The 226,182-nt window shown below is 65.7% G+C and carries 202 protein-coding genes and 6 pseudogenes; 114 read left to right on the forward strand and 94 right to left on the reverse strand.

Annotation, left to right across the window (positions count from 1 at the left end; translation table 11 throughout):
• Positions 1–116: 116 nt before the first annotated feature.
• Entirely contained in the window at positions 117–1,268 is a 1,152-nt protein-coding gene (locus ACSQ3N_RS00790) for an ABC transporter substrate-binding protein (protein ID WP_056163387.1), read from the reverse strand.
• 396 nt (positions 1,269–1,664) lie between these two features.
• On the opposite strand from ACSQ3N_RS00790, the gene ACSQ3N_RS00795 reads away from it, so the two are divergent.
• The gene (locus tag ACSQ3N_RS00795; protein ID WP_235507247.1) at positions 1,665–2,483 is read left to right on the forward strand and encodes an alpha/beta fold hydrolase; all 819 of its coding nucleotides are present in this window, start codon (positions 1,665–1,667) and stop codon (positions 2,481–2,483) included.
• A 24-nt stretch (positions 2,484–2,507) separates the two neighbouring features.
• On the opposite strand, the gene ACSQ3N_RS00800 is transcribed toward ACSQ3N_RS00795, so the two are convergent.
• Positions 2,508–3,800 carry a solute carrier family 23 protein gene (locus ACSQ3N_RS00800; protein WP_056163040.1) on the reverse strand — a complete coding sequence of 431 codons (1,293 nt, stop codon included), beginning with the start codon at positions 3,798–3,800 and terminating at the stop codon, positions 2,508–2,510.
• A gap of 209 nt (positions 3,801–4,009) precedes the next feature.
• On the opposite strand from ACSQ3N_RS00800, the gene ACSQ3N_RS00805 reads away from it, so the two are divergent.
• Positions 4,010–4,771: a zf-TFIIB domain-containing protein gene (locus tag ACSQ3N_RS00805; RefSeq protein WP_056163394.1), complete on the forward strand. Its 762-nt coding sequence runs from the start codon at positions 4,010–4,012 to the stop codon at positions 4,769–4,771.
• A gap of 254 nt (positions 4,772–5,025) precedes the next feature.
• Entirely contained in the window at positions 5,026–5,991 is a 966-nt protein-coding gene (locus tag ACSQ3N_RS00810; RefSeq protein ID WP_235507248.1) for a class I SAM-dependent methyltransferase, read from the forward strand.
• Between the two features lie 192 nt (positions 5,992–6,183).
• Here the strand turns inward: ACSQ3N_RS00810 and ubiM are convergent, their stop codons facing one another.
• The 3 genes from ubiM to ACSQ3N_RS00825 all read right to left on the reverse strand — a co-directional run bounded on the left by ubiM (position 6,184) and on the right by ACSQ3N_RS00825 (position 9,214).
• On the reverse strand, positions 6,184–7,533 hold the full coding sequence (ubiM, locus tag ACSQ3N_RS00815) for a 5-demethoxyubiquinol-8 5-hydroxylase UbiM (protein ID WP_056163046.1): 1,350 nt from the start codon (positions 7,531–7,533) through the stop codon (positions 6,184–6,186).
• Between the two features lie 311 nt (positions 7,534–7,844).
• Positions 7,845–8,276, reverse strand: coding sequence for a hypothetical protein (locus ACSQ3N_RS00820; protein WP_056163049.1), 432 nt, complete (start codon positions 8,274–8,276; stop codon positions 7,845–7,847).
• 119 nt (positions 8,277–8,395) lie between these two features.
• Positions 8,396–9,214 carry an AraC family transcriptional regulator gene (locus ACSQ3N_RS00825; protein ID WP_056163052.1) on the reverse strand — a complete coding sequence of 273 codons (819 nt, stop codon included), beginning with the start codon at positions 9,212–9,214 and terminating at the stop codon, positions 8,396–8,398.
• A gap of 76 nt (positions 9,215–9,290) precedes the next feature.
• On the opposite strand from ACSQ3N_RS00825, the gene ACSQ3N_RS00830 reads away from it, so the two are divergent.
• The gene (locus ACSQ3N_RS00830; RefSeq protein ID WP_436145349.1) at positions 9,291–10,445 is read left to right on the forward strand and encodes a trans-sulfuration enzyme family protein; all 1,155 of its coding nucleotides are present in this window, start codon (positions 9,291–9,293) and stop codon (positions 10,443–10,445) included.
• Here the strand turns inward: ACSQ3N_RS00830 and ACSQ3N_RS00835 are convergent.
• From ACSQ3N_RS00835 to ACSQ3N_RS00845, 3 genes are all read right to left on the reverse strand, one after another.
• Positions 10,429–11,343: an alpha/beta fold hydrolase gene (locus ACSQ3N_RS00835; RefSeq protein WP_056163056.1), complete on the reverse strand. Its 915-nt coding sequence runs from the start codon at positions 11,341–11,343 to the stop codon at positions 10,429–10,431. The two genes, ACSQ3N_RS00830 and ACSQ3N_RS00835, sit on opposite strands and share 17 nt — an antisense overlap.
• 380 nt (positions 11,344–11,723) lie before the next feature.
• Positions 11,724–12,335 carry a TetR/AcrR family transcriptional regulator gene (locus ACSQ3N_RS00840; protein WP_056163059.1) on the reverse strand — a complete coding sequence of 204 codons (612 nt, stop codon included), beginning with the start codon at positions 12,333–12,335 and terminating at the stop codon, positions 11,724–11,726.
• A gap of 161 nt (positions 12,336–12,496) precedes the next feature.
• Positions 12,497–12,727, reverse strand: coding sequence for a hypothetical protein (locus ACSQ3N_RS00845; RefSeq protein WP_156371933.1), 231 nt, complete (start codon positions 12,725–12,727; stop codon positions 12,497–12,499).
• A 74-nt stretch (positions 12,728–12,801) separates the two neighbouring features.
• Between ACSQ3N_RS00845 and ACSQ3N_RS00850 the strand changes: the two genes are divergently transcribed.
• Positions 12,802–13,632 (forward strand): M48 family metallopeptidase, encoded by an 831-nt coding sequence (locus ACSQ3N_RS00850; protein ID WP_235507249.1) that lies wholly within the window; start codon positions 12,802–12,804, stop codon positions 13,630–13,632.
• Between the two features lie 192 nt (positions 13,633–13,824).
• Positions 13,825–16,017: an acetoacetate--CoA ligase gene (locus ACSQ3N_RS00855; protein WP_056163063.1), complete on the forward strand. Its 2,193-nt coding sequence runs from the start codon at positions 13,825–13,827 to the stop codon at positions 16,015–16,017.
• A 272-nt stretch (positions 16,018–16,289) separates the two neighbouring features.
• Here ACSQ3N_RS00855 and ACSQ3N_RS00860 read toward each other — a convergent pair whose 3' ends face one another.
• Both ACSQ3N_RS00860 and ACSQ3N_RS00865 read right to left on the reverse strand, forming a co-directional pair.
• The gene (locus tag ACSQ3N_RS00860) at positions 16,290–17,327 is read right to left on the reverse strand and encodes a Bug family tripartite tricarboxylate transporter substrate binding protein (RefSeq protein WP_235507250.1); all 1,038 of its coding nucleotides are present in this window, start codon (positions 17,325–17,327) and stop codon (positions 16,290–16,292) included.
• Positions 17,328–17,443: 116 nt separating this feature from the next.
• Positions 17,444–19,408, reverse strand: a complete 1,965-nt coding sequence (locus ACSQ3N_RS00865; protein WP_436145350.1) for an acyl-CoA synthetase — start codon at positions 19,406–19,408, stop codon at positions 17,444–17,446.
• Between the two features lie 228 nt (positions 19,409–19,636).
• On the opposite strand from ACSQ3N_RS00865, the gene pssA reads away from it, so the two are divergent.
• Positions 19,637–20,263, forward strand: coding sequence for a CDP-diacylglycerol--serine O-phosphatidyltransferase (gene pssA, locus ACSQ3N_RS00870; RefSeq protein ID WP_056163067.1), 627 nt, complete (start codon positions 19,637–19,639; stop codon positions 20,261–20,263).
• Positions 20,264–20,329: 66 nt separating this feature from the next.
• On the opposite strand, the gene ACSQ3N_RS00875 is transcribed toward pssA, so the two are convergent.
• Positions 20,330–21,259: a DMT family transporter gene (locus tag ACSQ3N_RS00875; RefSeq protein ID WP_056163070.1), complete on the reverse strand. Its 930-nt coding sequence runs from the start codon at positions 21,257–21,259 to the stop codon at positions 20,330–20,332.
• A 216-nt stretch (positions 21,260–21,475) separates the two neighbouring features.
• Between ACSQ3N_RS00875 and ACSQ3N_RS00880 the strand changes: the two genes are divergently transcribed.
• The 7 genes from ACSQ3N_RS00880 (at position 21,476) to yccS (ending at position 27,668) form a co-directional block, all read left to right on the forward strand.
• Positions 21,476–22,243, forward strand: coding sequence for a hypothetical protein (locus ACSQ3N_RS00880; RefSeq protein WP_436145351.1), 768 nt, complete (start codon positions 21,476–21,478; stop codon positions 22,241–22,243).
• 154 nt (positions 22,244–22,397) lie between these two features.
• Positions 22,398–22,724, forward strand: a complete 327-nt coding sequence (locus ACSQ3N_RS00885; protein ID WP_056163073.1) for a hypothetical protein — start codon at positions 22,398–22,400, stop codon at positions 22,722–22,724.
• 211 nt (positions 22,725–22,935) lie between these two features.
• Complete coding sequence (gene minC, locus ACSQ3N_RS00890) at positions 22,936–23,739, forward strand: septum site-determining protein MinC (RefSeq protein WP_056163076.1); 804 nt, start codon at positions 22,936–22,938, stop codon at positions 23,737–23,739.
• A 4-nt stretch (positions 23,740–23,743) separates the two neighbouring features.
• Positions 23,744–24,562, forward strand: coding sequence for a septum site-determining protein MinD (minD, locus tag ACSQ3N_RS00895; protein ID WP_056163081.1), 819 nt, complete (start codon positions 23,744–23,746; stop codon positions 24,560–24,562).
• A 3-nt stretch (positions 24,563–24,565) separates the two neighbouring features.
• The gene (gene minE, locus ACSQ3N_RS00900; RefSeq protein WP_056163087.1) at positions 24,566–24,832 is read left to right on the forward strand and encodes a cell division topological specificity factor MinE; all 267 of its coding nucleotides are present in this window, start codon (positions 24,566–24,568) and stop codon (positions 24,830–24,832) included.
• 74 nt (positions 24,833–24,906) lie between these two features.
• Positions 24,907–25,299: a VOC family protein gene (locus ACSQ3N_RS00905; protein WP_056163091.1), complete on the forward strand. Its 393-nt coding sequence runs from the start codon at positions 24,907–24,909 to the stop codon at positions 25,297–25,299.
• An 89-nt stretch (positions 25,300–25,388) separates the two neighbouring features.
• The gene (gene yccS / locus ACSQ3N_RS00910; protein WP_235507252.1) at positions 25,389–27,668 is read left to right on the forward strand and encodes a YccS family putative transporter; all 2,280 of its coding nucleotides are present in this window, start codon (positions 25,389–25,391) and stop codon (positions 27,666–27,668) included.
• 40 nt (positions 27,669–27,708) lie between these two features.
• On the opposite strand, the gene ACSQ3N_RS00915 is transcribed toward yccS, so the two are convergent.
• Both ACSQ3N_RS00915 and ACSQ3N_RS00920 read right to left on the reverse strand, forming a co-directional pair.
• Positions 27,709–28,284: an MOSC domain-containing protein gene (locus tag ACSQ3N_RS00915; protein WP_436145352.1), complete on the reverse strand. Its 576-nt coding sequence runs from the start codon at positions 28,282–28,284 to the stop codon at positions 27,709–27,711.
• 73 nt (positions 28,285–28,357) lie between these two features.
• Positions 28,358–28,879, reverse strand: coding sequence for a flavin reductase family protein (locus ACSQ3N_RS00920; RefSeq protein WP_436127454.1), 522 nt, complete (start codon positions 28,877–28,879; stop codon positions 28,358–28,360).
• Positions 28,880–29,132: 253 nt separating this feature from the next.
• Between ACSQ3N_RS00920 and ACSQ3N_RS00925 the strand changes: the two genes are divergently transcribed.
• Positions 29,133–29,921: an alpha/beta fold hydrolase gene (locus ACSQ3N_RS00925; RefSeq protein ID WP_056163105.1), complete on the forward strand. Its 789-nt coding sequence runs from the start codon at positions 29,133–29,135 to the stop codon at positions 29,919–29,921.
• A gap of 116 nt (positions 29,922–30,037) precedes the next feature.
• Entirely contained in the window at positions 30,038–30,811 is a 774-nt protein-coding gene (locus tag ACSQ3N_RS00930; RefSeq protein WP_436145353.1) for a YdcF family protein, read from the forward strand.
• Positions 30,812–30,820: 9 nt separating this feature from the next.
• Here the strand turns inward: ACSQ3N_RS00930 and ACSQ3N_RS00935 are convergent, their stop codons facing one another.
• Genes ACSQ3N_RS00935 through ACSQ3N_RS00945 form a run of 3 tightly spaced genes read right to left on the reverse strand, consistent with a single transcriptional unit; the run spans position 30,821 to position 33,147 of the window.
• A complete protein-coding gene (locus ACSQ3N_RS00935) occupies positions 30,821–31,162 on the reverse strand; it encodes a hypothetical protein (protein ID WP_436145354.1) in 342 nt (113 codons plus the stop codon).
• A 48-nt stretch (positions 31,163–31,210) separates the two neighbouring features.
• Positions 31,211–31,771 (reverse strand): NAD(P)H-dependent oxidoreductase, encoded by a 561-nt coding sequence (locus ACSQ3N_RS00940; RefSeq protein WP_056163407.1) that lies wholly within the window; start codon positions 31,769–31,771, stop codon positions 31,211–31,213.
• A gap of 38 nt (positions 31,772–31,809) precedes the next feature.
• Positions 31,810–33,147, reverse strand: coding sequence for a D-amino acid dehydrogenase (locus ACSQ3N_RS00945; protein ID WP_436145355.1), 1,338 nt, complete (start codon positions 33,145–33,147; stop codon positions 31,810–31,812).
• Between the two features lie 117 nt (positions 33,148–33,264).
• On the opposite strand from ACSQ3N_RS00945, the gene ACSQ3N_RS00950 reads away from it, so the two are divergent.
• Both ACSQ3N_RS00950 and ACSQ3N_RS00955 read left to right on the forward strand, forming a co-directional pair.
• Positions 33,265–34,176 (forward strand): LysR family transcriptional regulator ArgP, encoded by a 912-nt coding sequence (locus ACSQ3N_RS00950; protein ID WP_436145356.1) that lies wholly within the window; start codon positions 33,265–33,267, stop codon positions 34,174–34,176.
• Between the two features lie 129 nt (positions 34,177–34,305).
• A complete protein-coding gene (locus tag ACSQ3N_RS00955; protein ID WP_156371934.1) occupies positions 34,306–34,929 on the forward strand; it encodes a TetR/AcrR family transcriptional regulator in 624 nt (207 codons plus the stop codon).
• A gap of 89 nt (positions 34,930–35,018) precedes the next feature.
• Here the strand turns inward: ACSQ3N_RS00955 and ACSQ3N_RS00960 are convergent, their stop codons facing one another.
• From ACSQ3N_RS00960 to ACSQ3N_RS00970, 3 genes are all read right to left on the reverse strand, one after another.
• Positions 35,019–35,441, reverse strand: coding sequence for a universal stress protein (locus ACSQ3N_RS00960; protein WP_056163117.1), 423 nt, complete (start codon positions 35,439–35,441; stop codon positions 35,019–35,021).
• Positions 35,442–35,557: 116 nt separating this feature from the next.
• A complete protein-coding gene (locus tag ACSQ3N_RS00965) occupies positions 35,558–36,403 on the reverse strand; it encodes a metallophosphoesterase (RefSeq protein WP_436145357.1) in 846 nt (281 codons plus the stop codon).
• A 32-nt stretch (positions 36,404–36,435) separates the two neighbouring features.
• On the reverse strand, positions 36,436–37,395 hold the full coding sequence (locus tag ACSQ3N_RS00970; protein WP_436145358.1) for a LysR family transcriptional regulator: 960 nt from the start codon (positions 37,393–37,395) through the stop codon (positions 36,436–36,438).
• Positions 37,396–37,532: 137 nt separating this feature from the next.
• Between ACSQ3N_RS00970 and ACSQ3N_RS00975 the strand changes: the two genes are divergently transcribed.
• Positions 37,533–37,973 carry a hypothetical protein gene (locus ACSQ3N_RS00975; protein WP_436145359.1) on the forward strand — a complete coding sequence of 147 codons (441 nt, stop codon included), beginning with the start codon at positions 37,533–37,535 and terminating at the stop codon, positions 37,971–37,973.
• A 201-nt stretch (positions 37,974–38,174) separates the two neighbouring features.
• On the opposite strand, the gene ACSQ3N_RS00980 is transcribed toward ACSQ3N_RS00975, so the two are convergent.
• From ACSQ3N_RS00980 to ACSQ3N_RS01025, 10 genes are all read right to left on the reverse strand, one after another.
• Positions 38,175–40,046, reverse strand: coding sequence for a phosphoenolpyruvate carboxykinase (GTP) (locus ACSQ3N_RS00980; protein ID WP_056163124.1), 1,872 nt, complete (start codon positions 40,044–40,046; stop codon positions 38,175–38,177).
• A 489-nt stretch (positions 40,047–40,535) separates the two neighbouring features.
• Positions 40,536–41,243: a 7-cyano-7-deazaguanine synthase QueC gene (gene queC, locus ACSQ3N_RS00985; RefSeq protein ID WP_056163127.1), complete on the reverse strand. Its 708-nt coding sequence runs from the start codon at positions 41,241–41,243 to the stop codon at positions 40,536–40,538.
• A 104-nt stretch (positions 41,244–41,347) separates the two neighbouring features.
• Positions 41,348–41,497, reverse strand: coding sequence for a hypothetical protein (locus ACSQ3N_RS00990; protein WP_200912360.1), 150 nt, complete (start codon positions 41,495–41,497; stop codon positions 41,348–41,350).
• A 130-nt stretch (positions 41,498–41,627) separates the two neighbouring features.
• Positions 41,628–42,827 carry a threonine ammonia-lyase gene (locus ACSQ3N_RS00995; protein ID WP_436145360.1) on the reverse strand — a complete coding sequence of 400 codons (1,200 nt, stop codon included), beginning with the start codon at positions 42,825–42,827 and terminating at the stop codon, positions 41,628–41,630.
• Positions 42,828–42,879: 52 nt separating this feature from the next.
• Positions 42,880–44,103 carry a hypothetical protein gene (locus ACSQ3N_RS01000; RefSeq protein ID WP_056163133.1) on the reverse strand — a complete coding sequence of 408 codons (1,224 nt, stop codon included), beginning with the start codon at positions 44,101–44,103 and terminating at the stop codon, positions 42,880–42,882.
• Between the two features lie 81 nt (positions 44,104–44,184).
• Complete coding sequence (locus tag ACSQ3N_RS01005) at positions 44,185–44,460, reverse strand: H-NS histone family protein (RefSeq protein WP_056163136.1); 276 nt, start codon at positions 44,458–44,460, stop codon at positions 44,185–44,187.
• Positions 44,461–44,640: 180 nt separating this feature from the next.
• Positions 44,641–45,486: a hypothetical protein gene (locus tag ACSQ3N_RS01010; protein WP_056163139.1), complete on the reverse strand. Its 846-nt coding sequence runs from the start codon at positions 45,484–45,486 to the stop codon at positions 44,641–44,643.
• A 191-nt stretch (positions 45,487–45,677) separates the two neighbouring features.
• Complete coding sequence (gene recQ / locus ACSQ3N_RS01015) at positions 45,678–47,570, reverse strand: DNA helicase RecQ (RefSeq protein ID WP_235507253.1); 1,893 nt, start codon at positions 47,568–47,570, stop codon at positions 45,678–45,680.
• A gap of 267 nt (positions 47,571–47,837) precedes the next feature.
• Positions 47,838–48,188, reverse strand: a complete 351-nt coding sequence (locus ACSQ3N_RS01020) for an RNA recognition motif domain-containing protein (protein WP_056163143.1) — start codon at positions 48,186–48,188, stop codon at positions 47,838–47,840.
• 118 nt (positions 48,189–48,306) lie between these two features.
• Entirely contained in the window at positions 48,307–48,546 is a 240-nt protein-coding gene (locus tag ACSQ3N_RS01025; protein WP_200912359.1) for a hypothetical protein, read from the reverse strand.
• Between the two features lie 348 nt (positions 48,547–48,894).
• On the opposite strand from ACSQ3N_RS01025, the gene ACSQ3N_RS01030 reads away from it, so the two are divergent.
• The 5 genes from ACSQ3N_RS01030 to ACSQ3N_RS01050 all read left to right on the forward strand — a co-directional run bounded on the left by ACSQ3N_RS01030 (position 48,895) and on the right by ACSQ3N_RS01050 (position 54,657).
• Positions 48,895–49,959, forward strand: a complete 1,065-nt coding sequence (locus ACSQ3N_RS01030) for a homocysteine S-methyltransferase family protein (protein ID WP_436145361.1) — start codon at positions 48,895–48,897, stop codon at positions 49,957–49,959.
• A gap of 190 nt (positions 49,960–50,149) precedes the next feature.
• On the forward strand, positions 50,150–51,100 hold the full coding sequence (gene ttcA, locus ACSQ3N_RS01035) for a tRNA 2-thiocytidine(32) synthetase TtcA (RefSeq protein ID WP_436145362.1): 951 nt from the start codon (positions 50,150–50,152) through the stop codon (positions 51,098–51,100).
• Between the two features lie 189 nt (positions 51,101–51,289).
• A complete protein-coding gene (gene trhP, locus ACSQ3N_RS01040; protein WP_436145363.1) occupies positions 51,290–52,732 on the forward strand; it encodes a prephenate-dependent tRNA uridine(34) hydroxylase TrhP in 1,443 nt (480 codons plus the stop codon).
• Between the two features lie 193 nt (positions 52,733–52,925).
• Positions 52,926–54,296, forward strand: a complete 1,371-nt coding sequence (locus ACSQ3N_RS01045; RefSeq protein WP_436145364.1) for an SH3 domain-containing protein — start codon at positions 52,926–52,928, stop codon at positions 54,294–54,296.
• A gap of 52 nt (positions 54,297–54,348) precedes the next feature.
• A complete protein-coding gene (locus ACSQ3N_RS01050; protein WP_436145365.1) occupies positions 54,349–54,657 on the forward strand; it encodes a hypothetical protein in 309 nt (102 codons plus the stop codon).
• A gap of 52 nt (positions 54,658–54,709) precedes the next feature.
• Here ACSQ3N_RS01050 and ACSQ3N_RS01055 read toward each other — a convergent pair whose 3' ends face one another.
• Positions 54,710–55,345 (reverse strand): hypothetical protein, encoded by a 636-nt coding sequence (locus ACSQ3N_RS01055; RefSeq protein WP_436145366.1) that lies wholly within the window; start codon positions 55,343–55,345, stop codon positions 54,710–54,712.
• Positions 55,346–55,602: 257 nt separating this feature from the next.
• On the opposite strand from ACSQ3N_RS01055, the gene ACSQ3N_RS01060 reads away from it, so the two are divergent.
• On the forward strand, positions 55,603–56,712 hold the full coding sequence (locus ACSQ3N_RS01060) for a hypothetical protein (protein WP_056163165.1): 1,110 nt from the start codon (positions 55,603–55,605) through the stop codon (positions 56,710–56,712).
• 277 nt (positions 56,713–56,989) lie between these two features.
• Positions 56,990–57,817, forward strand: coding sequence for an EAL domain-containing protein (locus tag ACSQ3N_RS01065; protein WP_056163168.1), 828 nt, complete (start codon positions 56,990–56,992; stop codon positions 57,815–57,817).
• Positions 57,818–57,920: 103 nt separating this feature from the next.
• On the opposite strand, the gene ACSQ3N_RS01070 is transcribed toward ACSQ3N_RS01065, so the two are convergent.
• The 6 genes from ACSQ3N_RS01070 to ACSQ3N_RS01095 form a co-directional block, all read right to left on the reverse strand.
• Positions 57,921–59,318: an MFS transporter gene (locus ACSQ3N_RS01070; protein ID WP_436145367.1), complete on the reverse strand. Its 1,398-nt coding sequence runs from the start codon at positions 59,316–59,318 to the stop codon at positions 57,921–57,923.
• The gene (locus tag ACSQ3N_RS01075) at positions 59,318–60,976 is read right to left on the reverse strand and encodes a class I adenylate-forming enzyme family protein (protein WP_436145368.1); all 1,659 of its coding nucleotides are present in this window, start codon (positions 60,974–60,976) and stop codon (positions 59,318–59,320) included. The genes ACSQ3N_RS01070 and ACSQ3N_RS01075 overlap by 1 nt, the downstream gene beginning before the upstream one ends.
• A 579-nt stretch (positions 60,977–61,555) precedes the next feature.
• The gene (locus ACSQ3N_RS01080) at positions 61,556–62,878 is read right to left on the reverse strand and encodes a Glu/Leu/Phe/Val family dehydrogenase (protein ID WP_436145369.1); all 1,323 of its coding nucleotides are present in this window, start codon (positions 62,876–62,878) and stop codon (positions 61,556–61,558) included.
• Between the two features lie 164 nt (positions 62,879–63,042).
• On the reverse strand, positions 63,043–63,936 hold the full coding sequence (locus tag ACSQ3N_RS01085; protein WP_436145370.1) for a PPK2 family polyphosphate kinase: 894 nt from the start codon (positions 63,934–63,936) through the stop codon (positions 63,043–63,045).
• A gap of 66 nt (positions 63,937–64,002) precedes the next feature.
• Positions 64,003–64,404 carry a GFA family protein gene (locus ACSQ3N_RS01090; protein WP_436145371.1) on the reverse strand — a complete coding sequence of 134 codons (402 nt, stop codon included), beginning with the start codon at positions 64,402–64,404 and terminating at the stop codon, positions 64,003–64,005.
• An 81-nt stretch (positions 64,405–64,485) separates the two neighbouring features.
• Positions 64,486–65,502 (reverse strand): helix-turn-helix domain-containing protein, encoded by a 1,017-nt coding sequence (locus ACSQ3N_RS01095; protein WP_436145372.1) that lies wholly within the window; start codon positions 65,500–65,502, stop codon positions 64,486–64,488.
• A 131-nt stretch (positions 65,503–65,633) separates the two neighbouring features.
• Between ACSQ3N_RS01095 and ACSQ3N_RS01100 the strand changes: the two genes are divergently transcribed.
• Complete coding sequence (locus tag ACSQ3N_RS01100) at positions 65,634–66,446, forward strand: MBL fold metallo-hydrolase (protein WP_436145373.1); 813 nt, start codon at positions 65,634–65,636, stop codon at positions 66,444–66,446.
• Between the two features lie 49 nt (positions 66,447–66,495).
• Here the strand turns inward: ACSQ3N_RS01100 and ACSQ3N_RS01105 are convergent, their stop codons facing one another.
• Both ACSQ3N_RS01105 and ACSQ3N_RS01110 read right to left on the reverse strand, forming a co-directional pair.
• Entirely contained in the window at positions 66,496–68,664 is a 2,169-nt protein-coding gene (locus ACSQ3N_RS01105) for a TonB-dependent siderophore receptor (RefSeq protein WP_436145374.1), read from the reverse strand.
• 240 nt (positions 68,665–68,904) lie between these two features.
• On the reverse strand, positions 68,905–69,840 hold the full coding sequence (locus tag ACSQ3N_RS01110) for a LysR family transcriptional regulator (RefSeq protein WP_436145375.1): 936 nt from the start codon (positions 69,838–69,840) through the stop codon (positions 68,905–68,907).
• A 72-nt stretch (positions 69,841–69,912) separates the two neighbouring features.
• Here ACSQ3N_RS01110 and ACSQ3N_RS01115 point away from each other — a divergent pair, with 72 nt between their 5' ends.
• Complete coding sequence (locus ACSQ3N_RS01115; RefSeq protein WP_436145376.1) at positions 69,913–70,395, forward strand: PACE efflux transporter; 483 nt, start codon at positions 69,913–69,915, stop codon at positions 70,393–70,395.
• 54 nt (positions 70,396–70,449) lie between these two features.
• On the opposite strand, the gene ACSQ3N_RS01120 is transcribed toward ACSQ3N_RS01115, so the two are convergent.
• A complete protein-coding gene (locus tag ACSQ3N_RS01120; protein WP_436145377.1) occupies positions 70,450–70,836 on the reverse strand; it encodes a hypothetical protein in 387 nt (128 codons plus the stop codon).
• Positions 70,837–71,064: 228 nt separating this feature from the next.
• Between ACSQ3N_RS01120 and metH the strand changes: the two genes are divergently transcribed.
• Positions 71,065–73,803, forward strand: a complete 2,739-nt coding sequence (gene metH, locus ACSQ3N_RS01125) for a methionine synthase (RefSeq protein WP_436145378.1) — start codon at positions 71,065–71,067, stop codon at positions 73,801–73,803.
• Positions 73,804–73,813: 10 nt separating this feature from the next.
• Entirely contained in the window at positions 73,814–74,206 is a 393-nt protein-coding gene (locus ACSQ3N_RS01130) for a hypothetical protein (RefSeq protein ID WP_436145379.1), read from the forward strand.
• Positions 74,207–74,298: 92 nt separating this feature from the next.
• On the opposite strand, the gene ACSQ3N_RS01135 is transcribed toward ACSQ3N_RS01130, so the two are convergent.
• Positions 74,299–74,865: a shikimate kinase gene (locus ACSQ3N_RS01135; protein WP_436145380.1), complete on the reverse strand. Its 567-nt coding sequence runs from the start codon at positions 74,863–74,865 to the stop codon at positions 74,299–74,301.
• A gap of 91 nt (positions 74,866–74,956) precedes the next feature.
• Positions 74,957–76,102: a serine hydrolase domain-containing protein gene (locus ACSQ3N_RS01140; RefSeq protein ID WP_436145381.1), complete on the reverse strand. Its 1,146-nt coding sequence runs from the start codon at positions 76,100–76,102 to the stop codon at positions 74,957–74,959.
• Between the two features lie 182 nt (positions 76,103–76,284).
• On the opposite strand from ACSQ3N_RS01140, the gene ACSQ3N_RS01145 reads away from it, so the two are divergent.
• Both ACSQ3N_RS01145 and ACSQ3N_RS01150 read left to right on the forward strand, forming a co-directional pair.
• A complete protein-coding gene (locus ACSQ3N_RS01145) occupies positions 76,285–77,223 on the forward strand; it encodes a YihY/virulence factor BrkB family protein (protein ID WP_436145382.1) in 939 nt (312 codons plus the stop codon).
• Between the two features lie 166 nt (positions 77,224–77,389).
• Entirely contained in the window at positions 77,390–78,223 is an 834-nt protein-coding gene (locus ACSQ3N_RS01150) for a glycine zipper 2TM domain-containing protein (RefSeq protein ID WP_436145383.1), read from the forward strand.
• A gap of 76 nt (positions 78,224–78,299) precedes the next feature.
• Here the strand turns inward: ACSQ3N_RS01150 and ACSQ3N_RS01155 are convergent, their stop codons facing one another.
• From ACSQ3N_RS01155 to fdxA, 4 genes are all read right to left on the reverse strand, one after another.
• On the reverse strand, positions 78,300–79,487 hold the full coding sequence (locus ACSQ3N_RS01155) for an amidohydrolase family protein (RefSeq protein WP_436145384.1): 1,188 nt from the start codon (positions 79,485–79,487) through the stop codon (positions 78,300–78,302).
• Positions 79,488–79,591: 104 nt separating this feature from the next.
• Entirely contained in the window at positions 79,592–80,308 is a 717-nt protein-coding gene (locus ACSQ3N_RS01160) for a TetR/AcrR family transcriptional regulator (protein ID WP_436145385.1), read from the reverse strand.
• A 67-nt stretch (positions 80,309–80,375) separates the two neighbouring features.
• Positions 80,376–81,152, reverse strand: coding sequence for a ferredoxin--NADP reductase (locus tag ACSQ3N_RS01165; protein ID WP_436145386.1), 777 nt, complete (start codon positions 81,150–81,152; stop codon positions 80,376–80,378).
• Positions 81,153–81,228: 76 nt separating this feature from the next.
• On the reverse strand, positions 81,229–81,558 hold the full coding sequence (fdxA, locus tag ACSQ3N_RS01170) for a ferredoxin FdxA (protein WP_436145387.1): 330 nt from the start codon (positions 81,556–81,558) through the stop codon (positions 81,229–81,231).
• 174 nt (positions 81,559–81,732) lie between these two features.
• Here fdxA and ACSQ3N_RS01175 point away from each other — a divergent pair, with 174 nt between their 5' ends.
• The 13 genes from ACSQ3N_RS01175 to ACSQ3N_RS01235 all read left to right on the forward strand — a co-directional run bounded on the left by ACSQ3N_RS01175 (position 81,733) and on the right by ACSQ3N_RS01235 (position 98,293).
• Positions 81,733–83,379 carry a 6-hydroxynicotinate reductase gene (locus ACSQ3N_RS01175; RefSeq protein ID WP_436145388.1) on the forward strand — a complete coding sequence of 549 codons (1,647 nt, stop codon included), beginning with the start codon at positions 81,733–81,735 and terminating at the stop codon, positions 83,377–83,379.
• Positions 83,380–83,392: 13 nt separating this feature from the next.
• Entirely contained in the window at positions 83,393–84,334 is a 942-nt protein-coding gene (locus tag ACSQ3N_RS01180; protein ID WP_436145389.1) for a UPF0280 family protein, read from the forward strand.
• Between the two features lie 27 nt (positions 84,335–84,361).
• Entirely contained in the window at positions 84,362–85,003 is a 642-nt protein-coding gene (locus ACSQ3N_RS01185) for an amino acid synthesis family protein (RefSeq protein WP_436145390.1), read from the forward strand.
• A 53-nt stretch (positions 85,004–85,056) separates the two neighbouring features.
• Positions 85,057–85,641 carry an amino acid synthesis family protein gene (locus ACSQ3N_RS01190; protein WP_056163222.1) on the forward strand — a complete coding sequence of 195 codons (585 nt, stop codon included), beginning with the start codon at positions 85,057–85,059 and terminating at the stop codon, positions 85,639–85,641.
• 78 nt (positions 85,642–85,719) lie between these two features.
• Entirely contained in the window at positions 85,720–86,925 is a 1,206-nt protein-coding gene (locus ACSQ3N_RS01195) for an ABC transporter substrate-binding protein (protein ID WP_436145391.1), read from the forward strand.
• Between the two features lie 229 nt (positions 86,926–87,154).
• On the forward strand, positions 87,155–89,062 hold the full coding sequence (locus ACSQ3N_RS01200; protein ID WP_056163228.1) for an ABC transporter permease: 1,908 nt from the start codon (positions 87,155–87,157) through the stop codon (positions 89,060–89,062).
• Positions 89,059–89,859: an ABC transporter ATP-binding protein gene (locus ACSQ3N_RS01205; RefSeq protein WP_056410348.1), complete on the forward strand. Its 801-nt coding sequence runs from the start codon at positions 89,059–89,061 to the stop codon at positions 89,857–89,859. Before ACSQ3N_RS01200 ends, ACSQ3N_RS01205 begins: the two co-directional genes overlap by 4 nt.
• Positions 89,860–89,861: 2 nt before the next feature.
• Positions 89,862–90,605 carry an ABC transporter ATP-binding protein gene (locus ACSQ3N_RS01210; protein ID WP_396504320.1) on the forward strand — a complete coding sequence of 248 codons (744 nt, stop codon included), beginning with the start codon at positions 89,862–89,864 and terminating at the stop codon, positions 90,603–90,605.
• Positions 90,606–90,677: 72 nt separating this feature from the next.
• Complete coding sequence (pncA, locus tag ACSQ3N_RS01215; protein WP_056411548.1) at positions 90,678–91,403, forward strand: bifunctional nicotinamidase/pyrazinamidase; 726 nt, start codon at positions 90,678–90,680, stop codon at positions 91,401–91,403.
• 121 nt (positions 91,404–91,524) lie between these two features.
• Positions 91,525–92,697, forward strand: coding sequence for an ABC transporter substrate-binding protein (locus ACSQ3N_RS01220; RefSeq protein WP_436127364.1), 1,173 nt, complete (start codon positions 91,525–91,527; stop codon positions 92,695–92,697).
• Positions 92,698–92,892: 195 nt separating this feature from the next.
• Positions 92,893–93,384, forward strand: coding sequence for a (2Fe-2S)-binding protein (locus tag ACSQ3N_RS01225; RefSeq protein ID WP_056163234.1), 492 nt, complete (start codon positions 92,893–92,895; stop codon positions 93,382–93,384).
• Complete coding sequence (locus ACSQ3N_RS01230; RefSeq protein WP_436145392.1) at positions 93,381–97,208, forward strand: molybdopterin cofactor-binding domain-containing protein; 3,828 nt, start codon at positions 93,381–93,383, stop codon at positions 97,206–97,208. The genes ACSQ3N_RS01225 and ACSQ3N_RS01230 overlap by 4 nt, the downstream gene beginning before the upstream one ends.
• 128 nt (positions 97,209–97,336) lie before the next feature.
• Positions 97,337–98,293, forward strand: a complete 957-nt coding sequence (locus ACSQ3N_RS01235) for an SMI1/KNR4 family protein (RefSeq protein WP_436145393.1) — start codon at positions 97,337–97,339, stop codon at positions 98,291–98,293.
• A 60-nt stretch (positions 98,294–98,353) separates the two neighbouring features.
• On the opposite strand, the gene ACSQ3N_RS01240 is transcribed toward ACSQ3N_RS01235, so the two are convergent.
• On the reverse strand, positions 98,354–98,899 hold the full coding sequence (locus ACSQ3N_RS01240; RefSeq protein ID WP_082516739.1) for an EVE domain-containing protein: 546 nt from the start codon (positions 98,897–98,899) through the stop codon (positions 98,354–98,356).
• Between the two features lie 185 nt (positions 98,900–99,084).
• Positions 99,085–99,462, reverse strand: a complete 378-nt coding sequence (locus ACSQ3N_RS01245) for a VOC family protein (protein WP_056163242.1) — start codon at positions 99,460–99,462, stop codon at positions 99,085–99,087.
• Between the two features lie 156 nt (positions 99,463–99,618).
• On the opposite strand from ACSQ3N_RS01245, the gene ACSQ3N_RS01250 reads away from it, so the two are divergent.
• Complete coding sequence (locus ACSQ3N_RS01250; RefSeq protein WP_436145394.1) at positions 99,619–100,947, forward strand: flavin-dependent oxidoreductase; 1,329 nt, start codon at positions 99,619–99,621, stop codon at positions 100,945–100,947.
• Positions 100,948–101,007: 60 nt separating this feature from the next.
• Here the strand turns inward: ACSQ3N_RS01250 and ACSQ3N_RS01255 are convergent, their stop codons facing one another.
• The 8 genes from ACSQ3N_RS01255 to ACSQ3N_RS01290 form a co-directional block, all read right to left on the reverse strand.
• Positions 101,008–101,436, reverse strand: coding sequence for a VOC family protein (locus tag ACSQ3N_RS01255; protein WP_056163248.1), 429 nt, complete (start codon positions 101,434–101,436; stop codon positions 101,008–101,010).
• Positions 101,437–101,743: 307 nt separating this feature from the next.
• Positions 101,744–103,474 carry a tannase/feruloyl esterase family alpha/beta hydrolase gene (locus ACSQ3N_RS01260; RefSeq protein ID WP_436145395.1) on the reverse strand — a complete coding sequence of 577 codons (1,731 nt, stop codon included), beginning with the start codon at positions 103,472–103,474 and terminating at the stop codon, positions 101,744–101,746.
• Between the two features lie 138 nt (positions 103,475–103,612).
• Positions 103,613–105,322 carry a tannase/feruloyl esterase family alpha/beta hydrolase gene (locus ACSQ3N_RS01265; protein WP_436145396.1) on the reverse strand — a complete coding sequence of 570 codons (1,710 nt, stop codon included), beginning with the start codon at positions 105,320–105,322 and terminating at the stop codon, positions 103,613–103,615.
• Positions 105,323–105,453: 131 nt separating this feature from the next.
• Entirely contained in the window at positions 105,454–107,145 is a 1,692-nt protein-coding gene (locus tag ACSQ3N_RS01270; RefSeq protein WP_436145397.1) for an acyl-CoA dehydrogenase family protein, read from the reverse strand.
• 471 nt (positions 107,146–107,616) lie between these two features.
• Positions 107,617–108,606, reverse strand: coding sequence for a Bug family tripartite tricarboxylate transporter substrate binding protein (locus tag ACSQ3N_RS01275; protein WP_056163257.1), 990 nt, complete (start codon positions 108,604–108,606; stop codon positions 107,617–107,619).
• A 99-nt stretch (positions 108,607–108,705) separates the two neighbouring features.
• Entirely contained in the window at positions 108,706–109,470 is a 765-nt protein-coding gene (locus tag ACSQ3N_RS01280; protein WP_056163260.1) for an SDR family NAD(P)-dependent oxidoreductase, read from the reverse strand.
• Between the two features lie 42 nt (positions 109,471–109,512).
• Entirely contained in the window at positions 109,513–111,381 is a 1,869-nt protein-coding gene (locus tag ACSQ3N_RS01285) for a feruloyl-CoA synthase (protein WP_436145398.1), read from the reverse strand.
• A 53-nt stretch (positions 111,382–111,434) separates the two neighbouring features.
• Complete coding sequence (locus tag ACSQ3N_RS01290; protein WP_056163447.1) at positions 111,435–112,220, reverse strand: crotonase/enoyl-CoA hydratase family protein; 786 nt, start codon at positions 112,218–112,220, stop codon at positions 111,435–111,437.
• A gap of 156 nt (positions 112,221–112,376) precedes the next feature.
• On the opposite strand from ACSQ3N_RS01290, the gene ACSQ3N_RS01295 reads away from it, so the two are divergent.
• From ACSQ3N_RS01295 to ACSQ3N_RS01305, 3 genes are read left to right on the forward strand one after another with little or no spacing between them, the layout of a single operon-like run.
• Positions 112,377–113,591, forward strand: coding sequence for a thiolase family protein (locus ACSQ3N_RS01295; RefSeq protein WP_056163266.1), 1,215 nt, complete (start codon positions 112,377–112,379; stop codon positions 113,589–113,591).
• Positions 113,592–113,593: 2 nt separating this feature from the next.
• Positions 113,594–114,847: a thiolase family protein gene (locus ACSQ3N_RS01300; RefSeq protein ID WP_056163269.1), complete on the forward strand. Its 1,254-nt coding sequence runs from the start codon at positions 113,594–113,596 to the stop codon at positions 114,845–114,847.
• Between the two features lie 35 nt (positions 114,848–114,882).
• The gene (locus ACSQ3N_RS01305; protein WP_436145399.1) at positions 114,883–116,454 is read left to right on the forward strand and encodes an acyl CoA:acetate/3-ketoacid CoA transferase; all 1,572 of its coding nucleotides are present in this window, start codon (positions 114,883–114,885) and stop codon (positions 116,452–116,454) included.
• 183 nt (positions 116,455–116,637) lie between these two features.
• Here ACSQ3N_RS01305 and ACSQ3N_RS01310 read toward each other — a convergent pair whose 3' ends face one another.
• Together ACSQ3N_RS01310 and ACSQ3N_RS01315 are read right to left on the reverse strand one after the other, a co-directional pair.
• Complete coding sequence (locus ACSQ3N_RS01310) at positions 116,638–117,153, reverse strand: MarR family winged helix-turn-helix transcriptional regulator (protein ID WP_056163273.1); 516 nt, start codon at positions 117,151–117,153, stop codon at positions 116,638–116,640.
• 162 nt (positions 117,154–117,315) lie between these two features.
• The gene (locus ACSQ3N_RS01315) at positions 117,316–118,860 is read right to left on the reverse strand and encodes a YifB family Mg chelatase-like AAA ATPase (protein WP_056163276.1); all 1,545 of its coding nucleotides are present in this window, start codon (positions 118,858–118,860) and stop codon (positions 117,316–117,318) included.
• Positions 118,861–119,075: 215 nt separating this feature from the next.
• On the opposite strand from ACSQ3N_RS01315, the gene ACSQ3N_RS01320 reads away from it, so the two are divergent.
• The 11 genes and pseudogenes from ACSQ3N_RS01320 (at position 119,076) to ACSQ3N_RS01370 (ending at position 129,404) form a co-directional block, all read left to right on the forward strand.
• Positions 119,076–119,807: a TorF family putative porin gene (locus ACSQ3N_RS01320; RefSeq protein WP_436145400.1), complete on the forward strand. Its 732-nt coding sequence runs from the start codon at positions 119,076–119,078 to the stop codon at positions 119,805–119,807.
• 47 nt (positions 119,808–119,854) lie between these two features.
• Positions 119,855–120,193: a P-II family nitrogen regulator gene (gene glnK / locus ACSQ3N_RS01325; RefSeq protein WP_015012094.1), complete on the forward strand. Its 339-nt coding sequence runs from the start codon at positions 119,855–119,857 to the stop codon at positions 120,191–120,193.
• 33 nt (positions 120,194–120,226) lie between these two features.
• Positions 120,227–121,663, forward strand: coding sequence for an ammonium transporter (locus ACSQ3N_RS01330; RefSeq protein WP_056410313.1), 1,437 nt, complete (start codon positions 120,227–120,229; stop codon positions 121,661–121,663).
• A 333-nt stretch (positions 121,664–121,996) separates the two neighbouring features.
• Entirely contained in the window at positions 121,997–123,121 is a 1,125-nt protein-coding gene (gene glcE, locus ACSQ3N_RS01335; protein WP_436145401.1) for a glycolate oxidase subunit GlcE, read from the forward strand.
• A gap of 27 nt (positions 123,122–123,148) precedes the next feature.
• The gene (locus tag ACSQ3N_RS01340) at positions 123,149–123,937 is read left to right on the forward strand and encodes a YoaK family protein (RefSeq protein WP_436145402.1); all 789 of its coding nucleotides are present in this window, start codon (positions 123,149–123,151) and stop codon (positions 123,935–123,937) included.
• Between the two features lie 57 nt (positions 123,938–123,994).
• Entirely contained in the window at positions 123,995–125,245 is a 1,251-nt protein-coding gene (gene glcF, locus ACSQ3N_RS01345; protein ID WP_436145403.1) for a glycolate oxidase subunit GlcF, read from the forward strand.
• A gap of 90 nt (positions 125,246–125,335) precedes the next feature.
• Positions 125,336–126,250 (forward strand): annotated as a pseudogene (locus ACSQ3N_RS01350) (ProQ/FINO family protein); the annotation flags it as partial.
• A gap of 286 nt (positions 126,251–126,536) precedes the next feature.
• Positions 126,537–127,217, forward strand: coding sequence for an alpha/beta fold hydrolase (locus tag ACSQ3N_RS01355; protein WP_056163296.1), 681 nt, complete (start codon positions 126,537–126,539; stop codon positions 127,215–127,217).
• A gap of 156 nt (positions 127,218–127,373) precedes the next feature.
• Positions 127,374–127,745 (forward strand): DUF2798 domain-containing protein, encoded by a 372-nt coding sequence (locus tag ACSQ3N_RS01360; RefSeq protein WP_082516742.1) that lies wholly within the window; start codon positions 127,374–127,376, stop codon positions 127,743–127,745.
• Positions 127,746–127,950: 205 nt separating this feature from the next.
• Entirely contained in the window at positions 127,951–128,451 is a 501-nt protein-coding gene (locus ACSQ3N_RS01365) for a GyrI-like domain-containing protein (protein ID WP_436145404.1), read from the forward strand.
• Between the two features lie 218 nt (positions 128,452–128,669).
• On the forward strand, positions 128,670–129,404 hold the full coding sequence (locus ACSQ3N_RS01370; RefSeq protein ID WP_056163300.1) for a helix-turn-helix transcriptional regulator: 735 nt from the start codon (positions 128,670–128,672) through the stop codon (positions 129,402–129,404).
• Between the two features lie 19 nt (positions 129,405–129,423).
• On the opposite strand, the gene ACSQ3N_RS01375 is transcribed toward ACSQ3N_RS01370, so the two are convergent.
• Positions 129,424–130,410 (reverse strand): LytTR family DNA-binding domain-containing protein, encoded by a 987-nt coding sequence (locus ACSQ3N_RS01375; protein ID WP_436145405.1) that lies wholly within the window; start codon positions 130,408–130,410, stop codon positions 129,424–129,426.
• 170 nt (positions 130,411–130,580) lie between these two features.
• On the opposite strand from ACSQ3N_RS01375, the gene ACSQ3N_RS01380 reads away from it, so the two are divergent.
• From ACSQ3N_RS01380 to ACSQ3N_RS01475, 20 genes and pseudogenes are all read left to right on the forward strand, one after another.
• Entirely contained in the window at positions 130,581–131,831 is a 1,251-nt protein-coding gene (locus tag ACSQ3N_RS01380) for an acyltransferase family protein (RefSeq protein ID WP_436145406.1), read from the forward strand.
• Entirely contained in the window at positions 131,828–132,316 is a 489-nt protein-coding gene (locus ACSQ3N_RS01385; RefSeq protein WP_436145407.1) for an N-acetyltransferase family protein, read from the forward strand. The genes ACSQ3N_RS01380 and ACSQ3N_RS01385 overlap by 4 nt, the downstream gene beginning before the upstream one ends.
• Positions 132,317–132,513: 197 nt before the next feature.
• Positions 132,514–135,072: a type VI secretion system tip protein TssI/VgrG gene (gene tssI, locus ACSQ3N_RS01390; protein WP_436145408.1), complete on the forward strand. Its 2,559-nt coding sequence runs from the start codon at positions 132,514–132,516 to the stop codon at positions 135,070–135,072.
• 62 nt (positions 135,073–135,134) lie between these two features.
• Positions 135,135–135,563, forward strand: coding sequence for a DcrB-related protein (locus ACSQ3N_RS01395; protein WP_056163313.1), 429 nt, complete (start codon positions 135,135–135,137; stop codon positions 135,561–135,563).
• Between the two features lie 110 nt (positions 135,564–135,673).
• Positions 135,674–140,368, forward strand: a complete 4,695-nt coding sequence (locus ACSQ3N_RS01400) for an RHS repeat-associated core domain-containing protein (RefSeq protein WP_436145409.1) — start codon at positions 135,674–135,676, stop codon at positions 140,366–140,368.
• A gap of 12 nt (positions 140,369–140,380) precedes the next feature.
• Positions 140,381–140,692: a hypothetical protein gene (locus ACSQ3N_RS01405; RefSeq protein WP_436145410.1), complete on the forward strand. Its 312-nt coding sequence runs from the start codon at positions 140,381–140,383 to the stop codon at positions 140,690–140,692.
• Positions 140,693–140,986: 294 nt separating this feature from the next.
• The gene (locus tag ACSQ3N_RS01410; RefSeq protein ID WP_436145411.1) at positions 140,987–142,045 is read left to right on the forward strand and encodes an RHS repeat-associated core domain-containing protein; all 1,059 of its coding nucleotides are present in this window, start codon (positions 140,987–140,989) and stop codon (positions 142,043–142,045) included.
• Between the two features lie 29 nt (positions 142,046–142,074).
• Positions 142,075–142,182 carry a hypothetical protein gene (locus ACSQ3N_RS01415; RefSeq protein WP_436147902.1) on the forward strand — a complete coding sequence of 36 codons (108 nt, stop codon included), beginning with the start codon at positions 142,075–142,077 and terminating at the stop codon, positions 142,180–142,182.
• A 20-nt stretch (positions 142,183–142,202) separates the two neighbouring features.
• Positions 142,203–142,556, forward strand: coding sequence for a DUF7716 domain-containing protein (locus ACSQ3N_RS01420; protein WP_436145412.1), 354 nt, complete (start codon positions 142,203–142,205; stop codon positions 142,554–142,556).
• A gap of 434 nt (positions 142,557–142,990) precedes the next feature.
• Positions 142,991–143,359: pseudogene (locus ACSQ3N_RS01425) on the forward strand (RHS repeat-associated core domain-containing protein); the annotation flags it as partial.
• Positions 143,360–143,718: 359 nt separating this feature from the next.
• On the forward strand, positions 143,719–144,342 hold the full coding sequence (locus ACSQ3N_RS01430) for a hypothetical protein (RefSeq protein ID WP_436145413.1): 624 nt from the start codon (positions 143,719–143,721) through the stop codon (positions 144,340–144,342).
• Between the two features lie 346 nt (positions 144,343–144,688).
• Positions 144,689–145,705, forward strand: coding sequence for an RHS repeat-associated core domain-containing protein (locus ACSQ3N_RS01435; protein ID WP_436145414.1), 1,017 nt, complete (start codon positions 144,689–144,691; stop codon positions 145,703–145,705).
• Between the two features lie 7 nt (positions 145,706–145,712).
• On the forward strand, positions 145,713–146,135 hold the full coding sequence (locus tag ACSQ3N_RS01440; protein ID WP_436145415.1) for a hypothetical protein: 423 nt from the start codon (positions 145,713–145,715) through the stop codon (positions 146,133–146,135).
• 318 nt (positions 146,136–146,453) lie between these two features.
• A pseudogene (locus ACSQ3N_RS01445) lies at positions 146,454–146,816 on the forward strand (RHS repeat-associated core domain-containing protein); the annotation flags it as partial.
• Between the two features lie 366 nt (positions 146,817–147,182).
• Positions 147,183–147,509 (forward strand): hypothetical protein, encoded by a 327-nt coding sequence (locus ACSQ3N_RS01450; RefSeq protein ID WP_436145416.1) that lies wholly within the window; start codon positions 147,183–147,185, stop codon positions 147,507–147,509.
• Positions 147,510–147,660: 151 nt separating this feature from the next.
• The gene (locus ACSQ3N_RS01455) at positions 147,661–148,806 is read left to right on the forward strand and encodes an RHS repeat-associated core domain-containing protein (protein ID WP_436145417.1); all 1,146 of its coding nucleotides are present in this window, start codon (positions 147,661–147,663) and stop codon (positions 148,804–148,806) included.
• On the forward strand, positions 148,797–149,366 hold the full coding sequence (locus ACSQ3N_RS01460) for a hypothetical protein (protein WP_436145418.1): 570 nt from the start codon (positions 148,797–148,799) through the stop codon (positions 149,364–149,366). Before ACSQ3N_RS01455 ends, ACSQ3N_RS01460 begins: the two co-directional genes overlap by 10 nt.
• A 168-nt stretch (positions 149,367–149,534) precedes the next feature.
• Positions 149,535–150,692, forward strand: coding sequence for an RHS domain-containing protein (locus tag ACSQ3N_RS01465; protein WP_436145419.1), 1,158 nt, complete (start codon positions 149,535–149,537; stop codon positions 150,690–150,692).
• 296 nt (positions 150,693–150,988) lie between these two features.
• A complete protein-coding gene (locus ACSQ3N_RS01470; protein ID WP_156371936.1) occupies positions 150,989–152,002 on the forward strand; it encodes a hypothetical protein in 1,014 nt (337 codons plus the stop codon).
• Between the two features lie 212 nt (positions 152,003–152,214).
• Complete coding sequence (locus tag ACSQ3N_RS01475) at positions 152,215–152,763, forward strand: hypothetical protein (RefSeq protein ID WP_056163322.1); 549 nt, start codon at positions 152,215–152,217, stop codon at positions 152,761–152,763.
• A gap of 412 nt (positions 152,764–153,175) precedes the next feature.
• Here ACSQ3N_RS01475 and ACSQ3N_RS01480 read toward each other — a convergent pair whose 3' ends face one another.
• The 6 genes from ACSQ3N_RS01480 to lplT form a co-directional block, all read right to left on the reverse strand.
• Positions 153,176–153,646, reverse strand: a complete 471-nt coding sequence (locus tag ACSQ3N_RS01480) for an OmpA family protein (RefSeq protein ID WP_156371937.1) — start codon at positions 153,644–153,646, stop codon at positions 153,176–153,178.
• Between the two features lie 238 nt (positions 153,647–153,884).
• Positions 153,885–154,385, reverse strand: a complete 501-nt coding sequence (locus tag ACSQ3N_RS01485; protein WP_056163327.1) for a hypothetical protein — start codon at positions 154,383–154,385, stop codon at positions 153,885–153,887.
• Complete coding sequence (locus tag ACSQ3N_RS01490) at positions 154,367–154,921, reverse strand: hypothetical protein (protein ID WP_156371938.1); 555 nt, start codon at positions 154,919–154,921, stop codon at positions 154,367–154,369. The genes ACSQ3N_RS01485 and ACSQ3N_RS01490 overlap by 19 nt, the downstream gene beginning before the upstream one ends.
• A 246-nt stretch (positions 154,922–155,167) precedes the next feature.
• The gene (locus ACSQ3N_RS01495; RefSeq protein WP_436145420.1) at positions 155,168–155,656 is read right to left on the reverse strand and encodes a glutathione peroxidase; all 489 of its coding nucleotides are present in this window, start codon (positions 155,654–155,656) and stop codon (positions 155,168–155,170) included.
• Between the two features lie 47 nt (positions 155,657–155,703).
• Positions 155,704–156,600 carry a DMT family transporter gene (locus ACSQ3N_RS01500; RefSeq protein ID WP_056410280.1) on the reverse strand — a complete coding sequence of 299 codons (897 nt, stop codon included), beginning with the start codon at positions 156,598–156,600 and terminating at the stop codon, positions 155,704–155,706.
• Positions 156,601–156,783: 183 nt separating this feature from the next.
• The gene (gene lplT / locus ACSQ3N_RS01505; protein WP_056410278.1) at positions 156,784–158,088 is read right to left on the reverse strand and encodes a lysophospholipid transporter LplT; all 1,305 of its coding nucleotides are present in this window, start codon (positions 158,086–158,088) and stop codon (positions 156,784–156,786) included.
• A 156-nt stretch (positions 158,089–158,244) separates the two neighbouring features.
• Between lplT and alr the strand changes: the two genes are divergently transcribed.
• On the forward strand, positions 158,245–159,360 hold the full coding sequence (gene alr, locus ACSQ3N_RS01510) for an alanine racemase (protein WP_056410277.1): 1,116 nt from the start codon (positions 158,245–158,247) through the stop codon (positions 159,358–159,360).
• 260 nt (positions 159,361–159,620) lie between these two features.
• The gene (locus tag ACSQ3N_RS01515; RefSeq protein WP_436145421.1) at positions 159,621–160,502 is read left to right on the forward strand and encodes a hypothetical protein; all 882 of its coding nucleotides are present in this window, start codon (positions 159,621–159,623) and stop codon (positions 160,500–160,502) included.
• A gap of 123 nt (positions 160,503–160,625) precedes the next feature.
• On the opposite strand, the gene ACSQ3N_RS01520 is transcribed toward ACSQ3N_RS01515, so the two are convergent.
• Positions 160,626–161,117: a MarR family winged helix-turn-helix transcriptional regulator gene (locus ACSQ3N_RS01520; protein WP_436145422.1), complete on the reverse strand. Its 492-nt coding sequence runs from the start codon at positions 161,115–161,117 to the stop codon at positions 160,626–160,628.
• 69 nt (positions 161,118–161,186) lie between these two features.
• Between ACSQ3N_RS01520 and ACSQ3N_RS01525 the strand changes: the two genes are divergently transcribed.
• The gene (locus ACSQ3N_RS01525) at positions 161,187–161,990 is read left to right on the forward strand and encodes a siderophore-interacting protein (protein ID WP_436145423.1); all 804 of its coding nucleotides are present in this window, start codon (positions 161,187–161,189) and stop codon (positions 161,988–161,990) included.
• Positions 161,991–162,077: 87 nt separating this feature from the next.
• On the opposite strand, the gene ACSQ3N_RS01530 is transcribed toward ACSQ3N_RS01525, so the two are convergent.
• On the reverse strand, positions 162,078–162,971 hold the full coding sequence (locus tag ACSQ3N_RS01530; RefSeq protein WP_436145424.1) for a LysR family transcriptional regulator ArgP: 894 nt from the start codon (positions 162,969–162,971) through the stop codon (positions 162,078–162,080).
• A 91-nt stretch (positions 162,972–163,062) separates the two neighbouring features.
• Here ACSQ3N_RS01530 and ACSQ3N_RS01535 point away from each other — a divergent pair, with 91 nt between their 5' ends.
• Together ACSQ3N_RS01535 and ACSQ3N_RS01540 are read left to right on the forward strand one after the other, a co-directional pair.
• Entirely contained in the window at positions 163,063–163,671 is a 609-nt protein-coding gene (locus ACSQ3N_RS01535) for a LysE/ArgO family amino acid transporter (RefSeq protein WP_056163350.1), read from the forward strand.
• Between the two features lie 102 nt (positions 163,672–163,773).
• On the forward strand, positions 163,774–165,354 hold the full coding sequence (locus ACSQ3N_RS01540; RefSeq protein WP_056163353.1) for an ABC transporter substrate-binding protein: 1,581 nt from the start codon (positions 163,774–163,776) through the stop codon (positions 165,352–165,354).
• Positions 165,355–165,507: 153 nt separating this feature from the next.
• Here ACSQ3N_RS01540 and ACSQ3N_RS01545 read toward each other — a convergent pair whose 3' ends face one another.
• The 3 genes from ACSQ3N_RS01545 to ACSQ3N_RS01555 all read right to left on the reverse strand — a co-directional run bounded on the left by ACSQ3N_RS01545 (position 165,508) and on the right by ACSQ3N_RS01555 (position 168,032).
• Positions 165,508–166,122, reverse strand: a complete 615-nt coding sequence (locus tag ACSQ3N_RS01545) for a glutathione S-transferase family protein (protein WP_056163457.1) — start codon at positions 166,120–166,122, stop codon at positions 165,508–165,510.
• A 38-nt stretch (positions 166,123–166,160) separates the two neighbouring features.
• Positions 166,161–167,138: a 2-dehydropantoate 2-reductase gene (locus ACSQ3N_RS01550; RefSeq protein WP_056163356.1), complete on the reverse strand. Its 978-nt coding sequence runs from the start codon at positions 167,136–167,138 to the stop codon at positions 166,161–166,163.
• 66 nt (positions 167,139–167,204) lie between these two features.
• Positions 167,205–168,032, reverse strand: a complete 828-nt coding sequence (locus tag ACSQ3N_RS01555; RefSeq protein ID WP_436145425.1) for an aldolase/citrate lyase family protein — start codon at positions 168,030–168,032, stop codon at positions 167,205–167,207.
• Positions 168,033–168,149: 117 nt separating this feature from the next.
• Here ACSQ3N_RS01555 and radA point away from each other — a divergent pair, with 117 nt between their 5' ends.
• Positions 168,150–169,529, forward strand: coding sequence for a DNA repair protein RadA (radA, locus tag ACSQ3N_RS01560; protein ID WP_056163361.1), 1,380 nt, complete (start codon positions 168,150–168,152; stop codon positions 169,527–169,529).
• 18 nt (positions 169,530–169,547) lie between these two features.
• Here the strand turns inward: radA and ACSQ3N_RS01565 are convergent, their stop codons facing one another.
• Together ACSQ3N_RS01565 and ACSQ3N_RS01570 are read right to left on the reverse strand one after the other, a co-directional pair.
• The gene (locus ACSQ3N_RS01565) at positions 169,548–170,228 is read right to left on the reverse strand and encodes a DUF4124 domain-containing protein (RefSeq protein WP_436145426.1); all 681 of its coding nucleotides are present in this window, start codon (positions 170,226–170,228) and stop codon (positions 169,548–169,550) included.
• A 101-nt stretch (positions 170,229–170,329) separates the two neighbouring features.
• A complete protein-coding gene (locus ACSQ3N_RS01570) occupies positions 170,330–172,138 on the reverse strand; it encodes a methyl-accepting chemotaxis protein (RefSeq protein WP_436145427.1) in 1,809 nt (602 codons plus the stop codon).
• Positions 172,139–172,365: 227 nt separating this feature from the next.
• Between ACSQ3N_RS01570 and ACSQ3N_RS01575 the strand changes: the two genes are divergently transcribed.
• The 6 genes from ACSQ3N_RS01575 (at position 172,366) to ACSQ3N_RS01600 (ending at position 177,475) form a co-directional block, all read left to right on the forward strand.
• Positions 172,366–172,788, forward strand: coding sequence for a hypothetical protein (locus ACSQ3N_RS01575; RefSeq protein WP_056163371.1), 423 nt, complete (start codon positions 172,366–172,368; stop codon positions 172,786–172,788).
• A 158-nt stretch (positions 172,789–172,946) separates the two neighbouring features.
• Positions 172,947–173,897, forward strand: coding sequence for a branched-chain amino acid transaminase (locus ACSQ3N_RS01580; RefSeq protein ID WP_056163373.1), 951 nt, complete (start codon positions 172,947–172,949; stop codon positions 173,895–173,897).
• A gap of 137 nt (positions 173,898–174,034) precedes the next feature.
• On the forward strand, positions 174,035–174,241 hold the full coding sequence (locus ACSQ3N_RS01585; protein ID WP_056163376.1) for a zinc-finger domain-containing protein: 207 nt from the start codon (positions 174,035–174,037) through the stop codon (positions 174,239–174,241).
• Between the two features lie 3 nt (positions 174,242–174,244).
• Positions 174,245–175,060: a glycosyltransferase family 2 protein gene (locus tag ACSQ3N_RS01590; protein WP_056163460.1), complete on the forward strand. Its 816-nt coding sequence runs from the start codon at positions 174,245–174,247 to the stop codon at positions 175,058–175,060.
• Positions 175,060–176,313: an O-antigen ligase family protein gene (locus ACSQ3N_RS01595; protein ID WP_056163379.1), complete on the forward strand. Its 1,254-nt coding sequence runs from the start codon at positions 175,060–175,062 to the stop codon at positions 176,311–176,313. The genes ACSQ3N_RS01590 and ACSQ3N_RS01595 overlap by 1 nt, the downstream gene beginning before the upstream one ends.
• Before the next feature lie 187 nt (positions 176,314–176,500).
• A complete protein-coding gene (locus ACSQ3N_RS01600) occupies positions 176,501–177,475 on the forward strand; it encodes a glycosyltransferase (RefSeq protein ID WP_436145428.1) in 975 nt (324 codons plus the stop codon).
• A gap of 80 nt (positions 177,476–177,555) precedes the next feature.
• Here ACSQ3N_RS01600 and ACSQ3N_RS01605 read toward each other — a convergent pair whose 3' ends face one another.
• From ACSQ3N_RS01605 to ACSQ3N_RS01615, 3 genes are all read right to left on the reverse strand, one after another.
• Positions 177,556–178,521: an IS110 family transposase gene (locus tag ACSQ3N_RS01605; RefSeq protein ID WP_436145429.1), complete on the reverse strand. Its 966-nt coding sequence runs from the start codon at positions 178,519–178,521 to the stop codon at positions 177,556–177,558.
• A gap of 410 nt (positions 178,522–178,931) precedes the next feature.
• Positions 178,932–180,110, reverse strand: a complete 1,179-nt coding sequence (locus ACSQ3N_RS01610; RefSeq protein WP_436145430.1) for an NAD(P)H-dependent flavin oxidoreductase — start codon at positions 180,108–180,110, stop codon at positions 178,932–178,934.
• 70 nt (positions 180,111–180,180) lie between these two features.
• Complete coding sequence (locus ACSQ3N_RS01615) at positions 180,181–181,050, reverse strand: LysR family transcriptional regulator (protein WP_396506650.1); 870 nt, start codon at positions 181,048–181,050, stop codon at positions 180,181–180,183.
• 42 nt (positions 181,051–181,092) lie between these two features.
• Between ACSQ3N_RS01615 and ACSQ3N_RS01620 the strand changes: the two genes are divergently transcribed.
• Positions 181,093–182,403 carry a YbfB/YjiJ family MFS transporter gene (locus ACSQ3N_RS01620; protein ID WP_369817121.1) on the forward strand — a complete coding sequence of 437 codons (1,311 nt, stop codon included), beginning with the start codon at positions 181,093–181,095 and terminating at the stop codon, positions 182,401–182,403.
• 87 nt (positions 182,404–182,490) lie between these two features.
• Here ACSQ3N_RS01620 and ACSQ3N_RS01625 read toward each other — a convergent pair whose 3' ends face one another.
• The 3 genes from ACSQ3N_RS01625 to ACSQ3N_RS01635 all read right to left on the reverse strand — a co-directional run bounded on the left by ACSQ3N_RS01625 (position 182,491) and on the right by ACSQ3N_RS01635 (position 186,309).
• A complete protein-coding gene (locus ACSQ3N_RS01625; RefSeq protein ID WP_056164883.1) occupies positions 182,491–183,726 on the reverse strand; it encodes a HAMP domain-containing sensor histidine kinase in 1,236 nt (411 codons plus the stop codon).
• Between the two features lie 3 nt (positions 183,727–183,729).
• Positions 183,730–184,449 (reverse strand): response regulator, encoded by a 720-nt coding sequence (locus ACSQ3N_RS01630; RefSeq protein WP_056164882.1) that lies wholly within the window; start codon positions 184,447–184,449, stop codon positions 183,730–183,732.
• A gap of 204 nt (positions 184,450–184,653) precedes the next feature.
• The gene (locus ACSQ3N_RS01635; protein ID WP_056164880.1) at positions 184,654–186,309 is read right to left on the reverse strand and encodes a hypothetical protein; all 1,656 of its coding nucleotides are present in this window, start codon (positions 186,307–186,309) and stop codon (positions 184,654–184,656) included.
• Positions 186,310–186,480: 171 nt separating this feature from the next.
• Between ACSQ3N_RS01635 and ACSQ3N_RS01640 the strand changes: the two genes are divergently transcribed.
• The 3 genes and pseudogenes from ACSQ3N_RS01640 to ACSQ3N_RS01650 all read left to right on the forward strand — a co-directional run.
• Positions 186,481–188,643, forward strand: coding sequence for a hypothetical protein (locus tag ACSQ3N_RS01640; protein ID WP_436145431.1), 2,163 nt, complete (start codon positions 186,481–186,483; stop codon positions 188,641–188,643).
• A 141-nt stretch (positions 188,644–188,784) separates the two neighbouring features.
• Positions 188,785–189,462 (forward strand): response regulator, encoded by a 678-nt coding sequence (locus ACSQ3N_RS01645; RefSeq protein WP_436145432.1) that lies wholly within the window; start codon positions 188,785–188,787, stop codon positions 189,460–189,462.
• A gap of 1,624 nt (positions 189,463–191,086) precedes the next feature.
• A pseudogene (locus tag ACSQ3N_RS01650) lies at positions 191,087–191,314 on the forward strand (ATP-binding protein); the annotation flags it as partial.
• Positions 191,315–191,324: 10 nt separating this feature from the next.
• Here the strand turns inward: ACSQ3N_RS01650 and ACSQ3N_RS01655 are convergent.
• Positions 191,325–192,764 (reverse strand): AmpG family muropeptide MFS transporter, encoded by a 1,440-nt coding sequence (locus ACSQ3N_RS01655; RefSeq protein ID WP_436145433.1) that lies wholly within the window; start codon positions 192,762–192,764, stop codon positions 191,325–191,327.
• A gap of 166 nt (positions 192,765–192,930) precedes the next feature.
• Here ACSQ3N_RS01655 and ACSQ3N_RS01660 point away from each other — a divergent pair, with 166 nt between their 5' ends.
• Entirely contained in the window at positions 192,931–193,779 is an 849-nt protein-coding gene (locus ACSQ3N_RS01660; protein ID WP_436145434.1) for a M48 family metallopeptidase, read from the forward strand.
• Here the strand turns inward: ACSQ3N_RS01660 and ACSQ3N_RS01665 are convergent.
• On the reverse strand, positions 193,755–194,867 hold the full coding sequence (locus ACSQ3N_RS01665) for a GGDEF domain-containing protein (protein ID WP_436145435.1): 1,113 nt from the start codon (positions 194,865–194,867) through the stop codon (positions 193,755–193,757). The two genes, ACSQ3N_RS01660 and ACSQ3N_RS01665, sit on opposite strands and share 25 nt — an antisense overlap.
• Positions 194,868–195,150: 283 nt before the next feature.
• On the reverse strand, positions 195,151–195,789 hold the full coding sequence (locus ACSQ3N_RS01670; RefSeq protein WP_436145436.1) for an MBL fold metallo-hydrolase: 639 nt from the start codon (positions 195,787–195,789) through the stop codon (positions 195,151–195,153).
• A gap of 241 nt (positions 195,790–196,030) precedes the next feature.
• Between ACSQ3N_RS01670 and ACSQ3N_RS01675 the strand changes: the two genes are divergently transcribed.
• Both ACSQ3N_RS01675 and ACSQ3N_RS01680 read left to right on the forward strand, forming a co-directional pair.
• Positions 196,031–196,567, forward strand: coding sequence for a pyridoxamine 5'-phosphate oxidase family protein (locus ACSQ3N_RS01675; protein WP_436145437.1), 537 nt, complete (start codon positions 196,031–196,033; stop codon positions 196,565–196,567).
• Complete coding sequence (locus tag ACSQ3N_RS01680) at positions 196,564–197,475, forward strand: YihY/virulence factor BrkB family protein (protein WP_056164864.1); 912 nt, start codon at positions 196,564–196,566, stop codon at positions 197,473–197,475. The genes ACSQ3N_RS01675 and ACSQ3N_RS01680 overlap by 4 nt, the downstream gene beginning before the upstream one ends.
• Here ACSQ3N_RS01680 and ACSQ3N_RS01685 read toward each other — a convergent pair.
• The 3 genes and pseudogenes from ACSQ3N_RS01685 to ACSQ3N_RS01695 all read right to left on the reverse strand — a co-directional run.
• Positions 197,465–197,584 (reverse strand): annotated as a pseudogene (locus tag ACSQ3N_RS01685) (exodeoxyribonuclease III); the annotation flags it as partial. The gene ACSQ3N_RS01680 and the pseudogene ACSQ3N_RS01685 overlap by 11 nt on opposite strands.
• Positions 197,585–197,691: 107 nt before the next feature.
• Positions 197,692–200,502, reverse strand: a complete 2,811-nt coding sequence (locus ACSQ3N_RS01690) for an SIR2 family protein (RefSeq protein ID WP_056164863.1) — start codon at positions 200,500–200,502, stop codon at positions 197,692–197,694.
• Between the two features lie 89 nt (positions 200,503–200,591).
• Positions 200,592–200,705, reverse strand: a pseudogene (locus tag ACSQ3N_RS01695) (exodeoxyribonuclease III); the annotation flags it as partial.
• A gap of 33 nt (positions 200,706–200,738) precedes the next feature.
• Between ACSQ3N_RS01695 and ACSQ3N_RS01700 the strand changes: the two are divergent.
• Complete coding sequence (locus ACSQ3N_RS01700) at positions 200,739–202,310, forward strand: recombinase family protein (protein WP_436145438.1); 1,572 nt, start codon at positions 200,739–200,741, stop codon at positions 202,308–202,310.
• Positions 202,311–202,343: 33 nt separating this feature from the next.
• Here ACSQ3N_RS01700 and ACSQ3N_RS01705 read toward each other — a convergent pair whose 3' ends face one another.
• Positions 202,344–202,607: a helix-turn-helix domain-containing protein gene (locus tag ACSQ3N_RS01705; protein ID WP_436145439.1), complete on the reverse strand. Its 264-nt coding sequence runs from the start codon at positions 202,605–202,607 to the stop codon at positions 202,344–202,346.
• A gap of 250 nt (positions 202,608–202,857) precedes the next feature.
• Between ACSQ3N_RS01705 and ACSQ3N_RS01710 the strand changes: the two genes are divergently transcribed.
• Genes ACSQ3N_RS01710 through ACSQ3N_RS01720 form a run of 3 tightly spaced genes read left to right on the forward strand, consistent with a single transcriptional unit; the run spans position 202,858 to position 204,851 of the window.
• The gene (locus ACSQ3N_RS01710; RefSeq protein ID WP_436145440.1) at positions 202,858–203,409 is read left to right on the forward strand and encodes a hypothetical protein; all 552 of its coding nucleotides are present in this window, start codon (positions 202,858–202,860) and stop codon (positions 203,407–203,409) included.
• A 38-nt stretch (positions 203,410–203,447) separates the two neighbouring features.
• A complete protein-coding gene (locus tag ACSQ3N_RS01715) occupies positions 203,448–203,843 on the forward strand; it encodes a hypothetical protein (protein ID WP_436145441.1) in 396 nt (131 codons plus the stop codon).
• Between the two features lie 30 nt (positions 203,844–203,873).
• Positions 203,874–204,851, forward strand: a complete 978-nt coding sequence (locus ACSQ3N_RS01720) for a hypothetical protein (protein WP_436145442.1) — start codon at positions 203,874–203,876, stop codon at positions 204,849–204,851.
• A 238-nt stretch (positions 204,852–205,089) separates the two neighbouring features.
• Here the strand turns inward: ACSQ3N_RS01720 and ACSQ3N_RS01725 are convergent, their stop codons facing one another.
• From ACSQ3N_RS01725 to ACSQ3N_RS01735, 3 genes are read right to left on the reverse strand one after another with little or no spacing between them, the layout of a single operon-like run.
• Positions 205,090–207,657: a DEAD/DEAH box helicase family protein gene (locus ACSQ3N_RS01725; protein ID WP_436145443.1), complete on the reverse strand. Its 2,568-nt coding sequence runs from the start codon at positions 207,655–207,657 to the stop codon at positions 205,090–205,092.
• The gene (locus tag ACSQ3N_RS01730; protein ID WP_436145444.1) at positions 207,650–209,233 is read right to left on the reverse strand and encodes an Eco57I restriction-modification methylase domain-containing protein; all 1,584 of its coding nucleotides are present in this window, start codon (positions 209,231–209,233) and stop codon (positions 207,650–207,652) included. The genes ACSQ3N_RS01725 and ACSQ3N_RS01730 overlap by 8 nt, the downstream gene beginning before the upstream one ends.
• Positions 209,230–209,877, reverse strand: a complete 648-nt coding sequence (locus ACSQ3N_RS01735) for an SAM-dependent DNA methyltransferase (protein WP_436145445.1) — start codon at positions 209,875–209,877, stop codon at positions 209,230–209,232. The genes ACSQ3N_RS01730 and ACSQ3N_RS01735 overlap by 4 nt, the downstream gene beginning before the upstream one ends.
• Before the next feature lie 386 nt (positions 209,878–210,263).
• Between ACSQ3N_RS01735 and repC the strand changes: the two genes are divergently transcribed.
• The 4 genes from repC to ACSQ3N_RS01755 all read left to right on the forward strand — a co-directional run bounded on the left by repC (position 210,264) and on the right by ACSQ3N_RS01755 (position 214,791).
• Entirely contained in the window at positions 210,264–211,397 is a 1,134-nt protein-coding gene (gene repC, locus ACSQ3N_RS01740) for a replication protein C, IncQ-type (RefSeq protein ID WP_436145446.1), read from the forward strand.
• Between the two features lie 535 nt (positions 211,398–211,932).
• Positions 211,933–213,243, forward strand: a complete 1,311-nt coding sequence (locus ACSQ3N_RS01745) for a Spo0J and IME4 domain-containing protein (RefSeq protein ID WP_436145447.1) — start codon at positions 211,933–211,935, stop codon at positions 213,241–213,243.
• Positions 213,244–213,397: 154 nt separating this feature from the next.
• On the forward strand, positions 213,398–214,006 hold the full coding sequence (locus tag ACSQ3N_RS01750) for a hypothetical protein (RefSeq protein WP_436145448.1): 609 nt from the start codon (positions 213,398–213,400) through the stop codon (positions 214,004–214,006).
• Between the two features lie 71 nt (positions 214,007–214,077).
• A complete protein-coding gene (locus ACSQ3N_RS01755; protein WP_034692674.1) occupies positions 214,078–214,791 on the forward strand; it encodes a UPF0149 family protein in 714 nt (237 codons plus the stop codon).
• Between the two features lie 33 nt (positions 214,792–214,824).
• Here the strand turns inward: ACSQ3N_RS01755 and tnpC are convergent, their stop codons facing one another.
• From tnpC to ACSQ3N_RS01775, 4 genes are all read right to left on the reverse strand, one after another.
• A complete protein-coding gene (gene tnpC, locus ACSQ3N_RS01760) occupies positions 214,825–216,420 on the reverse strand; it encodes an IS66 family transposase (protein WP_082437602.1) in 1,596 nt (531 codons plus the stop codon).
• A 101-nt stretch (positions 216,421–216,521) separates the two neighbouring features.
• On the reverse strand, positions 216,522–216,872 hold the full coding sequence (gene tnpB / locus ACSQ3N_RS01765; RefSeq protein ID WP_008903079.1) for an IS66 family insertion sequence element accessory protein TnpB: 351 nt from the start codon (positions 216,870–216,872) through the stop codon (positions 216,522–216,524).
• Complete coding sequence (gene tnpA, locus ACSQ3N_RS01770) at positions 216,848–217,291, reverse strand: IS66-like element accessory protein TnpA (protein ID WP_008903080.1); 444 nt, start codon at positions 217,289–217,291, stop codon at positions 216,848–216,850. Before tnpA ends, tnpB begins: the two co-directional genes overlap by 25 nt.
• 132 nt (positions 217,292–217,423) lie before the next feature.
• Positions 217,424–217,906, reverse strand: a complete 483-nt coding sequence (locus ACSQ3N_RS01775; protein WP_436145449.1) for a conjugal transfer protein TraD — start codon at positions 217,904–217,906, stop codon at positions 217,424–217,426.
• Between the two features lie 238 nt (positions 217,907–218,144).
• Here ACSQ3N_RS01775 and mobQ point away from each other — a divergent pair, with 238 nt between their 5' ends.
• The 7 genes from mobQ (at position 218,145) to ACSQ3N_RS01810 (ending at position 223,109) form a co-directional block, all read left to right on the forward strand.
• Positions 218,145–219,179, forward strand: a complete 1,035-nt coding sequence (gene mobQ, locus ACSQ3N_RS01780; RefSeq protein WP_436147903.1) for a MobQ family relaxase — start codon at positions 218,145–218,147, stop codon at positions 219,177–219,179.
• The gene (locus ACSQ3N_RS01785) at positions 219,173–219,424 is read left to right on the forward strand and encodes a hypothetical protein (RefSeq protein ID WP_436145450.1); all 252 of its coding nucleotides are present in this window, start codon (positions 219,173–219,175) and stop codon (positions 219,422–219,424) included. Before mobQ ends, ACSQ3N_RS01785 begins: the two co-directional genes overlap by 7 nt.
• Complete coding sequence (locus ACSQ3N_RS01790) at positions 219,412–220,173, forward strand: hypothetical protein (RefSeq protein ID WP_436145451.1); 762 nt, start codon at positions 219,412–219,414, stop codon at positions 220,171–220,173. Before ACSQ3N_RS01785 ends, ACSQ3N_RS01790 begins: the two co-directional genes overlap by 13 nt.
• Positions 220,170–220,364, forward strand: coding sequence for a hypothetical protein (locus ACSQ3N_RS01795; RefSeq protein ID WP_436145452.1), 195 nt, complete (start codon positions 220,170–220,172; stop codon positions 220,362–220,364). The genes ACSQ3N_RS01790 and ACSQ3N_RS01795 overlap by 4 nt, the downstream gene beginning before the upstream one ends.
• Positions 220,357–221,493, forward strand: a complete 1,137-nt coding sequence (locus ACSQ3N_RS01800) for an ArdC family protein (RefSeq protein ID WP_436145453.1) — start codon at positions 220,357–220,359, stop codon at positions 221,491–221,493. The genes ACSQ3N_RS01795 and ACSQ3N_RS01800 overlap by 8 nt, the downstream gene beginning before the upstream one ends.
• A 96-nt stretch (positions 221,494–221,589) precedes the next feature.
• Positions 221,590–222,213: a hypothetical protein gene (locus tag ACSQ3N_RS01805; RefSeq protein ID WP_436145454.1), complete on the forward strand. Its 624-nt coding sequence runs from the start codon at positions 221,590–221,592 to the stop codon at positions 222,211–222,213.
• Positions 222,214–222,317: 104 nt separating this feature from the next.
• Positions 222,318–223,109 carry an exodeoxyribonuclease III gene (locus ACSQ3N_RS01810; RefSeq protein WP_436145455.1) on the forward strand — a complete coding sequence of 264 codons (792 nt, stop codon included), beginning with the start codon at positions 222,318–222,320 and terminating at the stop codon, positions 223,107–223,109.
• A gap of 49 nt (positions 223,110–223,158) precedes the next feature.
• Here the strand turns inward: ACSQ3N_RS01810 and ACSQ3N_RS01815 are convergent, their stop codons facing one another.
• The 3 genes from ACSQ3N_RS01815 to ACSQ3N_RS01825 form a co-directional block, all read right to left on the reverse strand.
• A complete protein-coding gene (locus ACSQ3N_RS01815; RefSeq protein WP_436145456.1) occupies positions 223,159–224,022 on the reverse strand; it encodes an RES family NAD+ phosphorylase in 864 nt (287 codons plus the stop codon).
• Between the two features lie 158 nt (positions 224,023–224,180).
• On the reverse strand, positions 224,181–225,116 hold the full coding sequence (locus ACSQ3N_RS01820) for a sce7725 family protein (RefSeq protein ID WP_436145457.1): 936 nt from the start codon (positions 225,114–225,116) through the stop codon (positions 224,181–224,183).
• On the reverse strand, positions 225,116–226,006 hold the full coding sequence (locus tag ACSQ3N_RS01825) for a sce7726 family protein (protein ID WP_436145458.1): 891 nt from the start codon (positions 226,004–226,006) through the stop codon (positions 225,116–225,118). Before ACSQ3N_RS01825 ends, ACSQ3N_RS01820 begins: the two co-directional genes overlap by 1 nt.
• Positions 226,007–226,182 lie beyond the last annotated feature (176 nt).

A 226,182-nucleotide genomic window follows, 5' to 3' on the forward strand; every position in this document is an offset into this window, starting at 1 on the left:
GCCTGCCAGCGCGGCCGGCGCATCCGGGCCAGCTCGGTCGCCCGCGAAGTCGGCGCTGACCGTGCAGGGGCGTGGCGCCTGCTGGTCTCGGCAAAGGCGAGCAGCGCCTCGGTGATTTATCCCACGAATTTCCCGTTGGCCCCCATCACGCCCAGCTCCAGAAAGCGCGAGCCCACATACGGCGCGCTGCCTGCGTAGTCGATCATCAGGCCACCCATGTCGTTGCTGCGGATGCCCGCCAGTGCGTTGCGCAGCTTGCCGCGGGTCAGCTCACGGCCGGTGCGCTCCAGGCCTTCGGTCAGCACGCGGGCGTTCACATAGCCTTCGAAGCTGCGGGCCGAAAATTCCTGAAAACCTGCGGCCTTCATGGCGCGCTGGTAGTCGCGCACCAGGGCCACGCTGGTGCGGCTCGCGTCGGGCAGCACCATCGACAGGGCCAGGCCGGAAGCCTTGCCGCCCAGCTGGCGCAGGTTGTCGCCCGACAGCGCCACGCTGGTCGCGGCCAGCGGGGTGCTGGGCGACACCTTCTTGAACTCGCTGATCAGCGATGCCGACACATCGCCCGCGGTGCCCAGCAGCACCGTGGTGGGCTTGGCGGCCACGGCCTGCTTGACCACGTCGGCCACCTGGGCGCCCTGTGCGTCGAGCTTGAAGGCCTTGGGTGCAGGCTGCTTGGCGGCCTTCATGGCGTTGTTCACGTCGGCCAGGAATTCGCGGCCGAACGCCGTGTCCTGGTACACGATGGCCAGGTCGGTGATGCCCATGGCCACCAGCTTTTGCGTCAGGCGCTGGGCCTCGTCGGAGTAGCTGGCACGCACGTGGAACACCGAGCGGTAGTCCGCCTTGCGCAGCGACGTCGCGCCGCTTTGCGGGGCCACGTAGGGGATCTGCGCTTCGTCCACCAGCGGCAGGATGCGCTGGTTGTTGGCCGTGCCCATGCACGACAGCAGCGCCACCACGCCGCCGTCGGCGATCAGCTTGCGCGCGTTGGCTTCGGAGCGCGCTGCGTCATAGCCGTCGTCCAAAACCACCAGCTTCAACTCGCGGCCGTGGATGCCGCGGGCGTTCGCCTGGGCGATGCCTGCGTCCAGCCCCTGCTTGAGCTCCTTGCCCAGGCTGGCCAGCGGGCCGGTGAGGCCGATGGAGCAGCCGATGGCCACGCTCTTGGCGTCCATCGGGTCCTGCACGCCCACGGCGCGCGAGGGGTTGGCAAACAGCAGGCCGGTGCTGGCGGCGACAAGGGATTGGGTGAACTGGCGACGTTGCATGGTGAAAAAGCTCGCAGACAAAAAAGAACCAGCCCCGGATGGGGGCTGGTGGGGGCAGACACGGGAGAGGTCCATGGACCTAGGGAAAACCCTTATTTTATCTAGCGATGCTGGCAATTGGCTGTCGAAGGTCCCTGCCGTGCACAGAGCATGCCCCTGATACGCCAACAGGGGCGATGCCGAGTCCTCGCGTTGTGCTGCCTGTGCCCGCGCGCCGGCCACATCGACAGGCCATGGCCAGGCAGACGATGGGAGGGTGATGACAAGGCCCCCCAATTTTTGACGCGGCGACGCTGGCCTGGTCTCGCGTTGGTTTCTGCCTAGAATTCGACGGCGAGCATCGCATAGGGCGCATACAGCGGCCTGCGGTGGTCATCCATCAAGGGGCATGAACACATGACCGGACAACCAGCGGCAGAATTTCGGCGACGTGCATGGCTGTGTATCGCCGCAGCGTCCGCCGCCTTGGCAGGGACCGCACAGCAAGCCCGTGCGCAGGACGTGGCATCCAAACCCTGCGCTGTGATCCTGATGCACGGCAAATGGGGCAGCCCGCAGTTCATCGGGCACTTCGGGCGCCGGTTGGAGCCCTACTGCGCCGTCAACGCCATCGAAATGCCGTGGTCCCAGCGACGCAACTACGACATCCCTTACCCCCAGGCGCTCAAGGAAGTCAGCGCACAGGTGCAGGCCTTGCGCGCCAAGGGCTACCAACGCGTGGTGGTCATGGGGCAAAGTTTTGGCGCCAATGCCGCCATGGCCTACATGGCGCAAGAGGGCGATGCCGATGCCGTGGTGGCGCTGGCGCCTGGGCATGTGCCTGCTTTCACGTATTCCAAAGGCATCGGCAAAGAAGCAGTGGACAAGGCGGGTGAACTGGTGAAGGGGGGCCAGGGCAGTGAAAAACTGGCGATGGAAGACTTCAACCAGGGCAAGCGCCAGAGCATTCGCATGCCGGCCGATGTGCTCTGGAGCTACTTCGATCCCGCAGGGTTGGGACACATGCCGCGCACGGCCGCGGCGTTCAAAAAGCCGGTGCCGTTTCTGTGGGTCATCGGCACCAACGACCCGCTGTATGCCGCCGGCGAAGACTTCGCTTACCGAAAGGCCCCTGAACATCCCGCCAGCAAGCACCTGGTGGTGACTGCGGGCCACATCGACACCCCGGATGTCGCTGCGGCCCAGGTGCTGGACTGGTTGAAAAGCCTGCCCTGAGGCAGGCCCTGCAACCGGCTGCCGTTAACGACTGCTGCCGCGATTGAGCAGCGCGTACAGCAGGATGGCGCCGAATGTGGCGGTACCGATGCCGCCCAGCGCGAACTGGCCGAACTTGAGCGTGAAGTCGCCCGTGCCCAGGATGAGGGTAATGGCCGCCACGATCAGGTTCTTGTTCTGCGAGAAGTCCACCTTGTTGTCCACCCAGATCTTGGCGCCGGCCACTGCGATCAGGCCGAACACCACGATGGAGACACCGCCCATCACCGGCAGCGGAATGGTCTGGATCAGCGCGCCGAACTTGGGGCTGAAACCCAGCACCAGCGCGAACACGCCCGCCAGCAGGAACACGGCGGTCGAGTAGATCTTGGTCGCGGCCATCACGCCGATGTTCTCGGCATAGGTCGTCACGCCCGTGCCGCCCACGCCGCCGCTGACCATGGTGGCCACGCCGTCGCCGATGAACGCGCGGCCCATGTAGCGGTCCAGGTCGCGCCCGGTCATGGCCGTGACGGCCTTGATGTGGCCCAGGTTCTCGGCCACCAGGATGATGGCCACCGGGGCGATCAGCAGCATCGCGTTGCCGTCGAACACGGGCGCGGCGAAGTTGGGCATGCCCACCCACGCCGCGTTCGCCAGGATGGACAGGTCGATGGGCTTGCCCAGGCCCAGGCCGTTGGTCAGCACCGCATAGATGATGCTCGCCACGATCAGCCCCACCAGGATCAGCAGGCGCTGCACCATGCCGCGCGTGAGCACCGCCACCAGGCCCACGCTCACGAAGGTCACCACCTGCATCCAGCTGTCGAAGTTGCTGGCCGCCATGTTCTTGATCGGGATGCCGGCCAGGTTCAGGCCGATCACCGCCACCACCGAGCCCGTGACCACCGGCGGCATGAAGCGCTCGATCCAGCCTGTGCCAATGGCCTGCACCAGCGCGCCGATCAGCGTGTAGAGCAGGCCGCAGGCGATGATGCCGCCCAGCGCCACGGCGATGTTGGCGTTGGGCCCCTTGCCCGCGTAGCCTGTGGCCGCGATCACCACGCCGATGAACGCGAAGCTCGAGCCCAGGTAGCTGGGCACCCGTCCGCCCGTCACGATAAAGAAGATCAGCGTGCCCACGCCGCTCATCAGGATGGCCACGTTGGGGTCAAATCCCATGAGGATGGGCGCCAGCACCGTCGCGCCGAACATGGCGATCACGTGCTGCAAACCCATCACCGCGGTCTGGGGCCAGGGCAGCCGCTCGTCGGGCGCTATCACCCCGCCTTGCTGCAGCACGGCAGCGCTTTTTTCTTGCCAGTTCATGAATCCCATGGATGTTCCTTGTACTTTGTAGTTCGAGGCGCGAATGCTAGTGGATGAATCCACCCGCGGTCCATGGAATGCAGGGAAGACCCGGGCCTGGGGCCGGGGGGCGACAGGGCGCACTGCGGGTGCAGCACAGCGGCACAGCGGCACAGCGTTAGGATGCGGCCATCGGCGGGCGAGGGGGCCCGCCGTCATCACCCACAACGACAACCATGATGCCATCCGCACCGTCCTGCCCATCATGCCGCCAGCCCATGCAGGCCCACCTGTTCACCAGCAACACCGGGCACGAACTGGAGCTGGATATCTGCTACGGCTGCCAGGGCATCTGGCTCGACCGGTACGAGAACCTCAAGCTATCGCCCCAGGCCGTGGTGGACCTGTTCCGGCTGCTGCACGAACACCGCACCGATGAACACCGCCCGCTGGAGTCGCGCATGTCCTGCCCCCGCTGCAGCTGCTCGCTGGACAAGGGCTTCGACGTGGTGCGCAGCGGCCGCTACATGACCTACCGCTGCGCGCGCCAGCACGGCAGGTTCAGCACGTTCTCGTCGTTCATGGTCGAGAAAGGCTTCGTGCGCCACCTGACGCGCCCCGAGATCGACGACCTGGCCAAGCGCGTAGGCGCCATCTACTGCACCAGCTGCGGCGCGCCGGTGGACATCCGCAAGGACCACGCGTGTCCTTACTGCCGCGCAGCGTTCTCGCTCATCGACCCTGATGCCGTGGTGCGGGCCATGGAAGGCTACGCCCGGGCCAGCGCCCGCCCGGCCCACGCCGCACCCGGCACGCACGCCGCCGCGGTGGACATCGGTGACGCCCTGGTGGCGCTGGAGCGCGACCGCAGCCGGGCCGAGCGGGAGCGGCAAAAAAGCGCGTTCAGCGGCAGGCGCGATAACGACGACGACTCCTTCACCGGTGACCTGCTGGCCGCGGGAATCTCGCTGGTGTGGGACGTCTTGATCAAAAGGGTGTGAACCAACGCGCGCTCTTTTCCAAGTTTTCTTATACCCCTGCGCTGCGGCTCGGAATGGCCGCGTGGCCCCGGGGTTGGCGCCACAATGGGCAAGGCACTGGCCCTTGCGCCCCGGCCGTCCAGGCGGCTCAGCGTCCGCGGTGGCCCGCCACAGCGCGCGGACCGCAGCCCGGGCCGTTGCGGGGCCCACCCGCTTGCTTTCGCCGATGCATCCCGCCCACCGTGGCGCCCCTGCGACCCCAGGAGGAGACGATCTTGCCGCTGCAGCCATCATCCCCCACCCGACGCCGTACCAAAGCATCCGCGCCCCGCACCGTGGCGCCCCGCCGCGCAGTGCCTGGCGCTGCTGCATCCCGCAGCGCGGCCGCCGCCGCCACACCGGGGCACGCAGCGCTGCCCGCCGTGCCCAGCACTTTGCTCATCCCGCTGGCGGCACGGGCGCGGGGCGACCATTATTTTCCGTGGCTGGCGTGCGGCGATGCGGTGGCTGCCGAGCTGCTGGAGCGCCTGGGCGCCGACGTGGAGGCCTACCTCAACGACCTGCCCACGGTGCTCAACGTGCTGTGGCGCACGCGGTTCATTCGCGACACGGCGCAGGGATTCTTCCTGATGCACCCCGGGGCCCAGGGCGTGAACCTGGGCTGCGGCTTGTCGCACCATTTTCAGTGGCTGGACACCGGTGCCAACCACTGGCTGGACGCCGACCTGCCCGAGGTGATGGCGCTGCGCCGCCCCTTGCTGCCTGCGCAGTGCCCGCGCGCCCGCCTGGCCGAGGTGGACATCACCGAGCCCGGCTGGTGGGGCCGCCTGGGCCTGCCGACGCGTGATGCCGCCGCCGGCGAGCCGCCGCCGCAGCCCGTGCTGGTGCTGTGCGAAGGCGTGCTGATGTACCTGGAGCCCGCGCAGGTCGAGGCCGTGCTGACCGAGTTCGCGCAGTGCGCGCCCGCGGGCTCGCGCCTGGTGCTGGATGTGCTGACCCACCGCGCAGTGGGCACGGCGGCCCGCCATGCGAGCGTGGGGCCCACCGGGGCCGAGTTCCGCTGGGGCGTGGCGCGCCTGTCCGACCTGGCCGCCGTGCACCCGCGCCTGGAGCTGCTGCACGAGCACAGCGTGGCGGAATGCTATGGCTGGGCGGGCCTGGCGCTGGAGACGCTGTGGTGGCCCTGGCTGGGCGCGCCGCTGTACGGCATGGTGACGCTGGGGGTGCACGACTCCCCCTGAGTCGCCTTCGGCGCCTTCTCCCGCAGGGGGACGCCACCCGTGGCCTGGCGGAGCCAGTTCCACGGTGGCACTGGCTTTGGGGTGCGCCAGTTGCAACGGCAGCGTGCTATTGAAAATATAGCTGGTGGCACTTGTCGGATTTGGGTTGCAGTGCAAATGCGGCTGCAGGCTAATCCAGGCGGGCGCTGGCGGCTATGTTTTTTGAAGTGGTGCAGGGTTGCGGCCCGCTGCCAGTGCCTGTATCCATCCGGGCGGCTTGCCGGTCAGCTGGCCCACGATGGCGGCTTGCAGGGGAGGCAGGCGGCGTGCGCCTTGCAGCACCAGTTGGCGCAGCAGGCGGGGCAGGGGGCGTGCGTCGGTGTACAGCCGCACGATGGCGTTGGTGCCTTCGTAGATCGGCCATGCATGGTGGTGGTGGGCGCGCGCGTAGGCGGCCAGCACGCGGCTGTCGCCGATGTCGCGGCCCCGGCGGCGCGCGGTCTGCAGGGCGGTGGTCAGGCGCTCCACGCCGGCCAGGCCCAGGTTGTAGCCGTGGGCCGTCACCGGGTGCATGCCCACGGCGGCGTCGCCCAGCAGGGCGCAGCGGTGGGCGGCAAAGCGGTCTGCGTACACGGCCACCAGCGGGTAGGCGTGGCGTTCGCCGTCGAGCTGCATGGGCCCCAGGCGGCCGCGGAACTGCGCCTGCACCTGGGCGGCAAATTCGCAGGCGGGCAAGGCCATCAGAGCGGCTGCATCTGCAGCGCCCGCGGTAACGACGACCGAGCAGAGATGTCGGCTGCCGGCGGAGTCGGTTGCATCCAACGTATCCACCGCATCCGGCAGAGGCAGTATGGCCAGCGTGCGCTCGTAGCCAAAACACTCGTGCGCCACGCCACCGTGGGGCAGGGCATGGTGCATGCGGCAGACGATGACGGTGCGGCCGAAGTCCGTCATGCGCGCGCCGATGCCCAGCTGTCGACGCGTGGCCGAGAAGCGGCTGTCGGCCGCCACCAGCAGCGGTGCCTGCAGCCGCTCGGTCGGCGGTGTCGCGCTGTAGATGCCGGGGCGCGCCGCGGGGTCGGACGGCAGGCGGTATTCCAGCTCGGCATGCGTGGCCAGGGTGGCGACGCGTGTCACCTGCGCGCCGGTCACGATGCGCACTCCAGGCGTTTGCGCAGCCACTGCATGGGCCGTGCGGCGCAGCGCGTGGTTGGGCACGATGAAGCCCAGGGCATCATGGCCCGCGCGCCGGGCATCGAGCTGCAGCGCGCTGTGTTGGCCGAGCGGCCCGTCGTGCACCTGCGCCGTGCGGATGGCACCGGTCTCGTGCGACGCGAGCAGCGCCCAGGTGCCCAGCCGCTGCAGCGTGGCGCGGCTGGGGTGGGTCAGCGCGATCTCGCGGCCGTCGGGCGCGGGGTCCGCCAACGCAGCTTGCGGTTGCTGCTCGACCACGGTGGCGGTGAACCCCGCCTGGGCGAGCGAGATGGCCAGCGACAGGCCCGCAGGCCCCGCGCCGACGATGAGGACGTCGCTGTGAGAAAGGGAGGTGGCGGTGGATGTCATGGCCGAGGAGCGGGTGCACCGCCCGGTACGCAAGCCCCTGCAATCGGAGGGGACCGCCTGCCATTGTGGATGCGCCCGTGGCGGCCGGGTTTGCCCTGCATCAAGCCTGACGAGGTGCTGGCGGCTGGCCGCACATTGGCAACGCACGGGCCATGCGGTGGCGATGGGGATCTGTGGAGGCTGTGGGCAGCATGACGAAGCCACCCAGATGGCCCGTCAAAGTAATTGCTATCAAATAAATAGCTGCTGACGCCCGCCCATCCAGCGGTAGGCCGTCAAAAAACTAAAAAAGTGCCTGATAGAAGCCGTGCTCAGGCGCGTGCCGACTTGCGGGCAGAGGCTTTGGCGGGCTTCTTCTTGCGGGCACCGCCTGCGGGCTTGCCGCGCAGGTGCAGCGCCCAGGTGACCAGCAGCCACAGGTACGCGGCCAGCACACTGTAGGCGGCCACGGCGGCCAGCGACAAGGGCTGCGCTGAGATGGAGCGTGGGTTGGCCATCGTCTCCAGCAACTGGCGGGTGCCCATGCCCAGCACGGCATCGCGGCTGCCCGAGCGGGCCATGCGCGCGGCCATGAAGATGAAGAACTCCATCAGCAATGCACCGATCAGGAAGCACGCCAGCAGCGCCATCAGGTGCGCCAACGCACGCCTGTCTCCCTTGGCCAGAAAGTAGATGGCAGACACCAGCACCAGCGCGGGCAGCAGGTAGGCCAGTGCAGGCCAGGCGGACGTGAGAAAGTGCATGGGAGAAGCGTGGCGGACGGCCGTGGGTTGTCGTGCAGCGCGCGGGGCTGCGGACCGTGAATCATAGAGGAGGGCCCGGCCGGGGCGGCACCGCACGGCAGAGCCCGCCCACGCCGTGGCTACGGCTGTGACGGGACCCCGAAAGCTTCGCCCTGCGGGAGCCCCCGGAAGGCGTTCGGCGTGCAGCCGAGCAGCGCGCGGAACGAAGCGATGTACGCGGCGGGGCTCTCGAACTGCATAGCGTGCGCGATGGCCTTGACCGGCCGGCCCGAGGCCAGCAGGTCCAGCGAGGCAATGATGCGTGCACGCTGGCGCCAGACGCGAAAGCTCACACCTGTCTCTGCCGTGAACCGCCGGGTGAACGTGCGGTCCGACACGGCAGCTTCGGCCGCGAGATCGTGCAGCGGAAGCTGCCACCGGTGGGACTGCAGCAACAGCGCAAGCGCGCGCCGCAGCCCTTCGCTGGCGGGCATCGGCAGGTGGGTGGGCAGGCAAGGGGTGTGCTGCAGCGTGTGCAGCAGCAAAGACACCATCAGCTGCCGCGTGGGGTGGTCGAAGCCGCTGTTGAAGAGCCCCAGCACCAGTTGCTGAATCAGCGGCGACGCGACCACCGCGTGCACCTCGTCCCGGCGCTCAAACGATGCGCACTGCGCCACCAGCGCTGGCTGGCAGTACACGGTGCGCAGGTCGGTGGCAGACAGGACTTCAATCGCATGGGCATGGTGCGCAGGCACCCACAGCGCCCGCTGCGGCGGCACGGTCCAGCGCGCCTGCGGGGTTTCCACCAGCATCACACCCCGCGTAGCAAACACCAGCTGGCCGCTGCGGTGCTGGTGCACGGGCAACCGGGTGCCCGCCGCATGCGTTTTGGCCAGCGTGGCCCACAGCCCGGCGTCTTGGCGTTCTGGCGATGTTTGTTGGCGTTCTGGTGCTGACATGCACTTCTATTATGAAACCGCCTTCTCGCAATACCTCCGTACCTCCGCGCACCTCGCCAACACACTCACGCAGCCTATGCACACCACCACCTTCCTTGTCCATGCAGGCCGCGAGACGGCCCGCGCCGCCCAAGCCATCAACCCGCCGCTGGTGCGGGCCTCGACCGTCGTGTTCGACACCCTGGCCGACTACAAACATGCGCACCACCAGACGGTGTTCGATTCGCCGCGCTACGGCCGCTCGGGCACCGCGACCACGTTCGAGCTGCAGCGCTGCATGGCCGCGTTGGCGGGTGCTGAAACCTGCCTGGCCACTGCCAGCGGGTTGGCGGCCATCGTGGCCGTGCTGAGCGCCCACGCCGGGCCGGGTCGCCACCTGCTGCTGAACCAGGGTGTGTACGGCCCCACGCGCATCTTCTGCGACCAGGAACTGGTGCCGCAGGGCACCGCGGTGGAGTACTTTCCGGAAGGGGCCGACATCACGCCCTACCTGCGGGACAACACGAGCCTGGTCTACATCGAGACCCCCGCGTCGCTGACCATGGAGATGCTGGACGCGCGTGCCGTGTGCGCAGCGGCGCGCCAGCGGCACATTCCGGTGGCGGTGGACGCCACCTGGGGCACGCCGGTTTTCCTGGATGCCCACGCCCTGGGCGTGCACATCGCCATCCATTCGGCCACCAAATACATCAACGGGCACTCCGACCTCATGCTGGGGCTCATCACGGGGTCGCACGCAGACCTGGCCAGCACGCGGCGCTTTTGCGATCGCAGCGGCGCGCATGCGGCGCCCGATGTGTGCTGGCTTGCGCTGCGCGGCCTGCGCACGCTGGCAGTGCGGCTCGAACGACACCAGCGGACCGCCCTGGCGATGTCCCAGTGGCTGCAACAGCAGCCGCAGGTGCGGCGCGTGCTGTTCCCCGCGCTCCCCTCCGACCCGGGCCACGCGCTCTGGCGCGCGCAGTTTTCAGGCGCTGCCGGGCCCTTCACCTTCGAGCTGGCGCCGTGCAGCGAGGTCGCATTCGGCGCGTTCATCGATGCGCTGGAACTCTTCAGCCTGGGCACGAGTTGGTGCGGTTACGAAAGCCTGGTGCTGCCCGCCGTGCCCTACCACCTGCGCACCCTCGCCACGCTGCCCGACGCGGGCCGCCTGGTGCGCCTGCATGTGGGGCTGGAAGACGCCGCGGATCTGCGCGCGGACCTCGCACAAGCGCTCAGCGTTCTGGGTTGACCGCAGCCGATGGGGCCACGAAGTCCACCACGGCCTGCAGCACCTCGGCGTGTTGCAGGATCTTGCGGTGCCCCAGCCCTTCGGTGGGCATCAGCGTGGCGCCCGCAATGCAGTCGCGGTAAGCCTCGCCGTCGGCAAAGCGGTTGATGCGGTCGCCCCGGTCGTGCACCACCAGCGTGGGCAGGGCGATGCGCGGGCCCACGGCGGGGGGCTCGAACTGGCCCATCAGAATGCCTTCGCGCGCCTCGATGCGCCGCTGCATCGCGGCGCGGGTGCGCTCCGACAGGCCGAACACCTGCGCGAACAGGCGCGTGTATTCATGCGGCGATGCGGGCGGCGCCAGCAGCACCAGCCGACCCGTGGCTAGGCCGCGGCTGGCCGCATGGGCGGCTGCGTTGGCCGCCAGCGAATGCGCCACCACCGCGGTGGGCGCCGAGTCCTGCGCGTGCAGGCGGGCCGTGGCGTATTCGATGGCCCGGGCGAACTGCGCCAGGTTGCTCACGCGGCCCCGGCTGCCGCCGTGCGCGGGCAAGTCCACCAGCACCGGGCGCAGGCCCCGCGCGGTCAGTGCGTCGGCCAGCGGCAGCATCTGGCGCGCATGGCCGCCCCAGCCGTGCAGCAGCAGCACAGCGGGGCCGTGGGGCTGCGCCTGGGGCGTGTAGAGCGTGATCTCGGCATCTTCAAACGGCCAGCGCTCGGTGCGCCACGCACCGGTGGGCAGGGCGTTGGTGCCGGGCCTGCGCAGGGGCAAGGGGGTTCCGAACAGGCGGTAGGCCGCGCGCACGGCCAGGGCGGGCCACAGGCGCTCGGCAGCGCCCAGGGCGGTGCGCAGCAGCCGCATGCCGGCATGTCCGCCGTAGAAGTGGGTGGTGGCCTGCAGGGCGTTGGAATGGCTCATGGCGGTGCTCCGGAAAATCAACAACACAGGGGGGATGAGGTGGTTGGCGCGGCGCGGCCTGGGGCCGGGCGCGGGCGTTGAGGGCGGGCCACACAACGGGGCAAAGCGGTTCTGGCCATGCGCTGCGTTGCAGGCAGTGGGGTGGTATGACCAGCGCGCGGCAACGGCGCCAGAAGCGTGTGGGAGCCGCGCTCAGTAAAAAATCCAGTCGCGGTTGCTGCGCGGCAGCCGGGCGAGTGTGTCGCGCAGCGCCTGCACGGCGCGCGCAGCGGCGATGGCAACCGCCAGTATCAGAAAGATCAACATGGCATTTCCTTTCTTCGCACGGTTGTGCGAAATTGGGGCAAAACAAAGCAAGAGATTCCATGGCGCAGCAGTTTTCAGGCAGCCGTCGGCTGGTAGCTCTTGAGGAGGCGCGCCCACGACGCCTCCACGCGTTGCACGGCCTGCGGATCACGCAGAAAGCGCACATCGTGCAAAAGACCCATGATCATCGAGTAGATCTCACCCACCAGCTGGTCCGCGGGCGTGTCGGCCGGCAGGTGTCCGGCCTCGATGGACTGCAGCACCGTGCGCCGCAGGGCAGCGCGCCAGCGCGTGATCTCGCCATGCAGCTGATCGCGCAGCTCGCCGTCGCAGTCGTCCAGCTCGAAGGCACCGGCGGTGTAGATGCAGCCGGTGAAGGCTTCGACATCGCGTGTGCGGGCGATCCAGCGGCGCACGATCTCGTTCAGGCGCGGCAGGCCCTTGGGGTGCTGCATGGACGGCACGAACACATCGGCCAGAAAGCGGCGGCCGAACTCTTCGATCACCGCCTTCTGCAAGGCCTCACGCGAGCCGGCGCGCGAGAACACGCCGCTCTTGGACAAGCCCACGCGGTCGGCCACGGCCTGCAGCGTGATCGATTCCAGCCCCTCGGCCGCAGCCAGATCCAGCGCAGCGCCGACGATGGCGGCACGGGTGAGCTCTGCTTTTTGGGTCTTGGCGTCCATGGATCAGAATTTAGCACACTTGTGCTAAAGATGGGATGACAGTCTGCGTGGCTGCAAAAGCCAGCCATTGCTCTCGCCAGTGCTTGCTGGGAGTCCTTGGAATTGTTAGTGCATGTAAGTCGTCTGCCAATGGCGGGCGGCTCTTGCAACCGAGCTCCAGATCACAGTCGCTGAACTGCCTCGGCGGTTGAAACGCGCCACATGATTGCTTTGCACAGGATCACCGTGATGTCGTTGGCGCTTTGGTCTGCCTCCTGGTGCAGGCCTCGATGCCCGCGGCGACGATACGAACGGTTGCAATCGCGGCCTTCAGCCAAAAAATCGCCGGTAGCTGCATGAAACAATCGCCCGCCATTTGAAACAAGCCGCTGCAGCGGTTGCAAATGCGTCACCAGGCCTGTGCGCCTGCGCCGCCAGAGCGGCGCGTTGCTCCATCGCAAATTCATCCAAAGAGGGAAACCATTCTGTGAAACGACTGACTTACATCGCCATGGCGTGCGCGCTGTGCCTGACCGGCTGTGCAACCACCGACGGTGGCTCCGCCAGCGGACTGTCGTCCGTTTCTTCGGCGCTGGGCTCGACCAATTCCGGCGGTTCCGGCGCCAGCAAGTCAGAGAACAAGGTAGGGGCTGTGCTGGACGTGTTCAAAGCCGCCACTGTGTCGGACGACGAACTCAAGTCCGTGGCGCTGCAATACCGCGCCTATGGCGACCGCACGGAAAAACTCGCACCCCCCGGCAACAAGCATGCAAAGCGCCTGGCCCGCCTGACAGCCAAGCATGTCAATGAAGACGGCATGAAGCTCAACTTCAAGGTGTACCTGAGCAACGAGGTGAACGCCAACGCCACGGCCGACGGCTCAATCCGGGTGTACGCGGGCCTGATGGACATGATGAACGACCAGGAGCTGCTGGGTGTCATCGGTCATGAGATCGGCCACGTCAAGCACGCGCACACCATGAGCGCCATGCGCACCGCCTACATGGCATCGGCCGGCCGCAAGGCCATGGCCGCTTCGGGCGGCGCAGGGGCCAAGCTGGCTGACTCGGACCTGGGCGAGCTGGGCGAGAAGATGCTCAACAGCCAGTTCTCGCAAAGCCAGGAAACCGAGTCGGACGACTACGGCCTGGCCTTCATGCAAAAGCACAAATACAACGTCAAGGCGATGGAAGGCGCTTTCCGCAAGATCGCTTCTTTGAGCGGCAAACAAGGCGGCATGGACCAGATGCTGTCGTCGCACCCCGACCCAGGCGCCCGCGCCGACCGCATGCGTGACAAGGCAGCCGGCAAGAAGTGATGCTATTGAAAGCATAGCTGCTGGCGCTCCGCAGACAAGCGGCAGGGCCAGAAATCATCAAAAAATGGGCGTCGCATTGCGAGGCCCATTTTTTTGATGGGCAGCGTTCTGGGAGCCCATGGCCGTGGTGGATGTCCAACAGGTGACTGTCCGCGGTGGCGCCTGCACGGATGCGCTGCTACCTTGCAGGCGATGGAGACAACAACACCCCCCGTCGGCCCAGGTACCTCGGCCGAGGGCGCACGACCGCCCTACATCCCCCAGATCCGCCTGTACCAGAACTGGCTGCGCGACGAGCGCGGCATCGCGTTCGACAGCTACGACGCGCTGTGGCGCTGGTCCACCACGGAGCTCGACGCCTTTTGGCAAAGCGTGTGGGACTACTTTGATCTGCAGTCGCCCACGCCGCACACCGCCGTGCTGGCACACAACACCATGCCGGGCGCGCAGTGGTTCCCGGGCGCGCAGGTCAACTACGCGCGGCAGGCGCTGCGGCATGTAGATGCCGCGCACGCTGCCGGACTGCCGGCCATCATCAGCCGCAACGAAAAAGGCCACCACCGCGAAATGAGCTGGCCCGAGCTGCGCCGCCAGGTCGCATCCCTGGCGCTGCATCTCAAGGCCCAGGGCATTGAACCCGGCGACCGCGTGGCCGCCTACCTGCCCAACGTGCCCGAGGCGATGGTCGCCTTTCTGGCCACGGTGAGCATCGGCGGCGTGTGGAGCATCTGCGCGCCCGACATGGGCACGCATGCGGTGCTCGACCGGTTCCGGCAGATCGAGCCCAAGGTGCTGATCGGCGTGGACGGCGTGAGCTACGGCGGCCGCGACCACGACCGCACGGCTGTGCTGGCAGAGCTGCGCGCCACGCTGCCCAGCGTGCAGCACGGCATCATGCTGGGCAACCTGGATACATCGGTGTCCATGGCTGGCTGGGAAAGCTGGACGAGCGCTACCGCCCGCAACGATGCTGACACCACTGCCTTCGAGCCCCTGTGGCTGCCCTTCGACCACCCGCTGTGGATCGTCTACTCCAGCGGCACCACCGGCCTGCCCAAACCCATCGTGCACGGCCACGGCGGCACGGTGCTGGTGGCGCTGCAACTCAAGGTGCTGCACAACGACATCGGCTGCAGCTACGAGCCCAACAGCTTCGGCGAGCGCTACCACTGGTACAGCTCCACCGGCTGGGTGATGTGGAATGCGCAGCTCTCGGGGCTGCTGTCGGGCACCACCTGCGTGATCTACGACGGCAACCCGGGCGGCAGCAAGGAGCACCCGGACTGGGGTGTGCTGTGGCGCTTTGCGGCCGATACCGGCGTGACCTTTTTCGGCGCGGGTGCCGCGTTCTTTGCCAATTGCATGAAGGCAGGCATCACGCTTGCGGACTATGGCGACCTGACCCGCATCCGCGCTTTGGGCACCACGGGCTCGCCGTTGTCGCCCGAGGTGCAGGAGTGGGGGACTGCGCAGTTCGAGGCGCTGGGCACATCCGGCATCTGGTGGAACAACATCTCTGGCGGTACCGATTTTTGCGGCGCCTTCATCGGCGGCCACCGCGAACTGCCCCAGGTGCCCGGCGAGATGCAGTGCCGCATGCTGGGCGCGGCGGTGGAGTCCTGGAACGCCGAGGGCCTGCCGGTCATGGACGAGGTGGGCGAGTTGGTGTGCGCGCAGCCGATCCCGTCGATGCCGCTGTACCTGTGGGGCGACGTGAGCACCGCCGGGCCGCCCCAAGGTACGAAGGCCCCCCTGGGGGGCAGCGACCCACACGCAGTGGGGAAGCGTGGGGGCGATCCGTTCGGGTCGAGGTATCTGTCGAGCTACTTCGACATGTACCCCGCAGGCCACGGCCGCAAGCCAGGTGGTGGCGACGGCCCCGCCAGCATGGGCGCGGTGTGGCGCCATGGCGACTGGCTCAAGATCGGCGCCCACGGCGGCTGCGTCATCTACGGCCGCAGCGACGCCACCATCAACCGCCACGGCCTGCGCATGGGCACGAGTGAGATCTACAGCGCAGTCGAGTCCTTGCCCGAGGTGCTCGACAGCCTGGTGGTGGACCTGGAGTACCTGGGCCGCGAGAGCTACATGCCGCTGTTCGTGGTGCTGCGCGCTGGCAGCGTGCTGGACGATGCCCTGCGCAGCCGCATCAACGGTGCGGTGCGCACGGCGCTATCTCCCCGTTTTGTGCCAGACGACATCTTTGTGGTGGCCGAGGTGCCGCGCACCCTGAGCGGCAAGAAGCAGGAGTTGCCGATCAAGAAGCTGCTGCTGGGGCAGCCGATAGAGAAGGTGGTCAACAAGGATGCGATGGCGAACCCGGGGTGTCTGGAATGGTATGTGGCGTTTGCGGCGGAGCGGGCTGCGAAGCTACAAAATGCATAGCTGCTAGGGCAGATGGAGTAAGCGGTAGCGGCCGTTTGGACTTGGTTTTACGCGAGTGCGCGAAGACCTTGTCGACCCCAGATCTACCAAGCATTAGCGGCGCCCGGTTTTAGCTCCCTCTCCCCTCGTGGGAGAGGGTTGGGGAGAGGGGGCTTGTGCGAGGCGCCGTGCCTTATCACCCCTCTCCCCCGCCCTCTCCCGCAAGGGGAGAGGGAGTTTCGGGGCGTTATCGGCGATGTGGTCAGGGCGACAGGCCCCCAGTCATCCACGCCTCAATCCAGCTTCGCCCCAGACGCCTTGATCAACCGCTCCCACACTGGCCGCTCCTTCGCAATCGCGGCGGAAAACAACGCGGGCGAGCTGCTCTGCACGTCGAACCCCATCGCCGCGATGCGCTGGGCCACATCGGGCAGCTGCGTGGCCTTGCGCACTTCGTCGGCGATCCGCTCCAGGATGGCCGGGGGCGTGCCTGCAGGGGCGCCAAAGGCCAGCCAGCCCGCCACGCGGTAGGCCTCGTCGTTCAGGCCCTGCTCGGCCAGCGTGGGCACGTTGGGCAGGGTGCCCATGCGGCGCTCGCCGCTCACGCCGATGGCCTTGAGCTTGCCGGCCTCCAGGTGGGGCTTGACCTGCAGCGCGCTGGCGAATGCGATCTGGATCTGCCCGCCCAGCAGGTCCTGCACCATGGGCGCCTCGCCGCGGTAGGCCACGTGGCTCATGTCGGCGTTCTGCGACTGGCTCATGTACGCGCCGGCCAGGTGCGGGTAGGCGCCCGTGCCGTACGAGCCGTAGGCGACCTTGCCCTTGTTCGCCACCACGTACTTGAGCAGCTCGGGGCCCGTGGCCACGGGCACGCTGGGGTGGGCCACCAGCACCAGCGGCGCGATCGCGATCTGGTAGATGGGCGCGATGTCCCGCTCGGGGCTGTAGGGGAGCTTGGTGTACAGGAACTGGTTGGTGAGCATCGAATTGCTCAGGCCCAGCAGCAGCGTGTAGCCGTCGGGCGGGGCCTTGGCCACCGCGTCGGTGCCGATGATGCCGGCCGCGCCGGGCTTGTTGTCGATGACCATGGGCTGGCCCAGGCCCACGGCCATCTTCTCGGCCAGCACGCGCGCCAGCACGTCGGTGGCGCCGCCTGCGGCGAAGGGTACGACCACCTTGATGGGCTTGCTAGGGTACGGCGCGGCCTGCGCGAACGCAGCCGTGCCGCTGCCGGCGGACAGCGCCAGCGCCGCGGCGCCGAGCCAGGCGCGGCGGTTCATCGCGTTGATGTTCTTCGTTGTCATCGTCGTCTTCGGGGCCGGTGTGGTCATGCGGTGTCTCCTGGAATGGTTATGGACGGAAAAGCAGCAAAGCAGAACGCAGCGAAAACAGCAAGATCAAAAAGGAAGCAACGGGTGGGCGCAACCCGGCTGGTCAGCCGGCCGGATCAGGCCTTGGCCTGCACCACCTGCACCGTGGTGCGCACCGGCAGCGGCGCCAGCATCGCGTCCAGGCGCGCCTGCAGGGCCTCGGCCGCGTCGGGCGTGCCGTCGGTGGCGATCACCACGCGCACGGCGTTGTCCCCGTCGGGCAGCACATCGCGCGCGCCGTCGGCACCCAGCTCCGCGCAGGCTGCATCCACCAGCGCGGCCACCGTGTGGCAGGCCGCTCGCAGGCGCAGCTCGGGCTTGAAGATCTTGCCCACATTGGTCACCGGCATGCTGCCCAGCACCTGCACCCAGCGCGGGCGGGCCACGGCTTCGTCCACGCGCCCGGCGGTGAAGGCGAGCAGCTCGGCCGCGGTGGCCTCGGCGCCCGGCACCAGCGTGGCGTAGACCACGGGCAGCTCGCCCGCATAGGCATCGGGCGCGCCCACGGCGGCGCACAGCTGCACGGCGGGGTGGGCGCCCAGCGCATCTTCGATCACCTTGGGGTCGATGTTGTGGCCGCTGCGGATGATGAGGTCCTTGGAGCGGCCGCTCAGGTGCAGCCGCCCCTCGCCATCCACAAAGCCCAGGTCGCCCGTGGCCAGCCAGCCGTCGTGCGTGAAGGCGCGGGCCGTGTCGGCCGCGTCCAGAAAGCCCGAGAACAGGTTGGGCGACTTGAAGAGCACCATGCCCGCCTCGCCGGGCGGCATGTCCTGGTCCGACGCATTGCCGTGCGCATCCAGCGCCACGATGCGCAGCTGCGTGTACGGCAGCCGCCAGCCCACGCAGCCTGCGGGGGCCTCTACGCCCGGCGGCGTGATGGTGGAGATGCCGGCCATCTCCGTCATGCCCAGGCTCTCGTGCACATGCAGGCCGAACAGCCGCTCGAAGCGCGCCGCCAGTTCGGGCGCCAGGATGGCCGCGCCGGTGCGGCAGTAGCGCAGCGAGCGGATGTCGGCGCCATCCAGCGGCACGTTGGCCAGCGCGGCCAGCACCGTGGGCACGGCCGAGAGGTAGGTGCAGCGGTAGCGCTCGGCCAGGCGCCAGTAGTTGGCGATGACCTCGCGGTTGCGGAACAGGCCGGTGGTGGGGATGATGGTCTCCACCCCCGCAGACAGCGCGGCCAGCGAGCCCGGCAGCACACCCGCCACGTGGAACAGCGGGTAGCCGTTGATGCCCACGTCGCCCGGCGTGATGCCCTGCATCTGCACGCTGCCCCAGGCGGTGAACACCTGCGCGCCGTGGCTGTGGCGCGCGAGCTTGGGCGCACCCGTGGTGCCGCCGGTGTGAAAGTACGCGGCGATGTCGGTGGCCGCGATGCGCCGGCGGCTCACCAGGTGGTCTGCGGGTTGCGCGGTGCGTGCCGCGAAGTCCATCACGCCATCGGGCAGCGCGGGAGTCGCGCCCTTTACGTCGCCCTGCGCCTCGTCATGCGGCGCCACGCGCAGCACGGTGGTCAGCGTCGGCACCTGGCCGCGCAGGCGCAAGGCCTTGGCCCACAGGCCTGCGTCGCCGTCGGTGCGCTCGTCGCCCCAGGCGATCAGTACCTTGGCGCGTGCCAGGGTCATCATGGCCGCGATCTTCTCGTCGGTGAGCATGGGGTTGAGCGGCTGCACGATGCCCGCCGCCTCGCCGCCCCACAGGGCCAGGTGGTATTCCAGGCAGCCGGGCAGCAGCACGGCCACAGCGTCCTCGGGACCCACACCCAGCGTGTGCAGCAGGTTGGCCGTCTGGTGGATGCCGGCCAGCAGCTGGTTGAACGACCAGCGCATCGGTGTGTCGTCCGGGTTGGCAGTGGGCAGGAAGGTCAGCGCGGTCTTGTCGCCGAACGCGTGGGCTGCGTTGCAGAAGATCTCGTAGGTGCTTTGCACCGGCAGCGCCTGGGCCAGGGGCCGGGCCTCCAGGCGCTCGACGTCGGCCAGGCTGCGGATGCTCGCCACCCGGGAGAAGGGCGGGTTCAGGGGCGGTGCGGAGGTGGTGGTCATGGGGTCGGCAGTGGACGGATCAGGCATTGTTGGGCCGGCGGGCCGTCCTGACAATCTCGGGGCGTCCCCAGGGGGACCCCCACCGCGCCATGCGCCCGCGGCGGGCGTCGCCGCTCTGCCGGGCGGGCGGTGTGCCTACAGAAAACGCCGCGCACAGCCGCTCATAATGCGGCGTCCTGAGAACGTAACCGCGTTCTTGCCCACCACGGCGTGAACGGAGCCCTCGACATGAACACACCTCAACATCCCAAGCGTTTCTCCATGATCCGCGAATTCCACCTGGCCGACTGGTTCACGCTGGGCAATGCCGTCTGTGGCGTGGGCGCGCTGTTCTCGTCCATGACCTACCTGGAAACCGGCGACGTGGTGCACGTGTACTTCGCCGCCGCCCTGGTGCTGGCCGCGCTGATCTTCGACGTGCTCGATGGCCGCATCGCCCGCTGGCGCCAAAAGAGCTCGGCCATGGGCCGCGAACTCGACTCGCTGGCCGACGTGATCTCGTTCGGCGTGGCGCCCGCCATCATTGCGTATGCCTGCGGCATGCAGGGGCTGTTCGACCGCATCGTGCTGGCGTACTTCGTGGCCTGCGGCGTGTCGCGCCTGGCGCGCTACAACGTCACGGCCGAGACGCTGTCCGAAGGCACGGGCAAGGTGAAGTACTTTGAAGGCACGCCGATCCCCACCTCCATCGTGCTGGTCGCCCTGATGGCCCTGGCCGCCTGGCTGGGCGCGGTGCGTGAGAACCTGTGGTTCGGCAAGATGCTGATTGGCGGCTTCACGCTGCACCCGCTGGTACTGATCTTCGCGGTGTCGGGCTCGCTGATGATCAGCCGCATCCGCATCCCCAAACTCTGATTGCTACTAAAAACATAGCTGCTAGCGCTTGCCAGGCAAGCGGTAGCAGCTTTTTTTATTCAAATCTCAGCGTGCCGCGGGCTTGCGGTTGACCAGCACGATGCCGGCGGCCACCAGCACCAGCGCGGTCACCAGCCCCGGCGTCACCGGCTCACCCAGCCACAGCGCGCCGAACAGCAGGGCGAACACCGGGGTCAGGAACACGAACACCGAGATCTTGGTCGCCGGGTAGTGCGCCAGCATCCACATCCAGGCCAGGTAGCTGGCAAACGCCCCCACCAGCGCCTGCGTCAACAGCGACCCCCAGGCAAAAGCGCTGAACTGCCAGACCCAGGGTTCGCCCAGCACCAGCGAGATCACCGGCAGCACCGCCGTGCTCACGCACACCTGGTAGAGCAGTTGTTTGGCAGGCGGCACGGCGGCAAGCGGCGTGGTGCGGATGACCACGGTGGTCAGGGCCCACATCAGGCCCGCGGCCAGCCCCAGCAGGTCGCCCAGCCAGGCGCGGGGCAGGGCCGCGTTGGCGGGGCCCATCAGCCCGTCGCCCAGTGCCAGCCCCACGCCGACGAACGCCGCCGCCAGGCCCAGCCATTGCCAGCCCTGCAGGCGCTCGCCGGGAATGAAGCGCGGCAGCAGCAGCGCCACCCAGAACGGCGATGCGTACAGGAACACCGTCAGCCGCGAGGCGCTGGTGTACTGCAGGCCCAGGTAGATGCACGCAAACTCCCCCGCGAACAGCGCGCCGGCCAGCAGCCCCCCGCGCGCCGCCCCGGCGGGCTCGGCCGCCGCGGACAGGCGCACGCCGCGCCACAGGCACCAGGCCACCACCGCCGCGGTGGCCAGCGCAAAGCGCACAAAGGCCTGGAACACCGGTGCTACCTCGGCCACGGTGGCTTTGACCAGCACCTGCTGGAAGCCCCAGAACATGCAGCAGGCCAGCAGGATGGCAATGGCCAGGGAGTCGATGTGTGTTTTGCGGGTGGAGGTAGACGGCATCGGGCGATTATGAAAGGGGCTGCGTGGGGGCGCTGACGCGTCTGTTGCACCGCAGATCGCCCTCGCGCCACCGGCATCCACGGTGCGCTGCAAGCGGTCACGGCAGCGCGCGTCCTACACGCGCTGCGGCATTGGCGCACGCCCTGTAACGGTGAGATGTGCGTATGGTGAAGAGCCATGGTGGTGCTCTGCCACCGCCGAACGCCCGCGTCGCCTATGCCACCCTTCCGTACCGTCCTTCGAACCCTGCAACAGAGCCTGCTGCTCGGCGGCGCCGTGCTGGTCTTGGCGGGTAGCCCCGCGCAAGGGCAGTCATCCGCCCCGCTGGCGCATTCGGGTCCCGCGTCGCGCCCACTGACGGGGCAGTCGTCGGTGCAGCCCTCGGCGCACGGGTCGCGCCTCGCGCAGTTCGGGAGCGAAAGCGCCTCGGACGACGCACGGCGCATTGCCCACTGGGCGTTTCACTCGGGCGACCATCGCCGTCACGCCGTGGTGGTGGTCGACAAGAAAGACGCGAAGGTCTATGTCTTCAGCCCCGATGGCAAGCTGCAGGGCGCCACGCCCGCGCTCATGGGGTCGGCCATCGGCGACCACACGGTGCCCGGCATCGGCGACAAGCCCATCGCCCAGGTGCTGCCGGCCGAGCGCACCACACCGGCAGGCCGCTTCGTGGCAGAGCCTGGAACCAACGCCAGCGGTGAAGACGTGGTGTGGGTGGACTACGACGCGGCGGTGTCCATGCACCGCGTGCGCGCCAACGTGAAGTCCGAGCGCCGGCTGGAGCGGCTGGCGTCCAGCACGCCCAAGGACAACCGCATTTCATACGGCTGCATCAACCTGCCGGTGGTCTTCTACGAGAAGGTGCTGAGCCCCGCGGTGCGCAGCACCGGCGCGGTGGTGTACGTGCTGCCCGAAACGCGCCCTGCCGCCAGCCTGTTTGGTACGTACGACGTGCCGGGCAATGCAGAGCCTGCGCGTCGCTGAGTGCTTGGGGTGGACAGGGGGGTGTGTGCAGGCCCCTGTCCGACACACGCTGCGGACCCGGGATGACGCTACGCGCACCAGGACCTTTTAATCTGAATGCAGCTGGCGACGGTGCTGGCAATTTCCATCATTCACAGATCCAAGGAGTCCCCTCATGTCCACATCCAAGAATTCGCTGAAGGCATTGCTCGCAGGTTTGGCCACCGTTGCCGTGGTGGGTACCGCCATCGCTCAAAGCAACCCGCCCGCTCCATCCAACCCTAACCCTGCCACGGGCGCTGGCCAGCAAAGCACCCAGAACACACCCATGGGCAGCACCGGCACCCAGGGCGCTACCGGTGGCACCGGCGCAACTGGCGCCACGGGCGCGGGCACCAGCGGTTCTTCGGGCGCGACGATGGGCTCCGGCAATGCTGCCAGTTCGTCGGGCTCCGGCATGGCCACGGCGCCTGCCCGTCCAGCACGCGCTGACCGCAACTGAGCACGCTCTTTCTGCCAATACAAAAAGCCGGGCTTGCCCGGCTTTTTGTCGTCTTGGTGGCGCAGGTGGCGGCTGCCAGTACCTGCACGATGCTGAACCAGACGGGGCCATGGCGTGCCGTCAAACCCGTCTGGCAGGGCTGGCGTGCCCCCACGGTACACTTTGCGCCTTCCTCAACAGGTTCCCGCGCCCCTTTCCACAACGTCCATTCATGGCCCTTACGACGGCGGCCCAGTCCCGCACCAGCTTTGATCTCAAAAGCGCCTCGCTGCCCGTGGTGGCCGTGGTGCTCAAGACCACCGACGCCGCGCAGTTCGCGGCCGACCTGGCCGACCGCGTGGCCGATGCACCGGGCTTCTTCGACTTCGACCCCGTGCTGATCGATCTGGCTGCCGTCAAGGATGCCGAGGACCCCATCGATTTCGCAGCCCTGGTGGCCACCTTGCGCAGCCACAGCACGCTGCCCGTGGCCGTGCGCGGCGGCAGCGCCGCCCAGATGGACGCCGCCCGCGCCGCCGGCCTGGCTGCCGCGCCCGATGCCGCCCCGCTGCGTGCTGAACCCGCTCCGGCGGCCGCGCCCGAAGTGCGCGAGGTGATCCGCGAGGTCGAAGTGGTGCGCGAGGTGCAGGTCGAAGTGCCTGTGGCGGGCCCCGGCACCGTGGTCATCGACAAGCCCCTGCGCTCGGGCCAGCAGGTGTATGCCCGCGGCGCCGACCTGGTGGTGATGGCCGTGGTGAGCTTTGGCGCCGAGGTCATTGCCGATGGCAACATCCACGTCTACGCACCGCTGCGTGGCCGGGCCATTGCCGGCGCGCGGGGCAACACCGAAGCCCGCATCTTTTCCACCTGCATGGAGCCGCAGCTGGTGTCCATCGCAGGCATCTACCGCACCACCGAGACCGCGCTGCCCGACGAAGTCGCCGGCCGGCCCGCCCAGGTGCGCCTGGAAGGCGAAAAGCTCCTCATCGAGCCGCTGCGAAATCCTGTACGTATCAACCCCAGAGAGACTCAATAAACCCATGGCCAAAATCGTCGTCGTGACTTCCGGCAAGGGTGGTGTGGGCAAGACCACCACCAGCGCCAGCTTCGCCACCGGCCTCGCCCTGCGCGGCCACAAGACCGCCGTGATCGACTTCGACGTCGGCCTGCGCAACCTGGACCTGATCATGGGCTGCGAGCGCCGCGTGGTGTACGACCTGATCAACGTGATCCAGGGCGAGGCCAACCTGAACCAGGCGCTCATCAAGGACAAGCAGTGCGACAACCTGTTCGTGCTGGCCGCCAGCCAGACGCGCGACAAGGATGCGCTCACGCAGGACGGCGTGGAGAAGGTGCTCAAGGACCTGGCCGCGATGGACTTCGAGTACATCGTTTGCGACTCCCCCGCCGGCATCGAAAGCGGCGCGCTCATGGCGATGCACTTCGCCGACGAGGCGCTGCTGGTGACCAATCCCGAGGTGTCGTCGGTGCGCGACTCCGACCGTATCCTGGGCATGCTGGGCAGCAAGACCCAACGCGCCATCGACGGCGGCGAGCCCATCAAGGAGCACCTGCTCATCACGCGCTACAACCCGAGCCGCGTCGAAGACGGCCAGATGCTGAGCCTGGAAGACATCCAGGACATCCTGCGCATCAAGCTGATCGGCGTGATTCCGGAGTCCGAAGTGGTGCTGCAGTCGTCCAACCAGGGCACGCCGGCCATCCACGCGCAGGGCACCGATGTGTCCGAGGCCTACAAGGACGTGATCGACCGCTTCCTGGGCGCCACCGACAAGCCGCTGCGCTTCATCGAGGCGGAAAAGCCCGGCTTCTTCAAACGCCTGTTCGGGAGCAAATAAGCCATGGCTTCTTTCCTGTCCTTTCTGCTCGGCGAAAAGAAGAAGACGGCCAGCGTCGCCAAGGAGCGCCTGCAGATCATCCTCGCGCACGAGCGCAACGGCCGCAACGCCTCCGAGCCCGACTACCTGCCTGCCCTGCAGCGCGAGCTGGTGGCCGTGATCTCCAAGTACGTGAAGATCAACCCCGAAGACCTCAAGGTGCACCTGGAGCGCCAGGACAACCTGGAAGTGCTGGAAGTCAAGATCGAGCTGCCGGACACAGTGCGCTGAGCGCTGCACGCCGGTGCGGCCGACGCGTCCCTGCCGGGGCCCGGGGCCGCGCCCCTGACGACAGGACCCCCAGCATGCTGTCCCATGTATTCATCGGCGTGAACGATTTCGAGCGCGCCATGGCGTTCTACCGCCCGGTGATGGAGCGCCTGGGCCTGGCGCTGCGGTTTGCAGAGCCTGAACGGCCATGGGCCGGCTGGCAGACGCCCGGCGTGGCGCGGCCGCTGTTCCTCATCGGCCGGCCTTTTGACGAGCAGGCCGCCCAGCCCGGCAACGGTGCCATGAACGCGCTGCTGGCTGCCGACCGGGCCACGGTGGACGCCGTCCACGCGCTGGCCCTGCGCCACGGCGGCAGCTGCGACGGGCCGCCGGGCCTGCGCCCGCACTACCACGCGAACTATTACGGTGCGTATTTCCGAGACCCGGACGGCAACAAGCTGTGCGTGTGCTGCCACGGGGCGGGCTGACCGCAGGATCTTCCGTCCGTACCGCCTGGGTTGAGGCTGGCAGGTCGCCGGCATGGCCGGCTTATTGCTTAACATCAGGGTAATCCCTAATGCGAGGCAGTCCTGTGGACGAATCCTGGAAACTCAGCTGGCAGCGCGCCCGCCACCACGAAGGCTTCACACGCGGCGCGCGGGCCTTTTTCGCCCTGGCGGCGGTGCTCGCCTGCGGTTGGTGGGCCGACTGGCAGGCCGAGCTCACGCCCGTGCTGCTGGGCGTGATCGCCAGCGCGCTCACCGAGACCGATGACAGCTGGCGGGGGCGCCTGCGGGCGCAGCTGCTGGCGCTGGGGTGCTTTGGCCTCATGGCGCTGGCGGTGTGGGCCACGGTGTCCTGGCCCTGGGCGCTGATGGGGGCCATGGTAATGTCGGCCTGGGCGCTCACCCTGCTGGGCGCGCTCAGCGAGCGCTACCGCGCCATCGCGTTCGGCTCGCTCATCCTGTTCATCTATGCGGCCCTGGCCGCCGACGCCAGCCGCGCCGCGGCCGAGCAGGCCACGCCGCTGATGCTGGCCGGGGCTGCCTGGTACGGCGTGGTCTCGGTGGTCTGGAGCCTGGCCATGCCCCGGGCCCCGGTGCGCTTTCGAATGGCCAGGCTGTATGCGGTGCTGGGCGAATACCTGCGGCTGAAGGCCCTGCTGCTCGAGCCCGTGCGCGACGTGGACCTGGAGCGCCGCCGCATGGCGCTGGCCCTGCACAACGGCCGCGTGGTGGATGCGCTCAATGCTGCCAAGGAAAGCCTCATGAGCCGCATGGGCCGCGGCGCGCCGCCGCCGTGGCTGCAGACGGCCATGCACCAGTACCTGGCCGCGCAGGATGTGCACGAGCGCGTGAGCTCGTCGCACGAGCACTACGACCTGCTGGCGCAGTCGTTCTTTCACAGCGACGTGCTGTACCGCTGCCAGCGCGTGCTCACGCTGCTGGGCGAGCAGGCGCTCAAGCTGTCGGTGGCGATGCAGGAGCAGTCGCGGCCGCAGCACTGGGGTGCCACGGCCCGCGCCATCGAGGACATGCAGGCGGCCATCGCCCACCAGGACGCGGCTGCGGCTGCGGCGCTCGATGGATCTGATGCCGCCAATGCCCCGCTGCCCGCCATGGCCCGCCCGCTGCGCTCGCTGCATGCGCTGGGCCACAACCTCACTGCCATGGCCGGCGTGTTTGCGGGCGCACTCGCGCTGCCGGCAGACCCGCAGGCCGACAGCGCGGTGGACCACACCCTGTTCGACCGCGAGCCCCGCAGCCTGCGCGATGCCGGGTCGCGCCTGCGAGCGCAGCTCAGCGCCCGCTCTGCCTGGCTGCGGCACAGCGTGCGCCTGAGCTTGTCGCTGGCCGTGGGTTTTGCCGTCATGCAGGCCACGGCCGACCCGCACGGCTACTGGATCCTGCTGACCATCGTGTTCGTGAGCCAGCCGCAGTACGCGGCCACCCAGACGCGGCTGCTGCAGCGCGCCAAGGGCACGGCCATGGGGCTGGCGCTGGGCTGGGCGGCGATCCAGCTCTTTCCGGGGGCGCTGGTGCAGGCGGCGTTGCTGGTGTTCGCCGGGGCGCTGTTCTTCGGCGCGCGGCACACGCGCTACACGCTGGCCACTGCGGCGGTCACCATGCTGCTGCTGCTGAGCTTTCAGCAGATGGGCACCTCGCAGGGCGTCATCGCGGCGCGCCTGCTCGACACCGCCGTGGGGTGCCTGATCGCGGCTGCGGCGTCGTGGCTGGTGTGGCCGCACTGGCAGTCGCGCCAGTGGCCGCAGCTGGCCGCCCAGGTGCTGCAGACGCAGGCGCTGTACCTGCGCGCAATCCTCGCGCAGTACCACAGCGGCAAGTGCGACCACCTCGAATACCGCCTGGCCCGGCGCAACGCCCACAACGCGGACGCAGCGCTGTCCAACTCGTACAGTGCCATGCTCAAGGAGCCGTTGCGCGTGCGCGGCAATGCCGCGGTGATGGCGAGCTTTCTGTGCCTGTCGCACACGCAGCTCAACTACCTGTCGGCCCTCGGTGCGCAGCGCGGCGCGCAAGGCACGCAGCCGGTGGACGACGCCACACAGGCGCTGGCGCGCACGCTGCTGGTGTCGCTGCAGCAACTGTCGCAGGAGCTCGAGCGGGCGCAGCAGCAGTCGGGCGTGCGCCGGCGCCATGCGGTGGCAGCCCCTGCCGTCGAGCAGGTGCTGCGCGAGTTCGGCACGCCGCCGCACGCCGCCATGCCGCAGCCCCCAGCGACCGCGCACAGCCTGATGGCGGCGCAGCTGCTGCTGGTGGGCAAGGTGTTTCCGCAGCTGCAGGCGCATGCGCGGCAGCTGGTCGAGCCGGACACCGGGGCTGCAGGGCGGGCCTGATCGGAACCAGGTGCAGGGGGCTGCGCGGCCTGGCGGCCGGTCAGCGGATGTGCTTGGCGAACTTGGCCGCAAAGGCCTGCGCAATGCTCAGGCCGCGCTGCCCGGGCACCAGTGTGGCCGTCTGGCCTGCGGCAAGCGTGCCCGGCTGGTCTACCGCCAGGTAGTAGCCGCAGCAGCCGGCCATCGCCATCGCGCGCCCGGCCTGTGCAAAGCCCATCACGGCGTTGAACTTGGAGCAGGGCTCGCGCGGCGCTGTCACGCGCAGCACGCAGTCCGGAAAGTGCAGCTCGTCGCCCACGAAGATCTCGTGCTCCAGCGGTCCGTCCACCGTGAGGTTCTCCCCCACGAACCCTGGCGGCAGCGCTTCGTCGAACAGGCTCACGCCGCGCTCCAGGCGCTGGGCCTGCCAGAACGCGTAGTGCACGGCCGGGTAGGCGTACACGGCCTTTTGCAGGCCGCCGTGGATGCTCAGCTCCACCTGCTCGTCGCCCTGCAGGCCCAGCGGGCCGGCAGGGACGGCACGCTGCACAGGCGACTTGCCGATGCCGGTGAGCAAAGAGCGCTCCCCCACGCGCAGGCGCCGGGCTGTGCCGATGTTGATGCTGCGGATGTGCATGAAAGAAAACGTACGGTAGCGGGTGGCGTGCCAGGGTGGCCGACGCGAAAGCGCCGCGCCCGGGGGCCGTGCGCTACAGCGGGTGCTCGGTGTAGAACCGACCGCCGTGGTACAGCAGCGGCGGCACGCCCGCGCGGTGGCTGCAGCGCTCCACCTCGCCCACGAAGATCACGTGGTCGCCTTCTTCATAGCGGCTGCGGTTGAAGCACTCGAAGGTGGCGGCAGCGCCTGCCAGCACCGGTGCGTTGCTGATCCCCGGGCTGTGGTCCACGCCTGTCCAGCGGTCCACCCCTTTGGAGGCGAAGCGCTCTGCCAGCGCCTTCTGGTCGGCCGCCAGCACGTTGATGGCGTAGTGCGAGCCGTTGGCAAAGGCCGGCATCGACGCTGCGGCTCGCGAGAGGCTCCAGAGCACCAGGGGCGGGTCCAGCGAGACGGAATTGAAGGAGCTCGCGGTGAGCCCTACCAGCGCACCGTCGTCGTTGCGCGCGGTGACGATGGTGACGCCGGTGGCGAACATGCCCAGCGCATCGCGGAATTCGCGGACGGAAAAGCTGGGAGGGCGGGCGAGGGCAGGGCGGGGCAAGGGCAGGTTCACAACAGCAGCGGCACGGCGAAGGCGCAAGGGCCAGAGCAGCCATTATGAAACGTGCCCTGTAACCGTGCCGTGCCGAGGGCTGCGCAGCCGCCGCTGCACCCGCCGCTGCAGCTGCCCACGCTGGCGGCTCGAAGGGCCTTGCACCGCGTATCGGGGCCCTGTCGGGCTGACTGCCGATAATCAGGGCATCCCCGCGGCGGTGCCCCTTTGGCTGCCCCGGGCGCCGTCCTCTTCTTTTCTGGATTCCGACCGCATGGCCCTTCTTCCCACCTTCACCACCCTGGGCTCCGGGCCCACCGTGCTGATGCTGCACGACGCCGACGGCGACCACGTCACCTTCGCCCCGCAGGTCGAGGCCCTCGCGACCGCCGGGTACCGCGCCGTGGCCTGGAACATGCCGGGCTACGGCCGCAGCGCGCCCATCGAGCCCTACAGCTTCAAGGGCCTGGCCGAGAGCTGCCTGTTGCTGATCGATGCCTTGAAGTGCAGCTCGGTGTCGTTGGTGGGCCATGGCATGGGCGCCATGGTGGCGCTGGAAGTGGCGGTGCGCAAACCGGCGGCAGTGCGGCGTCTGGTGCTGTGCGCCGGTGGCCCGGCCCTGGATGCGCAGGCCACGCAGGACTGGGTGGAGCCCCGGCTGGCGGCGCTGCAGGCGCTGGAGCAGGGCGGCAGCATGGAGCAGCTGGCGCACACGTTGGTGCCGCGGTTCATCGGTACCGGTGCGCTGCCCGAGGGCGCGCGGCTGGCCACCCATGCGCTGTCGCAGGTGTACCCCGGCGCCTACCGGCGCGCACTGCAGGCGCTGGGCACCTTCGACCGGGGCGCTGCGGCGCTCCAGTCGTTGAGCGTGCCGACCTTGCTGGTGGGGGGCGGCCAGGACCGGTGCACCCCGCCCGAGGCCTTGCAGGCGCTGGCCCAGGTGATGCCGGATGCCGAGCACCTGAACCTGCCGCACGTGGGCCACTGGCCGCAGCTGGAAGACCCGGAGAACTTTGACGGCGCGTTGCTGGAGTTTCTGGTGCGTCCGCGGGTGCTGCATTGACCTGAAGCCGGGTGACCGCCCGTCCGGGCTGCGTGGCCACGCTGGCGCCTGTGCGCCACCGTGCGGCGCGCGTCCGGGCACCGGGTGTGCACTGGCATGATGGCCGCCCTCTACCTATGTGGTTCCTGCTCAAGAAAATCCTGTCCGCGGTGCTGATGCCCCCGGTGCTCAGCATCCTGCTGGCCTTCGTGGGCCTGTGGATTGCGCGGCGCCACCGTCGCACGGGCCTGCTGATCGCGGTGCTGTCGCTGTTGTCCGTGCTGGCGCTGTCCTGGCCACCGGTGTCGGGCGCGCTGGTGCGCAGCTTGGAGCGGTATCCGCCCATCGTGCAGGCCGATTTGGCCCGTGCCCAGGCCATCGTGGTGCTGGGCGGCGGGCCCGACGCCACGGCGCCCGACAACGGCACCGATGTGCTCAGCCGCGGCGCACGTGAGCGGCTGCGCTACGCCGTGGCGCTGCAGCGCCAGACCGGGCTGCCCCTGCTGATCACGGGCGGCTCGTTCGGCGGCGCGCGGGCCGAGGCGCTGGTCATGAAGGACGTGGCCGAGCATGAGCTGCGCGGCCGCGTGCGCTGGACCGAAGTGCACTCGCTCGACACGCAGGGCAATGCGGCGAATTCCACGCCGGTGCTGAAGGCCGCGCGCATCGAGCGCATCGCACTGGTGACCCACGGCTGGCACATGGTGCGTGCGGCCGATCTGTTTCGGCGCCAGGGGCTGGACGTGATGCCCGCGCCCATGGGGTTCACCTACACATCGTCCCACCGTCTGCAGCGGCTGTTGCCGCGCGCATCGGCGCTGGCGGACAGCAGCCTGGCGCTGCACGAGTGGCTGGGCATTTTGGCCCAGCGCGGCGGCGCGTGGGTGCGCAGGGTGGCGGGTTCGGCCTGAACCTGCGGTCTAGGTGAGTGGCGTGGGGGGCAAGGTCCAGCCCCGGGCCAGAAGCTGCTGCTGCAAAACGGCCAGTGCGGCCGCTGCGCCGGCGTGGTCCTCCAGTTCGATGTGGATGCTGTTCTGCGGCTTCTCTGGCTCCCACAGATCGCCGCGCACGCGGCAGGCGGCCTGCCCCAGGGCCGCACCGCCATGCGCCTGCCAGTAGAAGTCGTAGCTCTGGTTGGCGCCATGGCGCTCGATGAAGCGCGGTGTGTGTGCTCCCAGCGTGTCGAACACCCGCTGCGCTGCCGGCTGCAGCGCCAGCCCGGGCGGTGGCGGCAACAACAGCAGCGTGAGGGTGGTCACCAAGTCACCATATCGTCATGGGGCAGGGGCTGTGCCCGCGTGGCCTGCGCTTCAGGCCGCGGCCAGGAACGTCGCCGCAGCGGCCACGGCCTGCGCATCTGCCTGCACCGCATTTGGCGGCCCGCCCTTGCCCCAGAGCGCGCCGCCCCAGGTCATCGATAGAAACTTGGCGCACAGCTCCACCGAGTCGATCATCGGCTGGGCCTTGGCCCGGTCGCCGCTGGTGGTGATGAGGGCCAGCGTCTTGGCGCCCATGGGCTCCTTGAACGCCAGGCCCGGCACGCGCATCCAGGCGCTCCAGTGGTCGAGGTAGGTCTTGAGCGGCGACGGGATGCTGTACCAGTACACCGGCGCCACGAAGACGATGTGCGTGGCCGCGAGCGTGGCGTCCAGCAGGGTCTTCATGTCGCCTTCGGGCGGCGCGTAGGTGCCCGAGGTGTGGCGCTGGTCCACAAAAGGCGGCAGGTCCATGCGCGCCAGGTGGTGCCAGGTCTGCGCGGTACCGGCGGGCAGCGCGGCGGCGGCCTGGCGGGCCAGCCACTCGGTATTGCCGGTGTGGCCCGGCTCGCGGGTGGAGGTGGTGAGAAAGAGGTAGTGCGGTGCTGAAGACATGGCGGGCATCGTAGCGAAACCCGCCTGTCTCTGCAGGCTCAGGCCGCAACCACGGCGCGGGGCGCGCGTGCTGCCTCGGCCCCCAGAAAGCCGAAGTTCATCGCGGGCCGTTCGCCGCAGATGAGTTCGGCCAGCGCCTTGCCGGAGCCTGCGCCGTGCGTCCAGCCCAGCGTGCCGTGGCCGGCATTGACCCAGAGCTTGCCCACGCGGGTCTGGCCGATGAAGGGGATGTTGGTGGGCGTGGCGGGGCGCAGGCCCGTCCAGTACTGCGGGTTGCCGCCTTCTTCGGGCGTGCGGGTGTCGCACACGCCGGGCAGGATGGTCTCGATGCGGCGCGACAGCATGTGGCAGCGGGCGCGTGCCAGGGTGCTGTCCAGCGACAGGTCGTAGCCGTTGAGCTCGATGGTGCCCGCCACGCGCAGGTGGTTGCCCAGCCGGCTCATGGCGATCTTCTTGCCGTCGTCGATGGTCGACACCATGGGCGCGCCCTCGGGCTTGAGCAGCGGGAAGGTGGCGCTGTAGCCCTTGCCGGGGTAGATGGGCAGGTCCACGCCCACGGTGCGCAGCAGCGGCGCGCTGTAGGAGCCGCAGGCCACCACCACGGCATCGCCCTTCAATATGAAGTCTTTTTTGCCACCACCGCTTGTCTGGCGTGCCATGACAGCTACTGAATCGATAGCATCGCCGATCTTGTTGAGGCGCAGCACGTCGTGGCCGTACAGGAACTGCGCGCCACGCTCCAAGCAGCGGCGGGCCAGCTCCTGCGTGAACACGCGGGCATCGCCGCTCTCGTCGGTGCTGGTGTAGGTGCCGCCGGTGATCTTGTCACCGTAGGCCTTGAAAGCGGGCTCGATCTGCAGCAGCTCGTCGCGGCTCACCAGCCGGCGCTGCACGCCGTGCTTGCGCATCAGTTCCACCGCGTGGCCTGCGGCGTCGAACGATTTCTGGTCGGTGTAGAAGTGGGCAATGCCGCGCTCCAGGCGGTTGTATTCGATGCCCGTGGTGCTGACCAGGTCCTTCAGGGCCGCGTGGCTGTACGCGCCCAGCGCCACGATCTGCTGCACATTACGCTCGAAAGCCGCGTCGTTGCACTGCGCCAGAAACTGCAGGCCCCACCGCCATTGGTGCCAGTCCAGATGTGGGCGAAACAGCAGCGGTGCTTCGTTGTCGAACATCCACTTGAGCGCCTTGAGCGGGGCATCGCGGTTGGCCCAGGGCTCGCAGTAGCTCACCGAGATCTGCGCCGCGTTGGCAAAACTGGTCTCCAGCGCCGCATCGGGCTGGCGGTCGACCACGACGACCTCGTGGCCCCGCTCGAGCAAATGCCAGGCCGTGCTGATGCCGATGATGCCGGCGCCCAGGATGATGGTTTTCATGGGGCGCAGTGTGATCCACATTGCGTTCCACTAAAAGCAAAATTAAACTTACTCCAAAAACATCAGCGGGCCTAATAAAGCGGGCAGCGCTTTCACCAGTTCACACGCCGCCAGATCATGAGCACCTACGACCCCGCCGCCCTGGAATGCCTTGCCGCCATCGTCGAAGAGGGCGGTTTCGAGCGCGCGGCGCAGCGCCTGAACGTGACCCAGTCCGCGGTCTCGCAGCGGCTGCGCGCGCTGGAGGCGCAGGTGGGCTCGGTGCTCATCGTGCGCAGCCGGCCGCTACGCCCTACGTCGGCAGGGCAGTTGCTGCTCAAGCACACCAAGCAACTGCGCCTGCTGCGCGCCGACCTGGAGCGCGACCTGCACGAGCTGGCACCCAGCGCGCCCGGAGGCACGCGCGAAGACGAGCGTATCGCCATCGCCATCAATGCCGACAGCATTGCCACCTGGGCCATGGGCGCGCTGCACGACCTGGTGTGCCAGCGCCTGCCATTGGAGATCATCGTGGACGACCAGGACTTCACGCAGGAGTGGCTGCGCTCGGGCCAGGTGCTGGGCTGTGTGACCACGCTCAAGCAGGCGTTGCGCGGCTGCAAGATGGTGCCGCTGGGCGCCATGCCCTACGTGGCGGTGGCGGCCACCCGCTATGCCGAGCAGCACCTGCCGCAGGGTCTCACGCCGCACAACTTCCGCGACGTGTCGTTCCTGGCCTTCAACCGCAAGGACGACATGGCTGCGGAATTCGTGGCCAGGGCCTTCGGCTTGAAGCGGGTGGCCTTGAACCACCTTTTCGTGCCGGGGTCGGAGGCACAGTTGCGTGCCGTGGCAGCAGGCTGGGCCGTGGGGGTGATCCCCGAGCTGCTCGCACGCCCCGCCATCGCGGACGGCAGCCTGGTGAACGTGGCGCCGGGGCGATCGTTGCCCATCCAGCTGTACTGGCACTGCTGGAACCTGGAATCGGAATTGCTTGACGCATTGACCGCCGCCTTGACAGGTGCTGCGGCGCATTCGCTGGTGTCCTGAAGGCAGGCGGTGCGCCGGTCAGCCTGTCCGGCACAACCCCGGCGACGAAATCTGCCATGCGGGTAAACACCGTGAACGATGTAGTTGCATTGCAACTGGGTCATTTATTTTTCTACCGCAATGTATAAAATGGACGCCATGCAAACGCAGCCCACCAAACCGTCCTTCAAGGAGCAGATGCACCAGGCCCGCGAGGAAGCCATCCTGCGCTCCACCTGCCAACTGCTCGGCGAAAAAGCCTTCGACGCCATGACCATGGACGACGTGGCCAACGCCGTGGGCATCGCCAAGGCCAGCCTGTACAAGCATTTCTGCAGCAAGGAAGAGCTGTGCAGCGCCGCCATGGTGCAGATCCTGGGGCGGGTGAAGGCCTACCTGGCCAGCCTGCCGCAGGAGATGCCACCGGTGGAAAAGCTGCAGTCCCTGGTGCGCTGGTCGCTGGAGCGCCTGCTGACCAACGAAATGCCGCTGCTGCCCAGCCGCAATTCCACGCTGCGCGCGGTGCTGATGGCCAACAAGGACTACCTCGACGGCCTGGTCACCGTGAGCGACCAGATCGGCGAGTGGATCACGGTGGCCCAGTCGCAGGGCCTGATCAACCCCACGCTGCCGCCGCTGGTGGTGCTCTACACGCTGTACGCCCGCGCCTGCGACCCGGTGGTGAGCTTCCTCAAGGAAGGCGGGCAGTATTCGGACGCCGAGATCATCGACCTGGTGGTGCGCACCTGCTTCGAGGGGCTGGCGGCGCGCTAGTCCTGGCGCAGATCACGCCCTCACGCAAAAAGCCCGGCATGCCGGGCTTTTTGCATGGCGAGCGGCACGGGCCGCGCCGCTTTAGTGCATCAGCGCACCAGCAGCACCGGCACTTTGCTGTGTGCCAGCACCTGGGTGGTCACCGAGCCCATGACCAGCGTGGCCAGCGCTCCGTGGCCGTGGGAGCCCATCACCAGCAGGTCGAACTTGCCCGAGTCCGCCACCTTGGCGATGGACTCGCCCACCGCGCCCACCTTGATGCTGCGCTTGGCGTCGATGCCGTGGCGGCCGAGGAACTTGCACACGGGGGCGAGGACCTTCTCGGCTTCTTCGGCGTGGTAGTTGTCCACCACGTCCTTGCCCAGCGCAGAGCGTGCGCGGGCGGGCAGCGGGGCCTGCACGGTGAGCACGGTGTACTGGTGGTTGCCGCTGAGCAGTTCCTCGTGGGTGGCGAGGTAGGCCAGCATTTTTTTGGTGTACGCGCTGCCGTCGACAGCAAGCAGGATGTTCATGAGGTGCTCCAGAAAAAGGGATGGGGTCAGACTACTGCGCGGGGACTTCTGTTGTCTTGACCTGGGTCATGCTTTTTCTCCTGCGCCTGCGGCGCCGTGGGGCACCCGCAAGCCCATCATACGGTGACGCAAAAATGCGGCTCGAACGCAGCCTGCTCGCCCTTGCGGGCATAGCCCAGCGGGTTGGCCACCACGCGGCACTGCCAGGGCACGCCGTTGGCGTGCACGCCGCGCACCACATAGTCGCTGGGGGCGTGCAGGTGGCCGTGCAGCCAGAGCTGGGCCTGGGGCAACAGGGCATCGAGCGCATTGCAAAAACCCGCGGTGCCGGGCACCAGGCCGTAGCGCGGGTCGGCGCTCAGGAGGCTGGGCGCAAAGTGCGTGACCACCACCGTGGGGCCATCGAACGGCGTGGCCAGCGCTGCGGCGAGCCAGGCTTGGCTGGCCAGCGCCTCCTCGCGCATGGGCTCTGCCAGAAAGGGCTCGCCCTGGCGCGTGCCACCCGTCTTGCGCAGGTAGAAGTTCGCGGCGCGGAAGGCCTTGTCGCGGTGCTTCAGGCGGCGGGTGATGTCGGTCGTGCCTTCATGGTCGGCCAGGGCGTCGAAGTCGCTCCAGAGCGTGGCGCCGACAAAGCGCACGCCCTGCAGCTGCAGCGTTTCACGCTCCAGCCACACAATGCCCAGCCCCTCGCAGGTGCGGCGCAGGCGGGCGTGGGCTTCGTCGAAATCCTGCGCGTCGTACTCGTGGTTGCCGGGTACGAAGAGCACCGGCGTGGGCCAGCCCGCGTACTGGGGCAAGGGTGAAAAGCGCGCCAGGCCGAAGTCGTCGTCGGCCAGCAGCGAGCCCGCCTGGTAGGAGCCGACGTCCCCGGCCAGCACCAGCACGTCGGCACCGGGCGCAGGTTCGGGCTTGAAATGGGGGTGGACTTCGAGGTGCAGGTCGGACAGCAGTTGAATCTTCATGGACCGGGCAGTCTACGTCCTCGCGCAAATCCTCAGGTTTCGGGAAAGGTGCGCCGGGCCGACCGGGCCAGGGCCTGCAGCAGCCACGTCATGGCGGTCTGCTGGGCGCTGCGGCGGCGCCACAGGGCATCCACGTGCACGGGCGGCACGTCCAGCGGCAGGGTGCGCTGCACCAGCGCATCGGCAATGCCCGTCACCGGAACGAAGTGGCGCGGCAGCACGGTGAGCAGGTCCGAGCCCGAGACCACCCGTCCGGCCGTGAAGAACTGGTTGACGGTGATCACCACCTTGCGCTCGCGCCCCAGCGACGCCAGGGCCTCGTCGATGAAGCCGAACGGCCGGCCCGAGAAGCTCACCAGCATGTGGCGGGCCTCGCAGTAGGCGTCCAGCGTCAGGGGCGCGGTGGCCAGCGGGTGGCCCTGGCGCATCACGCACACGTATTCGCCGTCGTACAGACGCCGGCTCTCGAAAGCCACCGCATCGCCCGACTGGGCGCGTGCCGTCAGGTCCGCCAGCACGGCGGGGAAGTAGCCCACGGCCATGTCGGCCGCCTCGTCATCGAGCAGGCGCCGCGGGTCGCGCGTGGTCAGGGGCAGCACGCGGATGGCGATGCCGGGCGCCTCGCGCTCGATGATCTCGACCAGCGCTGGCACCAGCGTGGCCGCGGTGGCGTCGGCCATGGCCAGCACGAAGGTGGATTTGGCCGTGGCAGGGTCGAACCGCCCGGGCGAAAAGGACTCCTGCAGCTGCGCCAGCGCCTCGCGCACCGGGGGCCACAGCGCCAGCGCACGCGCGGTGGGCTCCACCCCCTGGCCGCTGCGCACCACCAGCTCGTCGCCCACCACGTCCCGCAGGCGGCGCATCGCGTTGCTCACGGCGGGTTGGGTGATGGACAGCTTGTGGGCCGCGCGCGTCAGGCTGCGCTCTGCCATCACCTCATCGAAAACCCGCAGCAAATTGAGGTCCAGAGAGCGGAAGTTCAAGGGTGTCATGGGAGCGCCTGGATGCAATTATCACCAATGTGAATATCCATGATTCAAAATATAAACTTGAATGCGCAAAGGGTAAACCCTAATATCACCCCATCGCCCGGCAATCACGCCACAAGCGTTAGAAAAGGGAAACCGAAATGACCAGCTTCGCACACGTTGACTACCCCACCGAACACCTTGGCGTTGTACGCGCCGAAAACGCCGCCGCTGCCCTGAAGCGCGCCGCCACCCAATTTGACGGCGCCCGTGGCGCTGCCACCCTCCTGCTGGCTGCCGTGGTGTCCGCACTGCTGGTGGTGGCCCACCAAGTGGTCGACACCTGGACCGAAGGCCACCTGCTGGCCGCGTGGATGGTGTTGTGGCTCGTCGCCTTCGCCGCCCTGGCCCTGCTGACCTCGCCAGCACGCCGTGCCAGCGCTGTCCTGCGCGTGGCTGGCAAGGCCTTCACCGAAAACCGCCGCCGCGCTGCCGAAGACGAGCGCACCTGGCAAGTCGCCATGAAGGACCCCCGCATCATGGCCGAACTGAACCACGCCATGGGCATCGCCACGGTGAGCGACATTCGCAAGTACTACTGAGATGGACGGTGCGGCCAGACCGCACGATCCGCTGAACTTTAAAAGCCGTGGCGTTCTCGCCACGGCTTTTTTTGTGGCCTGCAGATTGGCACGGCATCGGCCATAGGTCGAAGGCAGGCATTAAAAAACCGCCCGGTCATCAGACGGGGCGGTTCTTCTTGGTCGTGGGGATGGGCCGACCTTACGGTCCAACCCAAAGCGTCAGGCAGCCAAGCGCTTTTCCAATGCTGCCTTGGTATCGAGCAGTGCCTTGGGCAGGTGGTACGCCAGCTGTTCGAAGTGCGCATCGTGCAGCTTGAACTCTTCTGCCCACGCGGCCTTGTCGATGCGGGTCACGGCCTCGAACTGCTGGGCGTTGAAGTCGATGCCCGTCCAGTTGATCTCTGCGTACTGGGGAGCCACGCCGAACATCGTCTCCGTTCCCTGGGCGGTGCCTTCCAGGCGGTCGATCATCCACTTGAGCACGCGCATGTTGTCGCCGTAGCCGGGCCAGACGAACTTGCCGGCCTCGTCCTTGCGGAACCAGTTCACGCAGAAGACCTTGGGCAGCGCCTTGCCGGTGGCGGCGATCTTGCCTTCCATGTCGAGCCAGTGCTGGAAGTAGTCGCTCATGTTGTAGCCGCAGAATGGCAGCATGGCGAACGGGTCGCGGCGCACCACGCCCTGGGCGCCGAAGGCGGCGGCGGTGGTTTCCGAGCCCATGGTCGCGGCCATGTACACGCCTTCCGTCCAGGTGCGGGCTTCGGTCACCAGGGGCACGGTGGTCGAGCGGCGGCCGCCGAAGATGAACGCGTCGATCGCCACACCGTTGGCGTCGTCCCACTGCGCATCGAGCGCGGGGTTGTTGGCGGCAGCCACGGTGAAGCGCGAGTTGGGGTGAGCGGCCTTCGCGCCGGTTTCCTTGGCGATCTGGGGCGTCCAGTCCTTGCCTTGCCAGTCGATCAGGTGGTCGGGCAGCTTGCCGGTGTCCTTTTCCATGCCTTCCCACCACACGTCGCCGTCGTCCGTCAGGGCCACGTTGGTGAAGATCACGTCCCGGCCCAGCGACAGCATGCAGTTGGGGTTGGTGTGCATGTTGGTGCCGGGGGCCACGCCGAAGTAGCCGGCTTCGGGGTTGATGGCGACCATCTTGCCGTCGGCGTTGGGCTTGATCCAGGCGATGTCGTCACCGATGGTGGTGATCTTCCAGCCGGCAAAGCCGGCCTCGGGCGGCACCAGCATCGAGAAATTGGTCTTGCCACAGGCACTGGGGAAGGCCGCTGCCACGTGGTACTTCTTGCCAGCGGGGTTGGTCACGCCCAGGATGAGCATGTGCTCGGCCAGCCAGCCCTGATCGCGGCCCATGGTCGATGCGATGCGCAGGGCCAGGCACTTCTTGCCCAGCAGCGCGTTGCCGCCGTAGCCCGAGCCGTACGACCAGATCTCGCGCGTCTCGGGATAGTGGACGATGTACTTGACCTTCGGGTTGCAGGGCCAGCTCGTGGTGTCCTTCTCGCCATCGGCCAGGGGGGCGCCCACGGTGTGCATGCAGGGCACGAACTCGCCTTCCACGCCCAGCACGTCGTACACGGCCTTGCCCATGCGGGTCATCAGGCGCTGGTTCACGGCCACGTAGGCGCTGTCGGTCAGCTCCACGCCGATGTGGGCGATGTGGCTACCCAGCGGGCCCATGCTGAAAGGCACCACGTACATGGTGCGGCCCTTCATGCAGCCGTCGAACAGGGGCTGCAGCGTGGCGCGCATCTCGGCGGGCGCCATCCAGTTGTTGGTGGGGCCGGCGTCTTCCTTGGCGGCCGAGCAGATGTAGGTGCGGTCTTCCACGCGGGCCACGTCCGACGGGTCGGACCAGGCCAGGAAGCTGTCGGGGCGCTTGGCGGGGTTGAGCTTCTTGAAGGTGCCGGCGTCGACCAGCTGCTGGCACAGGCGGTCGTACTCTTCCTTCGTGCCATCGCACCAGTAGATGCTTTCGGGCTTGCACAGGGCGGCCATGTCGGCCACCCAGGCGAGCAGCCGGGCGTTCTTGACGTACGTGGGGGCGTTGAGATTCAGGCCCTGCATGGTGGGTGCGTTCATCGGGAGCTTCCTAAGTTAAAAAACAGTTTTTTCAAAGGAAGCGAACCGAGGGGTACGCGAAAAGGCCTGGCGCAGGTGCGATGCTGAGCGCTGCCTTTGAAAAAACGGCTTTCGTGCTCAGTCGGCGGGCGGGCGCAGGGGTCAGCCCCACGGTGTGGCGGCTATTCCACGGAGTCCGCGGGTCGGCTGGGATGTCAATTTTATGAATCTGCTGCCGACTTGTCTGTCAGACTCGCCCCAAAATTATGCAAAAGATGCATGAGGTTATGTGGGGTTGAGGGTGGCATGGCGACCCGTTTGAGCAGCGGCACTGCCCTCCGAAACCGGCGCGCCCTGAGACCCGTGCACCCGTGGAACTGGCTCCGCCAGGCCACCGGGTGCGTCCCCCTTCAGGGGCTGAGGCCTGCGGCTCCAAGCCTGCCTGCGCAGGCTTGGACAGGCCGAAGAGGCCGCGAGTCTGGCGCGCGCTACCGAGGCGCCGCAGGCGACTCAGGGGGTTTTCCTGCCCTTCCAGCGCTCGTACCCGGCCTTGCGCAATTCGCAGGCGGGGCAGGTGCCGCAGCCATGGCCCCAGGCATGCAGCGTGCCGCGCACGCCGTGGTAGCAGGTGTGCGACTCCTGGATGATCAGGTCCACCAGCGCGTCGCCGCCCAGGGTGCGGGCCAGCTCCCAGGTGTCGGCCTTGTCCAGCCACATGAGCGGCGTGTCGAAAGTGAAGCGTTGCCCCATGCCCAGCGACACGGCCACCTGCAGGGCCTTGAGCGTGTCGTCGCGGCAGTCGGGGTAGCCCGAAAAATCGGTCTCGCACATGCCGCCCACCAGCGTGTGCAGGCCACGCCGGTAGCCCACTGCGGCCGCCAGGTTGAAGAACAGCAGGTTGCGGCCGGGCACGAAGGTGTTGGGCAGGCCGGCGGCAGTCATCTGGATCTCGGTGTCGCTGGTCAGCGCGGTGTCGCTGATGCGGCCCAGCACCGCCAGGTCGAGCATGTGGTCCTCGCCCAGCCGCTCGCGCCACTGCGGAAAACGCTCGCGCATCTGCGCCAGCACCGTCTGGCGCGCCTGCAGTTCCACATGGTGGCGCTGACCGTAGTCGAAGCCGATGGTCTCCACATGGGCGAAGTGCGTGAGCGCCCAGGCCAGGCAGGTGGTGGAGTCCTGGCCACCGGAGAAAAGAACGAGGGCGTGTCCGGGTCGCATGGCAAGGCTCCTGGCGTGGGGTGGGGCGATGAGGGCAGGGGGGAAGGCTTGGCGTGGGCAAAAAAAAGCCCCGCAGCGCGGGGCTTTTTATGGTGCCCGGTGGCTCAGGCCATGTACACGGCGATGAAGGCCAGCAGGAAGATCAGCACGCCGCCCACCACAGGCAGCACGACCGGGGCCACGTGGACCACGTTCTCCACGGGGTCGTGGGGGTGGGATTCGGCGGGGGCGTGTGCAGTGTTGTGTTCGGACATGGGGCGGCTCCAGATGCTTAAAACTTGCGCAATTCTAGCCGCGAGCGGCGCACTCTCCAAACGGCAGTACCGGTTCGCCGCGCCGCAGACGATCACGCCAGCGCAAACCCTGCCCATCGCCGGCAGGTTCTCAGATCAGCGCCGCCTCCATGCCGGCCTCGCGCAGGCGACCCAGCACATCGTCGATGTGCGTCTTGCCCCGGGTCTGCAGCACCAGCTCGATCTCCACGTTCTGCGCCGCCAGCATGGTGAAGGCGCGCTGGTGGTGCACCTCTTCGATGTTGGCACCGGCGTCGGCCACGGTGGCCGTGATGCGTGCCAGCACGCCCGGCACGTCGCGCGCGCTGACCTTGATGCGCGCCAGGCGGCCGGACCGCACCATGCCGCGCTCGATGATCGCGGCCAGCAGCAGCGGGTCGATGTTGCCACCGCACAGCACCAGGCCCACGCGCTTGCCCTTGAAGCGCTCGGGGTAGCGCACCAGCGCGGCCAGGCCCGCGGCGCCTGCGCCTTCGACCAAGGTCTTTTCGATCTCCAGCAGCATCAGCACGGCCTGCTCGATGTCGCCTTCGTCCACCAGTACCAGGTCGTCTACCAGGCGCTTGACGATCTCCTGCGTGATCTTGCCGGGCGTGCCCACGGCGATGCCTTCGGCGATGGTCGAGGTGCCCTGCGGGTGGCTGGTGCCCTTGACTGCGTTCACCATGGCCGGAAAGCGCGTGGTCTGCACGCCCACGATCTCGATGCCCGGCTTGATGGCCTTGGCCGCCGTCGCCACGCCCGAGATTAGCCCGCCGCCGCCCACGGCGATCACCAGCGTGTCCAGGTCGGGCACGGCCTGCAGCATCTCCAGGCCCAGCGTGCCCTGGCCGGCCGCCACGCCTTCGTCGTCATACGGGTGGACAAAGGTCAGCTGCTGTGCATCGGCCAGCGCGTAGGCATGGGCGCGGGCTTCTTCCAGCGTGTCGCCATGCAGCACGACCTCGGCGCCGAAGCCGCGGGTGCGCTCCACCTTCACGCCGGGCGTGAAGCGCGGCATCACGATCACGGCGCGCAGACCCAGGCGCTGTGCGTGGTAGGCCACGCCCTGCGCGTGGTTGCCGGCGCTCATGGCCACCACGCCGCGGGCGCGCTCTTCGTCGGACAGCAGCGTGAGCCGGTTGCACGCACCGCGCTCCTTGAAGGACGCCGTGAACTGCAGGTTCTCGAACTTGAGGAACACCTGCGCCCCCACGATCTGCGAGAGCGTCTTGGACTCCACGCAAGGGGTATCGAGCACATGGCCCTGCAGGCGGGTGGCGGCGTCGCGGATGTCTTGGAGGGTCAGCATGGCGCCATTGTGGCGCAGTGCGTGGGGCGGTGGCCGCAGGGCACCGGCTGCCTCACACGTTGACCGCATCCATGCTGGTGGCCCTGGCCCGCAGCCTCGCCATGCACCCCGCATCCGGGAACTCGACCACCTCATACCGCGGCAGCACATACGGCAGCCGCTTGGCACCGGAACCTGAGATTTCCAAAAAGTCCGCCATGGTGACGATCAGCGGATCCTCGCCTTCCTCTTCACTCAGCAGGACCAGATCCGCCGTGGGCAGCCAGGTGTGGACGTCCCGGGGCAGTACGGCGTAGCTGATGAGCTGCCCATCTGCAGACCTTTCCACCAGCGTGTGCGTGGCAACGAACACATCCGTGCCCGCCTGCTCCTGCGCGATGTCCATCGCCTGCTTCTGCTCGGCGTAGCCGCTGGCCAGAAGCTCGCGCTGCAAACGCCCCAGCGCCCGCCCCGGCTCGCCGGGTGGCGTCCACGGAGCCCAGGTTTTGTCGGTCAGCACGAACATGTCGGCAGACAACGGCCGGGATTCCTCGAAGAGGATACGGCGGGCCTGGCCGACCATTTCGATCAAGGCGGCTTCGTTGTCTGCGCCGCACACCAGCAGGCAACTGCGGTTGGGCACCATGGCCACGGGCTGTGCGCCGACCGGCAACTGCCAGATCAGCTCGTGCACCAGGATGCGTGCGGCATCGTAGTAGTCGCCGTAGTGCGACGCGAACAGCCCGCGGCTGACCTCATGGAATGCTGGCGCGGCCTGGTGGCGAAGGTTGTCGACGGCGACCTGAAGCACGTCGTCGAAGGTCTTGTTCCAACGCTTCAACACATCGTCGCCAATCTGCTTGATGTTCAGCTCGCTGTCGATGGCCAAGGCAATGCCCAGGTCGTCCGACAAGGGGCAGTAGGACATGATGTCCGTCAGGGCCTTCTCGTCGGCGGCCTCGATGCGCATGAGGTCCACGCCCGAGAGGTTTCGCAGCACCGGCAGCAGACGGCCTTGGACCTCTTCGTACACATCCTCCGAACTGCCGGCGGACACCATGCCCCGCACGAAGCGGTCCAGCTGCTGCCGCCTCATCGCCGGGTCGGCACGGCGATAGTCTGCGTAGATGTTGTGCAGGTTGATCAGCAGCCCGCCGGACTGCTGGATCTGGAATTTTTCCCGCTCCAGCGTGAAGGTGTGCTCGGGCCAGGCGCGTCGCAGTGCATCGAGCACCATGTCGGCAAAATTTTCCGCAGTGGGCGGGCGGTGAAAGATATTCTTGAGAAAGGTGAGCACGGCGGCTGGCGGTGGGAGTGGCAATAGAGGCGCCTGGCGGCATGCCAGGCGCCGATGCATCGGCTGACGCTCCGCAGCGTGCTAGCGGATCACGAACTGCTCGCGGTCCTTGCCGGCGATCCACTTCGGCGGCTTTCCGCGGCCAGTCCAGGTGGCGCCGGTCTGGGGGTCGTGGTACTTGGCGGGCACTTTCTTGGTATCGGGTGTCCACGGAAACACCTGCTGCGCCGTGAAGTCGAATTCCTTGATCAGGTGCTTCACGGTCTCCAGCGCAGCTGCCCCTTCGGCCTTGCGCGCTTTGCTGATCTGTTCATCAAGGTGGCGCTTTTGCGCCAGGAGTTCTGCGTAGGTAGTCATCGAACGAATGGGTTTCGGTTGGGATGGTCTTTGAAAAGCCCAGCGGTGGGCCACGGCGCTGTCGAAGGCACCTACCGCAGATTGTGCCGTTGCGCCGGGCGCTCCACACCCCATGTCCATGACTTTTGGTCGCCGCGGTGCGGGTGGCCTGAGCGGCGCCCGTACCGAAGATGCCCGTGTTTACTGGGGCAGACCGAACCGGGAGAGGTGCTCGATGTGCTGCAGCAGGGCAGAAGCGTCGCCCGTGCGCAGCTCCGCGTCCTTGTAGAGCAGGCCGGTACCCACACCCTTGGGCGTGGTCAGGCGGCGGATGTACAGCGACTGCTGGGAGCTGCTGGCAGACCCCACCGAGTAGCCTTCGCCTTCATTCACGCTGTAGACGAAGACGTAGGAGCGTACGAGCTGGTTGCTGGAATTGATCTTAACGCACACCACATTGCCGCTCAGCGCGCCACGCACCTGTTGCTCACAACCAAAAGTCTGGGCGGTGTTGGACATCAGGCCGTTGCCGTTGGCGGTCGGAGCAAGGCTGGTGTTGAACTCCACCAGGTCCGACTGCAGGCCTTCGCTACCGATCGAGTTCAGCGTCCAGAAGCCGCGCAGGCTTTCCGCCACCGCGCCGTAGCCAAAGTTGAAGCGGGAAATCGCCACTTCGGGCTCGTTCGGGAATGTGATGAACCCGGTGGTGCCGGTTGTGAAACGCACGGACACATTGCCCGCGCTTCCCGTCGCGGTGCCGGAGCGGGCGCCACTGCCAAAGAAGCGGCCGCCGCTGTATTTGTTCAAAGGTGCGGTCACCTTGTTGTCGACCACATCGCCCACCGCCAGGTAGAACGTGGGCTGGCCGCTGCTCTCATACGCGTACATCTGCATCACCAAAGTGGTGTTCTGCACGTCGATCCCGAAGCCTCGGCCGGGTTTGCCATCCATCTCCGACGTCACGATCCACGTGCCGGCTTGGGGAGAAAAAGCATGCACGAGGCCTGCGCCCATCAGTGCGGCCACTGCCAGAATTTTCTTGAACATCCGCGTCTTTCTCATTGGTTGTTGAACCTCCCTGTGAGGCGAGAGAGGTTATAGCCGATCAAGCCCCGTAGGAACCTGCGATTTCGCAAGCTGCAGCCGCATGCCATGCTCGTGTGTGAGAGCGACAGAAGTACGGTTCCCCTGGCTGGTCAGAAACATCAGGAACGCATCCGACACGCGTCCGGCACGCATCAGGCGTTCGTGCACACCCTCAACACCTCGGCCCCGTAGGCATCGAGCTTCTTCGCACCCATGCCGCTGATGCCCTGCAGGTCGTCCAGCGTGGTCGGGTTGCGCTCGGCAATTGCCGCCAGCGTGGCGTCGTGAAAGATCACGTACGCCGGCAGGTTGTGCTCGCGCGCCACTTCGGCGCGCCAGGACTTGAGGTTGATGAAGCGCACCTGGGCGTCCGGGCCCAGGTTGGCTGCGGCGGCCGGGGGGGCGCTGCCCTTGCGGGTGCGCTTGGCCGGTGCGGACGAGACCGATTCGCGCAGCTGCACCGGCACCTCGCCTTTGAGCACGCCGCGCGAGCCCTCGGTAAGGCACAGGGTGTCAAAGCTGTGGCCGCTGTCCAGCATGACCTTCTGCAGGCCCAAAGCGCCGGTAGCGATCAGCTGGCGCAGCACACCGCGCAGCTGGGGCTCGGTCAGGTCGGCGCCGATGCCGAAGGTGGAGATCTTCTCGTGTCCGAACTGCGCGACCTTCTCGGTCTTCTTGCCGCGCAGGATGTCCATGATGTGCCCGGTGCCAAAGCTGATCCCGCTAGCCTGGTTCACGCGGTAGATGGTGGACAGCAGCTTGCGCGCGGCATCGGTCGCATCCCACACTGCGGGCGGGCTGATGCAGTTGTCGCAGTTGCCGCACGGCGTGGAGGCTTCGCCGAAGTAGGCCAGCAGCCGCACGCGGCGGCAGTCGGTGGCCTCGGCCAGTGCCAGCAGCGCGTCGAGCTTGCCGCGCAGCGCCTGCTTGAACTCCTCGCCCGCGGGGCTCTCGTCGATCATGCGGCGCTGGTTGACCACGTCGTTCAGGCCGTAGGCCATCCAGGCATCGGCGTTCAGGCCGTCGCGGCCCGCGCGGCCGGTCTCCTGGTAGTAGCCCTCGATGTTCTTGGGCATGTCCACGTGCGCCACGAAGCGCACGTCGGGCTTGTCGATACCCATGCCAAACGCGATGGTGGCGACCATCACGATGCCCTCTTCGCGCAGGAAGCGGTCCTGGTTCTTCTGGCGCACCTTGGTGTCCAGCCCCGCGTGGTAGGGCAGGGCGTTGACGCCCGCGTCGCTCAGCGTGGCCGCCAGCTCTTCCACGCGCTTTCTGGACTGGCAGTACACCACGCCGGCCTCGCCCGCATGCTCGCGCTCGATGAAGCGCAGCAGCTGCGTGGTGACGTCCTTTTTTTCCTCGATGCGGTAGCGGATGTTGGGCCGGTCGAAGCTGCTGATGAACAGCCGCGCGTCTTCCAGCTGCAGCCGCTCGATGATGTCGGCGCGCGTGAGGTCGTCGGCCGTGGCCGTGAGCGCGATGCGCGGCACGCCCGCATAGCGCTCGTGCAGCACCGTGAGCGCCCGGTACTCGGGGCGGAAGTCGTGGCCCCACTGGCTCACGCAGTGCGCCTCGTCGATGGCAAACAAGCTCAGCACGCCCTGCTGGTACAGGTCGTCCAGCAGACCGAGGAAGCGCGGCGTGTTCAGCCGTTCGGGCGCGGCATACAGCAGCGTGATGGCGCCCGTCTGCAGGCGAAACTCCACGTCCTGCGCTTCGTCGTAGCTCAGCGTGGAGTTGAGGAACGCCGCCTCCACGCCCGCCTCGTGCAGCGCGCCCACTTGGTCGTGCATCAGCGCGATCAGTGGCGAGATCACGATGGTCACCCCGCGCCCCTGCTGCTGGCGCACGATGGCCGGCACCTGGTAGCACAGGCTCTTGCCGCCCCCGGTGGGCATCAGCACCAGCGCATCGCCCCCGCCGATCACATGCTCGACGATGGCCTGCTGCGGGCCGCGGAACTGCTCGTAGCCGAAGACGTCCTGCAGGACGGTGTGGGCGGGGGATGCGGAGGGGGCGGAGGACAGGCGGGAGGACGACAACGGATACTCTGAATTTGATAGCTGCCAGCGCTTGCCTGGCAAGCGGTAGAGGCCAATTGGATCAATATTTCGCGGCAGGCGCGCCCGCAGGCGAAGGGGCTATTGTGCGCCGGGCACCGCGTACGTCCCCACAGCCGGCATCAGGACCGCCGCGGCCAAGCCCCGCAAGGGCCCCGGCCGCGGCACAGCGGCTGGCGGGGCGCCGTGGCCGGGGCGAAAAAAAACCGGCTCCACAGAGCCGGTTTTCAGGACACGGGAAGACCCGGTTCAGTAGCGGCCGCCGCCGAAGCCGCCGTTGCCGTAGCCCACGTCCGAGCGCTTGCCGGCGTTGTAGCCTGCGTCGCTGTAGCCACCCGAGCTGCGGTTGTCTTCGCGTGGGCGGGCCAGGTTCACGACGATGGAGCGGCCGTCGACCGACATGCCGTGCAGCGCGGTGATGGCGGCCTGGGCCACTTCGGCGTTGGCCATTTCGACAAAGCCGAAGCCCTTGGAGCGGCCGGTTTCGCGGTCCATCATGACCTTGGCGGAAGACACGCCGCCGAACTCGGCGAAGTTGCTTTCCAGGCTGGAATCGGTCACGGAGTAGGGCAGGTTGCCCACATAGATCTTGGTGCTCATGGGAGAGTCTTTCTAAAGGATGGCGCGCAGCGAAGGGCGTACCGTTGGGGTGGGTGTGCGGACCGGGAGGAGCCCGCAACCACGGGGGAGGCGGATGGAATCTGCAGCGTGCAGACCATCAGCACATCGGAGGGTGCGGCATGCACGCCTGCAGCCAGCCCTGGGTGACTGCGAACAGCCGGGCGGCTTCGCGCGATGCAAAGACCTTGTCAAAACGGAACACGCGGCAGTAGCTGCCCTTGCTCTCTGAACGATGGACCGAGAAGGAGGCGCGGAAGCGGCCGCAGTCGGTCGGGTGTGTCGCGGGCGAAACGACGTACTTGCCCATGGAAATGGCGGTCTGTGAAATCTGGTTCATTCAATATCGCAGGCGGAACATTGGCCTGCGTGAGCATCAAGGGGCTCGGCGGGCTGCAGCTCTAGCAGGCCCACTGGGGCGACACATGTCGCACAACGCACCTGCAGTGGCAAAGACGTGTTGCTAGCGGTCTTTGAGCAGGCGTTGCTGCGGCGGCGCGGCTCGGAAGCCGTGACTGCAGCAAGGTAAATTATATCCCATTGGAATTTAAAAGTCGATCAATATTATTGATGGTTCTAAAAAGCGCCGGGTGCGTCCTGGAAGGTTTTTCTACCCGTTTCCGCACCCCGGGCACTGCAGCAGCCCTGCACACGGCCCTGCGCGCCCGGCTTCCTACAATACGGGGCTATGCAAGCCCTTCACTACACCCGCGCCGCGCAGCTGCCCGACATCCTTGCCCAACGCATCGTCATCCTCGACGGCGCCATGGGCACCATGATCCAGCGCTTCAAGCTGGGCGAGGCGCAGTACCGGGGCGAGGGCTACAGCGGCCCCGGCGGAGCGGGCGACCGGTTCAAGGACTTCGCGTACGACGTGAAGGGCAACAACGAGCTGCTCTCGCTCACCCGGCCCGACGTGATCAGCGACATCCACGAGCGGTACCTCGCCGCCGGCGCCGACCTCATCGAGACCAACACCTTCGGCGCGACCACCATCGCGCAGGACGACTACCACATGGCCGACCTGGCGCGCGAGATGAACCTGCGCTCCGCCCAGCTCGCCCGCGCCGCCTGCGACAAATACAGCACGCCCGACAAGCCCCGTTTCGTGGCCGGCGCCCTGGGCCCCACGCCCAAGACGGCCAGCATCAGCCCCGACGTGAACGACCCGGGCGCGCGCAATGTCGACTTCGAGCAGCTGCGCGCCGCGTACTACGAGCAGACCGAGGCGCTGGTCGAGGGCGGCTCCGACGTGCTGCTGGTCGAGACGATCTTCGACACGCTCAACGCCAAGGCCGCGCTGTTCGCCATCGACGAGTACTTCGAGAACAGCGGCCAGCGCCTGCCGCTCATCATCAGCGGCACGGTCACCGACGCGTCGGGCCGCATCCTGAGCGGCCAGACCGTGACCGCCTTCTGGCACAGCGTGCGCCATTCGCGCCCGCTGGCCATCGGCCTGAACTGCGCCCTGGGCGCCACGCTGATGCGCCCCTACATCCAGGAGCTCAACCGCGTGGCTGAAGACACCTTCATCAGCTGCTACCCCAACGCCGGCCTGCCCAACCCCATGAGCGACACCGGCTTCGATGAAACCCCCGAGATCACCAGCCGCCTGGTGCACGAGTTCGCGGCCGAGGGGCTGGTCAACATCCTGGGCGGCTGCTGCGGCACCACGCCGGACCATATCGGCGCCATTGCGAAGGCGGTGGAGGCGGTGCCCACGCGCAAGATGTTCTACCCCGCCGAAGCCTGATTTTGGATGGAATTGGCTGCTACCGCTTGCTGATACAGCGGCAGTAGCTATAAAAACAGTAGCAACTGAAAACTGCTGCCGTGCGGTAGCGCATTGCCGGGCGACCGACTCTGCGGCACATTCCACAGGTTCTGACGCCTTCGGCTGAACTTTGTCTTTTCCCTTGCCCCACACCCCGGCCTGCTTTTCCATGTCCGAACCCGCCACCCTCCTTGAAACGCCTGCGGTCCCCAGCGCAGAAGACAGCGCAGCCGCCGCCGAGAGAGCCGCCGCCCACGCCGCGCTCAAGCTCGAAAAGCGCCTGGTCCGCCAGGTCGCCCAGGCCATCGGCGACTTCGGCCTCATCGAAGACGGCGACAAAGTCATGGTGTGCGTCTCCGGCGGCAAGGACAGCTACGCGATGCTCGACGTGCTGCGCATGCTGCAGCAGCGCAACGGCCACAAGTTCGAGCTGATCGCCGTCAACCTCGACCAGAAGCAGCCCGGCTTCCCGGCACACGTACTGCCCGAATATTTGACGCAGGTCGGCGTGCCCTTTCACATCGAAACGCAGGACACCTACAGCGTCGTCAAGGAGCACATCCCCGAAGGCAAGACCATGTGCAGCCTGTGCAGCCGCCTGCGCCGGGGCATCCTGTACCGCGTGGCCGACGAACTGGGGTGCACCAAGATCGCGCTCGGCCACCACCGCGACGACATGCTGCAGACGTTCTTTTTGAACATGTTCTTCGGCGGCAAGCTCAAGGGCATGCCGCCCAAGGTGCAGAGCGACCGCGGCGACCACCTCATCATCCGCCCGCTGGCCTATGTGGCCGAAGACGACCTCAGCCGCTGGGCGGACATCCGCGCCTTCCCCATCATCCCGTGCACGCTGTGCGGCAGCCAGGAGAACCTGCAGCGCAAGCAGATCGGCCAGATGCTGCGCGACTGGCAGCAGCTGTACCCCGGCCGCATAGAGAACATGGCCGTGGCCCTGCGCAACCTGGTGCCGTCGCACTTCATGGACCCGCGCCAGTTCGACTTCAAGGGCATGGTGCCCAATGGCGTGCAGGATGCCGATGGCGACAAGGCGTTCGACCCGCCAGAGTTTCCGGCGCAGGCTGTGGGCACGCTGGCGGGCCTGTCGGTGATGCCGCGCTGACCCCTTCCCGATGCACTCCATCGCCATGGCTTTATCGACAGCGTTCGCATCCCCTTCACCGTTCGGGCTGAGCTTGTCGAAGCCGGGGCCCAGCCTTCGACAGGCTCAGGCCGAACGGGTGGGGTGTGAACTGGCAAATCCGCACCCGTCCGTCCTCATCCGCCCTCACCACGCATCCAGAGGCACCCCATGACCCCCCTCCTCAAAGCCCCCGAACTCCTCCTGCCCGCCGGCTCGCTCGACAAGATGCGCGCCGCCTACGACTTTGGCGCCGACGCCGTGTACGCCGGCCAGCCGCGCTACTCCCTGCGCGCGCGCAACAACGAGTTCAAGCTTGAGCAGATCCGCCAAGGCATCAGCGAGGCCCATGCGCGCGGCAAGAAGTTCTTCGTCACCAGCAACCTCATTGCGCACAACGACAAGATCCGCACCTACCTGCGCGACATCGAGCCCGTGATCGACTGCCGGCCCGACGCCCTCATCATGGCCGACGCGGGCCTGATCATGATGGTCAAGGAGAAGTGGCCCGAGCAGGTGGTGCACCTCTCGGTGCAGGCCAACACCACCAACTGGGCGGCGGTGAAGTTCTGGCAGAAGATGGGCGTGGAGCGCGTCATCCTCTCGCGCGAACTCAGCCTCGACGAGATCGAGAAAATCCGCCAGGAATGCCCCGACATGGAGCTGGAGGTCTTCGTGCACGGCGCGCTGTGCATCGCGTACTCGGGCCGGTGTTTGCTCAGCGGCTACTTCAACCACCGCGACCCCAACCAGGGCACCTGCACCAACGCCTGCCGCTGGAACTACGCCACCCACGACGCCGACATCGACGCCACCACGGGCGAAGCCATCGCCCAGAAGATGGAGGGCGACTTCAACTTCGAGGCCGCGCAGCAGAAAGCGGAGCAAGCCTTTGCATCGACCACCGGCAACGGCGAGCGCCACCCCAAGGCCGACAAGGTCTACCTCATCGAGGAAGCCGGCCGCCCCGGGCAGATGATGCCCATCATGGAAGACGAGCACGGCACGTACATCATGAACAGCAAGGACCTGCGCGCCGTGGAGCACGTGGCGCGCCTGGCGCAGATCGGCGTCGATTCGCTCAAGATCGAGGGCCGCACCAAGAGCCTGTACTACGTGGCCCGCACCGCCCAGGTCTACCGCCGCGCCATCGACGACGCCGTGGCCGGCCGGCCGTTCAACCCCGAGCTGCTGATCGAGCTCGAAGGCCTGTCCAACCGCGGCTACACCGGCGGCCTGCTGGAGCGCCGCCCCAGCAACGACTACCAGAACTACATCAACGGCCACTCGGCCACGCAGCGCAGCCAGTTCGTGGGCGAAGTGCTGGGCGCCGAAGGCCTGGCTGCAGCGGGCCTGAGCGGTGACTGGGTGCAGGTCGAAACCAAGAACCACTTTGCCGTGGGCGACCTGCTGGAAGTGGTGCACCCGAGTGGCAACCTCAGGCTGCGGCTGGAGCAGATGCGCAACGTGGACGGCCAGAGCATCGCCGTGGCGCAGGGCAACCCGGTGCGCGTGTGGATACCGCTGCCTGCGCGCTACGAAGGCGCGCTGCTGGCGCGGGTGGTCGAGGCGCAGCCGCCGGCTGCAGCGCCCGAGCCTGCCTTGGCGGTGTGACGGTGTGAGGTGGGCGTGCATCGGTTGCATCGCCATGCACCGGGCATGACACCATCCACCGTTCACGCTGAGCCTGTCGAAGCGCCGCGCGAGGCTTCCACAAGCTCAGCCCGAACGGATGTTTCAAGTGCGGCAATGTGGATCAGTAGTTGGATAGATCAATTGGATCAGCCAGTCACGAGGGCGCGGACACATGAAGACGATTTCTGATGGCCTGCACTTCCTTCGCTGGGCCGCGGCGGCGGCGATCATGCTGGCTAGTGGCAGCGCAGGGGCGCAGACTCCCGCCGTTGCGCCTGCCAAAGCACGCTACGTGCAAGGCTCCTGGGTCAACCTGCGCGACGCCGCCCAGCCACAGGCCCGCGTGGTGGCCCAGGTGCCCGCTAACACGGTGCTGGAGCAACTGGCCGAGCGCGACGGCTGGTGCGCCGTGCTGTACCGCGGCGACCCGCGCCTGGGCGCTGCGCTGGCGGCGCCGGTGCAAGCCCATGTGTCGTGCCAGCTGCTGGTCGACCAGCCCCTCACACTGTCCCAGGCGGGCAAAGACGCTGCCCGCGCCTTCTGGGTCGCACCGTCGCCCAACCGCCTGCGGGCCTACGGCAACGCCCTGCCACGCCCCGCATCGCTGCAGATCGCGGCGCTGGCCAAAACCCATGCGCTGGACGCACCGGTGGTGTACCCCCAGCGCCCCGAATGGGACGCGGCCAAAAAGTTGATGCGCACCGGCGTGCTGCTGCGGCCCGAGCAGGAAATCGACCGGGGCGCGCCCGTCAACCCGCTCGCCGATGTCAAGCTCGCCACCCGCGCGGTGGACAACCTGCCGGCCGTAGCGCCCCTGGCCACACGGCCGGTACTGCCCGCCATCGCCCCGTCGTACTTTCGCCGCCACGACGGCGTGGCCTTGCTGCACGAGACCGATGCCGACGGCCTGGCCGCCGTGGCCGGCACCCGCATCAGCGTCATTCCCACCGGCACACCCGTGGGCCGTTTTGCCCGCCACAGCGGGCCCGAGATCGAGTACGTCACGGGCTTCTGGGACGTGGGCACCGCAGACCAGGCATTCGCCCCGCCACTCACCGTGTACGCCATCGCCCAGCAGGGCCTGGTGGGCGCGCACGCCGTGCGCAAGCGCATGTGGGACATCAGCAACGACGCCCACTACTGCGGCGGCCACTACCCCGGCCGCGCGTTCAACGACCCCGGCGAAGAAGCCCAGCCCGTGCGCGGCTACGCCAAACTGTCCGACACCGCCGACGTGCTGGCCCGCCTGGTCTTGCCTGGCAAGCTGCCGCCTGAGGCTGTAAAGGTGCGCTCCACGCGCTACGCCACGAGCTGGACGATGCCCGCCGACCCGCCCATCCGCGACAAGCCCCAGCGCAAGAACACCGCCGTGACAGTGCACGAGATCGACCTGGACCGCGACGGCGTGGCGGACATCCTGCGCATCGACATACCCGCGCCGGGCAGCATGAGCTATGAGCCGGTCTTTGAATGGCGGTGGTACCTGAACATCAACGGGCAGTGGTTCAGGGCGGGGTATTGGGTGGATCAGGAGTGCACGTGAGGGAGCTAGCTCTCGACGGCGGATTCAACCAGTCATTGATACGATCAAGCAAATGAATGCTCACCCATTGACGCTTGCCTTTCTCGGAACTGTGGCCGCTCGACCGGGAATGTTTATGCGCGACTTTGACCTGAGAGCTTTAGAGCAGCAGCTGTACGGTTACGAGATGGCGCTTCGAGATGCAGGAGTCATGGGCGGGCATGAGTATTTCAACTTTGCATTCACAGACTATCTGCGTGCTTCTCAAGGGCTTAGTTGTCCAGATGGCTGGGCTGTTGCTATTACCGCCACGCAGGCAGATGCAAAGCAGGCCTTCACTACGTTTCAGGAGCTTCTGAGGAAAATGACATCCTGCGAATAGTCCGCTTGGTGCCCAAAGCCTTCGGCAAACGGGTTGTCACCGTCCTTCGTTCTCACCGCAACCGCGGCTGCCGCAACAACGCCGCCAGCACCAGCGCCTCCGCCACCACCTCCATTGCCTCTTCCAAAGTAGCCAACAACTCCGGCAGCCACGCCCCGTGCGGCTGCACATTCGGCCACTGGTCCACCCCAATCGCCAAAAGCCCGACCGCAAAACTGGCCCACAGCCAGCCACGGGTACTGCGGTGCGACAACGCCCCGTGCAGCCACACCAGCGTGAACAGGCCCACCACGGCCACCGCGAGCATCGGCGCCTCGCGCACCACACCCCACCGGCACGCATCCAGCCACTCGTGGCAGCGAAACTTCCAAAGCTCGTGCAGCATGAATTGTTCGTCCAGCGCCAGCGCGCCGAAGGCCAGCGTGAGACACACACCCAGCCGCCACGGCAGGCAGCGCTCGGCGGTCAGGCGCAGTGCGGTGATGCACAGCGTGAGCAGTAGTGCGCTCGACAGCCACGATGCGGGCGAGTTGTCGGAGCGGAAGGCGCGCTCCCAGCCGGGCGCAAAAACCCAGGCGCTGAGCAGCAGGAATGCCAGCACCGCGCCCAGCAGCGCAGGCGCAACCCACGGGTGGGGCGCGGGGCTGACGGCCTGAGGGGTGTGTGGCGCGGTGGGGTGTGAAGACATGGCCGTTGGATGCGAGGGCTGCCACCGACACCGTGTGGTGCGGAGCAGGCACAGCGGATTCTGAAGCAAAAATGTGCCGTACCGCGCTCTGGTTGAGTGCTAGGCGCTATAAATTCAATAGCTGAATGCCTCGGGAGTGTGGACGCCGGCCGATCGGATGTGGTGGTGGCGGGTCGTGCGGCAGCCGTGGGTCGTCGCCCACCCTGGTCATGTCGCAGGAATCACTACAGAATCCACCATCCCCCCGCATCCTTGGCATGGCCCTTCCCATCGACCCCTCCCGCAGCGCGCTCCCGCCCGTGGCCCAGTTCCTGGCCGAGGCGGCGTTGCAGCGGCAGACGTCGCTGCTGGGGCTGGACAAGGCACCTGCAGTGCATGCTCCGGCCGGGGCCGACCCGGCCGCGCCGCCTCCGACGGCGGGCTCGCCCCCGTCGCCCACCAGCCCACTGCCCCTGCCAGCCGACAAGGCCAGCATCTCGGCGCAGGCGCGCGAGCAGCTGGGGGCGGGCTTCGACCCCCGGCGCCCTGGGGCCGATGCTGCGCAGGGCGGTACCAGAACCGGTGGCGTACCGCTGCGCATGCCTGTGCCTCCACCATTGCCCACAGGGGCGCCCGCGGTGGCAGCGCCTAGTGCTGGGGCGGCGTCGGCCACATCCAGCGCTGCCTGGCCGGCCACCGGCCTCGGTGCGCCGCTGATGCGCATGGTCAGCGCACTGGTGCAGCAGGTCACGGCCGGCAGCGGTGCGCCGCAGCGCGTGGTGTCCGCACAGCCCTGGCCGGTGGGTCTGGCGCAGGCGCTGGAGAACGGCTCCATCGACCCGGAGCAGCCCCCACTGCAGACCTGGCTGGTGCGCCAGGGCTCGGCCCAGACGCCCGAGGGGCCGCGCGGCTTTGCGCTCACGCTGCGCGTGCCGGTGCCCTGGCTGGCCGCGCAGGCAGCCCCCTCCGCAGCCACCGCGGCCGCCGCTCTGCCCGCGGGCGCCCTGCAGGTGCCGTTTGCGGGCGGGGGCCAGGCGCTGCAGTCGGGAGTGATTGCACTGGTGCTGCAGGGCGCCGACGCTGCTACGCCCCGCACCAGCGCGCTGCTGGTGCTGGACTTTCAGCCCCAGCTGGCCGCCACGGTGTATGGCCGCGACATGCTGGCGCAGCAACAGGCCGGTCGCCTGGACCCATGGACGCAGATGGCCGTGCTGCAGGCCAGCGGCCAGGTGCCGCGGGAGGAAGACCGGGCGCGCAATGGTGCGTCGGGTTTGTGCGAGACGGCGGGCTGCCCCTATGCAGCCCGGTCCGAATGCTTGCAGCCGTTTTGCCTGGCGATGCGGGGCGTGGTGCCGGCCGAGCCGGTGGGGCCGGCACCCACGGCGTAGGGCGTCTGTGGGCTAGCCGCACGGGGCCGGTGCGGCTGGTGTGTCGACCGGCTGCGGGGCAAAGTTGCGTATGACTGCGGCGGCAACGGCTGCAAGCCTGCGGAATCGCATTGGCAGCGCTGCCTCTCAGGCGCTTCTCAACAGCCTCTCAGCAGCTCCTCAGCAGCCCCTTAGCCGCCTCGGTTGTCTCAGCTGTCCTACGGCCGCGGGTCTCCAAAGAGCGCACCCTTCTGGTGGCTGGCTGCATAATTTTGCAGATCGAACGGACCTTTGAGCAATGCACGCAATTCCTCCCGCCCACGTCGTCAATGCTGCGTTTCCCGTCGATTTCGTTCCGCTGGCGGGCACGCCGCAGGACTGCGAAGCGTGCGGCAAGGGCGAGGGGCTGGGGTTTCAGTTCGACTTCGCGTACCAGCCCATCGTGGACGTGGAGCGGCGCGAGGTCTATGCCCACGAGGCCCTGGTGCGCGGCCCGGGCGGCGAGGGCGCGATGACGGTGCTGTCGCAGGTGAACGACCGCAACCGCTACCGGTTCGACCAGGCCTGCCGGGTCAAGGCGATCAAGGGCGCTGCCCGGCTGGGAATCGCGCAGCCGGTGTCCATCAATTTTCTGCCCAACGCCATCTACCGGCCCGAGGTCTGCATCCGCACCACGCTGGAGGCAGCGCGGGCGCACGGCTTTCCGCTCGAGCAGATCATCTTCGAGGTGACCGAGGGAGAGCGTGTCGAAGACGGCCCGTGGTTTGCGAGCATCCTGCGCGAGTACAAGCGCTGCGGCTTTCGCACCGCCATCGACGACTTCGGTGCCGGCTATGCGGGCATGAAGCTGCTGTCGGATTTTCAGCCCGACATCATCAAGATCGACATGGACCTGATCCGCAACGTCGACACCAACCGCGCGCGCCAAGCCATCGTGCGCAGCTTGGTGCGCCTGTGCGAAGAGATGCACATCCAGGTGATTGCGGAAGGCATCGAAACCCCTGGTGAGCGCGACTTCCTGGCCGACACCGGCATCCGCCTGATGCAGGGCTACCTGTTCGCCAGGCCGGCCTATCGCGCGGTGGCTGCGCTGAACGCGTCAGCGTTCGACAGGCCGCGCCAGTAATTCAGGCGCTGACCCCGGGTGCCGCTGCCGCACTGCAGACCGGGCGTTGCGCGGTCTGCAGTGGGGGCGACGCAATGGCGCAGAAGCTCAGTGGTCCAGTGGCTCAGGACGTGCCCATGCGCGACAGGATGCCTGCATGCCGCGCGCGGGTGATCGGGTAGGCCACCAGCAGCGGAATCGCCAGCACCAGGCACACCGCCGGCAGCACGCCGGTCATCAGGGTGATGCCCTGCAGCGCACTGGCCGACTGCGCCACGTTGGGCACGTAGCCCGTCACGTCCAGCATGCCCGCCACCATCACCGTGGCCAGCGTGCGCGCCAGCTTGTCCATCAGGCCGTACAGCCCGTAGTACATGCCCGTCTGGCGTTCGCCGGCCTGCATGTGGCCGTGGTCGATGGTGTCGGGCACCATGGCAAAGGGCACGATCCAGTGCGCACCCATGCCGATGCCGATGACGACCAGGATCCCGGTGACCATGCGCTGGTCGCCCGGCCCCACCCAGTAGAGCGCCACCAAGCCGCCAGCGCACAGCACCAGGCCCAGCACGTACGCCCAGTTCTTCTCCCAGCGGTCGACCACGTACTTCCACCCGAACAGCGACAGGCCCACCACGCCGAGCAGCGTGCCCATGTAGCGCGGCAGGTCGCCCTTGTCACCCTGCAGCTGGTAGATCACGAAGTATGCGAGCGAGGCCTGCACCAGCGTGAGGCCCAGGCGCACCAGGGTCGCGGCGCTCATCAGCAGCAGGAAGGGGCGGTTGCGCAGCGTGGTGCGCAGGGTCTCGCGCACGCTGTCCCACATGGGCCGTGCGTCGGCGGGGGCGTCGGTCTGCTCGGTGGGTGCGGCGCTGCCCTGGGGCTCGCGCACGCGCCAGGCCACCACGGCCACGGCCACACCGGCGATCAGGCCGAAGCATGAGCCCGCCAGCGCATAGCCCGTGCGCGCGTCGGGCGCGGCCCGCACCAGGATCGGCATGAACACGCTGCCGGCAAAAAAGCCGATCAGCGCGCCCATCGATGCATAGGCCGTGAGGCTGGTGCGCTCGTCGTAGTCGGTGGTCATGTTCGCGGCCATGGCCTGGTAGGGCAGCTGCACCAGCGTCATGAGCGTGTCGAACACCGTGTACGTGATGGCGATCCACAGGAACGCAGCCACGGGCGACAGCCCTGGCGGCACCATCCACACCGCAGCCGCGGCAATGCCCAGCGGGATCGCGCCATAGATGAGGTAGACGCGGTGGCGGCCCCAGCGCGATCGCGTGCGGTCGGTCACCCAGCCGAATAGCGGGTCGTTGACGGTGTCCCACACCTTGCCCACCAGCAGCGCCGCGCCGGCCACGGCAGGCGCGACCAGGGCCACGTCGGTGTAGAAGATCATGAGCATGAAATTCATCGCCGCGATCAGCATCTGCAGGCCGACGTTGCCGACCGCGTAGCTGAGCTTGGTGCCCAGGGTGAGGGGCGATGGCGTGGCGGTACCCGGTACGTTGCTGGAGTGCATCACGGTGCCACCGCCGGGATGGACGCGGGCACTGCGGCGGACGTGGTTGCAGGGGCGGCTGCGCGCGGCGGCGCGGCTTCGAGCATTAGCCGCACTTCGCGGCGCAGCATCTTGTTCAGGAAGCTGCGCGGAATCTCCTCGACGATGCGCACATCGTCAGGCTGCAGATGCGCGGGCAGCTGCTGCACCAGGTACTGCGCGATCTCGCCTTCCAGCGTGCGCCAGTCGTGCTCCTTGCGCCAGCTCTGGCGCAGGCTCAGCACCAGCACGGCCTGCGCACCATGCTGCACCAGGCAGGCCTCCTTGACCGAGGGGTGGGTGTGCGCCACCTCTTCCACTTCGCGCGGGTTCAGCAACTGCCCGTTGCGCGAGACGCGGTCCGCGCTGCGTCCCAGCACGTGCAGGTAACCCGCCTTGTCGAAATACCCCAGGTCGCCCATCACCACCCACCCGTCGCGCAGCGTCTCGCTGGTCTTCTCGGGGTCGAGCCAGTAGCCGTCGAAGCGCACGGGTGTCAGCACGGTGATCAGGCCCATCTCGCCCTGCGGCAGCGGCTTGAAGTCGTCGCTGCGGATGACCACCTGCACGCCCGGCATCACGCGGCCCACGGTGGAGAGCACCTCCAGCCCCAGCGGGTTGCCCTGGGCATCCACGTGTTCGTGTGGCAGCAGCCAGGTGATGGGTGGCAGCGCCTCCAGGCAGCCGTAGCCCTGCTGGAAGATCGGCCCGAAGCGGCGGATGGCCTCGGCGATCTTGGGTGAGGGCGTCATCTCGGAGCCGTAGGGCACATGGGTCAGCGACGACAGGTCGTACTGGTCCAGCGTGGGCTCGTCCAGCAGGTCGATGATGGCCGAGGGCGAGAGGAACGCGCGCGATACGCGGTGCCTCTGGATCAGCCCGGCCAGCGTGGTGGCGCTGAAGTCCTCGGGCATCACCAGCGCTGCGCCCGACAGCAGCGTGGGCAGCACCAGGCCCGAGCCCGGCCCCGTGAGCGGCAGGCCCAGCATGTTCACATCCGGCCCCCCCACGGGTGGCGTGAAGTTGATCGAGCGCGAGATGAAGCGCACGCTGTCCAGGTACTTGCGGTTGCTGTAGCCGATGGACTTGGGCAGCCCGGTGGTGCCCGACGTCATGTGCAGCGCAAAGATGTCGTCCTCGTGCACCTCGGCCGTGCCACGCGCGGGCGTGGTCTGGGCCAGGGCCTTTTCGTACTCTTCGCCGATGGCCAGCGTCCGCAGGCCCGGCAGCTTTTCGCGCACGGCCTGCAGGATGGGGGCGCTCAGCAGCGGGTCGTGGATGAACACCGTGGGCTTGACGCGGCCCATGGTGGTCAGCGCCGCATCGGCCGGCAGGTGCTTGTGAAAGCTGGCAAAGATGGTGCCGTTCTCGAACGTGGCCAACCGCACCTCGTACTGCTCGCCGGTCTCGGGCAGCAGGGTGAACACCACGTCGCCCTTTTTCACGCCCTGCGCCTGCATCCAGGCCTGCAGCCGGTGCACGCGGTCCTGCAGCTGTGCATAGGTCAGCGTGCCGCGCCGATCGATGAGCGCAGGCTTGTCAGGGTTCCGAAGGTAGGCCAAGCGGGCCACGGCGCGCGCGGTGCGCAGGCGGTTGAGCATGAAGCGCGCTACAAAGCTGCGCAATGAAGGTAAGGCCACCAGAATCTCCCGAAAATCGCATGAACTAAGCAAGGAAGTTTTTCACGGCTTACCGTTTCAAGAGATGACCATTTGTATGTGCACGTATCCATTGGTTTCGGATTCGCCTGTGCGGCGCGTTTGCCTTGTTGAACGGTTTGCATCGACCCCCCACACCGTCGCCACCGCGCAACAGCAGGGCACTGAGCCCTTGTTCGGGGTCCATCAAAGCCAGCGATAAACGCTGCTTCAAAGCACTCCGCGGTCAGTTCTTTGGATGCATCGAACCCAGCATCAAAGACCAGCAAAGTTACAAATACGCCACTGCAACCGCACACCGACGACCATCAGTCCGCAGCCGCAGCATCGCCGCGGTTTGCGGTTCCGCCCGCCAAGTAAAACGCATAAAAAAACCGCCAGCATCGGATCACGGCACTGGCGGTTTTCTCAAGTCCAGCCCCCGAATAAGGGACCGGGCAATTTCAACTCACACCGCCCCACCACAGGGCGCGCCCCACACCAGGGCCACCGTGGAACTGGCTTCGCCAGGCCACTGGTGGCGTCCCCCTCGGGGGGAAGCGGCGCAGCCGCTCAGGGGGGTCAAGGGTAAAGTCCACGCATCTCGCGAGCATGCAGGATGCGCTGGCAGGCCACGATGAAGGTGGCGGTGCGCAGGCTGACCTTGTGCTCTTGCGACACCTGCCAGATGCCCGCAAAGGCCTCTTGCATGATGCGCACCAGGCGGGCGTTGATCTCGTCCTCGCTCCAGAAGAAGCTGGAGAAATCCTGTACCCATTCGAAGTAGCTCACCGTCACGCCACCGGCGTTGGCGATCACGTCGGGCAGCACCAGCACGCCCTTGTCGTGCAGGATGTCGTCGGCCTCGGTGGTCGTGGGGCCGTTGGCGCCTTCGATCACGAGCTTGGCCTTGATCTGGCCCGCGTTGTCCTTGGTGATCTGGCCTTCCAGGGCCGCAGGGATCAGGATCTCGCAATCCACACCCCAGAACTCCTCGGGCTTCATCACGTCGGCGCCGGCAAAGCCGCCCACGCCGCCACGGGTCTTCACGTGGGCCAGCAGGGCGGGCACGTCCAGGCCGTTGCCATTGAAGATGGTGCCGGTGTGGTCCTGCACGGCCACCACCTTGGCGCCGGCTTCGGCAAACAGCTTGGCGGCAATGCCGCCCACGTTGCCAAAGCCCTGCACCGCCACGCGGGCGCCGCTGAGCGCCAGGCCCGTCAGCTTGGCCGCTTCGACACCCACGGTGTACACGCCGCGGCCGGTGGCCTCCACGCGGCCGAGCGAGCCGCCCAGGTCCACGGGCTTGCCGGTGACCACGCCGGTGGCGGTGGCGCCGGTGTTCATCGAATACGTGTCCATCATCCAGGCCATGATCTGGCCGTTGGTGTTCACGTCGGGTGCCGGGATGTCCTTGGAGGGGCCGATCAGCAGGCCGATCTCGCTGGTGTAGCGGCGCGTCAGGCGCTCCAGCTCACCCATCGACAGCTTCTTGGGGTCCACGCGGATGCCGCCCTTGGCACCGCCGTAGGGCACGTTCACCGCGGCGTTCTTGACCGACATCCAGGCCGACAGGGCCATCACTTCGGACAGCGTCACGTCCTGGTGAAAACGCACGCCGCCCTTGCCGGGGCCGCGGCTCAGGTTGTGCTGCACGCGGTAGCCCTCGTAGTGGGCGATGGTGCCGTTATCGAGCTCGATCGGCACGTCCACGATCAGGATGCGCTTGGGGCGCTTGAGCGTTTCCACCCAGCGCGCCAGGTTGCCCAGGTAGGGGGTGACGCGGTCGACCTGCTGCAGGTAGTTGCCCCAGGGGCCGAGGTGGTCGGCTTGCAGGTACGAAGGCACGCTGTGGGCAACGGCGCCCGCAGCGGTGGTGCCAGGGGCGCCGGAAGATGAAGACATGGTGGAGTTCCTTGTGGGATCGATCAGTTCAGGCTGCGAAGCTTATGCCTGTGCCCTCACGCTGTCTAAGGCCGGAGTGTTTGCGGGTTATGCGTTTGATGCATAACATGCCGAAAGCGCCTGTTCATGCGGCATTGCAGCAAAACGGCGCTTTCCACTGCGGATCATTCGACCTTGAGCTGTGCCAGCGCCGGGTCGCCCTCGGGGTAGCGCAGGTCCAGGTTCTGCAGCACCTCGCGCAGCACGGTGGCGATCATCAGGTTGCGGTGCGTCTTGGAGTTGGCCGGCACGATGGTCCAGGGCGCCCAGGGGGTGTGCGTGGCAGACAGAAGCGTGTCGTAGGCGCGCTGGTACTCGGCCCACTGCTTGCGCACCTCGATGTCGCCCTGGCTGAACTTCCAGTGCTTGGCCGGGTCGTCCAGGCGCTCCTGCAGCCGCTCCTTCTGCTCGTCGGCGCTGATGTGCAGCAGGAACTTGAGCACCACCGTGCCCGTCTCGCTGAGCATGCGCTCGAAGTCGTTGATGTGGGCCAGCCGCTGCTGGTGCTGCTCGGGCGTGATCCAGCCGTTGACCACCGGCACCAGCACGTCCTCGTACTGGCTGCGGTTGAACACCGTGATGTCGCCCGCCTGCGGCACCTGCTGGTGGATGCGCCACAGATAGTCGCGGGCGCGCTCGGCTTCGGTCGGTGCCTTCCAGCCCACGGCGTGCACGCCCAGCGCGCTCATGCGGCCGAACACGCCGCGGATGGTGCCGTCCTTGCCCGAGGTGTCGGTGCCCTGCAGCACCACCAGCAGCTTGTAGCGCTTGTCGGCGTAGAACAGGTCCTGCAGCGTGTCCAGTTCCGCGGCGAGCGCGTCGACGGCCGCCTTGTCCTGCGCCTTGCTGCCCAGCGAAAACGGCTTGGCGCCCGGGTCGTAATCCTGCAGCGATACACCGCGCGGCGGCTTGCCGCGGCTGCTGCCCTTGCTGGCATCGGCCGTGGGCTTGCCGGGCTGCCATTGCGACCAGAGCTCGGCGGCCTTGCTGCGGGACTTGGGAATCAGGGGTGAGGGCATGGGGCTCCAGTGGCTGTGCGTTGATGTGAATAGGGTGTAGGGCCTGGCGTGTCCGGCGGCCCGGGGTCACAAATGGCTTGCGTGGGCCGGTGGCTGCTGCCACTGGTCGTGTTGGCCATCCACGCGCACGATGGCCAGGCGCGACAGGTCTTCGTCCGTCAGCCCGTCGATGCAGCCCACGTTCACGCCGTACATCTCGCCCATCGGCGTCTCCGTGCCGTGGCCGAACACCCGCACGCCGCAGTGGCGGCAAAAGTAGTGCAGGTTCTTGCGCGTGTTGAACTGATAGCGGGTGAGCTCGTCCTGCCCGCGCACGATGTGGAACTGCCCGGGCAGCGCCACCGCAGCCCAAAAGCGCGTGCGCCGGCAGATGGAGCAGTTGCAGCGGAAGGTTGGCTGGGAGAGGTCCAGGCCCGCCTGCACCTGGATGGCGCCGCAGTGGCAGGAGGCGGTGTAGGTCTGGGGCATGGGGCGGTCCTTGGCGTGCGAACGCACATGATCGCAAAAGCGCGGCGCCAGGGCTACCCCGGCCCAGTGGTTGCCCAGCTTTCAAGCGCCACCGTGCGCCATGCGGTAGGCCAGCGGCGTTTGCCCGGTGGCCTGGCGGAAGGCGCGGTGCAGGCCGGCTTCGCTGGCAAAGCCCAGGTCTTCGGCGATGCGCTTCAAGGGCTGGGGCGTGTCGCACAGCGCCTCGCTCACCTGGCGCAGCTTGATGCGGCGCATCCAGTGCGCGGCCGACAGCCCCGTATGCGCCTGCACCCGGCGCGCCAGCGTGCGGGGCGACAGGCCCAGCGCGTCCGCCAGCGCGGGCAGCCGCAGTTCGTTGGCGGGGCTGCGCTGCACCCAGAGCATGGCGCGGCGCAGGTCGGCGTCGGCCGTGGCCATGAGGTCGTGCCCCGCGAACGCCGGGTGGGTGGTTCGCGGGCGCGGCAGCATCAGCAGCGCCTGCAGGTCGGCCAGGGCCTCGGGCGCCAGGCGTTCGCCCAGCGCGTGCAGCATCAGCGGCAGGTAGCCGTTGGCGCCGGCCGCCGTGGTGGCGGCGCCGTCCTGCACCAGGGGTTCGTCAAAGCGCCAGTGCACGGCGCTGTATTGCTGCTCCAGCGCGGCCCGCAGCCACCAGGTTGCTGTGGCGCCGCGCCCGCGCAGGCGGCCACTGGCCGCGGCCAACAGCACCCCTGCGCAGTAGCTCCACAGCTGCGTGCGGCGGGGCAGGGCGGCCAGGGCCTGCACCGCCGGGGCCAGGGGCTGCAGCTGTGCGGCGAGGCCGTCGGTGGACGATAGCCACAGGCCAGGGACCAGCACCGCGTCCAGGTCCGCAGCGGCCAGTGCGACGGTGGGCGTGAGCGAGGGCCCTTGCCAGGTGGGAACGGGCTGCAGGTCGGCGCCCACCCACAGCGTCTGCACCACGGGCCGCTGCGCCCGCAGGCCGGCCGCGCGGGCCATGTCCGCGGCGGCGAACAGGCCTGCCGGCATGCAGCCGGGGTACAGCAGCAGGCCCAGGCGCAGCGGGGCGGTGGGCTGCGGCGCGTGCCGACGAGGGGCAGATGGCACAAGGGGCGCGGTCATGGGCAAAAAGGCGGCTGGCTCGAAATGGCAAGAAATTGTCAGATCAGGCCATTCTCGCGCAGGCCGCGTCACCGAACAATTGGCATCGACTTACCCATCCCCGATCTACCCGCCCGTTGGAGACCGCCACCATGCACATCACCCATCTGCGCAATGCCACCGTCCTGTTGGAGTTCTCATGCCAAGGCCGCCCCGTGGGCCTGCTGGTGGACCCGATGCTCGCGCCGCGCGGCACCCTGCCGGCGCTGCGCTATCTGGGCAAGGGGCGTGAGCGCAATCCCATCGTCGACCTGCCGCCGGGCACGGACGAAGCGCTGGAGCGCGTGACGCACGCGCTCATCACCCACTGCCAGCGCGGCCACTTCGACCACCTGGACAGCGCGGGCAAGCGCTTTCTGCGCGAGCGGCAGATTCCGGTGATCTGCATGCCGCGCGATGCGGGCTACCTGGCGCAGCGGGGCCTGGTGGTGTTGCCGCTGTCAGGCCCGGAGCGCCAGCCGTTTGCACTGGGCGGCCACGTCACGCCGGTGGCCTGCGTGCACGGGCGGGGCTGGATCGCCCGCTTCATGGAGCACGGCCATGGCTACCTGCTGGAGCTGCCCGGCCAGCCCAGCGTGTACCTGGCGGGCGATACGCTGCTGACCCCCGCCGTGCGCGACTGCCTGGCGCGCCTGCGGCCGGACGTGGCCGTGCTGCCCGCAGGCGGCGCGCGCTTCGATGTGGGCGCGGAGATCCTCATGGACGCTGCCGACATGGCCCAGGCCGCCGCGCTGACCCCGGGCACCCTGGTGGTGAACCACCTGCAGGCGCTGGACCACTGCCCGACCACCCGCGAAGCAGTGCGGGCGCTGGCGCAGCAGGGTGGCTGGGACCACCGCCTGTGGGTGCCCGAGGACGGAGAGCGCAGGCGCTTCCTCCCCACGGACACTGCTGTGTGCTATTAAAACAATAGCTGCTTGCGCTTGCTGATCCAGCGGCAGGGGCAGTTTTCGTTCAAAACGACACCTGCACGCCCGCCGCCACCTGCCGCTGCGCGCCCGGGATGACGGTGACCGCGCCCCACGACGCCGTGTAGTAGGTCTTGTTGAACAGGTTGTGCACGTCCAGCGTCAGGCGCGTGCGCTTGTCGATCTGCCAATAGCCTGTGAGGCGTGCCGTGGTGTAGGCCGGCAGGCGGTAGGTGTCGGTGGCAGTGCCCGTGCGCTCGCCCACATGCACCAGACCGCCGCCCACGCCGTAGCGGCCGCCCCAGGGGGCCTGGTCTTCGCGAATGGCGAACAGGCCGGCGCTTACGCGGGGCACGTTCAGCAGGCGCTTGCCCAGCAGGGCGGCGTTGTTGTCGCGGGTCACCTCGGTGTCGGTGTAGGCCATGTTGGCGGTCATGCGCCAGTGGGTGTCGATCTGGCCGGCCACGTCCAGCTCCAGCCCGCGGCTTTGCACCTCGCCCGCGGCGATGCTGAAGTTGGCGTTGGTGGGGCTGCGCGTGAGCACGTTGGTCTTGCGGACGTCGAACAGCGCGACGCTCGCATTCAGCCGCTGGTCGGCCGACTGCCACTTGGCGCCCAGCTCCAGCGCCTGTCCCTTTTGCGGGTCGAACGCGCGGCCGCCTTCGTCGGTGCCGGCGTTGGGGCGGAACGAGCGCCCGGCCGAGGCGTAGACGGACGTGTTCGGATCGATCAGGTACGTGACGCCGATGCGCGGCGTGGCGGACGAATGGTCCTGCACCTGGCGCGTAGCGGCCAGGCGGTTCTCGCTGTCCTGGTGAAAGCGGTCAAAGCGCACACCGGCCAGCAACTTCCATTTTTCGGACAGGTCGATCTGGTCCTGCACGAACAGGCCCGTGGCGCGGGTGCGGTCCACCTGATCGAAGCCTGGGGTCAGGTTGCCCACGGGCTGGTTGTACACGGGGTTGTAGATGTCGATGGCAAACGGCTGGCTGGCCAGGCTGGAGTAGCGGATGTCCTGCGCCGCGGTCAGGCGCCAGGTCTCCACGCCGGCCAGCACGGTGTGGGCCAGGCCCCCGGTGCGCAGCTTGCCTTCGACCTCGGCCTGCAGCGACGCGTCGCGTGCGGGCAGGCTGCGCCAGCTGTCGCGGCGCGTCAGCGTGCGGCTGTCGGCGGCCAGGGCGCCGTTCAGGTCCACAGCCGCGCCGTACAAGTCCGTCTCGCGGTAGGACGCCCCCACGCGCGTGCGCCAGCCCTGGCCCAGGTCGTGGTCCAGCGTCACCTGGTGCGTGTCGCCGTTCACATGCAGGTTGGGGCGGCTCGGGTCGCCCAGATAGCGGTCGGAAGGCAACGCGCCCACGTTGCCGCGCACCTGCACGATGCCGCGGTCCAGCGGCGTGCGGATGCGGATGAACTCCGCCTCGTAGTTCAGCACCGTGTTGGGGCCCAGGTTCCAGGTGATGGACGGGGCCACCACCAGCTTGCGGTTGTCCACCAGCGCGGTGCGGCTGGCGCCGTCCTCGGCCGCCACGTTCAGGCGGTAGGCCACGTCCGTGCCGATGCCTCCCAGGGGCCCGGTGGTGTCGAGCGTGGCACGGCGATAGCCCTGCCCGCCCACCTGCAGGCCAGCCTTGTGGGCGGCGGTGAACTGCGGCTTCTTGGTGACGATGTTGAGCGTGCCACCGGGCTCGCTGCTGCCGTACAGCGCGGCTGCGGGGCCCTTCAGGAATTCGATGCGCTCCACCGAGCTCACGTCGCGCTGCGGGCCGTAACCCCGGTTGGACGCAAAGCCGTTGAGCAACTGGCCGCCGTCCGTGTTGCTGAAGCCGCGAATGGCAAAGTTGTCCCACGTGCCGCCAAAGTCGTTCAGCCGGGTGATGCCGCTCACGTAGTCCACCGTGTCGGCCAGGCGCGTCGCGCCCAGGTCCTCCATCAGCTGCTGGGGCACCACGCGCACGGACTGCGGGGTTTCGATCAGCGGGGTGTCGGTGCGCGTCGCGCCGGTGTTGCGCTGGGCGCCCTGGTAGCCGGTGGCGGCGCTGCTGTCACGCACCTGCACTTCCGACAACGCAGGGCTGGCGGTGGTGTCGGTCCGTGGAGCCGATGGGGCGGTGGGGGCCGTCTGGGCCATGGCGGCGCTGGCCGTGAAGGCGCACAGGGCCAGGGTGGCGCGCGCCACGGCAGACTGCCGTGCGGGCGGGGAAATCAAGGGATGCATGGTGCAGATCGGTGAAGAAAAACGGCGGGGCTTGCTGCCGCGCACCGTGCCAGCCGCCGCACGGCAGAGGGGTCTTGCTGAGCGGGGCTACAGGCGGGGTTGCGGACCAAAGGCCGCCATTATCATTGCAAATGCAAACTATTCGCATTTGCTTTTGTGGCAATGCTCCGATGCTTTCCAGGTCGGGGTCGGGGTTCCGCTTCTGGTTCGAGCGCCAGCGCCCGGCCTCCCCGGCGGCGCTCAGCGGAGCTCTGCCTTGGCCGCCGTTCCCATCAACGCCACAAAACGCGCAGCGCCCAAGCCCAGGGGCCGCTCCTTCGACCACACCACATCCACCCACAGTGCGGTGCCGTTGCTCAGGTTCTCGAACGGCATCTCCACCAGCCGCCCTGCCTCGATGCGCGGCTGCACCAGCGCACGCGGCTGCCAACCCCAGCCCAGTCCCGCCTCGATCAGGCCCAGCGCGGCCAAGTGGTTGTCCGTACGCCAATGGTGGCGCGCAAACACAAAACGCGGGTCGGTCTGCGCCAGGTCACGGCTGGCCACCACGATCTGGCGGGTGGTGGTCAGGTGTTCTTCGCGCAGCATGGCGCGCTCGGGCAGCTCGCCCCGGACCAGGGCCGAGGCGCGCGCGCCCTGCAGTACCGTGTGGTCCGGCGCCATCACGGCCACCAGGGTTTCGGTGCCCACTTCCTGAAACCCCTCGCGCCCGTCGATGCTGGGCCGCTCGAACACCAGCGCCAACTGCGCGCGGCCGCTGTGCAGCAGCGCCAGGGCATCCACCTGCGGCGCGGTCAGCACCTCCACCTGCAGCAGCGGGTATTCCGACGCCAGCGTGGCCAACGGACCCGTCCAGCGGGCGGCCAGCAGCTCGGGGGCGATGGCCAGCGTCAGCCGCTCTTCCAGGCCCTGTGTCAGTGCCAGAGCCTGGGCGTTGAGCTGCTGCAGTTGCCCCGCGAGCAACCGGGCCTGCGGCTCCAGCGCGCGCGCCGCTGCCGTGGGCCGGGGCTCGCGGCCACTGCGGTCGAACAGCTGCACATCCAGCTCGGCCTCCAGGTGGGCGATGGTCATGCTGACGGCCGACGGCACCCGCGACAGCGCCCGTGCGGCGGCCGAAAAAGAGCCGTGGTCGAGGGCGGCCAGGAACACCTGCACGCTGTCGGAGGAGAAAGCCATACGGGTCAATCTATCAGAAAATCTGAAACAAGCTGACTTTATGTATCAGTGCGGCGCACATAAAGTAGCGCCATGACTTCCAGCAACCCGCACCTTCAGACCACGCCATCCGCCCCCGCCAGCACCGGGCTGCAGGGCATCAAGCGCCGGGTGATCTACGTCACCCTGTACGAACTCATCGCCATCGCGGCCGCCACGCTGGGGCTGGCGCTGCTGACGGGCCAGGGCGCGGGCCATTCGAGCGTGGTGGCCGTGGCGGCGTCGGCCATCGCCATCGTGTGGAACATCGTCTTCAACTGGGCCTTTGAGCGCTGGGAATCGCGCCAGGCCGTGCGCGGGCGCAGCGTGGGCCGCCGGGTGGCGCATGCCATCGGCTTCGAGGGCGGGCTGGTGTTCACGCTGGTGCCGCTGTTCGCCTGGTGGTTCGGCGTGAGCCTGTGGACCGCCTTCGTCATGGACCTGGGGCTGATCGTGTTCTTCCTGTGCTACACGTTCGTCTTCAACTGGGGATTCGACCGCATCTTCGGCCTGCCGGCGTCGGCGCAGGCGGCCTGAGCGCCCTTTGCGCGCTTTGCGCTCTTCGGGCCCATCGCACGGGCCCCGCGGCGCTCAGATGCGCTTGAGCCCGAGCGCCTTCAACTCGGCCTCGCTCAGGCGCGACAGCACATCGCTGCGCAGCTTGTCGAGCTGGGCGCGGTGGCTGAAGTCCAGGTCCACGCCATGCACCGGCAGGTTGCCGTCACAGCCCAGCGCATAGGCTTCGCCCGTGGTCTCGTTCAGCACCAGCCACATTCGGCGCACCTGGCCCCGCTGGCCGCCCGAGGTCTGCTGGGCGACGTAGCCGTCCGCATCGGCACGGCGCGTGAAGACGGCCTTGAGGATGTCGTCCCCGAGCAGCGATATCCACACGCCCCAGCCCTCACGGAGCGATGCATCGAAGCGCTGGCCCGGCAGTTGGGTCGCGGCGTAATAGGCGGTGTCTACGGGGTGTTTCATCAGCGCAAGGGAATGGAGGAAGCGGGAGCCTGTGCATCTTAGCGGCGGGCACCCGGCAAATCACGGCCTTTTGCGCCATGCGCGCGGATTCCGCCCTGGCGGCTGGCGCCCGTAAAATCGAGGCTTCCCCAAAGAGCGTCGCAGCGGGCCCCACGCCCGCAAGGTCGGGCATCCCTGGATGCGATGACGCTCGGTGGTCTCCACGAACCGATTGCACGAGTAAGCCTGATGTCCGCTGTCCCCGTTCCTCCCATGAAGCTGTCCGGCCTGGAGCCGGTAACCATCGGCGAGGGCACGCTGTTCGTCAACATCGGCGAGCGCACCAACGTCACCGGCTCCAAGGCGTTTGCCCGCATGATCCTGAACGGCCAGTACGAAGAGGCCTTGGCCGTGGCCCGCCAGCAGGTGGAAAACGGCGCCCAGGTGATCGACGTGAACATGGACGAGGCCATGCTCGACAGCAAGGCCGCCATGGTGCGCTTTCTGCAGCTGATCGCCTCCGAGCCCGACATCGCGCGGGTGCCCATCATGGTCGACAGCTCCAAGTGGGACGTGATCGAGGCCGGCCTGCGCTGCGTGCAGGGCAAGGGCATCGTCAACTCCATCAGCATGAAGGAGGGCATCGACAAGTTCAAGCACGAGGCGCGGCTGGTGCGCCGCTACGGCGCCGCTGCCGTGGTGATGGCCTTTGACGAGAAGGGCCAGGCCGACACCTACGAGCGCAAGATCGAGATCTGCGAGCGCGCCTACCGCGTGCTGGTCGACGAGGTGGGCTTTCCGCCCGAGGACATCATCTTCGACCCCAACATCTTTGCGGTGGCCACCGGCATCGAGGAGCACAACAACTACGCGGTCGACTTCATCGAGGCTGTGCGCTGGATCAAGCAGAACCTGCCCGGTGCCAAGGTCTCGGGCGGCGTGTCGAACGTGAGCTTCAGCTTCCGCGGCAACGACCCGGTGCGCGAGGCCATCCACACCGTGTTCCTGTACCACGCCATTCAAGCCGGCATGGACATGGGCATCGTCAACGCCGGCATGGTCGGCGTCTACGACGACCTGGAGCCCACGCTGCGCGAGCGCGTGGAGGACGTGGTGCTCAACCGCCGGCCCGACGCCGGCGAGCGCTTGGTCGAAGTGGCCGAGACCGCCAAGAGCGGCGCCAAGGACGAGAGCAAGCGCCTGGAATGGCGCGGCACGCCCGAAGCCCCCAAGACCGTGGGCGAGCGCCTGTCGCACGCGCTGGTGCACGGCATCACCGACTTCATCACCGAAGACACCGAAGAGGCCTACCAGGCCATCGTCGCCAAGGGCGGACGCCCGCTGCACGTGATCGAAGGCCCGCTGATGGACGGCATGAACGTCGTGGGCGATCTGTTCGGCGCGGGCAAGATGTTCCTGCCCCAGGTGGTGAAAAGCGCACGCGTGATGAAGTCCGCCGTGGCCCACCTGATCCCCTACATCGAGGAAGAAAAGCGCCAGGACGAGCTGGCCGGGCGCGACGTGCGCAGCAAGGGCAAGATCATCATCGCCACCGTGAAGGGCGACGTGCACGACATCGGCAAGAACATCGTCACCGTCGTCTTGCAATGCAACAACTTCGAGGTGGTGAACATGGGCGTGATGGTGCCCTGCCACGAGATTTTGGCGCGCGCCAAGGTCGAGGGGGCGGACATCGTGGGCCTGTCGGGCCTGATCACCCCCAGCCTGGAAGAAATGCAGTACGTGGCCGGCGAGATGCAAAAGGACGACCACTTCCGCATCAAGAAGATTCCGCTGCTCATCGGCGGCGCCACCACCAGCCGCGTGCACACCGCCGTGAAGATCGCGCCGCACTACGAGGGCCCCGTGGTCTACGTGCCCGACGCGTCCCGCAGCGTGAGCGTGGCCCAGAGCCTGCTGGGCGACGGCGTGCAGACCTATGTCGACGAACTCAACGCCGACTACGACAAGGTCCGCATCCAGCACGCCAACAAGAAGCAGACCCCGCTGTGGTCGCTGGCCAAGATCCGCGCCAACAAGACGCCGGTGGACTGGGTCTCTTTCAAGCCCACCGTGCCGCGCGCGCTGGGCCGCCGCGTGTTCAAGAACTTCGACCTGGCGGAGCTGGCCCGCTACATCGACTGGGGCCCGTTCTTTCAGACCTGGGACCTGGCCGGCCCGTACCCCGCCATCCTGACCGACGAGGTCGTGGGCGTGGAGGCCGCGCGCGTGTTCGCCGACGCGCAGGCCATGCTGAAAAAGATCATCGAAGGCCGCTGGCTCACCGCCAACGGCGTGATGGGCCTGTACCCCGCCAACAGCGTGAACGACGACGACATCGAGTTCTACACCGACGAGACGCGCACCGAGGTGGCCATGACCTGGTACGGTCTGCGCCAGCAGGCCGAAAAGCACACCATCGACGGCGTGACGCGCCCCAGCCGCTGCCTGGCCGACTTCGTCGCGCCCAAGAGCAGCGGCATCGCCGACTACGCCGGCCTGTTCGCGGTGACGGCGGGCCTCGGGATCGAGAAGAAGGAAAAGGCCTTCATCGACGCGCTGGACGACTACTCGGCCATCATGTTCAAGAGCCTGGCCGACCGCCTGGCCGAAGCCTTTGCCGAAGCCCTGCACCACCGCGTGCGCACCGACCTGTGGGGCTATGCGGCAGGCGAGCAACTGTCCAACGACGACATGATCGCCGAGAAGTACACCGGCATCCGCCCCGCCCCCGGCTACCCCGCCTGCCCCGACCACAGCGCCAAGAGCGAACTGTTCCGCGTGCTGCAGTGCGGTGAGGTCGGCATGACCCTGACCGAGAGCCTGGCCATGATGCCCGCGGCCAGCGTGAGCGGCTTCTACATCGGTCACCCCGAGAGCGTGTACTTCAACGTCGGCAAGATCGGCGAGGACCAGCTGCATGACATGGCCCACCGCCGCGGCATGGACGAGGCCGTGCTGGCGCGGTTGCTGGCGCCCAATTTGTAGTGCGGGCGCAGTGCCGATGCCCGTGAAGATGTCGCTTGTGAAAAAGTCCTGCCTGGCCGCGGCCCTGCTGGGCGCAGCCTGCGCCGCAGCGCTGGCTGCCGACTGGGCATTCGCCTTCAGGCCGGTGACCGCGCAGATGGCGATCTACTCTGGTGGTTTGGGCGACCCTGCTGCGCCGACGGCGCAGGATGCCAAGGTGTCCTTCCACGTGCAGGGCAAGGCGGCCCGGGACCTTTTCGACCGTCTGGGCCCGGACGTGAAACATGAGTGCACGACCGACCCCAAAGTCCGGGTCCGCGTGAAAGAGCGGCTGCAGTGCATCCAGTACTCGAAGTCCGACACCAGCTGCTATTTCGGGTTCGATCTGAAAGACGGCAAAAGCATCGGCGGCAGCATCTGCTGATGCGGCTGGGCTGAGGATTCCAGCATCGCGCTTGTTTGCCGTCTGCCGGGTGGGCGCCGCGGGCGGAGCGCCGACAGGCCTGCAGCGCAGGTTTATGCGACCGGTGTGGCCCCAGCGTCCGGCGCCGCTGTTCCCTCGACGCTCGCAGCCATCTCCAGCTGCATCATGATCATGTTGACCAGCGTGTGCACCGTGGGGCGGCCGGTCTCGATGATGAAGTGCGCGGTCTCGCGGTACAAGCCGTCGCGCTGGGCGTAGAGCTCGCGCAGCTTGTCCATGGGGTTGCCGCCCTGCAGCAGGGGGCGCGTGCGGTCGTGCTTTACGCGCTTGTAGATCTCTTCGGCCGAGGCGCGCAGGTAGAGCACCGAGCCGAAATCGCGCAACACCCCGCGGTTCTCGGCACGCAGCACGGCGCCGCCGCCGGTGGACAGCACCATGCCGCCGCTGCCGCGGCACACCTCGGCCAGTACCTCGGATTCCAGGTCGCGAAAGCGTGACTCGCCTTCCGCCTCGAAAAAGCTGCGGATGGTGGTGCCGATGGTCTGTTCCAATCGGTGGTCCAGGTCGATGAACGGCACGCCGGCGCGGTGGGCCAGCTGTCGGCCGACGGTGGATTTGCCCGAGCCGGGCATGCCGACCAGTGCACAGCGAATCTGCATAAATGTCCTGTTGTGATGCTGTACCAACTGGGCGCAGAGTGTAAGGGGGCGGCGCGTGCGCGCCCCGGGGCGCGTGCTCAGGACTGTGCAGTCAGAGTGCGGCGTAGACCAGCGCAGGGAACAGCGTGCAGAGGTACCGCAGCTGTCCGGGCGCCTGCGTGAGCAGGATGGCGAACAAATCCTCGGCCGGGTCCACGAAAAAACAGGTGCCACCCAGGCCGCTCCAGCTGTAGCTGCCGGCCGACCCGGGACTGCTGCCCAGGCCGGTGGCACTGCGCACCGCCACACCCAGGCCGAAGCCGTGGCCTGGCTGCAGGAGGTCGCCCAACACCGGGATGCCGCCCAGGTGGTCGGCGGTCATGAAGTCCACCGTGGCGCGGCTGGCCAAGCGGATGGGGCCATCCGGGCCGTGCAACGTACCACGGCCCAGCATCAGCGCCAGAAACCGTGCGTAGTCGGCCGCAGTGGACACGAGGCCGCCGCCAGCCGATTCAAAGGCCGGCGGCGCCGACACGTCGTTGAGCGCCATCGCTGCCGTGCCGGTCTGCGGGTCAACCGCAAAGGGCTCGGCCAGGTCCGCCAGCCGGTGGGCCGGCACCGCAAAGCCGGTGTCCCGCATGCCCAGCGGGCCCAGCACGCGCTGCTGCAGGATGGTGGAGAGCGGCGCGCCTTCGACCGCTTCCAGCACGGCGCCCAGCACGTCGGTGGCGCGGCTGTACTCCCAGGCGCTGCCGGGAGGGTGCACCAGCGGCAGCGGGCCCAGGGCCGACACCTGCGCGGCATTGGTCAGGCGGCGCGACCCGATGCGCGCCGCGCGGTAGGCATCGGCCACGGTGCCGGGCTCCCAGGCGTAGCTCAGGCCGGCCGTGTGGCGCAGCAGGTCGTGCACGGTGGCCTCGCGCGCTGGCGGGTTGCTGGTTCCGGTGGCCTCGTCGTACACGCGCTGGCCGGCAAACGCTGGCAGGTAGTGCGACACGGGCAGCGACAGCAGCAGCCGGCCTTCTTCCATCAACATCAGCGCCACCAGGGAGGCGATCGGCTTGGTCATCGAGTAAATGCGAAACACGGCATCGGCCGCCATGGCGGGCGCGCCGCTGCCCGGGCGCAGCGCGCCCACGGCCTCGTGCAGCACGGTATGGCCGCGGTGGTGCACCAGGGCCACGGCGCCGGGCAGCAGGCCCTGGTCGACGTGGCGCTGCAGCGCCTCACGCAGGCGGGGCAGGGCAAGGGGGTTCATGATCGATCTCCAGGTTCCAGATGGGCGTGCGCAAGGCGGGGCCACCGAGTATGCGCACACCGGGCGATGGTGCCGTCGCCTGTGCAACAGCGGTGGACGGGACCCAAGTGTCGGACCGAACCTACCTGCACTGCCGGCTATCGCGGCTGGATGCGGGCGCCGCGCCGCGCTAGGCTTGCCGCATGACCGCCTCCAGCCTGCTTCGCCGCGCCCTGCGCCTTGTCGATCCCTTGTGGAAAATGGTGCAGCCCTTCTGGCGCGCCATCAATTTTTGGCTGGACGCCGACGGGCTGCGCATGAGCGCCGCCATGTCCTTCTACGGCATGCTGAGCCTGGCCCCGTTGCTGCTGCTGCTGGTGGGCGTGCTGGGCTGGTGGATGGACCGCAGCTACCTGGAGACCAACCTCATCTCGCAGGTGCAGGCCGTCATGGGCCAGCAGGTGGCCGAGGTGATTCGGCAGGCCCTGGCCAGTGCCAAGGAGCCGTCGGAAGGGCGGCTCGCGTCCCTGGTAGGTTTTGTGGTGCTGGTGTCGGGCGCTACGGGGGTGTTCGTGGAGCTGCAGTCGGCACTGGAGCACTTGTGGCGCGGCGAAGCGCCGACGCAGCAGCGCGCCGCCTGGTGGCGCATGGCGTCGCTGCGGCTGCGGGGCCTGGCGTACGTGCTGGCTCTGGGCTTTTTGCTGCTGGTGTCGCTGGTTCTGTCCACGCTGATCAACCTGTTTGCGGGCTGGGCAGGGTCGCACCTGTCGTCTGCGCCGGTGGCGCCTGCCATGCAGATACTCAACGAGGTGGTGGCCTTCGGCTTTGCAGTGGTGCTGTTCATGGGGCTGATGCGCATTGGCGGCGGTGCCCGCCCGTCTTCGCGCTGCATCCTCGCGGGGGCCGTGGTGGGCGCGACGCTGTTCACCGTGGGCAAGCAGCTGCTGGCGTGGTACCTGTCCACCGCCGCGGTGGTGTCGGCCTATGGGGCTGCGGGGTCGCTGGTGGTGCTGCTGATGTGGATCTACTTTTCGTCGGCGGTGCTGCTGTTCTCGGCCAGTTGTGCACGCGCGTTCCAGGAGACGCATGGCGCGCCATCGGAGCCTGCTGTGTCGCCCGACCCGGCGGTCACTGCGCACTGATGTCGTCCACCGCCGCGCTGCCCAGGCCCGCCAAGTGACCATCTGCCGGTAAACAGCTTCTTACGTCCTTTACAGGGGCTATGTTCGGTTTTCAGGCACCCGCAGGTACTCTGCAGCCACCCGTCCAGCGTTGTGTTGGTACCGCTGGATCTTTCGGAGAAAAATCATGAGCCTTATCGTTTCGTCATCGTCCCACCCTTTGTCCGCCACATCCCACGCAGGCGTTGCCGGTGCGGCTTCGGGTCACTCGCTCAAATGGCTGTGGGCTGCCATCGGTGTGCTGGGGGTGAGCGTGGTGGCCTTGGGCACCACCCTGGTGGTGCAGAACGCCGGCAAATCGTCTGCCGAAGCGCCTCCCGCCGCCGTGGCAGCCCTGGCGCAGTCGGCGCCCGGCATGCCCCTTGTCGATGGGACTGCACAAAACAAGCCTCTGCCGCAATCTGGACAAAGGAATGTTGCTACAAATAATGTAGCAAACCAGGCGCCAGGCTATTCGGAAGGCGCGTCTTACCAGGGGGGGTCTTACCAAGGTGGATCTTCGCAAGGCGGTTATGCGCCGTCCCAGCCTGCAATGCGCACCGCAGCGCCTGCGCCCGTGTGCGCATCCTGCGGCCGGGTCGAGTCCGTGCAGGCGGTGCAGCAGGCGGCACCCGCCACAGGGGTCGGCGCGGTGGCTGGCGGCGTGCTGGGTGCCGTGGTGGGCAACCAGGTCGGCAAGGGCTCGGGCCGTACCGCGGCCACGGTGCTGGGTGCCGTGGGCGGCGGTTATGTGGGCCACAAGGTCGAAGAGCGCACGCGCACGCAGACGGTCTACCAGATCGCCGTGCGCATGGAAGACGGCTCGGTGCGACGCTTCACCCGCGCACAGCCTCCGGCCGTGGGCACACCCGTGGTGCTGCAGGGCAAGGGCTTCCGCGTGGACGACGGCACGGCCTCGCGCGCCGCAGAGTCTTATCCGCGCGCCCAGCCGGGTGCTGTGCGCGTGGCCGATACGTATTGATTCCACTCCCTCCATCCCCAGCAAAAAGCCCGCAATTGCGGGCTTTTTGCTGGGCGGAAACGCGTGAGCGGCGCAGCTACAGCACCACCGGGATTTCAGTGGCAGGCGGCGTGTTGCGGCTGCGGCCGCAGCGCACCAGGCCGTCGATCATCACCATGCCGATGCCGGGGATGTCGCCCAGCTGCACGCTCTCCAGCAGCGTGGCGCCGGCCGTGTGTTGCGCGCGGTCCATGAACACGAAGTCCGCCGCGCGACCCGGCTCGATCAGCCCGCAGTTGAGGTTGCGGATGCGTGCCGTGTTGCCCGTGGCAAAGCAGAACACCAACTCGGCGGGAATGTCGGCAAAGCTCGATATCAAGGCAATCATGCGGAGCATGCCCAGCGGCTGCACACCCGAGCCGGCCGGGCCGTCAGTGCCCAGAATCACGCGGTGCGGGCACTTGAGTTCAATGGCGGCGCGCGCTGCCTGAATGGCGATCTTCTCGTTGCCGTTGTGCACTAGCTCGATCGCGCGGGATGACTTCTCGCACAGCTCGCACACGTGCTTCCAGGGCAGCGAGGTGTGGCCGCCGTTGATGTGGCCGATCACGTCGGCATCGGCCTCCAGCACCACATCCTTGTCGATCAGGCCCGAGCCCGGAATGGACGGACCGCCCGTGTGGATGGTGCTCTGGATGCCGTGCTTGCGCGCCCAGGCCACCATCTGCTGGGCCTCGTAGCCGGCCTTGACTGAGCCCAGGCCCACCTCGCCCAGCAGCGTCACACCCGCGTCGGCCAGGTCCTTGAAGTCCTGCTCGGTCATGCCTTTTTCGATGACCGGCGCGCCTGCGATCACCTTCACGCCGCCGGGGCGGAAGTTGTCGAACGAGCGCTGCGCGGTGATGGCCAGCGCCTTCAGGCCCACGATGTCTTTCGGGCGGCCCGGCAGGTGCACTTCACCGGCCGACACCATCGTGGTCACGCCGCCGTTCATGGTGGAGTCGATCCAGCCGATCTGGTTTTGCCGCGGCGTCCAGTCGCCAAAGACCGGGTGCACGTGGCTGTCGATCAGGCCGGGCGCCACGCAGGTCTGGCGCGCATCGATCACGGTCTGCGCGTGTTCGGTGTCGCAGTCCTTCTTGCGGCCCACGGCCACGATGAGTCCGTCGTTGACGACGATGGTGTCGGCATCGAGGATGGGGCGGTCGAGGTCGCCCGACAACAAGAGACCGATGTTTTTGATGACGACCTTGCCCGACTTGCCGCCGGCTGCTGCTTCTGCCATGGATTCTCCTCGTGGGTGGGGGTTCGGGCTCGTTGCGGCCCTCGCTCAGAAAATCGTTGTGTCTTGTGGGCTGTGTGGCGCTTGTCGGCCGGTGCAGATAACCTTCAGGCCGCGGCCTTGCCCTTGGGCAGGCTGGGGCCTGGCGCCACCGTGCGCAGCACGCTGTCGATGACGAAGGACTCCCAGTGCGCCAGCGCATCGGGCGTCTCCAGGTCTTCGCCCAGAAAGGCCGACAGCGTGTGGCGGTTGGACATGTAGAAGTAGCCCGTGGCGGCGATCAGCAGGTACACGTCGCGCGCCGACACATCCTTGCGGAACAGCCCTTGTGCCTGGCCGCTCTCCAGCACGCGGCGGATCACCTCGATGGCGGGCGACGAGTATTCGCGGGCCCGCATCGACTTGGAGATGTGCTTGCCCTTGTGCAGGTTCTCGGTGTTGAGCAGCGTGATGAACTCGGGGTTCTTGCGGTAGTAGCCCACCACGAAGCGGATCACGGCCTGCAGTGCCTCGACCGGCTTGGCGGTGTCCAGCGTGAGCTTGGACTCCGCATCGTTCATGCGCCGGTAGGTTTCCTCCAGCACCTCGATGAACAGGCCTTCCTTGCTGCCGAAGTAGTAGTAGATCATCCGGTCGAAGGACTTGGCCGCCTTGGAGATCTTCTCCACGCTGCCGCCTTCGTAGCCGTAGCGGGCGAACACCTTGGTCGCCGCTTTCAGGATGTTGTCGCGCGTGGTCTGTGCGGCCTGCTCGCGCACCCCCGTCTTGCGCACGGTGGGAGATCGGCTGGACGCTGTCCGGGTCTTGGGAGGAGTGGCAGACATGGCGGGTCCTGGTGGGTGGGGCCGGCGCCCGGGGCCTGATCCTCAGGCCCCGCCGCCGGCCGGGAGATCACTGCTCTGCGAACGCGCGTTCGATCACGAAGTCGCCCGGCTTCGTGGTGTTGCCTTCCTTGAAGCCGCGCTCTTCCATCATGTGCTTGAGGTCGCGCAGCATCTCGGGGCTGCCGCAGATCATCACGCGGTCTTCCAGTGGGTTGAGCGCGGGCAGGCCCAGGTCGCGGGCGAGCTGGCCGTTCTCGATCACGGTGGTCACGCGGCCCTGGTGCTTGAATGCCTCGCGCGTCACAGTCGGGTAGTACTTGAGCTGCTTGCTCACGATCTCGCCCAGGAACTCGTGCTGGGGCAGTTCGTTGGTGATGTAGTCGTGGTAGGCCAGCTCCTTCACCTCGCGCACGCCGTGCACCAGGATGACTTCCTCGAACTTCTCATACGTCTCGGGGTCGCGCATCAGGCTCAGGAACGGTGCCACGCCGGTGCCGGTCGACAGCATGTACAGGCGCTTGGCGGGCAGCAGGTAGTCGATGAGCAGGGTGCCGGTAGGCTTCTTGCCCACCACGATGGTGTCGCCCACCTGGATGTGCTGCAGGCGCGAGGTCAGCGGGCCGTCGGGCACTTTGATCGACAGGAACTCCAGGTGCTCTTCGTAGTTGGCGCTGGCGATGCTGTAGGCGCGCAGCAGGGGTTTGCCGTTCTCGCCACGCAGGCCGATCATCGTGAAATGGCCGTTGGAAAAGCGCAGGGCCGTGTCCCGCGTGGTGGTGAAGGAGAAAAGGCGGTCCGTCCAGTGGTGGACGGAGAGGACGCGTTCTTCTAGAAAGGCGCTCATGGTGCTTAGTCGAAAAAGTTGAAAGAACAGAAGAAAACTGGCTGAAGTCCGCGCTGGCGGCGTGCTGGAGCAGGGCTCAGAACGCGATATCCAGGCCGGAAAGCTTGTGGCTCACAACCCTCCATTGTTCCGCATCTGGCAAAGCCGGTTTTCTTTTGGTGATTGTGGGCAGGCCCGGGGCCAGCTTTTTGTTGAATTCGAGAAAGATTTCCAGGCCCTGGGGCAGGTCGTCCTCCGCATAGATGGCGTTGGCGGGGCACTCCGGAATGCAGACCGCGCAGTCGATGCACTCGTCGGGGTCGATGACGAGGTATTCAGGCCCCTCCTTGAAGCAGTCGACCGGGCAGACATCGACACAGTCGGTGTACTTGCACCGAATACATGCATCCGTCACTACGTGCGTCATTTTGGGGCTCCTCGTGCACCGTTTCAGGGGGTGCGAAAACACCATTGCGGACCATCATCGATTGCGCTACATTCGCGATCAATGTAGCAATCACAACATTTAAGTTAAGTGAATGCTACACAAAATGCAATGCGCGTACAAGCATTTGAAAAGATGCAATGAATGGGCTCCACGATGACTGAACACACCAAGACCGATGGGCTTCCAGGCATGGATGCGCCTGAGCTGCCGCAGGTGCTGGAGCGCGCCCGGCCGCGCAACGAGCGCATGAACGCCGCCAAGGTGGAGTGCAACGCGTGCCCGGTGCTGTGCCAGATATCGGAAGGCCGCGCAGGGGCCTGCGACCGCTATGCCAATCACGCCGGCGTGCTGGTGCGCGTGGACCCGGTGGTGCTTCTGCGCAAGACGCTGGAGGCGGGCGAAGCGGCGCTGGTGCCGTTCGCAGGCCGCTCGGCCGCGGCGGATGTCGAGGCGCCGGTGGATGCCGCGGGCAGTACCGCCGACGGTGCCGCCGCGCAGCCCGCCTGGAGCGGCGACCTTCTCTTGTCGGAAGAAGTGTTCGTCACCGGCGTGGGCTCGTCCACCACCTACCCCGACTACAAGCCCGCCCCTTTCATCGTGGGCTCCAAGGTCGATGGCGTGGACATGGTCACCGTGGTCACCGAGGGCATCTTCAGCTACTGCAGCTTCAAGGTGAAGATCGACACCGACCGCTTCCTCGGCCCCGAGCAGGCCAACGTGCGCTGCAAGGGCGAAGTGGTGGGGCACGTCACCACGGCCGAATACGGCTCGCAGATGCTGTCGCTCGGCGGCGTGCACCACCTCACGGGCGGCAGCAAGAAGGAAGGGCGCATCGCCAACGAGATGATGCAGCTTCTGGGCAACAAGCAGGCGGTGGAACTCACCATCGACGGCGGCTCGCAGCTCGTGATCCAGGCCGGCCAGGCGCCCATCGTCAACGGCGTGGCCGAGCAGCGCATGCGCGTGGGCTGCGGCTCCGCGGCCATCGGCATCTTCGCGCGCCAGTTCTTCGGCCAGGCCGACGAGGTGGTGGTGGTGGACGACCACATCACCGGCGTGCTCACCGAGCACCAGGCCGGCCGCTGCCTGGACATGAAGTCCTCGGGCATCCAGATGCGCGGGCGCAAGTCCACCCCGGGCCGCTACTTCCAGGTGGCCAATCCCGGCACGGGTTGGGGCGGCACCGACATCGCCGACCCGTTGTCCATCATCGAAGGCTGGGACGCATCGGTCGCGTGGCCGGGCCTGCGCCTGCTCATGACCTCCACCACGGGCGAGCACGCCAGCTGGTACGTGCTGAACGAATCGCTGGTGCCGGTGGAGGCCGAGATGCCCGATGCGGTGCGCCGCATCGTGGAGCGCATCGGCGAGAACTGCGAGCCCTCGCTCACCTCGGTGCTCTTCCTGGGCGGCGCGGGCGGCAGCCTGCGCGCGGGCGTGACCGAGAACCCCGTGCTGCTTACCCGCTCCATCAAGAACGCGCTGGTCAACGTGACCTGCGGCGGCGCACCCGCCTATGTGTGGCCCGGCGGCGGCATCACTGTGATGGCCGATGTGCTGCGCATGCCCGACAACAGCTTTGGCACCGTGCCCACCCCCGCCATCGTGGCGCCCATCGAGTTCAGCATGCGCCGCACCGACTACGAGGCCCTGGGCGGCCATGCCGACCAGATCCGCAGCCTGCGCGAAGTGCTGGAGCACGGCGCGTGGCACAACGACGGTGCGCCGCAGTCGCTGTCCTGGCAGGCGCTGCCCGCTGGCAACCCCTGGCCGCTGGGCCGACCGCCCTTGCTGGGCTGAACGGGCTCTTGTCATGCACGCCTGCCGCAACTTTCTGCCCGACGGCCGCTGGCACTTCCAGCACGGCCCCATCGACCTGGTCATCCAGGCCGAGGGTGAACGCACCGCCGTGGCCGCTGCGTACGAGCGCGCGTGGCAGCGCTTTGAGGGCCTGCTGCAAGAGCTGGTGAACGAGCTGCCGGGCCTGCGCTCGCCTGTAGGCGAGACAACGCCCTTGCAGGGCGTGTTGGCGCAGCGCATGTGGCTGGCCTGCCACCCGTACCGCAAGGGCTTCATCACCCCCATGGCCGCCGTGGCCGGGGCGGTGGCGCAAGAGATCCTGGCGTGTTTTGCGCAGGACGGCATCGCGCGCGCCTGGGTCAACAACGGCGGCGACATCGCACTGCACCTCGCCCCCGGCCAGTCGGCCTCGGTGGGGGTGTATGCGGACATCGCCAGTCTCGATGCCGCCCAGCTGCGCCACGGGCTGCTGCTGGACGGACAACTGCGCATTGACAGCACCATGCCGGTGCGCGGCGTGGCCACCAGCGGCTGGCGCGGGCGCAGCCAGTCGCTGGGCATTGCCGACAGCGTCACCGTGCTGGCGCGCACCGCCGCAGAGGCCGACGCCGCCGCCACCGTGGTGGCCAATGCCGTGAACGTGCTGGACGAGCGCATCACACGCATGCCCGCCTGGCTGGTACGCGACGACAGCGACCTCGGTGCCATTCCCGTCACGGTGGATGTTCCGCCGCTACCGCGCGCGCAGGTGCTGCGGGCGCTGCACCAAGGTCTGCAAAAGGCGCAAGAATTGCAGTCCCGCGGGCTGATCTGGTGCGCGCTGCTCGCGTGCCAGGGCGAGTTCGCGGCCACCCGCATGTCCGAGGCAGCGCTGGCGGGGCTGCCCGCACGCACCGAAGGCCCGGCAGGCGCGGTGAGCGCGGTGCACGAAGAAGTTGGTTCAGTATTTGCTTAACGAATTCACAAGCCCACAGGCCACCCCATGATCCAGATACGACGCGTTTTCACCCACCTCGAGGAAATCCGGCACGAGTTCGGTCCCGTGGCCGATGTGCCGCTGCTGCGGGGTGCCATCGGCGCGGTGCTGACCAACCCCTATGCCGGCCGCTACGAGGCCGACATCCTGCCCATGATGGAGGCGCTGCAGGACGTGGGCCTGGACATGGCGCAGCGGCTGCTCAAGGCCATGGGCGTGCCCGCCGAGCGCATCGAGACCTACGGCAAGGGCTCCATCGTGGGCGCGGCCGGCGAGCTGGAGCACGGCGCGCTGTGGCATGTGCCGGGCGGCTACGCCATGCGCGAACTGCTGGGCTGGAAGGGCGACCGCAACGCCTACGCCAAGGGCCAGGCCGAAGAGAAGACGGGGCAGCCCGCCAACGCGCTGTCCATCGTGCCTTCCACCAAGAAGGTGGGCGGCCCGGGTGCTGCGCTCGACGTGCCGCTCACGCACATCAACGCCAGCTACGTGCGCAGCCACTTCGATGCCATGGAGGTGCGCGTGCCCGGTGCGCCGCTGGCCGACGAGATCGTCTTCATCCTGGCCATGACCACCGGCCCGCGCGTGCATGCCCGCGTGGGCGGACTCAAGGCGCAGGACATCAGCCAGTGGAACGGCCTGCGCTAGGGTCCCGCACCACAACAAGACCGCAGCAACACAAGAATCCAGGAGTACAAGACATGCCCGCCAAGATCCGAAAAATCATCGTGCAGACCGACGAAGTGCGTGTGGAGATGGGGCGCGACGTGCAGCCGCCCGTGCGCAAGGCCCTGGCCATGGCCGTCATCGAGAACCCGTTCGCCGGCCGCTACGCCGAGAACCTCGACGAGCTCACGGCCATCGGCGAAGAGCTGGGCGCGCTGCTCGGCCAGCGCTGCGTGTTGGCCCTGGGCATCGAGCCCGGCCAGGCGCACAGCTACGGCAAGGCCGCCATCGTGGGCGAGGCCGGCGAGCTGGAACACGCCGCCGCCATCCTGCACCCCAAGCTCGGCGCGCCGCTGCGCGTGGCGGTCGAAAAGGGGGCCGCCCTCGTGCCGTCCAGCAAGAAGATCGGCGGCCTGGGCACCGCCATCGATGTGCCCCTGGGCCACAAGGATGCCGCCTACGTGCGCAGCCACTTCGACGCCATGGAGGCCCGCGTGGCCGATGCGCCCCGCGCCAACGAGATCGTGGTCGCCATCGTCGTCACCGACAGTGGCCGCCCGCTGCCCCGCATCGGTGGCCTGCAGGTCTCCGACATCCAGGGCGTGGACGGCCTGCGCTGAATGCGCCGTACCGCACTACCATCTCCCCCGTTCCCGACCATCTCCCACACCCACCCTACCTTTTCCAGGAGTGTTCCCATGACGATGCGACAAAACCTCATGCGTGCCACGGCCGCAGCCGCGCTGGCCATCACGCTGGCCCCTGTGCACGCACAGGATGTCATCAAGATTGGTGAGATCAACAGCTACAAGGCGCAGCCCGCTTTCCTGGAGCCCTACAAGAAGGGCATGGAGCTGGCGGTGGACGAGATCAACGCATCGGGCGGCCTGCTGGGCAAGAAGGTGCAGCTGGTGATCCGCGACGACAACGCCAACCCGGGCGATGCCGTGCGCGTGGCCGAAGAGCTGGTGTCCCGCGAGAAGGTGGACGTACTCACCGGCTCCTTCCTGTCGCACATCGGCCTGGCGCTGACCGACTTCGCCAAGCAAAAGAAGTTCTTCTTCCTGGCCAGCGAGCCGCTGACCGACAAGATCGTCTGGCAAAACGGCAACCGCTACACCTACCGCCTGCGTGCGTCCACCTACATGCAGGTGGCGATGATGGTGCCGGACGCGGCGGCCCTGAAGAAAAAGCGCTGGGCGCTGGTGTACCCCAACTACGAATACGGCCAGTCGGCCGTGGCCACCTTCAAGCAACTGCTCAAGGCCGCGCAGCCTGATGTGGAGTTCGTCGTCGAGCAGGCGCCGCCGCTGGGCAAGGTCGATTCGGGCAGCGTGGTGCAGGCCCTGGCCGATGCCAAGCCCGACGCGATCTTCAACGTGCTGTTCGGTGCCGACCTGTCCAAGTTCGTGCGCGAAGGCAACACCCGTGGCCTGTTCAAGGACCGCGAAGTGGTCAGCCTGCTGACCGGCGAGCCCGAGTACATGGACCCGCTCAAGGACGAGGCCCCCAACGGCTGGATCGTCACCGGCTACCCCTGGTACGGCATCCAGACCCCTGAGCACAAGGCCTTCATGACGGCCTACCAGGGCAAGTTCAACGACTACCCGCGCCTGGGCTCCGTCGTGGGCTACAGCGCGATCAAGTCGCTGGCTGAAGGCATCAAGAAGGCCGGGTCGACCGACACCGAAAAACTCATCGTCGCGTTCAAGGGCCTGCAGGTGACCACACCGTTCGGTCGCGCCACCTACCGCGCCGAAGACAACCAGTCCACGATGGGCAGCTACGTGGGCCGCACCAAGAACGAAGGCGGCAAGGGCGTGATGGTGGATTACCGCTATGTGGACGGCGCCAAGGTGCAGCCGACCAACGAAGAAGTCAAGAAGCTGCGCGCGGCAGACTGAGTGCGCGTTCAACAGGCGGCCCCGCGCGGGCGCCTGCGATCGCCATCTCCCTGCCAGTGTGATCTGTAAAAAGCTGCACCACCGTTCACGCTGAGCTTGTCGAAGCGCTGCGAAGGGCTTCGACAAGCTCAGCCCGAACGGCTTGGGATGGCGCTGCGCGTTTGCCTCACCCACACCGCAGGCACCGACCTGCAGGGATGAACTTTGCCGTGACCCCGAAGGATCTGGAATGAGTTTTTCGAGTTTTATCGTTCAGCTGCTCAACGGATTGGCGGGCGCGTCCTCGCTGTTCCTCGTGGGCGCCGGGCTCTCGCTGATCTTCGGCGTCACGCGCATCGTGAACTTTGCGCACGGCTCGTTCTTCATGGTGGGCATCTACGTGGCCTATTCCATGGTGGCCAAGCTGGGCACGGGCCTCGCGTTCTGGCCTGCGCTGCTGCTGTCTGCCGTGGTGGTGGGCGCGCTCGGCGCGGTGGTCGAGGTGGTGCTGCTGCGCCGCATCTACAAGGCGCCCGAGCTCTTCCAGCTCCTGGCCACTTTCGCGCTGGTGCTGGTCATCAAGGATGCGGCGCTGTGGATCTGGGGCCCTGAAGAACTGCTCGGCCCGCGCGCGCCGGGCCTGTCGGGGTCGGTGGACATCCTGGGCCGCCAGTTCCCGTCGTACGACCTGTTCCTCATCGTCGTGGGCCCGGTGGTGCTGGGCCTGTTGTGGCTGCTGCTCACCCGCACCCGGTGGGGCACGCTGGTGCGCGCTGCCACGCAGGACCGCGAGATGGTCAGCGCGCTGGGCGTGAACCAGGCCTGGCTGTTCACGGCGGTTTTCGCGCTGGGCGCGCTGCTGGCGGGCCTGGGCGGCGCACTGCAGCTGCCGCGCGAGCCGGCCACGCTGGAGATGGACCTCAACACCATCGGCGCCGCCTTCGTGGTGGTGGTGGTGGGCGGCATGGGCTCCATTCCGGGGGCGTATGTCGCGGCGCTGCTCATTGCAGAAATCAAGGCCGTGTGTATCTGGCTCGGTGTGGTCGAAATCTTCGGCTACAGCGTCTCGTTCTCCAAGCTCACGCTGGTGGTCGAATTCCTCGTGATGGCCGTGGTGCTGGTGGTGCGCCCCTGGGGCCTCATGGGCCGCCCGCAGGCCGCCAGCCGCAACACCGGCCTGCCCGAGGCGCCGCTGCGTGCGCCAGACCGCTGGTTCAAGATCGGCGGCATGGCGCTGCTGGCCGTGCTGGTGCTGTTGCCGATGCTCACGGCCGGCTCGCCCTACCTCACCGTGCTGTTCATCGACCTGTTGATCGCCGCGCTGTTCGCGGCCAGCCTGCACTTCATCATGGGGCCGGCGGGCATGCATTCGTTCGGCCATGCGGCGTACTTTGGCCTCGGGGCCTACGCGGCAGCGCTGCTGGTGCGCTCGGCCGGCATTCCGATGGAGCTGGCCCTGGTGGTGGCGCCGCTCGCGGCGGCCGCCGGTGCGCTGCTGTACGGCTGGTTCTGCGTGCGGCTGTCGGGCGTGTACCTGGCCATGCTCACGCTGGCCTTCGCGCAGATCACCTGGGCCATCTGCTACCAGTGGGACGGCTTCACCGGCGGCAGCAACGGCCTCACCGGCGTGTGGCCCGCGGCCTGGCTGTCGGACAAGCGCAACTACTACTACCTCACGCTGGCGCTGGTCGTGGGCGGCGTGCTGCTGCTGCGGCGCATCCTGTACTCGCCGTTCGGCTACGCGCTGCGGGCGGGGCGCGACTCGGTGCTGCGCGCCGATGCCATCGGCATCGACGTCAAGCGCATGCAGTGGACGGCCTTCGTCATCGCCGGGCTGTTCGCGGGCCTGGGCGGCGCGCTGTTCGCGTTCTCCAAGGGCAGTATCTCGCCCGAGACGCTGCACGTGGGCCGCTCGGTCGACGGCCTGGTGATGGTGCTGCTCGGCGGCATCCAGACGCTGGCCGGCCCCGTGGTGGGCGCGGTCACCTTCACCTGGCTGCACGACACCGTGGCGCGCAACACCGACTACTGGCGCGCCATGCTGGGCGCCATCATCCTCATCCTGGTGCTGCTCTTCCCGCAGGGCATCGCAGGCGCCATCAAGCAGGTCTTCGACAACCGGCGCGAAGCCAAGAACATGAAGGAGGGCCAAGCATGAGCCTGCTCAAAGTCACGGGCCTGGGCAAGTCGTTCGGCGGCGTCAAGGCGGTGGATGGCATCCACTTCGAGCTGGCCGCGGGCGAGCTGCTGGCGCTCATCGGCCCCAACGGCGCCGGCAAGTCCACCACCTTCAACATGGTCAACGGCCAGCTGCCGGCCGACGTGGGCTCCATACAGCTCGACGGGCAGGAGCTGGTGGGCCGCAAGCCCCGCGACATCTGGCGCATGGGCGTGGGCCGCACCTTCCAGATCGCCGAGACCTTCGCCTCGCTCACCGTGGTGGAGAACGTGCAGATGGCGCTGATCTCCAGCGACAGCCGCCTGTTCTCGATGTGGCGCAAGGCCGCGGACCACAAGCGCGACGAGGCGCTGGCGCTGCTCGACCAGGTGGGCATGAAGTCCCAGGCCGACCGCCCCTGCAGCGTGCTGGCCTATGGCGACGTCAAGCGCGTGGAGCTGGCCATCGCCATGGCCAACAGCCCGAAGCTGTTGCTCATGGACGAGCCCACCGCCGGCATGGCGCCCAAGGAGCGCAACGAACTGATGGCGCTGACCAAGCAGCTCGTGATCGACCGCGGCATGGCCGTGCTGTTCACCGAGCACAGCATGGATGTGGTGTTCGCGTATGCCGACCGCATGATCGTGCTGGCGCGCGGGCGCCTCATCGCCGAAGGCAAGCCGCTGGAGCTGCGCGACCACCCCAAGGTGCAGGAGGTCTACTTCGGCACCGGCAAGACCTTCGAGAAGAAAACAGCAGCATCGGCCGCAGCGGCCCCGGCGGCGGAGACGGCATGACCATGACGAGCAGCGCAACGAACGAAGTTCTCCTGAAAGCCCAGGGCCTGCAGGCCTGGTACGGCGCCGCGCAGATCCTCTACGACGTCGACCTGGAAGTGCGCCGCGGCGAGGTCGTGGCGCTGATGGGCCGCAACGGCGCGGGCAAGTCCACCACGCTCAAGACGCTGATGGGCATGCTCGCCAAGCGCAAGGGCAGCATCCAGTTCATGGGCAAGGACCTGTCCAAAAGCGACCCGCACGACGCGGCCCGCCTGGGCCTGGGCTTCGTGCCCGAAGACCGCCGCGTGTTCACCGACCTCACGGTGATGGAGAACCTGGAGGTAGGCCGCCAGCCGGCCCGCCAGTGGCCCGACGGCACGGCCGCCCCGCTGTGGACGCCCGAGGCCTTGTTCAAGCTCTTCCCCAACCTGGGCGAGATGCCCCAGCGCCCGGGCGGGCGCATGAGCGGCGGCGAGCAGCAGATGCTGACCGTGGCCCGCACGCTCATGGGCAACCCGTACCTGGTGCTGCTCGACGAGCCCTCCGAGGGCGTGGCGCCCGTCATCGTGGAGCAGATGGCGCAGATGATCCTGGAGCTCAAGGGGCAGGGCGTGAGCATCCTGCTGTCCGAGCAGAACATGCATTTTGCCGAGCTGGTCTCCGACCGCGCCTATGTGCTGGAGAAGGGCCAGATCCGCTACCAGGCCACGATGGCCGAACTGGCGGCGAACGAGGAAGTCCGGCGGGCCTACCTCAGCGTGTGAAGCGAATCCCCGGCGGTGGCCCCACCGGGCCGCCGCCGATGTGTCAGTGCGTTCCCAACCGGAGTGTTCACCATGCCAACTGCACCGCGTCGTCGCCTTCTTCTCCAATCGGCCGCGTTCACCGTGGCCGGCGTCTGCCTTCCCACCGCGTGGGCGGCGGGCAAGATCAAACCCGGCGAGCGCGCAGCGCTCATCGTGGTGGATGTGCAGAACTGCTTCGTGCCGGGTGGAACCCTGCCGGTGGCCCAGGGCGACGAGGTGGTGCCGGTCATCAACCGCATCGCCACCGCCTTCGAGAACGTGGTGGTGACGCAGGACTGGCACACCCAGGGCCACGCCTCGTTTGCCAGCAGCCATGCGGGCAAGAAGCCGTTTGAAACCGCCAAGCTCAGCTACGGCCCGCAGGTGCTGTGGCCCGACCACTGCGTGCAGGGCACCGACGACGCAGCGCTGCACAAGGACCTCAAAGTGCCGCAGGCGCAGGTGATCTTGCGCAAGGGCTTCCACCAGCACGTGGACAGCTATTCGGCGTTCGAAGAGGCGGACCGCAAGACATCCACGGGCCTGGCGGGGTACCTGAAGCAGCGCGGCATCCGGGCGGTGTTCGTCACCGGCCTGGCCACCGACTTCTGCGTGGCCTGGACGGCGCTCGATGCCAGGCGCCTGGGCTTTGAGACGTACGTGGTCGAGGATGCCTGCCGCGCCATCGACCTCAACGGCTCGCTCGCCGCCGCGTGGAAGAACATGGCCGCCAAAGGCGTCAAGCGCATTCAGTCCAGCGACATCGACATCGCGTGACCGCCCGCAGCGCCGGCGCCGCGGCGCCAGGCGTTTGACGGATTCACAACACACCGCAGAAAGTGTTGCAAAGCCCCTCCAGTTAAAGGGAAGATTGCGCCTTTGATGTAAGGAGCGTTTCATGAAGTTTCGTGGGATGGAGGAAGGGCGCATCGACCGCCGGGTGGTGCTCACAAGCCTGGCCGCCGCTGCTCTGGCAGGGGCGGGGCCGGCCGCCGCCGAGACCGGAGTGACGGACTCCCGCATCAAGGTGGGGCAGTCGGCCGTGTTCACCGGGCCTGCCAAGGATTTCGGGGTGGACTACAAGGCCGGCATCGCGCTGGTCTTCGACAAGGTCAACAAGAGTGGCGGCGTGCAGGGCCGCACGCTGGAGCTGGTGTCGCACGACGACGCCTACGACCCCAAGAAGACGGCCGAGAACACCGCCAAGCTGATCGACGAGGACAAGGTCTTCGCGCTGATCGGCTACGTGGCCACGGGCAACCTCATCGCCGCGATGCCGCTGGCCGAGAAGGCGGGCGTGCCCATGTTCGCGCCGCTGGTGGGCACCACGTCGTTCCGCACCACGCACAACCGCTATCTGTTCCACGTGCGCGCCAGCTACGAGACCGAGCTGCGCAAGATCGTGGGCCACCTGGCCACGCTGGGCATCACCAACATCGCCGTCATCTACCAGAACAGCGCGTTCGGCAAGTCCAACCTCGACACCTGCCTGCAGATCGCGCAGGGCCTGAAGGTCAAGGTGGTCGAATCCGTGCCCATGGAGATCGCCGCCACCGACGCCAAGGCGCAGGTCGCCACGCTCACCAAGGCCCAGCCCGGCGCGGTGGTGATGATCATGGCCGGCAAGATGGTGGAGGTCTTCCTGCGCGACTACCGCGCGGCGGGTGCCGCGTCGCCGCTGTACACCATCTCGGTGGGCATCACCGATGCGCCGGGCTCGGCGCAGCGCCTGAACGGCGGCATCGAAGGCCTGGTCACGGCGAGCATCGTGCCGTCGCCGCAGGCCAGCCGCATGCCCATCGTGGTGGACTACCGCAAGGACCGCACCGACGCGGGCGAGAAGATCGACAGCTACACCATGCTCGAGGGCTACATCGCCGCGCGCGTGTTCGTGGAAGGCCTCAAGCGCGCGGGCCGCAACCTCACGCGCGACGGTTTCATCAAGGCGCTGGAAGACATGGGCACGACCAAGATCGGCGATTTTCCGCTGCAGTACGGCCCCACCAACCACAACGGCTCGAACTTCGTGGACCTGGAGATGTACACGCGCACCGGAGCGCTCAAGCGCTAAGGATATGGTGCAACCCCCTGTGGCGCTTCGCGCCTTCCCCCTTCTCTCGCATTGCTGCGCAATGCGGGAAGGGGGACGCCGCCAGCGGGGCGGGGCGGCCCTTCCGCGGCGGCCCCTGACTTGGGCTGCGTCAGTGTCGTACGTCGCTGACGCAGCAACCGTGTCTTTCGTCCGAAGTAAACAACCATCCAGCAAATGCAGTTAGTCGCTGTTGTCAACGGCCAGCCCTGCCCCCTGCCTGCGGCCACGTCCGGCAGCGCCACGCTGCTGCACGTGCTGCGCAACGACCTGGCGCTCAACGGCCCCAAGTACGGCTGCGGGCTGGGGCAGTGCGGGGCGTGCACGGTGCTGGTGGACGGCGTGGCCGCGCGGGCCTGCGTGATTCCGGCGCAGGGCGTGGCAGGGCGTGAGGTGACCACGCTGGAGGGCCTGCCCGCGCGCTGCGGCACTGCGGCGGGGCGCCACCCGGTGCAGCAGGCCTTCATCGACGAGCAGGCCGCGCAGTGCGGCTACTGCCTGAACGGCATGGTCATGATGGCCGTGGCGCTGCTGGAGCGAAACCCCCATCCCGACGAGGCCGCCATCCGCCGCGAGCTGTCGGCCAACCTGTGCCGCTGCGGCACGCATGTGGAGATCATCCGCGCCGTGCAGCGCGCGGCGGTGTTGATGCAGGAGGCCAGGGCATGAGCACACCGCTCGCCAGCACTGCGCCGCTGCGCGCCCACACGCCGCTGACCCGCGCCGACTTCCACGCGGCCGACGGCGTGCTGCTGGTGGTGCGCAACCCGCCGCCCGCGCCGCCGCCGGTCAAGGGCCAGCCCGCGCTGGTGGCCGGCAACCCGGCCGAGGGCGTCGAAATACTGATCGCCGTGTGGGACGACGGCAGCGTGACCGCGCTCAACGGCCATGTGGACCTGGGCACCGGCATCCGCACCGCGCTGGCGCAAATCGTGGCCGAAGAACTCGACGTGGACCTGGCCCGGGTGAACATGGTGCTGGGCGACACCACTCGCGCGCCCAACCAGGGCGCCACCATCGCAAGCGCCTCCATCCAGATCCACGCCAAGCCGCTGCGCCTTGCCGCAGCGCAGGCGCGCCACTGGCTGGTGGCCCGCGCTGCAGCGCGCCTGAACGTGCCGGCGGACGCGCTGCAGGTGTCGGGCGGCGTGGTGCAGCTGGCGGCCGACTCCGCGCAGCAGTTGCGCTACGGCGACCTGCTGGCGGGCCAGCACACGGTGCTGGAGCTGTCCGACGCCACACCCACCAAACCCACGGCCGACTACCGCGTGGTCGGCCAGTCGGTGCCGCGCGTGGACATCCCCGCCAAGGTCAGCGGCGAGCTGGTCTTTGTGCACGACATGCGCGTGCCCGGCATGCTGCACGGCCGCGTGGTGCGCCCGCCGTATGCGGGGGCCGACCATGGCGACTTTATCGGCAACACGCTCGAATCGGTGGACCAGGCGTCCATCGCGCACATCCCCGGCATCCGCGCGGTGGTGGTGGTCCGCGACTTCGTGGGCATCGTCGCCGAGCGCGAGGAGCAGGCCGAGCAGGCCCTGCGTGAGCTGCGCGTGCACTGGAAGGACTGGCCCGGCTTTCCGCGCCAGGACAGCCCCGAGGCCATCGCCCAGGCCATCCGCGCCAACCCGGCCACACAGCGCCGCCTGGTGGAGGAAGGCGATGTGGACGCGGCCCTGGCCGCGGCAGACCAGCCCATGCCGCGCACCTACGTGTGGCCCTACCAGATGCACGCGTCCATCGGCCCGTCGTGCGCGGTGGCCGAGTGGCGGGCGCAGGATGGCACCGGTCGCCCGCGCATGACCGTTTGGGCCGGCACGCAGAACCCGCACGTGCTGCGCGCCGACCTGGCCCGCCTCATGGGCATGGGCGATGTGGACATCGACCTCATCCGCATGGAGGCCGCAGGCTGCTACGGCCGCAACGGCGCCGACGATGTGGCGGCCGACGCCGCGCTGTTGTCGCGCGCCGTGGGCGCCCCGGTGCGGGTGCAGCTCACGCGCGAGCAGGAGCATTTGTGGGAGCCCAAGGGCACCGCGCAGCTCATGCAGGTGCGTGGCGGGCTCAACGCCGATGGCTCGGTGGCAGCGTACGACTTCGAGACCTCTTACCCGTCCAACGGCGCGCCCACGCTGGCCCTGCTGCTCACCCGCACCATCGAGCCTGTGGCCCAGGCCTACGAGATGGGCGACCGCACCGCACGCCCGCCTTATCAGTACGACAACCTGCGCGTGGCGGTCAACGACATGCCGCCCATCGTGCGCGCATCGTGGCTGCGGGGCGTGTCCGCGCTGCCCAACTCCTTTGCGCACGAATCGTATGTGGACGAACTGGCCACCGCCGCCGGCGTGGACCCGGTGGCCTTTCGCCTGCAGCTGCTGAACGACCCGCGCGCGGCCGAGCTGGTGCAGGCCACGGCCGAGAAGGCCGGCTGGGTGCGCCGTACCGGCCCGCAGCAGCGTGAGCTGGACGGTGGCAGCGATGGCGACTGGGTGCAGGGCCAGGGCTTTGCGTACGCCCGCTACATCCACAGCAAGTGGCCCGGCTTCGGCGCGGCCTGGGCCGCCTGGGTGGCCGATGTCGAGGTCAACAAGCTGACCGGCGAGGTGCATGTGCGCCGCGTGGTCGTGGGGCACGACGCGGGCCTCATGGTCAACCCGGCGGGCGTGGAGCAGCAGGTGCACGGCAATGTGCTGCAGACCACCAGCCGCGCGCTCAAGGAGCAGGTGACGTTCGAGCCCGTGAAGCAGGCCGTGGACAACCGCGAATGGGGCAGCTACCCGATCCTGAGCTTTCGCGAAGTGCCTGTCATCGAGATCATGCACATGCCCCGGCAGGACGAGGCGCCGCTGGGCTCGGGCGAGTCGTCGTCGGTGCCCGGCACGGCGGCCATTGCCAACGCGATCTTCGACGCCACGGGCGTGCGGTTTCGGGCGCCGCCGTTCACGCCCGAGGTCGTGCGTGCGGGGCTGAACCCACTCACCGCGGCGGCCGAGGCCGCAGGCCGCGGGCGGCCCGGCGACGAGGGTGGCACGCCCACCCCGCCGGCCGACGTGCTGCCCACGCTGGAGCTGCCGGCACCTGCCGGGCCCGCCACCGCCACCTGGCCGCGCCGGCGCAGCCTGTGGGCGCGCGGCGGCGCACTGCTGGCTGGCGGGATCGCCCTGGGCGCCGCACTGCTGGGCTGGCGCCCGTCCATCGCGCCCGTGGTGCAGACCGCGGGCGGGGCCGCGGTGTACAACGCCGCCACCATCGAACGCGGCCGCCTGCTGGCCGCTGCAGGCGACTGCGTGGTCTGCCACACGGCGCCCGGCGGCACGCCCAACACCGGCGGGCGCGGCATGGAGACGCCGTTCGGCACCGTCTACACCACCAACCTCACACCCGACGCCGAGACCGGCATCGGCCAGTGGTCGTTCAGCGCGTTCCAGCGCGCCATGCGCGAAGGCATCTCGCGCGACGGCAAGCATCTGTACCCCGCGTTCCCGTACACCGCGTTCGCGAAGATGGGCGACGACGACCTCACCGCGCTGTACGCCTACCTGATGGCGCAGCCTGCGGTGCGCGCGGAGGTGCCCAAGACCGACCTGGCCTTTCCGTTCAGCGTGCGCCCGCTCATGGCCGGCTGGAACGCGCTGTTCCACGACGCCACGCCGTTCAAGCCCGACTCCACGCGCCCGCCCGAGTGGAACCGCGGCGCTTACCTGGTGCAGGGCGTGGGCCACTGCGGCGCCTGCCACACGCCGCGCAATGCGATGGGTGCAGAAATGGGTGGTGCCGCCTTCCTGTCGGGCGCGATGGTGGATGGGTGGGAAGCGCCCGCGCTCACCGCCTTGTCCAAGGCCCCTGTGCCGTGGAGCGCCGAGTCGCTCTACAGCTACCTGCGCCACGGCCACAGCGCGCAGCACGGCAGCGCCTCGGGCCCGATGGCGCCCGTGGTGCGCGAGTTGGCGCACCTGCCGGACGGCGACATCCGCGCCATGGCGAGCTATCTCGCGTCCTTCCAGCCGGTGACCGAGCCGGCAACGACCAAAGCCACCGCAGCCAACTCAGCCAGCGGATCAGCTGCAGCCCATGTGGCCGTCGCCGCGAACACGGATGCAGCCCAGACCCGCGCCACCGCCGCCGTGGCCCAGGCCGCCGCACTCGCACCCCAGCCCGGCCAGGCGCAGCGCCTGTTCAACGGCGCCTGCGCCGCCTGCCACCACGACGGCGACGGCCCGAAGCTGCTGGGCGTGAACATTCCGCTCGCGCTCAACAGCAACCTGCACAGCGACCGGCCCGACAACCTGCTGCAGGTCATCGTGCACGGCATCCGCGAACCCGCCGCGCGCGACATCGGCTTCATGCCCGCGTTCGGCCACGCACTCAGCGATGCGCAGGTCACCGAGCTGGCGCACTACATGCGCCAGCGCTACGCGCCGGGCCGGCCCGCGTGGAGCGATGTGCCTGAGGCGCTGGCGCGCGTACGGGCGGGGCCTGCGCATCCTTGATGTACGGCTTTGCATGGCCTGGCGCTTGCTGAATCAGCGCCAGGCGCTATTAAAAAGATAGCGTCAGTGGCGCATGCACCTGCATGTCCACACGTCTGCAGGCCGGCCGGGCAAGGCTACGATGCCGCATGACTGTGCCAACGACTCCACCACACCCTGCCGCAGCTGTCGCAGCTGATGCGGCCTTCGCCAATGCCGACGCGCTCGATGACTTGGCCACCCAGGTGGGCATCGAAGTACCCGCCCTGTTGCGCGCCTTGGTTGCCGCTGGCGCCACTTTCTACGGCCCCGACTGGCCTGGGCAGTGGCGCACGCTGTGCCTGACGCAGCCGCCGGCCTTCATCAGCTGCGAGGATTTCGAGTGGATGGATGCGCAAGAGCGCGCAGACGCGGCGCAGGAATGGCTGCACGCAGCCGCGCAGGGTGGTCGCAGGTTTCTCCCCTTCGCCCAGAACGGCGCGGGCGACGCGTATTGCCTGACCCTGGGCGTTAATGCACTACCCCACACAGTGGCGCCGGTCGCCCTGGTGCCCCACGACGATGACGAGGCGATGGTGCTGCACGCCAGCTTCGACGACTTTGCTGCCGCGATGCTGCTGCAGTCCATGGCCGACCTCAGCCACCAGATGGACGAGTTCTCGCTGGAAGAAGCCGTTACCCAAACCCGCCTTGATGTCGCGTGCACATCTGCGCTGATGCTTGCCGACAGCGCTGAACGCCTGCAGGCGATGGCCGGGCAAGCGCCGCAGCAGCAATCAGTGCAGGACGGGCCGCGTGCGCGGCCGCGCGACGTGTGGGCGCTGATCTCGCCACAGCAACTGGCGCAGGAACTGGAGCGGCTGCCGGATGCGCAGGCAGCGCCGCTGCGGTTTTCAGTGGTGCCCCGCTGGGAACTTCGATCTGCCCCTGCGCAGGAGGTGAACGCGCCGACCGCCGTGCAAAGCCCCGCTGCGCCAACATGGCAATCGCTGGCAGCGGACCCGGCCACGCGTCGGCAGGCCATCCGCGCCTACCAGGCAGAGTTCGGCGGCGACCTGCCCACCGCCAAGGCCGCGGTGGATGCGCTCAACCCACTGTCGCGCTAGATGGCGTTGGAACCTGATAAAAAATGCCGCTACCGCTCCATGGCCGGGCGCTAGCAGCTATCAAAAATGTAGCAATTGCTCCGACGCCCCCATCGCCAGTGCAATCACGCGCATATCGTGGTCGCTGATGGCAAACAGCCCGAAGCGAAACTTCGCGCCCCAGCGCTGGAGGTCTTCCACAAACTCCAGTTGCGCCAGCAGCGGGCGAATGGGTGCCTCGAGGGCGTCCGGCACATAGGCCACATCCTTGCGGTAGGGCACAAAGCCGCTGCCCATGTCGAACGCGTACGCCGCGCCCGGCAGCACCGTGCCGATGGAGACGAACGCCTGCACCCGGTCCGACCCGCCCATCGTCAGCGCGGAGGCGTAGTAGGCCACCCGGTCACCCGCCTGCACGCGCTGCAGTGGCGCCACCTTGCCGTGGCACACCTGCATGTAGCCCGCGCCGGGCACGGCGCAGCCCCGGCGCGCATGCTCGGCACTGGCCACGGCGATCCAGTTGCGGGGCGAGTGCAGCTGCTTTTCGGTGTTCGGCTCAGCGGCCTGCCGCGATGGCCGTGCGATGCCGGTGATCACGGGCGCATCTGCCCACAGTGCGTGCTGCATGGCGCGCTCCTTTTTTGGTGTGTGGTGTTGTTATCGTTGCGGCGGTCGCATGGGCTTTCGAGCCGCCTCTGGCCTGCGATGCGAGCGCAGCGCCTACCAGCGCACCCGTGGATCCGGCTTCGCCGGTCCACCGGGTGCGTCCCCCCTCCGGGGGGAAGACGCCGCCAGGCGGCTCAGGGGGGAGCCTATTCCGCGGCGTGCAGGCCCACGCGGTTGCCGTCCAGGTCGTGGATCTGCGCAAAGAACCCCATGCCTGGCGGCAGGGCCGTGCGCGGTACGGCCACGCGGCCGCCCTCTGCCACGGCGCGCTCCAGGGCGGCGTCGAGCGATGGCGATGCGTCCAGGTACACCAGCGTGCCGCCGTCCGACACGCGCGGGGCCGTGGGGCCTTGCATCAGCGCGCCGCCCACGCCGTCGGCAGCGTTGTCGTACGGAAAGACGGCGCCTTCGCTCGGCCCCATGTTTTCACGGCGCATGGCCTGGCCGAGCACGGCTTCGTAAAAGGCTTGGGCGCGGTCCAGTTGGGTGGTGGGGATCTCAAACCAGGCGATAGCGTTCTTCATGACAGGGCTCCATCTATGTGCCGACAGGCACGTGTTGTTGTTGAAGCCCTGATGGTGCTTGGGGCGTACTGACAACGGCATGTCAGTAGCGTGCCGCCGGAGCCAGTTGGCCATGAAGGAATCCTTCCGGGCCCTCACTGCGGGGACAATATCGTTATGTCCGGTAATGTTTCACCCCCATCTTTGTCCCGCCCCGTCCTGATCGCCGGTGGCGGTATCGGCGGCATGGCCACCGCCCTCACGCTGCACCAGATCGGCGTGCCCTGCGTCGTGTTCGAATCGGTGCCCGAGCTGCAGCCGCTGGGCGTCGGCATCAACCTGCAGCCCAATGCCGTGCGCGAGCTGCACGACCTGGGGTTCGGCAACGACGTGCTGGACACCATCGGCCTGCAGGCACGCGAATGGGCGCTGGTGGGCCGCAACGGCAGCGAGATCTACGCCGAACCCCGCGGCCTGCAGGCCGGCTACCGCTGGCCGCAGTACTCGGTGCACCGGGGGCAGCTGCAGATGCTGCTGTTCAACGCGGTCAAAGACCGCCTGGGCGACGGTGCCGTGCGGCTGGGCCAGCGGGTGACGGGCTACCGGCAGGATGCCGATGGCGTCACGGCCTTGGTCGAGACCCGCAGCGGTGAACGCCTGAAAGTGCCGGGGGCGCTGCTGATCGCGGCCGACGGCCTGCACTCGGCCGTGCGCGCGCAGATGCACCCCGCGCAGCCGCCCATCCAGTGGGGCGGCGCCATCATGTGGCGCGGTACCACGCCCGGGGTGCCGGTGCGCACCGGCGCGTCTTTTGTGGGTGTGGGCTCGCTGCGCCACCGCGTGGTGTTCTACCCGATCTCGCCGCCTGACCCGGTCACCGGCCTGGCCACCATCAACTGGATCGCCGAGATCACGGTGGACAACCAGGGCGGCTGGCAGCAGGGCGACTGGAACCGGCGCGTGGCGCTCGAGGAGTTCATCCACCACTTCGAGGGCTGGAACTACAGCTGGCTGGATGTGCCGGCGATGCTGCGCGGCGCGACGGACATCTTCGAATACCCCATGATCGACCGCGACCCCGTGTCCACCTGGGTGGATGGCCGTGTGGCCCTGCTGGGCGATGCGGCGCACGTGATGTACCCCGTGGGCTCCAACGGTGCGAGCCAGGCCATCGTGGACGCCCGAGTGCTGGGCGCGCAGATGCTTGCGCAGGGCGTGGGCCCCCAGGCCCTGCGCGCCTACGACGACAAGCTCTGCCAGGACATCTCCGCGCTGGTGCTGCGCAATCGGGGGTCGGGCCCCTTCGGCCTGCTGGGGCTGGTGGACGAGCGCTGCGGCGGCGTCTTCGACAACATCGACGACGTGCTGCCGCGCGAAGAGCGCGAGGCCTTCATGGCGCGCTACAAGCAGGCGGCAGGCTTTGCGATCGAGACGCTGAATGCGGCGCCGCCCACCATCGCGCCGGGCCAGCGTGTGGCGGGGGCTGGTGGGCAGCCTGTGGCGTGAGGGCGGTGATCCCAGCGGGGTTCTGTCAACGCTGGGTCAGAGATTGAGCCCCGCTGTGATCTAGAACGTCACTTTGACCGACGCGGCGCTGCGCTGCGCCTCGCCGTGGAACACGGCCTCGATGTTGTTGCCGTCCGGGTCCAGCACAAAGGCGGCGTAGTAGCCGGGGTGGTAGGGGCGCTCGCCCGGCGCGCCATTGTCCTTGCCGCCGTGCGCGAGTGCGGCGCGGTAGAACGCTTCGACCATCGCCCGGTCTTTTGCCTGGAAGGCCAGGTGGTGCCGGCCCGTCAGGTGGCCCTGGGCCGCCGCGCTGTCGGCGGTGGAGACAAAAAGCTCGTCGGCCCAGAAGTAGCCTTCGCCCGTGCCGCCCATCGGCACGTCGAGCACTGCGAACACGGCGGTGTAGAAGGCCTGGCTGGCCGGCAGGTCGCGCACAACCAGCTGGATGTGGTCGATGAGGCGGCCGCGGTGCAGTTCCTGCGTTTCCATGGTGGTTCTCCGGTGCATGGGATCGGCGCAGTGTAGGCACGCTCCCGAAGGGCGGCGTGTCAGACCCTGCCGCCATCTCGGATTTGGAACCGCTTCTCCAGCGTGGCTGGAAGGCAGTGTGGACGCCTCGCGCTGCACACCGCTTGATTCCCGCCACAACACGCGGTAGCTGAAGGGGAAGCCCTCGCTCGCCGAGCACGTGCCGTGCTTGCAGTGCTCGACCTGGTGGTCGGGGCCCTCACGCCCACGCCGAGCCACCCGTCCCGGCCTCCAGCCGAAGTGGGGTGGGTGGGGCGAGGGCGGGCCGCTACTTGCAGCTGAAGCTGCTCGCGCTCTCCACGTCGCCGCTGCCGTTGTAGCGCGCCACCTTGGGGTACACGCACAGCGGCCGGGTGCGGTTGGCCGACCAGCTGGAGGGCAACTCGGCGTTGACCAGGTTGCTGCCGGCACCGCGGGCGCGGGCGGTCACGCTGTCGGGCGCCTGGCCTTGCTCCACCCAGGCCACCAGGGGCGCCAGCATGTCGAACTGGTCGGTGGCGGGGCCGCCGGAGCAGTGGTTCATGCCCGGCACCAGGAAAAGGCGGGCGAATGCATCGGCCTGGCCGCCATGGCGGGCCTGCAGGCGGTCCATCCAGTGTGCCGTGTCCACGGGCGAGAACACGCCATCGGCCACGCCGTGAAAGACTATCATCTTGGCGCCGCGGTTGCGGAGCGCGCCCAGGTCCGCCGGGTTGGGCGGCGTCATGTACGACCAGGGGGACTCGGCGTACTGCGCCGTGGTGGCGAACATTTTGGGGTAGTCCTTGTCCATGCTGAAATCCATGGCGTATTGCAGGCCCGTGGTGGCCTTGAAGGCCTCCAGCGTGGCCGGTGGCGTGGTGAAAAGGAACGCCACCGCCCCCGCGTCGCGTGTGGTCGGGGCGTTGAAGTGCCAGAACGCAAAGTTGCTGCCCGCGATGCCGGGGTCGAACCAGGTGCCGGTGTACAGCGCCTCGCCCTGGCTGTTCTTCGGCCCCGCGAAAATGCGGGACAGCACGGTCTTTTGCGCCGGCGACAGGCAGCTGCCATCGCGTGCGCCGGTGCAGCTGGGTACATCGGTCTGCAGCTGAAAGGTGGCCTGGCAGGCTTTCACATCGTTCACCTGTCCGTCTGTCGCGCCATCGAGCGCATCGCACCGCTCGACGATCTTGCGGCCGATGAGCTTGAACTCCGCGGGTGAGATGGCGCTGGCCAGATCGGGCTGGCCGTTGGCGCCTGGCGTGGCCACGCTGGCGTATTGCTGCGCCTTCCACAGTTGCGCCGTGGCGGCCTTGGGCAGGCTGAAGCCCGGGTTGCCTGCCAGCACGCCGTCGTACTGGTCGGCATAGCGCGACGCGGCCACCATGGCGTGGCGCCCACCGTTGGAGCAGCCGGCGATGTAGGAGCGGTCGGGCGCCTTGCCGTAGGCGCCGCGGATCAGGTCCTTGGCCATGGGTGTGAGCGTGCCGACTGCCTGGTAACCGTAGTCCAGTCGAGCCTGTGGGTCCAGCCCGAAGAACGGCGTGGGCGCACCGTGGCCTGCGTCGGAACTGAGCACCGCGAAGCCCTGCACCAAGGCCGGCGCCACCGGCGCTGCGCCGCTGACCGAACCCAGCGCCGTGACCACACTGCCGTCCAGCCCGCCGTTGACCTGGTGCAGGAAGCGGCCGTTCCAGGCCACGGGCATGCGGATCTCGAACCCGATGGCGTAGGTGGCACCGTCCACGGAGCTGGTGCGCTCTTTCATCCGGCCTTTAACCAGGCAGTGCGCGGGTGCCTGGGTCGTCACGTTCTGCAGCGTGATCGGCCCGGCCGCCACGAGCTCCGACGATGTGAGGCGCGTGTCCGGCAGTGCCAGGCTGCCCGCGAGGTCGGCGCAGGTTTTCAGTGTGGCGGGCGTGGCGGCCGCCAGCTGGGGCAGGGCGCTGCGCGGAACGGTGCCGCAGCCTGCGAGCAGGGCGGCCAGTGCGGCGGCACCCAGGACGGCGGGGCGGGTGCGCAGAGGGTTGCGGGTGTTCATGCGATGTCTCCTCAAAAAGTGAAATCGCGGCGTTGGCCTGCCGCAATCCTGGCAGCGGCGCGTGCCGCGTGCAACTGAAATGCCGCTCAGCGCCGCAAATGGGCCGACCTGCAGGCCGGCCACCCACGGCGCGCAGGGCTACTTGCAGCTGAAGCTGCTGGCGCGTTCGATGTCGCCCGTGCCGTTGTAGCGCGCCACCTTGGGGTAGGCGCACACAGGGCGCGTGCGCTGGGCAGACCAGCTGGCGGGCACATCCGGGTTGGGGCCGGCCACATTGCCGGCGGTCCGCACGCCCGCGACCACGCTGTCGGGGGCCTGGCCCTTCTCGACCCAGTTCACGAGCGGCGTCAGCATGTCGAACTGGTCGGTGGCGGGGCCCACGGTGCAGTGGGACATGCCGGGCACGGGGTAGTAGCGTGCGAAGTTCGATGCATCGCCGCTGTTGTTGGTGCGCACACCTTCATACCAGCTGGCAGTGTCGTTGGCCGAGAAGATCGGGTCGCTCACGCCGTGGTAGACCATGACCTTGGCGCCGCGCTGCTTGAGCGTCGACAGCTGGGTCGGGTTCACCGGCTGCATGAATGAGAGCCCCGACTCGGTGTACACGCCACTCGTGGCCGCCACCGATGCGAGCATGGTGTCGATGGGGGTGTTGAGCGCATAGGCCGCGCCGCTGAAGCCTGTGGGCGACACCGGTGGCGAGCCCCAGGTCATCGCCGTCATGGCCGGGTCGATGTTGGTGGAGACGAAGAACTCCCAGAACGACGAGTCTGCCGCGTTGTGGCCGCTGTCGAAAGGGAAGCTTGCATAGAACCTGTTGCCCTTGCTGTCCACCGCGCCCGAGAAGATGGGCGCAATCGCCGTCTTCTGGGCCGATGTCAGGCAGCTGCCGTCCCTCGCACCGGAGCATGAGGGCACATCGCGCTGGAAGTCGAAGCTGGCCTGGCAGGCGGCGGTGTCCTGGATGATGCCGTCCTTCACGCCATCCAGAGCGTCGCACTTGTCCAGCACCTTGGCCGAGACCATGGCGCGCTCCGCACCCGTGAACGCGGTGGACAGGTCGGCCGGGTTGGTCGCGATGCTGGCGTACTGCTTGGCACCGAACTGGTTGGCGATGGCTGCCAGCGGCAGCCGGTAGCCAGGTGCGCCCGCCAGGTAGCCGTCGTATTCGCCGGGCATGCGCGTCATGGCGACGAAGGTGTGGCGCCCGCCGTTGGAGCAGCCTCCGATGTACGAGCGGTCGGGCCGCCGGCCGTAGGCGGCTGCGATCAGGTCCTTGGCCATGGGGGTCAGCTTGGCCACGGCCTGGTAGCCATAGTCGAGCCGGGCCTGCGCGTCGATGCCGAAGAACAGGTCCTGTCCGCCCTTGTGCCCGGCGTCCGAGCTGATGACCGCAAAGCCCTGCTGCAGCGCCGTGGTGGGTGCGGGGCCGCCGCCGCCGAGGGCCGTGAGCACCTCGCCGTCCGAACCGCCGTTGGCCTGGTAGAAGAACCGGCCGTTCCAGTCGAGCGGCATGCGCATTTCAAAACCCACGGCGTAGCGGCGGCCGTCCTGCGGGCTGGTGCGGGCGTTCATCTCGCCGCGCACCAGGCAGTGGGCGGCCACTGCCGAGTTGCCTCGGGTGAGCACGCCCGCCGCGACCTGCTCGGCCTGGGTGATCTGGGTGCCCGGGTGGCTGAACCGGCTGGCCAGCTCGGCACAGGTGGCCAGCTTGCCCGGCGACGCGGCTGCCAGCTGCGGCAGCGCCGTGTCGGACGAGCCGCCGCCGCAGCCGAGGAGTAGCGCTGCGGGCAGCGCCGCCAAAGCGAGCGGGTGGATGGGCATTCTTCTTTTCTTCGCGATGCTCATGGTGATGTCTCCATTTTTTCGAGGCGCAGGAAAGCCCGCAGCGCAGCCTCGACACGCTGTGGGGGATGTGAGCGGAGCGGTGCGTAACCCGGGTGGGTGCTACTGAATCAGGAGCTGCTGGCGCGCATCTGTCAAACGGCAGCGGCCGATTCGGCCTTGGTATTGCGTGCCTGCGCGATGCGCTCGCGCAGAATGCCGGCGCGCATGTCGAATTCGGGCAGCACCCAGCGGGCGAACGCCTGGGCGGGGCTGCTCCAGCGCTCGGCGCGACTGGCGGTCTCTATGCGCCCCCAGGCCCATTCCAGCAGCACCAGCGCCACGGCGCGCAGGTAGTCGTCGGCCACCCAGTAGGGCAGCTCGGGGTCGGCCTGCGCGGCGCGGGCGAGCTGGTGGGTGATGTCGACCAGCACCGTGTGCCGGGCGCGGGCGGCGGGCGTGGCGGGCAGTGCCTCCAGCAGCGCGGCCAGGCCCTCGCCGCCATCGGCCAGCACCTTGCGCACCAGCAGGTCGATCGCCTGGATCTCGTTCGTGCCTTCGTAGATCATGGCCACGCGGGCGTCGCGCACGATCTGCTCGATGCCCCATTCGCGCACATAGCCGTGGCCGCCGAACACCTGCAGGCAGGCGCTGGCGCCATGGAAGGCCTGATCGGTGAGCGCGGCCTTCAGCACTGGCGTGACCAGCGCGCACCAGCGCTGCGCAGCGGCGCGCTCGGCCGCGTCGGTGCTGTGTTGGGCGGCGTCCAGTTGCAGCGCCGTGTGGTACGCCAGCACCCGCCCGCCGTCGATCCACGCGCGCTGCGTGGCCAGGATGCGGCGGATGGCGGGGTGGTCCTGGATCAGGCTCGTGTCCCTGGCGCCGGGCGCGCGCATCTGGCGGCGCTCGGCGGCGTAGGCACTTGCCTTTTGCCATGCGGCCTCTAGCAGGCCGATGCCTTGCAGGCCCACGTGCAGGCGCGCCGCGTTCATCATCACGAACATGGCGTTTAAACCCTTGTTCGGCTCGCCCACCAGCCAGCCTGTGGCGTCGTCAAAACGCATCACGCAGGTGGGGCTGCCGTGCAGGCCCATCTTCTCTTCGATGCGCTCGCACACTACTGCATTGCGGGCGCCGCCCTCCAAAACTTTGGGCACGAGAAACAGCGACAGGCCCTTGGGCCCGGCAGGCGCATCGGGCAGGCGCGCCAGCACCAAGTGCACGATGTTGTCGGTCAGGTCGTGCTCGCCGCCGGAGATGAAAATCTTGCTGCCATTCACGCGCACGCTGCCGTCCGCCTGCGGCACGCCGCGCGTGCGCACCAGCCCCAGGTCGCTGCCCGCGTGCGCTTCGGTCAGGCACATGGTGGCCAGCCACTCGCCGCTGGCGATTTGGGGCAGGTACTGCGCCTTCAGGTTGTCGCTGGCGTGGTGCTGGATGCATTCGTACGCGCCGTGCAGCAACCCCGGCGCCATGGTCCAGCCGTGGTTGGCACCGGCCAGCCATTCGAACAGCACGCATTCGAGCACCGCCGGCAGGCCCTGCCCGCCGTCGTCCGGGTCGCACGACAACGACGGCCAGCCCGCCTGCCAGAACGCCTGGTACGCCTCGCGAAACCCTGCGGGTGTGTGCACCTGGCCCGCGTCGAAGCGGCAGCCTTCTTCGTCGCCGCTGCGCTGCAGCGGGGCGATGGCGCTGTCGACAAACTTCGCAGCCTCATCGAGCACCTGCGCGGCCAGATCGCCGTCGGTGTCCGCAAACGGCGCCAGCGCCTGCCACCGGGCGGGCGCCTGCAGCACCTCGGTCAGCAGGAACTCGATGTCGGCGAGGGACTGGCGTGCTGGCATGGTTTGCTCTTGATTTGATAGCTGTTAGCGCTTGCTGGATAAGCGATAGGGGCTGTTTTTTTTTGAATTCGGAAACTTCGTTGCCGTACCGTTCACCCTGCACCTGGCGAAGGGGCTGCGCAAGCGGTGCGCCCTGGCTTCGACAAGCTCAGCCCGAACGGTTTGGGGGGCGGCACGTCGTCATGCGGGCTGGCTGTATGCGCTGGCCCTGGCTTCGACAGGCTCAGCCCGAACGGGTTGGGGAAGAAGGGGCGCGGCCAGGAGAGACAATCAGCGTCCACATCTCGGCATCGGTCGCGCAACATCAGTAAGCAATCACCAACGCTCGCTGCCTCAAAACCCGGCCATCACCAGCGCCCCCACACTTCGCAACTGGCGCGCCCCCATGCCAGCGCCACCGTGGATCTGGCTCCGCCAGTCCACGGGTGGCGTCCCCCTCAGGGGGAAGGCGCGTAAGCGCCTCAGGGGGAGTCAAGACTCTGCCGTGAACCCGATCTTCTTGATCAGCGGCCCCCAGGTGTCGTACTCGGCCTTCTGCCAGCGCGCCTGTTCCTCGGGCGTGGAGCCGTGCGGCATCAGGCCCACGATGGCCAGGCTGTCGATGACCGACTTTTCCTTCAGCGCCGCGTTGATCGCGGCATTGGCGGCGGCGATCACGGGCTTGGGCGTGGCGGCCGGGGCGTAGAAGCCGAACCATTCTTCGGTCGTCAGCTCCGGAAAGCCTTGCTCGGCGAACGTGGGCACGTCGGGCACGTAGATGGAGCGCTTGGGGCCCGAGGTGGCCAGGATGCGCAGCTTGCCGGCCTTGTAGTTGGCGATGAAGTCACCGTGCGGCGTGACCATGGCGGCGATCTGCCCGCCCACCACGTCCGTCACGCCGGGGATGGAGCCGCGGTACGGCACGTGGCGCAGGTCCACGCCGCTGTTGATACCCAACAGCGCGCCCAAAAAGTGGGGCGTCGAGCCCGCGCCGGGCGAGCCGTAGCTCGCGTCCTTGGGGTTGGCCTTTGCCCAGGCCAGGAAGTCCTTCACCGACTTCACGCTGGCGGGCACCATGGGGCCCACGGCCAGGCCGTGGTGCATCACCGCGGCGATCGACACGGGCGCGAAGTCCTTGTCGGTGTAGTTCATCTTGCTGTAGATGTGCGGGTAGTTGGCCAGGGCCGACACCTGCGCCACGGCCAGCACCGAGCCGTCGGCCGGGGCGCCCTTGAGCGTCTCCAGCGCAATGCGGCCGCCCGCGCCGGGCTTGTTTTCCACCACGCCGGGGTTCTTGCTGAACGCACTGCCCGCCCACTTCTCCGCCACGCGGCGCGCCACGGTGTCGCCCGAGCTGCCGGCCGGAAAGCCGAAATACACCTTGACCTGGTCCACCTGCGCATGGGCGGCGAACGGATGCAGCGCGCCCAGTGCGGCGCTGGCGCCAAGGGCCTGAACGAATTGACGGCGTGTGGTGGTCATGGTTTGTCTCCTGGTGTGTATCGGATGGAAATCTCAAAAAGCAACTGGGGTGTTCTCACACTCTCTCGTTATGTCGGCGCTGCGCCGCTCCGCGGCGCGCTACCGTGGTGCCATGCGCAGGGCGCCGTCGAGGCGGATGACTTCGCCATTCAGGTGCCCGTTGGTCACGATGTGGCAGGCCAGCTCGGCAAACTCCTCGGGCTTGCCCAGGCGCGGGGGGAAGGGGATGCTCGCGGCCAGCGACTGCTGCACGGCCTCGGGCAGCTCCTTCATCAGCGGCGTGGCGAACAGGCCGGGCGCCACGGTGCACACGCGGATGCCGTGCTGCGCCAGGTCGCGCGCCATCGGCAGCGTCATGCCCACGAGGCCGCCCTTGGAGGCGCTGTACGCCTGCTGGCCCACCTGCCCGTCGAACGCGGCGGCCGAGGCGGTGAACATCATCACGCCGCGCTCGCCATTGGGCAGTGCGTCGAGCTTGGCGCAGGCGGCGGCGAACAGGCGGCTGACGTTGTAGCTGCCGATCAGGTTGATGGTGACGACGCGCGTGAAGTCCTCCAGCGGCGCAGCAGAGCCGTCGCGCTGCACGATGCGCTTGGCGCTGCCGATGCCGGCCACGTTCATCAGGATGCGCGCGGGGCCGTGGGCGGCAGCGGCCTTCTCCAGCGCAGCGGTGACGCTGGCGGGGTCGGTGATGTCACAGGCGCACGCCACGCCACCAATATCGGCCGCAACCTTCTCGGCCAGCTCGGCATTGCGGTCGAGCACGGCGACCTTGGCGCCCAGGCGGGCGAGTTCGCGGGCGGTGGCTTCACCGAGGCCCGATGCGCCGCCGGTCACGATGGCGGCTTGTCCTTGGATGTCCATGCTGTGTGTCCTTGAGAAAAATGGTGGGTGTGTCTTGGGCGTTCAGTGGCGCGGCACCAGCGTGCCGGGCAGCGTGCCGCCGTGCAGTGCGTCCACCACGTCCGCGCGGTGTTGCAGCACGGCGCGCTGGTTGATGGAGCCCTTGTCGGTGACCTCGCCCTTGTCGAGCGAGGGCGGCTCGGCCATCAGGTGCGCACGGGCCACGCGGGTGGCGCTGCCGGTGGACTCTGCCGAAAGCTTGTCCAGCACCTGCTGGAAGTGCTGCTGCACCGGGGCGCTGGCCAGCACCTCGTGCAGGCTGGCGCTCTCGGGCAGGTCGCTGAGCGTGCGGATGGTGGGGGTGGGCACCAGCAGCGCGCCGATCTCTTTGAGGTTGATGCCGGTGATGACCGCGTCCTGCACGTAGGGCGCGCAGGCGGCGATGATCTTGGCGCGCATCGGCCCCACGCTCACGAAGGTGCCGGTGCTGAGCTTGAAGTCCTCGGCAATGCGGCCGTCGAACTTCAGGCCCTTGTTCAGGTCGTTCTCGTCGATCCACTTCACCGCGTCGCCCGAGCAGTAGAAGCCCTCGTCATCGAAGGCGTCGCGTGTGGCGTCGGCATTGCGCCAGTAGCCGGGCGTGATGTTGGGGCCGCGGTAGCGTACCTCGACCTTGCCGTCCACGGGCACGAGCTTCAATTCGAGCCCCGGCGTGGGCACGCCGATGTCGCCGGCCTGCACGTCGGGGCTGTTCACCGCCACGCAGAAGGGGCAGCCTTCGGTCATGCCCAGGCCCGTGTTCATCACGATGCGCTCGCCCACTTCGCGCTCGGCGCTGTCGAACAGCGAGTCCCAGATCGGCTGCGACAGCGCGGCTGCGGCAAAGAAGAACATCTTCACGCGGCTGAGCAGTTTCTTGCGCAACTGTGCGTCGGTCTTCATGGTCTGCGCGATCACCTCGAAACCCGTGGGCACGTTGAAGTACACCGTGGGCGCGATCTCGCGCAGGTTGCGGATGGTCTCGGCCATGCCCTTGGGCGTGGGCTTGCCCTCGTCCAGGTAGAGCGTGCCGCCGTTGTAGATGACGATGCCGAAGTTGTGGTTGCCGCCGAAGGTGTGGTTCCACGGCAGCCAGTCCACCAGCACCAGGGGCTCTTCGGCCAGCACCGGCATCGACTGGTTCATCTGCTGCAGGTTGGCGGCCCACATGCCGTGCGTCACGATCACGGCCTTGGGCAGCTTGGTGGAGCCCGAGGTGAACATGAACTTGGCGATGCTGTCGGCCGTGATGGCGCCATGCGCCGCATCCACGGCCGGCGTGGCGGGGGTGGCCAGCAGGTCGCTGAAGGCCACGGTGCTGCGGCCCGGGATGCTGCCGGTGCCCAGCACCACCTTCACGTCGGCCGCCACGGTGGCCTCGATGGCGCGCGCGAAGCGCGTGGCGTCGCTCGCGAACACCAGGCCGGGGGTCAGGGTGTCCAGCACGTGGCGCAGCTTGTCGAAGTCCTGGCTGATGGTGGAGTACGCGGTGGACACGGTGCACTGCGGCACGCCGGCCACCAGGCAGCCCAGCGACAGCAGCGCGTGGTCCAGGTCGTTCTCGCTCAGGATGGCCACGGGGCGCTCGGCGCTCAGGTGCATGTCGAGCAGGGCCTGGGCAATGCTGCGCGCGGCCTGCCAGGCCTGGCCGTAGGTGATGTGGCGCCACTCGCCCAGGCTGCCGTCGGCGTTCTTCACGCGCTGGGCCATCCAGGTGCGGTCGGGCACGGTCTGGGCCCAGTGCGCGAGCCGGTCGGTCAGGCGCAGCGGGTAGGCCTCCAGGTCCTGCGTGGCCCGCACATAGACGACGCCGTTGTCTGCCTGGCGGGTGCTGACTTCGGTCACGCCGAAGCGCAGCGGCCGGTAGCGGGGGGAGGGGTTGGTTGCCGTCATGGAAAAGCGTCTCGGTGGGGCTGGGGTGGCGCCGTGGGGAGCGTGTCGGTCGGTCAGTCCTTCTTGACCTTGGCGGCCTTGCCGTCGAGGAAGGCGCGCACACGCGCCTTGGCCTCGGGGGCGCTCTGGGCGATGGCGGCCATCATGGCTTCGGTCATCAGGCCCTGGTCCGACGGCTGTTCGGCGATGCGCGGCAGCGCGTGCATCAGCGCGTAGTTGGTCAGCGGCGCGTTCTGCGCAATGCGCTGGGCCAGCTCGAAGGCCTTGTCGAACGCCGTGCCGGTGGGCACGAGGTACTGCGCAAAGCCCACGCGCTCGCCGTCCACCGCGTTGTAGACGCGGCCGGTCATCATCATGTCGGTCATGCGCGCCGTGCCGATCAGGCGCGGAATGCGCACCGCGCCGCCACCGCCCACGAAGATGCCGCGCGAGCCTTCGGGCAGCGCGTAGAAGGTCGATTCATCGGCCACGCGGATGTGGCAGGCGCTGGCCAGCTCCAGGCCGCCGCCCACCACCGCACCGTGCAGCGCGGCCACCACGGGCACGGGGCCGAACTGCACGCGGTCCAGCGCCGCATGCCACATGCGCGAGTGGTGCAGGCCCTGGCCGGCATCGCGCTCTTTCAGTTCGGACAGGTCCAGGCCCGAGCAGAAATGGTCGCCTTCGCCATCGATCACGGCCGCGCCCACGGTGGCGGGCAGGTTGTCCATCACGTCCCGCAGCGCCAGGATCAGGCCGTCGTTCAGGGCATTGCGCTTGGCAGGGCGGGACAGGCGGATGACCGCGATGTCCTCGCGTTCGCCGCGGATTTCGAGGGAGATGTCGGAGTGCTTGGTCATGGTCATCGAGGTGAGTTGGAGAAATTATGGTTATCAAAATAACTAAAACAAGGCCGTGCAGGCGGTCTTTGCTAGGTGCTTTCCCTAGCTTTTCCAGGGACTCATATGATTATGATAAATAACTAAAATGGCACCGATTCACAGCAAGGACCCGTCATGAACGCCTTCATCCCCTACGGTATCTACTGGTCGTCCCCGTTTGCCAAGTGGCAGGGCTCGCTGGCCAACCTCAACGCGCTGCCGCTGGCGGCCACCGTGGGCAAGCAAGCGCTGGCCGCGCGCGGGTACGACCTGTCGGCGGTGGACCTGGCGATCCTCGGCATCACCAACCCGCAAAAGGGCAGCTTCTATGGCCTGCCCTGGGTCACCGGCCTCATGGGCATCGACCGCGTGGCCGGCCCCACGGTGCAGCAGGCCTGCGCCACCAGTGTGCGCGCGCTGCAGATGGCCGCGCAAGAAGTGGCTTGCGGCACTGCCACCAGCGCCCTGCTGGTGATGGCGGACCGCCAGTCCAACGGCCCGGTGGTGTACTACCCCGATTCGAGCGGCACCGGCGGCTACGGCATCACCGAGCACTGGGTGCCCGACAACATGGGCCACGACCCGTATGCCAAGAACCCCATGCTGCAGACCGGCGAAAACGTGGCGGCGCGCTATGGCATCAGCACCGAAGAGCAGCACGCGCTCAAGCTGCACCGCTACACGCAGTACCAGGCCGCGCTGGCCGATGACCGTGCCTTTCAAAAGCGCTACATGGCCGATGTACCGGTCACTGATTCGAAGTTCCGCAAGCAGACCGGCACGCTCAGCGCCGACGAAGGCATCTTCCCCACCACCGCAGAAGGTCTGGCCAAGCTCAAGCCGGTGAAAGAAGGCGGCACCGTGACCTTCGGCGGCCAGACGCACCCAGCCGACGGCAACGCGGGCGCCATCGTCACCACGCGCGACCGGGCGCGCGCAGCGTCCATCGATGCGAGCATCGAGGTCGAGATCCTGGGCTTCGGCATGTCGCGGGTGGAAGCCGGCTTCATGCCCATGGCACCGTCGCCGGCGGCGTTCAATGCGCTCAAGCACGCGGGCCTGTCCATCGCCGATGTGCACGCCATCAAGACGCACAACCCGTTCGCGGTGAACGACATCGCGCTGGCGCGCGACACCGGCTTTGCGTGGGAGCGCATGAACAACTACGGCAGCTCCATCATCTGGGGCCACCCGCAGGCGCCCACCGGGATGCGCGCCATCATCGAACTCATCGAAGAGCTGGTGCTGCGCGGCGGCGGCGTGGGCCTGTTCACCGGCTGCGCCGCGGGCGACACCGGCTACGCCACCGTGCTGCGCGTGACGGACAGCAAAACCACTTCCAAGGCCTGACCATGACGACCGCTTCGACAAGCTCTTTCTCCGCCCTCTTGAACGCCTGGCTGGTGGACGGCGTGCGCACGCCCATGGTCGACTACTGCGGGCCGCTCGGGCATGTGTCGCCCACCGACATGGGCATCAAGGTGGCCCGCGCCGTGCTGGAGCGCGCCGGCGTGCCTGCGGCCGACGTGAACTCGGTCATCACCGGGTCGATGGCGCAGGCCGACTTCGACGTCTTCGTGCTGCCGCGCCACATCGGCCTGTATGCAGGCGTGCCGCAAGCGGTGCCGGCCATCCTGGTGCAGCGCATCTGCGGCACGGGCTTCGAGCTGTTCCGCCAGGCTGCGGACCAGATCGCGCTCGGCTATGCCGACGTGGCGCTGGTGGTGGGCACCGAGTCCATGACGCGCAACCCGATCGCCGCGTACACGCACCGCACGGGCTTCAAGCTCGGTGCGCCGGTGGAGTTCAAAGACTTTTTGATGGAGGCGCTGATCGACACCGCAGGCCCCGTCACGATGATCGAGACCGCCGAGAACCTGGCCAAAAAATACGGCATCACCCGCGAAGACGTGGACGCGTACGCGGCCCGTTCGTTCGAGCTGGCGCTCAAGGCGCAGGCCGATGGCTTTCTGGCCGGCGAGATCGTGCCGGTGACGAGCGAGAAGTTCGAGCTGGCAGGCTACGCCACGCGCGGCATCACGCTGCCGCGCAAGGTGGCGCAGCTCGACCGCGACACGCACCCGCGCCCCTCGCCCATCGAGGCGCTGGCGGGGCTGCGCACGGTGTACCCCGGCGGCGTGCAGACGGCGGGCAACAGCTCGGCCCTGGTCGATGCGGCCGTGGGCGCCGTGGTGGCCAGCGATGCGTATGTGCAGCGGCGCGGCCTCAAACCCCTGGCGCGCCTGCGCGGTGCGGCTGCCGTCGGTGTGGCGCCCGAATTCATGGGCATCGGCCCCGCACCTGCCATTCGCGCGCTGCTGGCGCGCACCGGGCTCACGCTGGATGACATCGGCCTGTTTGAAATCAACGAAGCGCAGGGCGCGCAGACCATCGCCGTGGAGCGCGAACTGGGCCTCGACCGCGACAAGCTCAACGTGAACGGCGGCGCGATTGCGCTGGGCCATCCCTTGGCCGCCACCGGCGTGCGCCTGACGGTGACCCTGGCGCGCGAGCTGCGCCGCCGCGGCCTGCGCTACGGCATCTCGAGCGCCTGCGTGGGCGGCGGGCAGGGCATGGCGCTGCTGATCGAGAACCCCGACGCCTGAACCAGTCATCCCCTTATTTCGCAAGAGCACACACCATGAAAATCATCACCGCCGCTGAAGCCGGGGCCCTGATCCCCGACAACGCCACCATCTTCCTGGGCGGCCTGGCCGTCTCCAGCCTGCCCGAGGAAGTGCTCAAGGGCGTGGAAAAGAATTTCCTCGACACCGGCCACCCGAAGAACGTGACCACCTGGGCCTGCGGCGCCATCGGCAACAGCAAGGACGCGGGCATGGTGCACTTTGCCCACCCGGGCATGATCAAGCGCACGGTGGCCGGCCACTTCGGCCAGACCGGCGCCGAGATGATGAAGATGGTCTTCGACGGCGAGGTCGAGGCCTACAACTTCCCGCAGGGCAGCCTGTCGCACCTCACGCGCCACATCGCCAGCCGCAGCCCCGGGCTGCTGACTAAGGTGGGCCTGGGCACGTTTGTGGACCCGCGCATCGAAGGCGGCAAGCTCAACAGCAAGTCCACCGAAGACCTGGTCAAGCTGGTGGAGTTCAACGGCGAGGAATGGCTGTTCTATCCCGCGCCCAAGGTCGATGTGGCCATCATCCGCGGCACGCTGGCCGATGAGAACGGCAACATCACGCTGGACAAGGAAGGCGTGCTGCTCGAGCAGATCAACATCGCCCACGCGGCCAAGGCCAGCGGCGGCATCGTGATCGCGCAGGTGGAGCGCATCGTGAAGGCCGGCAGCCTGCACCCCAAATCGGTCAAGGTGCCGGGCGTGTCGGTGGACTACGTGGTGGTCAGCCAGCCCGAGAACCACATGCAGACCATCACCACGCAGTTCAACCCCGCGCTGTGTGGCGATGTGCGCGTGCCGCTCAATTCGCTGGCGCCCATGCCGCTGGACGAGCGCAAGGTGATCGCGCGCCGCACGGCGCTGGAGCTCACGCCGGGCGCCATCACCAACCTGGGCATCGGCATCCCCGCGGGCGTGCCGTCGGTGGCGGCGGAAGAGGGCGTGTCCGACCAGTTCACGCTGAGCGTGGAAAGCGGCATCACCGGCGGCATCCCGGCGCAGCTGGGGGACTTCGGCACTGCCTACAACGCCGATGCGATCATCGAGCAGTCGCTGCAGTTCGACTTCTATGACGGCGGCGGTCTGGACGCGAGCTTCCTGGGCCTGGCGCAGGCCGACAACCACGGCAACGTGAACGTGAGCAAGTTCAACGGCCGGCCCGTGGGCTGCGGCGGTTTTGTGAACATCACGCGGTCCACCAAGCACCTGGTGTTCTGCGGCACCTTCACCGCGGGCGGGCTGGAGGTGAAGGTGGCTGATGGGACGCTCACTATCGTCAAGGAAGGCCGCTCGCGCAAGTTCATTGAGAAGGTCGAGCAGATCACCTTCAACGGCCTGGACGCTGCGCAGCGCGAGCAGAACGTGCTGTTCGTCACCGAGCGCGCCGTGTTCCACCTGACCACCGAAGGCCTGGAGCTGACGGAGATCGCGCCCGGCATCGACCTGGAACGCGACGTGCTGGCGCACATGGGCTTCAAGCCCATCATGCGCAACGTGAAGACCATGGACCCGGGCCTGTTCCGCGCGCAGTGGGGCGGCCTGGCGCAGGCCATGGCGGCGAAGGCTGCGCAGGGCTGAGGGGCGTTCACGCCCTGGCGCTGGTCGGCGGCATGGGCCGGGCCCGGCGCCAACACCAACAAAGCAAAAAGCCAGCGGCCCAGGGAGGGCGCGCTGGCTTTTTGCCTTGCTGGGCTGCCGCTGCGGTGCGGCTGTGGGGCCCTGTGCCCCTGTGGCCGTGTGGCCGTGCCCCCAGCCCGCGCGCTACGAAGCGCTTTGCGTGTAGACCTTCTGCAGCAGCCGGATCAGCGTGGTGCGCTCGGCGGCGGTCAGTCTGGCGGTGGCGTCCACCTCCAGCTGCGCGGCGGTCTGCTCGGCCTGGGCGGTCAGCTCGGCCCCTGCGGGCGTGAGGTGCACGCCCATCGCACGGCCGTCGCTCGGGTGCGGGCGGCGCTCGATCAGGCCGCGCCGCTCCAGCGCGGCGATCAACCCCACCAGGTTGGGCGGCAGCACGTTGAGCGTGGCGCACAGCTGGCGCGACGTGATGCCCGGGTTGTGCGCCACCAGCGACAGCACCGAAAAATCCACCACCTTCAGGCGGTACACCGCCATGCGTTCCATGAAGACCTCGATCACGGCCAGCGACGCACGGCGCGCGTTGTAGCCCACCAGCGTGCGCAGAAAGCCCGTGTCCACCGACTCGGTGAAGGGCTCGGCCGAGGGGGTGGCGGGTGCTGCTGTAGCGGCGGCGGTTTTCTTGGAGGGGCGAGCGCTGGGCATGGGGCGATTGTGCGGAGTGGGGGGCGGGCCGGGGTCCGGCGCAAAGGCAGTGGTTGATGTAGATCAGGCCCTGCCGCAGGTTCTGGAAGCCTTGTTTGCTATGGATTTTATAGTTTTGGCAGGGTGAGGCCGTCGCTGCCGTGTCGGGGCCTCAGCGCAGTGCTACGCCGGGCTGCGCAGCACGCGCCGGTACTGCACGGCCTCGGCCACGTGGCTGACTTCGGTGGTGGGCGCCCCCGCCAGGTCGGCGATGGTGCGCGCCACCTTGAGGGCGCGGTGCGTGCTGCGCGCCGACCAGCCCAGGCGGGCCGCGGCGGTGTTGAGGAATTTGATGGCCGTGTCGTCCAGCTGCACGTGCGTGTCGATCTCCTGGCCCTGCAGCGCCTGGTTGGTCTTGCCCTGGCGCGCCAGGGCCACAGCGCGGGCGCGCTCCACCCGCTCGCGGATCGCGGTGGTCGACTCCCCCGCGGGCGCCTGCACCAGTTGCTCGGCGGGCAGGGCGGGCACCTCCACATGCAGGTCGATGCGGTCCAGCAGCGGCCCGCTGAGCTTGCCCTGGTAGCGGCTGATCTGGTCCGGCGTGCAGCGGCACGCGCGCTGCGTGGAGCCTAAAAAACCGCATGGGCAGGGGTTCATCGCAGCGATCATCTGGAACCGCGCCGGAAAGTCCGCGCGCTGCGCGGCCCGCGATATCGTGATGTGGCCGGTCTCCAGCGGCTCGCGCAGGGCTTCCAGAGCGGCGCGGGGGAATTCGGGGAGTTCGTCCAGAAACAGAACGCCGTGGTGGGCCAGAGAGATCTCGCCCGGTTTTGGGGGAGAACCTCCGCCGACCAGCGCTACCGCACTCGCCGTGTGGTGCGGGCTGCCCGTAGGCCTTTGCCCCCACCGCTCAGGCTGCAGGCGCCCCGCCAGGCTGGCAATCGCCGCGCTCTCCAGCGCCTCCTGCACGGTCATCGCGGGCAGCAGGCCCGCAAACCGCAGTGCGAGCATCGACTTGCCAGAGCCTGGCGGCCCGGCCATCAGGATGCTGTGCGCGCCGGCCGCAGCGATCTCCAGCGCACGCTTGGCCGTGGCCTGGCCCTTCACATCGGCCATGTCGGGGCCTTGGGTGTGGGCGGTCAGCGGTTGGGGCTCGAGGCGGCTCCAGCCGTCGTTGTCGACGTCGGCATCGCCCCCCGCCACGCTGCCGGGCGGCAAGAAGGCACGCACCACGTCGAGCAGGTGGCGGGCCCGCACCACGCGGGCGTCGGGCACCAGCGCGGCCTCTTCGGCGCTGCCAGGCGGCAGCACCAGGGTGACGTCGATCTGCTGGGCCTGCAGCGCCAGGCTGGTGGCCAGTGCGCCGCGCACGGCGCGCAACTCGCCCGAGAGCGACAGCTCGCCCGCAAACTCATAGCCTTTGAGCTTGCTGGCATCGACCTGTCCGCTGGCCGCGAGGATTCCCAGGGCGATGGGCAGGTCGAACCGGCCCGAGTCCTTGGGCAAATCCGCGGGTGCCAAGTTCACCGTGATGCGTTTGTTGTGCGGAAATTCGAGCCCCGCGTTCTGCAGCGCCGAGCGCACGCGCTCCCGCGCTTCCTTCACTTCGACCTCTGCCAGTCCCACCAGCGTGAAGCTGGGCAGGCCATTGGCCAGATGCACCTCGACCGTCACCGAAGGCGCCTGCAGCCCCAGAAGGGCGCGGCTTTGCACCAAAGCAAGACTCATGAAGCAGATTCTCCCCAGATGGGTGCGTTTTGTGGTTTTTAGTTGCGCGTAGTGCGCGCCTTGCACCAAGTAAGTGCATGGTGAGGAGCGAACAACCCCTCACTGTACCGGGGGATCCATGTAACGCGAAGCAACGGGCCGGCGCGGCATGACATGCCAGTGGCACGGTCCGTGCTTAGAGCCCCTGTCCCCTACTTTGTCCAACCGGAGGAAACATGACCCGCGCCATCATCAAGACCCTGGGCGTTGCCCTTGTTGCAACCCTTCCCATGCTGGCCAGCGCCCAGCTCACCGGCAACGTCAGCCTGACCACCAACTACAAGTTCCGTGGCCAGGACCAGGACGCCTCCAAGGCCAAGGCCGTCAAGCCCGCGCTGCAAGGCGGCTTCGACTACACCTTCGGCGAAACCGGCTGGTACGTGGGCAACTGGAATTCCAGCGTGGACTGGCTGGCCAACAACTCGCTCGAGTCCGACCTGTACGGCGGCTACAAGTTCAAGGCCGCAGGCGCCGACTTCGACCTGGGCGCGCTGACTTACATCTACCCCGGCAACAGCAACGGCAACACCACCGAGCTGTACGGGGCGGCCACCATGGGCCCCTTCACCGCCAAGTACTCGCACACCATTTCCAAGGACTACTTCGGTTTCGCAGGCGCCAAGGCAGGCTCGGGCCTGAAGGGCACCAACACCGGCTACCTGAACCTGGCGTTCGCACAGGAAGTGGCCCCCAGCATCACGCTGAAGGCATCGGTGGGCTTCACCCGCTTTGCCAGCGACATCAAGGACACGGGCGTGCCCAACTACATGGACTACAGCGTCGGCGGCGCGTATGACTTCGGCAGCGGCCTGTCGCTCGGCGCCGCCGTGGTGGGCGCCAACAAAAAGGCCTTCTTCGGCCACGTGAACAAGTCGCGCGTGATCGTCACGCTCACCAAAACCCTGTAAGCAGTCTCGATGGGCGCAGGCTGCGCCCGTTGTCGGAGGATCCCAAAATGAAAATGGTGACAGCCATCATCAAGCCCTTCAAGCTCGACGAGGTGCGCGAAGCGCTCTCGGACATCGGCGTGCAAGGCATCACGGTAACCGAGGTCAAGGGCTTCGGCCGCCAGAAGGGCCACACCGAGCTGTACCGCGGTGCAGAGTACGTGGTCGACTTTCTGCCCAAGGTCAAGATCGAGGCCGCCGTGGCCGACGACCTGGTGGACCGCGTGATCGAATCCATCGAAACCGCCGCCCGCACCGGCAAGATCGGCGACGGCAAGATTTTCGTGACCCACCTGGAGCAGGTGGTGCGCATCCGTACCGGCGAAACCGGCAAGGAAGCCCTGTAAGGGCCCGGTTGCCACAGACACCAGAGAAATGCCATGAAAAAACTGCTTGCTTCCTTTGTACTGGGGTTGAGTCTGCTGTCCGGCGGCTCCGCCGTGCTGGCCCAGGCCCCTGCTGCTGATGCCGCGGCATCGGCCCCCGCAGAAGCCGCGCCTGCTGCCGCTGCGCCAGCCCCCGCCGCCGCACCTGTCGCTGCACCGGCACCCGCCGCTGCGGCCTCCGAGGCCGCCCCTGCCGCACCCGTGCCCAAGATCGACTCCGGCGACACCGCCTGGATGCTGACCTCCACGCTGCTCGTGATCCTGATGACCATCCCCGGCCTGGCGCTGTTCTACGGCGGCCTGGGCCGCAGCAAGAACATGCTGTCGGTGCTGATGCAGGTCTTCGTGGTGTTCTCGCTGATCTCCCTGCTGTGGGCCATCTACGGCTACAGCCTGGCGTTCTCCGGCGAGGGCAAGTTCTTCGGCGGCTTCCAGAAGATCTTCCTCAAGGGCGTGACCCAGGAGACCTTCGGCGCGCTGATCACCATCCCCGAGTACGTGTTCATCGCGTTCCAGGGCACGTTCGCGGCCATCACCGTGGCGCTGGTCGTCGGTTCGTTCGCAGAGCGCATCAAGTTCTCCGCCGTGCTGATCTTCTCGGTGCTGTGGTTCACCTTCAGCTACGTGCCCATGGCCCACATCGTGTGGGGCGGCGGCCTGCTGGCGGCTGACGGCGCACTGGACTTCGCAGGCGGCACCGTGGTGCACATCAACGCCGGTATCGCCGGCCTGGTGGGCGCTTACATGGTGGGCAAGCGCATCGGCTTCGGCAAGGAAGCCCTCACGCCCCACAGCCTGACGCTGACCATGGTCGGTGCCTCGCTGCTGTGGGTAGGCTGGTTCGGCTTCAACGCCGGCTCCGCAGGTGCCGCCAACGCTGGCGCCGGCCTGGCCTTCGTGAACACCGTGCTGGCCACTGCCGCTGCCACGCTGAGCTGGATCGCTGGTGAAGCGCTGCACAAGGGCAAGGCTTCCATGCTGGGCGCCGCCTCCGGTGCCGTGGCCGGCCTCGTGGCCGTGACGCCTGCCGCTGGCTTCGTGGGCCCCATGGGTTCCATCGTGCTGGGCCTGCTGGCCGGTGTGGTCTGCCTGTGGGGTGTGGGTGGCCTCAAGCGCCTGCTCAACGTGGACGATGCATTCGACGTGTTCGGCGTGCACGGTGTGGGCGGCATCCTGGGTGCCATCCTGACCGGTGTGTTCGCATCGCAAAGCCTGGGTGGTACCGGCGGCCTGACGCCCGACACGTTCTCGATGGGTGCCCAGGTGTGGATCCAGGTCAAGAGCGTGCTGTTCACCATCGTGTGGTCCGGCGTCGTGGCGTTCATCGCCTACAAGATCGCCGACCTGCTGGTGGGCCTGCGTGTCTCGGAAGAAGCCGAGCGCGAAGGTCTGGACATCACGTCGCACGGCGAGACGGCGTACAACCGCTGATCCCGTCAGCCCGATGCGCTGCGGTGTCTGGTGGCACCGCAGCGTTGCAACAAGAACAAGCGAGTGACTCCTCTTGGTTCTTCAGCCCGCCGCCCTGGCGGGCTTTTTTCGCGTGCGGCGGGGCCTGCAGACCCGTGCAGCCCCGCACGCTGACCACCTGAACGCCCCTTGAACGCCCCTTGAACGCGCCCTGAACGCCCGCTTGAACGCCGCCAAGGCGAGCGCCGCATCTTCAGCGGCCAAGGCAACCTCCGCCGAATTGCAGCGCGCTGTTCAAAAAATTCACGCGCCCAGGCCGTCGCACGGCAGGTGCCTGCCGCTACGATCCCAGGCATGGACCACGCCCTTGCCCAGATCGCCGACCGTGTGCGCGCAGCCGCCGCCGACCAGACGCCCTTGCGCATCCGCGGTGGAGGCACCAAGGACTTCCATGGCCTGGCGCTGCATGGCGAGGTGCTCGACACCCGCACCTTGCGCGGCATCGTGAGCTACGAGCCCAGCGAACTGGTCGTCACCGTGCGCGCCGGTACCCCGCTGGCCGAGCTGGAGGCCGCGCTGGCCGCACAGGGCCAGTGCCTGCCGTTCGAGCCCCCGCATTTCGCCCAGGCGCCTTCGGACGCCGCCACCGTGGGCGGCATGGTCGCCGCGGGTTTGTCGGGCCCGGCGCGTGCCAGCGTGGGTGCGGTGCGCGACTACATGCTGGGCGTCACGCTGCTCAACGGCCGCGCGGAGCTGCTCAGCTTTGGCGGCCAGGTGATGAAGAACGTCGCGGGCTACGACGTATCGCGCCTCATGGCGGGCGCCTGGGGCACGCTCGGGCTGCTCACCGAGGTCAGCCTCAAGGTGCTGCCGGTGGCCCCGGCCGAGGCTACGCTGCGCTTTGAATGCAACCAGGCCGACGCGCTGCGCAAGCTGCACGCCTGGGGCGGCCAGCCGCTGCCTTTGAACGCCAGCTGCTGGGTGCAGGACGGGGCTGTGGGCACGCTCTACGTGCGCCTGCGCGGCGCCGTGGCGGCTGTGGACGCCGCCTGCCGCAGCATGGGCGGCACGCGCATGGACAACACCACCACGGCGCCCGACTGGAATGCCTGCCGCGACCAGACCCTGCCGTGGTTCGCCGACCGCGCGCAGCGCCCCGGCCACGCGCTGTGGCGCCTGTCGGTGCCGCAGACCGCGCCGGTGCTCAGCCTGCCCGAAGCAACCCAGCCGCTCATCGAGTGGCATGGCGCGCTGCGCTGGGTGCAGGCACCGGATTCGGCGGGCGACGCCTTGCGCGACGCTGCGCGCGCCGTGGGCGGGAGTGCTACTGTTTTCATAGCTTCTGGCGCAGATCCAGCAAGCGGTAGCGGCCCGTCAGACCTAAAATCCCGCGCGCTGGAGCAGATCCACGCCCGCCTCAAGCACAGCTTCGACCCGGCGGGCATCTTCAACCCCGGCCGCATGGCGCAGGCCTGGTAGGCCCGGGACGTGCTTGCTGCCAACGCCATGCGACGACATCTGCGCCACCTGACGGGGCACCACCGCACGGTGGCGAGCAACCGCGTGCTGGGCCTGCTGCTGGCCTTCAACGCGGGCGCGGTCAATGCCGGGGGCTTCCTGGTGGTGCACCTGTACACATCGCACATGACGGGCTTTGTCTCCATGCTGGCCGACAGCCTCGTGCTGGGCAACACCGCTCTGGTGCTGGGGGCTATGGGGGCGCTGCTGGCCTTCCTGTGCGGCGCGGCCACCACATCGGTGATGGTGAACTGGGCGCGGCAGCGGCGCCTGCACAGCAGCTATGCGCTGCCGCTGCTGCTGGTGGCCGTGCTCATGCTGGTGTTCGGCCTGGTGGGCGCAATTACGCTGAGCTGGCCCACGCCGTTTGCGGTGCCGGTCACGGTGCTGCTGCTGTCGTTCATCATGGGCCTGCAGAACGCCACGGTGACCAAGATGTCGTCGTCGCAGATCCGCACCACGCACATGACCGGCGTGGTGACCGACCTGGGCATCGAGCTGGGCAAGATGCTCTACTGGAACCGCACCGGCACCGCGCCCGAGTCGCAGGTGCGGGCCAACCAGATGCGCCTGCGGCTCTTCGCGGGGCTGCTGGGCATGTTCCTGGTGGGCGGCATCGCGGGCGCGGCGGGCTTCAGCCGCGTGGGTTTTGTCTTCGTGGTGCCGCTGGCGCTCGTGCTGCTGGTGCTCTCGCTGCCGCCGCTGTGGGCCGACCGCGCGCGGCTGCTGCACCCGCGGCGCAAGGTGGTGCCGCTGCCGCCGCCCCCGGCCGTGTAGCTGCGGCCCGCACCCCGATCACCCGGTCCTTCGCTCCCTTTCCGTCAGGCATGCTCGATGCAAACCCAACTCTCCCCTGAATACCGCGCCCGCGCCGACGGCCTGGAGGCCGAAGCCATCCTGCGCAAGTGCGTGCACTGCGGCTTTTGCACTGCCACCTGCCCCACCTACCAGTTGCTGGGCGACGAGCTGGACGGCCCGCGCGGCCGCATCTACCTCATCAAGCAGGTGCTCGAAGGGGCCGAACCCACGCGCAGCACCCAGATGCACCTGGACCGGTGCCTCACCTGCCGCAACTGCGAAAGCACCTGCCCGAGCGGCGTGGAGTACGGCCACCTGGTGGACATCGGCCGCAAGATCGTGGATGAGAAAGTGCCGCGCCCCCTGGGCGAGAAGGCGCTGCGCTGGGCGTTGAAAGAAGGCTTGCCGTCGCCCCTGTTCGGCCCCGCGATGAAGGCCGGGCAGATGGTGCGCGGCCTGCTGCCTGGGGCGCTCAAGGCCAAGGTGCCCGCGCCGCAGCCCGCTGGCGCGTGGCCCACGCGCGAACATGCGCGCAAGGTGCTGATGCTGGCGGGCTGCGTGCAGCCGGCCATGATGCCCAACATCAACACCGCCACCGCACGCGTGCTGGACGCGGCGGGCATCCAGACCGTGGTCGCCGCCAAGGCGGGTTGCTGCGGCGCGGTGAAGTTCCACCTCAACGACCAGACAGGCGGCATGGCCGAGATGCGCGCCAACATCGACGCCTGGTGGCCGCTGGTGGAGCAGGGCGGGGTGGAGGCCATTGTGATGAACGCCTCGGGCTGCGGCGTCACCGTGAAGGAGTACGGCCACATCCTCAAGGATGACGCGCAGTACGCGGCCAAGGCTGCGCGCATCAGCGCACTCACGCGCGACCTGTCCGAGCTGCTGCCCGACATGCTGCCCGAGCTGGCCGACAAGCTCGCAGGCCGCGCACAGCCTGCGGCCGACGTGCTGTACGCCTACCACCCGCCCTGCACGCTGCAGCACGGGCAAAAGTTGCGGGGCGGCGTGGAGGTGCACCTGGCGCGCCTGGGCTTCAAGCTGCGCGCTGCGCGCAACGAAGCGCACCTGTGCTGCGGCTCGGCGGGCACGTATTCGGTGCTGAACCCCGGGCTGTCCTACCAGCTGCGCGACCGCAAGCTGGGCGTGCTGGCCGAGGCCTTCGGCGAGCAGCCGCCGGACATGATCCTGTCGGCCAACATCGGCTGCATCACCCATCTGCAAAGCGGCACGGGCACGCCGGTGCGGCACTGGATCGAGGTGCTGGACGAGGCCTTGGCGTGATGCCGGTTACATCCGCTGGCGGGCATTTTTGACAACGCTGGCATGATTGAGGGTTTGTCGCCCCACACCCCACCCCTTTTTCGTACCGCCATGACCGATCCCGTGTCCGCACAAGAACAACAACCGAACGCAGCCCCGACCGCTGCCGCTGAGTCCGCGTCCACCGAGGCCGCTGCTGCAGCCGCACCTGCCGTGACCGCAACGTCGGCTGGCGCGCAGACGCCCGGGCAGGAGCCAGGCCGCCGCACCGGCGGGCCGCGCCGCGGCGGCGGTGACCGCCGTGGCAATCGGGGCGGCGCGGCGCGCCAGGGCGCAGCAGCGCCCGGCGGCGAAGCGGCTGCTGCGCAGGCACAGCCGGGCGAACGCGCTGCGGCGGCCCGCACGCCTCCTCGCACGCACCCCATGCTCGAGCAACTGGCCAGCCTGTACCCGCAGCTCTTCGGCGCGGTGTTCCGCCCGCTCAAGCGCGGCGTCTTCCAGGACATCCTGGCAGCGCAGCCAGAGGCCTTCGAGCGTGACGAGCTCAAGGTGGCGCTGGGCATACACACCCGGTCCACCCGCTATCTGCAAAGCGTGGCGGCCGGCGACAAGCGCCACGACCTGTCGGGCCAGCCGGTGGAAGACATGGCGCCCGAACATGTGCACCATGCCCTGCTGGAGGTCTACCGCCGCCGCAAGAACAACAAGGCCCGCCCCACCGAAGACCTGCTGCCCAAGCTGCGCAACCGCATGATCGCCGCGTTCGAGGCAACGGGCCTGACGCGCGAGGCGTACTCCGAGCTGGTGCAGGGCCGCGACGAAGCATCCAATGCCATCCTGCAGGAGGCCTTTGCCGAATGGGCTGCCCGCAACGCCAAGGACGAGGCGCTGCTGCGTGCTTTCGAAGCCAGCGGCCAGACGCTCGAAGCCTTTGCCGACATGTACGGCCTGGTGCCGCGCAGTGTGGGCCAGCAGCTGGAGCGCGCACGCCGCCTCGCCGCGGCGCGGCTGCAGCAGGCCGCTGCGGCTGAGGCCGCAGCAGCGGCTGGTGCTGCAGCATCGTCGGTGGCGCCTGCCGCCGACGCCGAGGCGAACCCCGATGCAGCCGCGGAGGTGGATGCGGATGTGAACGACACAGACGTGAATACGCAAGCGCAAGCGCAAGCGCAAGCGCAAGCACAAGCCGACGCAGCGGCCGTGCCGCCGGCTGCCCCTGCCCCTGCGCAGGGCAGTTGAACCCAGTCACCGGTCTCGCGCCGACGTCTGCACCGACGCCGATGGCCGCACCGATCCCCACGTCAATCCCACGTAGGTGACCACGCCGACACGCCTGATCTTCCTGCCCGGCGTGGGCGGCAACCCCGCGTTCTGGCAACCCGCTGCGAACGCCATCGCGCTGCCGGCAGAACGCGTGCTGCTGGGCTGGCCTTGGTTCGGTGTGGCATCGGCGGCGGACATGCCGCCTGACGCGGCTGGCAGCATGCAGGACCTGGTCGATGCGGTCACGCCGCACATGGACCAGCCTTGTGCCTTGATCGCCCAGTCCATGGGTGGCGTGGTGGCGGTGCTGGCCGCCCTGCAGCGGCCTGAACACCTGACGCACCTGGTGCTCGTGGCCACATCGGGCGGCGTGCCCATCGACGACCTGCGCCCCCACGACTGGCGCGCCGACTTCATCCGCTCGAACCCTGCCTTTCCGCAGTGGATGGCGCACGAGCGCTGGGACCTGGCGCGACAACTCGCGTCGCTGAGCGCGCCTGCACTGCTGCTGTGGGGCGACGCCGACCCCATCAGCCCCGTGGCCGTGGGCGAGCGGCTGCAGGGCCTGCTGCCCCATGCGCCGCTGCACGTGCTGCCGGGCGGCGCCCACGACATGGCCCAGATGCACGCCTCGGCAGTGGCCGCGCACATCACGCGCCATCTGCTGGCGGGCGGTGCACCGCTGCCACCATCAACACCACCACCACTGCGCGGCCACGCCGGGGCCGCATAGAATCCTGCTGCGGCCCGGTTCATGGGTTGCCGTAAGCGTTTACGTCAATCAACGTGCCAACCAACGCCGGCCCTGCCGGGGTGGTGGTCTCGCGCCGGCCGTGCAGGCCAGAGGGGGACGGCACCTTGACTGACCGGCCTGCTTCATGGAACTTCAATGAACCAATCTTCGTCTCCCCGCACCGGGTCTTCCGCTCCAGCCGCGGGGTCCGCACCGCCTCTATCTCCCGCGTCTTCCTCATCTGCGGCGGCTCCTTCGGCTCCTGAGCGTTCCTCCAAGACCTTCCTCGGTCTGCGCAAGCTCCCCGCGCGCTCGGCAACCTGGGTCATGCCGCTGCTGCTGTCGCTGCTCATGACCTTCATCGTCTCGCTCATCAGCACCCTGCGTGTGGCGGGCTTCACGCTGGACGTGCTGCGCCTGTGGATGAGCTCCTGGGCGCTGTCCTGGCTGGTGGCCTTTCCGACACTGCTGCTGGTGCTGCCGCTGGTGCGCCGGGCCACGGCAGCCATCGTGGACCCGCAGCGCTAGGCGGTCGCAGGCCCGCCGGCTGCTGACGCCCGATGTCAGCAGCCGTTGGCGCCCATCACTGTGCCCGCTGCAGGCTACTGACATCAGGCTGTCAGCAGCGGGTCTGCACCATGCGGGTCTTGCAGCTGCACACCCCCGCCGACCGGTCGGCCGGTCGGCTCCCTGACCGACCACACCAGACACACCGAGAGAGAGGACCCATCCCATGACCACCCGCACCCCCACCTCCGTACAGATCCCCGCATTCAGCGTGGCCGGCATTGCCGTGCGCACCCGCAACAGCGACGAGATGAACCCCGCCATCGCACGCCTTGGCGGCCTGTGGAACCGTTTTTTCACCCAGAGCTGGGAGCGCAAGCTGCCCAGCCGCGGCGATGGGGACGGGAACGGGGACGGCCGCATCTTCGGCGTGTACAGCGGCTATGAGTCCAACGAACACGGCGCCTTCGACGTGACGGCCGGCGTCGCCGTGGCCGAACCCGAGCAGGCCCAGGCGGTGCCTGGCGCGAGCCGCGTCGACATCGAGGCCGGCGACTACCTCGTCTTCACAGGCGAAGGCGAGATGCCCCAGATGGTGATCGACACCTGGGTGCGCATCTGGCACTACTTTGCCGACAACCCCACGGTGCAGCGCCGCTTCGGCACCGACTTCGAGGCCTACGAAGGCCCGGACAAGGTCGCCATCCACATCGGCGTGAAGCCGTAGCATGGTGCTCAGCGGGCGACTTGTGGTGACGAAGGCGCCCGCTGAGCGCACCTTTGAACCGTGACAAGCAGATGCTATTGATTTGATAGCTTCTGGCGCTTACTGATCAAGCGGTAGGGGCCTGAATCACCCTAATATCTCAACGCCTCAACGCCTCAACGCCTCAACGCCTCAACGCCTCAACGCCTCAACATCCCAACGGAGCCGACCCCAAGCCCATGCGCCGCGCAGACCGCCTTTTTCAGATCGTCCAGCTCATCCGCGGCAGGCGCCTGTCCACGGCCGCATTCCTGGCCGAGCGGCTGGAGGTGTCCGCACGCACCATCTACCGCGACGTGGCGGACCTGCAGCACCAGGGCGTGCCGATCGAGGGCGAGGCCGGCGTCGGCTACCGCCTGGGCGCGGGGTTCGAGTTGCCGCCCTTGATGTTCAGCCAGGGCGAGGCCAACGCCCTGGTGGCCGCCGCCCGGCTGGCCCAGGCGTGGCTGGACGCCGGTCTGGCGCGCGAGGTGGAAGGGGCACTGGGCAAGATCCTGTCCGTGCTGCCCCCGGCCGCGCGCGTGGCCGCCGAAGCCCAGGCGCTGTACGCCCCATCCGTCGGCCTGGGCCCCCAGGCCCAGGCCACCCTGCAGTCCCTGCGCGAGGCCGTGCAAAGCCGCCATGTGGTGCAGGTCAACTATGCCGACGTGCAAGGCCGCGCAAGCCTGCGCCGACTGCGCCCGCTCGGCTGCTTCTACTGGGGCAAGGTCTGGACGCTGTCGGCCTGGTGCGAGCTGCGCGGCGACTTCCGCGGCTTTCGCATCGACCGCATCGTGGACCTGGTGGTGACGGACGAGCAGTTCCGCCAGGAGCCCGGCAAGACCCTGGCCGACATGCTGCGCAAGGTCGAGGCCGAGATGGGCTCGCGGCCGCCGGAGTGGCCGCCTGCGGAAGTCCCGGGTTTGAATGCCTGAGCGACGCGGGGCCGCAGCATCAACCCCGCTGCGGCGCCAGGGCGTCCCGGTAACGGCGGCTGCACGGCACGGTACTGCCATCCTTCATGACCACGCGCGCGTCACCGCTGTCCAGCGGCTCGATCACTGCTATCGCGTCCAGGTTGACGGCATAGCTGCGGTGCACGCGAACGAAGCGGGTAGGGTCCAGCTGGGCGAGGAAGTCGGTGAGTGTGGAGCGCAACAGGTAGTCGTGGCCGTTCACATGCAGGCCCACGTAGTTGGCCTCGGCCTGCAGCCAGGCGATGTCGCTCGCGGCGATGAGGAACTCGCGCCGCAGCTTGCGCACCAGAAAGCGCTCGGGCCGCGGCGCTGGCGCAGCGATGGGTGCGGGCTCCAGTGCGGCGGGTGAGGTCGTGGAAGCGGCCGGTTCTGGTGCTGTGGTCGGGACGGGCACTGGAACGGTGGAGACCGCCGTGGAGATGGCGATGGGGTTAGCGGGTTCCGGCGCATCCAGCACCCGGGCTTCACCCTGCAGCCGCAGCAGCAAGAACCGGTAGCTCACCAGCGCACTCACTGTGAGCGCGTAGCTGCGCACGTCCTTGAGGTATTCGTAGCCCCACTGCTCCCACCAGCCCGCGGGCTGGTAGCTGTGGCCCAGGGCCGCATACGCTGCGTGGCGCAGGCTCCACATGCCCGCCAAGTGAATGCTGCAGTACACCGCACTGGCCAGCACGTGCCAGGGCAGGTGGCGCCGCAGCGTGCCCCAGCGCAAGGTGAAGCGGCGCTCTACAGCCACCACGGCGGGGATCAGCGCTGCGACCACAGCCACGCTGGACAGCTCCCACAGCAACGGCTCCCATGCCGCCACCACCCGCTGGGTGCCGCGCAGATCGACCCAGGTCACCACCGTGTTGAAGGCCGCCTGGACCAGCAGCACCACGGCCCAAAAGCCGATCTCGGCCCGCCGGCGCAGGGCGCGGTCGTGGGGATAGCGGTCGATCCAGGGGGTCGCGGGGGCGGTCATGGTTGGCAAGTGTAGGCAGGCGCAGGGCGTCCCTGCCCTTGTGGGGCCGCGTCGTTCGTCCCTGCTGCTCGCCGCTCGTCCCGCAGGGGCCGCGGACCTTCCCTGGACCGCACCGCGCGGCAGGCCGTGGCCAGAGCATCCGGGGCATTGCAACCATTTCCCCTTTTCGCATGTCCACACCGCCCCCCGGCTGCACCGCCCCGCGCCGCCACGATATCGACGCGCTGCGCGCGCTGGCGTTTGCGCTCGTCATCGTCTACCACGTGGGCATGTACTACGTGGCCGACTGGCACTGGCACCTCAAGAGCCCGCACGCTGCCGACTGGCTGCAGGGCCCCATGCGGGCGCTCAACCTCTGGCGCATGGACCTGGTGTTCCTCATCTCAGGGCTCGCCTTCGGACTGGTGCGGCGCGGGCACGGCTTGATGAGCCTGGTCCGGCTGCGCAGCCTGCGCCTGCTGGTGCCGCTGGCCTTCGGCATGGCGGTGGTGGTGCCCTACCAGCCCTATGCGCAGGGCGTGGCCAACGGGCTCATCGCGCCGGGTTTTGGGGACTTCCTGCGGCGCTACTACGGTGGCAGCACGTGGCCGGCGGGGGCGTTCGACGGCTGGCACGCGGGCGTCACCTGGAACCACCTGTGGTACCTGGCGTACCTCTGGGCCTACACCATGGTGCTGGCCGCGCTGCTGCCGCTGGCGGAGTCGCTGCCGGGCCAAGGGCTGCGCCGCGCATTCACCCGCCTGCGGGGCACCGCACTGGTGCTCGTGCCTGTGCTGCCACTGGCGCTGACCACGGTGCTGCGCTGGCCGCACTTCGACGCCACGCACGACCTCATCCACGATGGCTGGGTGCATGCCGTGTACTTCACGCTGTTTGTCTACGGCTACTGGATCGGGCTGGACGAGGGGCTGTGGGACGAGCTGGTGCGCCTGCGCTGGCGCACGCTGGGATTGGCGGCCGTGTTGCTGGCGCTGCATTTCGGACTGCGCGGTGCGGTGTGGGTGCAGCAGGCCGGCTTGCCGGTGCGCGTGGCTGTGCGGGTGTTGGCCGATGTTTACGCCTGGGCCGCGCTGCTCACCATCCTGGGGTGGGTCCACCGCTACCTGAACCGTCCCTGGCCTTGGCTGCAGTGGGCCAATGAGTCGGTTTACGCCTGGTATGTGCTGCACCAGACCGTCATCATCGTGCTGGTGGTGGCCTTGTTGCCTTGGCAACTGGGTCCCGTGGTGGAGCCCCTGGTCCTTCTGGTGGGTACGGCGGGGCTGTGCTGGGCCCTCACGGCCGCGGTGCGGCGCGTGGGGTGGCTGCGGCCGTTGTTCGGGCTGTCCAGAAATGCACCCGGTGCCGGGCGGTACCACGCTGCAGGTGAGGCCGCCACCCCGGTGCAAAGCAGCCAGACCGACAGCACAATGCGTGGATGAGCCTTCGCCTGTCCGACCTGATGCCGACGGTGGTACTACGCTCCGCCGTCGGCCGGGATGCGCCCGAGCTGGCCCGCCTCTGGCGTGAGGCCTGGCGTTCAGCCAACCCCGGGGTACTCACCGTGGCACCACTGGCCCACTGGGAAGACCGGGTGCGTTCCGAGTTCGGCCCACCCTGCACCGCGCTGCTGGTCGAGCGCGCAGACGAAGCCCTGTTGGGATTCATGGTGCTCCACATGGCGCACAGCCACCTGCACCAGCTCTTCGTGGCGCCTGGCGCGCAAAGCCAGGGGTTGGGTGGCGCGATGGTGCAGGAAATCTGCCAAAGCCTGTGCCCAGCGGGCTGGACGCTGCATGTGGCGACAGCGAACCTGCGTGCGCGGCGCTTTTATGCCCGATGCGGGCTCATCGAAGGTGCCGTCAGCGTTCATCCGACTTCAGGGCGCGAGAGGGTGGTGTGCAGTTGGCGCAGCGTAGTGCCATAGCGTGTACTGCACTCACGTTCAGGCGAGGGTTGCCGCACTAACCGTTGCAAAAGGTCGCTGTTATTCCATATTGGTTACTTCGGTTACCTTTTGCGGTAATTTTCTGGGGTTAGTGAGCGTGGTTGTCAAGGGAATCTGCTGCTCTCATGGCTATCATCCGCAGCACTTAGAAACAACGGGCTTGATGCCTGCAGCACATGAAACGCCGCGTCACCATCCAAACCCCATTGGGCGAGCAGCTCAAGTTCCGGCAGCTGCAGGGCACTGAAGAAATCAGCCAGTTATTTTCTCTGGATGTAGATCTGCTGAGCGAAAGCAAAAGCATCGATCCCAAGGCCTTGCTGGGCAAAAATGCCACCATCGTGGTGGAGACCGAAGGCGGCGGTCAGCGCTACATCGACGCCATCGTCACCCGATTTGGCATGCAGGGCCAGGACCACCGCATGTTCTCGTACCGGGCGCGCCTGAGCCCATGGCTGTGGCTGGCCACCCGCAAAAGCGACTTCAAGATATTCCAGAATAAAACAGTTCCCGAGATTATTGAAGAAGTTCTCGGTAAATACGGATACCCGCTGGAAAAGAAGCTGACACGTAGTTATCGTACTTGGGATTATTGCGTTCAATATAACGAATCTGACTGCCAGTTTGTATCTCGGCTCATGGAGCACGAGGGCATCTATTACTACCACCAGCATTCCCCCGGCCAGCACGTATTGACGCTGGCGGACGATATCGTGGCATCGCACAGTCCGCTGCCAGGCGCCGCCACGCTGCCGTTCTACCCGCCCGAAAAGGCGGCTATTTCCGAGCGGGAATGTGTCTTTGCGTGGGAGCTGGCCGAGGAGATCAAATCGGGCCGCCATTACAACGACGACTACGACTTCAAAAAGCCCAAGGCCGATCTGTCGAATATGCGCGAGATGCCGGTGGGCCATGCGCACGACAGCCACGAAGTGTATGAATGGCCCGGCGGCTATACCGAGTACGGAGACGGTGAAACCTACGTGCGGGTGCGTCTGCAGGAAAACCTCACCCGCGAGAGCGTCGTGCAGGGCAAATCAAGCTGCCGCGCGCTGACCCCGGGCTACACCTTCAACCTCGACAACTATCCCCGCGAGGATCAGAACCAGCAGTACCTGATTACCGCGGTTCAATACCACTTCCAGGAGAACCCGGAAGTCAGCAGCATCGCCAAACCTACACCCAAGACCACCAAGGACGAGGTGGGGTCCATCCAGCGCTTTGTGCTGAAGGCGCAGCCCACCAGCCTGGCCTTCACGCCGCCGCGCGTCACCCCCAAGCCCCGCAGCCAGGGCCCGCAGACGGCCGTGGTCGTCGGCCCGCCTGGAGAAGAAATCTGGACCGACAAGTACGGCCGGGTCAAGGTGCAATTCCACTGGGACCGTATCGGCGCCATGGACGAAAACTCCAGCTGCTGGATCCGCGTGTCGCACCCCTGGGCCGGCGCCAAGTACGGCGGCATCTTCACGCCCCGCATCGGCCAGGAAGTCATCGTTGACTTCCTGAACGGCGACCCTGACTACCCCATCATCACCGGCCGCGTCTACAACAACGACCAGATGCCCCCGTGGGAGCTGCCCAAGCACAAGACGCAGTCGGGCTTTCAGACCAACTGGAGCAAGGGCGGCGGCGGCAAGCACATGCTGCGGTTCGAAGACCAGAAGGGCATCGAGCACATCGAGCTGTCCACGGACCACGGCAATACCCATCTGCACATGGGTTACCTGATGAACCAGAGCTCGGAGGCCAAGCGCAGCTATGGCTTTGAGCTGCGCACGAATGAATGGGGCGCTATTCGGGCGGACAAGGGGTTGCTGATCACGACGTATACGCAGGACTTCAAGCAGAAGATATCGCATGAAAACCCAGATGGGTTCGATGGCCTGGGTGAAGGCCTGGCCAACACCGCGTCGCTGATGGAGGAGGCTGGTGAGGCGGTGTCTGCCATGAACAGTGCGATTGAGGCCATCAACGGCCTGAAGACCTCGCACATGATGGAACTGAGTTCAGGCATTGCTGCCATGACCGGCGGCAAGGCGGCGATGGCGACATTGTCCAAAGCAGCTGCGGCCATCGCTGCGCTTGCCGGCGGTGGAGGCGGAGGGGGTGGTGGCGCTGGGGCGGAGACATCGATGCCGACCAACACCGACCCCGCCATGCCTCAGTCGCAGGCGTTGCGAGAGTTGTCCAAAGACATCAGCAAGCCGGTCGTCTCCATCGTCAGCCCCGAGGGGCATTCGATGATCAGCCCCAAGCCCATCGTGGTCAGTTCGGGGCAGAGCGTTTCGATGCATGCCAAGCAGCACATCACGCTGTCCAGCGGCGCGCAGCTGACCCAGCTGGCCAAGGGCGGCATGCTGACGCACGTGTCAGAGGGCGGCCAGCGCAACACCGTGACCAAGGGCGATATCGCATCGGAAGCCCAGACGGGCAACATGAACCTGACCGCGCAGCAGAACATCACGCTGGCGTCCAAGACGGACACTGCGACCGTGGTGGGCGACCAGAACGTCAACATCCAGGCGACCAAGGACTCGGTGCTGGTGAAGGCTGCCAAACACATCCGCCTGCAGGCGGGTGAGAGCATCACGCTGACCATTGGCGAGGGCGAAGGAGTCGCCTCGCTCAAGCTCACGGACAAGGGCGAGGTGGTCATCAAGGGCAAGAACGGGCTGATCAAGCTCAGTGAACTGCTGGATGTGCACGGGGCGCCAATACAGCTCAATTGCCCCTAGTGCACTGCAGAGCGCATCGCGCTTTGGGCCTACACATCTCTATGAACTGAACCGGAATTTCGATGCAGTACCAAATCAATGAAGGGTCGTTCAGCGTTCCCGACGGCATGCAAGACAACAGCATCAACGTGCTACTCGCAGGGCATAGTGGGCTTGGATTCAGTGTGGTGGTGACCAGGTCCAGACTTGAGCCTGGCGAAACGTTCGAGCAGTTGGTAAACCGGCAATTGCAGCTGCTGGGCCAGCAATTCAGCATGGCTGAGTTCACTGATCGAAGCGATCACAAAGACCCCGCGTCCGGTCAACTGCGGGCTATCGAATACGCCGTGCAGTTCAAACAAGACGGCGTGATGGTCTACCAACGCCAAGTTGGCTATCTGTTGGGCAACACGGGCAACGTAGTGGTGATGACAGCGGCTGCCCAAGCTCCTCTCTCAGACGCCCAACTGACGCAGTGGCGCGCCATACGTGCCAGTTTCAAGCCTGCATGACCGGTCGCGAGTTGCCAACTCGCCCTCACCCCCAGTCCGTGCAAAACCGATTCCAGCCCCCGGCTTTTTGCTACTGCCTTGATCCAACAGCCTAGTGCATTCCCTCCTTCATGAGCACCTATCCCGCCGCGGCCCGTATTGACGACCCCATTGCCCATACGAGTGCCAATGCAAGAATGCTTTTGCAATTGGCTGGGGTGGTGGGTGGCGGCATGTTGGGCGGTTTTGTAGGAGGCGCGATTGGCGGAGCTGTTTCTGCAGGACTGACCTTTATTACAGGTGGTTTTGCTGCGCCTGCTGCACCGGTGATTACTGCTGCAGCAACGCTTGCCGGGACGCATTACGGCATGCAGGCTGGTCAAGCGTTGGGAACCGCGGCGGCCGATTTTCTATTCCCGCCCACGGTCACTGGCAAGATCATCACGGGGTCAGAGAACGTCAAGATCAACGGCAAGAAAGCCGCGCGCGCGACCAATGCGATGCCGCTGGACAGCGTCATTTGCAGCAAACACACAAGTCGCCCAACCAATTTCATTGCTCAGGGAGCCGCCGATCGCCCTGAGCAGACGCTTATCAACCATGCCCTTGCCGCCCGAAAGGACGACAAGGTTGAATGTGGAGCCTACATCCACGAAGGGTCCCCCAACGTCTTCATCGGCGGCCCGCCCGCGACCGTTCGGAAATATGACGCAGAAGGCAACATCTTCCTGCGAGCCGCCATCATCGGCTATGGAATTTACAGCGCGATCAAAAGCCTCAAGTGCTTACCAAAGCTGCTGAAAGACCCACGCGCAGTTCTCAAGAACGCGAAATGTATCGTTCAGATGGTACAGGCCGGAATGTCGTTGAATGAAATCGCGGACATTGTGGCCAACCCGGTTCACATCGCGACGGGAGCAAAGCTGCTCGCCGGTGACGAAGACCTGGATTTCGTACTCCCTGGTGGCTTGCCTGTCGTCTTTCAACGGGTCTACAACAGCTTGGACCTGCGTTCGCGCACTCACTTCGGTCAGGGCTGGAGCAGCCCTTACACGGCCGAGTTGCACCTTGGGACCGATGTGCAGGGTATTCCCACCGTTACCTACTATGGTGACGATGGCCGTGACATTGAGTACCCGGTGCCGGCGCCAGGTGAAAGCCACTACAGCGTGGCCGAAGGAATCGCAGTCTTATGCAGCGAGGGCGGAGATTTCTTCGTGGTGCTGCCAGACGGCACCCACCAGTGGTTTGGAAAGCCCGATGACGCTTGTGTTTTGGGCCTGGGAAGTCGTGTGCTTCCGTTGCGTCGTATTGAAGACCGCAACAGCAATTTTCAGGCGCTACGCTACGACGAACTTCATCGGCTGACCCATCTGGCCGACAACACGGGCCGTTTGCTCGCCTTCGACTACGAAGGCGAAGGGAACCGCATCGCACAAATCCGTTTGGTGACGGGCGCCAACACCGCAGCGCATGAGGTGCCAGAAATTCCCGAAGTGCTGGCGCGCTATCGCTATGACGGCCAGGGTCAGCTGACCGAAGTGATTGGTCGGGACGGTCAGATTCAGCGCCTGTTTGGTTATGCGGACGGACTGATGGCCCAGCACCGCCTTTCGACCGGCTTGACCTGCCACTACCGCTGGCAAAATTTTTCTCAGAACTTGGGAAAAAGATCAGGGCCTCATCCGCGCGTTGTACAGCACTGGACAGACGACGGAGAAAATTATCAGTTTCAGTATGACTTGGCGGCAGGCACCACGACGGTGACAGAGCGGCTGGGTTCAGGCGAGAGCGCCCAAATCCGCACGCGCACCTGGGCTTGGAATGCCGATCACGAAATCACCGCCTACACCGACGCACTGGGTAACCGATACACGCAGACGTGGAGTGACACAAGGCAATTGCTGAGCCACACTGATCCGTTGGGCCGGACCACCACCTACGCATACGATGAGGCCGGCAATCTGATCCAGACAACCGATGCGCTGGGTCGTACAGAGAGCACCCAGTGGAGCCCGGCCCCCGCCAGTCTGCTTCTGGCCACTAGCGATGCAGCTGGTGCCAGCTGGCGCTATCACTATGACAACGACGGCAACCTGACTGCCGAAATCGACCCCCTGGGGCATACCACGTTGTACGCCAACAACGAGCGCGGTTTGCCATTGGTCATCACTGACGCACACGGTGGACGCAAGCAACTGGCCTGGGACGTTCGCGGGCTGCTTACCAGTTACACGGACTGCAGTGGCAAAACCACACGCTACACGTACGACCAGCGCGGCTACCTGCACCAAGAGGTTGATGCACTGGGCCACACCACCACATTGACGCACGACGCGCAGGGAAGGCTGCTGACACTGACGCTGCCCGATGGGGCCGCACATCATTACCGCTATGACCCGTCGGGGCAGTGCGTGCTTGCACAGGATGCCCTAGGCCACAGCACCAGCTACAGCTACAACCTGCGCGGTCAACTCACCGGGCGCAGCAAAGCGATTGGCAGCTTCAGCAGCAACATCCAGCTCGGCTATGACTCTGCAAGACGCCTTGCCGTACTGGTCAACGAAAACCGCCAAGCCTACCAATTCACCTACGACGCGGCCGACCGGCTGCTGATGGAAACCCGCATCGACGGTACCCGCCAAGTGCTGCACCATGATGCTGCAGGCCAGGTCGTCGGCGTGACGGAACACCCCATGTCTATGGGCATGGGCGATGCCGTGCCAGGGCATGCCGATGTGAAGCCGATCCATACGCAACTGGTGCGAGACGCTGCGGGTCAGCTCATCCAGAAAAAAATCTATTTGCCTGGCGCTGGCACCGGCACAACAGAGGCCCAACTGCCCGAGCTGCAAACCTGCATCGACTACGCCTACACCCCGACAGGCGATCTGCATCAAGCCCTGCAAAGCAACCCGCAGGGAGAGCCCCAGTCTCGGCACAGTTGGCAGTACGACAAGCTGGGACAGGTGTTGCAAGAGACCGCTGAGCACACCGTGCAAGGCCAGCAGCGCAGCACCGTGCTGCACTACGAATACGACGCGTTGGGCAACCGCACCGGCACCACACTGCCGGACGGGCGCACGCTCAACCACCTGTACTACGGCAGCGGCCATCTGCACCAGATCAACCTGGACGGCGCAGTCCTGGCTGACATCGAGCGCGACGACCTGCATCGCGAAGTTCTGCGCACGCAGGGCCGCCTGGCCAGCCGCTTTGCCTACGACCCCGTAGGTCGCAAAGCCGCCACTTGGGTTCGCCCTGCCATGCTGCGTGTGGGCCATGGCATCGGCAGTGACCAACGTGCCGACAGCCGGTGGAGCCCCTACAGCGGCGACTGGACCCAACGCCTGCAGCGACAGAACCCAGAAGACACACTGCTCAAGCGCTACGGCTACGACAAGAATGGCGAGCTCACCAGCGTCGAGCACAGCCAGCAAGGCCAGACAAGGCACCAGTACGATCAGGGTGGGCGCATCACCCACACGCATGCCACACAGCCCGAGCGCAACGAACACTTCCACTACGACCTGGCGGGCAACCGCATCAACGCACTGGAAGAAAGCAATCTCAGCAGCCAAGGCAGAGGCTGGGTGCAAAACAACCGGGTCAAGGTCCTACAGGACAAGCGCTACGACTACGACGGCTTTGGCCGCCTGATCAGAAAGCGCATAGGCAGCCACACCGAACAGCACTACCGCTACGACCACCAGCACAGGCTGACCCAGGTGGCGGTGGTGCGGGCAGGCAAAGACGGCCAGCCGCAAAGCCAAGTCTTCAGCTACCAGTACGACGCCCTGGATAGGCGCATCGCCAAGACGGACAGCTTTGGCACGACAGTGTTCACGTGGGAGGGAATGCGGCTGCTGCAGGAAAGCAGAGGCGCACAGACGAGCACCTACATCTACGAGCCCGGCAGCTACGTGCCGCTGGCGCGCATCGACGGAAGCGGCAGCGTAGAACCGCACCCGGCGGCTGCGCACGCCCTGGGGGGAGATGCGGCACAGGGCAAACAAGCCAGCGTGCCCATCACCAACCCGCAGTGGGCGGACCGGTTCAACGTCGCTGCTGCTGCCAACGACGAGCCCGGCGGGTCAAACACACCGAATGTGCGACAAGGCGCGGGTGGCGAAGACGTCGCCCAGGTGTATTACTTCCACACCCAGCCCAATGGGTTGCCGGAAGAGCTGAGCGACAACAGCGGCAACCTGGTGTGGCGGGCGCAGTACACCACGTGGGGCAGCACGGTCAGTGAACAGTGGCAGAGCTTTGACACGGCAGGCCGACCCCAACAACAACTCGAAAGCCAGACGGCATCACTGCAGCAGAACCTGCGGATGCAGGGGCAGTACCTGGACAGAGAGACGGGGCTGCACTACAACACGTTCCGGTACTACGATGCGGACTTGGGGGCGTTTACTACGCCGGACCCGATTGGGCTCAATGGCGGATTCAATCTGCATCAGTATGCGCCGAATCCGATCAACTGGATTGATCCTTGGGGATGGGCATGCGGACCAAATTGGACGAAAAAGGGTTGGAAGCATGTTAAGGAAAGACACGTCCTGACTACAAAGCCCAGATGGGCTCATAAAAGCAAGTTTGAATTGGGCAAGGAAGGGAACTTAAAGAAAGCAATTGAGAAAACGGTCAAGCATGGAAAAGCGACGCCCCAGAAAAATGGCCGTACTAAATATGAATTGGACCACAAGCAAAAAGTGGGTTCAAAAACAGACCCTCAGACTGGCGTTTCAAAAGATCAAACTAAAATTACGGTTGTAACCGACAGGCACGGCAACGTAGTTACTTCATTTCCATCTGATTAACATGGACCTTATATGTCATTAGATTTGGTTGCTGCAAAAAATAAAAGAGATTTGAATGGCACTCAGAGATTTATTTCAATGCATGAATCATTGCATGCTGAAATATTTGCACTCGCAAATCCCGCTAAAAAATTCCCTACGTTGCATAAAATATCAGACTACTACGAGGATTCAACAATTAGTTATGGTGAATTAGACGATTTTAAAAAAGAAATCCTCGGACTCGTGAATGACTTGTCGGAAAAATCTCTGGCGTTTGAAATAATAAAATTTATTGATCTGTGCATTCAGCACAAAGAAAATATTTATGCGGAGTCGGATTGAATAGAGAGATTTTCCACTACGGCTGTAGCTGTGGCAGACGCATAGCCAAGCCCGACGGCTTTGGCGCCACTTCGTTCATCTGGGACGAGATGCAGAACAAGGCAGCGTGCACAAGACCAAGCTGTAGTAATCGGGCTGGTTTAATATGGCTGTTGCGGCTAACAACGAGCCGGCGGGTCAAACAGAGCAAATGTGTGAGAGGCCATGGCGGCGAAGACACTGCCAAGGAGTACCACTTTCACAGGCAGCCCAATGGGCTGCAGAAGAGCTGAGCGACTTCAGCGGAAATTTGGTGTGGCAAGCGAAGTGCACCACCTAAGGCAGTACTGTTTGCGAATATTCGCAAAGCTAGGGGCAGGCAAAGACGGCCAGCCGCAAAGCCAGGTCTTCAGCTACCAGTACGACGCCTTGGACAGGCGCATCGCGAAGACAGACAGCTTTGGCACGACTGCATTCACGTGGGAGGGAATGCGGCTGCTGCAGGAAAGCAGAGGCGCACAGACCAGCACCTACATCTACGAGCCAGGCAGCTACGTGCCGCTGGCGCGCATCGACGGAAGCGGCAGCGTAGAGCCGCACCCGGCCGCGGCGCATGCTCTGGGGGGAGATGCAGAACAAGGCAAGCAAGGCAGCGTGCCCACCACCAACCCACAGTGGGCGGACCGGTTCAACGTCGCTGCTGCTGCCAACGACGAGCCCGGCGGGTCAAGCACACCGAATGTGCGACAAGGCGCGGGTGGAGAAGACATCGCCCAGGTGTATTACTTCCATACCCAGCCCAATGGGCTACCGGAGGAGCTGAGCGACAACAGCGGCAACCTGGTGTGGCGAGCGCAGTACACCACGTGGGGCAGTACGGTCCGTGAGGAGTGGCAGAGCTTTGACACGGCAGGCAGACCCCAGCATCAACTGGCAAGCCAGACGGCATCCCTGCAGCAGAACCTGCGGATGCAGGGGCAGTACCTGGACAGAGAGACGGGGCTGCACTACAACACGTTCCGGTACTACGATGCGGACTTGGGGGCGTTTACTACGCCGGACCCTATTGGGCTCAATGGCGGATTCAATCTGCATCAGTATGCGCCGAATCCGATTATCTGGATTGATCCTTGGGGGTGGGCTAGCACTGGTGCAGCTGGTCAGTATGACGTCCATGGTGAAGCGAGGGTGGGCAAAGACATGTACCGTATGTCTGACTATAAGCATTTTCAAGAATCTAATAGGCAGCTCTATTATCAAATGAAGAATGATCCAGCCTTGCGGGCGAAATTGAAGCTAAATATCCGGACACTTATGATCATGTATCTCCTGGCAAGCGTGGTGCTTTTAGCGGCAAACCTCCAGCGAATCTGACGTGGCATCACCATGAGCGGGTAGGAGGGCTGCTCCAGTTGGTCGACAGAAATGACCATAATTCGAGGCACAAGGATTTTCACCCATCAGGTAAAGGTGGGCGTGGTTCATGGGGTGGCGGCAGTGGTTGTAGATAACTATCTTTTTGGAATTGACGATGAAAAAAATGACTTCTCTATCAGAGCTATATGAATGCGTTGTCTCAGCAGGAGAAAATGAATGGATATATACTAATATTGAGGCTTGGCATAATAATCCCCAGCATTGTGAATTCTATTTTATATCTGAGAACGAGGTTGAGGAGATGGCTGATGATGAAGTTTATGAGTCTGAAGCTGGACCCTATTTGCCTGCGTCCGTCAAAAACCTTGATCTTTATCCTTGGATGCAGATTGATGTTTTAAAAAGCGTTATTGAAAATGCTGGCATAAATAATGAGCATTTTGATGATAATAATTTCGTAAAGGCAATAAATTACTACAGGGAAAATGACGATTTTATGGATGCTTGAGGCTGCTTCGGGAATTTGGCGATGACATATTTTTAATTTAGTCAAAAACCAAGAGTCAGACAACGATGTAACGCTGGCGCGCCTTAGTGCCAGCGGGGATGCTATGGAGCGAGGTGGGCTGGGCACCCAAGGACCGATGCCGCAGCCCCGAGAATCCAAAAACCATAGCTGCTGGCGCTGTACCAACAAGCGCCAGAGGAAGAGTAGAGGCTAAGTGCAAAACAACTGGGTCAAAGTGCTGCAGGACAAGCGCTACGACTACGACGGCTCTGGCCGCCTGATCAGAAAGCGCATAGGCAGCCACACCGAACAGCACTACCACCAACCCACAGTGGGCGGACCGGTTCAACGTCGCTGCTGCTGCCAACGACGAGCCCGGCGGGTCAAGCACACCGAATGTGCGAGAAGGCGCCGGTGGCGAAGACATCGCCCAGGTGTATTACTTCCACACCCAGCCCAATGGGCTACCGGAGGAGCTGAGCGACAACAGCGGCAACCTGGTGTGGCGGGCGCAGTACACCACGTGGGGCAGCACGGTCCGTGAGGAGTGGCAGAGCTTTGACACGGCTGGCCGACCCCAGCAGCAACTGACGAGCCAGACGGCATCACTGCAGCAGAACCTGCGGATGCAGGGCCAGTACCTGGACAGAGAGACGGGGCTGCACTACAACACGTTCCGGTACTACGATGCGGACTTGGGGGCGTTTACTACGCCGGACCCCATTGGGCTCAATGGCGGGTTGAATCTGCATCAGTATGCGCCGAATCCGATTAGCTGGATTGATCCTTGGGGTTGGGAGAGGTGTGGAACAAATCACCCACTAAAGTGGAATGGGTCGCGTGACAGAGAAGGACTGACTCGTAAGGACCACGTTAGAAGGCATGGTGAGGATATCCCCAATAGAAATGTACCTCATGGAGTTTTTTCAGGAAACCCGATAAATCAGACTGCACAGGCATGGAAGATTGCCAAGGACCAGGGGGTTCAGCCGGTTGTTCAGCCAAACGGAAATCTTGCTTATACGGTCCCAATGCGAAATGCGGGGATTCAAGGAGGAAGTGCTAGTCATCCCGATCACGGAAAAGTTTTAAATAATGTTTTAATTATTACTAAGCCAAATTCCAATCAAGTTGTAACATCATATCCCGTTCTTTAATAGCTATGGAAAAAGTTTATTTTATACATCAAGATTCCAATCACTTAGAAAGACGAAGCGATGGTTTGAACTTGGTAATTGCGCCAAAAATCAGCGCAAATGATATTTGTTTTTATTGCAATGAATATGATTCTTTTGCATTATCAATAAGTGATTTTGAGAAAAATAAATTTGTTCCCGTGCCAAAGTCGATGAATTCTCATGCGGCAAATTTACAAGAAATATGTCATCAGGGATTTTCGGGTGCTGTTGATTTAATTGCCTCGTATAACGTTGAAAGTAATAATTATAAATATATTAACTTATTTTTAAAAGGGTCGCTTGGTGGAAGTGAAAAAATTGCATTTTTTTCTCTAAAGTCCAATGATAATCAGGCTGGGGTTTTTTGTAAGCTCCCGGATTTTTTCGATGAGAAGATATATTTTTACTCGCCTCCGGAGGGCTGCTTTTGGCATCGCCCGGAGGAATTTGGGTTGAAAAGTAAAGCAGCAAAATACAAGAGCAATAACGTCTCGCCAGCCTCTCTCTTAGATATATACGAGGCAGGCTATCTGGATTTAATTGTTGGAGTAAAGCAGTTCCTGCTTGCTCGCGAAGGGCTTGTGGAAAGCGATTCAATATGTTTTTAGTGGTTTAATGAATTTTGCGTTTGGCGAACGTAATGGTAATGGTGAAATAAATCATAATAAATAATTATCATTCGATTTTGGGTTTTATTAACAATGGTCTATTTTCGGCAAATGATTTTTAATAATTTAATTTGAAATTCTCAGGAATGCGCGGTGCCGAATATGCTTGGCGAGTTGAGCGATAGCTGGGTCACCCAGTGAGGACAGCGTAGTACAGCGCGTGGACAGCACTGACCAGTAGGAATGGCAGAGCGCAAGCTAAGTCTTCAGCTACCAATACGACGCCCTGGGCAGGCGCATCGCCAAGACAGACAGCTTTGGCACGACAGTGTTCACGTGGGAGGGAATGCGGCTGCTGCAGGAAAGCAGAGGCGCGCAGACCAGCACTTACATCTACGAGCCCGGCAGCTACGTGCCGCTGGCGCGCATCGACGGAAGCGGCAGCGTAGAACCGCACCCGGCCGCGGCGCATGCTCTGGGGGGAGATGCAGAACAAGGCAAGCAAGGCAGCGTGCCCACCACCAACCCACAGTGGGCGGACCGGTTCAACGTCGCTGCTGCTGCCAACGACGAGCCCGGCGGGTCAAGCACACCGAATGTGCGACAAGGCGCGGGTGGAGAAGACATCGCCCAGGTGTATTACTTCCATACCCAGCCCAATGGGCTACCGGAGGAGCTGAGCGACAACAGCGGCAACCTGGTGTGGCGAGCGCAGTACACCACGTGGGGCAGTACGGTCCGTGAGGAGTGGCAGAGCTTTGACACGGCAGGCAGACCCCAGCATCAACTGGCAAGCCAGACGGCATCCCTGCAGCAGAACCTGCGGATGCAGGGGCAGTACCTGGACAGAGAGACGGGGCTGCACTACAACACGTTCCGGTACTACGATGCGGACTTGGGGGCGTTTACTACGCCGGACCCGATTGGGCTCAATGGCGGGCTGAACCTGCATCAATACGCCCCTAATCCTGTAGTATGGGCTGATCCATACGGATTAACGTGCACTAAAGCATTTGCGAAAAGGCAGGGAATTACTGAAAGATGGGTCGGTAGTTTGACAGGCAAGAAGCCGAGTCAGGTGGACGCGTTGTTGAAAAAGAAAGGCTATACGGCAAGTACCCATCAGACAAGTCCGAATGCTACTCCGCATACCAGATATACCCGCACTAATAAAAATGGCAAAGTTGATGTGCTTGATTATCATCCGTGTGGCCCAAATGCAGTTCATAAGTCTGACTATTGGAAGGTCTACCGCGATGGCGAAGTGCAGGGGAGAATCGGTCATGGAACGTTCGGTAAATACGATAAAATTAAAGATAGTCCTCTTTATGTGGATGGCCAATTGAAAAATCCTTTGAATTAGGTGGGTTATGTTGATAAATGAAAAAATTGTCCCGGGTAAATCTTTGGGTGGAATTGATCTAAATTCTCACATAAATTCTGTTGTCAAAAATTTTTCTCTGGAATACAAGGTTGAAAAAAATAATGGAATTATGGTTTTGGATGATGGTTTAATTGTTGTCGGTTATGGCTTGGACGACGGGTTGGTTTATTCGGTTATGTGTGGAATAGATTATCCATACAAATACAATGAAAAACTGTGGGCAGGCATGACCGTTTCTGATGTGGTGAATAATTCGCAAAAGCAGGTCGCTTATGGTGGGTGTGTTGTAGTGGATGGAATAAACGGGATTGGGCTACCACTACCTCCAGGGATGGATGATTTTGAGCAAATTACCGACTTCTTGGAGCTAGACCACGTGTTTCAAAATTTATCTATTTTTAGGGTTTAGTGAGTTCAGGTACGTCGGGTACTTTCGTCACGACCCGGCGTGCTAACGGCATCAATGCGCTGGAGGAAAGCACCCTCAGCAGCCAAGGCAGAGGCTGGGTGCAGAACAACCGGGTCAAAGTGCTGCAGGACAAGCGCTACGACTACGACGGCTCTGGCCGCCTGATCAGAAAGCGCATAGGCAGCCACACCGAACAGCACTACCACCAACCCACAGTGGGCGGACCGGTTCAACGTCGCTGCTGCTGCCAACGACGAGCCCGGCGGGTCAAGCACACCGAATGTGCGAGAAGGCGCGGGTGGCGAAGACATCGCCCAGGTGTATTACTTCCACACCCAGCCCAATGGGCTACCGGAGGACCTGAGCGACAACAGCGGCAACCTGGTGTGGCGGGCGCAGTACACCACCTGGGGCAGCACGGTCCGTGAGGAGTGGCAGAGCTTTGACACGGCAGGCAGACCCCAGCATCAACTGGCAAGCCAGACGGCATCACTGCAGCAGAACCTGCGGATGCAGGGGCAGTACCTGGACAGAGAGACGGGGCTGCACTACAACACGTTCCGGTACTACGATGCGGACTTAGGGGCGTTTACTACGCCGGACCCGATTGGGCTGTTGGGTGGACTGAACCTGCATCAATATGCGCCGAATCCCATCGCCTGGGTTGACCCTTGGGGGTGGAAGAGCAAAAATTGCAATGGAGCGGGGCCTGAGTGGAAAAGCAGGCGAACGCAAAGTAGCGGAGATTCGGGTTTAAAGGATCACGCGCGACGCCACTCCGATATGTCTCCTAAACAGTATTTGGAGCATGGCAAACGAAACGTTACTGAAGGACGTGTGCTAACGGGAGGTAAATATCCTGATGCAAAATATCATGTTCGCAAGGTTGGAGACGACAAATATAGTATAACCATCACAGATAAAAATGGAAAAATCCTTTCGATTGATACGCCAAAACAAGGTGGCGCACCACTCACAAAACAAAAACTCGATGATTGGCTAAAAAATAGTGGTGTCACTGCCCCTAAAAATTTCTGGAACTGAGGCATGACTCTCGCTAGAATGTCGCAAATTAAATTATTACTGGAAGATGCTGGTTGGAGCATCATGTTGAATAATAAGGATTTGTACAAAGTTTTTGATGATCAAATAATTTGGCCTATTCGTTCTGCAGATGGTAAAAATCTAACAATTGTTTTTCAGTTGGTTGAGGATTTTGGAAATCGAACGGAGAGTTTGGCTGATCTATTCTTTTTTAAGATCGATCGACATGAAGAGGAATTTGTCTTTCGTAAAATAAAAAGTGATCAATGGCAAGAAGCCCTAAATCAATTTAATAAAAAAATAGCATCAATCGTCGCAAATTTGGATTAATGATTAATTGCAAATCAATAGATATTCGGTGCTTAATAAAAGCAGGATTGACTAAAGCAAATTTCGTCCGCTGATCAGAAAGCGCATAGGCAGCCACACCGAACGGCACTACCGCTACGACCACCAGCACAGGCTGACCCAGGTGGCGGTGGTGCGGGCAGGCAAAGACGGCCAGCCGCAAAGCCAGGTCTTCAGCTACCAGTACGACGCCCTGGGCAGGCGCATCGCCAAGACAGACAGCTTTGGCACGACAGTGTTCACATGGGAGGGAATGCGGCTGCTGCAGGAAAGCAGAGGCGCGCAGACCAGCACCTACATCTACGAGCCGGGCAGCTACGTGCCGCTGGCGCGCATCGACGGGGCTGGCGCCATAGAACCTCACCCAGCGGCGGCGCATGCCCTCGGAGGAGATGCAGAACAAGGCAAGCAAGGCAGCGTGCCCACGACCAACCCGCAGTGGGCAGATCGGTTCAACGTCGCTGCTGCTGCCAACGACGAGCCCGGCGGGTCAAGCACACCGAATGTGCGACAAGGCGCGGGTGGCGAAGACATCGCCCAGGTGTATTACTTCCATACCCAGCCCAATGGGCTACCGGAGGAGCTGAGCGACAACAGCGGCAACCTGGTGTGGCGGGCGCAGTACGCCACGTGGGGCAGTACGGTCCGTGAGGAGTGGCAGAGCTTTCACACGGCAGGCAGACCCCAGCATCAACTGGCAAGCCAGACGGCATCCCTGCAGCAGAACCTGCGGATGCAGGGGCAGTACCTGGACAGAGAGACGGGGCTGCACTACAACACGTTCCGGTACTACGATGCGGACTTGGGGGCGTTTACCACGCCGGACCCGATTGGGCTCAATGGCGGGTTGAACCTGCATCAATATGCGCCGAATCCGATTAGCTGGATTGATCCTTGGGGTTGGGCGTCGAAGGGGTATGACGTGTCAGGGCAGACCGCCGGCCACGACACTGTGAGTAGAGGGGCGCATGTGAACGTTCACGGTCCCGGACTGCCAAACGGCGGGGGGCATGTGGGTTTTGTTCCCAATGAGAAAGGTACTGGACTAACCATGACGCGAGAAGACGCCGCGACTCGAAATCTAAATGACAAACAGTGGGCGAAAGTCCAAGAGGCTGTCGGTAAGCACTTGGATAACCCCAAAGAAGTCGATCGCCTTTCAAAGATAGCGCAGATGGGAGTTGATAATAATCCTAAAGGCAATCGTGCTGGTGAGATGGCAAAAGTTAGAGATATAGCCCGACAGCACCACACTGCGGGCACGAATCCATGCCGTTGAAAGAAAAAATGTTAGCAGTTGTAGAAGAAATTTCTTCTGAGTACTCTTCTAAATTGTTTTTGTCAGGCGTGCAATGCCTAGATGTCGAAAGTGAATCTTATATTATTTATGTCGTTCAAAATAATGCGAGACCGAGCTTAAATAAATTTGCTGGATCTCGATTGGAAATAATTTTTGATGCGCAGCGCGATTTTGCTTTAAGTGGGCATTTTCTGAAGTTCCAAGGGAGGCACACCAAAATTGATTATATCGTGAAAAGGTTAAAACTTTCCTTGGCGAAATGTAATTTGTATTTTTCTGAGGATTTCGAGTATTTGTACGCTGTTGATGCAATTTCGGATTTGGTTGTTGAGTTTAATTTTAGATTGAGAAATTATTATGTAAAAGTCGTTTCCATGAAGACGAAATTTGGTAATGAAATGCAATCCTCTCTTATAACATCGCTTGAGGGTAAGTATTTGAGGTTTGAGGATTTAACGAAGCGCGCATCAAAGAGACAGTTTGACGCGGTTTGTAAAATTCTAAATGCAGTAGAACGCAGCCGAAAGGCCGGAATATAGCATCAGCCTCCAAATGAAAATGAGTGGGCAAGGATGCAACTGTTGCAAAATATTTATTTAATGCAATCGAAGCGATGAAGCAGTAAGTGGATCAAAAACTGCGCGGACTGCGCATGCAACTTAAGAATTAGATATGACATCGGGAGCATTTGGTCGCCATTAGCACAATTGGTCAGCCAGCCCGAGCGCAACGAACACTTCCACTACGACCTGGTGGGCAACCGCATCAACGCGCTGGAAGAAAGCAATCTCAGCAGCCAAGGCAGAGGCTGGGTACAGAACAACCGGGTCAAGGTCCTGCAGGACAAGCGCTACGACTACGACGGCTTTGGCCGCCTGATCAGAAAGCGCATAGGCAGCCACACCGAACAGCACTACCGCTACGACCACCAGCACAGGCTGACCCAGGTGGCCGTGGTGAGGGCAGGCAAAGACGGCCAGCCGCAAAGCCAGGTCTTCAGCTACCAGTACGACGCCCTGGGCAGACGCATCGCCAAGACGGACAGCTTTGGCACGACAGTGTTCACGTGGGAGGGAATGCGGCTGCTGCAGGAAAGCAGAGGCGCACAGACGAGCACCTACATCTACGAGCCCGGCAGCTACGTGCCGCTGGCGCGCATCGACGGAAGCGGCAGTGTAGAACCGCACCCGGCGGCTGCGCACGCCCTGGGGGGAGATGCGGAACAAGGCAAGCAAGGCAGCGTGCCCACGACCAACCCACAGTGGGCAGATCGGTTCAACGTCGCTGCTGCTGCCAACGACGAGCCCGGCGGGTCAAGCACACCGAATGTGCGAGAAGGCGCCGGTGGCGAAGACATCGCCCAGGTGTATTACTTCCACACCCAGCCCAATGGGCTACCGGAGGAGCTGAGCGACAACAGCGGCAACCTGGTGTGGCGGGCGCAGTACACCACGTGGGGCAGCACGGTCCGTGAGGAGTGGCAGAGCTTTGACACGGCTGGCCGACCCCAGCAGCAACCGGGAAAAAAAACGCAAGGGGATATCCCGGGGGAGTGTGGAGGTCAACCTGTGGGTGGGTTTTACGCAATTAATGCGCTAAACAAAGTTGGTTGCACAAATATGGCTGTCAGTGAATATTATATTTCTAATTTTGATTTGAATAATCCGCAGTATGATTTCGACTATCAGGTTCTCTATGATGAAATGGGCGGTTTGGATATCGCCATTTGCGCTGAAATGCCCAGGGAGTTGGTTGTAAGCAAAACGCTTGTGGATAAAATTAAAATAAATAAAATTAAGGGTTTTGTTTTGTATTCGACCTTGGATATGACCATGAAAAATAGGTCGATATTCTTGAATATATAAGTCTCACGTTATGCAGAACGTTTCTTTTTCGTTAGAGACACACGGTTGATTAAGACGGGGATGGAAACGTCGGTGCCAAACAAGCTGAGCTATTACAGTGGCAGCTTGGCACGCTATGGGCAGCACGGGCTGGGAAGAGATTCGGCACAGCTGGCCAACCCGGTATCAATAGGGGAGCGATACCGCATCACTCCAGTAGGACCTGGCGATGTTTTGAAAGTATCTAGACATGGACGTTGGGCTGTACTATAAAATATTCCGGTGCGGTGATGCATTCCAAAAAGCCGATATAAAAAATGGAAATTATTAGCTATTTCTATCAATCATCTAAACACTTGTCTGAAGCGCGATTGGATATTTTGCGTGGCGGGCGAATGGAATTTGTTGATATATTTGGCTTTCTGAATCTTTTTGATTTTGACTATAGATGCGTATTGATCATTGAATGCGTTGATTCGTTGTTGGAAAGTAGTAGAAAATATATTAAGGGTAGTCCGGTCTACTATCGAAATTATGAGGTTGATTTGCAGGCGGATATTGCGTTTTCCAATCTGACTGCAGATGTCGATTTGCCATTGACAGTTAAGCGTGGTGGGAGCTTTGACTTGCATGTCTCTGCGTCTCGATATGTGCCATTGATTGGTATGAATTGCACAAGCGAGGAGTATGAGAAGAGAGGGGTCGCGTACTCCGAAATAATCTTTATTCATCTAACCTTCTGCAAAAGAAAAAGTGTCGCGACTCCAAGTCTGGAAGCAAGTCAATTCATTTACGAAAGCTATGATCAACTGGGCTTCGTTGGCATGGATGAAGCGCTGTTTAATAATTTTATCGTCGAAAGACTAGGGCGAGGAAAACACGATCTTTTGCACAGTTTCACAACTACCGAGATTGCAAATGAACTCTTCCATGCTGGATTGATGATCCTTTGTTGGGGGATAACTCCGTGGGTTTATATGATCAACTCACTTGATAGTGATGAGGTCAGCATGTCTTTTACTGCAGGATTACCTGTGTGCCAAAGTGGATCCTATGTTTTTCAAGAAAAAATCAAAGAGATATCCATCGTGCCTGGAACTGCATTGAAGGGGTGGGATACTGAGTCTCAAGGCACTTGGCCAAAATTAAAATTGAATGGCGCGGGAGGGGTCGTCAAGGTTGACCTCTGTGTTGCAAAAGCCATTAACCCCTACGATACTTCCGTGCCAGATTGCTTGCCGATGCCATTCTTCAATTTGAATCGGATTGACGTCGCCTTGGCAGAATCTGTGCCCATTCTTTCGGCTGACATCGAGTCCTGCATGTCATAAATCTGAATGGGGTGGCAACGTTCTCATGGGTGAGGCATCCCGATGCAATCAGTGCAGATGGGGTGTGAATTTAGCATTCGAAGATCACAAGCATATGGCTGATATAATTTCCGAGTCAAAGTCATTTTGAAAACGGCCACGATCAATGGACCGTGTCGAAATTTTTGCCAGTGCTTCGATCTTGAATTTCATAAGCCCCCCAGGAGTAATTTTTGACCAGTAAATCCCATCTGAATTTTTCTGAATCCCTCGCAGAACAATTTAAAGCCACACTCAATGCCAAGACGGACTGGACTGGAATCTCTTGGCAGGACATGGAAACCGCCATCGGCCCAAATGCCGATAAATATCGGGCGCTGTGGGACCGGGTCACCAGCACCGAAAAGAAAGGTGTGTTTGCCCATTTCAGCCCGTGCTGGACGGGCATTCCCTTTCTGGGCGTGAGCTGGGCTGTGTCCAGGCGCATGTACCCGCTGGCGGCCATGCTGTTGCTGGCGTTGCTGGTCTTGAATCTCGCGTTTCCGGGCGAGAGCGGTGCGGCCAGGGCGTTGGGGGTTGCGATTCTTGTGTCGTTCACCCACAAGAACACCTACCTGCGCTGGATGGCCCATTGCATCCGCCGCATCGATGCGCAGGGGCTGGCTGGGCCGGAGCGTGATGCAGCGCTGCGCGAAGTGGGTGGGTTGGACCAGAAGTCCGGGTGGATCGCCGCAGGCGTCTTGATCTTGGTGGCGGTGGTGTTCGGTGTCGTTTTCAGCTAGAGGGCGAGTCCAACTACGGTTGCTGGCGGACGCCGGAAAGGGGGCGGCCTCTTCCCCAGCACATCAATTCAAGGAGCGCTGCGCGCAGATGGACGCGAGCTGCGGCTGACCCCCGGACGCGCTGGCGCTGAGGTGTAGTCAGGGGCGGCACGATTCGTGCTCAGCGCGGCGCCGATGCAGCGCGCTTGCCTGACGAATACCGAGCCGGATCTGCCCGCAGCGTGGTAGGGGCGGTCTCCACAACTCAGTCCTGTGGCAGGCAGTTAGGTCAGGGTGGTCCGAAGGCCGGCGAGAACCGCCGCAGAGCATGCATCCGTCGGGTGCAATCGGCTGAGCGTGCATGGACCCCTTGCGCGATCGGCCACGAGAACCTTCGTGCTGCAGCGCTGTGGCCCGCAGCGCACCCGGCCTCTTACTTTGCCGTGATCTTGACCGCGTGCAGGGCCTGTGTCGTGTTGAACTTCACGCGGATCGACTTGGCGGGTACGCCTTGCTTGATAAGTTCATTGCGCACTGCCATGGCGCGCATCAATGCGATTTCGCGTGCGTCCACGGGGGCGTCCTTCCGGTGGCAGTACCCAGTGATCTCCAGGCGTTCATTGGGCTCCCGCGTGGACGCCAGGCGGGTCAGGATGGCCTGGGTTTCGGGCGACAGTTTCACCTGCGTCGGTTTGAACTCAGCGACGATGCCGTCGGCGGGCAGGCGCGGCTCTTCCGGGGCGGGTGCGGGCGCTGCTTCGGGCGGAGGTGGTGGTGGCTCCGCCGCGGGCGTTGCGGCTGTGACTTCGGGTTCAGGCGCGGGCGCCGGTGTCTCTGCGCAACCGGCCAGGAGCAGCGCTGCCGCGGTGAGCAGACCCCAGGGAACAAAGCGTGTGTGAAGCATGAACATACCTATCAAAGAGAACAAAGGAAAAGATGCGAGCACAGGTACCGTCGTGCGCTGCAACTTGGCGCCGTGATGCCATGGTCCCGCTGGTGTTTTGTGCGGTGGTGCCCCAAGCTGTTTGCAGCGCTGCCACGGTACGGGATTGCCGCCCCTCGCGACAGGCTCAGTGGGCGCGGCGGCCAGCCAAGGCGAGCGCTTGCGCCGTGGCACCGCCGGACCCAGGCCCCGGCCCGGCTCACTGCACCAGTTGCCAGAAGGTGACCTGCGCAAACTTGGCGTCGTTGGCCCAGGGGTCCCAGATGGTCTTGTCGCCCCGGCTCTTGGCGCCGGGCCACGATCCCAGGGACGTGGACATCGCCGGCGCGTAGCTGCCCCGGGTGCGCAGGGTTTCTGACTTGCCTTCGCGGGTGTAGGTGTAGCCGCCGGCCGTGGTGTCGGGCCCGGGGTACACAACGATCACGTGTCCGTTGGACGCCTCTGACTTTCCGCCCACAACGAGGACACCCTCGCGCGCCAAGCGCCCCACCTGTCCTGCTGGCACGATCTTCCAGTGCGCATGTCCTCGCATGTGCTCGACGAGCGCGTTGGCGCTCAGCCAGGCCTGGTTGGGCAGGTACTGCTTGATGACATGCCAGACGGCATGGCTGCAGGAGTTGGGGTACAGCGCATAGGCGGAGTCGCAGGCCTGCTTGAGCTTGCTGACGGATGGCGCGGTGTCTACGACGTCGGTGGGCACGAGGTTTTGTCCTGAGAGGGGTGGGTGTTCTTGGCGGCATAGCCGCCGGAGCGGGGATTCCAGTGCAGGCTGGGAAGCGTGGCATCGCCGCCGACCGCGGGGGATTTCACGGCCAAGCGCAGCTCGTGCGGCACACCGCGCTGCCAACGCCCGGCGCTGATGGTGAGTTCCTGCGGGGGGTCTACCGGAAAGAGGTGGGCAATGCGGCCCAGGCACCGTCCGGTCTCGTCAATGAGCATCGGCAGCGGAAAGTTCTGCCAGGGTGCGTCCGCCGGCAGGCTCTTGTAATAGTCGTCGGTGAAGACACTGAGCAATCGCACCTTGGCCACCGCAGCGGACGGGCCGGACTGGCGTGCAATGTTGCAGACGCGGACCGCTGCGCGGTAGGGCGTCATGTCTGCGGGTAAGCCCATGCCTTGCTCCACCGGCAGGCACGCCGTCGGGGCAATGGTCACAAAGTCATGGGCCTGTGAGGCGCAGGCCGATGCGAACGACGCCGTGAACAAGCAAGCGCGCCACCAAGCGGATGCGGACATGAAGGAAGGTCTCCCAAGCAGCAGAACATGCGGTGGGTGCTCTGCGTCACCCTGAAACGACGCCGAGTGTCGCTGCAGATGCTTGCTGTTTTGAAGTCAACCGACCGATTGGCAACCGCTTGATTCAGCTTTCACAAAATCCTACAGCCCGCATCATTCGGTAACTGAATTGGAGTCGAGTTCGCTATCTGCAGCACATCCTGCTTTGTGCCCTGGCCACGGAGGGGTCGAGCGCCATGGCCCGGCTCAAGCCAGCGCCGCCTCGATATCCCCCGCCAGCTTCTTGGGCGCATCTTGCGGCGCATAGCGCCGTATCACCCGCCCATCCTTGCCCACCAGAAATTTGGTGAAGTTCCACTTGATGGCCTTGCTGCCCAGCAAGCCGGGGGCTTCGGCGGAGAGCCATTGGTACAGCGGGGAGGCGTTGGCGCCGTTCACATCGATCTTGGCCATCATCGGAAAGCTCACGCCGTAGTTGAGCTGGCAGAAGCTGGCGATTTCGTCGTTGCTGCCCGGGTCCTGGCTGCCGAACTGGTTGCACGGAAAGCCGAGCACCACCAGGCCTTTGTCGGCGTACTGCTTGTGCAGTTCTTCGAGGCCGCCGAATTGGGGCGTGAAGCCGCAGGCGCTGGCCGTGTTCACGATCAGCAGCACCTTGCCCTGGTACTGCGATAGCGGCACGGTCTGCCCGTTCATCTGCTGGGCTTCAAAGTCGTAGATGTTGTGGTCGGGCATGGCGCAGGCTCCTGAGGGTGGAAGGAAGACGCACCATGGTAGTTCTTTCAGTGCGGCGCCGCGCCGGGCCGGCGGAACTGCAGTGCCGCCAGCAGCGATGCCAGCAGGATCAACGCGCCGCCCACCACCGTGCGGGGCGTGAGGGTGGCGGCGCCCAGCAGGGCCGATGACACGCTGGCGAACATCACCTCCGACAGCATCACCAGCGCCGTGGTGCCGGCCGCCAGGCGCGCGGCGCCGAACTGCAGGGCCCAGTTGCCCAGCATGAGCACACCGGCCAGCAGCAGCGCGGTGACAAGCCAGGTGCTGTTCACCGCCGGGAACGGCTCGACCACACCCAATTGCAGCCCCACGCAGGCCACGGCCAGCGCCATCAGCATGCAGCCACCGAACATCGAGAACATCCGCGCCGGCCCCGGCACGGCGTGCAGGCGGCGCAGCGTCACGTTGGTCAGCGCGAACATGAAACCCCCCAGCAGCGCCAGGCCGTCGGCCAGCGACAGGTTCTGCAGCAGCCGTGCGGCGGGCGCGCCCTCGGGCAGCAGCACCAGCACCACGCCGGCAAACGCCAGCGCCAGGCGCAGCAGCGCCGAGGCCGTGGGGCGCTCGCCCAGGATCCTCCAGGCCAGCAGCACGGCCCAGGCGGGCATCAGATAGAACAGCAGGATCACGCGCACCACGTCGCCAATGGTCACGGCCCAGTTGAACGCCACATTGTTCAAGCCCGAGCTCAGCGCCAGCAGCCACAACGCAGGATGCGCCCGCACCTGCGCCAGGATGCCCGGCCGCCAGGCCAGCAGCCCCATCAGCACCACCGCATACATGAACGCCGTGGCCCACAGCGGGTGCAGCCCCGCCCGGTGCATGTGCTGAAACGGCCACCACGCCAGCCCCCAGACAAAGGCATTGAACAGCAGGGCAGCAAAGGGCAGACGCGATGGCATGAGAAAAGAATGGGCCGCTACCGCACAACAGATAAGCGCAAGCAGCTATGAAATTGATAGTAAATGATGCGCCCTCAAAAACTGGCGCGCCCTAAAAACCCGTGCACCCGTGGATCTGGCTCCGCCAGTCCACCGGGTGCGTCCCCCTCCGGGGGAAGCGGCGCAGCCGCTCAGGGGGGCTTCTCAGTGATGCGCGTCGTGCCGCGCAATGTGCAGCAGGTGCTCCACCTCTTCGCGGTGGTGAATGCAGTTGTTCTGGTGCCAGCGCCGGATCAGCCACATCACGCCCGCCACCACCAGACCGAACGCGGTGATGGCGCCGAACACCGACAGGCCCAGCTTGAGCGACAGGCTGTAGAAAGCGCCCAGCGCCAGGATGCAGGCCTGCTCGTTGAAGTTCTGCACGGCGATGGAGCGGCCCGCGCCCATCAGGTTGTGGCCCCGGTGCTGCAGCAGCGCGTTCATGGGCACCACGAGGTAGCCGCCCAGCCCGCCCAGCACGATGAGGAACGGTATCGCCACCCAGATGTTGTTGATGAACACCATCAGGATCAGCAGCAGCCCCATCGCAATGCCCAGCGGGATCACCTTGGTGGCGACATCCAGGCGCATGCGCATCGACGCGACCACTGCGCCCACGGCGGTGCCGATGGCGACCACGCCCGTGAGGGCCGAGGCCTGCGTGGTGTTGTAGCCCAGTGCCACGGCGGCCCACGCCAGCACGATGAACTTGAGATTGCCGCCCGCGCCCCAGAACAGCGTGGTGGTGGACAGCGAGATCTGGCCGAGCTTGTCGCGCCACAGGCGGCTGTTGCAGGCCCAGAAGTCCGGCAGCAGGCTGAGCGCGTTGGACAGCACGCCGCGCGACGGGTCGGCACGCATGGGGCGCATCTCCACGCCGGTGTGCGGGATGCGGGTGTTGAACCAGGCGGCCAGCGCATACACCGCGATCAGCGCGGCAATGGCCGATTCGGCAGGCGTGTCCACACCCGTGTCGATGAACGGAATGTCAAGACCCAGCAGCATGGAAGACAGGTGGTGGCCCACCAGCTGGCCGCCGAACAGCACGCCCAGGATGATCGAGGCGATGGTGAGCCCCTCGATCCAGCCGTTGGCCTTGACCAGCTGCGACGCGGGCAGCAGCTCGGTCAGGATGCCGTACTTGGCCGGGGAGTAGGCCGCGGCACCGAGGCCCACCACCGCGTAGGCGATGAGCGGGTGCGAGCCGAACAACATCATCAGGCAGCCCACCACCTTGATGGCATTGCTGACGAACATCACCTTGCCCTTGGGCAGGGCGTCGGCGAAAGCGCCCACGAAGGGCGCCAGCACCACATAGAACAGCGCGAACATGGGGACCAGCGCAGCGCGCTGCCATTCCGGGGCGCCCTCTGAGCGCAGGAGTTCCACGGCGGCGACGAAAAGTGCGTTGTCGGCCAGCGAGCTGAAAAACTGCGCCGACATGATGGTGTAGAAACCGCGCTTCATCGAATGGCTGTTGGTGCATCAGTTCGGCTGATGCCCTGTTAAAAGTGGGGAACCCTGGCAAGTGACAGACGGTTATATCACGCGGATAAACGGCCACGATGCCAGAATCCTTCGCGTATTCCCCGGTAAATCCCTCGCTCCATCAGGTCCTTTTCCATGCCACGTCCCATCACAGCCACCATCCACACCGCCGCCCTGCACCAGAACCTGGAGCGCGTGCGCCAGTCGGTCCCCGACGCCAAGGTCTGGGCGGTGGTCAAGGCCAATGCCTATGGGCACGGCATCGAGCGGGTGTTCGAGGGCCTGCGCAGCGCCGACGGCTTTGCGCTGCTGGACCTGGGCGAGGCCGAGCGGGTACGCCAGCTGGGCTGGCGCGGGCCCATCCTGCTGCTCGAAGGCGTGTTCGAGCCGCGCGACCTGGAGCTGTGTTCGCGCCTGTCGCTGTGGCACGCCGTGCATTGCGACGAGCAGATCGACATGCTGGCCGCGCACAAGACGCAGGTGCCGCACCGCGTGTTCCTCAAGATGAACTCCGGCATGAACCGCCTGGGCTTCACGCCCCAGCGCTACCGCGCGGCCTGGGCGCGGCTCGACGCCTTGACGCAGGTGGACGAGATCTCGGTCATGACCCACTTCAGCGATGCCGACGGCCCCCGCGGCATCGGCCACCAGATCGACGTGTTCAACCAGACCACGCAGGACCTGCCCGGCGAGCGCAGCCTGGCCAACAGCGCGGCCACGCTGCGCCACCACGGCGACGCGCGCCTGCGCTCGGACTGGGCGCGGGCCGGCATCGTGCTGTACGGCAGCGCGCCGGACTTCCCCGAGAACGATGCCGCGCACTGGCAGCTCGCGCCCACCATGACGCTGTCCACCCGCCTGCTGGCTGTGCAGCAGCTGCAAAAGGGCGACACCGTGGGTTACGGATCGCGCTTCACGGCCGAAGGGCCGCTCACCATCGGCGTGGCGGCCTGCGGCTATGCCGACGGCTACCCGCGCCACTGCGACACCGGCACGCCCGTGCTGGTGGGCGGCGTGCGCACGCAGCTCGTGGGCCGCGTGAGCATGGACATGGTCACGGTGGACCTCACGCCGCTGGTCGAGCGCGGCATGCCGGTGGGCTTCGGCACCGAGGTCACGCTGTGGGGCCAGGCCAGCAACGGCGCAATCCTGCCGATCGACGAGGTGGCGCGCGCTGCCGGGACGGTGGGCTACGAGCTGATGTGCGCGCTGGCCCAGCGTGTGCCGGTGGCGGTGGACGGCGAACGCTGACGCCCGGTCCTGCCGGCACCGCCGGCGTGCCGTGGCACGCGGATTCGTCGACAAGTTCACGGGGCCTGCCGCTGGCCGGGCAGGGCGGAGCGCCGGCACGGCATGAAAGTGGTGTGAAATGGGCGCCGCTGCGCAGCAAGAAGCAAAAGCAAAAGCAAAAGCAAAGAAGAAAACACCGCAGCACCAGTCCAGCGCCTGCGGCGGTCCTGCACCGGGACTTCGGCAGGCCCTGCCTCCACCTTCACGACGCGTTTCCTTGTATGGCCACTCCCCGCAGCGACCGCAGCAATGGCAGCAAAAACAGCAGCCATCACGGCAACCCCAACCAGACGAAAAAGGGCTCCAGCTGGCGCTCCGTGCGCATGCCGCAGCACGGCAGCGTCGCGCGCACCCTGCAGCAGCGCTACAGCCTGCGGCTGCACGGGCTGCTGATCGGCAGCTTCACGCTGCTGCTCATGTGGTGCACCTCGCACGTGCAGATGCTGGCGGGGGTGGAGTCGCTGGCGCTGCGGTATGCCGTGACGCTGTCTGTCGGCTACCTGGGGTACCTGCTGGTGCTGCGGGCCTGGGCCGCGCGACTGGTGCGCAGGCGCGAGGAGGAAGAAAACAGCGTCGATGCCAACGTGGACCTGCCCGACCTGTCCTGGCCCGGCGGCGGCTCGCCGTCCGGTGGTGGCCATGTGCCGATGCCGCGCACAGGGGGCGGCAACTTCGGCGGCGGCGGTGCGTCGGGGGACTACGGCAGTAGCAGTGGCAGCGACGGCAGTGCCCTGGGCGACCTGGCCAGCGGCGCGGCCGATGCGCTGGGCAGTGCCGACGAAGGGGCCGTGGTGGTCGTGCCGGTGGTGGCCATCTTTCTCATCGGCGCGGCGCTCATCCTGGGCGCGGGCTCGCTGGCCATGCTGTTCTTCGGCTGGGACGTGCTGCTGACCGTGGCGGTGGAGATCGCGTTTTCGGTGGCCACGGCGCGCGCCGCCGTGGGTGTGGAGCGCGAGGGTTGGTTGGGCGCCGCCGTGCGGCTGACCTGGAAGCCGCTGCTCGGTGCGCTTATCTGCGCCGTGGCGCTGGGCGCGACCATCGACCACTTCCTGCCCGATGTGCAGTCGCTGCCGCAGGCGGTGCGGGCGATTCAGGGGCGTTGAGCCCGGGAATCAATTTGCTATAGTTTGTATAGCTGAAAAGTGTTATTCATCCAGCGGTAGAGCACATTTTTTCTTGAATCGCTGAGGTGGGAGGCGGTGGGGCGAGGGCCGCAGCCTGGCGCCCTACCGGCGGCCGTGCCGGCCTTCCTCGCACCCCGAAGCACCCAGCGCATCGACACTGCTGCGCACCTGCGCCAGCAAGGCCAGCAACTGGGCCTGCGTGGCGCTGTCGCACCCCTGCAGCAGCGTGGCCGCCACGCCGCGGCGGGCCTCGCGCAGCGCCTGGTGCAGCGCCAACCCCTGGGCGCTCAGGCTCAGGCAGCGGCTGCGCTTGTCCTCGGCATTGGGCGCGCTCTCCAGCCAGCCCTTGTCCTGCAGCATGCCCACCATGCGCGCCACCTGCGCCTTGTCGGCACCGCTGTGGGACACCAGCTCCTTTTGCGTGGCGCCCGGGTGGCGGCCCACGAACATCAGCGCCCGCACTTCGTTGAGCGTGAGCTCCGGGTGCACCGACGCCATGGTGCGCACCATGTGCGCCTTGTACACATGCAGCAGGTCGTGCATCGCGTCAAAGACGTCGGAAGGCCCCGGTGGAGCAGCGGTTCGGGAATTCATCGTGTTATGTGGTTGACAAAATCAACCAACGAGCGGATCATTTGGTGGACTTTGTCAACATTCTAAATCATGAACACACCTCTGCCCATCACCACACCCGCGCACCTCGCCGTCGAGCGGGTCCGCCACACCCTGCAAGCCCGCCACCTCCAGGTGGTGCGGCGCACCGACCTCAGCCCCGGCTTCGTGCGGCTGACCCTGGCCGGGCCTGAACTGGCCGGTTTCGTGAGCGCGGGTTTCGACGACCACCTCAAGCTCATCCTGCCGCAGCCGGGGCAAGAGCGCCCCTCGCTGCCGTCGGTGCAGGACGGCCGCCCAGTGTTCCCCGACCCGCGCCCCGTACTGCGCGACTACACCCCTGCGCGCTTTGATGCCGCCACAGGCGAGCTCGACATCGAAGTGGCCCTGCACGACGCCGGCCCCGCCACCGACTGGGCGGCCAGCGCCTTCGTGGGGCAGTGGGTGGGCATTGCCGGGCCGCGCGGCAGCCTGGTCATCCCCACGGGTTTCGACTGGCACTGGCTCATCGGTGACGCGTCGTCCCTGCCGGCCATTGCGCGCCGCCTGGCCGAGCTGCCTGCCACCACCACCGCCACGGTCCGCATCCACGTGCGCAACCCGGCAGACCAGCGCACCCTGGCCAGCGCCGCGCGGCTGGACCTGGCGTGGGTGGACTCCTTGCCCGCAGCGGTCGATGCGCTCGCGATACCGCCCGGCGCAGGCTACATCTGGGCCGCCGGCGAGCACAGCGACATGGCCGCAGTGCGCAAGGTGGTACTCGCCAAGCCCGGGGTGGACGCCAAGCGCATGCGCATCGCGGCGTACTGGAAGCGCGGCGTGGCGGATCACCACGAGGACTTGGCCAGCGCGTGAGGGGCGCGGTGCTCCTGCACAGCGCAGCGCAGGGTGCTGCCGCTGCCTGGATGCCAGGGTGGTGGCCAGGCAGAGGCGATCAAGGCATCAGGTGAGCAGAGTCTGTGCCGCCGCCTGCTGCACCGCCTCCGTCATGCGGTGCAGCGCCCGAACGTTCAGGCGCCAGTACTGCCAGTACAGCGGCACATCCACCGGCCTGCCGGGGACCAGCTCCACCAGCGCGCCCGTCTTCAGGTCGCGCTCCACCATCGGGTCGGGCGTCATGCCCCAGCCCAGCCCGGCGCGCGTGGCGGCGACAAAGGCGTGCGCGTCCGGCAGCCAGTGCACGGGCGGCGTGAAGGCGCGCCGGGTGATGCGCCGCACGAAGCGCCCTTGCAGCGCATCCTTGCGGTTGAACACCAGCATGGGCGCCTGCACCAGCGACGCGGCGTTCACGCCCTGCGCAAAGTGGCGCTGCATGAACGCGGGGCTCGCCAGCGCCCGGTAGCGCAGGGTGCCCAGCGGCAGCACCTGGCAGCCTTGCACCGGCTGCGGGTCGGCCGTCACGGCGGCCATCACGCGGCCTTCGCGCAGCAGGTTGGCCGAATGGTCCTGGTCCTCCACATGGATGTCGAAGGTCAGGCCCGGGCCCTCGGCCGCGTGGGCGTGTGCCATGGCCGCAGGAAACCAGGTGCCGAGCGAATCGGCATTCACGCCGATCGCCAGGCGGATGGACGTGTGCTGCCCGCCGCCGATGGCATCGAGCGCGTCGGCCTCGCTCAACGCGACCTCGCGGGCATGCCGGTACAGCGCCTGGCCCGCGTCGGTGGGCGTGCAGGGCGTGGCCCGCCGCACCAGCACCTGGCCTACGCGCTCTTCCAGCAGCTTCACACGCTGCGACACCGCCGACCGGGTGACATGCAGCACGGCAGCGGCACGCTCGAAGCTGCCCTCGTCGATGACGGCGGCAAAGGCGCTGAGCTGGGCGGAATCAAGGGCCATGGCGGGCAGTAAGGTCGGTGGTTAGCCATTCTGACGGATCGTTAGAAAGTATAGCTACCGTGAACACACTGCCATCGCCACAATCCGGCGCATGAGCAGCACCGCCTTCGTCCACGGATTCACATCCACCGCCCTTTTGATCATGGCCATCGGCGCGCAGAACGCGTTCGTGCTGCGCCAGGGGCTGCGGCGCGAGCACGTGTTGCCCGTGGTGCTGTTCTGCGCCGTGTCCGATGCGGTGCTGTTGCAGGCCGGCATCTGGGGCATGGGCGGCGTTCTGGCCGCCCGGCCGGAATGGGCGCAACTGATGCGCTGGGCGGGTGCCATCTTCCTGGTGGCTTATGCGCTGCAGGCCGCGTCGCGGGTGTTCAAGCCCAGCCACCTGCTGGTGTCGGTCAACGGCGCGGGCGCGAGCCTGCGCAATACGCTGCTCACGCTGGGCGCGCTGACCTGGCTCAACCCGCATGTGTATCTGGACACCGTGGTGTTGCTGGGCACCATGGCCAGTCCCTATCCGACCTGGGGCCGCGCCACCTTTGCGGCGGGCGGGTCGCTGGCCAGCGCGTTGTGGTTCCTGAGCCTGGGGTTCGGCTCGCGCTGGCTGGCGCCGCTGTTCGCCTCGCCCGGCGCGTGGCGTGTGCTGGACGGCGCCACCGCGGCCACCATGCTGGCGCTCGCCGGGGTCATGGCGTGGGGTTGATGCCGCTGCAGGCACGCCTAAGCTAAGAAGGATAAGTTCGTTAGCGAAACCTGCGCTTTGATCCATAGTGCGGGCATCGACTGATCTGGAGTGATTTCCCCCATGCGTTTCAAGACCCTTCTCCTGGCCGCGGCCATTGCCACTGCGTTGCCCCTGGCCGGCCAGGCAAAGACCTTCCGCTGGTCCCGTGCGGTGGACGTTTCGTCCTGGGACATCCATGCCCAGAACGTGGGCGTGAACAACACCCTGCACGCTGCCGTGTACGACACCCTGGTCGAGTACAACAGCAAGACCTTCAAGACCGAGCCCGCCCTGGCCACCGAATGGAAGCGCGTGAGCCCCACGCAGCTGCGCATCACCCTGCGCAAGGGCGTGAAGTTCAGCGACGGCAGCGACTTCACGGCCGACGACGCCAAGTTCTCGCTGGAGCGCGCCAAGGCCAAGAGCTCCAACTACGCCGTGTATGCGCTGGGCATCGACCGCATCGAGAAGGTGGACGCTCACACCATTGACATTTTCTCCGACCTGCCCAACCCCGTGCTGGTGAACCAGCTCACCGAGCTGCGCATCCTGAGCAAGGCCTGGGCCGAGAAGAACAAGTCGGTCGAACCCAAGGACATCAAGACCAAGGACGAAAACTTTGCCCACCGCAATGCGCTGGGCACTGGTCCGTTCCAGCTCAAATCCTGGGCGCCCGATCAGCGCGTGGTGCTCGAGCCCAACCCGCACTGGTGGGGCAAGTCGCAGTTCCCCACCAACGTGACGGAGGTGGTCTACACCCCCATCAAGGCCGACGCCACGCGCACTGCCGCGCTGCTGTCGGGCGAGATCGACTTCGTGATCGACCCGAGCCTGCAGGACCTGGCGCGCATCCGCCAGACCCCCACGCTCAAGGTGCTGGAAGGCGCCGAGTACCGCACCATCTTCCTGGGCCTGGACCAGTACCGTGAAGAGCTGCCTGGCTCCGACGTGAAGGGCAAGAACCCGCTCAAGGACGTGCGGGTGCGCAAGGCGCTCTACCAGGCCATCGACATCAACGCCATCCAGCGCGTGGTGCTGCGCGGCCTGGCGCAGCCCACGGGCACGCTGATCGCCCGGCAGGTGAACGGCTGGACGCCCAAGGCCGACGTGCGCTGGCCTTACGACGCCAAGGCCGCGCAGAAGCTGCTGGCCGATGCGGGCTACCCCAACGGCTTCGAGGTGGACTTTGCCTGCAGCGCCGGCCGCTACATCAACGACGAGCAGCTGTGCCAGGCCATCACCTCGCACTGGGCCAAGATCGGCGTGAAGGCCAAGCTGCGCTCGCTGCCGTTTGCCACGTACTTCCCGATGATCCAGCGCAACGAGGCCAGCATCTACCTGCTGGGCTGGGGCGTGCCGACCTTCGACGCGTTCTACTCGCTGCAGTCGCTGATCCGCTCGCCCGGCGCGGGTGGTGACGGCAACTTCAACCTGGGCCGCTACTCCGACCCGCAGCAGGACGCGCTGATCGAGCGCATCAAGAAGGAAACCGACGCACCCACACGCAACACGCTCATCGAGAAGGTGCTGGTGCAGGACCACGAGGCGATCTCGCACATCCCGCTGTACAACCAGGTGATCCCGTGGGCCGCCACGCAGAAGGTGGACGTGCCGCACCGTGCGGACAACCGCATCGACTGGCGGTATCTGAAGGTGAATTGATCCGCTGGCAGTGGTGGACATGAAAAGGCCCCGGCGCTGTGAAGGTGCAGGGGCCTTTCTTTTTTGGGGAGAGGGCGAGTGGCAGGATTTGCGCTGGCGGGCTGAGCCTGTCGAGGCCTTGCACAGCAGCGCCTCAACCCGGTGCCACAACCCTCACGCCAACGCGCGCTGCACCGCAGGCCGCGCCGCCACGCGCTCGAAGTGGGCGGCCACCTTGGGGAATGTCGCGATGTCCACGCCATCGCTCTTCAACCAGCCGGCGATGGTGAAGAGGTACGCATCGGCCACCGAATAGTGCTCGCCCAGCACCCACGGGCCTTGCAGGTAGTGCTGCTCGATCACCTCGAAACACTCGGTCATGGTCTGCGGCACCTTGCGCTGCATGGCTGCAATGGCTTCGGGCTCATCGGCCCAGCGGCCCGCGCGCCGGCCGTGGGCATGCGCCACGTGCACGGTGGATGCGAGGTAGCTGTTGAACTCCTGCAGGCGCGCCAGCGCGAAAGGGTCGTCCAGCGGTGCGAGCCGCGCCTCGGGAAATTGCTGCGCCACGTACACCAGCAGTGCCGGGGTTTCGGTCAGCACGCCGCGGTCGGTGACCAGCGCGGGCACGCGGCCCTTGGGGTTGATGGCCAGGTACTCGGCGCTGCGCTGCTGGCTGTTGGCAAAGTCCAGCCGCGCCACCTCGTGGCCCGCGTTGGCCTCGTGCAGGGCGATGTGGACGGCGAGGGCGCAGGTGCCGGGAGCGTAGAAGAGCTTGAGCATGGTGATGGTGAGATTCGGGTCGGGTTGAGGAAAACGGAACGGAACTAGTAGAGACCGCGGGTCTGTGCCATCAGCCGCACCAGGCCCAGCAGCGCATCGGTATGCGGCGTGGGCGTGTGGGTGATCTGGCCCAGCTCGCGCACTGCGCCCACCAGCGCATCGATCTCCATGGGCTTGCCGGCCTCCACGTCCTGCAGCATCGAGGTCTTGAAAGCGCCCAGCTTGCGCGTGACAGCGTGGCGGTCCTCGGGTTGCTGGTCGATGGGCAGGCCCAGCTTCTCGCCGATGGCCTTGGCTTCGAGCATGACGTGCGAGATGAAGCCGCGCACCAGGTCGTCGTCCAGGATGCGGTCGGTGGTGGCGCCGGTGAGCGCGCTGATGGGGTTCATGGTGAGGTTGCCCCAGAGCTTGAACCAGATGTCGCGCTGGATGCGGTCCGACACTTCCACCTCGATGCCGCCGCGCTGCAGCAACGCGGCCAGTGTCTGCAGGCGCGCGCTCTGGCTGCCGTCCGGCTCGCCCACGATGAGGCGGTTGCCGAAATGCTGGCGCACAAAGCCTGGCGCCTCCAGCGAGCAGCTGGTGTGCACCACGCTGCCCACCACATTGCGGCTGGGGATGGCACGGGCGATCACGCCGCCGGCATCCACGGACTGCAGTGCCTGCCCTTGCGCCGCGCCGCCAAAGCCGTCCAGAAACCACCACGGCACGCCGTTCATGGCCGTGAGCACGATGGTGTCAGGTCCTATCAGCGGGTCCATGGCCTGCGCCACGTCTGGCAGGCCTGGCGCCTTGACGGCCACGACCACCAGGTCCTGCACGCCCAGCGCCGCGGGGTTGTCCTGCGCAGTCACTGCGGTGTGCACCACCGTGCCATCCGGGCGGCGCAGGCGCAGGCCGTCGGCCGTCAAGGCGTGCAGCGTGGCGCCGCGCGCCACGAGGCTGACGTCGCAGCCCGCCTGCGCCAGGGCCACGCCCAGCCAGCCGCCAATGGCGCCAGCGCCGTAGATACATGCTTTCATCGTCAAGGCTTTCAGTCAGGGAATGGAGAGATAGATAAATAAAGGAAGAGACAAAGAGGGGCTGTGTCAGTAGCCCAGCGGTCGCGTCGTCGCGCCGCCCGTGTCCCGAAAGCGCGCCGCCAGGTCGGCCGCCGCGCTGGCCAGCAGCATGGTGTCCACACCCACCGCCACGAACAAAACGCCGGCGGCCAGCCATTCGCGCGCCTGCGCCTCGCTGGTCGCCAGGATGCCCGGCGCCTTGCCCGCGCGCAGGATGCGCGCGATGCCTTCGTGGATGGCCGCCTGCACATCCGGGTGGCCGGGGTCGCCCCGGTGCCCCATGGACGCCGACAGGTCGGCCGGGCCGATGAACACGCCGTCCACACCCGGCGTGGCGGCAATCGCATCGAGGTTGCGCATCGCCTCCACCGTCTCGGCCTGCACCAGCAGGCAGACCTGCGCGTTGGCCTCGTGCACGTACTGCGGATAGGCCTGCCAGCGCGACGAGCGGGCGAGGGCGCTGCCCATGCCGCGCACGCCTTCGGGGGCGTAGCGCGTGGCGCGGACCAGGGCCTGGGCTTGCTCGGCCGTGTCCACCATGGGCACCAGCAGCGTCTGCGCGCCGATGTCCAGGTACTGCTTGATCAGCGCGGTGTCGCCCACCGGCACGCGGGCGATGGCGTGGGGCGGCGTGGCGCCAGGGGGCAGGGCGGCGGTGGCGCTGGCGATGGCCTGCAGCTGGTGCAGGATGGAGCGCACGTCGTTGGGCGCATGCTCGCCGTCGACCAGCAGCCAGTCGTAGCCGGTGCCTGCGACGATCTCGGCCGTGTAGGCGTCGGCCAGGGCCAGCCACAGGCCGATCTGGGCCTGCCCCTGGGCCATGGCCGCCTTGAAGCGGTTGGTGGGTGTGTGCATGCGTGCATTTTGCCGATGATGGCAAGCCTGTGCGCGCTGCACCGTCTGCTGGCGCCGCACCGGCGCCGCTATAGTCTGCAGCCCGCCCTGCCGAACGCTCCCTCTTCAACTCTTGCCATGGCCAAAGAAAAAACTGTCTTCACCTGCACCGAGTGCGGTGGCACCAGCCCGCGCTGGCTGGGCAAGTGCCCCGCCTGCGGCGCCTGGAACACGCTGATCGAAGCCGTGGCGGACGCAGGGCCCGGCAAGAACCGCTACAGCACGCCGCAGTTCGCGGGCCTGAACCAGGCCCAGGCGGTGATGCCGTTGTCGGCCATCGAGGCGAGCGACGTGGAGCGCACCCCGAGCGGCATCGACGAGCTTGACCGTGTGCTGGGCGGCGGCATCGTCGAAGGCGGCGTGGTGCTCATCGGCGGCGACCCGGGCATCGGCAAGTCCACGCTGCTGCTGCAGGCGCTCGACGCGCTGCAGCGCGCCGGCCTGCCCACGCTGTATGTGACGGGCGAGGAAAGCGGCGCGCAGGTGGCGCTGCGATCGCGCCGGCTGGGGCTGGACCACAGCCAGGTCAACGTGCTGGCAGAGATCCAGCTGGAAAAGATTCTGGCCACCATCGATTCCATGCAGCCCGCCGTGGCGGTGATCGACTCCATCCAGACCGTGTACTCCGACCAGCTGACCTCGGCCCCGGGCTCGGTAGCGCAGGTGCGCGAATGCGCGGCCCACCTGACGCGTGCGGCCAAGGCTTCGGGCGTGGCCATCGTGCTGGTGGGCCACGTGACGAAAGAAGGGGCCCTGGCCGGCCCGCGCGTGCTGGAGCACATGGTGGACACGGTGCTGTACTTCGAAGGCGACACGCACAGCCAGTTCCGACTGGTGCGGGCCATCAAGAACCGCTTTGGCGCGGTCAACGAGATCGGCGTGTTCGCCATGACGGAAAAGGGGCTCAAGGGCGTGAGCAACCCGAGCGCCATCTTCCTGTCGCAGCACAGCGAGCCGGTGCCCGGCAGCTGCGTGATGGTCACGCTGGAGGGCACACGGCCCATGCTGGTGGAGATCCAGGCGCTGGTCGACAGCGCGGGCCCCAGCCCCCGGCGCCTGTCCGTGGGCCTGGACAAGGACCGCCTGGCCATGCTGCTGGCCGTGCTGCACCGCCACGCCGGTGTGGCCTGCATGGACCAGGATGTGTTCGTGAATGCGGTGGGCGGCGTGCGCATCAGCGAGCCCGCTGCCGATTTGGCTGTGATGCTGGCCATTACCTCCAGCCTGCGCGGCAAGGCGCTGCCGCAGGGCTTTCTGGCGTTTGGCGAGGTGGGGCTGGCGGGCGAGGTGCGGCCCGCGCCGCGCGGTCAGGAGCGCTTGAAGGAGGCCGCCAAGCTCGGCTTTCGCGTGGCCGTGGTGCCCAAGGCCAATGCGCCCAAGAAGCCCATCGAAGGCCTCACCATCCACGCCGTGGAGCGGGTGGAAGAGGCGATGAACGTGGTGCGGGAGATCGGCTAGGCGACCAGGTGGCCGGGCTCAGCCCACGGGCCTGCAGACGGCGGTGACGCGCTTGTACAGCACGGTGCCGCTGTACAGGCCCAGCACTTCCTCGCGCGTGCATTGCATGGTCAGTGCGTGCTGGCCTTCCATGGAGATGGCAGCGGCAGACTCGTATTTGGCGGTGGCTTGCGTGCCGTCGGCACTGACGCGAATGTCCATTTTGTTCAGGCGTGTGGAAGAGCGCAGGCCCCCGGCCTGCATCGCCTGGGCGGACTGTTGCTGCAGCGCGCAGATGTCGCCTCGCCCGCCGGAGTACACGCTCGGCGGAGAGTTGCTGTGGTCTGTCAGTTTGAAATTCAGGTCGGGTGCGGCCAGCGCGCACTGGCCGCGGTAGTCCTTGCGGTCCCCCAGGTCGACGGCGCGTTGCAGCACGGCCTCGACCACCGCCGGTGTCAGCTTGGTGATGGGCTCGGCCTTGGCGCTGTTGCTGCTGGTGGCTGGCGCAGCGGCGGCGGGCGCACTGGCCCTGGCCGCAGGGGCAGTGGCCACCGCTGGCCGTGCGGCCGGGGGCGCAGGCCGCGGTGCCTGTTCGCACGCGCGGTCCGAGTAGGTCGTTTGCCCTTTGTCGTTTGTGCACTTGAACATGTGCTGGGCGGATGCCGTGGTGGTGGACAGGGCAGCCACCAGGGCTGCGAGCAGAAGGGGTGCGTTGCGCATGAAGGGGCCGTGGGCGAAAGGAGAGACTGCGCTATTAGATCAGCCCGCGACGACAGCCCGCAGCACCCGCTGCAAGGGGCGGGTGCTGCCAAGCCGGTGCGTCAGAAGGATTCCCAGTCGTCGTCCGAGCCCTTGGTGGCCTTCGGTGCAGTGGCAGCGGGTGTGGCGGCTGGGGCCACGGTGGGCTTCGGAGCCTGAAGCTTGCGGGCGGTGGCCGCAGCTGGGGCTGTACCCGAGGCCTTTGCCGCAGGTGCTTTGGCGGGACGCAGGGCTGGCGCTGGGCTGCGCGCGGCAGTGGCGGCAGACACGCGGGGCGCCGCCGGCCGGGGTGCCGGAGCACGGTCAGGGGTGGGCGCTGCGGGCGTGTGCCCCACGTTGAACACCGACACCACCTCGGACAGGCGCTGGGCCTGGTCGCGCAGCGACGCGGCCGCGGCGGCCGATTCTTCCACCAGCGCGGCGTTCTGCTGTGTCATCTGGTCCAGGTTGCTCACGGCCTGGTTGACCTGGCCAATGCCGTCGCGCTGCTCGTTCGACGACGCGGTGATCTCGCCGATCAGGTCGGACACGCGGCGCACGCTGGCGACGATCTCGTCCATGGTCTGCCCGGCCTGCGCCACCTGGCCGGAGCCGGTTTCCACGGTGTTCACCGAGGCACCGATGAGGTTCTTGATCTCCTTGGCCGCTTCGGCGCTGCGCTGCGCCAGGCCGCGCACTTCGCTGGCCACCACCGCAAAGCCCCGGCCCTGCTCGCCCGCGCGGGCGGCTTCCACCGCCGCGTTCAGCGCCAGGATGTTGGTCTGAAAAGCGATGCCGTCGATCACGCCGATGATGTCGGCGATCTTGCGCGAGCTGTTGGTGATGTGCTGCATGCTCTCCACCACCTGTGCCACGACCTCGCCGCCGCGCGTGGCGGCCTGCGCGGCGGTGGACGCCAGCTGGTTGGCCTGGCGCGCCGTGTCGGCGGACTGGGTGACGGTGGCGGTGAGTTCTTCCATGCTGGCGGCGGTCTGCTGCAGGTTGGCAGCGGTCTGCTCCGTGCGGGCCGACAGGTCGTGGTTGCCGGTGGCGATCTCCACCGAGGCGTTGGACATCGAATCGACGCCGCTGCGCACTTCTGCCACCAGGCTGCGCAGGCGCGCGGCCATCTGCGAGACGGAGCGCAGCAGGTGGCCGAACTCGTCCTGGCGGTCATCGTCGGCCGACACGGTGAGGTTGCCGGCGGCAATCGCATCGGACAACTCCACTGCGCGGTTCAGCGGGCGTGTGATGGAACGCACCAGCAGGAACGACAGCACCAGGCCCAGCACGAACACGATGCCTTGCGTCAGCCAGGCCAGCACATTGGCCTGGGTGCGGGCGGCCTGGGCCTCCTGCCGCGCGGCGTCGCGCTGGCTTTGCTGCAACTGCACGAAGGCTTCCAGGCTGTCCACGTAGCTGCCGATGGCGGCCAAGTACTTGCTCTCGATGAAGGCCTTGAAGGCGGCGCCGTCGCCCCCTTGCTTGATCTCGCGGGCCTGCTTGTTCAGGGCCAGCACATTGCTGCGCTCGCTGGCCACGCGCTCCAGCGCTTTCTTATCGGCGGGGGTGGTGGCCAGCTCCAGCACCTTGGCCTGGATGGCCGAGATGCCGGCGATGCCCGCCTTCACGCGGCCGTCGAAGAGGGTGGTCAGGTCCGGGTCGGGGGTGGCGTTGCTGGCCAGCACGCGCTCGCCGGTGGTCTCGGTGGCGCCCTTCCACTGCACTGCCAGCGTGATGCGGTTTTCGAACGATGCCATCGACTCCAGGGTGCGGTCCATCACCCGGCCGGCCTGGTGCTGTGCCCAGACCGAGACCAGCAGCATGGCACCCAGCAGACCCACGATAGAACCCCATAGCTTGGGCGCCAGGCGCACGTTATCCAGTTTCATTCCATGATCTCCAGAAGGAAGAACCTGCATTTTTGGTGCTTCGGTGCCTGCAGTAAACACCCGGCAGAGCAAGATGGGGCGCCGCTGTGCGCTAATTTGATTAATGTAGCGCTTACACAACGAAACACTTTGGTGGCGACGCTCGCGAACCCTCTTGCAGGAGCGAGGGCGACCAAGGCGCGGGGGATTGGGCGGAGCCGCCAGGCACTCATAAGACAATAGCGGCCATGAATTTGCGCAATATCTTTGTACCGCTGGGCATCGTCGGGGTCATCGTTTTTGGTTTCGTGGCCTACGGCTGGGCGGGCGTGGCGGCCGTGGCCGGGGGGCTGGTGATGTGGGGCCTGCTGCATTTCACCCGCCTCATGACAGTGATGAAGAAGGCGGCCAATCGTCCGATGGGCTATGTGGGAAGCGCGGTGATGCTGAACGCGCGGCTGAGCGTGGGGGTGAACCTCATGCACGTGGTGGCGATGACCCAGTCGCTGGGCGAGCAGCTGTCGGCGGCAGACACGGAGCCCGAGATCTACCGATGGACCGACGGCACCCAGTCGCACGTGACCTGCGAGTTCCGCAACGGCAAGCTGGTCAAGTGGGAGCTGGTGCGGCCCCAGAGCGAGGAGCCGGTCTCGCCCCCAGCCGCGCCGTAGGCAGGCGCTTTTATCGCTGCCGTGCGGCTGGATCGGTACGGTTGTGCGCAGCAGGCGTACGCCGGTGCCCTGCCGGTGCAGGGTGCGCCCTAGGGCGGCAGCCGGGCGGCGGTCGCCTAAAATCTCGCCTTTGCGACCCACAGCAACCAAGGATACCCATGAGCCCCGTAGTTCCCTCGATGGCCGATCGTGACGGCAAGATCTGGATGGACGGCCAGATGGTGGACTGGCGCGACGCCAAGATCCACGTCCTGACCCACACCCTGCACTACGGCTGCGGCGCGTTCGAAGGCGTGCGCGCGTACAAGACGGCGGACGGCACGGCCATCTTCCGCCTGCAGGAGCACACCGAGCGCCTCTTCAACAGCGCCAAGATCCTGCGCATGAAGATCCCGTTCACCCAGGAAGAGGTGAACGAAGCCCAGAGGGCCGTGGTGCGCGAGAACAAGCTCGAGTCGGGCTACCTGCGCCCGCTGACCTGGATCGGCTCGCAAAAGCTGGGGGTGTCGCCCAAGGGCAACCAGATCCACCTGATGGTGGCGGCCTGGGCCTGGGGCGCCTACCTGGGCGAAGAGGGCATGAAGCGCGGCATTCGCGTCAAGACCAGCAGCTACACGCGCCACCACGTCAACATCACCATGACGCAGGCCAAGGCAGTGAGCAACTACACCAACTCGATCCTCGCCAACATGGAAGCGCTCGACGACGGCTACGACGAAGCGCTGCTGCTCGACAGCTCCGGCTTCGTGTCCGAAGGCGCGGGCGAGAACATCTTCGTGGTGAAGAACGGCGTGATCTACACCCCCGACCTGTCGGCGGGGGCCTTGAACGGCATCACCCGCAACACGGTGTTCCACATCGCCAAGGACCTGGGCCTGGAGATCGTGCAAAAGCGCATCACGCGCGACGAGGTCTACATCGCCGACGAAGCCTTCTTCACCGGCACCGCGGCCGAAGTGACGCCGATCCGCGAGCTGGACCGCATCGAGCTTGGCAAGGACGGCTATGTGGGCAGCCGCGGCCCGATCACCGAAAAGATCCAGACCGCGTTCTTTGACATCGTCAACGGCCGCAACCCCCAATACGCCCATTGGCTCACGAAGGTGTGACCCAGCCCTGACGGAGCCGCTTCGCGAACTCCACCACCCGGCACAGACCGCCGAGGGCGACCGGGTGCCCGGGTGCACCGGGCAGGCCAGTTTCAAGCACCGCCGACGCGGCGGTGCATCAAGGAAAACGAATACATATGTCGCAAGCTGTCATCGAATTGCTGGCCAAGGACCTCAACCCCCAGGGTGGCGTCTTTTGCCCCAGCCCCAAGGCCGATATGAAAATCTGGAACACCCACCCCAAGGTGTACCTGGACGTGGCCCGCTCCGGCGAGGCCAAGTGTCCCTACTGCGGAACTGTCTACCGCCTCAAGGCGGGCGAACACGTACACGCTGGTCATTGATTGATGTCAGTGGCAGCCGGGGGCGGCACGCCGTCGCCCACGTTGACGGTGGCGGTGCTGTCCCACAACGAGGCGCACCGCATCGAAGCCTGCTTGCGCAGTGCAGCGTTTGCCGACCAATTGCTGGTGGTGGACAGCGGCAGCACCGATGGCACCGTGGCCATCGCGCAGGGCCTGGGCGCCGAAGTGCACAGCCACCCCGACTGGCAGGGCTTTGCCGTGCAGCGCAACCGCTTGCTGGCCCATGCGCGCGGCGACTACATCTTCTTTCTCGACAGTGACGAGGTGATGACGCCTGCGTTCGCGCAGGAGCTGCAGGCCATCGTGCGCTCGGGCGAGCAGGCCGTGTGGAAGATCCGCTGGCGCATGGTGGCGTTCGGGCACGAGCTCACGCACTTTCGCTCGCAGTCGCAGATCGAGCGGCTCTTCGTGCGCCGCATGGTCAAGGAATACACCGGCGTGGTGCACGAGCAAGCCCAATTGCATCCCCAGCCCGGCGGCGCCGACGTGCCGCGCCGCCTGATCAAGGCGCGCCTGCTGCACTACTCGCGCACCACGGTGCGCGGCAGCCTGGAGAAGCTCACGCAGTACGTGATGCTCGGCGCCGCCAAGCGCGCCGAGAAGGGCCAGCGCGGCGGCGTGCTGCGCGGCCTGGCCTCGGGCCTGTCGATGTTTCTGCGCCTGTATGTGTTTCGCCTGGGGTTCCTGTGCGGCGGCGCGGGTTTTCTGTATTGTCTTTTTGTGGCGCTGGAGGGGTTCTTTCGTTATGCAGCGCTGCACTACGACCGAGACAGCCTGACAGGCCGTGTGATCCGGTGATGAAGACCTACCGTTGGTTGGGGCGCTGTGCGAGCGTCGGTGCGTTCATGGTGCCTGGCTTCGCGCTGTGGCTGCCTTCGGGCTATTCCTACGGTGCAGCGCTGCTGCTGCTGGCGGCGCTTGCGAGTGCGCCCGTCTGGTGGAAGCGCCCTGCGCCGCGTGCCGCGTGGTGGCTGACGGCGGCGTTTTCGTGCATGGCGGCCTTGTGGCTGCTGGATGTGGGGGCGACCTGGGGCTGGGGCAGCATGGACCGCCCCGTCAAGTACCTGCTGGCGCTCCCGTGCATCTTCTACCTCATGACGTTCGAGCCCCGTGCCTCGTGGCTGTGGATGGGGGTGGCCGTGGGCGCGGTGGGCAGCGGCATCGTCGGGCTGTACCAGACCTTCGTGATGGCGCTGCCGCGCGCCAACGGGTTCACCAATGCCATCCAGTACGGCAATCTGAGCATGCTGCTGGCCGTGATGAGCGGCCTGCTGCTGGTGGTGCAGTGGCGGCGCTGGGTGCTGTGGCAGCGCTTGCTGCTGGCCGCCGCCGTGGTCCTCGGCGCTGCGGGGTCGGTGCTGTCGCAGTCGCGCGGCGGCTGGCTGGCGCTGGTGCTGCTGCTGCCCGTGTGCGCCTGGCTGCTGGTGCGCACCACGGGCCAGCGGCGCGTGTACTGGGGGCTGTGCGCGCTGGCGCTGGTGGCCGCGGCCCTGTCGCAGGTGCCGGCGGTGGAGCAGCGCGTGGACGAAGCGCGGGCGGAGGTGCAGACCTACCAGCAGCGCGGGGACGGACGCAGCTCGGTGGGCCAGCGCCTGGCCCACTGGCACCTGGCCTGGCAGATGGGCTGGGACCGGCCGTTGACGGGCTGGGGCCGCGCCGGGTACATCGAGGAGAAGGCGCGCCGTGTGGCGGCCGGGCAGGCGCACCCCGTCGTGCTGGAGTTCGGCCATGCGCACAACGAAGTGCTGGACCTGTTCGCCAAGCGCGGCATTCCGGGCGTGCTGTTGCTGCTGGCCTTCTATGGCATCCCGCTCGTGATGTTCTGGCCGACGGCCCGGCGCATCCGCGACGGTTCGGGCAAGATGGACCGCGAATCGCTGTCGCTGTGCCTCATGGGCGTGCTGTTGCCGCTGTCGTACATCGGCTTCGGCCTCACGCAGGTCTTTCTGGCGCACAACAGCGGCAACATGTTCTACCTCTTCATGTGCCCGCTGCTGCTGGCCGCCCTGCATGAGCGGCGCGCGCGCATTGGGTGCGGACGGCCGTTTTAGATGCGACACCCCCCTGAGCGGCTTTGCCGCTTCCCCCCGCTCTCGCATTGCTGCGCAATGCGGGCAGGGGGACGCAGCCCTCGCTGCGGGGCGGCCCTTGCCAGGCTGCCCTGGACTGGTCCGCGCCAGTTTCAACGGTTGCGGGCGGCGCTTGGCACCATGGACAACTGAGACGAGAGCCCTCTTCATGCACATCCTGCTGGTCAACAACTCCCCCATCCCGGTCTACGGCTATGGCGGTACCGAGCGCGTGATTTGGGACCTGGGCAAGACCCTGGTCCAGCAAGGCCACCGGGTGAGCTATCTGGTGCCCGAGGGCTCGACCTGCGACTTCGGTGACGTGCTGCCCATCCGCCCGGACGAGCCGTGGGAAGGGCAGATCCCGAAGGGCGTGGACATCACGCACTTCCAGTTCAACCCGCGCACCGAGCTGGGCAAGCCCTACCTGGTGACCGAGCACGGCAACGCGCGCAAGCCCAAGCCGCTGCCGCTGAACACCGTGTTTCTGTCGCGCGACCACGCGGCGCGGTACGGTTCCACCGAATTCGTCTACAACGGTCTGGACTGGAGCGGCTACGGCCCGGTGGACTTCAACGTGCCACGCCCGCGCTACCACTTCCTGGGCAAGGCCGCCTGGGGCGTGAAGAACGTGCGCGGCGCGATCAAGGTGGCACTGCGCGCGGGTGTGGAGCTCGACGTACTGGGCGGCACACGCATCAACTTCAAGCGGGGCTTTCGCTGGACGCTGTCGCGCAAGATCCATTTCCACGGCATGGTGGGCGGCACGCAGAAGACCGGGCTGCTCAACGCATCGCGCGGGCTCATCTTTCCGGTGCGCTGGCACGAGCCCTTCGGGCTGGCGGTGATCGAGAGCCTGTACTTCGGATGTCCGGTGTTCTCCACACCGTACGGCGCGCTGCCAGAGCTGGTGCCGCTGCACTGCGGCGTGCTGTCGGCCGAAGCGGATGTGCTGGCCGAGGCGGTGCGCAACAACCGCTTCGATGTCCGGGCCTGCCACCAGCACGTGGTCGACCACTTTGGCGCCGAGCGCATGGCGCGCAACTACCTGCGGATGTACGAGCGTGTGCTGGCGGGTGAAAAAATCAATGCGCAGCCGCCCGTCATCCTGGGGCCTGCGCGCGAGCTGCCCTGGACTGGCTGAAGCTCCCCCTGAGTCGCCTGCGGCGCCTTCCCCCGGAGGGGGACGCACCCAGTGGCCCGGCAAAGGTTCTATGGTTCGAGTCAAGCGCTTTGGGTGATGCGATGAGCATCAAACGGCTTGCCTGATCGCCACACAGCAAAGGCAATGCGCAGCAGCTTGCGCGCCAGCACGACCAGGGCCTCGGTGCTCTTGAGCCCCCGGGCGCGCAACGCCTGGTAGGTCGCCGCAAACGTGACCGTGTGGCACGCCGACATCGCCGCCATGAACATCTGGTGGCGCATCGCCGGATTCCCTCGCTTGGACAAGTGCCTGCGCCCCCTGCTACGCCCAGAGTCGTGGGCCCGGGGATCCAGCCCGCTGTAGGCCACCAGCGCATCACAGCTGCAAAACGCCACGCGATCGAGCACGGTGACCAGCAACGCGCTCGATTGGGGACCGATGCCCACGATGCTTTGCAGCAACGTGCGAGCGCGGTGCAACTGCTCTTGCTCTTTGATCAACTGCGTAATGCGCCCATCGATGGTGTGCAGCAAGGTGCCAAAGGCGTCCTCCAGCCCCGCGGCCGCCTGCGCGATGCTCGTGCTGCAGTCGCGCAGCGACTGGCGCAGCGACTGGCGCAGCGCGGTGCGCTTGGTCACCACCGTCCAGCGCTGGCCCAGCAACTGCTCCAGTTCGGCCTGACAGGCGCTGGGGACACGGTGCGGGTGCAGCCGCTCGTGGTGCTCGGCCAGGTAGCGGGCAATGATCCGGGCATCCACCCGGTCGGTCTTGCCGCGCGCGCCCAGGCCCTTGGCGTAGAAGTACACATCGCGGGCGTTGAGCACGAACACCGTCAAACCCATGCCGGCGGCCAGGGTGGCCAGCAGCTGGTGAAAGCGGCCGGTGGACTCCATGGCCAGGAGCGCGCCAGGGGGCAGGGTGTGCAACCACTGCACGATGGCAGTGGACTCGTTAGCGACGGCAAGGCAAGCGTCCTGGCCGTGGGTGGCCACGACCAGCTCAGCCTTGGAGACGTCCACGCCGATGAAACAAAGGGGTACTTGCATGATGAGATTCCTCCAATGAACAATGACGATCGTTGGGGTGGAATCCCGCCACAGGCGTTAGCTTGCTTACAGATCGGCGCTGAGGTGCGGCTCAGTTCCTTATCGACGCTCAGGGGCGGGGTGGGGGCTATCTTTGCCAGTCGGTCAAAGCCGATAGCCGGTACTCAGGCCCTCCACCCCAACACCTCCACCATACAAGCCGGTTCCACGGGTGCGCTGGCGTTAGAGGCGCGCCAGTTAAGAGGGCCGGTGTCTCACCCCGCGAGGGGCTCTAACCCCGCCCCTCATCCGTTCGGGCTGAGCCTGTCGAAGCCAGGGCGCAGACGGCGCAAAACTTGAGACTCGGAGTCGGGAATTTTGAATCAAATAAACCGCTATCGCTTATTCAGAAAGCGCAAACAGCTATCAAATCAATAGCGTTGCTGCGCTTGCAGCAGCGCCGCTTGCGCAGCCAGCGCAGCCAGCGCGGCCCGCCATTCCGCTTCCAGCGCGGCCACCAGCTGTGCGGCCGGCATGGGCCGCACCCCGGCCACGCCCTGGCCGGCCCACAGCGAGAGGTGGTCTGCGCGGCCGGCTTCGGCGCTGGCCCGGCGCAGGGCGCCGGTGAGGGCGTTCTGCACGGGGTAGGCCGGCACATCGGTCTCGTGGGCGTGCAGCTTCTGCAGCATGGGGTTGACGATGCCGCGCGCCGGGCGGCCCGAGAACACGCGGGTCGTGCGCGTGTCGGTGGCGATGGCCTGGGCCATGGCGTCGCGGTAGGCACGGCCGATGCCCGATTCATCGCAGGCGAGAAAGGCGGTGCCCATCTGCACGGCCTCGGCCCCCAGCGCCTGCGCCGCAGCGATGCCGCGGCCGTCCATGATGCCGCCGGCCGCGATCACGGCCAGGCCGCGGGGGCGCAAGGCGTCGACGCACTGCGGCACCAGCGCCAGCGCGCCCACCATCGCGGCGGCGAAGTCGGCCTGTGATGGCATCCCCGCACGCATGGTGGAGTGAGCAGGCGCAAGTCCCTCGGCCTGCGGCCGGCCCGTGGGCAAAAAGGTGCCGCGGTGGCCCCCTGCCTCCATGCCCGATGCGCACACGGCATCGGCCCCCACGTCGGCCCAGGCCAGGGCTTCGGCCACCGTCGTGGCCGTGCCGATCACGTAGCAGCCCGCGCTGTGCAGTCGCTCGACCTGTGCGGCCGTGAGAATGCCGAAGGTGAAGCTGGCCACCGCGGGCCGCGCCTCGACCAGGGCATCGAACTGCGCACGGAAGTCCTCGCACCAGCGCGCGGGCACGGCGGCCTGCAGGCCGAACTCGGCGTACAGCGGCGCCACGCGCGCCAGCGCCAAATCGACGGTGGCGGCATCGGGCGTGGGCGTGTCCTGCACGAAGAGGTTGAGGCCGAAGGGCCGGTCGGTGCGGCGGCGCACCTCGGCGGCGGCCTCGGCCATGGCCGCCGGCGAGCGCATGCCGCAGCCCAGCGTGCCCAGCCCGCCGGCCGCCGACACGGCGGCCGCCAGGGCCGGCGTGTCGGCGCCGGTCATGGGCCCCTGCACGATGGGCAGGCGAAGGGAGAGGGCGGTGCGCAGGCTGCGGTCGGGCATGGTGACGTTCCGTGAAAGAAAGAAGGAAATGAAGTGGGAAACAAAGAAAGGGGAAACGAACTGAAGGCGGTCAGCCGACCAGCACCTGCTGCAGCGCATCGAGCGCGGCCGAGCGGTAGCCCTGGCGCCAGGTCAGCAAGGTGGTGATGGTGGTGATCGGCTGCTGGCTCAGCAATGCTGCGTGCGGCGAGATGCTGAGCACCGAGCGCGGCACGATGCCCGCGCAGCCGCCGCCCGCCACGCTGGCCAGGATGGCGTGGTACGAGCCCAGCTCCAGCAACTGCATCGGCTGCCGCCGGGGCGCAAACCACTCTTGCGCGATGCGGCGGTAGGTGCAGCCGGGCTCGAACACCGCCAGCGTGCCGGGCTGCACCTGGTCGGGGCCGGCGGCATGCGGGTGGCCGGCGGGCAGGACCAGCAGCAGCTCTTCCGTGAACACCGGCCGGGTTTCCAGGGCCGGGTCGGCGGGCTGGCCCGGTGGCCAGGCCACCAGCACCGCGTCGAGCGCGTGCGCGCGCAGGCGTTCCACCAGCACGCGGGTCGCGGCGGTCGTCAGCTCCAGCGCCACGCCGGGCCACTGGCTGTGCAGCCGCGCCAGCGGCGCGGGCAGGCGGCTGGCCGCGGTGCTTTCCATCGACCCCAGTCGCAGGCGGCCGGCGGGCGGGCCGGGTTGCAGCGCCTGCCGCGCCTCCTCGGCCAGCGCGAGCAGCCGGTCGGCATAGCCCAGCAGTACCTGGCCCTCGGGTGTGAGCGCCATGCGCTTGCCCTCGCGCAGGAACAGCGGCGTGCCCAGGTCAGCCTCCAGCTGGCGCACCCGCGTGGTCACGTTGGACTGCACACGCGACAGCCGCTCGGCAGCGCGCGTGACGCTGCCCTCTGCCGCCACGGTGCGGAAAATGTCGAGGGCGGCCAGGTCCAGAAGGGGTGGGGCTTTTTCCATCTTTAAAAAGTATGAATTACAAAAATTCAATCTCTTGCTAAGATGATAAGCACCCTCCACCCCCGTGGCAACCCTTCGCCACCCTGCACCGTGACCCAGGCGTCTCTTTCTCCCTCCGCCGATCATCCGCACACCGACGGCGCCGCAGCGCTGCGCGTGGCCCTGGCCGGCATGGCGGCGCTGGCAGCCGCCATGGGCATCGGCCGTTTCGCCTTCACCCCGCTCTTGCCCATGATGCTGCACGACGGCGTGGTGGACATCGCCACCGGCAGCTGGCTGGCCACGGCCAACTACGCCGGCTACCTGGCGGGGGCGCTCTTGTACATGGCGCTTCCGTGGCTGGGCCGCCGGCTGGGCGGCGTGCCGGGCAACGCCACGCTGGTGCGCGGCGGGCTGGTGGCCACCGTGCTGCTCACCGGCATGCTGGCACTGCCCTGGCCCGCGGTGTGGCCGCTGCTGCGCATGCTGGCGGGCGTGGCCAGCGCGCTGGTGTTTCTGGGTACGGCCAACTGGTGCATGGGGCGGCTGGCGCACCTGGGGCGCCCGGCGTGGGGCGGGTTGATATTCTGCGGGCCGGGGCTGGGCATCGTCATCACCGGCCTGCCCACCAGTGCCATGGTGGCCGCGGGCTGGAGCGCCGCGGCCGGCTGGGCGGCCTTCAGCCTGCTCGCAGCCGTGCTGTGCGCGGGCGCCTGGGCGGTGTTCCAAGGGGGTGAGGCGCCCCTGGCTGCGGCGCCCGGCAGCACCGGCGCGGCCTCGGTGCCTGCGCCACGCCCGGCCGCGGAGCGGGCCTTGCTCGCCATCGCCTATGGTCTGGCGGGCCTGGGGTACATCGTCACCGCCACCTTCCTGCCGGTCATTGCGCGCGCTGCACTCCCCGCGGGCTCGGTGTGGCCCGACCTGTTCTGGCCCATCTTCGGCGCGGGCGTCGCGCTGGGCGCGCTGCTGTCCACGCGCATCGCCCCCACGCGCGACCGGCGCTGGCTGCTGGCCGTGGCCTATGTGCTGCAGGCCGGCGGGGTGGCGCTGGGCGTGCTGTGGCCCGGGCCTGCGGGCTTTGCGCTGGGCAGCCTGCTGCTGGGCCTGCCGTTCACGGCCATCACGTTCTTTGCGCTGCAGGAGGCACGCTACCAGTGGCCGCAGGCGGGTGCCGGCTTCACCGGCCTCATGACGGCGCTGTACGGCATCGGTCAGATCGCCGGCCCGCCCATGGCGGCCGCGCTGCTGGCGCGGGCGGGGTCGCGGGCACAGGGGTTCGACTGGGCGCTGGGCGTGGCGGGGTCGGTGCTGCTGCTGGGGGCGGTACTTTACGCGGTCATGGCGTGGCGCTGGCGTCCACAGCACCAGAATTGAGCGGCTTGGAACGGATTCAAAGGTTTGAACTGCCTTTTTTAGCGTAAAAAAGACCTCTACCGCTTGCCCATCAAGCGCTACCAGCTATCAATGTGATAGCGGAAGCCTCAGCACGAAGCACGCGCCGCCACCGTCGCGGTCCTCGCAGTGCACGGTGCCGTTGTGGCGCCCGGCGATGGAGCGCACCAGCGCCAGACCCAGGCCCACGCCACCGGCGCGTTCGCTGGCGCCCGGCAGTCGGTAGAAGGGCTCGAAGATACGTTCGCGGTGCGTCAGCGGCACACCGGGGCCGCGGTCGCACACGCGCACTTCGGCGTGGCCCTGGCGGCGGTTGACCACCACGGTGATTTCGCCCGTACTGTAGCGGCGCGCGTTCTCCAGCAGGTTGCGGATGGCGCGGCGCAGCAGTTTGGACACACCCATCACGTCCACCGAATCGGGGCTGGCGCTCACGTCCAGGTCGGCGTCCACACGGGCGCATTCTTCGGCGGACAGGCCGATCAGGTCCACCAGCTCCACGGTGCCCACATCGGCCTCGTGCGCATCCAGGCGGCTGGCCAGCAGGATCTCGTCCACCAGCTGGTCCAGCTCGGCGATGTTGCGCAGGATCTCCTCGCGGAATGCGGGCGAGGGCTGTTGCCCGACCATGAGCTCCATGCCCATGCGGATGCGGGTGAGCGGCGAGCGCAGCTCGTGCGAGGCATTGGCCAGCAGCGACTTGTGCGACTTGACGAGTTTCTCCACCCGCTCCGCCGCAGCGTTGAACTGGCGCGCCAGGTCGGCCACCTCGTCCTGCCCCTGCTCGGGCACGCGCACCGAGAGGTCGCCTTCGCCAAAACGCTGCACGCTGCGCTGCAGCGCCTCCAGCCGCAGCGTGAGGCGCCGGATGATGGGGTACACGCCGATCGCCACCGCCAGGCCCACGATGCCCAGCAGCCACAAAAATCCGAAGGGCGGGCGGGTCCAGAAAGCGTCGCCGGGCCGGCCGCCGCCGCCCCGTTCACCGCGCTCGCCCCGGGGCTGGCGCGGCGCCATCTGCAGCACGAAGGGCTGTCCGTCTTCGGATTCGATGTTGAATTCCGCCCCTTCGCCCGGCTCGCTGGGCTGGCGTGTGGCCAGGCCGCGCAGCACCACGTTGCCCGTGTTGTCGCGCAGCACCATCTCGCGCGACGGGGGCACGAAGGGCTGTGCATTCTGGGCTTTTTGCTCCTCGGCCATGCGCCAGGCCCAGCCCACGGACAGCGTCAGCACCGCAATGCCGCCGACCACGGCCAGCCAGATGCGCAGATACAGGCGGCGGGAGAACGGTGTGGACAGGGACACCCGCTAGTCCTGCTGTTTGGCAAACACGTAGCCCACACCGCGCACGGTGAGGATGCGGCGCGGGTTCTTCGCATCGACCTCGATGGCTGCGCGGATGCGGCCCATGTGCACGTCGATGCTGCGGTCAAACGCCTCCAGCTCGCGGCCGCGCACGGCTTCCATGATCTGGTCGCGGGTCAGCACCCGGCCCGCGCGCTCGGCCAGCGCCACGAGCAGGTCGAATTGGTAGGAGGTGAGGTCGGCCAGCTGGCCGGCCACGGTGACGGTGCGCGCGTCGCGGTCGATCTCGAGCGTGCCGAAGCGCAGCGCCTGCGTGGCTGGCGTGCTGCCGCCATCGGTGCGCCGGCGCAGGATGGCGCGGATGCGGGCCAGCAGCTCGCGCGGCTCGAAGGGTTTGGGCAGATAGTCGTCGGCGCCCAGCTCCAGGCCGATGATGCGGTCCATGGGGTCGCCCTTGGCAGTCAGCATCAGCACCGGCACCTGCGCCGCGCTGCCTTGCAGCGAGCGGATGCGGCGGCACACCTCCAGCCCGTCCATGTCGGGCAGCATCAGGTCCAGGATCACCAGGTCGGGCAGCGCACCGGCCTCGGGCCCTTGCAGTTGCGCCAGGCCGCTTTTGCCATCGGCACGGTGCGTGACCTGCAGGCCCGACTGGCCCAGGTACTCACCCACCATCTGCGCGAGGCGGGCATCGTCTTCGATCATCAGCAGTTGGGAGCTCATGGGGGCAGTGTAGTAGCGGGTGCCACTCATGGTCGCGAGGCGGGGTCACGCGGTTTTGTCGGTCAGGTAAAGCTTCCGTAAAGCAAGCACTGCGGGTTGCGGATGTGCGTGTGCCTGCATTGCAGCGCGTGCCCATAAAAAAGGCTCCCCGCAGGGAGCCGGAAAACGTGCCCTTGGCAGCACGCGGGGTGTGTTCCGTCTCGCTCAAATCCCGAGCTTTGCGCGCAGGGCTGCCCACGCAGTGGCGTTCAGGCGGCGCGATGCGGTGAAGTTGAAGTCGACGCCGGTCTTGGTTTCGCGGGTCTGGAACACGCGGCTGCCGCTGGCGATGGTCGGCGCGTTGGCCACCTCGGAGTACGAGCGGGTGTGGCCCATGGTGGTGGGCGCGTGTCCGGCAAAGCGCATCACCCGCGCGCCGTGCAAGGTCGCGATGGAGTACGTGCCGGTCTGCGTGGCCGTGCAGTTGGAGATCACGGTCTGCGTGCTGTTGAGGTCGCATTCGTAGAACTGCACGGTGCCGGCCGTGGCGCTGGTCGTGCCGGTGAAGGCCACCCGCAGCGAGCGCGCGGGGCCGCTGGAGATGCCCAGGGACAGGGTGCCGGCACCCGTGCTCAGCACCACTGAGGACGCGGGCCGGGCCGTGATCATCTGCTCCAGGGTCGCTTCGCTGGCAGGCCGCGCATCGGCCGCAATGCTGTTGATGAAGACGGGCTGTGCGAGCGAAAGGTTGTAGCGCGTGTGCAGCCGGGAGCCGGCGGGGAAGGTGGCAGTGCCCACCGCGTTGAGCAGGTCGCTGGTGGAGGCGCCGTTGTTGTTGATGGTGTTCGTCTCGGCGTTGGCCTGGAGCGCGGTCACCACGCTGGACATGGTGCGCGTGTCGATGTCCTCGCGCGCCGTGAAGCCGACCTGCGTCAAGACCCCGCAGAAGCTGTTGCGGTTGGGTGTACCGACGGTGCCCTGCAGCAGGATGGTGTCGTCGCAGCGCTGCCAGCCGGTGGCCGTCAGGTAGGCCTGGTTGTAGAGCGTGCTCGCGGGCGTTGGCGAGCCGGCCGTGACACCGCCGCGCACGTCCCGCAAGGTGGTCCCTGCCGTGCCGCTGGCCTTGGCGATAGTGTCGATGGTGCGGTACGAGTAGTTGGCCGCATCGGCGTAGATGAAGCTCGACAGATCTCCAGCAGTAGCAGTGACCGCCGCCTGCTGGTCGCCGACCACCAGAGGCGCGCCTTCTTCCAGGCCTGCAGCCACCACCTTGGCCATGCTGCGCGCGCTGTCGAGCATGACGCCGGCCGTGGGGGCGTCGTCCTGGTAGTTGTCGATCTTGGCGGGGGCAATCGCCAGCTGCAGGGCGGCATTGCTGCGCGCCGAGGCTTCGGTCATGCCTGCGGTGATGCCCGCGGCCACCAGGGTGGTCAGCGGGTTGATCTGCCCGCTCTTGCCTGGCACCTGGCGCAGCACGTAGCGCGCGGCGGTGTTGCCCTCCGTCGTGTCGGCGGCGTCGATGGTGGTATTGGCGTCGGCCAGGGCTCCGGGCACCATGGGTGCTATCAGCGATGCGGCGGCGACCTGCGTCGTGCTGACCTGCGCGGTGTCATACGTCAGGGTGTAGGCGCCGTCGGCGCCGGTGCGGGCCGAGGCAGGCTCGCTGGCGTCGCAGGTGCTGTTGCTGTTCAGGTCCAGGCAGACGACGGCGTTGCGGATGGCCTGGTCGACGACCACTGTGCCGGTCAGCGTGACCTTGGTGTCCGGCGCTGGTGCAGGAGGGGCGGTGTCGTCGGAGGATGACCCGCCGCCGCAGGCCGTGAGGGTCAGGGCCAAGGCGCCGCCGAGTGCCAGCGCCAGGGTGGGGGAAGAAGTGTGCATGGAGTCGCTCCTGATCATGGTTGGGGAAGGTGAAGATGCCGTCACCGCGGGCGCTCGATGGCGATGCTCAGCGGTTACCTGACTGTCTGCAAATGCGCTGCGCGGCGCATCCCATGAACATGGGGGCCGGCCTTCTTGTGCGCTGGCAGGTTTGCCCCTACGCTGGGGCGCATGAAAATCGTCTTCACTTCCTGCATGGACGCAGAGCGCGTTGCGGACCAACCGATATGGAAGCGCATCGCAGAGCACGAGCAGCCCGACGTGCTGATGCTGCTGGGCGATCAGATCTACATGGACTGGGGGCTGGGCGCAGGCGCGACGGACTGGCGGTCGCTGATCGCCGCCAAGCCGGCCGCGGGCCTCACGGCGTACGCCGCCGACATGCACCGCCGCTATGCGCTGCAGTGGGATGTGGCGTCTTTCAGGGAGCTGGTCTGCGGCTTTGCGGGGCGCGCGGACCGGGCGCGGCTGCTGCTCACCTGGGACGACCACGACTACGCCTGGAACAACAGCCTGGGCGTGGATGGCTTGGATGGCTTGGATGGGGCGGGAGAAGCCTATCGCCACGGCGTACCTGCGCGGGTGAAGGCGGTCTCGCGCCGTCTGTTCGCGCAGTTCGAGCACCAGTTGCGCACGGCCAGCGTGGGCGATGCCTATCCCGCTCTGCCTGCTGGATGGGACGGCCCGCTGCCCGCCGGCACCGCAGACCTGTTCTGGTCGGGCGCGCTCGGCGGTTTGCAGGGGCCGCCCTGCCTGCTGCTGGACACCCGCTGGCATCGCCAGGCCAGAGCCGTGGGTGCCAGCATCCTTGGCGCCGACCAGGCCCATGCGTTGCTGGGTGCCGCGGGGGAGCCGGGCGCCGGCCTGCTGCTGGTGGCTGCTGGCACGCCCATGGCGCACCGCTATCTGCTGTCCCAGCAGGGATGGCATGCCGAGGGCGGTCCGAGCTACGTGGAGTTCGACGGCACCCTGCGCGCGGCCCGCAGGCCGGTGCTCTTCATCGGCGGCGATGTGCATGGCAACGCCTGGAGCGGGCGCTTGCCCTGCGCAGACGGCACGCCCAGCCGCGTGGTGCAGGCACTGTCGTCCGGCGCGGCCATTGGCCGGTACGGACCCAAGCGCTTCGCACCTTCTTACGGCGCGATCACGGTGCCGGACACCTGGCGCACGGGAGGCGCTGTGCAGTTGCAACTGTGGGCCCAGTCGCGCGAGGGGTCATGGGAGCCTGATCCGCCCGTGCCCGCGTTGCCCTTTGACGCCAACGACTGGACGCAGCCGCTGCATGCACAGGCGCAAAGCCGCGTGGAGGCTGCTGCGGATGACCAGCCAGTGGCCATGCTGGCCGCGCGCACCCGCACCGGGGCTTACCGGGGGAAGACCGCGGTGTCATTGCCCCAGGGGCTGGACGACCTGAATGCCGTGTACCTGGAGCAGCCCTTGCAGGACGGCCACTATGCCGAGCCACTGCATTGGCACGTGGCGCCGGATGGTGCCGCCTTCCTGCACGGCGAGGCCGACCTCGGGCGGCCCGACGACTGGCCTGCCGCAACGCGCCGGCTGGTGCAGTCCGCGTTCGATCGCGCGTTGGAGCAGCCGGGCACGACGTCGGTCGTGCTGTTCATCCACGGCTTTGGCAAGTCACCCGCACTGGGGCTTGCACAGGCCTACGGCTTGCGTGCCACGTACCCGGGATGCGAGCCGATTCTGTACGAGTGGGAGGCGGGGCGCGGCGGCGGGGTGCTTGCGGTGCTCGGTGGCGTACCGCGCGCCCGGCAGGGCGCAGAGGGCGGTGCCTTTGCGCTGGCGACGGTGCTGCACGCCTTCAACCTGGTGGCGGCATTGCCAGCCTATGCCGGGCTTGCCAAGGTGGTCCTCGCACGCAGTGCAGGGTGCCTCGCGCTGCACCACGCGCTGGACCGCATGGGCGTGGGTGGCCAGCGGCTGGGCCACGTGGACCGCATCGTGCTGTCGGCCCCTATGCTCAAGGCCTTCGAGTACAGACGCCAGGCGGGGCTGGGCGGGCTCGACGTGCCGGTGGTGATGACGCGCAACCGCCACGACCAGACCCTCCGATTCGCCGACTGGTTCGATGGCGTGGGCGCGCTGCTGGGGCTGGACGAGACTTTCGTGCCCGCGCGCCAGAGTCATGCCTGTGTGGATTTTTCAGAGAGCGCAGGCGTAGGGTCGCTGCACGACTACCTGCTGCTGCGCATCAACCCACAGCAGCACCGGCTGCAAGAGCAGCTGTTGTGCCAGCGCGAGTTTGCGTGGTCCGATGCCGTAGGTGGCGGCCTGGTATCGCCAGGCGACGCGGGAGTCTTTCATGTGCCTTGACCGAGGGATTGGCGCTGTGGATGTGGCGGGGGTGGCGGGGGCGATGGTGCCAATGGCGCTACCGGTGCTGCCGATGGCACTTGTCATGCTGATGGCACAGATGGCATTGATTCCACCGGTGGTGACTGCCGGAGCTTCCCATTGAGCGCCGCGCACCACAACACCTTGCCGGGCCCGGCCATCTCAGTGGCCCTGGTGGAGGACGACCCGCGCACCCGCGCACGGCTGGTGCGGGCCCTGGCCCGGGCGCCGCGCCTGAGCCTGGCTTTCACCGCCGCCACCGTGGGCGAGATGGTGGGCTGGCTGCACGACAACAGCGTGGATGTGCTGCTCGTGGACCTGGGCCTGCCGGACGGCTCTGGCCTGGAAGTTATCCGCCAGTGCCGCGCGCTGTCTCCGGTCACTGAAGTCATGGTCATCACCATGTTCGGCGACGAGGCCAACATGATGAATGCCTTTGAAGCCGGTGCGCGCGGCTACCTGCTCAAGGACGGGACGGAGGACGACCTGGCGCAGCACGTGCTGAGCCTGCGTGCGGGCGGCTCGCCCATGACGCCGATCATCGCGCGGCAATTGCTCGCCAGGCTGTCGCCGCGCCCGGCCGTGCCCCACAGCCTGGCGGCGGCCGATACGCTCACGGCGCGCGAGCAGGATATTCTGGCGAAGCTCGCACGTGGCTACACCTATGCCGAGGTCGCAGAACTCCTGGGCATCGCGCCCTCCACCGTCCAGTCCCATGTCAAGAACATCTACAGCAAGCTGGCCGTCCATTCCAAAGCCGAGGCCATCTTCGAGGCGCGGCAGATGGGGCTTTTGTAGCCGCACTTCGGCCCGCGCGCGCGGCGGTGTGGCGCTGTGCCGGTGGGTGCTGTGCCGGTGGGTGCTGTGGCCGGTGCTCTGGGTCGTGCTTGCATCGTGGGCAGGGCTCGCGGGTGCACAAGATGCGGATCACGACGCCGCACCGGCCTCTGCCGCACAGCCCGGCGTGCACGTGCTGCACAAAGCCGTCGCGTACCTGGAGCCCGAGGGCGCGGCGCCCTGGTCCGGCACGTTGACGCTGCCCCACCGGTGGGACAAGGCGTTCGCGGGCCTGTCCGGGAAGGCGCGCTATGTGCTGGAGATCCCTCCCGTGCCCAAGGGCAGCCCGCTGTCGGGCGTCTATTTCCCGCGGATCGGAAACCAGGTGGAGGTGTATGTGGGCGGCGAGTTGCTCATGCACCGCGGGGTACTGGGAGACACCCGCACCGACGCCGCCAAGTCGCCGCTGTGGATGCCGGTGCCCGCGAGTTTTCTGTCCGACGTGGAGCCCACCCCGCTCGAGGTGCGCGTGACCGCGCAACCCGGGCGCTGGGGTGGACTGGCCACGCCTCAATTCGGGCCCGAGGCAAGTCTGCTGCCCGAGTATCACGAGCGCTATGTCTGGCGGCAGTGGGCTGCGGTCGGCGTCGTGTTTTCACTGGCGCTCACCGGGGTGATTGCCGGTGGGCTGTGGCGCTTGAACCGCGAGCCGGTGTATGGGTACTTTGCGCTGTGCGCACCGTTTGGCATCGTGCGGTATGGCGACAGGCTGTGGGAGACACCGCCCATAGGCTGGCCGCTGTGGGGCGGCCTCATGGCTTTTGCATTGGCCATCCATCTGCTGCTGCTCACCCGCTTCGCGCTGGCGATGGTGGGGTGCGATGGACCGCGCGTGCGCCAGGGATTCTGGGCATGGCTGGTGGTGGAGGTCGTGGTGATCTCGGGCGCGTTCGGAGCGGGCGTGCCCTGGCTCTGGACGCTGGGCCTGGCGCTGTTGTTTCCGCCCGCGTTCTTTGCCTACGCTTTGTCGACCCGGCACGCGGTGGTGACGCGCGAGCCCGAGGCGATCGCGCTGTGCCTGGCCAGCTTCATCCCGGTCGGCGCGAGCATCTACGACTTCATCGCGGTGCGCATTCCCAGTGCGGGGCAGGGCCGCACCACGGTGCTGCCCCTGGCCACCATGCTGTTTGTGCTGCTGGTGGGCTGGCTCATCCTGAGCCGCTACGGCCGGCAGGCGCGCGCCTACCAGGGCCTGAGCAACTCGCTCGACGAGAAGGTGCGCCAGCGCGAGCGCGAACTGCAGGTCAGCTACGACCTGCTGCAGCAAGAACACGCCCAGCACGCTGCGCTGCAGGAGCGCCAGCGCATCATGCGTGACATTCACGACGGCGTGGGCTCGCAGCTGGTGGGCTTGCTCAGCCTCATCGGCAAGGGCCGCGCCAGCCGCGCCGAACTGCGCGAACACGCCAATGCCGCGCTCGATGAACTGCGCATGGCGGTGGACGCGATGCAGCCGGTGGATGGCGACCTGGCCACGGTGCTGGCCACCCTGCGCTACCGGCTGCAGCCGCGCCTGGCAGCCACGGGCATCCAGGTGGACTGGCAGGTGCAGGAGCTGCCGCCGCTCGACACCCTCACGCCGCACATGGTGCTGCAGATCCAGCGCATCCTGCTGGAAGCCTTTACCAATGTGCTGCGGCATGCCCAGGCCACCAGCGTTCGGGTGAGTGCGCGGCACGATGCCGACCCGCAGCACCCGCCACCGTGCCTGGTGCTCGAGATCGCCGACAACGGCGTGGGCATGGAGGGCGCCGCACTGGCACGGGGCCAGGGGCTGGCCAACATGCGCGCCAGGGCCCAGGCCATCGGCGCGCTGCTGGAGGTCACGGCTGCGCCGGGCCAGGGGACGTGTGTGCAGATTGCATTGCCTGTGGTGCCGCAGGTGCCCGCACCCGCGATGCCAGCGCCACCAGCACCAGCACCGGCAGCCCCAGCAGCGCCGTCGACGTGAAGAAGTGCGCGTAGCCAAACGCGTTGACGTAGTCGCCTGAAAACCCCGCGACGAACTTGGGTAGCAGCAGCATCATGGAGCTGAACAGCGCGTACTGCGTGGCCGAATAGCTCACGTTGGTCAGGCTCGACAGGTAGGCGATGAACGCGGCCGAGGCGATGCCGCTGGCCAGGTTGTCGGCCGAGACCACGGCGATCAGCGCGGTCACATCGTGCCCATGCCCTGCGAGCCAGGCGAACAGCAGATTGCTGCCCGCGCTCAGGATGGCGCCCAGCATCAGGATGCGCATCACGCCGAAGCGCATCGACAGCACGCCGCCCACGAAGGCGCCGGCCAGGGTCATGATGACGCCGTACACCTTGGTGACGGCGGCCACCTCGTCCTTGGTGAAGCCCATGTCCACATAGAACGGGTTGGCCATGATGCCCATCACCACGTCGCTGATGCGGTAGACGGCGATCAGCGCCAGGATCAGCGCCGCATGCCAGCCGTAGCGGCGCAGGAAGTCGGCAAACGGCTCGACCATCGCGCCCTGGATCCACTCGGCCGCGTTCTTTGCCGGGGGGAGCTGCACCGGCGCGGGCTCGCGCGAGAACAGCACCGTGACCACGCCCACGGCCATCGAGGCGGCCATCACCAGGTAGGCCGTTCGCCAGGCGCCATTCTGGTAGGCCGCAGCACCTTGGGCGATGGCTTGGCCGAGGGCGGGCGCGACCTCAGAGCGCGCCGCGATCCACAACACGCCGGCGCCGGCCCAGATCATCGCAAGGCGGTAGCCGGTCTGGTAGGAAGCGGCCAGCGCCGCCTGGTGGTTGGCATCGGCCGATTCGATGCGGAACGCGTCGAGCGCGATGTCCTGCGTGGCCGAGCCGAACGCCACCGCCAGCGCGCACCACACGATGGGCCCGAGGGTCAGGCGCGGGTCGCAGACCGCCATGCCGATCAGCCCGCCCACCACAATGGCCTGCGACACCAGCAGCCAGCTGCGGCGCCGGCCCAGCAGCGCGGTCAGCCCGGGGATGGGCATGCGGTCCACCAGCGGCGCCCACACCCATTTGAAGCCGTAGGCCAGACCCACCCAGCTCAGGTAGCCGATGGTGCTGCGGTCGATGCCCGCCTCACGCAGGCGGAACGACAGCGTGCCCAGCACCAGCAGCAGCGGCAGCCCGGCCGCGAAGCCGAGCGTGAGCATGCGCAGGCTGGCGGGCTCCAGGTACACGCGCAGCGTCTGCAGCCAGGGGGTGCGGCGGGGCACTTCGGGGGGCAGGGCGGGGCTGTTGGCGGTGGAATGGTTGGCGGAGGTGTCTGACATGGGCGCCCGGGGGTTTTGTCTATCATCGCTGACACCTTGCAGCCGGCCCGCCCGCCTTCATCTGGCAGGCAGTGCCGCTGCTCGGGGACACGGCCTGTGCCGTGCTGTCCTGCGTCAGTGCAGTTGCCTATTATTCCCTTGCCCTCTTCCCTTCAGGTGATCCGGTATGTGCCTTCTGTGCCCCACGCCTTCCGTTGCTCCCTCGTCGCCCTGGTCCGCGCGCCGCGGCTTCCTGCTGGCCGCCGGTGCCACCGCTGCTGCGCCCGTGCTGGCGCAGGTGGATGTGGGCACGGCGTCCAGCGTGCGCAAGCTGATCCCGGCGGAAACGCTGGAGGCCTCTGCCGCGCAGCAGTACCGCCAGATGCTCGAGCAAGCCAAGGCCAAGCGCGCGCTAGCGCCGGAGGGCCACCCCCAGCTGCAGCGCCTGCATGCCATCGCCAAGCGCCTGATCCCCTACACCGCGCCGTGGAACGACCGCGCCAAGCAGTGGCGCTGGGAGGTCAACCTGATCGGCAGCCAGCAGATCAACGCCTTTTGTATGCCTGGCGGCAAGATCGCCTTCTACACCGGCATCCTCGAGCAGCTCAAGCTCACCGACGATGAGACCGCGATGATCATGGGCCACGAAATGGCCCACGGCCTGCGCGAGCATGCGCGCGAACGCCTGGCCAAGACCCAGGGCACCAACCTGGCGCTGCGCCTGGGCTCGCAACTGCTGGGGCTGGGCGATCTGGGCCAGGCCGCGGCCGGCCTGGGCGGGCAGCTGCTCACGCTGCAGTTCAGCCGGTCGGACGAGAGCGAGGCCGACCTGGTGGGGTTGGAGCTGGCGGCCCGTGGCGGGTTCGACCCCGCGGCGTCGGTGAGCCTGTGGAAGAAGATGGGCAGTGCCACGGGCAGCAAGCAGGGTGGACTGGCCTTCCTGTCCACCCACCCCTCGGGCCCCGCGCGCATCAAGGAACTGGAGATGAACGTGCCCAAGGTGCAAAAGCTCTACGAAGCGGCACGCAAGGGCTGAGCGGTCACGCGGTTGCGGCCGTCGTGCTTGCTGCGGTACAGCGCCTTGTCGGCGCGCGCGATGGCCGCAGGCAGGTCGTCGCTGCTGGCCACCTGCGCCACGCCGAACGACATCGTCAGCGGCACAGGCAAACCCTGGTGGTCCAGGGCGATCCGCTCGATGGCCGCGCGGATGCGCTCCGCCACCTCCACGGCAGATGCCAGCGAACTGGCCGGCATGAGCGCCAGAAACTCTTCGCCGCCCCAGCGCGCGAGCACGTCGCTTTCGCGCAGTTGCCCGGCAAGCACCTGCGCCACGGCCACCAGCACGCGATCCCCCGCCGCGTGGCCGTGGCGGTCGTTCACCTGCTTGAAATGGTCGATGTCGCACAGCATCAGCGCCACTGGCTCGCCCGTGCGCTGGATGCGGGTGAGCGTGTGCCCGGCCAGCGTCTGGAAGTGCGCCCGGTTGTTCAGGCCCGTCAGCGCGTCGAGCGTGGCCTGCTTGAGCAGGCGGTTTTCGGCGATCAGGATGGTGCGCCGGTAGAACGCCGCCAGGGCGGCGAACATACCGAAGACCACGCACACGTGCAACACGTTGACGATCTGCTGCCCCTGCCCGGCCAGCGGTGCCAGTGGGCCCAGGTGGTCGCACGCCAGGCGCAACCCCAGGTAGTAGGCCAGCAGCGCCAGCACCACGGGGACGGCGTAGCGGCCGGAGTTGGCGATCACCACCGCAGGAATGAACAGCCACAGGTAGTAGTGAAAGCCGCTGTCCCAGCCCACCAGCAGCGATCCCAGCGCGGAGTGCGCGATCACCTCCAGCCAGATGAGGAGGATGCCGGCCGTGTTGCGCCGCCGCTGGATGAGCGCATAGGCGCACAGGTACATCGCGATGCTGACCACGTTGACCAGTGCGAGCGGCACCGACCCCAGCCAGAGAAACAGCGCGATGTACAGCGTATCGATGCAGGCGGCGGTCAGTGCTACCCGCTGCGCCATCGCCCAGTAGGCCTTGCCCGCCACGCTGGAGCCGCGCTGGGCGGGTTCGTAGGGACGTGGTGCACGGGCCGGGGGAGCGGGTGGGGAGGAGCTTGCAGAGGAATCCATGGCGTGCGGCAGCCGAAGGGGCGCCTGCCGCCCCAGTGCGTTAACAAAATGTCACATCCTAGGCCGCGCGTGCGCGTGGCATCCGCAGATCAGGGCGGCGAAAACCGGTCAGTTGCCGGAAAGCCTGCCTTGGTGGACCCTGGGTGCAAGGCCCGGGCGGCAGCGCATGCATCGGCGTTCCCCGCTGGGATGTGAATGCTCCTTTTTTGATAGCTGCTACCGCTTGCGCAGTGAGCGGCAGGGTCCAAAAAGAACCCTCAGGCCTTATTGCGCCGCAGGCTGATCAGGTCCCGCCTACGTAGGGATTGCTCTGGCGCTCCCGCCCGAAGGTGCTTTCCGGGCCATGCCCGGGGATGAACACAGTCTGGTCGCCCATGGGCCACAGCCGCTGGGTGATGCTGTCGATCAAATCCTGGTGGTTGCCCATCGGAAAATCCGTGCGGCCGATGCTGCCCGCAAACAGCACGTCGCCGACGAAGGCGCGGTCGATCTGCGGGGCGTGGAACACCACGTGGCCGGGCGTGTGGCCAGGGCAATGGCGCACCTGCAGCGTCTCGTTGCCGATCTGCACCGTGTCGCCATCGGCCAGCCAGCGCGTGGGCGTGAAGGGCTGCGCCGGCGGAAAGCCGAACATCGCGCTTTGCTGCGGCAGCCCGTCGATCCAGAACTGATCGCCAGGGTGGGGGCCGACGATGGGCAGGGTCAGCCGCTGCGCCAGCTCCCCCGTGCCACCCGCATGGTCGATGTGCGCATGCGTGAGCCAGATCTGCTCCAGTGCAAGGCCCAAACGCTCGGTCTCGGCCAAGAGGGTGTCCAGATCGCCGCCCGGGTCGATGACGGCGGCCTTGCGGGTGGCATCGCACCAGACGAGGGAGCAGTTCTGTTGAAACGCCGTGACGGGGACGGTGAGGTAGCGGAGCATGAAGAAGGGTGTGTGGGTGCAGACAATGGCGCGATTTTGCCGACAAAGCAGGGACCGCTGGTTCATAAAGATGGAGCGATGCGATCTGGTGGGCGAAAGAGCCGCGCGAAGCAAGAAGTCTTGAGCCCTCCCTGCTGGCGTTCCCACGCACCGAGAGGGCAACTGCAAGGGACGGGCTCCTACAGTCCCAGCCACGGTGTTCAGGCTCAATTCCGACCTTCATACCCATTCGGAGATTGCCATGGATTCGATCAACCAGAACCAGCCCGAGGACACCCACAAGCACCTGAGCGGTACCGATGCCACGCAGCGTATCCGGGACATGGCCGAGGATGCCAAGTCGTGCTTCCTTTGCACCAACGCTCCCCACAGCGAAACGCGCGGGACGCGCCCGATGGGTGTGGAGAAGGTGGACGAGGCGGGGCATCTGTGGTTCCTCAGCGCGTCCGACAGCCACAAGAACCGCGAGATCGAGGCGGACCCGCAAGTGCGGATTTTCATGCAGGCCTCCAAGCACTCGGGGTTTCTGGTGCTCGACGGCAAGGCCAGCATCCACCGCGACCAGGCCCTGATCGATGAGCTGTGGGACCCCATCATGAAAACCTGGTTTACCGAGGGCAAGGATGACCCGCGCATCACGGTGATCCAGGTTGCGCCGGTGTCCGGGTACTACTGGGACACCAAGCACGGCAGTCTCGTGGCCGCCACCAAGATGGTGATCGGCGCTGCCATCGGCAAGACGCTGGACGACTCGGTGGAAGGGCAGCTTCGCCCATGATGCAGGGCTTGCGGCGCCTGGGCCGCGCCATCACCGGCCTCCCGGTGGTGGGCGTGCTCATTCTGGCGACACGCAACTATGTCTTGCACCAAAGTGCCAACCAGGCGGGCAGCCTGGCGTTCTCTGCGGTGCTGGCGATGTTCCCGCTGCTGCTGCTGTTGTCGGCGGCCGCCGGCTTTGTCGGCCAGCCCGGCGACGCGGCAGCACTGGCCGAACGCATACTGGGCTATGCGCCGCAGTTGGTGCGCGATGTGATGCAGCCCGTGGTGCAGCAGGTGCTGGCCCAGCGCAACGAGGCACTGCTCACCGTGGGGCTGGCCGTCACGTTGTGGACCAGTTCTTCCGGCATGCAGGCGGTGCGCTCGGCGCTCAACCGCTCGTACGGCATCGACAGGGGTCTGCCGTTCTGGAAGGCGCGCATCAAGTCCACACTGTTCACCGTGGTGGTGGGCTCGGGGCTGCTGCTGGTGTTCAGCTCGGTGATCGTCATGCCGCGTGTCTGGCAGTTCGTGGTCACCAATGTCGCGGCGGACGGCGAAGAGGTGATCTGGCTGTACGACAGCGTGCGCTATGGGGCCGCCTATCTCACGCTGGTCGTGCTGTACGCCCTGCTCTATGGCTGGTTGCCCGACATTCCGCAGCGCGTCGCCACGGTGCTGCCGGGCGCTTTGATCGGTGCCGGGCTGTGGGTGGCCGCTGCGGCCACGCTGTCGTACACGCTGCGCACGGCGGGCAAGCTGGTGCTGATCTACGGCAGCTTTGCAGGGGTGGTCGCCACGCTCGTATTTTTGTATGTGAGCGCGACCACACTGATCTATGGCGCGGAGATCAATGCGGTCATCCGCGAGCGCAAGTTACAGCCCCAGCCGAAGCTCAAGCCCGGTGGGCCGTTGCCCGCTACAGACTGAAGTCGTAGTCCACCGTGATCGGTGCGTGGTCCGAAAACTTCTCGCCCTTGTAGATGGATTCGCTGCGCGCCAGCGCGGCCAATGCCGGCGTGGCCAGGTGGTAGTCAATGCTACAAAAAACCTGCACCCGACCGTACGCTCGGCAACTTGACCTTTGGCTGGCTGCGGCATGTCGCGGACTTGAGCCAAGCCCGGAACAGGAGCGGCAACGCGAGCTTAGTTTGCCGTGCCGAGAAGTCCTCGAAGACCCTCAAAGGAGACCCTGTTCGGGTCCGCCAAGCCTTTCAGGACCGGGTCTTCGACCAGCCGCCCGGCACTGACTATTCCCGCAGCGAGCCAGCCGATGGCTTCGGCACTGTCTTTGGGGCGTGGAGTTCCAATGCGGTCAGCGTCTTTGTCGTACCTTTCGAAGTAGCTTAGTGATTTGCTGTCACTTCTGGTGAGGCGCCCCAGGTAGGCGACGGCGCGCCTAGCCAGCGCAAAGGGGCAACTGGGCTGGGATGTTGCAAGCTTGCTGAAGGCCACACCAAGTCCGGCGAAGGTTCTCTTAGCACGGTCCATCGTAATGGTGATTGGCCGGAAGTGATCCGACACCGAAAGCCCCTGGACCCATGCGTCCGCTCCATGATTTGTTCCGTGCTTTCCGGTCGATCCCTCCGCGACGCCCCATTCGTGCCAATAGCCACGAATGACGTCTTCGTAGTCCACTTTCGTCGGCGCATCCTTTAGGTGATCTCTGAACACATCGATTGCGTCGTCATACTGGCCGGCCAATCGATAGGCGTTACCCAGGCCCACCACGCAAGCCAACCACTCCGGCTTGCACTCGAGGGCAGTGCGAGCCGCCGACAGTCCTGCAGCGGTGCGATCGTTCTCGGGAATGGACTTTGGCAGGTCGTCACGCAACCTGGGACCAGCGTGGACCACCTTGGAGAACCAAAACATCGGCAACCGTTGCTCGCGATCCGTCCTGACCGTATGGCGCACAAGGGTAGACCAGATCTCAGCCAAGTCCATGCCGAAAGTGGAATGCGCTTCGGTCACGATTGCCATGGCCACGCGGGTGTGCCGTGTGACGATGCAGCCCGCACTCCTGACGGCGATAGACTCCTCCCCGAGCGGGCGCACCACGCGCGTTTGAATGCGCTCGCGGGGTACGGACAGCAGGTCGGCCAGGACGGCTTCATGGATACCAGCAATACCCACGGCGTGGCAGACCGCGATGTAAACGGCAGCGTCGAGAAGATTGTTCGCGCTCCCTTCGATGTGGATGTCGCGCAGATGGATGAGCAACTCGCGGACGTGGGTGAGCAGGCCCGCATCGTCGAAGCGCACAGCGAGCAGACCACCGAAGAGGGAGCCATCTCCGCGCCGCGTGGCTGCTTCCTTTGAGGCGAGCAGCAAGGCCGTGGTGCGCGATTCGAGGCCGTCGATTTCGGCTAGTTTCCCCAGGCCTTGTGGCCCAAACCGGCCCCAGGCGTCAACAATCAGTTGCGCATCCTCCGCGCTGACATGTCTGAGCATGATTTCGGGCTGAACCTTCAGCCACTGGCGCCACGGCGCCTCATGGGCGCGCACGGCGCGCCAGTCGGTGTCGCGCGCCGCCAGAAGGAAATCGACATTGGCTTGCCCGGCTCCGTGCATGGAGCGTGCACAAGCCGCCAAATCGCGGGCGGCGCTGTCGGCGTCATCCGCCACGATTAGCCACTGCGTGTCTGTTGCCAATCTGGACAAGTCGGCAGGCGTCAGCGTAGCCTCCGGCGATGCGCGCCAGAGGACGGTCCAATCGCCGCTGCGCACGAAATCTGCAGCCGCCTGGAGCAGCACTGTGGTCTTGCCCTCTCCACCCGCAGCCGTGATCAGCTGCATGCTCCCAACATCGGCCAAATCGGTCAGTTGGCTCGGCCATTTCGCCAGCATCTTGACCACTTCGCGGCGCGGAATGGCATCCGACACTGCGTGCCGCCACGTCGGTACGGCACCGTCAAAATAGCGAACTACCTGTTCTTGGCTCAGCGGCTTCAGCGCCGCGAGGTAGGCCGGATCGACCAAATCCCAACCTGGGATAGGTGACTTGGCGGCCTTCGCGGTGCTCGCGACAGAGACACTTGGTGCGCAGAGGTCCGAGAAGATTGAATGGCAGTCGATACCCCCATAGGCGATGAACCGGCCGCGTCGAATAGCGGGCTGGATGCGAGAGATCAGCCTCGCATAGCGGCTGGCGATCGCAGAAGGATCGCTTTCGTAAAAGCACCACACAATGTTAACTTTGGCTTCGTCGTCATCGAGGAGGCCTGCCAAAGCATCCGTGAACACGTCGTCCCAACCCGCATAGGCGGCAACGACCAACGTGTGCGCGCGCAAGAGATTCTGTAGGGAGGCTTTCAGCTTCGGCCTGGGGCTCGTGAGCTGCGTAGCGGTGTGCAAGGTATCGGACTCGCGCCAATACCCATGCAGATGAACGATCTGAACATGGCCAGGTTGCGCTTCGACGCTTCTGCCCGCACTCCCGTCGGAGTCCAGCACACGTATGCTGGCTCGGCCACCGCTGCCTTCAATGGCGAGCGACAGCAGTGGATCGAAGTTCGTGGTCAGAATCGGCCCGGTGAACTTCTCGTTTTGGGTGACGACCAGCTTCGCCAGATCGCGCGTCCCCCTAGGAAGCATCCAGTCGCCAGCTACGCCATCACCCACAAAATGAGAAGCGGCACCGCTCTTTCGCGCCTTGAGTACCGCGCGCTGGATCACTCTATTAACGGCGTCTTGGCCCAAGTTGCCCTGAAGCCACCGCATGCCCGTCTGGTACTTGTCGGCAGGTGTTGCGCCGCTGAGATCGGCGTCGTATCGTCCGCACTCGGTAGGGGCCTTTGCGGCGATTTCGTCGCGAACAAACTTAAGCATGTCGGAAACGCCAGGTACTCCTCCGGACAAATCGACGGAAAGCGCCGATCCCACGAGAAACGCGATCGGCCTATCGGTGGACCGTAGGGCGGTCAGCAGCGCCACCTTTGGATGTATGTCAATCATCTTCTTGTCCCATGGTCGTTCCACAATGCCAGGCCGGCAGCCATTGCGGATCGATTATCTAAGGTGAATGAAGCCATCGAGGCTGCTAGTCAAAGTTCGAAGTCGTAGTCGATCGTCAGCGGCGCATGGTCGCTGAACTTCACGTCCTTGTAGATGGTCGCTGTCAGCGCCTTCTCCGCCAGGGCCGGAGAGGCCAAGTGGTAGATGATGTGTCAAAAAACCCGCAAAATTCAGGCATGACTACCACCCGCGTTTACTCTTACCGTCGCTTCTCATCAGGACGCCAAGCACACGGCCACAGTCTCGAACGGCAGACCGCATCAGCGCGGGCATGGTGCGTTGAACACGGCTACGAGCTCGACGAAGAGTTCGAGCTATCCGACATGGCAACTTCGGCCTACACGGGGAAAAATGCCACGGACGGAGCACTGGCAGCGTTCCTGCTGGCGGCAAAGGGCGGAAAGGTGCCCAGCGGCTCCATTTTGCTGGTGGAAAGCCTGGATCGCCTGTCTCGGAACCACCTGACCGAAGCGATTGCCCTACTTACATCAATTGTCCAAGCGGGCATCAGGGTGGTCTCGCTACTGGATGGCAAGGAGTGGAACCGAGAAAACATCAACGACACCATGAACTTCATGCTGTCCGTGCTGTTGTTCGCCCGTGCCCATGAGGAAAGCGCTACGAAGGCGAAGCGCGTGCGAGCAGCCTTTGCAAAAAAGCGGGACGCTGGCTTGGCGGTTGTTTCGCATGGCCACGGGCCGGGATGGGCGTATCCACGAGAAGACCGGCAAGGCTGGGAGTTGGACGAAGCGAAGGCGGAGTCCGTGCGTAAAGTCTTTGAGCATGTGGCGGGTGGGCTGGGAGGCATCGCCATAGCGAGAACCGCCAATGCCGAAGGGTGGACGCTTCCATGGCGGGACCGAGCCAATACAAATACGCGTTGGGAGCACACACAGGTTAGCCGGTTGGTCCGCGACCGTCGCGTGTTAGGAGAGTGGCAGCCCAAACAAATGGTCGAAGGCTCGCTGGAAGCACTCGGCGAGCCCGTGCTCGACTACTTCCCCCGTGTCATCACGGATGAGCTCTGGGGGAAAGTGCATGTCGCTCTGGACAATCGTACCGGGATACCGCGCATACGCGGGGTGAAGGCTGACGTTTTGGCGGGCCTCTTCTATTGCAAGTGTGGGGAGAAGATGCAGCGCAAAGCCCCATGGAAGCGAGGCTATGCCCGCTACTACTGTCTTGGTCAAATTGCGGGCAAAAGTGACTGCCGATCCATCAGTGAAGCAGCCATCATCGACCACGGATTTTCTTGGCTGGCAACGTTGGAGTTTGGCCAGTTCCAAGAAACCGAAGCGCTGAGGCTTGCACGTGCGGCTATCGACGAAGCAGTGGCCAAGCTGGCGGAACTCGACGAACGTGCCGCGCGGTTCATGGATGCAATCGAGGCAGGCAGTGGCCAGGGCATAAAGCTCATCACCGAACGTCTGCGGCGTATTGAATCCGAGCAGGACGCTCTGCAAGCAGTGCTCACTCAGCGCCGAGCAGAGTTGGCGGCTGCTCCAAAAGCTGGGGTCGACTTCGGCGCGCTTTTCGCTTACGACGTTCGCGCGGCTGTGACGGACAGAGATGCGGTCAAAGAGCGGCATCGCATTGCTACGGCACTGAACCGACTACTAATTAAGGTAGTGTGGGACCCACGCGGCCTCCTGATGATGTACACCAGAGACGGTGGCATGGCTACCTACCTATTCAAAAAGGGAGAGCTGGACAGAGCACCTCGGCGTGATCGCAGTGCAGCGAACTAGCAGCCGTCGTGAGCACCGCTGTTTTCACATTCTTTAAGAGGTGCCTGAGCGCTTCGCCGCTGGCCCTGCCAATAGCTTATCTAGCGCAACACCAGGTTCTGTGCCGCATGCCTGGCACCAGCGTGCATAGAGCAGTACATCCACGAAATTTTCTCCACGTTCAAGCTTGGACACATAAGACTGCCCAACTCCAAGGGCGACCGCCATCTGCTCCTGGGTAAGTCCAGACCGCCGCCTTAATTCGCGAAGTAACGCACGGATTTCGTCGTAATCGACGTGATACAGAGAGGTGTCCATGCCTCTCATCGTTTAGTCTCGGTCGGAATAGTCGTAACGCGACTATTTGATTTACGATCTCTCTAAGCGCGGCACAGTGCCGCCACCAACCGAGGAGGAAACCATCCATGAAACGAGCCCTGGCAATCCTGGCCGCAGCCCTTGTGCTGTCCGCCTGTTCTACGTCCACCACCCCCACCGCCGCGCATTCCGCGCGCTGGGACGTCTCCGGCCACATGGCCGACTGATGCAGGCGGCCCCCATGCGCAAAATGACCATCGTCAAAATCGCCGCCGCTGTGCTTTTCGCCCTGTGGCTCTTCTTCGGCGACGGCAAGACCTCGCACCGCTTCGTGGTGCTGGTGGCCGTCGTCGTCGGCTACCAGGTCTACTCTCGCGTCAAGACTCAGCACGCCATTCAGGAGGGCGCGCGGCTGGGAATGATTGAGTTGATGCAGCAGCACGACTTCAAGCCCGAGCACCAGCACTTCCATTCGAGTGGCAACCAAGTCTCGGGCGTTGCCATCCGCGCTGACGACCCCCGCATAGTCCTGGCCTCCGCTGGCGTACCTGCCAGGCTCTTTCACCGCAGCGACGTTCTCGGACTGGCGTCCGAGAAAGGCAAAGAGAAGGAGTTGCAGTTCAAGCTCCTGTCCATGACCGGAGCCGGCGACAAGCAGGTCAACAAAGACGTGTACGTGGTGGACGTGTCTGTGAAGGACTTGGACACCCCGCGCTACAAGCTGTACTTCCAAGACGCGGAGCACATGCGCCAGTGGGAGAACCGCCTGGCCGCTTGGCTCGACATGCACGCCACGGCGTGAGCCGCTGCACCCCTATCCCATCACTTTCCGTGTACCCCATGAAACTCATCCAAACCTTGTTGATCCTGGCCCTCTCGCTCGTCCTCGCCGCGTGCTCGGGCGCCCCGTCGGACAGCGACGTGCGTGCCGTCACCAGCCAGTCAGAAAAGCAAATGGACCAACAACTCGCGCCCCTGGGCTTGAAGTGGAGCGACGTCTTTGAGACCGACGTGAAGGTCAAGAACAAGGCCAAGCAAGACGACGGCCGCTGGCTGGTCGAGGCCGACACCACGATCACCGCCAAGAAGGACATGAAGGAACTGCCAGAGAACGCGCAATTCACCGTGTTCAGCCTGTTTGGCGACATCAAGAAGGGCCAGCCCATCGGGGGCGGGGCCGTGACCACGAAGTTCTACATGCAGAAGGGCGACAACGGCTGGATGGCCGTGCGATAGCGCACCAATTATTCAAGACACCTACCCATCATGAACATCCAAGAATTCGTTCGTGAGCATGTGGCGCCGGTCAACGCGGTGGTCTTCACCTCGGTTACCGTCGCCGGAATCCTGGACTTCCTGGCGCCCCGCGCGCCGTTCCTGGCCTGGGTCAGCTACGCACTGGCGGGCTTGGTCATCCTGGCCATGGTGCTGGAAGTGCGCGCCCGGCGCACGGGCACCAATGGCAATGCCTGGTATGTACGTACCCTGGCACGGCTGCGGCAGCCTCCTGGCCCGCTGTGGAAGTCCCCGGCCTGGCAGGTCTTCGGCATCGTCGTCGTCATCGCGCTGCTTCTCGGGCAAGCCTCCAAGGCCCGTGCAGACAGTGGCGGGCTCATCGCCAGCGCTGCGCCCAGCGTACGCAACGTGCAGGCACTATTGCTGGGCGTACAGCAGGACAGCCAGCACATACGCGCGACCGTGGACAACATGGCGCCTAAGGTCGATGCCATCCAGGCGTCGGTGGGCACCATGGAGGCCATGCTCAAAGAGCCGCGCGACTACCTGGCAGAGGGGGACTATCCGTACCTGCAAAAGCTCGTCGCATCGGGCAAGAAGCTGCCGCAGGACCAATGGATGCTGCTGCTGGGCTTGAACCAGAAACGCCCCGACCGCTTCGAGCTGTTGCGCCTCTATATGGACCAAGGACTCGACATTCGCCAGCCGGTGCCGGTCCTGTCCAACGTGGTGCTGGGCTCGCGCATCAACGACCTGCCGACACTACGCAACCTGGACAAGCTGGACGCATGGGCCAGGAAGCGCACGCAGTTGCCGAGCATCGGGCTGGCGTTTGTGTGTGAGCGGATGGACCTGCTGGCGTATGCGTACATCGCCGATGACAAGCCGTTGGCGGACTGGCTCATCAAGCAAGGGTTGAACCCCAAGCAGGAGTACCCGTGCGCCTACATCGACAAGCCGATGACGAGCCAGAACATCCAGACCATTGTGGTTTCGAAGCTGTACTGAGCGACTGAAGCGAATGCAAGCCTCAACACTGCGAAGCTAGCTTTAATGACGCATGTTGAAAGCAGTCTTCGTGAGGGCAAAGCCGCTAGTGTCGATCAACTGCTGATGGACGGCATCGGTCTTGAGCCGATGCCGTCTATGCATGGCCAAGAGTTGAGAGGCCCGTGCATCTTTGAAAACGGGCCCTGATGCGCTTGCTCTTCGGGCGACAGCATTTCACCCATCCAGTGGCTGCGACCTAGCTCAGTGGTTCAGCTTCCCTCGCGATGACCGTGTCATAGAGACCATAGTGCGTTAAACCCTGATGGCTTTCAATACCGGTATAACGCAGTGAAGCATCCTCATAGCGACGAAACGCGAACACGGCCTGATTCATGTGTTCGGTGTTAAATACCTTTAGGCCCACAAGCAGTTTGAAGTCGTTTACGGTGAGGCCGGTGACCGTTAGGAAAAGGTCCGACTCCAGCTTTGTGATCACGTCTTGCAGGGTATTTTCACGGAAGTCGGTCAGGTACATGAACGCTGGAATGCGCGTGGCGAACTTGATCAGCTTTTCCTGAATCAGCTTGCGCTTCGACTTGTACTCCCTCTCCGCATCGGAAAGCTGCGTCTTTTCCTTTGCGGAAAGTTCGTTGTCTCTGGCCTTCTTCTTTAAATCTTTGACCTTCTCACTTCTGTTGATGATGGTTTCTATAACGTTGTCCCCTAGCGAGCGCCATCCCTCAATACGCTGGATGGCTGCCATAGCCTCAGGACTGTCCAAAATTCGCTGCAATGTGGCATTGTCCACGTTCACCAGAAGTGCGCTTTCCCACTTGCGAGCCAGCAGAGTGGCCGACGTGCCGGCCATCGCGATGTCCAGAATTCCGCCAGCATCAATCTGGGTCATGTTAGCCCCGTCATAAGCCAGCACTGGGAGGAAAGCCACCAAGTCCTTCACGGCGTTCTCCGGGTTGGCCTCATTGGGTGACAGGCCGATACCGTACTCGCACAGCTGCCGCAGTGCGCGCGTGGGGGCGAAGTCGAACACAAAGCACGCGGGCTTGAGGATCTCTTCCTCGTTCGGATTATCTCCGTTCGGGTTCTTGATAGACCATGGCGACTGCACTCGAAATGCGGCCTGGAAGTAGGTCTCCGGGGATTTTAGGTTGCGCAGCATCAAAATTGACGACCACTGAGCTACCGTCACGCCCGTGGTGAGCTTGCCGCAGGACAGCGTGATGGTCTGGGTTTCGAAACCACTACCGATGGCTCGGCGCACAGGTGGCAAGGCGTCCAGACCAATGCCCGCCGACGTGCCCGCCGCCACTATGAATTGGTACACGTGCCAGAAGGTGTTCTGCTTCTCTCCCAGTAAATTAGCCATCGCGTGGCATGAGGCTACGCTGGGCATGAACCACAACGAGTGCTGTAAGTAAGGCAGCAGACGCACATCTGAGTAAGGGAACGGCGGGCGCGACCCCACTTTGAGCAACTCTGCCGCGTGTGCGGTATAGCCGCCTCGGATGATGTCCAGCCACTTCTGCACATCGCTCTTGTGCTTGAACTCAGCGCTGGCGCCGCTACTGTCCCCTCCCATCTCTGCCTCGAAGAAGGCGTTGAGGTCAAACTCATCAAACTCACCGCCACTGGCCACTGCCAACAACTCGTCAGGCATCTGATAGGTCAGCAGCCGCATCTGTGGCAGTGCGCCATAGGGATTACGCAGCCCAGGATGCTCAGCGGCAAATGCCGTCTTGGCGCGTTGTTCGTCCGTGTAGGTCCAGTTGAAGATCTGTTCTTCAATGAACTCTCCGGTCGCCAAGGCCTTGAAGGGTGTGCCCGACAAGTACAGGTATGCACGCGTTGTGATGGGCAAAAACTCAGTTTCCCTTTCCGCCAACACGGTCAAGTCCTCGTTGACGCCGTCGAGATCACCGCCGTATTCGAGCTTGGCTTCCTTCTTGGCCACGGCATCGTCTTCGCCTTCGAACAGCTCTTTTGCCGTGTCTCGCCAAGCTCCGAAATGGTATTCGTCGAACACGACTAGATCCCAATTGACGGTGTGGAGCCATTCGTTGCGAGGCTTGATGTTGCCTGTGGCGTCGCGGCCCAGCAAATCCTGGAACGACCCGAAATAGACAACCGGCTTGCGCTTGTCGATCTGCGTAGGGTCCGCACCAGAGTTACGCGAAAGGTATTGCCACCCATCGAAATCGACATGGCTTTCTAGGTCGGTCTGCCAAGCATCTTCCACCGCCGGCTTGAAGGTTAGGACCAGAACGCGCTTGGCCTGCAACTGCTTGGCCAACTGATAGCTGGTGAAAGTCTTGCCAAAGCGCATCTTTGCGTTCCAGAGGAAGCGCGGTGCTGCTTGGGGAGTCTCGGCCCAGATGGATCGGTAGTACGCCAATGTCTTACCCACTGCGTCGGCTTGCTCGGCGCGCATGCCAAAGGTCTCGTGGTGCGTGCCCGTGAACCGCTGGCCGGTGCGCAGTTCGGTGAGCACGGTCTTCACATCGTCCGCCGTGCAACGCACCCATTCCAACTCGGAGTTGTCCAGGCCCTTGCCCGCCAGCGCAGCACGCACCTCGAAGTCAGAGAAGATTGAGCCATCGTCGCGCTCGGCCGGCTCGTCCAACACAATGCTGTAGTTTTTGATCGCCGCCGTCTTCAACTGTTCGGACACGCGGAGCGCTACGCTGCGCGTAGTCTGGCCCACTTTAAGCAGGCCTTGGTGGGCATCGTCGGCGATGGCATAGGCATAGATGCGCGGCCGCGCTGCGGGCTTGGGAGTCAGGATTTCATCGATGGTGGGTTTATTCATCAACGGTCTCGTTGAGGTTCATTGGCCGCACTTGGGAGGCGATATACGCCTGCTGCTCTAAGGTAATGCCGTACTTGGCGTAAAGCGCTTCATCTGTCCAAAGCCTATCCCAAGGCTGGATAGGAACCCACGTATAGACCGAATGGGCCGCATCCTGAGTGATTTTTCTCAGTGAAACCAAGAAACGGAAAAACCTGGTCGAGTAGTAGGACTGAACGCTACGGGCCTCCTCCTCGGTGTTCACGCTGAAGAACAGGAACGACTGCGTGCAAACCGAAGGCGAGGGGGCAATCTGCGGTTTACCGACGATCTGGTGCGGGAGCGCATCGCCACCGTTAAAAGCTTTCGGCACGAGCAACTTCCACTTATCCACGAGATGCTCACTTTTCTGGATCGCACTACGGGCAATAAAGCCAATGCTCCGCTTCATTGACCGGATGTAGTAAATCTCAACGTCACCGTCGTGTTTCCCCTCGTGGAAACCGTCGAAGTTAGAGGTCCAGCCGAACTCTTTGTCACGTGCAAGGATGGAGTTGACCGGGGGTTCGGCCAAAGCCTGCACTAGGCGAAGGATTTCAACCGCCTTTTCGTCTCGTACCAACACATCATAGTCTCCCAGGTTGCGCTTGACCGGGCCCACAGTGTCCGTACCTCGAACCGTTGTCACGTTGCAGTCGTCATCGTGCGCGGCATCCCAGAGGAAGTAGCACACGCCCGCTTTGATCTCGACGCCAGGAAAGACATCACGGGCGTCTGGGTAGTCCACGAGATGGCGAATGCGCCTATCAGACAGCATGGTTTGGCGGAACTCGCCCAAACCCAATCCGGTGGCCATCCAACGTGCAGGAATCACCATAACGACGAACCTTGGCTCCAACGCTTTGGCCTGTTCAACGAAGTGATGATAGATAGGAACATCCCGTGTGCCACCATCGGACCCAAGTTGATACGGAGGATTGCCGATGATTACGTCGAATTGCATTGCGTCTCCAAACAACTCGGCCATGCGAGTCTTGATATCGTGGGTGTGTATGAAGGCGTAGGCATGCGTTTCCATGTCGTCGCCCCGGTCTAGCGCTTGCTGGCTGGCACCGCAAAACTCGCACTTCCCGTTAACCCAAGTGTGTTCGGTGCGCTCGAACCAGACATTGCCAGTCTCGGTAGCGAAGTCCTTCGCCAACGAGTGCGGCCCGTTGGCCCGCTTTGAACAGTAGAGGCTACGCCGGGCCATCAGACTGGTCAGGCGCGTGATACCGATGCCAAACACCTGCTGGGTCAAAACATGATTGACACGCGCTTGCAAATCAGGCATTTGCTGGGCCAAGCCCTTGACCAAACGGTTGGTGATCTCGCGGAGAAAAATCCCCGACTTAGTAAAAGGGTCTAGGAACCTGACGGACGGATCGGCCCACAGGTCAGCGCCAGCGTGGTCTGCAGCCCACGCGTGGGCTAGCAGATCGAGCATGCGATTGGCAAGCTCAGGCGGCGTGAAAACCTCATCGTTCGACAGGTTGGCAATGCAGGTCAACACGTCCGGATTGCGACCCCTTAGAGTGAAGCTGACTTGTGCGCTCAAATTGCCTCCGATGTGGTGTTGCCCGCCTCGAGCGCAGCCAGTTCACGAATGTTTACGGGTGAGTACGTCCGGATCGGGGTAAAGATTTCATGCTTGCCAAATAGCGAGCCTTGGGCGGTGAAGTCGGCTGAGCCTGTGAGCACATCAAGTCGGAAGTCCCGTCGCTGGAACTTGCCCTTACCGAGGTATCCCCATTCGGCGAAGGTGATGGGTTGGCCATCGCGCATGCGCATGGTGAGTGCATCTCCATGTAGTATGTTGGTCTTCAGAACGTGGCTGGCAGCAAGCCACAGGTCATCACGGCCGTCTACGTGCGTGTATTCGGCGAGAATTTCGAGCGCATTCTCACGACATTCGGCCACGTTGTCCGCCAGCAGTTCGATACCGTAAATGCACATTAGCGCGTACAGCGAAAAGTGACGGCGGTCGAAGTCGGACTTGCCGTACTTGACTTCCACCGCAGCCAGCTTGCGCTGCAGGATGCGCGCAACAAAATTACCGCTGCCGCATGCGGGTTCCAAAAATCGGGCATCGATGCGCTCGGTTTCATCCTTCACAAGGTCGAGCATTGCGTCAACCATCCATCGAGGGGTGAACACTTCGCCATGATCGGCAACACGTTGTTTGGATTTGACAAGGCTCATGATCAGGGAGTTAGCCGCACCTATGCGAAATCGAACGATAGCTGGCGTGTCAGCAGGTAAACCGTGGATTTCATTCTATTGGCCGGCGCGCACCAAAAGTTTGTCCCATGCGGATGCCCTAGTCTGTACAGACATTATCCGCCTAACGTAGCACTAGCTGGCGAGTGGTCTAGCGCACTCAGCGAGCTGATCAGGCCGCGAGGCTGGGGACGCGGGCACGTTCCAAACGGCCCCAACGGCAGCATCGCCAGGTTGTCAGCGCTCTCGCGCTAGCTCAACTCAGGGCCATACAAAGTGTTCGCTGCTGTCTGAATTCAGGCAGCAGGAGATCACTTGCTGGAACGCCCACTCGATTGCTAGCTTGGTTGCTCACAACAAGGAGCACCATGAAACCATCGAAACCCGTCAAGCCATCGATCTCCCCGAAGCGTAGGCCTATCCGTCATCACAAGCCAGAAGAGCCTGCCCGTTATGCGGTGGACTACATGGATCATGCCCCCGTCTGGCAAGGCCCGATCTTCGCGCCTGGGCTGTTTCGCCCAACCCAGAACGGAGCACCGGCAGCACCGCTCGAAGTGCTCTTTTCTGCAAAGGTGGAAACCCGGTCAATGCGCTACGTTCTACGAAGCCCTGAAGCGCTGAATGTCACGGACCAAGCCGTCTACTTCTTCCTCTGCCAGCGCATCGCTGCGAGCAAATATGTGCGACTTCCTTGCGGGCACGAGAGTTTTGACGAATACAGTCGCGCGCTCAGTGTCAGGGGTCTGTGGAAGGACAAGCAGCTTGCCGTAATCGTGGCTACTCCATCGGAGATTGCTGCCGGCATCGGCTTGACCCGCACAGGCACCAACGCCAAGGCCATGCTGGCGTCCCTGAATCGGCTGTCGCAGGTCACCATGGAGTTCCAGATGGTGAACGAGAGCGGGTCAGCGATTGGACAGGGAACGAGCAGGTTCCTAAGCTTCTTGTGCTTTGACGAAAACTTGAACATCATGCTGAATTTTGAGTCAGCCCTGATGGCCATTCACCGCAAGGGGGTGGCATTGGTCAACATGCGAGAGCATCGTGGCCTCCGCACAAAGCCAGCCAAACGCTTGCACGCATGGCTGAGTGCTTGGGCTTCGGAGGGAAGCCGAAAGCTGGTCGGACTCGAGAGATTGATGGTCAGCATTTGGGGGGAGGCGCCAGCTACGCCCTCTGTTCGCAAGGACCGCAAGCGCACCCTTCGCCAGGCAATTGAGGAAGTGAGTCGTCTGCCAGGCTGGACCTGCGTCTACACAGAGAAAGGCGATCAGCTTCTCGTGGCAAAACCCGTGTTTGCAGGAACCAAGGCCCAGCAAGGCAGCCAGGCCTCGAAGCCCAAAAAACCCGCAGCCGAAAGCGCTGCAACCCCCACCCATCGCGCTGTAACGCCCACTTCGGTCGCTACAACGCCCACCGAAGTCGCTGCAACGCCCACCGCTGATCTGCTGAAACCCGCGTGCAGCGCGGATTCCGAAGAACTCTGGTTTGCGCTCTAAGACTACCCAGGAAATGACCAAGAATTTCCATGGGTAGTGGGGCGAAGCCCCGTCGCCTAGGAAGGCGCCGAGCATCGCCCCCATTGCTGAGACGATGGATGTAGGGTGCTGAAACGTTTCTAGCCAAAAGAAGAACGTGATATCACATCGCCATCAGAAAGAGACCACATTGCGATCTGCTTTGGCGCGCCCGTAGACGCACAGTAGAGGACCGGCCTCCAAACCCCCGAGATGCCGGAATTCCGGCAGCTCATCGAACAGAGGAAAGCGTGAAATTGTTCACGGACGAGCGGGTCCTCCACACGCGAGAGCGTTTCACATCTTGACATGAAGCGCCCGGCCGCTTACATTGTGGGCATGAGTTTCTCGCTCTTCACTGCTTTCAATCTGACTGTCTCCCGGACCACGTCCGCAGTCATACGTCCGCTTTAAGCGGGCGTATCAGTCTCTTTCTTCCCCCGATATCGCTCGCTTCGTAGGCCGGTCTTAGCCATAGGTTTGGCTTCGACCTAGTTCACCCTTTTCGGAGCGATTCATGAAGCAGATTTCCATGGCCGTAGTCGGCCAAAAGCGTGCCGCCTCGGCACAAAAAACCCTCGTCAATAAAGCAAAGTCCACTAGGGCGGCAAAGCGCGTCCAGCCAGTTCAGATGCCTGAGCTGGACCCTTGCTGCATGGAGTTCCCGCCCATGGAGGACGATGATTTCGAGTCTTTGAAAGCGAGCATTGATCGCAACGGGCTGCTGCAACCGATCCTGCTATGGCAGGGACGTGTGCTCGATGGACGCCATCGCCTCAAAGCATGCGCCGAACTAAACAAGCCGCCAGTCTTCAAGGAGTTGACGTGCAGCTACGAAAAGGCAACGTCAATGGCTTTTGCCGCAAACATCAATCGGCGCAATCTGAGCGTGGGCCAAAGAGCGCTGCTAGGTGCGCGACTGGCCACGCGAAAGCCCGGGCAGACGAAGGCTTCCAAGCAAGTCGAATCCCCGTTTACCCAAGAGGATGCGGCCAAGCTTTTTGGGGTGAGCCGTGATGCCGTGCAGCGTGCATGTAGCCTACTCGCAGGAGCAAAAAAGGCTACCTTGGACGCGGTACACAGCGGCACGATGAGCCTGAACGAGGCGGTAGTTGTAATGAACACCGGCCAGAGTAGCCTGCGCACAAAGACTACCCCAGAAGAGCGCAAGGCTCTGAAAGTGGCAGCTGGTGTGAAGGAGCGACTGGGGAAAGAAGCGCGGCATCTGAGGCTTGTGAAGCAGGCCGCTCTCAGCGCGAAAAACGTGGCTTTGCCAACAGGTAGCCGTTACTCCATCATCCTGGCTGACCCTCCGTGGGATTACGACGAAGCGCACGACCGGGCCGCGAGTCGCATGATCCCCCATGAGCACTACCCCGTGATGAGTGTTGACGCCATGCGCTCGAAACTTGACGTCGAAAGCATCGCCGCAAAAGACTCCATGCTGTTCATGTGGTGCCCGGCTTCTTTGCTGCCTAGCGGGCTTGAACTCATGCAAGCGTGGGGTTTCAAGTTCGTGTCGAACTGGGTCTGGCACAAGACAGGCCCCAGGCTCCACTGTGGTGGTGGGACTGCAAAAATCCACCACGAGCTACTCTTGGTTGGCAGACGTGGTACCGGGGTGACAATCTTGGACACGATGGAGCGTGAGCCGTCGGTGTTCACGGCTCCCGTGACCAAGCACAGCGCCAAGCCGTTGGTGGTGCATGAGCGTTTGGAGGCCTTATACCCAGACGTGAGCCGCATCGAGTTGTTCAGCCGCTCGAACCGGACGGGCTGGACCATGTTCGGCAATGAAGTGCCTGACGAGAACAAAAAAGTTGCTTAGTTAACGGCAGGATGGGCGGTCGCGCTGATGCATGCATAAGCGCTCCAAATTGTCTTTCCTTCCGCTCGTGGCGCGCGAAGAGTGTCTCCCTTGTTCGGCGGTAACGCGTCCACTTTCATCCCTAGTCACAAGGTACAACGTTCTATGGAAAAACATGTCTTCTCTCAACAATCCCTACTCGCGCACGCAACGCGCGACCAGCATCATCAAGGAGGGCGAATTTAAGCTGGCGGCAGTGGAGCAACTGCCCCATGCCACAAATGGCTCTCCTCGGTGGCGGCTGACAGTCATCGATCCCCGAACCGAAGCTGCCCTTGTGCTCACAACAGCACCGGGAGCCCAATCCGCTTACTCGCAGCGCATCGGGCGCGGTTGCATCGGCAACCACTTTCGCATCTCCTACCGCTCAAAGCCAAGCGGGAAGTTGGTGGCAACTGCCTGGCGGCCTTGCCCTGCCACCTTCAAGGACTGGCTGGCCGACAACCTCAGCCTTGAAAACCTGACTGTGCTGCGTGAGCATGGTGCCAACGCTGGGGTGCCAGGGCTCATTCACTATGTCGAGACCCTTCCACTCTACGAGCGCTATCGCAGCCTCGACCTTGGCGATGTTGTGTTGTCGCAGCATTTGTTGGGTAGGCCGCCTGCGTCCGACGCCAACGATATCGAGCAACTGGAACACACATTGGTGTGGATGGTGGCCGAGTACTACGGTAAGCGCTCTATTGACCACGCCCTTGCACTCGGGTGCCCGTTGAGGCAATGAATGTTCTCTCGGCGTGGTGCGGTCTGCGACGCGCGAGAATCTGGGTCAACGCCGCATTTCACATTCAGTTGATGACAGACCCATTTGCTCCCTTGTCCGAGGAAGAGTTCGAAGAACTCGACCACTTTCTGCTGTTCGGCGTTGACACGGAAGAAGGCATGACCATGGACATGGTCGATGGGTTCTTGCACGCCATTGCGGTCGGGCCGACGACCGTACATCCCAAGCAATGGCTGCCCAAGATCTGGGGTACCAAGGAGATGATGCCTCCGATGGGTTCCGTCGAAGAGCTGAACCACATGCTGGGCTTGGTCATGCGCCACTTCAACACCATCATTGCCGGCCTGGGGGATGACCCCCGGGAGATCAGCCCGTGCTGGTCAACGATGGCCTACGACGGTGACGAGCGTGAATACGACGACGCAGAATCGTGGGCGTACGGCTTTGTCCAGGGGATGAGGCTTTGCTGGAAGGACTGGCAACCGTTGCTGTCCACTCCCCAAGGGCAAGTTTGGTTCAGACCCATTGCCCTGCTGGGCGAAGACGACTATTGCGTGGATCAGGACGAACTCACCCGAACACCGGCCATGCGATCGGAGCTGGCTCAACAAATCCCGCCGGCTGTTCTGGACATGCACGCTCACTGGCTGCCACTTCGGCTCGCTGTCTATCAGCGGGAGGTGGCCAAGTCGATGCAGCCCAAGGTGGGGCGCAATGATCCGTGCCCTTGTGGGAGCGGGGCGAAGTTCAAGAAGTGCTGTGGTGCTGCGGCCGATTTGCACTGAGCCATCTCGCGCCTCGAACTGTCAGGCGGTGGATCACCGCGCCAGTCGCCAGGGCAGCAAGGCCTCGTAGTCATCGACGGTCCTGGCCCGTGGAAGTGCCACTAGCAGCGAGCGCAGGTACTGGTACCCATCAACGCCGTTGACCTTGCAGGTCTCCAGCAACGAGTACAGGTTGGCGCTCGCGTTGGCGCCGGCCACGGTGTCGGCGAAGAGCCAGTTGCGTCTTCCGATGACAAACGGGCGGATCGAATTCTCGCAGCCGTTGTTGTCTATCGGGTAGTTGCCGCTGGTGACGAAGCGCTCCAGCTTGGCCCACTGCGAGGACAGGTAGTGCAGCGCCTTGCCCAGCAAACTGCCTGGCAGCACCGCATGAACGTTGGCCAGCAGCAAGGCCTGGATCTCTTGCAGCACGGGCACACTGTTGGCTTGGCGGCTATGCAGCAGCGCATTCGCATCCAGCCCTTGCTCTTTGGCCAGGGCCTCCACGCGGTAGAGCTTGCCGATCAGCGCGATGAACCTGGCCGCCAATTGCTCAGCCCCCCGGTTGGCTTTGGGCAAGGCCTGCAGCGCGTCATTGAAGTAACGCCGGCAATGTGCCCAACACCCGATTTGCACGAGCTTGTTCGCCAAGGCGATCTTGTTGTAGACCTCGTAGCCGTCGGTCATCAGCACGCCGCCCTCGCGCGCACCGACGTACAGAAGCTGCGCCGCCTCTGTGCTGCGTGAGGGTGAGTAGGCGAACAGGCGTATGGGCGGACCTGTGCCGCTGGCGCCTGAACCATCGGTCATCTGCGCCCACATGTAGCTCTTGGACTGGGCGCTGCGACCGGCCTCCTTGAGCACCTGAATCTCGGTCTCGTCACCGAAGATCAGCGGGGCGTCCAGCACCCGGTCGCGCAGCAGGTTGATGACGGGCTGCACCGCCTGGCCCACCCGCACCACGCTGGCGGCCATGGTGTTGCGCGAGAGGTCGCGGCCTCCGAAGCGCCCCAGCAAGGCCGCCTGGCGGTACAGCGGCAGGCCGTCCACATACTTGGAAGTGATCACCCAGGCCAGCAGGCCTTCGCTGAACAGCCCCTTGGGGATGACTTGCTCGGGCTTGGCCGCCAGGCGCAGCGTGCCATCGCAGCACGGGCAGGCGTACTTGACCCGCTCGTGGCGGATCACGCGCACTTGTTGCGGAATGATGTCGAGCTGCTCGCTGGCCTCCACGCCAATCTCCCGCAGCACGGCACCGTCGTGAGGACAGACACGCTCGGATTCGGGCAGTTCGTGGCGCACCACCTCGCGCGGCAGGGCTGGGTCCAGCGGCTTGCGCCCGCGCTTGGTCCGTTTGTGAGCGGGAACCTCGACAGTGTTGTCGTCGGCCTCGGTTTCTTCCTGGGCCGGCTGGGTTGCCGAGCCGAGCGCCTCGGCCTCGTTGAAGAACATGTCCTTCTGGTGGCCTGCGCTGGCCTCGCTCTTGGCGGCGAACAACTGGCGCTTGAATTTGTTGAGCTGCTCCTTGAGCAGGTCGCGCTCGGCGCGCGTGATGCGCAGCTCACCAGCGAGTGATTCGCTGGTCTGGGTGGCCTGGGCCAGCGCCTTTTGCAAGGCTGCAAATTCTTCGGCGGTGGGCATGTGAACCATCGCCTGCTTCGATCTGCTTGTCGCTCAGGCGGTTCCTTGTGCTGGGGATTTTGCGGCAAATATTCTCAGCAGTGGCATTGCTCATTTCGGCAGCACCAGCCTCACGCAACGCGCTCGTAGAACCGCTGTGGGTGTCGCTGTGTGACCGCCAGATCAATGCCATCAAGCAACCAGTGCAGTTGTTCCACCGTCAGCGTCGGCACCACCGCCTCGTCCGGCCAGATGAAGCGGTCTTGCTCCAGGCGCTTCATCAACAACCAGAAGCCGTTGCGCTCCCAGACCAGGATCTTCACCCGGTTGCGCTGGCGGTTGCTGAACACATACACCGCCGCCGCGAACGGGTTCATGCCCAGGGCTTGCTCCACCAGGATGGCCAAACCGTTGATGCCCATTCGGAAGTCGATGGCCGGGCGGTGCAGGTACACCGTCAGCGTGTCGTCGAGCCGGAACATGGCAGGCGCCCCAGAAGTTCAAGGACGGGCAGCAACCCACCCGGGTCTGCATCGCTGAGGTCGATCTCCACCCCATTGGGCAGTCGGGCGTGCAGGCGTGTCTTGACCTCAGCGGCGGTGACGGGAGATGCCTCGGGGGCCGCCAGCCGCAACGGCACAAAAGCACTGGTGCTGGCCATGGCCACGGTCGGCAGGTTGGCACGACTTGCCTTCAGGTCCGAGCCCATGCTCTGGGTGATCCAGCGGCGCAGCAAGTTGGCGTTGATGCCGCATTGCAGCGCCATGCGCGCCACCGACACATCCGGCTGCAGGCACGCCCGCACCACCTCGGCCTTGGCCTGCGGGTCGTACACGGCACGTCCATCGTTCTTGCGCCCCGTGACCAGGCGCCTCACCACCTCTGCATCGATCTCTGACATACGTGTCCACCTTGTTCTACATGGACACGTAGCTTCCCCTCTCAGACGCTCTGTGGGAAGACGTAGTTGGCGGATCGCTTACGTACTACGCACACGACCCAGCCTTGACACGAAAAATCATCAAGCGAGGCGTCAACGCATGATGCGTTGCGTACCAGACTTTTCCAGTGCCCGCTGTCCATCCTCGCGCAAACGTTGTCGGTCCGGCACCATAACGGCATCGTTAGCCGGATGATTCAATGCCGAGGCGAGCCACATCAGTGAGCCCAAGATAAGCGCGCGGTCGTAAGACGCCGATTGAGCGGCAATCCCTCGGCGCGATGGCACCGAATCGACGTCGTTTTCATGCTGGTCGCGCGCAATGTCGGTGTGAGGCGCCGGCAGCGCCAATCCAGCCTTCTTCACCAACGCGCCCAGCACGATCTTCTCGTGCGCGTCGATGCGCCGGCCAAGCTGTTTAGCTTGATGGCGCGCCACCCTCTCCAAGTGCTCTGCGCGGGCCTGGTACTGCGCAGCCTGCTGTCGCAGCGCGCTCTCTCGCATGCGCAGCCGCATGAGGCTGGCCGGCGTGGTGCCGTCCGAATGGACGGCGTCGTGTTCGGTATGAACGGTCATTTGTTCTCTCCCTTTTCGTTAGACCCCCGTAATTGATTGCAGAGGCCTAATCAATCTGGCACCTTGGGTAGCAGGCAGTCAAGCAATACCAGGGAGGCAAGCCCCCCAAGCGCACCTATACAAACTTTCGTTTGTGTGCGCCTGGCAGGGGCCTCGAACAGCCAGGGCACATCCCTCACGGGAGTGCCATCGCACCACCTCTCCCTCATTGCCTCGTGCCGGCAAGAGGGATACGTGGATGGCGATTTTTCATTTTTCAGCACAGGTGATATCGAGGGCCGATGGGGCTAACGCCATTCAGGCGGCTGCGTACCGCGCAGGCCTTCGCATGACCTGCGCCCGCACTGGCCAGGTCTTCAACTACACCCGCAAGAAGGAGGTGTCGCACCGCGCCATCCTCGCGCCAGAAGGCGCTGCCCCCTGGGTTTTCTCGCGCTCAACGCTGTGGGCGCGAGCCGAGCAGCAGAAGCGAAAAAATGCGCAACTCGCACGTGAGATCGAGGTCGCCTTACCCATCGAACTCACGCACGCCCAGCAGGTTGCGCTCATTCACAGCTATGTGCAGACGCAGTTCACCAGCCTAGGGATGGTGGGTGATATCAACATCCATTCGAAGCCGGGGAACCCACACGCGCACGTGCTTCTTACGCTCAGTGACATCGAAGCCGACGGCTTCGGTGCCAAACGCCGCGACTGGAATTACCCCTCGCTGGTGGCCAACTGGCGCGAAGCCTGGGCCAAGGCTTGCAACGCAGCGTTGGAAGAGGCCGGCCACGATGCGCGCATTGACCACCGCAGCAACAAGGAGCGTGGCATTGACCTGCCAGCCACCGTGCATGAAGGCCGCAGAACGTTTGCGAATGCTGAGGCGTGGGATGCCCGCGCCGAGTTCAACGCGTGGGTACGCACCCAAGTAGCGCTGGCCAAGGTGCAGGCCGAAGTGAAGGCCGTGCAGTCGCAGATCGTGGACTTGACCAGCACCATCGAGCAGGCGCTGGCGGAGCGAAGCGCGCAACGGCCATCGAGCGACGTACCGATTGCTCCTGCGCCGCTTGCCGCCGCGCACGCCGAAGCCGTGCCCCCAACCACTACCCGCATCTGGACACCCGCAAGCGCTGCGCCTGCGCGGGACTTCTCTATCGCTGGGCTGCTCGCACGTCGCGGCCATGCCGCTGGCCCGGCCAGCCCCATTCGCCCAGCGCACCCATCAACCCCGCAGCCCGAGGTCTCGCATGTCTCGGGCGGCATTTTCCAAGGAGACAAACCATGCTGATACCTACCCTGTTGCGACTCATCGCAACCATCTTCGCCACCCGGCCGCCAGGCATCGAGCCAGGCCAGTGGAGCCTGCACGCACGCAGTGCCGTGCAGCTGCTGGAATTCAGGCAGCTGCGCCCGGCAGCCGTGCCCCAGGCCGGACGCCGATTTGCCCGTCCGCCGCAGCCAAGGCGTCAAAGTGCGTCCATTCCCGAATCGTTCACCGCTGGCGCGGAAGGAGAGTGGACATGCAAACCATGAACGCTTTCCCCGCACCTGATGCAGCCGCGACCGTCGTAGTCCCAGCCTCGGCGCCCGCGTGGGCATCGGCCCATCACTTCCATCGCATTCCCGACCCCAGCAGCTTCGCTTGGCTGAATGCGCAGTCCCCCAGAGCCGTGGCCGCAGCACCGCAGGTATCCCCATGCTTTGGCATGGATGTGGTGTATCTGCCGCTGGACGTGCTGCGCTGGTTTCCCAACGAGCTGGTGCTGGCAGTCCCGTTTCTGTCCGCCCCACCCGTCGAGTTCTTCTTCGCATGCAATGAGGGCGGCAAGCGCTGGTGGTGCTTCGTCGTGTTGAGCAAGGGCCAAGTTCCAACGGCACTGGTGTTCGATGTCTCACCGTCCGTGATGCTGATCGCCGGCCTCGGTTTGCGGGAGACCGATGTCGATATGCACAGCGGCGCAGTCTCGCGCGGCAGGGACTTTGACTACCGGGCCAATGCAGCAGTGCTCTGCCCCATGGACACCACGCCTATCCGAGTGGAATGGCTGAGCCCGGAGACGCAGGAGTACTTTTGCATCCACGAAGGCAGTTGCCAGGGCAGTACGCCAAGCGTACCCACCCTGGCCGATGTGTTGGGGGCAAGGAAGCTGCCGCCCTCGATATCGCCCGTGGAGGTATCGATTGGCACGCCCACTTTGGGTTTGCGCATGAGGGTCAACGACGACGAGCCGTTGGCGCGCTATCTTGATTCGTTGGCCGGTGGCGCGGGAGGTGTGGCATGAGTAACCCTGTGCATTCCATTTTGTTGACGCCCGAGCTGGCATGCGCGCTTATTGCTGAGATGCAGGCCGTGCTCGATGGAGACGCAAGCTACTTTCATGCGGAGGTGTGGACCGATAGCGGGCAGCGCGTGGCGCTGCACCTGTCCGGCCAAGCCGACCCGCCAGACCTGGGAGGACCGCTTCATGTCTGATGCAAAGAAGCCCGCCAAGAGGGACCTCTACCAAGAGGTTACCGACAAACTCATCGCCGCCATCGAAGCCGGCACAGCACCATGGCAGCGTCCATGGCAGCAGGTCGCCTCCGCAGGCCTGCCCATGAATGGCGCCACCTCGCGTGAGTACAACGGGGTCAATGCGTTGTTGCTGATGATGCTGGCCCAGGCAGAGGGATACAGCGACAACCGCTGGTACACCTTCAAGCAGGCGAGCGACATGGGCGCCAAGGTCAAGAAGGGCAGCAAGTCCACTCCGGTGTACTTCTTCAAAATGCTCAACGCGCGAGGGGTGGAGGCAGATGGCGAATCTGCTGGCGGCGCAGAGCCGGGCGGAAAGGAGCGTCGTCAAATCCCGTTCCTTACCGAGTACCGGGTTTTTCATGCGACGCAGATCGAGGGCATTGAGCCGTTCGCACAACCCGAGCGGCAGTGGACCCCAATAGAGGCCGTGCAAGAGATGGTGGAGCGCCTGAAGCCGGACATTAGGTATGGAGGGGACCGGGCGTTCTACGCATTGGGGGAGGGTAGGGATTTCATCCAGATGCCACCCGAGGGGGCGTTCCCAAGCGCAGAAGCCTTCGCTGGCACGCTGGCCCATGAGCTTGGGCACTGGACGGGGGCGGAGCATCGTCTGGGCCGCAAGTTTGGCGCATGGGGCACAGATGCCTATGCCGCCGAGGAGTTGCGAGCCGAGATTTGTAGCGCGTGCCTGTGCGCACAGTTGGGTATTGCGACGTCGATGGACAGCCACGCGGCCTATGTCGGTGCGTGGGTCAAAAAGCTCCGTGACGACAAGTTCGAGATTTTTCGCGCAGCGAAGGATGCCAGGCGCATGGTGGACTACCTCACCGGCAGTCTTGTGCTGGACCCCAAGCCAGATGAAGCCATCGCGCAGGAAACCTCGCCAGCACTGTCTCCGATGTTGGCACACACGCAGGAGGTAGAACCCGGTGCGGATGCGGCAGCGATAGCTGCCGTGCTGGCCAAAGCGCGCAAGTCCATCGCGCAGGTCCAGCGAGCGCGGCGCAGTGGTTTGGCTCCGACGGTTCATGGACTCGAAGGGACGGGGGCTGCGATACCGACGAATGGCAGTTTGTCCATGTGATGAGGGCGATGCAGCAGCGGTTGCATCGCGCGGCACCCCACTTGCGCTTTATGAGGTGCGTTTGCTACTTTGGTTTTCTAAATCAAAGGAACCACAATGACATCATCATTACAACAATCCATCTCTATTGAGATCAGGCCCGCAGACAGGCGCTGTGGATACTGGGCCAAGCGCATTGACGCAGGCACCGCGTTGAGTCTGCCCGACAGCATTTCTGGCGCGAGAGACATTCCCGGGCCTTTCTTGCGCGTTGGGGGCGAAGACGAGTTGGCCGTGGGAGACTTCATCATTGAGGGCGAAGAAGTCCATCACCGCCATCAGCGCGGATGGACCTATCGCATTGGCTACATGGGCATTGATGGCGCGCTACACCGGGTCACCCCAAACAAGGAGCACAAACAGGCCATGAAGGCCGCCGGGATGGCGCTCGACCTTCTCAAAGGCTCGGGCGACTTGGCTGCGTGCGTGCGGCTCATCATGGGTCTGCGGATGGGATTGCACGCCGGCGTGGTTCCCATTGAGACGGAAGCTGCGCCCGTTACGATGCATCAGTTTGCGGAGGTGGCCGCATTGAAGGATGTTTGGTTTGAGCCAAGTTCCCCTGGGTCGCATCCAACGGCTCAGCAAATCTACGACCAGGCCGCAATGCGCTCGCGCATGCTAGCGGCCCAGGGTGGATTGGAAGACCTGCCTAACTTGGATGCGCTGCTGTGCGATTGAAAGCTCCACAAGGCTGGACCACCTCTTCACCTCCGAGCTGTGCTGAGGCGACAATTGCAAGTTCTGGGGACGCTCCCGCGTTCCAGCACCAAAGAGCTTAGAACATGTTCCGTGTAGTTACCGCTAACCTGAATGGCATTCGATCCGCTGCTTCAAAAGGCTTTTTTGAATGGGTCGCTCAACAAGATGCTGACGTCATCGGTGTCCAAGAAGTTAAAGCCCAAGACGAGCAGGTCAAGGGCATCCACTGTCATATCGGCAAGATGGCCGGCCAGTTTCACTACGCTCAGAAACGTGGGTACTCGGGCGTGGGCATCTACATGCATAAGGAGCCTTCGGATGTTGTAGTCGGCTTGGCTGACGCTGAGTTCGACAACGAAGGCAGATGGGTTGAGGCGCGCTTTGACAGACCTGGCCGCAAGTTGTCCATCATCAGCGCTTACTTCCCTAGTGGATCATCCGGCGAGGAGCGGCAGCAAGCCAAGTTCCGCTTTCTTGCGTTGCTCTATCCCAAGCTGATTGAGTTGCGTGATGACAGAGACTTTATTCTGATGGGTGATGTGAATATTGCCCACCAGAACGCAGACTTGAAGAACTGGCGCAGCAACCAGAAGAACAGCGGCTTTCTACCCGAGGAGCGTGCCTGGATGACCAAGCTTCTTGGCGAAGGCGGCCTTGTGGATGTGTACCGCCGGCTGCATCCGGAGGCTACTGACACCTGCTACACATGGTGGAGCAATAGGGGTCAGGCCTATGCCAACAACGTTGGATGGAGGCTGGACTACCAAATTGCGACCCCTGGCGTAGCTGAGTTGGCGCGGACTGCAAGCATCTACAAAGGGCAGAAATTCAGTGACCACGCGCCATTGGTCGTGGACTACGATCTGACCCTGTAATGCGAGCACTAGGGTCGCCGCAGTGGGGGTGCATGAACCTAAACAGCGTTCAACGGGGTCCTACTATCACTGAAACACGTTGGACGTCATAGAGGCCGACGTCATTTGCAACTGCCCTCGCTGGGGAAAAAAGTGCTAGGTTGATTCCGTCGCTGACTGAGCTTCGGTAGATGACCCCGTCATACCCAATCTTCTTGATGAATTCACATAGATACTGGCTGGGAAGGTAGTCGATGGCGGCGCTCCGAGGAAGAACAGGTCTAGTCAACTCGTTCCCAAGCCTTTCGAGGAATGGAACATCGGCGCGCATGCGACCAACTTCGCTCGCATCCTGCAAAAGGAATGGAGATACCAACTCGCGGGGGTTACGGAGGTCTACCGCCGTGATGAGACCTTGAAGAGCGAATCGCGCGACAGAAGCGATTTCACCAGTATGTGGTCGTATCTCTGCGATTGCTGTTTCAGCCGCCGAACCCAAATATAGGTAGGGGATGCCGGAGGGGTTCGCTCTGCCGTGGCTAGCAAGCTCTCGGGGGGGCGCGCCCATTTGAGCAATCGTGAATCCCGTATCAGAGGTAGTGATTCGCGCGCGATACCATACGTCAGGAAGCTCGCTCGTCGTCAGGTGAGACAGCAAGACTTCGAGACGATCTTGGTCCAGGGCCTCATCAAGAAAGTACCTGTTTTTGTACATGAGCTCATCTCTGAGCGTGTTCCACGCCGCCAGCCCCTCCGACCTGAAAGCCTGGGAAGGAGAAAAGAATCTACGTACGATGTCGCCATCGTCAAGCACTTCCGCAAGGAGGCTTTTCGCATTGGCAAGGTCGAGCTTCGGGAAGAGGCTCCAATCCTCCTTCAACCATTCCACCAACAACTTCCCCTCCGGATTGAGCTCGTAAATGCTTATGAGCATCTTGAACTCATCCGAAAGAGCTCCGGGCTCTACTAAATCAACCTCCGCTTTTTTGCAGAAGTCGCACTGGCCACGAACACTTGTACGCGATGGAATGACGCTTCGCCGCAGGCCACGGTCGCCGAAACATTCCGAGCAGCAGTACGAAGGCATGACACTCAGCCGAGAAAAGTAGCGAGCGTTTCGATGTGATGTTTCATCGAAAGCTTTTTCACCACGCCCAGGCCGGGGAAGTGGCCCTTGTCATGGAGCTCTTGAAGCTCTTGAATTGCGGTTGTGTTGTACAGATTGGAAGTACCGCTGCTGTACTTTTCTACAAGCTTTTCTAGTGCCTGTCCAAACTTCCCGGCGGGGTCAGTTGGCGTATCGCGTGTTGTAGAGACAAAGTGGTAGATGTACATTGCATCGTCCTTCTTCGACTCGATGAACGTTAGATGGATTGCAACCGCATACGCTGGCCCACCGCCTTCCGAAAAATCATCTCCGACGGTTAGGAAGTCGCCGAAGCCGTTCATACCTTCATCTGGGTAGGTCACATGAAGATCGGAAAACTCCTCTACCGGCGGATGATCCGCGTTCTTCCTTTTCTGGAATCCGTCGCGTATGAGAACTCGGAAGCATCCGTCATAGTGCCGGCGGTAAAGCTTGCCGCAATGCGCCTCGACGAAAGCGTGCCGAGTCTTAGGTAAGTTGCCTCCTAGCAGTTCCGCAAATGCTCGTGCCTCAGTGAACCCCGCATGTATGAACATGGGCTGATGAGCTAAGTGTTTCTGATAGCAGGCAAGTGCATCTGCGGGGGTCATGTTTGCCCGAAGAAGAATGCCAGCTGAAACTCCTGGCTTATCGAGGTACTCGCCCGTGAGCAAGTCGGTGATGCCCTTGCCGTCCTCTGAATGGTCTCCATGCAACGGATTGACAATGACGACTGCCTTTCCATGCGCCTTGCAGATTTCAGTTAACGTCTTGTGCAAGCCATTCAGAGTTTCCCTGACAGGCTCGATGATCGGACAAAAGTTCGACTGGGCTAGAACGACTGCACTTTCTCTGATGGCAATAAGTTCGAATTGCTTACCACGGAAATAGGGGTAGTACATCAGGTAGCCCACTCCATTGCTTGGTGAGTTGGTGTGCTTAGGGTTGTCAGCAGTCGCTGATGGTCTTTCAGGCGCAGCTTGGTGGACAGTGCGGCAGTCTTCAAGGAGTGTGGAAGTCGATCAACCAAGCTGCTCAGGGAGGCAAGGCTGCGTGTGCGTTTGAGCACACGCACCATTTCGGCATGCACGAACTGAGGGGGTAGCAACACAAATTGCTGCCTCACCGCCTCGCGAATCTTAGTGTTGGGCAAGTCGGGGATTGCTGCTCCAAAACTGTCCAAGATCATCATCGCCTCAGCCAATCGCAGCGAGTCGAATACCGTTCTAGGGCAAACGGCGTCAGCCCGGTCAACAGCCTCACGAACAGTGTTAACCCGGTTCCAGCGTGCCAAACTCATCACGCCGATATCACTATCAGTCAGTTCCAAGACTTGGTCAATGAACGGCTCGGCCACAACGACGTAGATTTTGGCGAACACTTTCCGATAGTTTTGCACCTGATTTTCAAGTCGACTCAACGTGTCGCGCTCAGACTTGATTTCATAGACTGTCGAAGTGCCGTTGAGAATCGCCACATCCGCCTTGCAAGAGCCGGCGCGAAATTCCGTAAGCAGACTCGCGGTGCCAAGCGAATGACGACCAAGCAAGATGTTATGCGTTAGGGCAGACTTGTAGACGTATTCGTCCCGCCCTCCGGCCTTCCTTAGAGTTGCGAACGCTAAGTCAAAGGTCGTGCCCACTGTCTCGGCGGCAAGTAGCGCGTCCATCAATCCACTGTCTGCTAGCAGCCGTGCAAAGAGCGGCGAGCGCCCCCTCTCCGCAAGCTCTCGGAACACGGTGGACGAGAAAAGTCGGGAGATAGCGGAGAGATTCGTGGCGGCCGTCGTCATGGCATGAGGCCTTCTCGCCGGAAGACATCGGCTTCGTGGTGAGGGCACTTAGACGCAAAGCCAGCCACAGGACTAGACCACGTTGTCACCCTTTCGCCCATCAACTGCAACTCTTTTTTGCGGGCGTGCACTTCACCGAACTTCATATCTGTCTCCCGACGGTAGGTTCAGTCAAG

It is taken from the genome of Acidovorax sp. LjRoot194 (assembly GCF_964253015.1).
Lineage (GTDB): Bacteria > Pseudomonadota > Gammaproteobacteria > Burkholderiales > Burkholderiaceae_C > Acidovorax.

Bases quoted from the DNA above. Each gene is read 5' to 3' on its own strand.
- ACSQ3N_RS00790 (WP_056163387.1), bottom strand. From the start codon at position 1,268: ATGCAACGTCGCCAGTTCACCCAATCCCTTGTCGCCGCCAGCACCGGC.
- ACSQ3N_RS00795 (WP_235507247.1), top strand. From the start codon at position 1,665: ATGACCGGACAACCAGCGGCAGAATTTCGGCGACGTGCATGGCTGTGT.
- ACSQ3N_RS00800 (WP_056163040.1), bottom strand. From the start codon at position 3,800: ATGGGATTCATGAACTGGCAAGAAAAAAGCGCTGCCGTGCTGCAGCAA.
- ACSQ3N_RS00805 (WP_056163394.1), top strand. From the start codon at position 4,010: ATGCCATCCGCACCGTCCTGCCCATCATGCCGCCAGCCCATGCAGGCC.
- ubiM (WP_056163046.1), bottom strand. From the start codon at position 7,533: ATGACATCCACCGCCACCTCCCTTTCTCACAGCGACGTCCTCATCGTC.
- ACSQ3N_RS00820 (WP_056163049.1), bottom strand. From the start codon at position 8,276: ATGCACTTTCTCACGTCCGCCTGGCCTGCACTGGCCTACCTGCTGCCC.
- ACSQ3N_RS00825 (WP_056163052.1), bottom strand. From the start codon at position 9,214: ATGTCAGCACCAGAACGCCAACAAACATCGCCAGAACGCCAAGACGCC.
- ACSQ3N_RS00830 (WP_436145349.1), top strand. From the start codon at position 9,291: ATGCACACCACCACCTTCCTTGTCCATGCAGGCCGCGAGACGGCCCGC.
- ACSQ3N_RS00835 (WP_056163056.1), bottom strand. From the start codon at position 11,343: ATGAGCCATTCCAACGCCCTGCAGGCCACCACCCACTTCTACGGCGGA.
- ACSQ3N_RS00840 (WP_056163059.1), bottom strand. From the start codon at position 12,335: ATGGACGCCAAGACCCAAAAAGCAGAGCTCACCCGTGCCGCCATCGTC.
- ACSQ3N_RS00855 (WP_056163063.1), top strand. From the start codon at position 13,825: ATGGAGACAACAACACCCCCCGTCGGCCCAGGTACCTCGGCCGAGGGC.
- ACSQ3N_RS00860 (WP_235507250.1), bottom strand. From the start codon at position 17,327: ATGACCACACCGGCCCCGAAGACGACGATGACAACGAAGAACATCAAC.
- ACSQ3N_RS00865 (WP_436145350.1), bottom strand. From the start codon at position 19,408: ATGACCACCACCTCCGCACCGCCCCTGAACCCGCCCTTCTCCCGGGTG.
- pssA (WP_056163067.1), top strand. From the start codon at position 19,637: ATGAACACACCTCAACATCCCAAGCGTTTCTCCATGATCCGCGAATTC.
- ACSQ3N_RS00875 (WP_056163070.1), bottom strand. From the start codon at position 21,259: ATGCCGTCTACCTCCACCCGCAAAACACACATCGACTCCCTGGCCATT.
- ACSQ3N_RS00880 (WP_436145351.1), top strand. From the start codon at position 21,476: ATGCCACCCTTCCGTACCGTCCTTCGAACCCTGCAACAGAGCCTGCTG.
- ACSQ3N_RS00885 (WP_056163073.1), top strand. From the start codon at position 22,398: ATGTCCACATCCAAGAATTCGCTGAAGGCATTGCTCGCAGGTTTGGCC.
- minC (WP_056163076.1), top strand. From the start codon at position 22,936: ATGGCCCTTACGACGGCGGCCCAGTCCCGCACCAGCTTTGATCTCAAA.
- minD (WP_056163081.1), top strand. From the start codon at position 23,744: ATGGCCAAAATCGTCGTCGTGACTTCCGGCAAGGGTGGTGTGGGCAAG.
- minE (WP_056163087.1), top strand. From the start codon at position 24,566: ATGGCTTCTTTCCTGTCCTTTCTGCTCGGCGAAAAGAAGAAGACGGCC.
- ACSQ3N_RS00905 (WP_056163091.1), top strand. From the start codon at position 24,907: ATGCTGTCCCATGTATTCATCGGCGTGAACGATTTCGAGCGCGCCATG.
- yccS (WP_235507252.1), top strand. From the start codon at position 25,389: ATGCGAGGCAGTCCTGTGGACGAATCCTGGAAACTCAGCTGGCAGCGC.
- ACSQ3N_RS00915 (WP_436145352.1), bottom strand. From the start codon at position 28,284: ATGCACATCCGCAGCATCAACATCGGCACAGCCCGGCGCCTGCGCGTG.
- ACSQ3N_RS00925 (WP_056163105.1), top strand. From the start codon at position 29,133: ATGGCCCTTCTTCCCACCTTCACCACCCTGGGCTCCGGGCCCACCGTG.
- ACSQ3N_RS00930 (WP_436145353.1), top strand. From the start codon at position 30,038: ATGTGGTTCCTGCTCAAGAAAATCCTGTCCGCGGTGCTGATGCCCCCG.
- ACSQ3N_RS00940 (WP_056163407.1), bottom strand. From the start codon at position 31,771: ATGTCTTCAGCACCGCACTACCTCTTTCTCACCACCTCCACCCGCGAG.
- ACSQ3N_RS00945 (WP_436145355.1), bottom strand. From the start codon at position 33,147: ATGAAAACCATCATCCTGGGCGCCGGCATCATCGGCATCAGCACGGCC.
- ACSQ3N_RS00950 (WP_436145356.1), top strand. From the start codon at position 33,265: ATGAGCACCTACGACCCCGCCGCCCTGGAATGCCTTGCCGCCATCGTC.
- ACSQ3N_RS00955 (WP_156371934.1), top strand. From the start codon at position 34,306: ATGGACGCCATGCAAACGCAGCCCACCAAACCGTCCTTCAAGGAGCAG.
- ACSQ3N_RS00960 (WP_056163117.1), bottom strand. From the start codon at position 35,441: ATGAACATCCTGCTTGCTGTCGACGGCAGCGCGTACACCAAAAAAATG.
- ACSQ3N_RS00965 (WP_436145357.1), bottom strand. From the start codon at position 36,403: ATGAAGATTCAACTGCTGTCCGACCTGCACCTCGAAGTCCACCCCCAT.
- ACSQ3N_RS00970 (WP_436145358.1), bottom strand. From the start codon at position 37,395: ATGACACCCTTGAACTTCCGCTCTCTGGACCTCAATTTGCTGCGGGTT.
- ACSQ3N_RS00975 (WP_436145359.1), top strand. From the start codon at position 37,533: ATGACCAGCTTCGCACACGTTGACTACCCCACCGAACACCTTGGCGTT.
- ACSQ3N_RS00980 (WP_056163124.1), bottom strand. From the start codon at position 40,046: ATGAACGCACCCACCATGCAGGGCCTGAATCTCAACGCCCCCACGTAC.
- queC (WP_056163127.1), bottom strand. From the start codon at position 41,243: ATGCGACCCGGACACGCCCTCGTTCTTTTCTCCGGTGGCCAGGACTCC.
- ACSQ3N_RS00990 (WP_200912360.1), bottom strand. From the start codon at position 41,497: ATGTCCGAACACAACACTGCACACGCCCCCGCCGAATCCCACCCCCAC.
- ACSQ3N_RS00995 (WP_436145360.1), bottom strand. From the start codon at position 42,827: ATGCTGACCCTCCAAGACATCCGCGACGCCGCCACCCGCCTGCAGGGC.
- ACSQ3N_RS01005 (WP_056163136.1), bottom strand. From the start codon at position 44,460: ATGACTACCTACGCAGAACTCCTGGCGCAAAAGCGCCACCTTGATGAA.
- ACSQ3N_RS01010 (WP_056163139.1), bottom strand. From the start codon at position 45,486: ATGTTCAAGAAAATTCTGGCAGTGGCCGCACTGATGGGCGCAGGCCTC.
- ACSQ3N_RS01020 (WP_056163143.1), bottom strand. From the start codon at position 48,188: ATGAGCACCAAGATCTATGTGGGCAACCTGCCCTACTCCGTGACCGAT.
- ACSQ3N_RS01025 (WP_200912359.1), bottom strand. From the start codon at position 48,546: ATGAACCAGATTTCACAGACCGCCATTTCCATGGGCAAGTACGTCGTT.
- ACSQ3N_RS01030 (WP_436145361.1), top strand. From the start codon at position 48,895: ATGCAAGCCCTTCACTACACCCGCGCCGCGCAGCTGCCCGACATCCTT.
- ttcA (WP_436145362.1), top strand. From the start codon at position 50,150: ATGTCCGAACCCGCCACCCTCCTTGAAACGCCTGCGGTCCCCAGCGCA.
- trhP (WP_436145363.1), top strand. From the start codon at position 51,290: ATGACCCCCCTCCTCAAAGCCCCCGAACTCCTCCTGCCCGCCGGCTCG.
- ACSQ3N_RS01045 (WP_436145364.1), top strand. From the start codon at position 52,926: ATGAAGACGATTTCTGATGGCCTGCACTTCCTTCGCTGGGCCGCGGCG.
- ACSQ3N_RS01050 (WP_436145365.1), top strand. From the start codon at position 54,349: ATGAATGCTCACCCATTGACGCTTGCCTTTCTCGGAACTGTGGCCGCT.
- ACSQ3N_RS01055 (WP_436145366.1), bottom strand. From the start codon at position 55,345: ATGTCTTCACACCCCACCGCGCCACACACCCCTCAGGCCGTCAGCCCC.
- ACSQ3N_RS01060 (WP_056163165.1), top strand. From the start codon at position 55,603: ATGGCCCTTCCCATCGACCCCTCCCGCAGCGCGCTCCCGCCCGTGGCC.
- ACSQ3N_RS01065 (WP_056163168.1), top strand. From the start codon at position 56,990: ATGCACGCAATTCCTCCCGCCCACGTCGTCAATGCTGCGTTTCCCGTC.
- ACSQ3N_RS01070 (WP_436145367.1), bottom strand. From the start codon at position 59,318: ATGCACTCCAGCAACGTACCGGGTACCGCCACGCCATCGCCCCTCACC.
- ACSQ3N_RS01080 (WP_436145369.1), bottom strand. From the start codon at position 62,878: ATGTCTTCATCTTCCGGCGCCCCTGGCACCACCGCTGCGGGCGCCGTT.
- ACSQ3N_RS01085 (WP_436145370.1), bottom strand. From the start codon at position 63,936: ATGCCCTCACCCCTGATTCCCAAGTCCCGCAGCAAGGCCGCCGAGCTC.
- ACSQ3N_RS01090 (WP_436145371.1), bottom strand. From the start codon at position 64,404: ATGCCCCAGACCTACACCGCCTCCTGCCACTGCGGCGCCATCCAGGTG.
- ACSQ3N_RS01095 (WP_436145372.1), bottom strand. From the start codon at position 65,502: ATGACCGCGCCCCTTGTGCCATCTGCCCCTCGTCGGCACGCGCCGCAG.
- ACSQ3N_RS01100 (WP_436145373.1), top strand. From the start codon at position 65,634: ATGCACATCACCCATCTGCGCAATGCCACCGTCCTGTTGGAGTTCTCA.
- ACSQ3N_RS01105 (WP_436145374.1), bottom strand. From the start codon at position 68,664: ATGCATCCCTTGATTTCCCCGCCCGCACGGCAGTCTGCCGTGGCGCGC.
- ACSQ3N_RS01110 (WP_436145375.1), bottom strand. From the start codon at position 69,840: ATGGCTTTCTCCTCCGACAGCGTGCAGGTGTTCCTGGCCGCCCTCGAC.
- ACSQ3N_RS01115 (WP_436145376.1), top strand. From the start codon at position 69,913: ATGACTTCCAGCAACCCGCACCTTCAGACCACGCCATCCGCCCCCGCC.
- ACSQ3N_RS01120 (WP_436145377.1), bottom strand. From the start codon at position 70,836: ATGAAACACCCCGTAGACACCGCCTATTACGCCGCGACCCAACTGCCG.
- metH (WP_436145378.1), top strand. From the start codon at position 71,065: ATGTCCGCTGTCCCCGTTCCTCCCATGAAGCTGTCCGGCCTGGAGCCG.
- ACSQ3N_RS01135 (WP_436145380.1), bottom strand. From the start codon at position 74,865: ATGCAGATTCGCTGTGCACTGGTCGGCATGCCCGGCTCGGGCAAATCC.
- ACSQ3N_RS01140 (WP_436145381.1), bottom strand. From the start codon at position 76,102: ATGAACCCCCTTGCCCTGCCCCGCCTGCGTGAGGCGCTGCAGCGCCAC.
- ACSQ3N_RS01145 (WP_436145382.1), top strand. From the start codon at position 76,285: ATGACCGCCTCCAGCCTGCTTCGCCGCGCCCTGCGCCTTGTCGATCCC.
- ACSQ3N_RS01150 (WP_436145383.1), top strand. From the start codon at position 77,390: ATGAGCCTTATCGTTTCGTCATCGTCCCACCCTTTGTCCGCCACATCC.
- ACSQ3N_RS01155 (WP_436145384.1), bottom strand. From the start codon at position 79,487: ATGGCAGAAGCAGCAGCCGGCGGCAAGTCGGGCAAGGTCGTCATCAAA.
- ACSQ3N_RS01160 (WP_436145385.1), bottom strand. From the start codon at position 80,308: ATGTCTGCCACTCCTCCCAAGACCCGGACAGCGTCCAGCCGATCTCCC.
- ACSQ3N_RS01165 (WP_436145386.1), bottom strand. From the start codon at position 81,152: ATGAGCGCCTTTCTAGAAGAACGCGTCCTCTCCGTCCACCACTGGACG.
- fdxA (WP_436145387.1), bottom strand. From the start codon at position 81,558: ATGACGCACGTAGTGACGGATGCATGTATTCGGTGCAAGTACACCGAC.
- ACSQ3N_RS01175 (WP_436145388.1), top strand. From the start codon at position 81,733: ATGACTGAACACACCAAGACCGATGGGCTTCCAGGCATGGATGCGCCT.
- ACSQ3N_RS01180 (WP_436145389.1), top strand. From the start codon at position 83,393: ATGCACGCCTGCCGCAACTTTCTGCCCGACGGCCGCTGGCACTTCCAG.
- ACSQ3N_RS01185 (WP_436145390.1), top strand. From the start codon at position 84,362: ATGATCCAGATACGACGCGTTTTCACCCACCTCGAGGAAATCCGGCAC.
- ACSQ3N_RS01190 (WP_056163222.1), top strand. From the start codon at position 85,057: ATGCCCGCCAAGATCCGAAAAATCATCGTGCAGACCGACGAAGTGCGT.
- ACSQ3N_RS01195 (WP_436145391.1), top strand. From the start codon at position 85,720: ATGACGATGCGACAAAACCTCATGCGTGCCACGGCCGCAGCCGCGCTG.
- ACSQ3N_RS01200 (WP_056163228.1), top strand. From the start codon at position 87,155: ATGAGTTTTTCGAGTTTTATCGTTCAGCTGCTCAACGGATTGGCGGGC.
- ACSQ3N_RS01205 (WP_056410348.1), top strand. From the start codon at position 89,059: ATGAGCCTGCTCAAAGTCACGGGCCTGGGCAAGTCGTTCGGCGGCGTC.
- ACSQ3N_RS01210 (WP_396504320.1), top strand. From the start codon at position 89,862: ATGACGAGCAGCGCAACGAACGAAGTTCTCCTGAAAGCCCAGGGCCTG.
- pncA (WP_056411548.1), top strand. From the start codon at position 90,678: ATGCCAACTGCACCGCGTCGTCGCCTTCTTCTCCAATCGGCCGCGTTC.
- ACSQ3N_RS01220 (WP_436127364.1), top strand. From the start codon at position 91,525: ATGAAGTTTCGTGGGATGGAGGAAGGGCGCATCGACCGCCGGGTGGTG.
- ACSQ3N_RS01225 (WP_056163234.1), top strand. From the start codon at position 92,893: ATGCAGTTAGTCGCTGTTGTCAACGGCCAGCCCTGCCCCCTGCCTGCG.
- ACSQ3N_RS01230 (WP_436145392.1), top strand. From the start codon at position 93,381: ATGAGCACACCGCTCGCCAGCACTGCGCCGCTGCGCGCCCACACGCCG.
- ACSQ3N_RS01235 (WP_436145393.1), top strand. From the start codon at position 97,337: ATGACTGTGCCAACGACTCCACCACACCCTGCCGCAGCTGTCGCAGCT.
- ACSQ3N_RS01240 (WP_082516739.1), bottom strand. From the start codon at position 98,899: ATGCAGCACGCACTGTGGGCAGATGCGCCCGTGATCACCGGCATCGCA.
- ACSQ3N_RS01245 (WP_056163242.1), bottom strand. From the start codon at position 99,462: ATGAAGAACGCTATCGCCTGGTTTGAGATCCCCACCACCCAACTGGAC.
- ACSQ3N_RS01250 (WP_436145394.1), top strand. From the start codon at position 99,619: ATGTCCGGTAATGTTTCACCCCCATCTTTGTCCCGCCCCGTCCTGATC.
- ACSQ3N_RS01255 (WP_056163248.1), bottom strand. From the start codon at position 101,436: ATGGAAACGCAGGAACTGCACCGCGGCCGCCTCATCGACCACATCCAG.
- ACSQ3N_RS01260 (WP_436145395.1), bottom strand. From the start codon at position 103,474: ATGAACACCCGCAACCCTCTGCGCACCCGCCCCGCCGTCCTGGGTGCC.
- ACSQ3N_RS01265 (WP_436145396.1), bottom strand. From the start codon at position 105,322: ATGAGCATCGCGAAGAAAAGAAGAATGCCCATCCACCCGCTCGCTTTG.
- ACSQ3N_RS01270 (WP_436145397.1), bottom strand. From the start codon at position 107,145: ATGCCAGCACGCCAGTCCCTCGCCGACATCGAGTTCCTGCTGACCGAG.
- ACSQ3N_RS01275 (WP_056163257.1), bottom strand. From the start codon at position 108,606: ATGACCACCACACGCCGTCAATTCGTTCAGGCCCTTGGCGCCAGCGCC.
- ACSQ3N_RS01280 (WP_056163260.1), bottom strand. From the start codon at position 109,470: ATGGACATCCAAGGACAAGCCGCCATCGTGACCGGCGGCGCATCGGGC.
- ACSQ3N_RS01285 (WP_436145398.1), bottom strand. From the start codon at position 111,381: ATGACGGCAACCAACCCCTCCCCCCGCTACCGGCCGCTGCGCTTCGGC.
- ACSQ3N_RS01290 (WP_056163447.1), bottom strand. From the start codon at position 112,220: ATGACCAAGCACTCCGACATCTCCCTCGAAATCCGCGGCGAACGCGAG.
- ACSQ3N_RS01295 (WP_056163266.1), top strand. From the start codon at position 112,377: ATGAACGCCTTCATCCCCTACGGTATCTACTGGTCGTCCCCGTTTGCC.
- ACSQ3N_RS01300 (WP_056163269.1), top strand. From the start codon at position 113,594: ATGACGACCGCTTCGACAAGCTCTTTCTCCGCCCTCTTGAACGCCTGG.
- ACSQ3N_RS01305 (WP_436145399.1), top strand. From the start codon at position 114,883: ATGAAAATCATCACCGCCGCTGAAGCCGGGGCCCTGATCCCCGACAAC.
- ACSQ3N_RS01310 (WP_056163273.1), bottom strand. From the start codon at position 117,153: ATGCCCAGCGCTCGCCCCTCCAAGAAAACCGCCGCCGCTACAGCAGCA.
- ACSQ3N_RS01315 (WP_056163276.1), bottom strand. From the start codon at position 118,860: ATGAGTCTTGCTTTGGTGCAAAGCCGCGCCCTTCTGGGGCTGCAGGCG.
- ACSQ3N_RS01320 (WP_436145400.1), top strand. From the start codon at position 119,076: ATGACCCGCGCCATCATCAAGACCCTGGGCGTTGCCCTTGTTGCAACC.
- glnK (WP_015012094.1), top strand. From the start codon at position 119,855: ATGAAAATGGTGACAGCCATCATCAAGCCCTTCAAGCTCGACGAGGTG.
- ACSQ3N_RS01330 (WP_056410313.1), top strand. From the start codon at position 120,227: ATGAAAAAACTGCTTGCTTCCTTTGTACTGGGGTTGAGTCTGCTGTCC.
- glcE (WP_436145401.1), top strand. From the start codon at position 121,997: ATGGACCACGCCCTTGCCCAGATCGCCGACCGTGTGCGCGCAGCCGCC.
- ACSQ3N_RS01340 (WP_436145402.1), top strand. From the start codon at position 123,149: ATGCGACGACATCTGCGCCACCTGACGGGGCACCACCGCACGGTGGCG.
- glcF (WP_436145403.1), top strand. From the start codon at position 123,995: ATGCAAACCCAACTCTCCCCTGAATACCGCGCCCGCGCCGACGGCCTG.
- ACSQ3N_RS01360 (WP_082516742.1), top strand. From the start codon at position 127,374: ATGAACCAATCTTCGTCTCCCCGCACCGGGTCTTCCGCTCCAGCCGCG.
- ACSQ3N_RS01365 (WP_436145404.1), top strand. From the start codon at position 127,951: ATGACCACCCGCACCCCCACCTCCGTACAGATCCCCGCATTCAGCGTG.
- ACSQ3N_RS01370 (WP_056163300.1), top strand. From the start codon at position 128,670: ATGCGCCGCGCAGACCGCCTTTTTCAGATCGTCCAGCTCATCCGCGGC.
- ACSQ3N_RS01375 (WP_436145405.1), bottom strand. From the start codon at position 130,410: ATGACCGCCCCCGCGACCCCCTGGATCGACCGCTATCCCCACGACCGC.
- ACSQ3N_RS01380 (WP_436145406.1), top strand. From the start codon at position 130,581: ATGTCCACACCGCCCCCCGGCTGCACCGCCCCGCGCCGCCACGATATC.
- ACSQ3N_RS01385 (WP_436145407.1), top strand. From the start codon at position 131,828: ATGAGCCTTCGCCTGTCCGACCTGATGCCGACGGTGGTACTACGCTCC.
- tssI (WP_436145408.1), top strand. From the start codon at position 132,514: ATGAAACGCCGCGTCACCATCCAAACCCCATTGGGCGAGCAGCTCAAG.
- ACSQ3N_RS01395 (WP_056163313.1), top strand. From the start codon at position 135,135: ATGCAGTACCAAATCAATGAAGGGTCGTTCAGCGTTCCCGACGGCATG.
- ACSQ3N_RS01400 (WP_436145409.1), top strand. From the start codon at position 135,674: ATGAGCACCTATCCCGCCGCGGCCCGTATTGACGACCCCATTGCCCAT.
- ACSQ3N_RS01405 (WP_436145410.1), top strand. From the start codon at position 140,381: ATGTCATTAGATTTGGTTGCTGCAAAAAATAAAAGAGATTTGAATGGC.
- ACSQ3N_RS01420 (WP_436145412.1), top strand. From the start codon at position 142,203: ATGAAAAAAATGACTTCTCTATCAGAGCTATATGAATGCGTTGTCTCA.
- ACSQ3N_RS01430 (WP_436145413.1), top strand. From the start codon at position 143,719: ATGGAAAAAGTTTATTTTATACATCAAGATTCCAATCACTTAGAAAGA.
- ACSQ3N_RS01435 (WP_436145414.1), top strand. From the start codon at position 144,689: ATGCGGCTGCTGCAGGAAAGCAGAGGCGCGCAGACCAGCACTTACATC.
- ACSQ3N_RS01440 (WP_436145415.1), top strand. From the start codon at position 145,713: ATGTTGATAAATGAAAAAATTGTCCCGGGTAAATCTTTGGGTGGAATT.
- ACSQ3N_RS01450 (WP_436145416.1), top strand. From the start codon at position 147,183: ATGACTCTCGCTAGAATGTCGCAAATTAAATTATTACTGGAAGATGCT.
- ACSQ3N_RS01460 (WP_436145418.1), top strand. From the start codon at position 148,797: ATGCCGTTGAAAGAAAAAATGTTAGCAGTTGTAGAAGAAATTTCTTCT.
- ACSQ3N_RS01470 (WP_156371936.1), top strand. From the start codon at position 150,989: ATGGAAATTATTAGCTATTTCTATCAATCATCTAAACACTTGTCTGAA.
- ACSQ3N_RS01480 (WP_156371937.1), bottom strand. From the start codon at position 153,646: ATGCTTCACACACGCTTTGTTCCCTGGGGTCTGCTCACCGCGGCAGCG.
- ACSQ3N_RS01490 (WP_156371938.1), bottom strand. From the start codon at position 154,921: ATGTCCGCATCCGCTTGGTGGCGCGCTTGCTTGTTCACGGCGTCGTTC.
- ACSQ3N_RS01495 (WP_436145420.1), bottom strand. From the start codon at position 155,656: ATGCCCGACCACAACATCTACGACTTTGAAGCCCAGCAGATGAACGGG.
- ACSQ3N_RS01500 (WP_056410280.1), bottom strand. From the start codon at position 156,600: ATGCCATCGCGTCTGCCCTTTGCTGCCCTGCTGTTCAATGCCTTTGTC.
- lplT (WP_056410278.1), bottom strand. From the start codon at position 158,088: ATGAAGCGCGGTTTCTACACCATCATGTCGGCGCAGTTTTTCAGCTCG.
- alr (WP_056410277.1), top strand. From the start codon at position 158,245: ATGCCACGTCCCATCACAGCCACCATCCACACCGCCGCCCTGCACCAG.
- ACSQ3N_RS01515 (WP_436145421.1), top strand. From the start codon at position 159,621: ATGGCCACTCCCCGCAGCGACCGCAGCAATGGCAGCAAAAACAGCAGC.
- ACSQ3N_RS01520 (WP_436145422.1), bottom strand. From the start codon at position 161,117: ATGAATTCCCGAACCGCTGCTCCACCGGGGCCTTCCGACGTCTTTGAC.
- ACSQ3N_RS01525 (WP_436145423.1), top strand. From the start codon at position 161,187: ATGAACACACCTCTGCCCATCACCACACCCGCGCACCTCGCCGTCGAG.
- ACSQ3N_RS01530 (WP_436145424.1), bottom strand. From the start codon at position 162,971: ATGGCCCTTGATTCCGCCCAGCTCAGCGCCTTTGCCGCCGTCATCGAC.
- ACSQ3N_RS01535 (WP_056163350.1), top strand. From the start codon at position 163,063: ATGAGCAGCACCGCCTTCGTCCACGGATTCACATCCACCGCCCTTTTG.
- ACSQ3N_RS01540 (WP_056163353.1), top strand. From the start codon at position 163,774: ATGCGTTTCAAGACCCTTCTCCTGGCCGCGGCCATTGCCACTGCGTTG.
- ACSQ3N_RS01550 (WP_056163356.1), bottom strand. From the start codon at position 167,138: ATGAAAGCATGTATCTACGGCGCTGGCGCCATTGGCGGCTGGCTGGGC.
- ACSQ3N_RS01555 (WP_436145425.1), bottom strand. From the start codon at position 168,032: ATGCACACACCCACCAACCGCTTCAAGGCGGCCATGGCCCAGGGGCAG.
- radA (WP_056163361.1), top strand. From the start codon at position 168,150: ATGGCCAAAGAAAAAACTGTCTTCACCTGCACCGAGTGCGGTGGCACC.
- ACSQ3N_RS01565 (WP_436145426.1), bottom strand. From the start codon at position 170,228: ATGCGCAACGCACCCCTTCTGCTCGCAGCCCTGGTGGCTGCCCTGTCC.
- ACSQ3N_RS01570 (WP_436145427.1), bottom strand. From the start codon at position 172,138: ATGAAACTGGATAACGTGCGCCTGGCGCCCAAGCTATGGGGTTCTATC.
- ACSQ3N_RS01575 (WP_056163371.1), top strand. From the start codon at position 172,366: ATGAATTTGCGCAATATCTTTGTACCGCTGGGCATCGTCGGGGTCATC.
- ACSQ3N_RS01580 (WP_056163373.1), top strand. From the start codon at position 172,947: ATGAGCCCCGTAGTTCCCTCGATGGCCGATCGTGACGGCAAGATCTGG.
- ACSQ3N_RS01585 (WP_056163376.1), top strand. From the start codon at position 174,035: ATGTCGCAAGCTGTCATCGAATTGCTGGCCAAGGACCTCAACCCCCAG.
- ACSQ3N_RS01590 (WP_056163460.1), top strand. From the start codon at position 174,245: ATGTCAGTGGCAGCCGGGGGCGGCACGCCGTCGCCCACGTTGACGGTG.
- ACSQ3N_RS01595 (WP_056163379.1), top strand. From the start codon at position 175,060: ATGAAGACCTACCGTTGGTTGGGGCGCTGTGCGAGCGTCGGTGCGTTC.
- ACSQ3N_RS01600 (WP_436145428.1), top strand. From the start codon at position 176,501: ATGCACATCCTGCTGGTCAACAACTCCCCCATCCCGGTCTACGGCTAT.
- ACSQ3N_RS01605 (WP_436145429.1), bottom strand. From the start codon at position 178,521: ATGCAAGTACCCCTTTGTTTCATCGGCGTGGACGTCTCCAAGGCTGAG.
- ACSQ3N_RS01610 (WP_436145430.1), bottom strand. From the start codon at position 180,110: ATGCCCGACCGCAGCCTGCGCACCGCCCTCTCCCTTCGCCTGCCCATC.
- ACSQ3N_RS01615 (WP_396506650.1), bottom strand. From the start codon at position 181,050: ATGGAAAAAGCCCCACCCCTTCTGGACCTGGCCGCCCTCGACATTTTC.
- ACSQ3N_RS01620 (WP_369817121.1), top strand. From the start codon at position 181,093: ATGATAAGCACCCTCCACCCCCGTGGCAACCCTTCGCCACCCTGCACC.
- ACSQ3N_RS01630 (WP_056164882.1), bottom strand. From the start codon at position 184,449: ATGAGCTCCCAACTGCTGATGATCGAAGACGATGCCCGCCTCGCGCAG.
- ACSQ3N_RS01635 (WP_056164880.1), bottom strand. From the start codon at position 186,309: ATGCACACTTCTTCCCCCACCCTGGCGCTGGCACTCGGCGGCGCCTTG.
- ACSQ3N_RS01640 (WP_436145431.1), top strand. From the start codon at position 186,481: ATGAAAATCGTCTTCACTTCCTGCATGGACGCAGAGCGCGTTGCGGAC.
- ACSQ3N_RS01655 (WP_436145433.1), bottom strand. From the start codon at position 192,764: ATGTCAGACACCTCCGCCAACCATTCCACCGCCAACAGCCCCGCCCTG.
- ACSQ3N_RS01660 (WP_436145434.1), top strand. From the start codon at position 192,931: ATGTGCCTTCTGTGCCCCACGCCTTCCGTTGCTCCCTCGTCGCCCTGG.
- ACSQ3N_RS01665 (WP_436145435.1), bottom strand. From the start codon at position 194,867: ATGGATTCCTCTGCAAGCTCCTCCCCACCCGCTCCCCCGGCCCGTGCA.
- ACSQ3N_RS01670 (WP_436145436.1), bottom strand. From the start codon at position 195,789: ATGCTCCGCTACCTCACCGTCCCCGTCACGGCGTTTCAACAGAACTGC.
- ACSQ3N_RS01675 (WP_436145437.1), top strand. From the start codon at position 196,031: ATGGATTCGATCAACCAGAACCAGCCCGAGGACACCCACAAGCACCTG.
- ACSQ3N_RS01680 (WP_056164864.1), top strand. From the start codon at position 196,564: ATGATGCAGGGCTTGCGGCGCCTGGGCCGCGCCATCACCGGCCTCCCG.
- ACSQ3N_RS01690 (WP_056164863.1), bottom strand. From the start codon at position 200,502: ATGATTGACATACATCCAAAGGTGGCGCTGCTGACCGCCCTACGGTCC.
- ACSQ3N_RS01700 (WP_436145438.1), top strand. From the start codon at position 200,739: ATGACTACCACCCGCGTTTACTCTTACCGTCGCTTCTCATCAGGACGC.
- ACSQ3N_RS01705 (WP_436145439.1), bottom strand. From the start codon at position 202,607: ATGGACACCTCTCTGTATCACGTCGATTACGACGAAATCCGTGCGTTA.
- ACSQ3N_RS01710 (WP_436145440.1), top strand. From the start codon at position 202,858: ATGACCATCGTCAAAATCGCCGCCGCTGTGCTTTTCGCCCTGTGGCTC.
- ACSQ3N_RS01715 (WP_436145441.1), top strand. From the start codon at position 203,448: ATGAAACTCATCCAAACCTTGTTGATCCTGGCCCTCTCGCTCGTCCTC.
- ACSQ3N_RS01720 (WP_436145442.1), top strand. From the start codon at position 203,874: ATGAACATCCAAGAATTCGTTCGTGAGCATGTGGCGCCGGTCAACGCG.
- ACSQ3N_RS01725 (WP_436145443.1), bottom strand. From the start codon at position 207,657: ATGAATAAACCCACCATCGATGAAATCCTGACTCCCAAGCCCGCAGCG.
- ACSQ3N_RS01735 (WP_436145445.1), bottom strand. From the start codon at position 209,877: ATGAGCCTTGTCAAATCCAAACAACGTGTTGCCGATCATGGCGAAGTG.
- repC (WP_436145446.1), top strand. From the start codon at position 210,264: ATGAAACCATCGAAACCCGTCAAGCCATCGATCTCCCCGAAGCGTAGG.
- ACSQ3N_RS01745 (WP_436145447.1), top strand. From the start codon at position 211,933: ATGAAGCAGATTTCCATGGCCGTAGTCGGCCAAAAGCGTGCCGCCTCG.
- ACSQ3N_RS01750 (WP_436145448.1), top strand. From the start codon at position 213,398: ATGTCTTCTCTCAACAATCCCTACTCGCGCACGCAACGCGCGACCAGC.
- ACSQ3N_RS01755 (WP_034692674.1), top strand. From the start codon at position 214,078: ATGACAGACCCATTTGCTCCCTTGTCCGAGGAAGAGTTCGAAGAACTC.
- tnpC (WP_082437602.1), bottom strand. From the start codon at position 216,420: ATGGTTCACATGCCCACCGCCGAAGAATTTGCAGCCTTGCAAAAGGCG.
- tnpB (WP_008903079.1), bottom strand. From the start codon at position 216,872: ATGTTCCGGCTCGACGACACGCTGACGGTGTACCTGCACCGCCCGGCC.
- tnpA (WP_008903080.1), bottom strand. From the start codon at position 217,291: ATGTCAGAGATCGATGCAGAGGTGGTGAGGCGCCTGGTCACGGGGCGC.
- ACSQ3N_RS01775 (WP_436145449.1), bottom strand. From the start codon at position 217,906: ATGACCGTTCATACCGAACACGACGCCGTCCATTCGGACGGCACCACG.
- mobQ (WP_436147903.1), top strand. From the start codon at position 218,145: ATGGCGATTTTTCATTTTTCAGCACAGGTGATATCGAGGGCCGATGGG.
- ACSQ3N_RS01785 (WP_436145450.1), top strand. From the start codon at position 219,173: ATGCTGATACCTACCCTGTTGCGACTCATCGCAACCATCTTCGCCACC.
- ACSQ3N_RS01790 (WP_436145451.1), top strand. From the start codon at position 219,412: ATGCAAACCATGAACGCTTTCCCCGCACCTGATGCAGCCGCGACCGTC.
- ACSQ3N_RS01795 (WP_436145452.1), top strand. From the start codon at position 220,170: ATGAGTAACCCTGTGCATTCCATTTTGTTGACGCCCGAGCTGGCATGC.
- ACSQ3N_RS01800 (WP_436145453.1), top strand. From the start codon at position 220,357: ATGTCTGATGCAAAGAAGCCCGCCAAGAGGGACCTCTACCAAGAGGTT.
- ACSQ3N_RS01805 (WP_436145454.1), top strand. From the start codon at position 221,590: ATGACATCATCATTACAACAATCCATCTCTATTGAGATCAGGCCCGCA.
- ACSQ3N_RS01810 (WP_436145455.1), top strand. From the start codon at position 222,318: ATGTTCCGTGTAGTTACCGCTAACCTGAATGGCATTCGATCCGCTGCT.
- ACSQ3N_RS01815 (WP_436145456.1), bottom strand. From the start codon at position 224,022: ATGCTCATAAGCATTTACGAGCTCAATCCGGAGGGGAAGTTGTTGGTG.
- ACSQ3N_RS01820 (WP_436145457.1), bottom strand. From the start codon at position 225,116: ATGTACTACCCCTATTTCCGTGGTAAGCAATTCGAACTTATTGCCATC.
- ACSQ3N_RS01825 (WP_436145458.1), bottom strand. From the start codon at position 226,006: ATGACGACGGCCGCCACGAATCTCTCCGCTATCTCCCGACTTTTCTCG.